This window comes from Aeromonas sp. Y293-4 (assembly GCF_027705905.1).
GTDB classification, from domain to species: domain Bacteria; phylum Pseudomonadota; class Gammaproteobacteria; order Enterobacterales; family Aeromonadaceae; genus Aeromonas; species Aeromonas veronii.
The window spans coordinates 1-220,330 of sequence record NZ_JAPDCI010000008.1; the positions used below are offsets into that span (position 1 = coordinate 1).

The 220,330-nt window shown below is 59.3% G+C and carries 209 protein-coding genes, 5 tRNA genes and 1 riboswitch; of the genes, 83 read left to right on the forward strand and 131 right to left on the reverse strand.

The window, feature by feature from the left end; translation table 11 throughout:
- A partial coding sequence (locus OKC31_RS10515; RefSeq protein WP_257690737.1) for a hypothetical protein occupies window positions 1–216 on the forward strand: 216 nt, incomplete at its 5' end.
- Between the two features lie 141 nt (window positions 217–357).
- Here OKC31_RS10515 and OKC31_RS10520 read toward each other — a convergent pair.
- From OKC31_RS10520 to OKC31_RS10535, 4 genes are all read right to left on the reverse strand, one after another.
- Window positions 358–2,289 carry a putative bifunctional diguanylate cyclase/phosphodiesterase gene (locus OKC31_RS10520; protein WP_005340581.1) on the reverse strand — a complete coding sequence of 644 codons (1,932 nt, stop codon included), beginning with the start codon at window positions 2,287–2,289 and terminating at the stop codon, window positions 358–360.
- 23 nt (window positions 2,290–2,312) lie between these two features.
- A complete protein-coding gene (locus tag OKC31_RS10525) occupies window positions 2,313–2,813 on the reverse strand; it encodes a molybdopterin-binding oxidoreductase (RefSeq protein ID WP_185900135.1) in 501 nt (166 codons plus the stop codon).
- Window positions 2,814–2,914: 101 nt separating this feature from the next.
- A complete protein-coding gene (gene groL, locus OKC31_RS10530) occupies window positions 2,915–4,549 on the reverse strand; it encodes a chaperonin GroEL (RefSeq protein ID WP_270656962.1) in 1,635 nt (544 codons plus the stop codon).
- A 43-nt stretch (window positions 4,550–4,592) separates the two neighbouring features.
- Entirely contained in the window at window positions 4,593–4,886 is a 294-nt protein-coding gene (locus OKC31_RS10535; protein WP_005340573.1) for a co-chaperone GroES, read from the reverse strand.
- Window positions 4,887–5,146: 260 nt separating this feature from the next.
- Here OKC31_RS10535 and OKC31_RS10540 point away from each other — a divergent pair, with 260 nt between their 5' ends.
- Complete coding sequence (locus OKC31_RS10540; RefSeq protein ID WP_247824168.1) at window positions 5,147–6,481, forward strand: MATE family efflux transporter; 1,335 nt, start codon at window positions 5,147–5,149, stop codon at window positions 6,479–6,481.
- 33 nt (window positions 6,482–6,514) lie between these two features.
- Here OKC31_RS10540 and OKC31_RS10545 read toward each other — a convergent pair whose 3' ends face one another.
- The gene (locus OKC31_RS10545) at window positions 6,515–6,991 is read right to left on the reverse strand and encodes an FxsA family protein (RefSeq protein ID WP_005340570.1); all 477 of its coding nucleotides are present in this window, start codon (window positions 6,989–6,991) and stop codon (window positions 6,515–6,517) included.
- Window positions 6,992–7,433: 442 nt separating this feature from the next.
- On the opposite strand from OKC31_RS10545, the gene aspA reads away from it, so the two are divergent.
- Both aspA and OKC31_RS10555 read left to right on the forward strand, forming a co-directional pair.
- Window positions 7,434–8,876 (forward strand): aspartate ammonia-lyase, encoded by a 1,443-nt coding sequence (aspA, locus tag OKC31_RS10550; RefSeq protein WP_247823936.1) that lies wholly within the window; start codon window positions 7,434–7,436, stop codon window positions 8,874–8,876.
- A 125-nt stretch (window positions 8,877–9,001) separates the two neighbouring features.
- Window positions 9,002–10,321 carry an anaerobic C4-dicarboxylate transporter gene (locus OKC31_RS10555; protein WP_021229055.1) on the forward strand — a complete coding sequence of 440 codons (1,320 nt, stop codon included), beginning with the start codon at window positions 9,002–9,004 and terminating at the stop codon, window positions 10,319–10,321.
- A 244-nt stretch (window positions 10,322–10,565) separates the two neighbouring features.
- On the opposite strand, the gene tsaD is transcribed toward OKC31_RS10555, so the two are convergent.
- Window positions 10,566–11,579, reverse strand: a complete 1,014-nt coding sequence (tsaD, locus tag OKC31_RS10560; protein ID WP_005340567.1) for a tRNA (adenosine(37)-N6)-threonylcarbamoyltransferase complex transferase subunit TsaD — start codon at window positions 11,577–11,579, stop codon at window positions 10,566–10,568.
- Between the two features lie 179 nt (window positions 11,580–11,758).
- On the opposite strand from tsaD, the gene rpsU reads away from it, so the two are divergent.
- The 5 genes from rpsU to OKC31_RS10585 all read left to right on the forward strand — a co-directional run bounded on the left by rpsU (window position 11,759) and on the right by OKC31_RS10585 (window position 16,652).
- Window positions 11,759–11,974, forward strand: a complete 216-nt coding sequence (gene rpsU / locus OKC31_RS10565) for a 30S ribosomal protein S21 (RefSeq protein WP_005309452.1) — start codon at window positions 11,759–11,761, stop codon at window positions 11,972–11,974.
- A gap of 15 nt (window positions 11,975–11,989) precedes the next feature.
- Window positions 11,990–12,433 carry a GatB/YqeY domain-containing protein gene (locus OKC31_RS10570; RefSeq protein ID WP_270656963.1) on the forward strand — a complete coding sequence of 148 codons (444 nt, stop codon included), beginning with the start codon at window positions 11,990–11,992 and terminating at the stop codon, window positions 12,431–12,433.
- A gap of 88 nt (window positions 12,434–12,521) precedes the next feature.
- Window positions 12,522–14,309: a DNA primase gene (gene dnaG / locus OKC31_RS10575; protein ID WP_236323060.1), complete on the forward strand. Its 1,788-nt coding sequence runs from the start codon at window positions 12,522–12,524 to the stop codon at window positions 14,307–14,309.
- 183 nt (window positions 14,310–14,492) lie between these two features.
- Window positions 14,493–16,388 (forward strand): RNA polymerase sigma factor RpoD, encoded by a 1,896-nt coding sequence (rpoD, locus tag OKC31_RS10580; RefSeq protein ID WP_263718854.1) that lies wholly within the window; start codon window positions 14,493–14,495, stop codon window positions 16,386–16,388.
- Window positions 16,389–16,575: 187 nt separating this feature from the next.
- Window positions 16,576–16,652, forward strand: a tRNA-Ile gene (locus OKC31_RS10585).
- Between the two features lie 165 nt (window positions 16,653–16,817).
- On the opposite strand, the gene OKC31_RS10590 is transcribed toward OKC31_RS10585, so the two are convergent.
- From OKC31_RS10590 to purH, 4 genes are all read right to left on the reverse strand, one after another.
- Window positions 16,818–17,372, reverse strand: coding sequence for a cytochrome b/b6 domain-containing protein (locus OKC31_RS10590; RefSeq protein WP_110304095.1), 555 nt, complete (start codon window positions 17,370–17,372; stop codon window positions 16,818–16,820).
- Window positions 17,353–17,727, reverse strand: coding sequence for a cytochrome b562 (locus OKC31_RS10595; protein ID WP_005349056.1), 375 nt, complete (start codon window positions 17,725–17,727; stop codon window positions 17,353–17,355). The genes OKC31_RS10590 and OKC31_RS10595 overlap by 20 nt, the downstream gene beginning before the upstream one ends.
- 277 nt (window positions 17,728–18,004) lie before the next feature.
- Window positions 18,005–19,291 (reverse strand): phosphoribosylamine--glycine ligase, encoded by a 1,287-nt coding sequence (purD, locus tag OKC31_RS10600; protein ID WP_005341242.1) that lies wholly within the window; start codon window positions 19,289–19,291, stop codon window positions 18,005–18,007.
- 111 nt (window positions 19,292–19,402) lie between these two features.
- A complete protein-coding gene (gene purH, locus OKC31_RS10605; protein WP_040067541.1) occupies window positions 19,403–20,995 on the reverse strand; it encodes a bifunctional phosphoribosylaminoimidazolecarboxamide formyltransferase/IMP cyclohydrolase in 1,593 nt (530 codons plus the stop codon).
- A 415-nt stretch (window positions 20,996–21,410) separates the two neighbouring features.
- Here purH and zntR point away from each other — a divergent pair, with 415 nt between their 5' ends.
- Window positions 21,411–21,866, forward strand: a complete 456-nt coding sequence (zntR, locus tag OKC31_RS10610; protein ID WP_005341244.1) for a Zn(2+)-responsive transcriptional regulator — start codon at window positions 21,411–21,413, stop codon at window positions 21,864–21,866.
- 214 nt (window positions 21,867–22,080) lie between these two features.
- Entirely contained in the window at window positions 22,081–22,320 is a 240-nt protein-coding gene (locus OKC31_RS10615) for an alternative ribosome-rescue factor A (RefSeq protein ID WP_040067538.1), read from the forward strand.
- Between the two features lie 104 nt (window positions 22,321–22,424).
- Here OKC31_RS10615 and hemW read toward each other — a convergent pair whose 3' ends face one another.
- Both hemW and rdgB read right to left on the reverse strand, forming a co-directional pair.
- On the reverse strand, window positions 22,425–23,570 hold the full coding sequence (gene hemW, locus OKC31_RS10620; protein ID WP_247823933.1) for a radical SAM family heme chaperone HemW: 1,146 nt from the start codon (window positions 23,568–23,570) through the stop codon (window positions 22,425–22,427).
- A gap of 90 nt (window positions 23,571–23,660) precedes the next feature.
- On the reverse strand, window positions 23,661–24,257 hold the full coding sequence (rdgB, locus tag OKC31_RS10625) for an RdgB/HAM1 family non-canonical purine NTP pyrophosphatase (RefSeq protein WP_005340539.1): 597 nt from the start codon (window positions 24,255–24,257) through the stop codon (window positions 23,661–23,663).
- A 238-nt stretch (window positions 24,258–24,495) separates the two neighbouring features.
- On the opposite strand from rdgB, the gene OKC31_RS10630 reads away from it, so the two are divergent.
- The 3 genes from OKC31_RS10630 (at window position 24,496) to OKC31_RS10640 (ending at window position 27,390) form a co-directional block, all read left to right on the forward strand.
- The gene (locus tag OKC31_RS10630; RefSeq protein WP_247823932.1) at window positions 24,496–25,659 is read left to right on the forward strand and encodes a multidrug effflux MFS transporter; all 1,164 of its coding nucleotides are present in this window, start codon (window positions 24,496–24,498) and stop codon (window positions 25,657–25,659) included.
- 135 nt (window positions 25,660–25,794) lie between these two features.
- Window positions 25,795–26,844 (forward strand): oxidoreductase, encoded by a 1,050-nt coding sequence (locus tag OKC31_RS10635; RefSeq protein ID WP_247823931.1) that lies wholly within the window; start codon window positions 25,795–25,797, stop codon window positions 26,842–26,844.
- Window positions 26,845–27,153: 309 nt separating this feature from the next.
- The gene (locus tag OKC31_RS10640) at window positions 27,154–27,390 is read left to right on the forward strand and encodes a hypothetical protein (protein WP_247823930.1); all 237 of its coding nucleotides are present in this window, start codon (window positions 27,154–27,156) and stop codon (window positions 27,388–27,390) included.
- 62 nt (window positions 27,391–27,452) lie between these two features.
- Here OKC31_RS10640 and rimJ read toward each other — a convergent pair whose 3' ends face one another.
- Together rimJ and OKC31_RS10650 are read right to left on the reverse strand one after the other, a co-directional pair.
- Window positions 27,453–28,004, reverse strand: a complete 552-nt coding sequence (gene rimJ / locus OKC31_RS10645; RefSeq protein ID WP_088870132.1) for a ribosomal protein S5-alanine N-acetyltransferase — start codon at window positions 28,002–28,004, stop codon at window positions 27,453–27,455.
- Entirely contained in the window at window positions 28,004–28,558 is a 555-nt protein-coding gene (locus OKC31_RS10650; protein ID WP_005340529.1) for a GNAT family N-acetyltransferase, read from the reverse strand. Before OKC31_RS10650 ends, rimJ begins: the two co-directional genes overlap by 1 nt.
- Window positions 28,559–28,904: 346 nt before the next feature.
- Between OKC31_RS10650 and OKC31_RS10655 the strand changes: the two genes are divergently transcribed.
- Window positions 28,905–30,680, forward strand: a complete 1,776-nt coding sequence (locus OKC31_RS10655) for a M4 family metallopeptidase (protein WP_270656964.1) — start codon at window positions 28,905–28,907, stop codon at window positions 30,678–30,680.
- Between the two features lie 32 nt (window positions 30,681–30,712).
- Here the strand turns inward: OKC31_RS10655 and OKC31_RS10660 are convergent, their stop codons facing one another.
- Complete coding sequence (locus OKC31_RS10660) at window positions 30,713–31,606, reverse strand: LysR family transcriptional regulator (RefSeq protein ID WP_005340524.1); 894 nt, start codon at window positions 31,604–31,606, stop codon at window positions 30,713–30,715.
- Window positions 31,607–31,698: 92 nt separating this feature from the next.
- Here OKC31_RS10660 and mdtH point away from each other — a divergent pair, with 92 nt between their 5' ends.
- On the forward strand, window positions 31,699–32,895 hold the full coding sequence (gene mdtH / locus OKC31_RS10665) for a multidrug efflux MFS transporter MdtH (RefSeq protein WP_247823928.1): 1,197 nt from the start codon (window positions 31,699–31,701) through the stop codon (window positions 32,893–32,895).
- Window positions 32,896–33,034: 139 nt separating this feature from the next.
- Window positions 33,035–33,946 (forward strand): bifunctional helix-turn-helix transcriptional regulator/GNAT family N-acetyltransferase, encoded by a 912-nt coding sequence (locus OKC31_RS10670; RefSeq protein WP_216954877.1) that lies wholly within the window; start codon window positions 33,035–33,037, stop codon window positions 33,944–33,946.
- Between the two features lie 249 nt (window positions 33,947–34,195).
- On the opposite strand, the gene prfC is transcribed toward OKC31_RS10670, so the two are convergent.
- Window positions 34,196–35,785, reverse strand: a complete 1,590-nt coding sequence (gene prfC / locus OKC31_RS10675) for a peptide chain release factor 3 (RefSeq protein WP_085942998.1) — start codon at window positions 35,783–35,785, stop codon at window positions 34,196–34,198.
- A gap of 429 nt (window positions 35,786–36,214) precedes the next feature.
- On the opposite strand from prfC, the gene OKC31_RS10680 reads away from it, so the two are divergent.
- Window positions 36,215–36,937, forward strand: a complete 723-nt coding sequence (locus OKC31_RS10680; RefSeq protein WP_247823927.1) for an SDR family oxidoreductase — start codon at window positions 36,215–36,217, stop codon at window positions 36,935–36,937.
- A 141-nt stretch (window positions 36,938–37,078) separates the two neighbouring features.
- Here the strand turns inward: OKC31_RS10680 and OKC31_RS10685 are convergent, their stop codons facing one another.
- The 3 genes from OKC31_RS10685 to OKC31_RS10695 form a co-directional block, all read right to left on the reverse strand.
- Window positions 37,079–38,926 (reverse strand): tetratricopeptide repeat-containing diguanylate cyclase, encoded by a 1,848-nt coding sequence (locus tag OKC31_RS10685; RefSeq protein WP_270656966.1) that lies wholly within the window; start codon window positions 38,924–38,926, stop codon window positions 37,079–37,081.
- 226 nt (window positions 38,927–39,152) lie between these two features.
- On the reverse strand, window positions 39,153–40,607 hold the full coding sequence (gene viaA / locus OKC31_RS10690; RefSeq protein WP_139473182.1) for an ATPase RavA stimulator ViaA: 1,455 nt from the start codon (window positions 40,605–40,607) through the stop codon (window positions 39,153–39,155).
- Window positions 40,608–40,616: 9 nt separating this feature from the next.
- Window positions 40,617–42,230 (reverse strand): ATPase RavA domain-containing protein, encoded by a 1,614-nt coding sequence (locus tag OKC31_RS10695; protein WP_236284975.1) that lies wholly within the window; start codon window positions 42,228–42,230, stop codon window positions 40,617–40,619.
- Between the two features lie 314 nt (window positions 42,231–42,544).
- On the opposite strand from OKC31_RS10695, the gene OKC31_RS10700 reads away from it, so the two are divergent.
- The gene (locus OKC31_RS10700; protein ID WP_247823925.1) at window positions 42,545–42,979 is read left to right on the forward strand and encodes a DNA polymerase III subunit psi; all 435 of its coding nucleotides are present in this window, start codon (window positions 42,545–42,547) and stop codon (window positions 42,977–42,979) included.
- Window positions 42,980–43,097: 118 nt separating this feature from the next.
- On the forward strand, window positions 43,098–43,547 hold the full coding sequence (rimI, locus tag OKC31_RS10705) for a ribosomal protein S18-alanine N-acetyltransferase (protein ID WP_042053375.1): 450 nt from the start codon (window positions 43,098–43,100) through the stop codon (window positions 43,545–43,547).
- A 38-nt stretch (window positions 43,548–43,585) separates the two neighbouring features.
- Here the strand turns inward: rimI and OKC31_RS10710 are convergent, their stop codons facing one another.
- Window positions 43,586–44,089 (reverse strand): hypothetical protein, encoded by a 504-nt coding sequence (locus OKC31_RS10710; protein WP_409013580.1) that lies wholly within the window; start codon window positions 44,087–44,089, stop codon window positions 43,586–43,588.
- Between the two features lie 227 nt (window positions 44,090–44,316).
- On the opposite strand from OKC31_RS10710, the gene OKC31_RS10715 reads away from it, so the two are divergent.
- A complete protein-coding gene (locus tag OKC31_RS10715) occupies window positions 44,317–46,107 on the forward strand; it encodes an AMP-dependent synthetase/ligase (protein WP_247823924.1) in 1,791 nt (596 codons plus the stop codon).
- A gap of 81 nt (window positions 46,108–46,188) precedes the next feature.
- Here the strand turns inward: OKC31_RS10715 and gshA are convergent, their stop codons facing one another.
- From gshA to OKC31_RS10735, 4 genes are all read right to left on the reverse strand, one after another.
- Complete coding sequence (gshA, locus tag OKC31_RS10720; protein ID WP_088870144.1) at window positions 46,189–47,787, reverse strand: glutamate--cysteine ligase; 1,599 nt, start codon at window positions 47,785–47,787, stop codon at window positions 46,189–46,191.
- A gap of 61 nt (window positions 47,788–47,848) precedes the next feature.
- Window positions 47,849–50,662 carry a M16 family metallopeptidase gene (locus OKC31_RS10725; protein WP_204484132.1) on the reverse strand — a complete coding sequence of 938 codons (2,814 nt, stop codon included), beginning with the start codon at window positions 50,660–50,662 and terminating at the stop codon, window positions 47,849–47,851.
- A gap of 27 nt (window positions 50,663–50,689) precedes the next feature.
- Window positions 50,690–51,127: a YqaA family protein gene (locus tag OKC31_RS10730; RefSeq protein WP_005348990.1), complete on the reverse strand. Its 438-nt coding sequence runs from the start codon at window positions 51,125–51,127 to the stop codon at window positions 50,690–50,692.
- Window positions 51,124–52,101 (reverse strand): NADP-dependent oxidoreductase, encoded by a 978-nt coding sequence (locus OKC31_RS10735; RefSeq protein WP_181223566.1) that lies wholly within the window; start codon window positions 52,099–52,101, stop codon window positions 51,124–51,126. Before OKC31_RS10735 ends, OKC31_RS10730 begins: the two co-directional genes overlap by 4 nt.
- Before the next feature lie 56 nt (window positions 52,102–52,157).
- On the opposite strand from OKC31_RS10735, the gene OKC31_RS10740 reads away from it, so the two are divergent.
- Complete coding sequence (locus tag OKC31_RS10740) at window positions 52,158–52,325, forward strand: hypothetical protein (protein WP_005308905.1); 168 nt, start codon at window positions 52,158–52,160, stop codon at window positions 52,323–52,325.
- A 54-nt stretch (window positions 52,326–52,379) separates the two neighbouring features.
- Here the strand turns inward: OKC31_RS10740 and OKC31_RS10745 are convergent, their stop codons facing one another.
- A complete protein-coding gene (locus OKC31_RS10745) occupies window positions 52,380–53,390 on the reverse strand; it encodes a Preprotein translocase subunit SecY (RefSeq protein ID WP_247823923.1) in 1,011 nt (336 codons plus the stop codon).
- 257 nt (window positions 53,391–53,647) lie between these two features.
- On the opposite strand from OKC31_RS10745, the gene OKC31_RS10750 reads away from it, so the two are divergent.
- Window positions 53,648–53,944 (forward strand): hypothetical protein, encoded by a 297-nt coding sequence (locus OKC31_RS10750; RefSeq protein WP_219295547.1) that lies wholly within the window; start codon window positions 53,648–53,650, stop codon window positions 53,942–53,944.
- Window positions 53,945–53,963: 19 nt separating this feature from the next.
- The gene (locus tag OKC31_RS10755) at window positions 53,964–54,314 is read left to right on the forward strand and encodes a hypothetical protein (protein ID WP_042053367.1); all 351 of its coding nucleotides are present in this window, start codon (window positions 53,964–53,966) and stop codon (window positions 54,312–54,314) included.
- Between the two features lie 49 nt (window positions 54,315–54,363).
- Here the strand turns inward: OKC31_RS10755 and OKC31_RS10760 are convergent, their stop codons facing one another.
- The 4 genes from OKC31_RS10760 to rpsF all read right to left on the reverse strand — a co-directional run bounded on the left by OKC31_RS10760 (window position 54,364) and on the right by rpsF (window position 56,352).
- On the reverse strand, window positions 54,364–55,104 hold the full coding sequence (locus OKC31_RS10760; protein WP_247823922.1) for a ferredoxin--NADP reductase: 741 nt from the start codon (window positions 55,102–55,104) through the stop codon (window positions 54,364–54,366).
- Window positions 55,105–55,205: 101 nt separating this feature from the next.
- The gene (rplI, locus tag OKC31_RS10765) at window positions 55,206–55,652 is read right to left on the reverse strand and encodes a 50S ribosomal protein L9 (RefSeq protein ID WP_005340490.1); all 447 of its coding nucleotides are present in this window, start codon (window positions 55,650–55,652) and stop codon (window positions 55,206–55,208) included.
- A gap of 52 nt (window positions 55,653–55,704) precedes the next feature.
- Window positions 55,705–55,935, reverse strand: a complete 231-nt coding sequence (gene rpsR, locus OKC31_RS10770) for a 30S ribosomal protein S18 (protein ID WP_005308890.1) — start codon at window positions 55,933–55,935, stop codon at window positions 55,705–55,707.
- A gap of 30 nt (window positions 55,936–55,965) precedes the next feature.
- Window positions 55,966–56,352, reverse strand: coding sequence for a 30S ribosomal protein S6 (gene rpsF, locus OKC31_RS10775; RefSeq protein ID WP_005308887.1), 387 nt, complete (start codon window positions 56,350–56,352; stop codon window positions 55,966–55,968).
- A gap of 237 nt (window positions 56,353–56,589) precedes the next feature.
- On the opposite strand from rpsF, the gene OKC31_RS10780 reads away from it, so the two are divergent.
- The 3 genes from OKC31_RS10780 to OKC31_RS10790 all read left to right on the forward strand — a co-directional run bounded on the left by OKC31_RS10780 (window position 56,590) and on the right by OKC31_RS10790 (window position 59,390).
- Window positions 56,590–57,813, forward strand: coding sequence for an Nramp family divalent metal transporter (locus OKC31_RS10780; RefSeq protein ID WP_247823921.1), 1,224 nt, complete (start codon window positions 56,590–56,592; stop codon window positions 57,811–57,813).
- A gap of 111 nt (window positions 57,814–57,924) precedes the next feature.
- Window positions 57,925–58,782 carry a hypothetical protein gene (locus OKC31_RS10785; protein WP_247823920.1) on the forward strand — a complete coding sequence of 286 codons (858 nt, stop codon included), beginning with the start codon at window positions 57,925–57,927 and terminating at the stop codon, window positions 58,780–58,782.
- A 164-nt stretch (window positions 58,783–58,946) separates the two neighbouring features.
- Entirely contained in the window at window positions 58,947–59,390 is a 444-nt protein-coding gene (locus OKC31_RS10790) for a PACE efflux transporter (RefSeq protein WP_247823919.1), read from the forward strand.
- Window positions 59,391–59,517: 127 nt separating this feature from the next.
- Here the strand turns inward: OKC31_RS10790 and hupA are convergent, their stop codons facing one another.
- Window positions 59,518–59,790 carry a nucleoid-associated protein HU-alpha gene (gene hupA, locus OKC31_RS10795; protein WP_005340484.1) on the reverse strand — a complete coding sequence of 91 codons (273 nt, stop codon included), beginning with the start codon at window positions 59,788–59,790 and terminating at the stop codon, window positions 59,518–59,520.
- 337 nt (window positions 59,791–60,127) lie between these two features.
- On the opposite strand from hupA, the gene OKC31_RS10800 reads away from it, so the two are divergent.
- The gene (locus tag OKC31_RS10800) at window positions 60,128–60,610 is read left to right on the forward strand and encodes an Rsd/AlgQ family anti-sigma factor (protein ID WP_005348975.1); all 483 of its coding nucleotides are present in this window, start codon (window positions 60,128–60,130) and stop codon (window positions 60,608–60,610) included.
- A 100-nt stretch (window positions 60,611–60,710) separates the two neighbouring features.
- Complete coding sequence (locus OKC31_RS10805) at window positions 60,711–61,091, forward strand: PilZ domain-containing protein (protein ID WP_005340482.1); 381 nt, start codon at window positions 60,711–60,713, stop codon at window positions 61,089–61,091.
- 81 nt (window positions 61,092–61,172) lie between these two features.
- Here OKC31_RS10805 and radA read toward each other — a convergent pair whose 3' ends face one another.
- Window positions 61,173–62,540, reverse strand: a complete 1,368-nt coding sequence (gene radA / locus OKC31_RS10810; RefSeq protein WP_247823918.1) for a DNA repair protein RadA — start codon at window positions 62,538–62,540, stop codon at window positions 61,173–61,175.
- A 100-nt stretch (window positions 62,541–62,640) separates the two neighbouring features.
- On the opposite strand from radA, the gene OKC31_RS10815 reads away from it, so the two are divergent.
- Window positions 62,641–65,019 carry a PilZ domain-containing protein gene (locus OKC31_RS10815; RefSeq protein WP_019445559.1) on the forward strand — a complete coding sequence of 793 codons (2,379 nt, stop codon included), beginning with the start codon at window positions 62,641–62,643 and terminating at the stop codon, window positions 65,017–65,019.
- A 54-nt stretch (window positions 65,020–65,073) separates the two neighbouring features.
- Here the strand turns inward: OKC31_RS10815 and OKC31_RS10820 are convergent, their stop codons facing one another.
- Window positions 65,074–65,979: an alpha/beta hydrolase family protein gene (locus OKC31_RS10820; RefSeq protein ID WP_110304068.1), complete on the reverse strand. Its 906-nt coding sequence runs from the start codon at window positions 65,977–65,979 to the stop codon at window positions 65,074–65,076.
- A gap of 28 nt (window positions 65,980–66,007) precedes the next feature.
- Window positions 66,008–67,018 carry a phosphoserine phosphatase SerB gene (gene serB, locus OKC31_RS10825; protein ID WP_270656967.1) on the reverse strand — a complete coding sequence of 337 codons (1,011 nt, stop codon included), beginning with the start codon at window positions 67,016–67,018 and terminating at the stop codon, window positions 66,008–66,010.
- 121 nt (window positions 67,019–67,139) lie between these two features.
- Here serB and OKC31_RS10830 point away from each other — a divergent pair, with 121 nt between their 5' ends.
- Window positions 67,140–67,760: an AhpA/YtjB family protein gene (locus tag OKC31_RS10830; protein ID WP_270656968.1), complete on the forward strand. Its 621-nt coding sequence runs from the start codon at window positions 67,140–67,142 to the stop codon at window positions 67,758–67,760.
- 67 nt (window positions 67,761–67,827) lie between these two features.
- Here OKC31_RS10830 and deoD read toward each other — a convergent pair whose 3' ends face one another.
- The 7 genes from deoD to OKC31_RS10865 form a co-directional block, all read right to left on the reverse strand.
- A complete protein-coding gene (gene deoD / locus OKC31_RS10835; RefSeq protein WP_005340471.1) occupies window positions 67,828–68,544 on the reverse strand; it encodes a purine-nucleoside phosphorylase in 717 nt (238 codons plus the stop codon).
- Window positions 68,545–68,620: 76 nt separating this feature from the next.
- A complete protein-coding gene (locus OKC31_RS10840) occupies window positions 68,621–69,829 on the reverse strand; it encodes a phosphopentomutase (RefSeq protein ID WP_270656969.1) in 1,209 nt (402 codons plus the stop codon).
- A 14-nt stretch (window positions 69,830–69,843) separates the two neighbouring features.
- Window positions 69,844–71,175, reverse strand: a complete 1,332-nt coding sequence (gene deoA / locus OKC31_RS10845; protein WP_005358033.1) for a thymidine phosphorylase — start codon at window positions 71,173–71,175, stop codon at window positions 69,844–69,846.
- Between the two features lie 109 nt (window positions 71,176–71,284).
- Window positions 71,285–72,058 carry a deoxyribose-phosphate aldolase gene (deoC, locus tag OKC31_RS10850; protein ID WP_106843901.1) on the reverse strand — a complete coding sequence of 258 codons (774 nt, stop codon included), beginning with the start codon at window positions 72,056–72,058 and terminating at the stop codon, window positions 71,285–71,287.
- Window positions 72,059–72,482: 424 nt separating this feature from the next.
- Window positions 72,483–72,653, reverse strand: a complete 171-nt coding sequence (locus tag OKC31_RS10855; protein WP_005340467.1) for a XapX domain-containing protein — start codon at window positions 72,651–72,653, stop codon at window positions 72,483–72,485.
- Between the two features lie 125 nt (window positions 72,654–72,778).
- Window positions 72,779–74,053 carry a NupC/NupG family nucleoside CNT transporter gene (locus OKC31_RS10860; RefSeq protein WP_005340466.1) on the reverse strand — a complete coding sequence of 425 codons (1,275 nt, stop codon included), beginning with the start codon at window positions 74,051–74,053 and terminating at the stop codon, window positions 72,779–72,781.
- A 216-nt stretch (window positions 74,054–74,269) separates the two neighbouring features.
- On the reverse strand, window positions 74,270–75,049 hold the full coding sequence (locus OKC31_RS10865) for a TatD family hydrolase (RefSeq protein ID WP_270656970.1): 780 nt from the start codon (window positions 75,047–75,049) through the stop codon (window positions 74,270–74,272).
- Between the two features lie 41 nt (window positions 75,050–75,090).
- On the opposite strand from OKC31_RS10865, the gene OKC31_RS10870 reads away from it, so the two are divergent.
- Window positions 75,091–75,717: a type II secretion system protein gene (locus OKC31_RS10870; protein WP_270656971.1), complete on the forward strand. Its 627-nt coding sequence runs from the start codon at window positions 75,091–75,093 to the stop codon at window positions 75,715–75,717.
- A 325-nt stretch (window positions 75,718–76,042) separates the two neighbouring features.
- Here the strand turns inward: OKC31_RS10870 and luxS are convergent, their stop codons facing one another.
- The 8 genes from luxS to OKC31_RS10910 form a co-directional block, all read right to left on the reverse strand.
- A complete protein-coding gene (gene luxS, locus OKC31_RS10875) occupies window positions 76,043–76,552 on the reverse strand; it encodes an S-ribosylhomocysteine lyase (protein WP_005340462.1) in 510 nt (169 codons plus the stop codon).
- Between the two features lie 18 nt (window positions 76,553–76,570).
- Window positions 76,571–77,164: a transglycosylase SLT domain-containing protein gene (locus OKC31_RS10880; protein ID WP_272502552.1), complete on the reverse strand. Its 594-nt coding sequence runs from the start codon at window positions 77,162–77,164 to the stop codon at window positions 76,571–76,573.
- Between the two features lie 59 nt (window positions 77,165–77,223).
- Complete coding sequence (gene glnB / locus OKC31_RS10885; RefSeq protein ID WP_005308848.1) at window positions 77,224–77,562, reverse strand: nitrogen regulatory protein P-II; 339 nt, start codon at window positions 77,560–77,562, stop codon at window positions 77,224–77,226.
- 9 nt (window positions 77,563–77,571) lie between these two features.
- A complete protein-coding gene (locus OKC31_RS10890; protein ID WP_270656972.1) occupies window positions 77,572–79,194 on the reverse strand; it encodes an NAD+ synthase in 1,623 nt (540 codons plus the stop codon).
- A 73-nt stretch (window positions 79,195–79,267) separates the two neighbouring features.
- On the reverse strand, window positions 79,268–81,367 hold the full coding sequence (locus OKC31_RS10895; protein ID WP_247823911.1) for a type IV pilus modification PilV family protein: 2,100 nt from the start codon (window positions 81,365–81,367) through the stop codon (window positions 79,268–79,270).
- A gap of 12 nt (window positions 81,368–81,379) precedes the next feature.
- Window positions 81,380–82,477: a PilX N-terminal domain-containing pilus assembly protein gene (locus tag OKC31_RS10900; RefSeq protein WP_100654563.1), complete on the reverse strand. Its 1,098-nt coding sequence runs from the start codon at window positions 82,475–82,477 to the stop codon at window positions 81,380–81,382.
- Window position 82,478: 1 nt separating this feature from the next.
- Complete coding sequence (locus OKC31_RS10905) at window positions 82,479–83,102, reverse strand: PilW family protein (RefSeq protein ID WP_100654564.1); 624 nt, start codon at window positions 83,100–83,102, stop codon at window positions 82,479–82,481.
- Entirely contained in the window at window positions 83,093–83,635 is a 543-nt protein-coding gene (locus OKC31_RS10910) for a GspH/FimT family pseudopilin (RefSeq protein ID WP_100654565.1), read from the reverse strand. Before OKC31_RS10910 ends, OKC31_RS10905 begins: the two co-directional genes overlap by 10 nt.
- A gap of 95 nt (window positions 83,636–83,730) precedes the next feature.
- Between OKC31_RS10910 and OKC31_RS10915 the strand changes: the two genes are divergently transcribed.
- Window positions 83,731–84,120 (forward strand): type IV pilin protein, encoded by a 390-nt coding sequence (locus OKC31_RS10915; RefSeq protein ID WP_100654566.1) that lies wholly within the window; start codon window positions 83,731–83,733, stop codon window positions 84,118–84,120.
- A gap of 3 nt (window positions 84,121–84,123) precedes the next feature.
- On the opposite strand, the gene tppA is transcribed toward OKC31_RS10915, so the two are convergent.
- The 12 genes from tppA to murJ all read right to left on the reverse strand — a co-directional run bounded on the left by tppA (window position 84,124) and on the right by murJ (window position 98,053).
- The gene (gene tppA / locus OKC31_RS10920; RefSeq protein ID WP_100654567.1) at window positions 84,124–84,525 is read right to left on the reverse strand and encodes a type IVa pilus pseudopilin TppA; all 402 of its coding nucleotides are present in this window, start codon (window positions 84,523–84,525) and stop codon (window positions 84,124–84,126) included.
- 8 nt (window positions 84,526–84,533) lie between these two features.
- A complete protein-coding gene (locus tag OKC31_RS10925; protein WP_247823910.1) occupies window positions 84,534–87,860 on the reverse strand; it encodes a pilus assembly protein in 3,327 nt (1,108 codons plus the stop codon).
- A gap of 10 nt (window positions 87,861–87,870) precedes the next feature.
- Entirely contained in the window at window positions 87,871–88,347 is a 477-nt protein-coding gene (locus OKC31_RS10930; RefSeq protein ID WP_234898295.1) for a pilus assembly PilX family protein, read from the reverse strand.
- A gap of 11 nt (window positions 88,348–88,358) precedes the next feature.
- A complete protein-coding gene (locus OKC31_RS10935; protein ID WP_247823909.1) occupies window positions 88,359–89,459 on the reverse strand; it encodes a PilW family protein in 1,101 nt (366 codons plus the stop codon).
- Complete coding sequence (gene pilV / locus OKC31_RS10940; protein ID WP_100654571.1) at window positions 89,456–89,869, reverse strand: type IV pilus modification protein PilV; 414 nt, start codon at window positions 89,867–89,869, stop codon at window positions 89,456–89,458. The genes OKC31_RS10935 and pilV overlap by 4 nt, the downstream gene beginning before the upstream one ends.
- Complete coding sequence (gene tppE / locus OKC31_RS10945; protein WP_100646794.1) at window positions 89,866–90,369, reverse strand: type IVa pilus pseudopilin TppE; 504 nt, start codon at window positions 90,367–90,369, stop codon at window positions 89,866–89,868. The genes pilV and tppE overlap by 4 nt, the downstream gene beginning before the upstream one ends.
- Before the next feature lie 249 nt (window positions 90,370–90,618).
- Entirely contained in the window at window positions 90,619–91,554 is a 936-nt protein-coding gene (ispH, locus tag OKC31_RS10950) for a 4-hydroxy-3-methylbut-2-enyl diphosphate reductase (protein ID WP_247823908.1), read from the reverse strand.
- Entirely contained in the window at window positions 91,554–92,006 is a 453-nt protein-coding gene (gene fkpB, locus OKC31_RS10955) for an FKBP-type peptidyl-prolyl cis-trans isomerase (protein ID WP_042059691.1), read from the reverse strand. The genes ispH and fkpB overlap by 1 nt, the downstream gene beginning before the upstream one ends.
- A complete protein-coding gene (gene lspA, locus OKC31_RS10960) occupies window positions 92,003–92,500 on the reverse strand; it encodes a signal peptidase II (protein WP_005340447.1) in 498 nt (165 codons plus the stop codon). Before lspA ends, fkpB begins: the two co-directional genes overlap by 4 nt.
- Entirely contained in the window at window positions 92,500–95,361 is a 2,862-nt protein-coding gene (ileS, locus tag OKC31_RS10965; RefSeq protein WP_247823907.1) for an isoleucine--tRNA ligase, read from the reverse strand. Before ileS ends, lspA begins: the two co-directional genes overlap by 1 nt.
- Window positions 95,361–96,335: a bifunctional riboflavin kinase/FAD synthetase gene (gene ribF / locus OKC31_RS10970; RefSeq protein ID WP_202003204.1), complete on the reverse strand. Its 975-nt coding sequence runs from the start codon at window positions 96,333–96,335 to the stop codon at window positions 95,361–95,363. Before ribF ends, ileS begins: the two co-directional genes overlap by 1 nt.
- A 155-nt stretch (window positions 96,336–96,490) precedes the next feature.
- A complete protein-coding gene (murJ, locus tag OKC31_RS10975) occupies window positions 96,491–98,053 on the reverse strand; it encodes a murein biosynthesis integral membrane protein MurJ (protein WP_247823906.1) in 1,563 nt (520 codons plus the stop codon).
- Between the two features lie 191 nt (window positions 98,054–98,244).
- Between murJ and rpsT the strand changes: the two genes are divergently transcribed.
- Complete coding sequence (gene rpsT / locus OKC31_RS10980) at window positions 98,245–98,508, forward strand: 30S ribosomal protein S20 (protein WP_005308808.1); 264 nt, start codon at window positions 98,245–98,247, stop codon at window positions 98,506–98,508.
- 49 nt (window positions 98,509–98,557) lie between these two features.
- Here the strand turns inward: rpsT and OKC31_RS10985 are convergent, their stop codons facing one another.
- The 8 genes from OKC31_RS10985 to rppH all read right to left on the reverse strand — a co-directional run bounded on the left by OKC31_RS10985 (window position 98,558) and on the right by rppH (window position 106,156).
- On the reverse strand, window positions 98,558–98,860 hold the full coding sequence (locus OKC31_RS10985; RefSeq protein ID WP_013724128.1) for an ArsR/SmtB family transcription factor: 303 nt from the start codon (window positions 98,858–98,860) through the stop codon (window positions 98,558–98,560).
- 51 nt (window positions 98,861–98,911) lie between these two features.
- A complete protein-coding gene (nhaR, locus tag OKC31_RS10990; RefSeq protein ID WP_005340434.1) occupies window positions 98,912–99,844 on the reverse strand; it encodes a transcriptional activator NhaR in 933 nt (310 codons plus the stop codon).
- The gene (locus OKC31_RS10995; RefSeq protein ID WP_127006944.1) at window positions 99,831–100,238 is read right to left on the reverse strand and encodes a hypothetical protein; all 408 of its coding nucleotides are present in this window, start codon (window positions 100,236–100,238) and stop codon (window positions 99,831–99,833) included. The genes nhaR and OKC31_RS10995 overlap by 14 nt, the downstream gene beginning before the upstream one ends.
- Window positions 100,235–101,425 carry a Na+/H+ antiporter NhaA gene (gene nhaA / locus OKC31_RS11000; RefSeq protein WP_236320071.1) on the reverse strand — a complete coding sequence of 397 codons (1,191 nt, stop codon included), beginning with the start codon at window positions 101,423–101,425 and terminating at the stop codon, window positions 100,235–100,237. The genes OKC31_RS10995 and nhaA overlap by 4 nt, the downstream gene beginning before the upstream one ends.
- Before the next feature lie 223 nt (window positions 101,426–101,648).
- Window positions 101,649–102,443 carry a thymidylate synthase gene (thyA, locus tag OKC31_RS11005; RefSeq protein ID WP_005340427.1) on the reverse strand — a complete coding sequence of 265 codons (795 nt, stop codon included), beginning with the start codon at window positions 102,441–102,443 and terminating at the stop codon, window positions 101,649–101,651.
- A complete protein-coding gene (lgt, locus tag OKC31_RS11010; RefSeq protein WP_247823905.1) occupies window positions 102,443–103,267 on the reverse strand; it encodes a prolipoprotein diacylglyceryl transferase in 825 nt (274 codons plus the stop codon). Before lgt ends, thyA begins: the two co-directional genes overlap by 1 nt.
- 67 nt (window positions 103,268–103,334) lie before the next feature.
- A complete protein-coding gene (gene ptsP, locus OKC31_RS11015) occupies window positions 103,335–105,614 on the reverse strand; it encodes a phosphoenolpyruvate--protein phosphotransferase (RefSeq protein WP_247823904.1) in 2,280 nt (759 codons plus the stop codon).
- A gap of 14 nt (window positions 105,615–105,628) precedes the next feature.
- Window positions 105,629–106,156, reverse strand: a complete 528-nt coding sequence (gene rppH / locus OKC31_RS11020) for an RNA pyrophosphohydrolase (protein ID WP_005340421.1) — start codon at window positions 106,154–106,156, stop codon at window positions 105,629–105,631.
- Between the two features lie 733 nt (window positions 106,157–106,889).
- Here rppH and mutH point away from each other — a divergent pair.
- Both mutH and OKC31_RS11030 read left to right on the forward strand, forming a co-directional pair.
- Window positions 106,890–107,564, forward strand: a complete 675-nt coding sequence (gene mutH / locus OKC31_RS11025) for a DNA mismatch repair endonuclease MutH (RefSeq protein WP_042059668.1) — start codon at window positions 106,890–106,892, stop codon at window positions 107,562–107,564.
- Window positions 107,565–107,644: 80 nt separating this feature from the next.
- Window positions 107,645–107,968: an isoamylase early set domain-containing protein gene (locus tag OKC31_RS11030; RefSeq protein ID WP_270656974.1), complete on the forward strand. Its 324-nt coding sequence runs from the start codon at window positions 107,645–107,647 to the stop codon at window positions 107,966–107,968.
- A gap of 108 nt (window positions 107,969–108,076) precedes the next feature.
- Here OKC31_RS11030 and rplS read toward each other — a convergent pair whose 3' ends face one another.
- The 5 genes from rplS to ffh all read right to left on the reverse strand — a co-directional run bounded on the left by rplS (window position 108,077) and on the right by ffh (window position 111,589).
- Window positions 108,077–108,424, reverse strand: a complete 348-nt coding sequence (gene rplS, locus OKC31_RS11035) for a 50S ribosomal protein L19 (protein WP_005313505.1) — start codon at window positions 108,422–108,424, stop codon at window positions 108,077–108,079.
- A 32-nt stretch (window positions 108,425–108,456) separates the two neighbouring features.
- Window positions 108,457–109,206: a tRNA (guanosine(37)-N1)-methyltransferase TrmD gene (gene trmD, locus OKC31_RS11040; protein WP_247823903.1), complete on the reverse strand. Its 750-nt coding sequence runs from the start codon at window positions 109,204–109,206 to the stop codon at window positions 108,457–108,459.
- Window positions 109,207–109,240: 34 nt separating this feature from the next.
- Entirely contained in the window at window positions 109,241–109,762 is a 522-nt protein-coding gene (rimM, locus tag OKC31_RS11045; protein WP_005340394.1) for a ribosome maturation factor RimM, read from the reverse strand.
- A gap of 24 nt (window positions 109,763–109,786) precedes the next feature.
- The gene (rpsP, locus tag OKC31_RS11050; protein ID WP_005340392.1) at window positions 109,787–110,035 is read right to left on the reverse strand and encodes a 30S ribosomal protein S16; all 249 of its coding nucleotides are present in this window, start codon (window positions 110,033–110,035) and stop codon (window positions 109,787–109,789) included.
- 177 nt (window positions 110,036–110,212) lie between these two features.
- Entirely contained in the window at window positions 110,213–111,589 is a 1,377-nt protein-coding gene (ffh, locus tag OKC31_RS11055) for a signal recognition particle protein (RefSeq protein WP_005340391.1), read from the reverse strand.
- A gap of 202 nt (window positions 111,590–111,791) precedes the next feature.
- On the opposite strand from ffh, the gene OKC31_RS11060 reads away from it, so the two are divergent.
- The gene (locus tag OKC31_RS11060) at window positions 111,792–112,580 is read left to right on the forward strand and encodes a cytochrome C assembly family protein (protein ID WP_005340390.1); all 789 of its coding nucleotides are present in this window, start codon (window positions 111,792–111,794) and stop codon (window positions 112,578–112,580) included.
- A 42-nt stretch (window positions 112,581–112,622) separates the two neighbouring features.
- Window positions 112,623–113,903 (forward strand): HlyC/CorC family transporter, encoded by a 1,281-nt coding sequence (locus OKC31_RS11065; protein ID WP_247823902.1) that lies wholly within the window; start codon window positions 112,623–112,625, stop codon window positions 113,901–113,903.
- Window positions 113,904–113,930: 27 nt separating this feature from the next.
- Here the strand turns inward: OKC31_RS11065 and OKC31_RS11070 are convergent, their stop codons facing one another.
- The gene (locus OKC31_RS11070) at window positions 113,931–114,401 is read right to left on the reverse strand and encodes an Rrf2 family transcriptional regulator (RefSeq protein ID WP_058057978.1); all 471 of its coding nucleotides are present in this window, start codon (window positions 114,399–114,401) and stop codon (window positions 113,931–113,933) included.
- A gap of 111 nt (window positions 114,402–114,512) precedes the next feature.
- Here OKC31_RS11070 and hmpA point away from each other — a divergent pair, with 111 nt between their 5' ends.
- Entirely contained in the window at window positions 114,513–115,706 is a 1,194-nt protein-coding gene (gene hmpA / locus OKC31_RS11075; RefSeq protein WP_247823901.1) for an NO-inducible flavohemoprotein, read from the forward strand.
- A gap of 99 nt (window positions 115,707–115,805) precedes the next feature.
- Here the strand turns inward: hmpA and OKC31_RS11080 are convergent, their stop codons facing one another.
- The 6 genes from OKC31_RS11080 to OKC31_RS11105 form a co-directional block, all read right to left on the reverse strand.
- Complete coding sequence (locus OKC31_RS11080; protein WP_150390591.1) at window positions 115,806–116,390, reverse strand: tetratricopeptide repeat protein; 585 nt, start codon at window positions 116,388–116,390, stop codon at window positions 115,806–115,808.
- A 395-nt stretch (window positions 116,391–116,785) separates the two neighbouring features.
- The gene (gene mdh / locus OKC31_RS11085; RefSeq protein WP_005340384.1) at window positions 116,786–117,721 is read right to left on the reverse strand and encodes a malate dehydrogenase; all 936 of its coding nucleotides are present in this window, start codon (window positions 117,719–117,721) and stop codon (window positions 116,786–116,788) included.
- A 221-nt stretch (window positions 117,722–117,942) separates the two neighbouring features.
- Entirely contained in the window at window positions 117,943–118,605 is a 663-nt protein-coding gene (artM, locus tag OKC31_RS11090) for an arginine ABC transporter permease ArtM (protein ID WP_234604433.1), read from the reverse strand.
- A gap of 3 nt (window positions 118,606–118,608) precedes the next feature.
- Window positions 118,609–119,259 carry an arginine ABC transporter permease ArtQ gene (gene artQ / locus OKC31_RS11095; RefSeq protein WP_245097921.1) on the reverse strand — a complete coding sequence of 217 codons (651 nt, stop codon included), beginning with the start codon at window positions 119,257–119,259 and terminating at the stop codon, window positions 118,609–118,611.
- 3 nt (window positions 119,260–119,262) lie between these two features.
- Window positions 119,263–120,000 carry a transporter substrate-binding domain-containing protein gene (locus OKC31_RS11100; protein ID WP_019445594.1) on the reverse strand — a complete coding sequence of 246 codons (738 nt, stop codon included), beginning with the start codon at window positions 119,998–120,000 and terminating at the stop codon, window positions 119,263–119,265.
- Between the two features lie 24 nt (window positions 120,001–120,024).
- Entirely contained in the window at window positions 120,025–120,765 is a 741-nt protein-coding gene (locus tag OKC31_RS11105) for an ATP-binding cassette domain-containing protein (protein WP_005357971.1), read from the reverse strand.
- Window positions 120,766–120,966: 201 nt separating this feature from the next.
- Between OKC31_RS11105 and argR the strand changes: the two genes are divergently transcribed.
- On the forward strand, window positions 120,967–121,437 hold the full coding sequence (gene argR / locus OKC31_RS11110) for a transcriptional regulator ArgR (RefSeq protein ID WP_005340378.1): 471 nt from the start codon (window positions 120,967–120,969) through the stop codon (window positions 121,435–121,437).
- 90 nt (window positions 121,438–121,527) lie between these two features.
- On the opposite strand, the gene OKC31_RS11115 is transcribed toward argR, so the two are convergent.
- The 5 genes from OKC31_RS11115 to glnK all read right to left on the reverse strand — a co-directional run bounded on the left by OKC31_RS11115 (window position 121,528) and on the right by glnK (window position 126,923).
- Window positions 121,528–122,433: a Dyp-type peroxidase gene (locus OKC31_RS11115; RefSeq protein WP_075116038.1), complete on the reverse strand. Its 906-nt coding sequence runs from the start codon at window positions 122,431–122,433 to the stop codon at window positions 121,528–121,530.
- A gap of 103 nt (window positions 122,434–122,536) precedes the next feature.
- Window positions 122,537–123,571, reverse strand: coding sequence for an ABC transporter ATP-binding protein (locus tag OKC31_RS11120; protein WP_247823900.1), 1,035 nt, complete (start codon window positions 123,569–123,571; stop codon window positions 122,537–122,539).
- Window positions 123,572–123,653: 82 nt separating this feature from the next.
- Window positions 123,654–125,279 (reverse strand): ABC transporter permease, encoded by a 1,626-nt coding sequence (locus tag OKC31_RS11125; protein WP_247823899.1) that lies wholly within the window; start codon window positions 125,277–125,279, stop codon window positions 123,654–123,656.
- 39 nt (window positions 125,280–125,318) lie between these two features.
- Window positions 125,319–126,326 carry a Fe(3+) ABC transporter substrate-binding protein gene (locus tag OKC31_RS11130; protein WP_247824166.1) on the reverse strand — a complete coding sequence of 336 codons (1,008 nt, stop codon included), beginning with the start codon at window positions 126,324–126,326 and terminating at the stop codon, window positions 125,319–125,321.
- 258 nt (window positions 126,327–126,584) lie between these two features.
- Complete coding sequence (glnK, locus tag OKC31_RS11135; RefSeq protein WP_005341406.1) at window positions 126,585–126,923, reverse strand: P-II family nitrogen regulator; 339 nt, start codon at window positions 126,921–126,923, stop codon at window positions 126,585–126,587.
- A 201-nt stretch (window positions 126,924–127,124) separates the two neighbouring features.
- On the opposite strand from glnK, the gene arfB reads away from it, so the two are divergent.
- Both arfB and OKC31_RS11145 read left to right on the forward strand, forming a co-directional pair.
- Window positions 127,125–127,541, forward strand: coding sequence for an alternative ribosome rescue aminoacyl-tRNA hydrolase ArfB (gene arfB / locus OKC31_RS11140; protein ID WP_021230947.1), 417 nt, complete (start codon window positions 127,125–127,127; stop codon window positions 127,539–127,541).
- A gap of 32 nt (window positions 127,542–127,573) precedes the next feature.
- The gene (locus OKC31_RS11145; RefSeq protein WP_021230946.1) at window positions 127,574–128,065 is read left to right on the forward strand and encodes a methylated-DNA--[protein]-cysteine S-methyltransferase; all 492 of its coding nucleotides are present in this window, start codon (window positions 127,574–127,576) and stop codon (window positions 128,063–128,065) included.
- Between the two features lie 360 nt (window positions 128,066–128,425).
- Here the strand turns inward: OKC31_RS11145 and OKC31_RS11150 are convergent, their stop codons facing one another.
- From OKC31_RS11150 to tapT, 4 genes are all read right to left on the reverse strand, one after another.
- Window positions 128,426–128,851, reverse strand: a complete 426-nt coding sequence (locus OKC31_RS11150; RefSeq protein ID WP_247823898.1) for a hypothetical protein — start codon at window positions 128,849–128,851, stop codon at window positions 128,426–128,428.
- A 194-nt stretch (window positions 128,852–129,045) separates the two neighbouring features.
- A complete protein-coding gene (gene yaaA, locus OKC31_RS11155; RefSeq protein WP_236397343.1) occupies window positions 129,046–129,819 on the reverse strand; it encodes a peroxide stress protein YaaA in 774 nt (257 codons plus the stop codon).
- A 47-nt stretch (window positions 129,820–129,866) separates the two neighbouring features.
- On the reverse strand, window positions 129,867–130,976 hold the full coding sequence (gene tapU, locus OKC31_RS11160; protein WP_005340356.1) for a type IVa pilus ATPase TapU: 1,110 nt from the start codon (window positions 130,974–130,976) through the stop codon (window positions 129,867–129,869).
- Window positions 130,977–131,004: 28 nt separating this feature from the next.
- Window positions 131,005–132,039 carry a type IVa pilus ATPase TapT gene (tapT, locus tag OKC31_RS11165; RefSeq protein WP_270656976.1) on the reverse strand — a complete coding sequence of 345 codons (1,035 nt, stop codon included), beginning with the start codon at window positions 132,037–132,039 and terminating at the stop codon, window positions 131,005–131,007.
- A 39-nt stretch (window positions 132,040–132,078) separates the two neighbouring features.
- Between tapT and OKC31_RS11170 the strand changes: the two genes are divergently transcribed.
- The 5 genes from OKC31_RS11170 (at window position 132,079) to OKC31_RS11190 (ending at window position 135,074) form a co-directional block, all read left to right on the forward strand.
- Entirely contained in the window at window positions 132,079–132,780 is a 702-nt protein-coding gene (locus OKC31_RS11170; RefSeq protein ID WP_058057968.1) for a YggS family pyridoxal phosphate-dependent enzyme, read from the forward strand.
- A gap of 141 nt (window positions 132,781–132,921) precedes the next feature.
- Window positions 132,922–133,746, forward strand: coding sequence for a pyrroline-5-carboxylate reductase (gene proC, locus OKC31_RS11175; protein WP_042053316.1), 825 nt, complete (start codon window positions 132,922–132,924; stop codon window positions 133,744–133,746).
- Between the two features lie 11 nt (window positions 133,747–133,757).
- A complete protein-coding gene (locus OKC31_RS11180; protein ID WP_005340343.1) occupies window positions 133,758–134,309 on the forward strand; it encodes a YggT family protein in 552 nt (183 codons plus the stop codon).
- Window positions 134,309–134,611, forward strand: coding sequence for a DUF167 family protein YggU (gene yggU / locus OKC31_RS11185; protein WP_005340341.1), 303 nt, complete (start codon window positions 134,309–134,311; stop codon window positions 134,609–134,611). The genes OKC31_RS11180 and yggU overlap by 1 nt, the downstream gene beginning before the upstream one ends.
- 43 nt (window positions 134,612–134,654) lie before the next feature.
- Window positions 134,655–135,074 carry a DUF4426 domain-containing protein gene (locus OKC31_RS11190; protein WP_005340339.1) on the forward strand — a complete coding sequence of 140 codons (420 nt, stop codon included), beginning with the start codon at window positions 134,655–134,657 and terminating at the stop codon, window positions 135,072–135,074.
- Window positions 135,075–135,175: 101 nt separating this feature from the next.
- Here OKC31_RS11190 and OKC31_RS11195 read toward each other — a convergent pair whose 3' ends face one another.
- The 7 genes from OKC31_RS11195 to OKC31_RS11225 form a co-directional block, all read right to left on the reverse strand.
- Entirely contained in the window at window positions 135,176–136,372 is a 1,197-nt protein-coding gene (locus tag OKC31_RS11195; protein ID WP_005348874.1) for a NupC/NupG family nucleoside CNT transporter, read from the reverse strand.
- Window positions 136,373–136,554: 182 nt separating this feature from the next.
- Complete coding sequence (locus OKC31_RS11200; protein ID WP_162517440.1) at window positions 136,555–137,490, reverse strand: LysR family transcriptional regulator; 936 nt, start codon at window positions 137,488–137,490, stop codon at window positions 136,555–136,557.
- An 82-nt stretch (window positions 137,491–137,572) separates the two neighbouring features.
- The gene (locus tag OKC31_RS11205) at window positions 137,573–138,109 is read right to left on the reverse strand and encodes a glutathione peroxidase (RefSeq protein WP_270656977.1); all 537 of its coding nucleotides are present in this window, start codon (window positions 138,107–138,109) and stop codon (window positions 137,573–137,575) included.
- A gap of 58 nt (window positions 138,110–138,167) precedes the next feature.
- Window positions 138,168–138,731 carry an NnrU family protein gene (locus OKC31_RS11210; RefSeq protein WP_201937763.1) on the reverse strand — a complete coding sequence of 188 codons (564 nt, stop codon included), beginning with the start codon at window positions 138,729–138,731 and terminating at the stop codon, window positions 138,168–138,170.
- 232 nt (window positions 138,732–138,963) lie between these two features.
- Window positions 138,964–140,097, reverse strand: a complete 1,134-nt coding sequence (locus tag OKC31_RS11215) for a glycerate kinase (protein WP_201937762.1) — start codon at window positions 140,095–140,097, stop codon at window positions 138,964–138,966.
- Window positions 140,098–140,106: 9 nt separating this feature from the next.
- Complete coding sequence (locus OKC31_RS11220; protein WP_005340326.1) at window positions 140,107–141,369, reverse strand: GntP family permease; 1,263 nt, start codon at window positions 141,367–141,369, stop codon at window positions 140,107–140,109.
- Between the two features lie 118 nt (window positions 141,370–141,487).
- The gene (locus tag OKC31_RS11225) at window positions 141,488–142,603 is read right to left on the reverse strand and encodes a sugar diacid recognition domain-containing protein (protein ID WP_201937761.1); all 1,116 of its coding nucleotides are present in this window, start codon (window positions 142,601–142,603) and stop codon (window positions 141,488–141,490) included.
- A gap of 209 nt (window positions 142,604–142,812) precedes the next feature.
- Here OKC31_RS11225 and OKC31_RS11230 point away from each other — a divergent pair, with 209 nt between their 5' ends.
- Both OKC31_RS11230 and OKC31_RS11235 read left to right on the forward strand, forming a co-directional pair.
- A complete protein-coding gene (locus tag OKC31_RS11230; RefSeq protein WP_026034971.1) occupies window positions 142,813–143,187 on the forward strand; it encodes a YacL family protein in 375 nt (124 codons plus the stop codon).
- A 53-nt stretch (window positions 143,188–143,240) separates the two neighbouring features.
- On the forward strand, window positions 143,241–143,537 hold the full coding sequence (locus tag OKC31_RS11235) for a hypothetical protein (RefSeq protein WP_005340323.1): 297 nt from the start codon (window positions 143,241–143,243) through the stop codon (window positions 143,535–143,537).
- A 67-nt stretch (window positions 143,538–143,604) separates the two neighbouring features.
- Here the strand turns inward: OKC31_RS11235 and OKC31_RS11240 are convergent, their stop codons facing one another.
- A complete protein-coding gene (locus OKC31_RS11240; RefSeq protein ID WP_201937758.1) occupies window positions 143,605–144,342 on the reverse strand; it encodes a substrate-binding periplasmic protein in 738 nt (245 codons plus the stop codon).
- A 120-nt stretch (window positions 144,343–144,462) separates the two neighbouring features.
- On the opposite strand from OKC31_RS11240, the gene OKC31_RS11245 reads away from it, so the two are divergent.
- The 3 genes from OKC31_RS11245 (at window position 144,463) to OKC31_RS11255 (ending at window position 147,590) form a co-directional block, all read left to right on the forward strand.
- Window positions 144,463–145,293 (forward strand): CPBP family intramembrane glutamic endopeptidase, encoded by an 831-nt coding sequence (locus OKC31_RS11245; protein WP_247823897.1) that lies wholly within the window; start codon window positions 144,463–144,465, stop codon window positions 145,291–145,293.
- A 198-nt stretch (window positions 145,294–145,491) separates the two neighbouring features.
- Window positions 145,492–146,808, forward strand: coding sequence for a sphingomyelin phosphodiesterase (locus OKC31_RS11250; protein WP_247823896.1), 1,317 nt, complete (start codon window positions 145,492–145,494; stop codon window positions 146,806–146,808).
- Window positions 146,805–147,590 carry a hypothetical protein gene (locus tag OKC31_RS11255; RefSeq protein ID WP_247823895.1) on the forward strand — a complete coding sequence of 262 codons (786 nt, stop codon included), beginning with the start codon at window positions 146,805–146,807 and terminating at the stop codon, window positions 147,588–147,590. The genes OKC31_RS11250 and OKC31_RS11255 overlap by 4 nt, the downstream gene beginning before the upstream one ends.
- Window positions 147,591–147,592: 2 nt before the next feature.
- Here the strand turns inward: OKC31_RS11255 and OKC31_RS11260 are convergent, their stop codons facing one another.
- The gene (locus OKC31_RS11260; protein WP_247823894.1) at window positions 147,593–148,813 is read right to left on the reverse strand and encodes a DEAD/DEAH box helicase; all 1,221 of its coding nucleotides are present in this window, start codon (window positions 148,811–148,813) and stop codon (window positions 147,593–147,595) included.
- Window positions 148,814–148,956: 143 nt separating this feature from the next.
- On the opposite strand from OKC31_RS11260, the gene OKC31_RS11265 reads away from it, so the two are divergent.
- Complete coding sequence (locus OKC31_RS11265) at window positions 148,957–149,784, forward strand: transporter substrate-binding domain-containing protein (protein ID WP_247823893.1); 828 nt, start codon at window positions 148,957–148,959, stop codon at window positions 149,782–149,784.
- 58 nt (window positions 149,785–149,842) lie between these two features.
- Here the strand turns inward: OKC31_RS11265 and tpx are convergent, their stop codons facing one another.
- A complete protein-coding gene (tpx, locus tag OKC31_RS11270) occupies window positions 149,843–150,343 on the reverse strand; it encodes a thiol peroxidase (protein ID WP_075115987.1) in 501 nt (166 codons plus the stop codon).
- A 184-nt stretch (window positions 150,344–150,527) separates the two neighbouring features.
- On the opposite strand from tpx, the gene OKC31_RS11275 reads away from it, so the two are divergent.
- Window positions 150,528–152,975 (forward strand): zinc/cadmium/mercury/lead-transporting ATPase, encoded by a 2,448-nt coding sequence (locus tag OKC31_RS11275; protein WP_270656979.1) that lies wholly within the window; start codon window positions 150,528–150,530, stop codon window positions 152,973–152,975.
- Between the two features lie 215 nt (window positions 152,976–153,190).
- Here OKC31_RS11275 and pulA read toward each other — a convergent pair whose 3' ends face one another.
- On the reverse strand, window positions 153,191–157,246 hold the full coding sequence (pulA, locus tag OKC31_RS11280; RefSeq protein ID WP_247823891.1) for a pullulanase-type alpha-1,6-glucosidase: 4,056 nt from the start codon (window positions 157,244–157,246) through the stop codon (window positions 153,191–153,193).
- Window positions 157,247–157,508: 262 nt separating this feature from the next.
- On the opposite strand from pulA, the gene OKC31_RS11285 reads away from it, so the two are divergent.
- On the forward strand, window positions 157,509–157,922 hold the full coding sequence (locus tag OKC31_RS11285; protein ID WP_108541401.1) for a hypothetical protein: 414 nt from the start codon (window positions 157,509–157,511) through the stop codon (window positions 157,920–157,922).
- Window positions 157,923–157,969: 47 nt separating this feature from the next.
- Here OKC31_RS11285 and dmeF read toward each other — a convergent pair whose 3' ends face one another.
- The gene (gene dmeF / locus OKC31_RS11290) at window positions 157,970–158,947 is read right to left on the reverse strand and encodes a CDF family Co(II)/Ni(II) efflux transporter DmeF (RefSeq protein WP_247823890.1); all 978 of its coding nucleotides are present in this window, start codon (window positions 158,945–158,947) and stop codon (window positions 157,970–157,972) included.
- A 71-nt stretch (window positions 158,948–159,018) separates the two neighbouring features.
- Here dmeF and OKC31_RS11295 point away from each other — a divergent pair, with 71 nt between their 5' ends.
- The 3 genes from OKC31_RS11295 to OKC31_RS11305 all read left to right on the forward strand — a co-directional run bounded on the left by OKC31_RS11295 (window position 159,019) and on the right by OKC31_RS11305 (window position 161,715).
- Entirely contained in the window at window positions 159,019–159,294 is a 276-nt protein-coding gene (locus OKC31_RS11295; RefSeq protein WP_005340299.1) for a metal/formaldehyde-sensitive transcriptional repressor, read from the forward strand.
- Between the two features lie 127 nt (window positions 159,295–159,421).
- Entirely contained in the window at window positions 159,422–160,618 is a 1,197-nt protein-coding gene (locus OKC31_RS11300) for an amino acid aminotransferase (RefSeq protein ID WP_128815084.1), read from the forward strand.
- A gap of 164 nt (window positions 160,619–160,782) precedes the next feature.
- A complete protein-coding gene (locus tag OKC31_RS11305; RefSeq protein WP_100646832.1) occupies window positions 160,783–161,715 on the forward strand; it encodes a LysR family transcriptional regulator in 933 nt (310 codons plus the stop codon).
- 63 nt (window positions 161,716–161,778) lie between these two features.
- Here the strand turns inward: OKC31_RS11305 and OKC31_RS11310 are convergent, their stop codons facing one another.
- From OKC31_RS11310 to OKC31_RS11325, 4 genes are all read right to left on the reverse strand, one after another.
- Window positions 161,779–162,102 carry a DUF1820 family protein gene (locus tag OKC31_RS11310; RefSeq protein WP_005340296.1) on the reverse strand — a complete coding sequence of 108 codons (324 nt, stop codon included), beginning with the start codon at window positions 162,100–162,102 and terminating at the stop codon, window positions 161,779–161,781.
- Window positions 162,103–162,240: 138 nt separating this feature from the next.
- The gene (locus OKC31_RS11315) at window positions 162,241–163,128 is read right to left on the reverse strand and encodes a YjjW family glycine radical enzyme activase (RefSeq protein WP_021230920.1); all 888 of its coding nucleotides are present in this window, start codon (window positions 163,126–163,128) and stop codon (window positions 162,241–162,243) included.
- Between the two features lie 10 nt (window positions 163,129–163,138).
- Complete coding sequence (locus OKC31_RS11320) at window positions 163,139–164,665, reverse strand: YjjI family glycine radical enzyme (protein ID WP_247823889.1); 1,527 nt, start codon at window positions 164,663–164,665, stop codon at window positions 163,139–163,141.
- A 164-nt stretch (window positions 164,666–164,829) separates the two neighbouring features.
- The gene (locus OKC31_RS11325; RefSeq protein WP_047434434.1) at window positions 164,830–165,309 is read right to left on the reverse strand and encodes a L,D-transpeptidase family protein; all 480 of its coding nucleotides are present in this window, start codon (window positions 165,307–165,309) and stop codon (window positions 164,830–164,832) included.
- 279 nt (window positions 165,310–165,588) lie between these two features.
- Between OKC31_RS11325 and OKC31_RS11330 the strand changes: the two genes are divergently transcribed.
- Window positions 165,589–168,756: a S41 family peptidase gene (locus tag OKC31_RS11330; protein WP_247823888.1), complete on the forward strand. Its 3,168-nt coding sequence runs from the start codon at window positions 165,589–165,591 to the stop codon at window positions 168,754–168,756.
- Between the two features lie 15 nt (window positions 168,757–168,771).
- Here OKC31_RS11330 and OKC31_RS11335 read toward each other — a convergent pair whose 3' ends face one another.
- The gene (locus OKC31_RS11335) at window positions 168,772–170,064 is read right to left on the reverse strand and encodes a ferredoxin reductase family protein (protein WP_247823887.1); all 1,293 of its coding nucleotides are present in this window, start codon (window positions 170,062–170,064) and stop codon (window positions 168,772–168,774) included.
- A 308-nt stretch (window positions 170,065–170,372) separates the two neighbouring features.
- On the opposite strand from OKC31_RS11335, the gene OKC31_RS11340 reads away from it, so the two are divergent.
- A complete protein-coding gene (locus OKC31_RS11340; RefSeq protein ID WP_088870201.1) occupies window positions 170,373–170,606 on the forward strand; it encodes a hypothetical protein in 234 nt (77 codons plus the stop codon).
- Between the two features lie 145 nt (window positions 170,607–170,751).
- Here OKC31_RS11340 and OKC31_RS11345 read toward each other — a convergent pair whose 3' ends face one another.
- The 5 genes from OKC31_RS11345 to OKC31_RS11365 form a co-directional block, all read right to left on the reverse strand.
- Entirely contained in the window at window positions 170,752–171,066 is a 315-nt protein-coding gene (locus tag OKC31_RS11345) for a hypothetical protein (RefSeq protein ID WP_107683830.1), read from the reverse strand.
- Complete coding sequence (gene pgaC / locus OKC31_RS11350; protein WP_247823886.1) at window positions 171,053–172,303, reverse strand: poly-beta-1,6-N-acetyl-D-glucosamine synthase; 1,251 nt, start codon at window positions 172,301–172,303, stop codon at window positions 171,053–171,055. The genes OKC31_RS11345 and pgaC overlap by 14 nt, the downstream gene beginning before the upstream one ends.
- Window positions 172,300–174,258, reverse strand: coding sequence for a poly-beta-1,6-N-acetyl-D-glucosamine N-deacetylase PgaB (gene pgaB / locus OKC31_RS11355; RefSeq protein WP_247823885.1), 1,959 nt, complete (start codon window positions 174,256–174,258; stop codon window positions 172,300–172,302). The genes pgaC and pgaB overlap by 4 nt, the downstream gene beginning before the upstream one ends.
- Entirely contained in the window at window positions 174,258–176,642 is a 2,385-nt protein-coding gene (pgaA, locus tag OKC31_RS11360) for a poly-beta-1,6 N-acetyl-D-glucosamine export porin PgaA (protein WP_247823884.1), read from the reverse strand. The genes pgaB and pgaA overlap by 1 nt, the downstream gene beginning before the upstream one ends.
- Window positions 176,643–177,213: 571 nt before the next feature.
- The gene (locus OKC31_RS11365; protein WP_247823883.1) at window positions 177,214–179,058 is read right to left on the reverse strand and encodes a M3 family metallopeptidase; all 1,845 of its coding nucleotides are present in this window, start codon (window positions 179,056–179,058) and stop codon (window positions 177,214–177,216) included.
- Window positions 179,059–179,334: 276 nt separating this feature from the next.
- Between OKC31_RS11365 and OKC31_RS11370 the strand changes: the two genes are divergently transcribed.
- Both OKC31_RS11370 and gbpA read left to right on the forward strand, forming a co-directional pair.
- A complete protein-coding gene (locus OKC31_RS11370) occupies window positions 179,335–181,017 on the forward strand; it encodes a methyl-accepting chemotaxis protein (protein ID WP_247823882.1) in 1,683 nt (560 codons plus the stop codon).
- A 264-nt stretch (window positions 181,018–181,281) separates the two neighbouring features.
- Window positions 181,282–181,367: riboswitch (cyclic di-GMP riboswitch) on the forward strand.
- Between the two features lie 65 nt (window positions 181,368–181,432).
- Entirely contained in the window at window positions 181,433–182,854 is a 1,422-nt protein-coding gene (gbpA, locus tag OKC31_RS11375; protein WP_247823881.1) for an N-acetylglucosamine-binding protein GbpA, read from the forward strand.
- Window positions 182,855–182,912: 58 nt separating this feature from the next.
- On the opposite strand, the gene cbl is transcribed toward gbpA, so the two are convergent.
- From cbl to OKC31_RS11405, 6 genes are all read right to left on the reverse strand, one after another.
- Complete coding sequence (cbl, locus tag OKC31_RS11380) at window positions 182,913–183,860, reverse strand: HTH-type transcriptional regulator Cbl (RefSeq protein ID WP_216959546.1); 948 nt, start codon at window positions 183,858–183,860, stop codon at window positions 182,913–182,915.
- Between the two features lie 123 nt (window positions 183,861–183,983).
- On the reverse strand, window positions 183,984–185,051 hold the full coding sequence (locus OKC31_RS11385) for a sulfate/molybdate ABC transporter ATP-binding protein (protein ID WP_108613814.1): 1,068 nt from the start codon (window positions 185,049–185,051) through the stop codon (window positions 183,984–183,986).
- Window positions 185,052–185,073: 22 nt separating this feature from the next.
- Window positions 185,074–185,964, reverse strand: a complete 891-nt coding sequence (cysW, locus tag OKC31_RS11390) for a sulfate ABC transporter permease subunit CysW (protein WP_247823880.1) — start codon at window positions 185,962–185,964, stop codon at window positions 185,074–185,076.
- Entirely contained in the window at window positions 185,961–186,800 is an 840-nt protein-coding gene (gene cysT / locus OKC31_RS11395; protein WP_247823879.1) for a sulfate ABC transporter permease subunit CysT, read from the reverse strand. Before cysT ends, cysW begins: the two co-directional genes overlap by 4 nt.
- Before the next feature lie 271 nt (window positions 186,801–187,071).
- Window positions 187,072–187,647 carry an RBBP9/YdeN family alpha/beta hydrolase gene (locus OKC31_RS11400; RefSeq protein ID WP_270656980.1) on the reverse strand — a complete coding sequence of 192 codons (576 nt, stop codon included), beginning with the start codon at window positions 187,645–187,647 and terminating at the stop codon, window positions 187,072–187,074.
- A 56-nt stretch (window positions 187,648–187,703) separates the two neighbouring features.
- A complete protein-coding gene (locus tag OKC31_RS11405) occupies window positions 187,704–188,705 on the reverse strand; it encodes a sulfate ABC transporter substrate-binding protein (protein WP_247823877.1) in 1,002 nt (333 codons plus the stop codon).
- A gap of 217 nt (window positions 188,706–188,922) precedes the next feature.
- Between OKC31_RS11405 and OKC31_RS11410 the strand changes: the two genes are divergently transcribed.
- From OKC31_RS11410 to OKC31_RS11425, 4 genes are all read left to right on the forward strand, one after another.
- Window positions 188,923–190,185, forward strand: coding sequence for an MgtC/SapB family protein (locus OKC31_RS11410; RefSeq protein WP_005343059.1), 1,263 nt, complete (start codon window positions 188,923–188,925; stop codon window positions 190,183–190,185).
- 86 nt (window positions 190,186–190,271) lie between these two features.
- On the forward strand, window positions 190,272–190,862 hold the full coding sequence (locus OKC31_RS11415; RefSeq protein ID WP_247823876.1) for a sugar O-acetyltransferase: 591 nt from the start codon (window positions 190,272–190,274) through the stop codon (window positions 190,860–190,862).
- The gene (locus OKC31_RS11420) at window positions 190,859–191,197 is read left to right on the forward strand and encodes a DUF1294 domain-containing protein (RefSeq protein WP_201980260.1); all 339 of its coding nucleotides are present in this window, start codon (window positions 190,859–190,861) and stop codon (window positions 191,195–191,197) included. The genes OKC31_RS11415 and OKC31_RS11420 overlap by 4 nt, the downstream gene beginning before the upstream one ends.
- Before the next feature lie 178 nt (window positions 191,198–191,375).
- Complete coding sequence (locus OKC31_RS11425; RefSeq protein WP_111805991.1) at window positions 191,376–191,588, forward strand: hypothetical protein; 213 nt, start codon at window positions 191,376–191,378, stop codon at window positions 191,586–191,588.
- 85 nt (window positions 191,589–191,673) lie between these two features.
- On the opposite strand, the gene yrfG is transcribed toward OKC31_RS11425, so the two are convergent.
- Window positions 191,674–192,354, reverse strand: coding sequence for a GMP/IMP nucleotidase (yrfG, locus tag OKC31_RS11430; protein ID WP_139741524.1), 681 nt, complete (start codon window positions 192,352–192,354; stop codon window positions 191,674–191,676).
- 144 nt (window positions 192,355–192,498) lie between these two features.
- Between yrfG and nudE the strand changes: the two genes are divergently transcribed.
- Window positions 192,499–193,107 (forward strand): ADP compounds hydrolase NudE, encoded by a 609-nt coding sequence (nudE, locus tag OKC31_RS11435; RefSeq protein WP_180343321.1) that lies wholly within the window; start codon window positions 192,499–192,501, stop codon window positions 193,105–193,107.
- Window positions 193,108–193,144: 37 nt separating this feature from the next.
- Window positions 193,145–193,957: a 3'(2'),5'-bisphosphate nucleotidase CysQ gene (gene cysQ / locus OKC31_RS11440; RefSeq protein WP_042053272.1), complete on the forward strand. Its 813-nt coding sequence runs from the start codon at window positions 193,145–193,147 to the stop codon at window positions 193,955–193,957.
- Here cysQ and OKC31_RS11445 read toward each other — a convergent pair.
- Window positions 193,954–194,202: a hypothetical protein gene (locus tag OKC31_RS11445; protein WP_247823875.1), complete on the reverse strand. Its 249-nt coding sequence runs from the start codon at window positions 194,200–194,202 to the stop codon at window positions 193,954–193,956. The two genes, cysQ and OKC31_RS11445, sit on opposite strands and share 4 nt — an antisense overlap.
- A 191-nt stretch (window positions 194,203–194,393) precedes the next feature.
- Here OKC31_RS11445 and OKC31_RS11450 point away from each other — a divergent pair, with 191 nt between their 5' ends.
- The gene (locus OKC31_RS11450) at window positions 194,394–195,665 is read left to right on the forward strand and encodes an aromatic amino acid transport family protein (protein ID WP_103252478.1); all 1,272 of its coding nucleotides are present in this window, start codon (window positions 194,394–194,396) and stop codon (window positions 195,663–195,665) included.
- A 76-nt stretch (window positions 195,666–195,741) separates the two neighbouring features.
- On the opposite strand, the gene OKC31_RS11455 is transcribed toward OKC31_RS11450, so the two are convergent.
- From OKC31_RS11455 to metJ, 3 genes are all read right to left on the reverse strand, one after another.
- A complete protein-coding gene (locus OKC31_RS11455; protein WP_005343050.1) occupies window positions 195,742–196,080 on the reverse strand; it encodes a tRNA-binding protein in 339 nt (112 codons plus the stop codon).
- A 72-nt stretch (window positions 196,081–196,152) separates the two neighbouring features.
- Window positions 196,153–196,887, reverse strand: coding sequence for an AraC family transcriptional regulator (locus tag OKC31_RS11460; RefSeq protein ID WP_247823874.1), 735 nt, complete (start codon window positions 196,885–196,887; stop codon window positions 196,153–196,155).
- A gap of 41 nt (window positions 196,888–196,928) precedes the next feature.
- Window positions 196,929–197,252, reverse strand: coding sequence for a met regulon transcriptional regulator MetJ (metJ, locus tag OKC31_RS11465; protein WP_005340251.1), 324 nt, complete (start codon window positions 197,250–197,252; stop codon window positions 196,929–196,931).
- A 205-nt stretch (window positions 197,253–197,457) separates the two neighbouring features.
- Between metJ and metB the strand changes: the two genes are divergently transcribed.
- The gene (metB, locus tag OKC31_RS11470; protein WP_247823873.1) at window positions 197,458–198,630 is read left to right on the forward strand and encodes a cystathionine gamma-synthase; all 1,173 of its coding nucleotides are present in this window, start codon (window positions 197,458–197,460) and stop codon (window positions 198,628–198,630) included.
- Window positions 198,630–201,086 carry a bifunctional aspartate kinase/homoserine dehydrogenase II gene (locus OKC31_RS11475; RefSeq protein WP_005357837.1) on the forward strand — a complete coding sequence of 819 codons (2,457 nt, stop codon included), beginning with the start codon at window positions 198,630–198,632 and terminating at the stop codon, window positions 201,084–201,086. The genes metB and OKC31_RS11475 overlap by 1 nt, the downstream gene beginning before the upstream one ends.
- Window positions 201,087–201,179: 93 nt before the next feature.
- Here the strand turns inward: OKC31_RS11475 and OKC31_RS11480 are convergent, their stop codons facing one another.
- Both OKC31_RS11480 and OKC31_RS11485 read right to left on the reverse strand, forming a co-directional pair.
- Window positions 201,180–202,445, reverse strand: a complete 1,266-nt coding sequence (locus tag OKC31_RS11480) for an inorganic phosphate transporter (protein ID WP_005343043.1) — start codon at window positions 202,443–202,445, stop codon at window positions 201,180–201,182.
- Window positions 202,446–202,470: 25 nt separating this feature from the next.
- Window positions 202,471–203,151, reverse strand: coding sequence for a TIGR00153 family protein (locus OKC31_RS11485; RefSeq protein ID WP_005340244.1), 681 nt, complete (start codon window positions 203,149–203,151; stop codon window positions 202,471–202,473).
- 169 nt (window positions 203,152–203,320) lie between these two features.
- Here OKC31_RS11485 and OKC31_RS11490 point away from each other — a divergent pair, with 169 nt between their 5' ends.
- The gene (locus tag OKC31_RS11490) at window positions 203,321–204,289 is read left to right on the forward strand and encodes a CYTH domain-containing protein (RefSeq protein WP_247823872.1); all 969 of its coding nucleotides are present in this window, start codon (window positions 203,321–203,323) and stop codon (window positions 204,287–204,289) included.
- 91 nt (window positions 204,290–204,380) lie between these two features.
- On the opposite strand, the gene dapA is transcribed toward OKC31_RS11490, so the two are convergent.
- Window positions 204,381–205,253, reverse strand: coding sequence for a 4-hydroxy-tetrahydrodipicolinate synthase (gene dapA, locus OKC31_RS11495; RefSeq protein WP_247823871.1), 873 nt, complete (start codon window positions 205,251–205,253; stop codon window positions 204,381–204,383).
- A gap of 280 nt (window positions 205,254–205,533) precedes the next feature.
- On the opposite strand from dapA, the gene rsmC reads away from it, so the two are divergent.
- From rsmC to OKC31_RS11530, 7 genes are all read left to right on the forward strand, one after another.
- Window positions 205,534–206,562, forward strand: a complete 1,029-nt coding sequence (gene rsmC, locus OKC31_RS11500) for a 16S rRNA (guanine(1207)-N(2))-methyltransferase RsmC (protein WP_247823870.1) — start codon at window positions 205,534–205,536, stop codon at window positions 206,560–206,562.
- A 151-nt stretch (window positions 206,563–206,713) separates the two neighbouring features.
- The gene (glgC, locus tag OKC31_RS11505) at window positions 206,714–207,931 is read left to right on the forward strand and encodes a glucose-1-phosphate adenylyltransferase (RefSeq protein WP_005340236.1); all 1,218 of its coding nucleotides are present in this window, start codon (window positions 206,714–206,716) and stop codon (window positions 207,929–207,931) included.
- Window positions 207,921–209,381 (forward strand): glycogen synthase GlgA, encoded by a 1,461-nt coding sequence (gene glgA, locus OKC31_RS11510; RefSeq protein ID WP_247823869.1) that lies wholly within the window; start codon window positions 207,921–207,923, stop codon window positions 209,379–209,381. The genes glgC and glgA overlap by 11 nt, the downstream gene beginning before the upstream one ends.
- A gap of 128 nt (window positions 209,382–209,509) precedes the next feature.
- Window positions 209,510–209,595, forward strand: a tRNA-Leu gene (locus OKC31_RS11515).
- 53 nt (window positions 209,596–209,648) lie between these two features.
- Window positions 209,649–209,734, forward strand: a tRNA-Leu gene (locus OKC31_RS11520).
- A 71-nt stretch (window positions 209,735–209,805) separates the two neighbouring features.
- Window positions 209,806–209,891, forward strand: a tRNA-Leu gene (locus tag OKC31_RS11525).
- 109 nt (window positions 209,892–210,000) lie between these two features.
- Entirely contained in the window at window positions 210,001–210,273 is a 273-nt protein-coding gene (locus OKC31_RS11530; RefSeq protein ID WP_005343036.1) for a late competence development ComFB family protein, read from the forward strand.
- On the opposite strand, the gene OKC31_RS11535 is transcribed toward OKC31_RS11530, so the two are convergent.
- A complete protein-coding gene (locus tag OKC31_RS11535) occupies window positions 210,268–210,477 on the reverse strand; it encodes a hypothetical protein (RefSeq protein ID WP_247823868.1) in 210 nt (69 codons plus the stop codon). The genes OKC31_RS11530 and OKC31_RS11535 overlap by 6 nt on opposite strands.
- 301 nt (window positions 210,478–210,778) lie before the next feature.
- Here OKC31_RS11535 and nhaC point away from each other — a divergent pair, with 301 nt between their 5' ends.
- Window positions 210,779–212,188 carry a Na+/H+ antiporter NhaC gene (gene nhaC / locus OKC31_RS11540; RefSeq protein ID WP_005357819.1) on the forward strand — a complete coding sequence of 470 codons (1,410 nt, stop codon included), beginning with the start codon at window positions 210,779–210,781 and terminating at the stop codon, window positions 212,186–212,188.
- Window positions 212,189–212,326: 138 nt separating this feature from the next.
- Here the strand turns inward: nhaC and erpA are convergent, their stop codons facing one another.
- The 3 genes from erpA to clcA form a co-directional block, all read right to left on the reverse strand.
- Window positions 212,327–212,677, reverse strand: coding sequence for an iron-sulfur cluster insertion protein ErpA (gene erpA, locus OKC31_RS11545; RefSeq protein ID WP_005340225.1), 351 nt, complete (start codon window positions 212,675–212,677; stop codon window positions 212,327–212,329).
- 87 nt (window positions 212,678–212,764) lie between these two features.
- On the reverse strand, window positions 212,765–213,460 hold the full coding sequence (locus OKC31_RS11550; protein ID WP_005343032.1) for a DUF6776 family protein: 696 nt from the start codon (window positions 213,458–213,460) through the stop codon (window positions 212,765–212,767).
- Between the two features lie 91 nt (window positions 213,461–213,551).
- Window positions 213,552–214,940: a H(+)/Cl(-) exchange transporter ClcA gene (clcA, locus tag OKC31_RS11555; protein ID WP_247823867.1), complete on the reverse strand. Its 1,389-nt coding sequence runs from the start codon at window positions 214,938–214,940 to the stop codon at window positions 213,552–213,554.
- Window positions 214,941–215,184: 244 nt separating this feature from the next.
- Between clcA and hemL the strand changes: the two genes are divergently transcribed.
- Both hemL and OKC31_RS11565 read left to right on the forward strand, forming a co-directional pair.
- Complete coding sequence (gene hemL, locus OKC31_RS11560; protein WP_201937713.1) at window positions 215,185–216,471, forward strand: glutamate-1-semialdehyde 2,1-aminomutase; 1,287 nt, start codon at window positions 215,185–215,187, stop codon at window positions 216,469–216,471.
- A 217-nt stretch (window positions 216,472–216,688) separates the two neighbouring features.
- Complete coding sequence (locus OKC31_RS11565; protein WP_247823866.1) at window positions 216,689–217,504, forward strand: hypothetical protein; 816 nt, start codon at window positions 216,689–216,691, stop codon at window positions 217,502–217,504.
- On the opposite strand, the gene OKC31_RS11570 is transcribed toward OKC31_RS11565, so the two are convergent.
- Together OKC31_RS11570 and OKC31_RS11575 are read right to left on the reverse strand one after the other, a co-directional pair.
- Complete coding sequence (locus OKC31_RS11570; RefSeq protein WP_247823865.1) at window positions 217,419–218,321, reverse strand: sulfite exporter TauE/SafE family protein; 903 nt, start codon at window positions 218,319–218,321, stop codon at window positions 217,419–217,421. The genes OKC31_RS11565 and OKC31_RS11570 overlap by 86 nt on opposite strands.
- A 296-nt stretch (window positions 218,322–218,617) precedes the next feature.
- A complete protein-coding gene (locus OKC31_RS11575) occupies window positions 218,618–219,367 on the reverse strand; it encodes a DsbA family protein (protein WP_247823864.1) in 750 nt (249 codons plus the stop codon).
- 197 nt (window positions 219,368–219,564) lie between these two features.
- Here OKC31_RS11575 and OKC31_RS11580 point away from each other — a divergent pair.
- A tRNA-Ser gene (locus tag OKC31_RS11580) sits at window positions 219,565–219,652 on the forward strand.
- Window positions 219,653–220,330: the final 678 nt, after the last annotated feature.

Genomic DNA, 220,330 nt, shown 5'->3' on the forward strand with positions numbered 1-220,330 from the left:
GAAAATCAAAAATTGTTTTTGATGTTCGATGCTGTGAGTGCCCACACAGATTGCTTGATTCAAATTGTTAAAGAGCGACGCAACAGTGTGTTGCTGCGGGAGTGGAATTCTACTCAACCGCCTTCTCGAGTCAAGCCTTATTTTCAAAGGCTTTTCGAGGTTATCGACGAGGTTGTTTGCGTTGCCGCTTGCCCTGTCGATGGAGGCGCATTATAGGGAACAGATTCTTTCTGGCAAGGCTAAACTGCATGTTTTTTTGATAAAACTGCACAACCGTTCAAACAACAAACAAAAAGAAGAGAATTTGAACTGAATCACACATTCTTGAGGCAGATGACCGTCAAGTACCCCTCCCCTTCAACTCATATAAGCCATTTCGGATTGTTGACGCGCCAGCCAAAGCTCTTCCATCTCCAGCAAGGTTTGATAGATTTTCTCCGCCTGCTCTGGTCGGCTGAACAGATATCCCTGTCCATACAAGTGGATATCGGTCAGGGATCGCAGTACATCCAACTGGGCCTGTGTCTCAATCCCTTCACACACCAGACTCTTGCCCAGCATCGACCCCATCCGGCAAATATTGGCGACCAGTTCGGATGCCTCCATTGAAGTGTCAATGCCCTGTATAAAGGAGCGGTCGATCTTCACCTTGCTGACCGGTAACTTTTGCAGATAACTCAAAGATGAATAACCAGTCCCAAAATCGTCTAATGCCAGCAGTACCCCCTGCTGATTGAGATCCTGCATCAGTTGCAGCGAGTTCTTCACTTCGCGCATGGTGGTATCTTCCGTGACCTCCAAGACAAGGCTGCGGGCAGGCAGGTGGTGCTCCATCAATGCCTTGGCCACCAGTTTGAGCAAATTACGCTGGTACATGCCTGGCGAGATATTCACACACATTTGCAGATCAACCATACCAAGCTGGTGCCACTGATAGAGCTGCTCGCAAGCTGTGTTCAGCACCCAGCTCCCAACCCGTTCGGCAAGCTGGAACTCCTCAGCCACCATGATCACTTCGTTTGGCGGAATGAAGCCAAGTTCCGGATGCCGCCAGCGCAGCAGAGCCTCGACAGCTTCACAGCGGCCACTCTCGAGATTGACGATGGGTTGGTAATAGAGTTCCAACGCATTGTGTTCCAGCGCCATGATCATGTCCGACGCCAGATGTTTGCGCCGCGCCGTCTCGTTGAGCAGGGAGTTATCGTAAATCACATAGGGAACATGGGTCTTGCGACTATGGAACAGGGCCTGTTCCGCACGACTCAACAACTCCTGAGTCTTGTCGCTGTCCATCGGATAGAAGGCAATGCCGATCCCGACTTCGAGCCGGAAGGGATAGTTGTCATAGACGATATCTTGCTTCAGCGCATGCAGCAGTCGTGCTACCAGCTCCCTGACCTGACGCAGATCGCTGCTGCCACGCTGGATAATGGCAAATTGATCCCCCCCAAGACGTCCGCTCCACTCCCCCTCTTCACAGAGCACTCTGATCCGGGTGGCAAACTCACAAAGCAGATAATCACCGGTGTCATAGCCAAACTTGCTATTGATATCCCTGAAGTCGTTGATATCGACCAGCACCAGTCCAAACGGCACTTCCTGTGTGGCGTACAGCTCCATCCGCTCCAGCAGAGCAACCCGATTGGACAACCCGGTCAGCGGATCCCGTCTGGCCGCTCTGAAATGACGACGCCCTTCATATATAAGCAGCATGCTGAGCAGCAGCACTGACATGACCAGACCGGATACCATCAACAACAAGGCATTGCGCAATTGGCCAAAATGGCGATCGTTCTCGGAATAGACGTTGATGTTCTTCTGCATCACAGAAGCGAGGGAGTAGGAGAGCGGCTCTTGCAGCGGGGCAAGGCGCATCATGATCTGCTGATAGTCAGATGCCCCGCTTTGCAACTTGGTGATGTCGGGCTCTATTTGGCGAATATTGGTTTCAATCAGCTGCACCAGACGCAAGGTTTTCTGCTTGTCCTGCATGCTCTTGCGCAGCTGGCCGCTCAACAGGATGGGCGTTCTGCTCCAGAGAATGTCATAACGCAGCATCAGGGTGTCATGATCAATCCCACCATAGTGATAGACCTCTACCGCATTGAGGAAACGACCGAGCTCCAGCTGCAACTGCATCAGCGCCCAGGAGACATCATAGGTGTATTTCTCCATCGCTCTGGTCGCATTCTGAATCTGCATCAGGCAATAGAGGGTGCTCCCGGTAAACGACAGGATGGATACATACAGAATGACGAGCAGTGGCCACGCCCTGGTCTTTCCTTTCACCCCATGCTCCCGTGCGGTTTTTATCAGTGCTGAATGTCTATCAAATCCAGCTGCCAAATCATCATGTCGGTATATTCGGATCGCTTCAATTCCGGATATTGATCAAGAGGCAGCATAAACCAGACCGGCCCCTTGTCACGCACCCGCATGACAGCGCCGTTGTCTTCCCATGCGAGTATGGGCTCGTATTTGGCAACCTTGTCCCATTCAATGCGGATCTGGAAACTGTTCAGTGCCGTCAACGTAATGGTCTTGCCATCCGCACCGACTGCAGTCAATACATCGGCCAGTTTTGGGCCTCTGTAGGTGTGCGGCTTATCCACCCACGGGTTGCCGGTCACTATCTCATGTTGCGGCAGAGCCTGCAGTTTGGCCAGATCAAATAACACCTTGCCATCAACTTCGTCTGCCGACCTGATGTTGCCACCCACTTTCAGGATCACCGGCCCAGTCAGCGCCTCAGCAGCCATCACCGGCATGATGATCAATGAACACAGTAGTGTCAGCCAACCAAACATTTTCATATAGCCCCCAGATTTGCTGTCTCAACAGACTCAGTTTAGCCAGATATAAAAAAACGGCTCGCCTTGAGCGAGCCGTTTGTCAAACAGAGCAAGGGGTATGATTACATCATGCCCATGCCACCCATGCCGCCCATGTCAGGCATTGCAGGGGTATCTTTCTTCGGCAGTTCGGTGACCATGCACTCGGTGGTGATCATCAGACCGGCGATGGAAGAGGCAAACTGCAGGGCGGAACGGGTTACCTTGGTCGGATCCAGAATGCCCATGGCCAGCATGTCGCCATACTGTTCGCTGTAAGCGTTGTAACCGAAGTTGCCCTCGCCGTTCTTCACTGCGTTGGCAATGACGGAGGCTTCTTCACCGGCGTTGATGACGATTTGACGCAGCGGGGCTTCCATGGCGCGCAGGGCAACCTTGATACCGACGTTCTGGTCTTCGTTGTCACCGCGCAGACCAGCCAGTTTGGCTGCAACGCGAACCAGCGCGACACCACCACCGGCAACCACACCTTCTTCAACCGCGGCGCGGGTAGCGTGCAGGGCATCTTCAACACGTGCTTTCTTCTCTTTCATCTCGACTTCGGTGGCTGCGCCAACCTTGATCACGGCAACACCGCCAGCCAGCTTGGCTACGCGCTCTTGCAGCTTCTCACGATCGTAGTCGGAAGAGGTCTCTTCGATCTGCTGACGGATCTGGGCAACACGACCTTCGATCACACCGGCATCACCCACGCCATCGATGATGGTGGTGTTCTCTTTGGTGATGACGATGCGCTTGGCACGACCCAGATCTTCCAGAGTCGCTTTTTCCAGCTCCATGCCAACTTCTTCAGAGATGACGGTACCGCCAGTCAGTACGGCGATATCCTGCAGCATGGCCTTGCGACGGTCACCGAAGCCCGGCGCCTTGACGGCAGCCACTTTCACGATACCGCGCATGGTGTTGACCACCAGAGTGGCCAGCGCTTCGCCTTCTACGTCTTCGGCAACAATCAGCAGCGGCTTGCCAGCTTTGGCAACGCCTTCCAGCACCGGCAGCATTTCGCGGATGTTGGAAACTTTCTTGTCAACCAGCAGGATGAACGGGTCGTCCAGTTCAACGGAACCGGTCTCTTGCTTATTGACGAAGTAGGGGGACAGGTAGCCGCGGTCGAACTGCATACCTTCAACAACTGCCAGCTCATCTTCCAGACCCTGACCATCTTCAACGGTGATGACGCCATCGCGACCCACTTTGTCCATGGCTTCAGCAATCAGCTTGCCCACTTTCTCATCGGAGTTGGCGGAGATGGTGCCCACCTGAGCGATGGCATTGCTGTCAGCGCACGGCTGGGACAGCGCTTGCAACTCGGCAACAGCAGCCACAACGGCTTTGTCGATACCGCGCTTCAGATCCATCGGGTTCATACCGGCGGCAACGGCTTTCAGACCTTCGTTGACGATGGCCTGAGCCAGAACGGTTGCAGTAGTGGTACCGTCGCCGGCGGCATCGTTCGCCTTGGAAGCCACTTCCTTGACCATCTGGGCGCCCATGTTCTGGAACTTGTCTTCCAGCTCGATTTCGCGCGCAACAGACACACCATCTTTAGTAATGGTCGGGGCGCCGAAGGACTTGTCCAGCACCACGTTGCGGCCTTTCGGGCCCAGAGTCACCTTGACGGCATCAGCCAGGATGTTTACGCCTTCCAGCATCTTGATGCGGGCTTCGTTACCAAACTTAACGTCTTTAGCTGCCATTTTTCTTCAATCCTTAAATCAATTCGGGGAAAAGGAGGATGGATTACTCTTCGACAATCGCCAGGATGTCGGTTTCTGAGAGGATCAGGACGTCCTGACCATCCAGCTTCTCGGTCTTCACACCGTAGCCTTCGTTGAAGATAACCTTGTCACCAACCTTCACGGCCAGCGCTTTGACTTCGCCATTATCCAGGATGCGACCAGTCCCCACGGCAAGCACTTCACCACGGGTGGACTTCTGGGCCGCAGTACCAGTCAAGACGATACCGCCGGCAGATTTGGCTTCAGCTTCGATGCGCTTGATGATGACGCGGTCGTGCAGTGGACGAATTTTCATCGATAACTCTCCCAAAATGAGTCTCATTGTTGCTTTGAGGAATGGCCGTTCCAGGCCAAATTAGATATGTCCCTGATGTGGGGCAGAGTTGCTAACCCTTCAAGGGCAAATACAAAAAAAATTTTTTCACGTACTATAAACATCTTCGATGGTTCAGCCATGTCCGCACCCTGGTGCAAGGTCGGTTCAAGCCGCCCGTTTTCGATGCCAGAACCTTCAAAGCCAGCTGTAGAGACGAGCCCTTGACCCGCACCAACCCCATGTTGACAGCCCCTATTCCGGTCGTACTGCGCCAGATGACGGGCCCCATGATCTTCGGCATCATCGCCATTCTTGCCTTCAATCTGGTCGATACCTTTTTTATCGGTATGCTGGGCACCGAAGCTCTGGCCGCCATCAGTTTTACCTTTCCTGTCACTTTTGTGGTTACCTCGCTGGCGATGGGATTGGGCGCCGGATTGTCAGCGGTGATCGGTCATACTCTGGGGCAGGGCAAACACGATGAGGCAGCCCATCTCGCCACCGACAGCCTGTTTCTGGCGGTGATCATGGTGGCCCTGCTCTCCGCGGGGGGCGCTCTCACCATCAAGCCTCTGTTTACCCTGTTGGGGGCCAGTGCCGAGCTTATCTCCCTCATCCATGACTACATGCTGATCTGGTATCTCACCGTCCCCATGCTGGTGCTGCCCATGGTGGGCAATGCCGCCATCCGGGCGACCGGCGATACCAAAACCCCCAGTCTGGTGATGGCCGTAGCCGGGCTGGTCAACGGGGTACTGGATCCTCTGTTGATCTTCGGTATCGATCCCTTTCCCGAATGGGGGATCCGCGGGGCCGCCATCGCCACCTCTATCTCCTGGTTGATGGCAATGCTGGTCAGCCTCTATATCCTGCGTCATCGGGAGGGCTTGCTGCTGTGGCGCCTCTCGCCGCGGGCCCGGTTGCTATCCCACTGGCGGGCGTTACTCCATGTCGCCGTCCCAGCCTCTTTTACCAATATGCTCAACCCGCTGGCCAACGCAGTGCTGATGACGATTTTCGCCGGTCTAGGTACAGAAGTGGTGGCGGCTTACGGCGCCGCGTCGCGGGTCGAGGCGCTATTGCTGATTGTGATGATGGCGCTCGCCTCCGTACTGGCCCCCTTCATCTCGCAAAACTGTGGCGCCGGCAATCCGGCCCGCGCCAAAGCTGCACTGCAGAGCTGCATGAGTTTTGCGTTGCTTTTCCAGCTCGCCATCTATGGCCTGACCTGGCTACTGGCGCCACTCATCGCCAACCTGTTCAGCGATCATCCACAGGTCATTCGCCTCATCATTCTCTATCTGCATCTGGTGCCGATCGGTTACGGCTTTCAGGGCATGGTGATGCTGCTGGCCTCGGCACTCAATGGCGTGCGAGCATCCAGTATCTCGTTTTTGTTCAACGGATTGCGGCTGTTTGGTTTTCTGTTGCCAGGAGCCTGGCTGGGAGCAAAGCTGGGAGGAGAACAGGGGATATATCTGGGGATACTGCTGGCCAATCTGGCGGCGGGCACCCTAGCATGGTGGTATGCCCGACACCGCTTCGAGGCCTTGTGCCATCAGGGTAAACCCTGATTCAGTCACTCACCTCGGTTTTCGTCTCGTCGATTACTCTTTACGCTCAAATTCGCCTTCGATGGTTGTGCCGCCCTGCTTGGCGTTCCCCAGATGATCATCGGACGGTGCGTTGCCAAACGGGGATTGAGTACGCTGGAAACCACCCATCTGCATCCGGAACTGGCTGCTGCCGATCAGCTTGTCAGCCAGTTTGTTGCGCAGCCAGGGTTGCAGCAACAGCACACCGAAAATGTCGGTCACGAAACCCGGGATAATCAGCAGCAAGCCGGCCAACGCCAGCATCATGCCCCCCATCACCTCGCGACCCGGCATCTCGCCCATCTGCATCTTTTGCTGGGCGCTGAACAGGGTCTTGATCCCTTCACTGCGCACCAGCGAGGAGCCCAATACAGCAGTCAGAATGAGCAAGCCGACAGTCGGCAGCGCCCCGATTACCGAGCCGACCTCGATCATCACGGTGAGCTCCAGCACAACCAGACCCACCAACAACAAAAACAACTTGCCCATATCCACTCCAGCACCGGTAAATTGAGAACAAGTGGCGCCCATCCAACGATGGCCGGAGGCGATTTTGCCGCCCCGTCATCACCACTTTCTGCCCTGAATAAATGGGGGCAACCCCCCTCTTTTCAAGTTGGTCAACTGACTCCTACGTCATCAGCAATCTAAAAAACCAGCAAAAAGTCACAAAAATTTATAAAAATCATCATGATAAAAACTTCATAACATATGTGTACTTTCCTCAAAGTAATTTGAAAATGTCGCAAATTTAGTGATCCACCTCTAATAACCGATACCTCAATTGGAGTAGTATATTGATTAGTTTTTCGGGAGGTCATTCTCCCAACCGCCCCACTCGATGTGTGGTGCTTCAGGATGAGCTGTGCGCAAGGAACTCGCGACCACTCGGTGAGGATTTTTCCATTTATCTGATTTCTGAGGCATTACAATGAGCGACATCAAGAACGTCCGCATTGAAGAAGACCTGCTGGGCACCAAAGAAGTTTCCAATGATCTCTACTACGGTGTGCACACCCTGCGCGCTGTCGAGAACTTCAAGATCAGCTCTCAGAAGATTTCTGACGTTCCGGAATTCGTCCGCGGTATGGTGCTGACCAAGAAGGCCGCTGCGCTGGCAAACGGTGAACTGGGTACCATCCGTCCTGAAATTGCTGACAAGATCGTAGAAGCCTGCGACCTGATGCTGAACACCGGCAAATGCTTCGACCAGTTCCCGGTCGACGTTTACCAGGGTGGTGCCGGCACCTCCGTCAACATGAACACCAACGAAGTACTGGCCAACATCGCCCTGGAAATCATGGGTCTGGAGAAAGGCCGTTACGACGTCATCAACCCGAACGACCACGTCAACAAGTGCCAGTCCACCAACGATGCCTACCCGACCGGTTTCCGCGTTGCTGTGGTCAACAGCACTGACGTGACTCTGCACGCGCTGGAGCACCTGATCGCGGCATTCGATACCAAAGCGAAAGAGTTCAAAAACATCCTGAAGATGGGTCGTACCCAGCTGCAAGATGCGGTTCCGATGACCCTGGGTCAGGAGTTCCACGCGTTCGCAGTGACCCTGCGTGAAGAGATCAAGTCCATCAAGCGTTGCCAGGAGCTGCTGCTGGAAGTGAACCTGGGCGCGACCGCCATCGGTACCGGTCTGAACACTCCGCCTGAGTACTCTGCACTGGCCATCAAGCGTCTGGCCGAGATCACCGGTCGTGCCTATGTACCGGCAGAAGACTTGATCGAAGCGACCTCAGACTGTGGCGCCTACGTCATGCTGCACGGCGCCATCAAGCGTCTGGCCATGAAGCTGTCCAAGATCTGTAATGACCTGCGTCTGCTCTCCTCCGGCCCGCGCACTGCACTGAAAGAGATCAACCTGCCAGAAATGCAGGCGGGTTCCTCCATCATGCCAGCCAAGGTCAACCCGGTTATCCCGGAAGTGGTCAACCAATCCTGCTTCAAGGTATTCGGTAACGACATCACCATCACCTTCGCCGCCGAAGCCGGTCAGCTGCAGCTGAACGTCATGGAGCCGGTGATTGGTCAGGCGATGTTCGAATCCCTGAGCCTGATGGAAAAAGCCTGTATTTCCCTGCGCGAGAAGTGCGTGGAAGGTATCACCGCCAACCCGGAAATCTGCATGAATCACGTGCTGAACTCCATCGGTATCGTGACCTACCTGAACCCCTTCATCGGCCACCACGAAGGGGATATCGTCGGCAAGATCTGTGCCCAGACCGGCAAGAACGTCCGTGAAGTCGTTCTTGAGCGTGGCCTGCTGAGCGCCGAGCAGCTGGACGAAATTCTCTCCATCGAGAACCTGATGAACCCGCAATACAAAGCCAAGCGTTTCACCCGCGAAGCTGCCGTATAAGCGAGTGTGGGCCGGGATCTTCCCGGCCCATAAAGTCAGTTCCCGATTGGTCTTTATCCCCAGCCCGATCGGGAATTGGCTTTTTGCCAAATAAAAACCAAAAACTAAAAAATGGAGTTATCGCTATGATTGGAATCGAGTTACTTGTCGTGCTCGCCGCTATCTATCTGGGGGCCCGGATAGGCAGCATCGGCATCGGCTTTGCCGGTGGTCTGGGGGTACTGGTATTGACGTGGGGTCTGGGCATGCCCATCCCGAGCGATCAACTGGTCAGCTACATCCCTTGGGATGTGATCATGATTATCGCGTCCGTCATCTGTGCCATCGCCTGTATGCAACTGGCTGGCGGGATGGACTATCTGGTCTTCCTGGCAGAAAAAGCGCTGCGCAAGAACCCCAAATACATCACCTTCGCCGCCCCGGTGGTCACCTACCTGATGACCATGCTGGCCGGTACCGGTCATACCGCCTTCTCCACCCTGCCGGTGATCGCTGAAGTGGCCAAAGAGCAAGGGATCCGCCCATCCCGTCCGCTCTCCATCGCAGTTGTCGCCTCCCAGATCGCCATCACAGCTTCCCCGATCTCTGCCGCTGTGGTTGCCTTCTCCGGCATGCTCGAGCCGTTTGGTGTTGATTATCTGACCCTGCTGGCCATCTGCATCCCCTCTACCTTCCTGGCCTGTATCCTGGGCGCCTTCATTGCCAACATGATGGGCAAGCCGCTGGAGCAGGACGAAGTCTATCTGGAGCGCAAAGCCAAGGGCCTGATCAAACTGCGTGGTACTACCAAGCTCGAGATCAAGCCGTACGCCAAACTGTCGGTCTGGATCTTCATCGCCGCCATCGTTGCTGTCATGGCTTATGCCACTGCCATCTCCGGTAAAGTGGGCCTGATCACCAACCCGCCGATCCCCCGTGACGGTGCCATCATGGGCATCATGCTGGCAGCAGCCACCATCATGACTCTGGTGTGCAAACTGGACGCCACCCAGGTCACCAACATGCCGACCTTCAAGTCCGGTATGTCCGCCTGTATCTGCGTACTGGGTGTGGCCTGGCTGGGTAACGTCTTCGTGAAAGGCAACATGGACACCATCCAGCTGATCGCTGGCGACCTGCTGAACCAGTACTCCTGGCTGCTGGCTGTGGTGCTCTTCTTTGCCGCCATGCTGCTCTACTCACAGGGTGCAACCACCAAAGCCCTGATGCCTGCTGCTCTGGCACTGGGTGTCAGCCCGCTGACTGCGATTGCCTCCTTCGCAGCCGTGAGCGCCCTGTTCGTACTGCCGACCTACCCGACCCTGCTGGCCGCGGTAGAGATGGACGACACCGGCTCCACCCGTATTGGAAAAGCGGTGTTCAACCACCCCTTCTTCGTACCGGGCACCGCCACCATCGCCATCGCCGTGGCACTGGGCTTCTTCTTCGGCGGCATCCTGCTGTAATCCTATCGTCTGCCGATCGCCAAACAAAAAATCCCCGCCAGTTGGCGGGGATTTTTTTATCTCTTTACTCTGTGCTTGGCTGTCTGGCAGCGAGAGACCTGACGTCTTACCCGGATGGCTCAACCACGGCGACAGCAGACACCACATCAGCGTGCCAGCAGCGCTATAACCACCGCTGCCGGATTGCAGGAGCGATAGGCCACCATGGTACTCACCACCACGCCAGAAGGCGGGATCCGTCGGATCAGACCGGATCCAGAGTATCCAGCGGCCAGCGCGGCACGGCTTTGACCGCCAGCGGTTCGAACACGCCCGCTTTCAGGCGCTGCATACCGGCATAGGCAATCATGGCGCCGTTATCGGTGCAATATTCAGTGCGCGGATAGAACACCTCGCCCTTGAGGCTCTCCATCAGCTCGGCCAGCTGGGCACGCAGATGACGGTTGGCACTGACGCCACCGGCGACCACCAGACGCGTGAGACCGGTCTCTTTCAAGGCTCGACGGCACTTGATGGCCAGGGTATCAACCACCGCATCTTCAAACGCCCGAGCGATATCGGCACGGGTCTGTTCATCATCACCATTGGCGGCGATGGTGTTGGCTGTGAAGGTCTTGAGGCCGGAGAAGCTCATGTCGAGACCGGGACGGTCAGTCATGGGACGGGGGAAGTGGAAGCGCCCCTTAGTGCCCTTCTCGGCCAGACGGGAGAGCAGCGGACCACCCGGATAGTCCAGCCCCATCAGCTTGGCGGTCTTGTCGAACGCTTCGCCAGCGGCATCGTCGATGGATTCGCCCAACAGCTGATAGCTGCCGATGCCGTCAACCCGCACCAGCATGGAGTGACCACCGGAGACCAGCAGCGCCACGAAGGGGAACTCGGGGGCCTTTTCTTCCAGCATGGGAGCCAGCAGGTGGCCTTCCATATGGTGGACGGCGATAGCAGGCTTGTTCCATGCCATCGCCAGCGAACGGCCAATGGTCGCCCCCACCAGAATGGCGCCAACCAGACCCGGACCCGCGGTATACGCGATGCCGTCGATGTCATCTTTGCCCAGTCCCGCCTCTTGCAATGCGGCCTGGATCAACGGGATCGTCTTGCGAACATGATCCCGGCTGGCGAGTTCGGGGACAACGCCACCGTAGTCCGCATGCAGCTTGACCTGGCTGTATAACTGATGGGAAAGGATCCCTTTTTGATCGTCGAAGATCGCGATCCCGGTTTCGTCACAGGATGTCTCTATGCCCAATACACGCATTGCTAAAAAATTTCACTGCTAAAATGAGACGGCTATGGTAACCTTCGCGGGTTTTTTAAACCAGAGCGATCTCTGCGGGTTTACTTTCATTCCCTGTCCAGAGTATAATTTCGCACCATTTTAAGACATGCTGATCGATTGAAGGTCAGCTAACAATTTATCACTGAGGTGAAAGGCACATGCCAGTAATCAAAGTCCGTGAAAATGAGCCGTTTGACGTTGCTCTGCGTCGTTTCAAGCGTTCTTGCGAAAAAGCCGGTATCCTGTCCGAAGTTCGTAGCCGTGAGTTCTACGAGAAGCCGACTACCATTCGTAAGCGCGCCAAAGCGTCTGCTGTCAAGCGTCACGCCAAGAAGCTGTCTCGCGAAAACGCACGTCGTATCCGCCTGTACTAATCGGGAGATATTGCCGTGTCTCTGAAGGATCAACTCAAGGATCAGCAAAAGCTCGCCATGCTTGCCAAAGATAAGGCACGTCTGGGAGCGATCCGCTTGTTGATGGCAGAAATCAAGCAACGTGAAGTCGATACCCGTATCGAGCTGAATGATGAGGATATCCTCGCTGTCGTGACCAAAATGGTCAAACAGCGCCGCGATTCCATCAGCCAATTTGAAGCTGCCGGTCGCCAGGATCTCGCCGACAAAGAGTCCGCCGAGATCGTTGTGTTGCAGGAATTCCTGCCGCAACAGCTGACCGCAGATGAAATTACTGCCCTGATCGAGCAAGCAATCACTGAAAGTGGTGCTGCCGTCATGGCTGATATGGGCAAGGTCATGGCTGTCTTGAAGCCGAAAATTCAGGGGCGTGCCGATGTCGGCGCCGTCAGTGCTCAGGTGAAAACCCGCTTGGCGTAACAGGCAACTCTCTTGTTTGGTCGAAGAAGCCGTGCTTCCCTTGGAATGCGCGGCTTTTTTATTTTCTCCGCAATGAAACAGGACGGTTATGGCAGGCAGGATCCCCCAATCCTTTATCGACGATCTGCTCGTACGCACAGACATAGTCGAGCTGATCGACTCGCGAGTGCGGCTGAAAAAAGCCGGTAAGAACTACCAGGCTTGCTGCCCTTTTCATAACGAAAAAAGCCCCTCTTTTACCGTCAGCCAGGAGAAGCAGTTCTACCACTGTTTCGGTTGTGGCGCCCACGGCAACGCCATCGGCTTTGTCATGGAGTACGACGGTCTCGAATTTCCCGATGCCATCGAAGAGCTCGCCAGCATGCAAGGCATGCAGGTACCTCGCGAGCAGAGTATCGGCGGCTCGGCCAATAGTCAGCCCGCCGTTAGCAAGGATCTGTTCGAGCTGATGAACCAGATCGCCCGCTTCTACGAGAGCAACCTCAAGAGTGCTCCTCATGCGGTGGAGTATCTCAAAGGCCGCGGTCTGACCGGTGAAGTGGTCAAACGCTTCAACATTGGCTATGCACCGAGCGATTGGGATCAGGTGCGCCGCCGCTTTGGTACCAGCCGGGATCACGAGCTGTTGCTTATCTCGGGCGGCATGCTGATCACCCGTGACAATGGCCCGGGGAGTTATGATCGTTTCCGCGATCGCATCATGTTCCCGATCCGTGACAAGCGTGGCCGTGTCATCGGTTTCGGTGGCCGGGTGCTGGGTGATGGCACCCCCAAGTACCTGAACTCGCCGGAGACCCCCATCTTCCATAAAGGGAGGGAGCTGTTCGGTCTCTACGAGGTGAAGCAGGCACACAAGGATCCACGCCGGATCCTGGTGGTGGAAGGCTACATGGATGTGGTGGCACTCGGTCAGTACGACATCGACTATGCGGTGGCGGCGCTGGGTACTGCAACGACCAGCGACCATATCCACACCCTGTTTCGCACCACTGCCGAGGTAGTCTGCTGCTACGACGGTGACAACGCCGGTCGTGAAGCCGCCTGGCGCGCGCTGGATAATGCCCTCCCTCATCTGCAGGATGGCCGCGAGCTGAAGTTCGTGTTTCTGCCTGATGGCGAGGATCCCGACTCGCTGGTACGCCAGATCGGCAAGGAGGGCTTTGAAGCCCTGCTCGATCAAGCCCAACCGTTCGCCGACTTCATGTTCGAGCGTCTCGGCCGGGATGCGGCCCTCTCCGGTGAGGCAGGCAAGTTCGAAGTGGCCAACAAGGCCGCCGAGCTTATTCGTCGCGTTCCGGAAGGATTTACCCGCGAAGGGCTAATCACTCGTCTCTCCAGCATGATGCGTTGGGGCGAGAACAAGCAGCGCATCGCCGAGCTCTTTGCCCGCAACAGTCAGCCCAAGGCCGAGGTCAACAAACCCAAGGCAGCCAAGCTGACGCCACTGCGGCGTGCGCTGGCACTGATGGTGCAATATCCGGCAGTAACGGCTGAGCTTCCCCCCATGCCGGAATTGGCCGGGCTACGCGTACAGGGCATCAAGTTCCTGCTGCAACTGCACCAGCAAATCCTGGCACAGCCCGGTATCACAACCGGTATCCTGCTGGAACACTGGCGTGGTACCAAGGAGGGAGAGATCCTTGCTCAGCTGGCCATGCACGACCTGTTCGAGGAGATCAAACTCGATCAAGAGCCGGATATTCTGGGAGAATTGCAGGACACCTTCGTCGGCTTCATCAACCAGTTTCTGAAACAGCGGATCGAAGAATTGCAGGCCAAAGTGGCTCAGGAAGGACTAAGCTCCGAAGAAACCCAAGAGCTGATGATGCTGATAAGAGAGGTGCAAATTGAGAAAAGAAATGAGAGTGGGGCTTGATATTTGAGTGATTAGTCCCAATATGGATAACGTTGCCCGAATCGACGGGATGAAAAGCAAAAATTTTATAACCGCCTGGCCCCGACAATACTGCGGGCAGGGGTTTCTCATGACCGACGCCGCAACCAGACATAGCATGTCTGGCGGTTTTCTATTAGAATTGGCTATTTGCGCAGCAGCGCACTGTACGCGCAACCTAGCAACACCAACCGGATGAGTTCTATGGAGCAAACCCCGCAGTCTCAGCTTAAACTCCTCGTTGCCAAAGGTAAAGAACAGGGCTACCTGACCTATGCCGAGGTGAACGATCACCTCCCGCAAGACATTGTCGATTCAGACCAGATCGAAGACATCATTCAGATGATCAACGATATGGGCATTCAAGTGGTTGAAAACGCTCCGGATGCCGATGACCTTATCATGGCTGAAGGTGGTACCGCCGATGAGGACGCTGCCGAAGCAGCGGCCCAGGCTCTGGCATCTGTTGAATCTGAGATTGGTCGCACGACCGATCCCGTCCGCATGTACATGCGGGAAATGGGTACCGTCGAACTGCTGACCCGTGAAGGCGAAATCGACATCGCCAAGCGGATCGAAGACGGTATCAACCAGGTACAAAGCTCCGTAGCCGAGTACCCTGAAGCAATTACTTACCTGCTCGAACAGTACGACAAGTACGAAGCCGAGCAGCTGCGTCTCTCTGACATTATCTCTGGCTTTATTGACCCGAACGAAACTGAAGATATGGCGCCTACCGCCACGCATATCGGTTCCGAGCTCGGCGAAGACGATCTGGCCGACGAAGATGAAGAAGACGAAGAAGACGAAGACGAAGATGGCGACAGCTCTGACGACGACGGTGACGGTGGTCCGGATCCGGAAGTCGCTCGCGAGAAGTTTGGCGAACTGCGTGCCCAGTATGAAGTGACCCGCCTCTCCATTCAGAAGAATGGTCGCGCGCACGAAGATACCCAGGCCGCCATCGCCCAGCTGGCCGATGTATTCCGCCAATTCCGCCTGATGCCCAAGCAGTTCGATCGCCTGGTTAACAACATGCGTGAAATGATGGAGCGCGTCCGCGTGCAGGAACGCATCATCATGAAGCTCTGCGTTGAGCAGGCCAAGATGCCGAAGAAAACCTTCGTCGCGGCCTTCACCAACAACGAGTGTGAAACTGCCTGGTTCGAATACCAAAAGCAGGCTGGTAAAGCCTGGTCTCCCCGTCTGGTTGAAATGGACGAGGATATTCAGCGCGCCATCGGCAAACTGCAGCAGATTGAAGAAGAGACCGGTCTGTCGATCGCCCAGATCAAGGATATCAACCGCCGCATGAGCATCGGTGAGGCCAAGGCCCGCCGTGCGAAGAAAGAGATGGTTGAGGCCAACTTGCGTCTGGTTATCTCTATCGCCAAGAAGTACACCAACCGCGGTCTGCAGTTCCTGGATCTGATCCAGGAGGGCAACATCGGTCTGATGAAGGCGGTAGACAAGTTTGAATACCGTCGTGGCTACAAGTTCTCGACCTATGCAACCTGGTGGATCCGTCAGGCCATTACCCGCTCCATCGCGGATCAGGCCCGTACCATCCGTATCCCGGTACACATGATCGAGACTATCAACAAGCTCAACCGTATCTCCCGTCAGATGCTGCAGGAGATGGGTCGTGAACCGAATCCGGAAGAGCTGGCCATGCGCATGGGCATGCCGGAAGACAAGATCCGCAAGGTACTGAAAATCGCCAAAGAGCCTATCTCCATGGAGACGCCCATCGGTGATGATGAAGATTCCCACTTGGGCGACTTTATCGAAGATACCACCCTGGCTCTGCCAGCGGATGCGGCGACCAGCGAAAGCCTGCGCAACGCCACCCGCGAAGTGCTGGCTGGCCTGACCGCCCGCGAAGCCAAGGTACTGCGGATGCGTTTCGGTATCGACATGAACACTGACCACACCCTAGAGGAAGTGGGCAAACAGTTCGACGTTACCCGTGAGCGTATTCGTCAGATCGAAGCCAAGGCACTGCGTAAACTGCGCCACCCGAGCCGCTCGGAAGTGCTGCGCAGCTTCCTGGACGAATAGTCCTGACCCTGTGTCAAACTGCTCTGCCAAAGCCCCGCCATGCGGGGCTTTGTTTTGTCTGGCATTTACCCTTGCGACCCGCTTTGCACCCTCTATCGACCTGGACAATTAGTCGCCAAGTGGTTGATATGCCTATAGACTGCCCTTTCCTCTTCCCCTATAATCCACGCCGCTAAACGCACAATTTGGCCCCTTAGCTCAGTTGGTCAGAGCAGTCGACTCATAATCGATTGGTCGTGGGTTCAAGTCCCCCAGGGGCCACCAAATTGAAAAAGGCCGCTCATGATGAGCGGCCTTTATTGCATCTGCGGATCGAGCAATGTCCAGTGATGAGCTCGATGAGGTCATAGAAAAGACCCGCCATGGGCGGGTCTGGGCAGGGTCCGGATCAGGCGCCTCACTCAGAGACAAGGAACCTAATGCTGAGCCTCAGGTTTGCTCGTTGCTGCCGCTCTGGATGGATGAGCGACGCCCGGCGGGTAGCATCCGAGTAACCAGATTGCTGCGCTGACGCCAGGAGGTGAAGACGATGGCCAGCAGGTGCAGACCGATCAGCCCCTGTAGCGCCACCACGCACCACTCATGCCACTCGTCAGCCCCCAGTTCAAATCCCGTCTCGGTATTTTGAAACCAGCCGCTGCCAGCGGCGGCCAGCACAACCAGCCAGAGCGCCCACACGGCCAGCTTGCCGCTACCGTGATGACCCGGTGCCGGAGGCTGCCGCTCACGCATCTCGCGCGCTTGCTGGCGAAAATCCTCACCGCTGGGGATAAGGGCACCAAGGCGAGCGTAGCCACGGGCGAAAGTGAGCCCCCAGAGCAGACGCAAGGAGACCAGCCCAATGGCACCGTAACCCAGCCACTCGTGCCACTCCTCGCCCGCTTCGTTAACCCAGAGGTTGCCGATGCAGACCGCCGCCAAGCCCCAATGGGTCAGGCGAACCAGCGGATCCCAGCGAAAGGACTCACCCTTTTTGCTTGGCATATTTGTGGTACTCCTTCTTCAGGTCGTTGACCTTGGCCAGATGTTCGCGCGCCTTGGCCTCATCACCCGCCTTGAGTGCGGCCAGGCTGGCGTCCAGCTCGGTCTGTACCTCATTCATCCCTTCAAGAAATTTCTCTTTCTTGGCGGCCGGCATGTTCTTCTGCTTGGCTACATCCAGCTGGGCCTTCATCTCGTTGATGTGCTTCTCCATGGTAGCTGCATCATCAGCCTTGACGGCCTGCTTGTAGTTGAAGCCAATCTTCTTCATCGGCTGTTCCAGATCACCCGCCACGGCAGGCAGGGTCATCAGGCCAAACATCAGGGGCAGCAGCAGGGGGCGGACGGTTTTCAACATGGGATTTCCTTATATAACGACATGCTCGAATTGTTAGGGGTACTTATGAATCCAAACAAGAATTCATCACCAGCATGATGCCATGACTCATGGTGAAACGTTTGTGAAAAATGCTGTTTTTTGTGGCAAATAGTGACAGATATGCCGCGCTTGTTTGCGCTTGGTAACTGATTGAACGCAGGTGACGCGCACCATGAGGATGGTTGAAAGCGGTAAACAGGGACAAAAAACCCCGCCGTAGCGGGGTCTGAATCAGCTGGCCAATGGCTTGCGTCAGTTACTCCTGTTCGCGAGCAATGGCGCGCCAGCCGATATCCTTGCGGTAGAAGACGCCATCCCACTTGATGCGGCCAGCGAGCTGATAGGCACGCTGCTGGGCTTCTGCCACAGTGTGGCCGAGGGCGGTTGCGCACAACACGCGGCCGCCAGCGGTCAGGCTGGTATCGCCCTCCAGACGGGTACCGGCATGGAACACCTTCTCACCCGCCACTTCATCCACCGGCAAGCCGCTGATGGGGTGGTTGGTGCTGTAATCGCCGGGATAGCCACCCGCCGCCAACACCACGCCGATAGCGGCGCGGGGATCATAGATGGCCTCTTTCTGATCCAGCTTGCCTGCGCAAGCCGCCAGGCAAAGCTCCACCAGATCGGATTGCATCCGCAGCATGATGGGCTGGGTCTCGGGATCGCCGAAACGGCAGTTGAACTCGATCACCTTGGGATTGCCTGCGCCGTCGATCATCAGACCAGCGTAGAGGAAACCTGTGTAGACGTTGCCCTCGGCCGCCATGCCGCGCACCGTCGGCATGATCACCTGCTCCATCACGCGTCGATGTACCTCGGCGGTCACCACAGGCGCCGGGGAGTATGCCCCCATGCCGCCGGTGTTGAGGCCGGTATCACCGTCGCCAACCCGCTTGTGATCCTGACTGGTGGCCATCGGCAGCACGTGCTCGCCATCGACCATGACGATGAAGCTCGCCTCTTCACCCTCCAGAAACTCCTCAATCACCACCCGGGAACCCGCTTCGCCAAAGGCATTGCCGGAGAGCATGTCGCGCACCGCGTCTTCCGCTTCCTGCAAGGTCATGGCGACAATCACCCCCTTGCCTGCCGCCAGACCATCGGCCTTGATGACGATGGGGGCACCCTTCTCGCGCAAGTAGGCAAGCGCAGGCTCCACTTCGGTGAAGTTCTGGTACTCGGCGGTCGGAATGGCGTGACGAGCCAGGAAATCCTTGGTGAAAGCCTTGGAGCCTTCCAGCTGGGCAGCGGCAGCGGTCGGGCCAAAGATCGGCTGGCCGGCGGCGCGGAAAGCATCCACCACCCCTTTCACCAGCGGCGCTTCCGGCCCGACGATGGTGAGGCCGACCTGTTTCTCTTTAGCAAAGGCCAGCAACCCTTCGATATCGGTCGCCTCGATGGCGACGTTCTCGACACCCGGCTCAAGCTGGGTGCCTGCGTTGCCCGGCGCCACAAAAACGTGACGTACCAGCGGGGAGTGTTTGGCCTTCCAGGCCAGGGCGTGTTCGCGGCCACCGTTGCCAATGATCAGTACTTTCATCGTATCGCTCGCTTCTATTTGTGGTCACTGGACGGCCACCCGGGCCGTCAGTCAGTGGAAATAGTCAGTTGAAAGACAACAAAAGGGCCGCCATCGGCAGCCCCTGACCCATCAATGACGGAAATGGCGCATGTTGGTGAAGACCATGCACATGCCGTGTTCGTCGGCGGCGTCGATCACCTCCTGATCGCGCATCGAGCCACCCGGCTGGATCACGCAGGAGATACCGGCCTGCGCGGCAGCATCGATACCGTCGCGGAACGGGAAGAAGGCATCGGAGGCCATCACGGAGCCCGCCACGGTCAGTCCTTCATCCGCCGCCTTGATACCGGCGATTTTGGCCGAATAAACACGGCTCATCTGGCCTGCGCCGACGCCGATGGTCTGGCCATCTTTGGCGTAGACGATGGCGTTGGATTTGACGAACTTGGCCACTTTCCAGCAGAACAGCAGATCCTGCAGCTCGGCCTCGGTCGGCTGACGCTTGCTGACCACGGTCAGGTCGCCCAGCGTCACCATGCCGAGATCCCGCTCCTGCACCAGCAGGCCGCCGTTGACGCGCTTGAGGTCAAACCCTTGCGCCGGAGCCGTCCACTGACCGCATTCGAGCAGACGCACGTTCTGCTTGGCGGCGACCGCATCTCGGGCCTCCTGGCTGACGGTCGGGGCGATAATCACTTCGACAAACTGGCGGGCAACGATGGCAGCGGCAGTGGCGCCATCCAGCTCGCGGTTGAAGGCGATGATGCCGCCAAAGGCGGAGGTGGGGTCGGTCTGGTAGGCGCGATCGTAGGCACTCAGCAGGTCGCTACCGATGGCCACGCCGCAGGGGTTGGCATGCTTGACGATGACGCAGGCCGGCTCGTCGAACTCCTTCACACACTCCAGCGCAGCATCGGTATCGGCGATGTTGTTGTAGGAGAGCGCCTTGCCCTGCAGCTGGATAGCGCTGGAGACGGAACCCGGAGCAGCATGCTCTTCGGCGTAGAAGGCGGCAGCCTGATGGCTGTTTTCGCCGTAACGCATGTCCTGCTTCTTGATGAACTGGCTGTTGAAGGTGCGCGGGAAGCGGGACTCCTCGTCACCCTCCTTGTTGTCGCCATAAGAGGGCACCATGGTGCCGAAGTAGTTGGCGATCATGCCGTCGTAGGCAGCAGTGTGCTCGAAGGCGGCGATGGCCAGATCGAAACGGGTCGCCAGTTTCAGGCTGTTGCCGTTGGCATCCATTTCGCGAATAACCCGATCATAGTCGGCAGCTTTGACAACGATAGCGACATCTTTATGGTTTTTGGCGGCAGAACGCACCATGGTCGGGCCGCCGATGTCGATGTTCTCGACCGCATCGGCCAGGGTACAACCCGCTTTGGCTACGGTGGCAGCAAACGGGTAGAGGTTGACGACAACCATGTCGATGGGGGAGATAGCGTGCTGGGCCATGATGGCGTCATCCTGATCCCGACGGCCGAGGATACCGCCATGAACCTTGGGATGCAGGGTCTTGACCCGGCCATCCATCATTTCAGGGAAACCCGTGTAGTCGGAGACCTCGGTCACCGGCAGACCCGCCTCGCCAAGCAGCTTGGCGGTACCGCCCGTGGAGAGCAGGGCAACACCACGCTCGTTGAGTGCCTTGGCAAATTCCAGAATGCCAGTTTTGTCAGACACACTCAGCAGTGCACGGCGAATGGGTCGAGCTTGTTCCATCACACTATCGTCCTCAACATAACGGGGACCGTTCCATGGGAGGCGAGGCTCAACACAGAGAGTCCCCAAATAAATGGAAGTGGGGGATTTCGCAAACCACTCTCGCCCCGACATCCGGCAAAAGCGCTTTAGGAAATGCCCGCTTGGTGCGGCGCTCTGTTATGGGCGCGTATTCTACACAAAAAATGTGACCTGTGGTGGATTTTTTGAAACGGCAAAGCCTTATTTGGCGCGGAGTTAAACGTTTTCCACTTGATTCTCTCGAAACGTTTGCACTTTCAGTGTTTTATGGGAAAAAGGGTCGCCAGGAGATGTTTATCTGCCCCTTTTATGCCCTTGGCTGGCAATCCATGGGCAAAGGGGTGATAGTGGATTCCGGTTTTTGTGGCGGCATACATTCAAGGGGAGAGAGAGCATGTATCGGATCGGTGAACTGGCCAAGGCATGCGGGGTCAAGGCAGATACCCTGCGTTTTTACGAGAAGAACGGGCTTATCTCACCGGGGATCCGCAACGAATCCGGCTACCGCCTCTACAGCGAACAGGACAAGCGGCGGCTGGAGTTTATTATCCGCGCCAAGTCGGTCGGATTCTCGCTGGCCGATATCGGCGAGCTGCTCGACCTCGATACCAACAAGGCCAAAGTCACCTGTCAGGAGGTGAAAGCGGTGGCCGACACCAAGCTGGCCCAGGTGGAGCAGAAGATCATCGAACTGACCCGCTTTCGCGACAACCTGCGCGAGCTCTCCAATATCTGCTGCGGCGGCCCCCGCTCGGCGGAGCACTGTGCCATCCTCGAGACGCTGGAATCTGGCGCCCCGGCCCATCACGAGCATCACAGCCACGACCAGCATGACCCGGTTCATGGCTGACATGGTATGCCTGACTGAGCGTGCCTGGCTCAGTGTGACTGACTCGGCGCCGCCGACGCATTGCTCCGGCGGCGATTTGGTGACAAAATCGCCGCGTTTTTAACCGGTGCCAGTGCATCCGGTTGCCGGGCGCTCAGCTGAACAGGCGCCCGCAGCGAAAACCGCCATCCAGACACAAGAATCAACACACCAAGAGAAAAGAAGAGGAACCATCATGGCCAAAATTCGGGTCGACCAACCCGCCCTCCCCCGTGAGGAAAATGCGCAAGGGGGCAACTATGCCCATCAGCGCGGCAAGATAAAGGATAACCATCTGCACGCCCTGCTCTCCGATCCGCTGTTTCGCAGCCGGGTCGAGCGCAACAAGAAGGGCAAGGGGAGTTACCAGCGCAAGGCCAAATTTGGCAAGCGGTGGGAGCCCGGCCAACAGCAGATGATCAGCGTCTGCTGCTGAGCGGGCTTCTACCGACCATAAACAATCAGGGCGCCATTGGCGCCCTGATTGTTTTGACAGAAGAAGCGATTTGGCAACGCCAACTCACAGCCTCAACAGGCCACTCACTCATCCATAAAGAGTTCGAGCAGCACGTTCAGATAGCGATGACCGAGGGAGGTAAGCTGCCAGCTATCTCCCAGATCCTCGATCAGCTCCTTGCTTTGGGCGATGGCGAGCACTGTCTCGACCCGCTCCAGCGGCAAGCCGGTATAGGCCTCGAACTCCGCCTTGGGGGCCGGTTCAAACAGGCGGAAGCGGTTCATAAAGTATTCGAGCGGCAGATCGTCTGCCGTCACCTGCCACTGCTCGTCCAGATAGGGGCGACTCTTGTCCAGATACCCTTTCGGATGCTTCACCTTGGCGGTGCGCAGGATCTGCTGATTCACGAGATCGGTCACCTTGCCGTGAGCACCACAGCCGATCCCCAGATAGTCACCAAAGCGCCAGTAGTTGAGGTTGTGATGGCACTGATAGCCCTCTTTGGCGTAAGCCGAGATTTCGTACTGGCGATAACCGCTGGCGGTGAGCATGGCGTGGCCCTGCTCATAGATATCCCACAGGGTGTCATCTTCCGGCAGTTTGGGCGGTTTGGAGGCAAATGCCGTGTTCGGCTCTATGGTGAGCTGATACCAGGAGAGGTGCGGCGGGGCGCAGTCGATAGCCTGCTGCAGGTCATAAAGGGCATCATCCAGACTCTGATCCGGCAGACCGTGCATCAGATCCAGATTGAAGGTAGGCAACTTGATGGCATGGGCCAGTGCAGCGGCCTTGCGCGCCTCTTCCGGGCCATGAATGCGGCCGAGGCGGGTCAGCTTCTCCTGCTGAAAGCTCTGCACCCCGATGGAAATACGGTTGATGCCGGCGAGCTGGAAACCGGCGAACTTGTCCGCCTCCACCGTGCCCGGGTTGGCCTCCATGGTGATCTCGCAATCCGCGGTGAGCTGAATGCGGGCCCGTACCCCGTCCAGCAAGGCTTGCATCGCCTCTACCGTCAGCAGGCTGGGGGTGCCGCCGCCGATAAAGATCGAGGAGAGCGGCCGTCCCTGCGCCCACTTCAGATCCTGATCCAGATCCTCCAGCAGAGCGGCGACATATTCGAGGTGAGGCAACTCCCCCTTCTGGGCATGGGAGTTGAAGTCACAGTAAGGGCACTTCTGGACGCACCAGGGCACATGAATATAAAGAGAGAGCGGCGGCAGTTGCAGCATGGGGCTTCCAATAAAACGGGGGCTCAAGGCCCCCATTGTAGATGACTATGTGTAATTGACCGTGTGTAACCGACAAGGTGGCGAAGTGACTCAGTGCGCCGCAGCCAGCGCCGCTTTGAGCTTGGCCAGCGCCTGACCGCGATGGCTCAGCTGGTTTTTCAGCTCGGCTGGCATCTGGGCGGCGGTGCAGTCGTGATCCGGCACGAAGAAGACCGGGTCATAGCCGAAACCGTGCTGACCGCGCGGCTCGTCGATGATCATCCCTTCCCAGCTCGCCTGACAGATGATGGGAGTGGGATCGTCAGCGTGGCGCATATAGACCAGCACACACCAGAAGCGGGCGCTCTTCAGGTACTCGGGGGCACCTTGCAGCTCGCCGAGCAGCTTCTCGATGTTGGCCTTGTCGCCGGCACCCACACCGGCAAAGCGGGCGGAGTAGACGCCGGGGCGCCCTTGCAGCAGATCGACTTCCAGACCGGAGTCATCGGCAACGGCGGGCAGACCGGTAATGCGGGCGGCGTGGCGGGCCTTGATGATGGCATTCTCGACGAAGGTGGTGCCGGTCTCATCGGCATCGGAGACCGCAAACTCGCTCTGTGGGATCACCTGGATCTTCATATCGGCCAGCATGGCGGCCAATTCCTTCACCTTTTTCTGGTTACCTGTTGCCAGGACAAGCTTGTTCATCGAGCACCTCCGCAAAAATAATCTGCGCATTCTATGCGGCGCAAGCGTTTAGTAAAAGCGTCAATTACACCCGCGGTGATGGGGTTGCGGGTGATTTGTCGCCATCTAATAACCAGCTTTTTAATACATGTTTCCATAATGGAATAACCAAAGTGATTAAATACCATTTCTATTCATTACTGTGAGTCAGTAGACTCGCGCCCCAATTCATTAACCTGGCTGACTAAAGAGGTGACAGATGCCATTGATACTTTTACTCGTACTACTGGTGCTGTTCAGTCCGCTGGCTATCGACATCTACCTGCCCGCCATTCCGCAGATGGCCGAGCAGCTGGGCGCCGAAGTAACCCTGATGCAGGGCACCATCACCTGGTTCCTGTTCAGCATGGGGCTGGGGCAACTGCTTGTTGGCCCGCTGGCCGATCGCTACGGTCGCAAGCCCATCGCGCTGGGCGGCGTGCTGCTCTATGGCCTGAGCGCGCTGGGGGCCGGTTTTGCCGCCAGCCTCGGCGAATTGATGCTGGCGCGAGTGCTGCAAGGCTTCGGCGCCTGCGCCACCTCGGTCGCCGCCTTCTCGGTGGTACGTGACAGCTATGGCCCGAAAAAGAGCGGCCAGATGATCTCCTATCTCAATGGCGCCATCTGCTTTATTCCTGCGCTGGCCCCCCTGCTCGGTGGCTGGCTCACCGCCAAGGCGGGCTGGTCTGCCAACTTCTGGTTTATGGCCGGTTATGCGCTCATCGTCGGCTGCTGGCTGATGTGGCGGATGCCGGAGACCCGCCCGGAGGAGACCCGCAGTGAAGGGGCCCTCATCAGCTGGTCCCGCTACAGCCCGGTGCTGCGCTCCCCCAGCTTCCTGTTCAACGCGTCCCTGTGCATGCTGGCGATGGCGGTGATCCTCGCTTATGTCACCGCCGCACCGGTGCAGCTGATGGTGAAACTGGGGCTGGATATGAGCGGCTTTAGCTACTGGTTTACCGCCAACGCAGCGCTCAACATTCTGGCCTGCTTCATGGCGCCGCGCTTTATCGCCAAGGTAGGGCCAAGACGCACCCTGCGCATCGGCCTGCTGGTGTTGATGCTCTCGGCAATCACCCTGACTTTGGCCATGCATATCGAGCACCCGCTGGCGATGATGGGGCCGGTGTTCCTCTCCAGCATCGGCTTTGCCATGATTCTGGGCTCGGCCGCCGGGATGGCGCTGGCACCGTTCGGCCACTGCGCCGGTACCGCCGCCGCCCTGCTCGGCCTGTTCCAGATGAGCGGCTCCGGCGCCCTGGTTGGTCTGACCGGCGCCCTGATGCACGACCCGCTCAGCCAGCTGGCACTGCATATGTGGCTACTGCTGCCGCCTCTGGTGATGCTGATGACCCGGCGCGGTCGCCGCTTGTGTTTGCAATAAATCCTGTGCTCTGATGGGCACACTCATGGGGCCGTCGGCCCCCTTCTCATTTGTATCGCCTTTACAGCATATGGCCATCCGGCAGATTGCCTGCGATGGCAACCCCACTCACTCGATGTCAGCGGAGAACTCCCGATGAGCCACACTCTCAACGCAGCCCTGGTGGGCTATGGCTTTGCAGGCAAGACCTTCCACGCCCCCTTCCTCTCCACCACGCAGGGCTTGTCCCTCAGTTGGGTGGTGAGCCGCGATGCCGCCAAGGTGCAGGCCGATCTGCCCGGCTGCCGGGTCGGCTCACTGGAGGAGGTGCTGAGCGATGAGACCGTCGATCTGGTGGTGATCGCCACCCCCAACGACACCCACGCCCCCCTCGCCCGCCAGGCGCTGCTGGCAGGTAAACATGTGGTGATCGATAAGCCCTTTGCTCTGGATCTGGCAGAAGCGAAAGCACTGGTCGAACTGGCCGAAAAGCAGCAGCGGCTGCTCAGTATCTTCCACAACCGTCGTTGGGACGGGGATTTCCTTACCGTGCGCCGTTTGATTGCCGAAGGGACGCTGGGGCAGATCGCCCAGTTCGAATCCCACTTCGATCGCTATCGCCCCGAAGTGCGCCAGCGCTGGCGCGAAGCGGGTGGCCCGGGTTCCGGCCTCTGGTTCGATCTCGGCCCCCACGTGCTGGATCAGGCATTGCAGCTGTTCGGCCAGCCGGACTGGCTGCAGGCCGATCTGGCCGAGCAGCGCCCCGGCGCACTGGCGGACGACTACTTCCATGTGGTGCTGGGTTACGGTGCTCTGCGGGTTATTCTGCATGGCAGCTGTCTGGTATCGGCCACCATGCCCCGCTTTGTCATTCACGGCAGCCAGGGCTCGTTCGTGAAATTCGGTATGGATGTGCAGGAAGATCAGCTCAAGCAGGGCTTGCGGCCACCGGCGGCGGATTGGGGCATGGATAGCGAACCCGGTCAGCTCAGCCGCATTGTCGATGGTCAGTTAAAGCAGCAGAGCGTGGTGGGTGAGGCGGGGGATTATGGCGCCTACTATCGCGGTGTCTGCGCCGCCATCAAGGGCGAGGCAAGCAACCCGGTGCCAGCAAGTGAAGCGCTGGCGGTGATGGCGCTGCTGGATCTGGCCCGTCAGAGCCACCTTGAGGGAAAACGGCTGCCCTGTCAGAAGCTGTCTGACTAAGGTGCGGATCATCGGCCGCTATTGACCAACCTTGACCTTGTTAAACCGCCACGAGATGGCAAAAAAGCGGTGTTTTATTGTGCAATTAGTGCCATTTAACGGCATCTTGTATTGATATCAGTCGTTGCAGTGGAGCTTTTTATCCACGGCACGAAAAAATGTCATTGTGATATCCGTTTTCATCGGTAACTAATGGGGCTATATTGCGCCCGCCTGCTGCCTCCCGGCTTCTTGTTTCAATACCGGGCAACGGTGGGCGCTGTGATGGTTGCACAGACCATCTCTCCATCTTTTTTTGAGGGAATGCACATGAACAAAGTACTGGTAGCCGGTATCCTGGGTCTGATGTTGACTGCTTGCGGTCAGAAAGAAGAAAAAGCTGCTGCTCCGGCCGCCGAAGTTGCTGCCACTGTAGAAAAAGCCGCTAGCGAAGCCACCTCTACCGTAGAGAAGGCCACCTCCGAAGCGACTGCAACCGTAGAAAAAGCTGCTACCGAAGCCGCTACCAAGGTTGAAGCTGCAGTGAGCGATGCCAAGGCCAACTAAGCCTGCACCTCATTCGAAGACGGGTCCGAAGGCAACTTCGGGCCCGTTTTTTTATCTGTCGTTCAGGGGGCCGGATTAATCAGCGAGGTGAGGATGTGATCCTCCCAGCGGCCATTGATCATCAGATACGCCCGTGCAAACCCCTCCCGCTCGAAGCCGAGCCGCTCCAGCAAGGCGCCACTGCGCTGATTGGCTGGCATATAGCAAGCCATGATGCGATGCAGATCGTGCTCCCGAAACAGGTAGTCGATGGCGGCTGACAGCACCTCTCCCATCACCCCCTGCCCCTGATGCTGCTGGTCGATGGCGTAGCCCAGATGACACGCCTTGAAGACCCCCATCAGGATATTGCTGAAGTTACAGGTGGCGATCACCCGCTCACCAGCCGGATCGAGAGCCACCAGATTTACGCCGGTGCCGTTGAAGAACTGGCTGTAGCTGTCCTGCAGCCGGGCATGCCAGTAAGAGAGGGTGTAAAAGTGCTCGTCCCGAAGCGGCTCCCAAGGGGTGAGATGGTCACGGTTGCGCCGGTAGAAGTCGAGCATCATGGGGGCCTGATCCGGCGACAGTATGGTCAGGTGGGTGCGGGCCGTCTTGATATGTGGCAGCGCCATCAGGACTCCCTCTGCCTTAACCACTCATCGCGCAGCAGGCTGTAGTGGGCATGGTCCACAATCCGGTTGCCCAGCCGCTCTGCGCGCCGGGTCACCCCCTCAAGCTGCATCCCGAGCCGTTCACAAACAGCCCTGCTGGGCTCGTTATCGGTGGCGGCGCTGATCTCCACCTTCTCCATCCCCATCTCCTCGAAGGCGTGGTGGATCAGGGCCTGACAGGCCCGGGTGATGATGCCGTTACCCTGCCAGCGCTCCGCCAGCCAGTAACCGATGACCACCTTGCCAAGGTCGTGATCGATGCTGTTGTAACCTATGACCCCCACCACCTCCCCCTGATACTCGATGGCAGTGGTGAGCCCCTCGCCGCGGGCGAACTTCTCGATGGCACTGCGAATGAAGAGGGCGCTGTCAACGGGGCGCTGGATCAGTGGCGGCCAGGGTAGCCACTGGGAGAGGTACTCCCGGTTGTCATTGCAGAGGGCAAACAGTTCGCTCGCCATATCGGGCTGCAAGAAGAGCAGCGCAAGCTCGTCGTCCAACTGCCATGAAAACATGGGATTCTCCTTTCAAATCAGTGCTCAAATCGCGAACCAGCACCCAATGTAGCCAATCGCCACTGGCCGCGCCAGCCACTTTTACGGCCCTCCTCCGGCAGGTCTCGCAGAGGGTCACAGCGTGCGTTCTCTCCTCCCTCAAAAGAGGAGGGTGGGTGTCTGAAACAGGATAATGCTCTCCACATGGCGCCGAAGAATGCCCCCAAACGGCACTTTGGCTGATCCTGCTACCCCTTTGTGCTGCGCTGTCACTTTTGACAGGGGGCACTTTCCCCCACCGGCACTAGCTTCAAAACGCCCGACCTTCGGTCGGTTTATCAACCTCATCGATTTAAGGAAAGAAGAGATGAATAAAATTTATCTGGCCGTTGCGCTGGCTTGCTGGGGAAGCGCCGCACTGGCGGCGCAAGAGGTAGAGATCAACGTAACGGCAAACGGCATCCGGGCCATGACAGGCCTCAGTGCCGCGAGTGGTACCTTGCAGCTGGAAGATGGCGAGTTTCGTCAGGTACGGGTGGTCAAGCTGCCCAACGGCCAGCAGCGGATCCGCTACGAGCAGGTCTGGAACGGCATCCCGGTAATGGGTCAGGTGGTGGTAGCTGACAAGAGCCTGAACGGCCAGCTGCAACAGGCCAGCGGGCGCATGCTGCGCCAGATCGATCAGGATGTGGCAAGCCCGGCCGCCACCCTCTCGCCACAGGATGCCGCCAGCAAGGCCAAGGCGGGTAGCAAGGGGAGCAACGAGCAGGTCAAACTCTACGTGATGCAGGATGAGAACGGGCTGGCCCGGCTGGTTTATCAGGTCTCCTTCATCGCCGAAGGTGACAAGCCAAGCCGCCCCTTCGTCATTCTTGATGCCCAGAGCGGTGAGGAGCTCAAACGCTGGGAGGGGATCAACCACAAGGACGCCACCGGCCCCGGGGGCAACATCAAGACCGGCAAATACTTTTACGGCGCCGACTTTGGCCCGCTCATCGTGGATGACAACTGCCGGATGACCAGCCCCAACGTCGATACCATCAACCTCAACCACGCCACCTCAGGCGGTGCCATCCACCAGTTCACCTGCCCGGAGAACCGGGTCAAGGAGATCAACGGCGCCTACTCGCCCCTCAACGACGCCCACTACTTCGGCAACGTGGTGTTCGACATGTACCGCAACTGGTACAACACGGCGCCCCTCACCTTCAAACTGAAGATGCGGGTTCACTACAGCAAGAATTACGAGAACGCCTTCTGGGATGGCAGCCAGATGACCTTCGGTGACGGAGCTACCACCTTCCACCCGCTGGTGAGCCTCGATGTGGCGGCCCACGAGGTGAGCCACGGCTTTACCGAACAGAACTCCGGGCTGGTCTATTCAGGACAATCCGGCGGCATCAACGAGGCCTTCTCCGATATGGCGGGGGAAGCGGCCGAGTTCTACATGAAGGGGAGCAACGACTGGCTGGTCGGGGCGCAGATATTCAAGGGAAACGGCTCCCTGCGCTACTTCGAGGATCCGACCCGGGATGGCAGATCCATCGGCCATGCGGCGGATTATCGGGAGGGGATGGATGTACACCACAGCTCCGGGGTCTACAACCGCGCCTTCTATCTGCTCGCCACCAGCAGTGGCTGGAACACCCGCAAGGCATTTGAAGTGTTCTTGTTGGCCAACCGCCTCTACTGGGGCGCCAACACCAACTACCAGCAAGGGGCCTGCGGCGTCAGCCGGGCGACCGCCGACCTGGGTTACAGTCAGGCGGATGTGGCACGTGCCTTCCAGACCGTCGGAGTCGATGCCAGCTGCGGCAGCACGCCGCCACCGAGCGACAACGTACTGCAAAACGGCGTGCCGGTAAGCAACCTTGCCGCCAGCAAGGGTGGCAAGCTCAACTACACCCTGAACGTACCGGCGGGCACCAGGTCGCTGCAGATCAGCAGCAGCGGCGGCACCGGTGATGCCGACCTCTACGTCCGCTTTGGCAGCGCCCCCACCAGCAGCAGTTACGACTGCCGCCCCTACAAGGGGGGCAATAACGAAAGCTGCTCGTTCACCAATCCCAAGGCGGGCACCTGGCATGTGCAGCTGTCAGGGTTTTCCGCGTTCAGTGGCGTAACCCTCAAGGCCAGCTACTGATCCACCCGATGCGGGCCTTGTCCCGCATCGTTCTACTCATTGCGCCACCGTTTCGCCAGCGTGCGGGCGGTGGCCAACACGGTTTCCCGGGCCGGGTTGGGCCGCTTGCCACCGCGCCACGCCATCATCACATCCCAATGTTCCTGCGGCAGATTGCGCACATCGAGCCTGACCAGCCGCCCCACCTCCAGATCCCGCTTGATGGCCAGCTCCGGCATCAGGGTGATAAACCCGTGTTCCAGCGCCAGATCCCGCGCCGCACTGGCGGGTTGCACCGCATGCAGGGGGCTAGCGGCCCGTCGCAGCCGCCGCAACTGCTGGATAAAGACGTCACACCCCGGCCCCCATACCTGAGGCGCCAGCCGCTGGTCGGCAATATCCTCCAGGGTGAGGCCGTGACAACCGGCCAGCGGATGCAGTGGCGAGGCGATAGCGATAATGGGGGAGCAACAGAGCAGCTCCATCTGCAGGCCCGCAACCGGCGGGCGCTTGAGCACAAAGCCGATATCGGCCTCCCCGGTCAGCAGCGACTGCATGATCTCGCCGGAGTGATCCGTGGTACAACGGATTTCGAACGGCTCGTCCACCAGCTCCATCAATAGCGAGCCAAACACCACCGAAGTGAGGGATGGCAGGCTGGAGAGACGGATACAAGGCAGCGCAGGCGCCCCCTGCAGTGCCAACCGCCCTTCGCTCAGAGTGGCCAGCGCCGAGCGGGCGGCAGGGAGAAACTCCTCGCAGGCACGGGTCGGCGTCACCCCGCGTCGATGACGCTGAAACAGCGGCGCCCCGAGGCTCTCCTCCAGCTGAGCAATCCGCTGGCTCACCAGCGGCTGTGACCAGCCACGAATGGCCGCCGCCTGACTGAAGCTGCCCAGCTCGGCCACATCCAGCAGCAGTTGCAGATCGTCCAGATCCATAGACATAAATAATCCTGATATGAAATATAGGTAGTTGTCGTCTACCACTATATCTAAACCCTCTCCAGAATGAAGGTATCTGTGAATGAGAGGGCGTTATGGTCGATAGGGCGAGGTTTTGGGGACGCTGGTTTCTGGCGCTGGATACCACACTGGTGATCCTGGGTTTCTTTGTGGTGATGCCGATGATCAGCCTGCGCTTCGTCGATCAACTCGGCTGGGCGGCCGGTCTGGTGGGGCTGGCCCTCGGCCTGCGCCAGCTGACCCAACAGGGGCTGGGGATCTTTGGCGGCTCCCTCGCTGACCGCTTCGGCGCCCGCCCGCTCATCGTCACCGGCATGTTGTTGCGGGCGGTGGGCTTTGCCACCCTAGCCTGGGCCGACAGCGGCGCCATGCTGATCTTCTCCTGCTTCCTCTCAGGTCTGGGCGGCTGCCTGTTCGACCCGCCACGGGCGGCACTGGTGATCAAATTTACCCGTCCCCATGAGCGGGGCCGCTTTATCTCCCTGCTGATGATGCTGGAGAGCGCAGGGGCCGTCACCGGTGCCCTGCTCGGCAGCTGGCTGCTGCGCTTTGACTTCACCTACGTCTGCCTGCTGGGCGCCGGACTCTTCACGCTGGCGGCTCTCTGCAACTGGACCCTGCTGCCCGCCTACCGCCTCTCGGTCAAACCGACCCCGATGCGGGAAGGGTTGGGACAGGTGCTGGCTGATCGCGCCTTCTGCCGACTGGTACTGATCTTAAGCGGCTACTACATGCTGTGGGTACAGGTGATGCTGATTTTCCCCATTCTGGTCAAGCAGCTCTCTGGCACCACCACGGCAGTGGGCTGGATGTACAGCCTGGAAACGGCGCTGTCACTGGCGCTGCTCTACCCTATCGCCCGTTTCAGCGAGCGGCGCTATCGGCTGGAGAGCCGGCTGATGGCGGGTATCCTGCTGATGACGGTGGGGATCGGGCTGGTCGCCTTCGTCAGCACCCTCTCCGGCATCTTCGTACTGCTGGCCTGCTTCTATCTGGGGATCATCATCTGTGAACCGGCCCGGGAGACCCTGATGACCCGGCTTGCCAACCCCACAGCCCGCGGCAGCTACATGGGCTTCAGCCGCCTCGGACTGGCGCTGGGGGGCATGACCGGCTATGTGGGCGGCGGCTCCCTCTATGACTTCTCGCTGCAACAGGGACAACCAGCCCTCCCCTGGCTGGTGCTGGGTACGGTGGGTGTGGCCACCATGTTGCTGCTCGCCCGCTGCTTCTCCCGCCGCCCGGAGCTGGCCATCAGAGCCGCCGCCTGACGATCTCCCCACCTGCGGCAGCCCAATCAACGGAGCTGCCGCTCACCCCATATTCTGCAAGTCATCACGGCAAAAGGTTGCGAATTACAACTTTTACGCTATTTTAGTTGTTATGCACAACTAAAAAGGAAATTCCGACATGGATCCCCGTCCCCTGCGCGCCCTGTCGCGCGATCTGGTTCGCGAACTCGGCATGCTCTCCCAGCAATGCGGCAATCTGGCCCTCACCCCCATCGAGGCTCACCTGCTAATCGAGCTGGAAAACGCCCCGGCCACCAATCAGCAGCTGGCAGAAAAGCTGCACATCGACAAATCCAACGCCAGCCGTCCGCTGGCGCGCCTGGCCGAGCGGGAGCTTATCAGCTGGCACCCGCACCCCTCTGATGGCCGCAGCAAGGAGGCCCGCCTCACCGTCAACGGTCAGGGGATGCTGCTGGAGTTGCACCGTGAGATGGACGGGGCGATGGAGGAGATGCTGGCACAGTTGAGCCTGCCCGAACGGGAGCAACTGTGGCAAGGGCTGCGGCTCTATCGCAGCGCCCTCTCCCGCGCCCGTCGCCAGCGTGGTTACCGGATCCGCCCCATCACGGCGGCGGACAATGCCCAGATCGCCTTGGTGATCCGCGCCGTATCAGCCGAATATGGCCTCACCGCTGACAAGGGGTATGGGGTCTCGGATCCCAATCTCGACACCCTCTCCCAGAGCTATCAGGGGAAGAAGAGTCGCTACTGGGTCATCGAAGGACCGGACGGTTCCATCCTCGGCGGTGGTGGTATCGCGCCATTGGCAGGAGAAGAGGGAGTCTGCGAGCTGCAGAAGATGTACTTTATGCCAGCACTGCGCGGACTGGGCCTTGGCAAGCGGCTGGTATTGCAGGCACTGGACGAGGCGCGCGCGCTTGGTTATCAGCGCTGCTATCTGGAAACGACCGAGGTCTTGCGCGAAGCCACCAGCCTCTATGAATCACTGGGCTTTGAACACCTGCCCGGCCCCCTTGGCTGCACCGGCCACGGGGATTGCGAAATCTGCATGGTGCTGACACTGGGGTAGCTCCCTCATCCCCAACCCTTCTCCCGCAAGGGGAGAAGGGGGCAAAAACACTTCCGCGACCTTTCAGGCAGACCTCTGATGGTTCCCTCTCCCTCCGGGAGAGGGCTAGGGTGAGGGCTGCTTGCGACTGGTATATGCTGAACCATTCCCCCTGCATCCCTCCTTAAAACAGGCAAAACGGCACAAAACAAGAGACCCCGCCGAAGCGGGGTCTCTTTGATTATCTGCCAACAGGCAAACAAACCGTTATCAGTGCTCGCGAGTCTGACGGAACTCAACGTCCGGGTGGCGCTCCTGAGCCAGGCGCAGGTTGACCATGGTCGGTGCGATATAGGTGAGGTTGTCACCGCCATCGAGGGCCAGGTTGACCTCGTTCTTGCGCTTGAACTCTTCGAACTTCTTAACGTCGGTCCCTTCCACCCAGCGGGCGGTGGAGACGTTGACCGCCTCGTAGATGGCCTCGACGTTGTACTCGCTCTTGAGGCGAGAAACCACCACGTCAAACTGCAGCACACCGACCGCACCAACGATGAGATCGTTGCTGATCAGCGGACGGAACACCTGTACCGCGCCCTCTTCGGAGAGCTGGACCAGCCCCTTGAGCAGCTGCTTCTGCTTGAGCGGATCGCGCAGGCGGATGCGGCGGAACAGTTCCGGCGCAAAGTTCGGGATACCGGTGAACTTGAGATCCTCACCCTGGGTGAAGGTGTCGCCGATCTGGATGGTACCGTGGTTGTGCAGACCGATAATGTCACCGGCGAAGGCGTCTTCCGCCTGCTCACGGTCACCGGCCATAAAGGTCACGGCGTCGGAGATGTTTACATCCTTGCCGATACGCACGTGGCGCATCTTCATGCCCTTGGAGTAAGTTCCTGACACGATACGCATAAAAGCGATACGGTCGCGGTGTTTCGGATCCATGTTTGCCTGGATCTTGAACACGAAACCGGAGAACTTCTCCTCGGTCGCTACCACTTCGCGGCTCTCGGCCTTGCGGGGCATGGGAGACGGCGCCCAGTCAGTCAGGCCATCCAGCATGTGGTCAACACCGAAGTTACCCAGTGCAGTACCGAAGAAGACCGGGGTCATCTCGCCAGCGATAAAGGCATCGTGATCGAACTCGGGAGAGGCGCCCTGCACCAGCTCCAGCTCGTCACGCAGTTGCTGAGCCAGATCTTCGCCGACGGCGGCATCCAGATCCGGGTTGTTCAGCCCCTTGACCACCCGCTTCTCCTGGATGGTGTGGCCCTGACCGCTCTGATAGAGATAGGTCTCATCCTTGTAGAGGTGATAGACACCCTTGAAGGATTTACCGCAGCCGATAGGCCAGGTGATGGGGGCACACATGATCTTCAGCTCGCGCTCCACCTCGTCCATCACTTCCATCGGATCGCGCACTTCGCGGTCCAGCTTGTTCATGAAGGTGAGGATGGGGGTATCACGCAGACGGGTGACTTCCATCAGCTTGCGGGTCCGGTCTTCAACACCCTTGGCGGCATCGATGACCATCAGGCAGCAGTCGACCGCGGTCAGGGTACGGTAGGTATCTTCAGAGAAGTCCTCGTGGCCCGGGGTGTCGAGCAGGTTGACCAGACAATCGGCATAGGGGAACTGCATCACCGAGGTGGTGATGGAGATACCGCGCTGCTTCTCCATCTCCATCCAGTCGGATTTGGCATGCTGGCCCGAGCCACGGCCCTTGACGGTACCGGCGCGCTGAATGGCCTGTCCGAACAGCAGGACTTTTTCAGTGATGGTGGTTTTACCCGCATCCGGGTGCGAAATGATCGCAAAAGTGCGTCTCTTGGAGACTTCACTCAGAAATTCAGCTGACATAATTCAACGTTCTTCTATTGAGCGGTGGCATCAGCCACCGTGGGAATAAATCCGGAATGCCGCTCACGGCACATGTATACGCAACGAAAGCCACGCCAGCTGGCGTATTGCCAACCTGGTGGAGAGAGGGAGGAGGGTTGCGTTACATGGGTCTTCTCGCCTGAGTCAAAGCAAAATTGCGCGACATTATACCCGCGCGAGTGAAAAATACCCAGCCTGACAAGAGATGATAATTTGGCCGCTCCTCCGTTCCACAGGTTCCAACTGAACAGAAAATCAAACACTCCGAATGGGATGGCAGCATCCGGACCATGTGGACTTGGCCCCCTCCTCATGCCAGCAACAACCACTCTTGATAAATTTTCATACTTGGACTTTCCCTATCCAGCTACAAATATGTAAATCGTATCTACATAATGGAGAGGTGATTACATGAAACATTCCACCCTGCACAATCAACAGATCGTCATTATCGGTGGTACCTCGGGTCTTGGCCTGGCCACCGCCCAACAAGCGATCGAGCAAGGCGCCAAGGTCATTATCGGCGGTTCCAGCCGTGAGCAGCTTGCCACTGCACTGGCTGAACTGGGCCCAAGTGCCAGTGGCCATCAACTGGATATTCTCGACGTCGACTCCATCAATCACTTTTTCAACCAGCTGGATTCGCTGGATCATCTCGTCATCACCGCCGCCGTCATGCGACCAGGCAGCTTTCTCACCGCTGCCATCGAGGATTTGAAAATCAACATGGACAGCCGATTCTGGGGAAGTGTTCATGCGATCCGCGCCGCAGCACCCAAACTGTCCGAACGCGGCTCCATCGTGCTCACGTCCGGAATGGTGACGCGCCGCCCACAACCGGGTAAGGCACTCCCTGCCGTTGCAGCTGGCGCGGTTGAAACGCTGGCTCACAGTCTGGTTACCGAGCTGACCCCCCGTCGGATCAACGTCATCAACCCGGGCCCCATGCGCACTCCCATGCTGCTTAAAGCACTGGGCAATGACCCACAAAAAGTGGCTGCCGTGGCGCAAAGCCTGCCGTTGAAACGCTTGGGAGAGGGAGAGGATTATGCGCAGGCCGCACTGTTCCTGATGAGCAACAACAACATGAATGGTGAAGTGCTTCACCTTAATGGTGGCAGCGCCTGGGCATAACGCCCTTCTGACGGTCTTCTGCGCTCGCGCTTGCCAATCTGTCATCGCAGGCAAGAACGAGCGCAGGGGACGAGCATCATCGCCGTATCAGTGTGCTCCCCAATGGCGATGACATCCTGCTGAGTGACAATACCCAGCCCGTCACTCGTCTGTTTCCACCCGGTTGCGCCCCGCCTCTTTCGCACGATACAGCGCATTGTCGGCACGCTGGATCAAGGCCGCCAGATCCTGATCATCGTCTCGCAGAGAGGCACACCCGATACTGATAGTTACCGGGTACGACATGCCGGGCAGCGCCCGGTTGGCGACCGAGTTACGGATCCGCTCAGCCACCCGGCACGCTTCTTCAAGGCTGGTATCCGGCAGCAGGATCAAGAACTCCTCTCCGCCGGTACGCCCCAACTGATCCTGGTGCCGCAGCTGACGATCTGCCGCTCGAGAGACCCATTGCAGCACCCTGTCTCCTTGATGATGGCCCAGGGTATCGTTGATCCGCTTGAAGTGATCGATATCGAACACCAGCAAGCAAAATGGCGTGCCCTGCCTGCGAGCCTGCGCCAGCATATCGCTGCCCTGCCGTAGCACCCGACGGCGGTTGTTGATGCCGGTCAGCTCATCGGTAAAGGCCAGACGACGCATCCGACGGTTGCGATCAAGCAGCCACCCCATCGTCAGCAGCGCCAGTACCCCGCAAAGCACCATCACCACCAGCAGCCAGAACCGACGCTCCTTGACCTGCTCCAGCTCCTGCTGCTGCAGTCGCTGCTCGACTCGCAGTCGCTCGTTCTCCCCCTCCTGACGGGCCAGCTCAAACTCGCCGCGAACCCAGGCCGTGCTCTGTTCCCGTAACAGCTGATCGAGCCGCTGCTCCTGCACCAGATGCTCCCGCAATGCAGCCAGCGCCGCCGGATAGTCGCCTTGCAACTCAAGCGCCCGACTGCGTACCCAGTAGAGCTCGAGCAAAAAGCGTACGTGCCCTTCCACCTTCAAAATCGGCTCAATCTTCTCAAGCGCACGCAAGGCTGGCGCCGGTTCCTGCTGTTCGACTCTCAACCTCGCCCGCACCAGCTCGAGATGCGCATGGAGGATGGGGTCAACATCGGGAGAGAGCACCTTCGCCGCTTGTGCCAGCAAGCGTCCGGCATCAGCGGGGCGATCCAGCCCGAGCAGAGCCTCGGCCTGCATCACCATGCGTTCGGCATGCTCAATCAGATATTGAGGCTGATTATAAAAGGCCGCACTGCGTTCAAGCTCGCCCAGCGCATCCTGATAACGCCCGGTCTGCAGATAGACCATCGCCAGTTGATCACTTAGCCTTGCCGAGCCAAACCCGTCGTGACTTCTGGCAAAATGCTCGCTCAACCGGTTAAGGGTGGCGAGCGCTTCGGCGTAGAGGCCCATACGACGAAATGTGGCTGCAATCTCGAGCTGCGCCTGGTGATACCAGGTGGGCAACCCCAGCTGTTCGTAGATATTGTGCGCCTTGGTGAGATCCATCAGCCCCTGGCCTGAGACCCCCTGAAAAGACAGCATGGCCCCCCGGCGGGCCAGCGCCAGCGCCTCCAGCTTTGGCAAGGCGGCCTCTCTTGCCAGCCGCAGCCCCTCATCGTAATCGTGACGAGCCTTCGCTACCTCGCCGAGCAGCTGATTGAACCAGCCGCGGCAAATCGTCAGCTCCGCCACGGCGGCGTCATCACCCTGCTCGCGCGCAATGGCCAGCATCCGCTCCGCATTGGCGATGGCGGTACGGGACTCCTGCATGTCATCGGCCGATTGGGCCCAGCAAGCCAGACGACTGATCCGCATCTGCTGCGACGGCGGATAGGCGTTGCCGTCCCGCTGCAAACGGGCAAGGCGCTCCCGCAACAACTCGATCGGCTGGTAGACCCGCTCCATCCCTCCCAGTTCATTTTCCAACTGCTCGGGGGACAAGGGTTTGGCTGCCAGCCCGAACACCGCCAGCAACAGCAGCAAGGCAAGTCGGCTCATACATACTCCGGATCAATGGGAAAGATCATCGGGCAAGCCGATGCCGGAAAATCATCATCTTTTGCCCTGTAACAATGGTTGTAAAGGCTATCACCCGGACAGAGAGCCCGAATGGCAGGCTAGTCACATTTTACTGCGATATCATCGCGTTGGAATAAAGCGGGGACGCACAGCGAAAAAGAGGGGGCGGGATAACAACTCAAGAGGGGTTGCCCCCTCCCGGTCACTAGTGATGCTGCCAGCGCCGCAGCAGCCGACCACGCAGGCCGCAATCGAGCAGCCAGCTATTGTCAAATACCCGCAGCAGCGCCTGCTTGGCGTGGCGGGACATGGCGACGGCGTGAAAACGGGTCTGGCGCTGGCGATATCGGTTCATCTGATCGAGCAGGGGATGAGGCAGGCTCTGGGCGATAAAGTCGGAGATGACCAGCACATCCGCCTTGGCAAAGGCGGGATCATCGAGCTTGGCCAGCGCTTTTTCCAAGCAGGGCACCAGATCGGTACCGCCGTGAAAACTCATGGAGAGAAAGCGCTCCGCCTTGTCCAGACCGGTATCCGCGGTGATCTCGAGGGTCGCCACCTCGGTGGAGAAGAGCATCAGGTAGCAGCCGCGCTTCTCATCCATCGCCACCTTGAGCAACGCCAGAAACAGCGCCTTGGCACACTCCTCGGGATAGCCGCCCATGGAGCCGGAGGTATCGACGCAGACGATAAAGGGGCCTCGCTGCTGCAACTGCTGCCCCCCCTGCTCCGGAGTGCGCAGCATGATGCGTTGACGCGGCAAGGTGCCACGTGACTGGTAGCTGAGCAGACGCCGCTCCAGATAGCGGCGGTAGAACTCCAGCTCCAGCTCGGGCAGGCCCAGCATCACAGCCTCGCTTGGCAGTAGCCGCATCAGATCGCTGGCCTGATGAATGCCTACCAAGTCGTCCGGCACATCATCGCTGGGAGCGGGCTCCAGCTCCAGCACCTGAACCGGCGGCACAGGTTGCTCCTGCGCCCGCCGATCCCGCTCGCTGCGCCCGAGCAGGCCGGCAATCTCCGCCAGCAAGGGCTCGCGCTGCAACATGCGGGCGTATTGCTTGACCAGCACCAGACTGCGCTTGTGCCAGTGCCCCTGCGCCAGATCCCAAAGACCACCAGCGGAGATCTGGTTGGGATCGAGGGCATCGGCCAGGGTGCGGCTCGCCAGCAGCTGATCTTCAATCTCCTGACGCTGCTTCTCCCGCTCCGCTTCGGCTATCTGCTGCTGCAGTTGCAGCAGGCTTCCCACCAGACTGGCGCGCCACTTGTCGATAAAGAGCTGGCGCAGCCCCTCGGTGGGGTGGGCCGTCAGCTGACGCACCAAGGATCTGGCCTCACCGGCGAAGGGGCTGTACTGCTCCAGCGACTCCAGCAAGCCGGGCAGGCGACCAATCAGCTCGGTCATCGGCAGTTGCCGATGCGCCTGATAGAGCAGGTACTCCTGCTCCAACGCCACCGGCACCGGCTTGTGACGGATCTCCTCACCAAGCTGCTCGCCCCAACTCTGCAGGCGCTTTTTCAGCAGCTTGCCCTGTAGCGGGGAGCGTTTGATAAATTCGGAAATCTTGGGTGAGGCCGCCAGCAGCGCCACCACCTCTCCCGCCAGCTCACCCTCTCCCATGAGAAGGCCCAGATCCAGCATGCCGATCTCAAGCATGAGCGCTCCTTACTCGTCCAGCCTTGGCAACCGCTCGCGCCACTGGGTCAGCTCGCTACGCAGCAGTTCGAGATCCCGGTTCAGCACGAAGAAGCTGTCTTCCACCTGCTGCAGCCAGCGCTGGGCGATAAAGAGGTGTTGCTGGTGACGCTCGAACAGGCTGCGCTGCTGCTTGAGTATCTGCATCACCTTGCCGACCTGAACCAGCTGCTCGTCGAGTGACTGCAACCAGGGCGCCAGCACCACCTCGGGGATGGCGTTGCGCTCCATTAGCACCAACGGGATCTGCTGGCGCTGGATATCGAGCACCTGCAGCCGCAGCTCATCGTCCAGCACCAGCTCGTAATGCCCCTCTTTCGGGTTGCCGAACTCATAACCCACCAGCGCCTCACCGGTGGGATGCCAATGGGAGAGCAAGGTGCGATCGAACACCAGGGTGCGGGTGAGACGCTCGGGATCGCTGCCATCCAGCGGCGCCGGGGTGAGCAGATGGAAGTGCACCTGCTTGCCAAAGGGTCTGGCATTGGCAAGCGGGATCTCGATGCCCCGAGCCCGCCGGCCAAACCACTGCTTGCGTTGGCGGGCCTTTGTGCAAAGGCGCTGGGCCACGCTCTGTTTGAGCTGTTTGAACTGATCCCGAAGGGCGAGTAGCTGACGGGTCATCGCCAGTTGCTGATAGCCGTAGAGACGGGAGAATTCGGTCATCATCTCCAGCAGGGCGGTGCGGGACTCCTCGTCATGCCAGAGACAATCCTTGAACAGCAGCAGATCTACCGGTGCGACCTCATCGCGGCCATTGAAGAAGGCACTCGCCTTGATGAGCCGTACCGCCTTCTTCCAGCGGCGATCCGACACATAGCAGCGATGGGCCAGCTGACTGTCGAGCTGCTGGCGCAGCTGATAGATAAGCTCGAAACAGGCATCCGGCAAACGCACCTGTTCAATCTGGCTCTGCCACTGCTCGTACTCATCCCCCCGGATCTGCAGGGATTCCGGCAGGTTCTGGTGGGCGTGGCCATCGCTGGCCAGCATGGATTGAAAGTTGGCTTTCTCCTGCACCCGGTCCATCCAGATCCGCACCAGCATCCGGTCGTAGAGCGCTTCCAGCCCGCTGTCCGGTGCCGGCAGCTCGTTGGAAGCAGTCACCAGCAAGCGCATCGGGATGGGGTGCTGGCTGTCTCCGTTGCGAAACTGCCGCTCGTTGATGGCGGTGAGCAGGGTGTTGAGGATGGCGGGACCGGCCTTCCAGATCTCGTCGAGGAACACCACCTCAGCCTCTGGCAGATAACCTGTGGTGAGGCGCAGGTATTTGCCATCCTCTTTCAGCGCCTGAATGGAGAGGGGGCCGAACACCTCCTCCGGCGTACTGAAACGGGTCATCAGGTATTCAAAGTGGCGGGCGTCGTGAAAGGCCAGCTTGAGGCGGCGGGCGATCAGGCTCTTGGCAATACCGGGTGGCCCCAGCAAGAAGACACTCTCACCGCTGAGGGCAGCCAGCAGACCGAGGCGCAAGGCATCCTGCCGTTCGTAGAGTCCCTCACCGAGGGCGGCCAGCAGCCGGGGCAAGCGCTCCTGGATGGGAATAAGACGCGCAGGATTCTGGGCTTGAGCTAAAGACGACATAGAGAGTGTTCCGAAGCTGGGATGATGTTAGCCCCAAGGCGCGATATCCATTTGCTCGACCTTGGGTTTTGTCTTGTTATGATGTTTATTCTGGTATCTCTTGCCGCACAATACCCGCCTCTGGCAGGAAAAAACGCAAAGGCAGTGCGATACCGTATCGACAGCGTGCTGCGCCCATGCATAGCCAGTGTCGTGATGAGCACCATGCCCGCATGCGCCAGATGATGCGTTGCAAAGGGTGCAGCAAAAGCGGTTCGAGTGTACCCTGCGCAACACAATTTTCCCCAATGCAGATCAAGAGTGAGTCGCCTCAAATGCAAGATCCCGTTCGTCAGAGCATGTTGGCCCGCATGGGCATTCAAAGCTGGCAACTGCGTCGTCCGGCATTGCTGGGCGCAGCTCCCGCTCCCGAGCTTGCGCAAGATACCGTGCAGCCCGACCAGACAGCACCGGCCACCCGCGCTCCGCTGCCCAGCGGCAAACTCTGGCTGCTGGCGCCTCAGCTGCCTGCCACCACGCTGCTGGCGGATATCTGCCAGTTGCTCGGCATGACCCCCGACGAGGTCTCACTGCTCAGCGAGCTGCCGCCTGCCGATCTACAATCGGCGGGCGCCTCCCCTCTGCTCTGGCTGACGGAGGCCAACCCCGCGCGGCCAAATGCGCTGATCTGCCCGCTCGCCCCCAGCGCCGCGCAAAAGCGCGCCCTGTGGCAACAGCTGCGCCAGCACCTTGCGGCCAGCGCGGCGTGATCCTGCATCATGCCGCCAAGTCCCACTGTGATGCCGCTCTTTTTACCTGATTTTACAAATGCCGCCTCTGCAACCTCTGCTAACCCCAGTGCCCAACATCTTGCCATCCGGAGCCCCCATGCCTGAGTTTCGTCCCCTGCTCGAGAGCGATTTCGCCCTTGTCTACCCCATCGAGCAAGCCGCTCACAAGGAGCCGTGGAGTGAGGCCAACCTGCTCTCCTGCTTCGGTCCTCGCTATCTCAACGGTTTGATGCTGGTCGATGGTCGCCCGGCGGGCTTCTATATCTCGGATCTGGTGGCCGGTGACAGCTCGCTGATGAATATCTGCGTGCATCCGGCGTTTCAGGGCAAGGGGTTGGGACGGGCGCTGTTGCAAGCCTATCTGGCGCGCAGCAAGCAAGCCGGGGCTGAGGCCTGGTTTCTCGAGGTGCGGGCCGGTAACCAGACCGCCATCAACCTCTACGAGAGCGCCGGTTTTGCCGAGTATTGCCGCCGCGCCGACTACTACGGCACCGGCAATGACAGGGAAGATGCGGTGCTGATGTCGCGACTGTTCGATTTCGGCTGATCCAGCCTGTTCGTCGCGCCAAAGCCTTTTGTCCCCCCTCAATCGAGGGGGGCGTTGTCCAGCGCGGGCTCCTGCAAGGCCAGGGTGGTATGTACCACCGCCTCGAATCCGGCACCGGAGAGCGGCATATAGAAGCCACGCTGCCAGGTTTTTCCCGGCATCCAGATCTGGTCGATATCCACCACTATCTTGATGGGTCTGAGGGGCTGCCCCGGCTGCTGGATATAGATGCCGGGCGGTGTGGCGACTTTGGGAAAGCGGCGCAGGATCTGCTCGCTGCCATCCCCCTTGCCCGGGCTGAGCCGCACCTTCACCAGCCGGGCAAGCGGGCCAGCCATCTCCTTGCTCTGCCAGAATTTCTTCTCCAGATCGCCGCAGCGGCGGCACTTGGGGGTCTCCAGCACATAGAGCAGTGGATAGCCCAACGCCAGCGCCTGTTGCTGCGCCTGCTGATACCCCTCGGCCCCCTGATACCAGGGATTGGCGGGCCCCTGTGATGACGTTCCGGCAAAGAACCAAAACGCAGCGCCCCCCACCACCATCAGCCCGACCGCGGCCAACGCCCCTTTCACCCACAGATTCATATCGTTAACCCTCTCTCTGCCTCCTAGCAGTATCGGCCAGTCTGCGCAAAGGGAGAGCTATTTGCGCTCTTTGTGATCCAAGACAAACAGCGAACACTTGTAAGCTGTAATGTTGGAGTTTAAACTCTAGCCCGATTTTTAGTGCCCTCGCGGGCGTACAACTGTAATTAAAGGATGTTTAACTGATGCCGAAGCTTCATCTGGTTCGACTGATGCGTGAACGTATTGCCCAGCTTGGCAACAAGGCTGCCCTGCGGGTTCAGCAAGATGGCCAGTGGCGCGCCATCGGCTGGCGTACTCTGGGCCAGGCCATGGACTACTGCGCACAGGCGCTGATCCGTGCCGGCCACCAGCCAACCGAAATGGTCGGCATCTATGCCCGCAACATGCCGGAGTGGACCCAGGCCGATCTCGGTATCCTTGCCGCCCGCGGTGTCAGCGTCCCTATCTACCCCACCAGCACGCTCGATCAGCTGCGCTACATCGTCAAAGATGCCGGCATCAAGGTACTGTTCGTTGGCGAACAACCTCAGTTCGATCAGGCGCTGACCCTGCTGCAAAACGGCGAAATCCGCCAGATCGTCGCTCTCGATGGCAACGTCAATCTGCGCGGCTGCGAGCATGCGAGCCACTTCCAGACATTTCTGGTCTCCGGCAACCATCAGCCCAGTGAACAGGAACTGCGAGTACGGGAAACCCAGTACCGGATGGATGATCTGCTGACCCTGATCTACACCTCCGGCACCACAGGCGAGCCCAAGGGGGTCATGCTCGACTTCAGCAACATCGCCGCCTGTTTCGAGATGCACAACAGCCGCCTCGACCTCAATCAGCAGGATGTTTCGCTCTGCATGCTGCCGCTCAGCCACGTGTTCGAGCGGGCCTGGAGCTACTACGTGCTCTACTGCGGTGCCGAGAACGTCTATATCCGCGATCCGCAGAAGGTGATGGATGTGATTGGCGAGGTGCAGCCGACCGTGATGTGCGCCGTGCCGCGCCTTTACGAGAAGGCCTACGCCATGATCCAGGCAAAAGTTGCTCAGGCTCCGGCTCTGCGCCGCGCCCTGTTTGGCTGGGCGACCAAGGTCGGCAAGCAGATGGTTGCCACCCGTCAGGCGGGCAAGTCCGCCTCTCCGCTGCTCTACGGCCAGCTCTGGCTTGCCGAGCGACTGGTGTTTCGCAAGCTGCGCGCCCGCTTTGGCGGCCGCACCCGCTTCCTGCCGGTAGCGGGCGCCCGTCTGGCCGACGATGTGAACCTCTTCTTCCAGGCGATGGGACTCAACCTCAAGTACGGCTACGGCATGACCGAGACCACCGCCACAGTCTGCTGCTACGAGGATAGCCAATTCAAGCTCGGCTCCATCGGCACGGCACTGAACGGCATCGAGGTGAAGCTGGGTGAGAACAACGAACTGCTGGTGCGCTCCCCCACCGTAATGCGCGGCTACTACAACAAGCCGGACGCGACCGCCGAGGTGATGACCGAGGATGGCTTCCTGCGTACCGGCGATGCCGGTGAGCTCGACAGCCAGGGCAATATCTACTTCACCGAACGTCTCAAGGAGCTGATGAAGACCTCCAACGGCAAATACGTGGCTCCGCAACTGGTGGAAGGGACCATCGGCAAGGATCGCTTTATCGAGCAGATCGCCATCGTCGCCGATGCCCGCCACTTCGTCTCGGCGTTGATCGTCCCCTGCTTCGAGTCGCTGGAGGAGTACGCTCGTTCCATCAACCTGCAGTACCAGTGCAAGACCGAGCTGCTGCGCCACTCCCGGGTAATGGAGTTCTTCGAAGCCCGCATCGCCGACTTGCAAAAAGAGCTGGCCAAGTTCGAGCAGGTGAAGAAGTTCACCCTGCTGCCGAGCGCCTTCTCCATGGAGCTGGGTGAGCTGACCCCCACTATGAAGCTGCGCCGCAAGATCATCGAGGCAAAATACCAGAGCGAAATCGAGGCCATGTACAACCACGTCTGATATCGCTCAGGTTCAGAGAAATAAAAAAGCCGCTCACTCGAGCGGCTTTTTGTTGGCACTTTGGTCGGTACGAACCCGTCTTCAGGCTGTAGTTGTACTGGTACCGAAGTAGTCGGCCAGGAAGTCATCGAACGACAGGCTGTCGCTGCGCTCGCGTTCGCGCTGCTTGGCCAGCGAATCCTTCGCCTCACCGGCAAAGTAGGCCTCATCCCAGTACTGCAGCTCCCCTGCCAGCAGCTCCTCGCGATAGCGGGTCGCCAGCTTGTCGCCGTAGCAGCCGTTGTCTTTGCCGCTCTCCAGCAGCTCCTTGAGCATGCGGGCGGAGTAGGTGAGCTCGGGGTTGAGCAGCTTCTCGCGATGCATCGCCAGCGTCTCGCGATAGCGGTTGCGGCCGCAGCAGCGATCCAGCAGGTCGGCCACCTGAGCCAGCTCGTCGAACAGTTTGAGGCCGTACTCTTTGAGGCCAATGGCATTGCCCTGCTCATCTTCCAGCGTCAGGCCGGGACGACGCCCTTCCAGCACCACCTTGTTCTGGTTGCGGCGGTTGCGGGCAATCTCCTCGTCACTCAACACCGGAGAGGGACGCAGCAGGCACCAGACCAGGAACAGATCGAAGAAGCGGATCTGGTCGGCATCGATGCCGAGCGGGGTGAAAGGGTTGACGTCCACGGTGCGCAGCTCGATATATTCGATGCCGCGCTGATCCAGCGCATCCGAGGGCTTCTCGCCGCTGCGCGGGGTACGCTTGGGGCGGATTGGGGCGTAGAGCTCATTCTCCAGCTGCAACACGTTGTCGTTGAGCTGACGATACTCGCCATCCACCTTGACCCCGATCTTGGCAAAGTCGGGATTGTGGGTGTTGATGGCGCGGCGCAGGCTGCTGACATAGGCTGGCAGATTGTCGTGGCTGATCTTGAGCCCAGCCTGGGCGCTGTTGGTATAGCCAAGATCGGAGAGACGCAGCGCGGTGGCGTAAGGCAGATAGAGGGTGCCCTTGCCGGTCTTCTCGAACGGCAGGTTGCTCTTGCGCCCTTTGAGGAAGGATTCGCAGATGGCCGGGGAGGCGCCGAACAGATAGGGCACCAGCCAGCCGAAGCGGTAGACGTTGCGAATAAGCCCCATGTACTTGTCGGAGATAAAGCGCTGGCTGCAGCACCCTTCGCACACCAGATCCTGCCACTCGCTCCAGAAGCTGTCGGGCATGGAGAAGTTGAAGTGCACCCCGGCGATCACCTGCATCAGGCTGCCGTAGCGGTTCTTCAAGCCCTGACGGTAGAGGGTCTTCATCTTGCCGATATTGGAGCTGCCGTACTGGGCCAGCCGGATGCTCTCTTCCCCGCCGACGAAGCAGGGCATGGAGAGCGGCCAAATCCGCTCGTCACCCAGATGCTGAATCACATGGTGATGGATGTCGCCGAGCTGCTCCATCAGACTGTCGATGGAGTCGGTGGCCGGGGTGATGAACTCCAGCAGGCTCTCCGAGTAGTCGGTGGTGATATTGGGATGGGTCAGGGCCGAGCCCAGCACCCGGGGATGGTCACTCTGGGCGAGTCGGCCATCCGGCGTGATGCGCAGGCATTCACGTTCGATCCCGCGCCGGATCCCCTTGAGCGCGGTGAGGCGCTCCGGTGATCCCAACGCATTCAGCAACTCGGTGAGCGACAAGCTTGTTGTAGTCATATTCACGGCTCATGTGAGGCCGCCCCATCCGGGGCGGCTCTTGATTTTTATAAAGCGTCAGTTACGGCAACTGCAGCGGATAGATGGGAAGATGAAGCTCCTTCAGGGGTTTTTCAAGCTTTTGCTTGTCTCCCACCACCACGATCACCATGTCGGCCGGATTGAGCCAACGGGCAGCACTGGCCTTCAGCGCCTCGGGCGACACCGTTTTGATCAGGTTGTTCTGGGCCTGCACATAGTCCGGTTTCAGGTCATACATCACCATCTGCAGCAGGAAACCCGCCTTCTGGCCCAAGGTCTCGTAAGAGAGGGCATCCTGCTGGGAGACCGCGCTGCGCATATAAGCCAGCTCGACCGGGGTCGGGCCGCTCTTGCGGTAGTTGTCCATCTCCTTGAGGAACTGGCGGATGGCATCCACAGTCGCATCGGCCCGCACATTGGCGCCGGTGGCGAAGGTGCCCACCTCGCGGTTGGCGGAGAAACCCGAGCTGGCGCCGTAGGTGTAGCCCTTGTCTTCCCGCAGGTTGAGGTTGATGCGGCTGTTGAAGTTACCACCCAGGTTGAAGTTCATCAGCCCGGCTGTGAAGTAATCCCCCGTGGTATCGAACGGCATGGCGCGACGACCGATGCGGATCACCGACTGAGGCGCCCCCGGTTTGTCGACCAGATAGATGCCCGGCTTGGCCTGCTCACCCTTGAGTTTGAGATCTCCCAGGGTTGGCGTTGCCCCCTTCCACTCGGTCAGGAAGCCAAGTTGCTCCTCGATCTGCTTCTGGTCCACATCACCGACCACCACCACTTTGGCGTTGGTGGGGTTGTAGTAGGCCTGATAGAAGTGCTTCACGTCAGCCAGGGTCAGCTTGGCCACATCGGCCGCTACCCCGTCGGTAGGTTGACCGAGGCGGTTCTGCTTGCCGTAGACCAGCTCGCGGAACGCCTGCCCGGCCAACCACTCGGGCTGCTGCTGGGCCTGTTGCATCCCTTGCAGCAGCTGCGCCTTGACCCGCTCGAAGTCAGCCTCCCGCATGCCCGGGCGCTCCAGTACCTCGCGCACCAGCGCCAGGGTCTGGGGCAGCTTGTCCGCCAGCGAGCTGACGGTGATGAGGTTGTTGTACTGGGCGCTGGAGACATCGATGGAGGATCCCAGCTTTTGCAGCTCGTCGCTAAGCTGAGCCTCGGTCAGGCGCACCGAGCCCTGCCCCATCATGGCGGCAGTCAGATTGGCCAGCCCAAGCTGCCCCTTATCTTCGGCACGAATACCGCCCGGCAGGGCGATCATGATGGAGACCGCGGGGATCTCGTCACTCTTGGTGCCAATGATCTCGATGTTCTTGTCGAGCTTGCCGTGCCAGATGGCGGGCACCTTGACGCTCACCGCCTCGCTCGCCTTGGGCTGCACGCTGCGATCGAAATTGTCTTTTACCGGTCGTTCGGCCAGCGCCTCGTCATGCTTGCTGTAATCCGGCAGCTCGCGCTTGGCGGGGGTAAAGTTCGGGGTGGCAACCTGCCACTCTGTCTTGCCCTTGGGCACCACGCTCAGCACCACCGCAGGCTTGTCGGCGATGAACTTGTCGTAGGCGGCCTTCACCTGCTCCGGTGTCACCTTGCCGATAGCATCCAGCGTCTTGAACACATAGTTGGGATCCTGGGCAAACACCTGACCCATGGCGAGCTGGCTCACCTTGCCGGAGACGCTATCCAGACCCCAGATGGCTGAGGCTCGGTACTTGGCGATCGCCTTCTCCAGATCTTCCGGTTTGAGGCCGCGCTGGGCGAATTCGCCGATCACCTTGTCCACCTCCCCCTTGAGGGTCTTGAGGCTGCCATCCTGCGACGGATTGGGGTAGGCGTAGACGGTCAGGGTACAGGCCAGCTCTTCGCAGTAGTGGGACGCCCCCACATCGATCGCCTTGCCGGTTTTCACCAGCGACTGGTAGAGCATGGAGCTGGCGGAACCGCCCAGCACGTCGGCAAACATGTCGAGTGCCGGCTCCTGCGGATCGCCAAGGGATACGGTGGGGTAGCTGATATAGAGCAGCGGCAGGTGCACCTTGTCCTGCAGCGTCACATAGCGGGTCTCGGGCAGAGTCACCGGCTTTGGCGTCGGCTCGGCCACGTCCGGGCCGCGCGGGATGGAGCCGAAGTACTTCTCGATCCACTCGAGAGCCTGCTTGCTGTCAAAGTCGCCGCCCAGAGTCAGGGTGGCGTTGTTGGGGCCATACCAGCGCAGGAAGAACTGCTTGAGGTCGTTTACATCGACCCGGTCGAGATCTTCCACGTAACCGATAGGCTGCCAGGAGTAGGGGTGAGTACGCGGATAGAGCGCCTCCCCCACCTTCTCGCTCACCAACCCGTACGGCTGGTTGTCGACCCGCTGGGCCCGCTCGTTCTTGACGGTGGCGCGCTGGATCTCGAACTTCTTCTGGCTCACCGCATCGAGCAGGAAGCCCATCCGATCCGCCTCCAGCCAGAGCACTTTTTCCAGCTGGTTGGCCGGCACGGTTTCGTAGTAGTTGGTGCGGTCCTTGTTGGTGGTGCCATTCATGTCGCCACCGGCTTCGTTGATGATCCGCATATGCTCCTGATCACCAACGTGTTTCGAGCCCTGGAACATCATGTGCTCGAAGAAGTGGGCGAAACCGGACTTGCCGACCGTCTCGCGGGATGAGCCGACGTGATAGGTCACATCGAGGTGCACCAGCGGATCGGAGCGGTCGGGGGCCAGGATCACGGTCAGGCCGTTGTCCAGTTTGTACATCTGATAGGGGATGGCGAGCTTGCCCTCCTCCTTGCCCTGTTCGGCGATCAGGGTCGGTGCCGCCAGCACCGGCAGGGTGAAGCCCAGCAGAATCGTTAAAGGTATGACTTTGTTCACGGTAACCTCGTGAGTGACAAAAACAGGCTAGAAAATGTGACTGGCCAGCAGAAAAACCAGGGCATAACGGAACAATTTGCCGAGCCCGATCAGAATGAGAGAGCGCCAGAAGGAGAGGCGTAGCCAACCGGCCAACAGACAGAGACCATCACCGACCACCGGCGTCCAGGCAAGCAGCAGACACCAGTGACCATGTTGTTTGAGCCAGCCTAAGGCTTTTTGTTCCCCACGGCCTTGAAAATCTTCCGGTTTTTTCTTGAAGGTGGCGAGCCAGCCGAGCCACCAGGTAGTCATGGAACCGAGGGTATTGCCCAGCGTCGCCCACAGCAGCAGGCTCGCCATGCTCCACTCCCCCTTGGCCGCCATGGCCCCCAGCAGCACTTCGGAGCTACCGGGCAGCAGAGTGGCTGAGGTGAATGCGCTTAAAAAGAGCCACCCCAGCCCCATCTCCATCATCTCGCTCATCCGGGATAGCCATCGGCCGCAGGCATCCGCAGCAGCAGCTTGCCACGCACATGGCCCCCTTCGATGGCCTGATGGGCCTGCGCCCCCTCGGCCAGGGGGAATTCACCGGCGAGGGTGACCTTTACCTCCCCCTGACGCAGCAGCATCAACATCTGACCCAGCTGCTTCTGGTCAGGGTGAACCAGCATGCCGACCACTTCGATCCCCGCCGCAGCCCCAGCATCCTTGATCTGCTGGGCAGTGATGGTGGGTACCGTCACCAGACGGCCACCCGGTTTGACACAGGCCAGCGCCGCCTTGCCACTCTCGCCACCCACCAGATCCAGCACCAGATCGACCTGACCGGCCTCTGCCACCACCCGTGCGGGCCAGTTCGCATCGTGGTAATCCACCATCCAGCGCGCCCCCAGTGCGTGCAGGAAGCCATGGTTGTCGGGGCTGGCGGTGGCCACCACCTCGGCGCCATAGGCGTTGGCAAACTGCACCGCCAGATGGCCGACACCACCGGCACCGGCGAGGATCAACACCCGCTGGCCGCTCTGGAGGGCGCCGTGCTCAAACAGCCCCTGCCAGGCGGTGAGACCGGCCAGCGGCAGCGCCGCCCCCTGCTGAAGGCTCACTCCGTCGAGTTTGACCAGCTCGCTCTCGCTTGCCACCACAGACTCCCCGTAGCCACCTGCGGTAAGAGGAAAACCGACCATGCCGCACACCCGCTCCCCCTCGACCAGCGAGGTTACGCCGGGGCCCACTTTCTCTACCACGCCGGAGATGTCATAACCCGGTGTCCAGGGCAACTTGTCCTTGTTCTGGGCCGCCGCCCAGCCAAGACCGGCGCGGGTTTTGGCATCGATGGGGTTCACCCCCGCAAAGCAGATGCGCACCCGCACTTCGCCATCGGCAGGCACCTTATCGAGGGAAGGGTTGAGCTTGAGTACCGAGGGGTCACCGAATGCGGTAATCTGTAGTTGCGTCATTGCACAATCCATCCTGTTGATTGATCAAGGGTCAACAGAATAACAGCGAGGACACCATGGCTCGAATGTTTCTTATTCCTCTGTTGCTGGCACTGGGGTGGTGGGCGTTTCTGCTCTACTTCCGCATCCCGCTCAAACAGGGGGCCAAGGGGTTTTACTGGATCATCGGCATCGGTGGCGGACTGGCCGCCTTCCTCAGCCTGATGATGGTGCTGACTCACTGAGTGCCACAGCCACTCGATAACGAAAAAGGCCACCGAGTTCCGGTGGCCTTCTCACTATCCGGCTTGCTGCTCCAGCGCCGGATTGAGGTAGTAGTGTCGATTGCTCCCCTGCCCCAGCACCCCTTGCGACAGCAGATGGTGGAACACCCGATCCACCTCCTCCAGCGAGAGTGACAAAGCCTGCGCCACCGAGCGCTTGCTGCACTTGAGCTCACCGCTCACCAGCGCACCGCGCACCTGCTCCAGCACTTCAGGGGCTGGCTCTGGGGGCATGATGGGCTCGGGCTGGGCTGCCATCGCCAACGCTGCCTGCGCCTCTCTGCGAGCTTGATCCTGCTGCCAGCGCCACATCCGGCGAAAGCGGTTCTCCTCGCCGATCAGGCTGACGAAGAAGGCACCGAACACGTCGAGCAGCACCGAGAGGAAGCAGACCAGCAGGAACTGCACCTGACTGATGCTCATCCCTACCCCGTCCGCCAGACTGCTCATCAGCCCCAGCATGGAGGATTGTTCGTTGACCGGCTTGGCATCGCGCTGCTGACGCAGCTCATCCTGCTGCAAGCGCAGCTTGGTATTGGCGTGCTGCAACGAGGAGACACCACTGGAGATGCGCTCCAGCTCGATATATTTGCGGGCTGCCTCCTCGTTGAGCTGGATCTGCCGCTCGATGCTGGCGATCTGCTCGTCGAAACGAGCAAGCTCCCGTTCGTGGCGCGCCTGCTGGCTCAGCACCGTATTGGTGGCACTGTTGATACCACCGATACTGCCACCGATGGAGATAGCCGCCAGCACGCTGTAGAACAGCAACGACCAGAAGGCACCACTCAAATCCCGCCGCGCCTTGCGCTCGCCGTACTCGTACCAGACGTAGAACTTGCCCAGCTCGAAAATGATCGCCAGGCCGCCAAACAGCCACTTCATCAGCGGGTTGTCATCGATGGAGAGAAACAGCAGCAGGGAGAAGATGATGGAGGCCAGAATGGCCAGCCCGGTAAAACTGTATACCGTGGTGAGCGCAAACCATCCCTTGGGATAGCGCAGCGCGGAAGCGTCCTGTGTGGTCATGGTGAAACTGTGGTGCAGTGCAGGAAAAGTTGGCTGCCGATTATAGTCGGCAGAGCCGTTCAGAGAAGGGCAAACACCTGAATTCCTTCATATTGCAAACCAGCTGCCCAGAGTGCGACCAAAACGGACAAATTGGCAGCAGAAAAGCGCTACAATCCCCCTCCTGACTTCATCGTGTGGCGAGATGGGATGCGATTCCGCCCGGGTTCAGCCCGCAGACGTATACTCATCCGCCGTTGCAATTATCCGAGGCCATCATGAACAGTAAGACCACTTTGCTACTCTCCCTTCTTCTGGTTACCGGCAGCGCCGCAGCGACCCAGCAATATCAAGAGAGCAGTGGCACCGAATTTTCCGTCGATGAGCTTAAATTCAATCTGGACTGGGATGACAAACAGTTCGGCTGGACCCAGAACGACTGCCTCACTCTGGATATCGGGGAGACCTCCTCCGTCGACTGCAAGGCGGTCAAATTCAATCTGGAAGATGAAGAGAATCGCAACCAGCCACCGAAAACCAACCAGGTCCCTGCCAACTCGCAGAGCGACCAGTAACAACAGGAGTACCCTTGCGATGACCCAAGCTAAACACAACCCCGTTATCCGGCGCGGCGCCCTGCTGCTTTCCCTGCTGATGGCGCACGGCATCGCGGTTGCGGCACCGCCAAGCAAAAATAGCGATGGCATCAAGATCTCCGGTGATGACATCAAGATCAATCTCGACTGGGATGACAAAGAGTACGACTGGTGGCAGGACAACTGTCTGGATCTTGGCATTGGCGACAGCCGGATCAAACTCAACTGCGACAAGATGGATGGCAAGTACCGGGATCACTACAACCGCAGTATCCACAGCGGCAATAACCCCGGGCAAGGTCACGACAAACAGAAGGATAAAAACAAGGGTAACGGCAAGAAGAACTGAACGCCCTCTCCTGATGCAGCAGGGGCTTGATGCCCCTGTGCTGATTGTTTTACCAATAATTCTCCGCACTGATATTGCCCGGCGCCCGCCGCAGGTTCTTGGCCAACCCCAGCACCAGCAAGGTCTGCTGGGTCTCTTTCACCATCTCCGGATTGCCGCAGATCAGCACCTGACTCAGCTCGGGTGAAAACTCCAACCCCACTCGATCCTGCAACTGACCATTGGCAATCGCCGCCGGGATCCGCCCTGCCATTGCATCGGGCCAAGGCTCGCGGCTGACAAAGGGGACATAGCGAAAGCGCGCACCATATTGCTCGGCAAAGCTGGCGATCAAATCCTGATAGCTCAGCTCTTCGCCTTTACGTACCCCATGCACCAGCACCAGATTCTCGAAACGGTTGAAGGCCTCGCTATCGGCCAGCATGGAGAGGAAGGGGCCGATGGCAGTGCCGGTCGAGAGCAGCCAGAGATCGCGCCCGGCGGGCACCTCATCCAGCGTCAGAAAGCCGGTGGCCTGGGATTGCACCAGCAGGGTATCGCCCGCTTGCAACGAGCCGAGGGACGGAGTCAGCTCACCGCTCGGGATCTCGACCAGATAGAACTCGTGATATGGCGCAGAGGGAGGATTGACGAAGGAGTAGGCGCGCTGAATGCGCCGCTCGCCCTGCTCGAGGGCCAGCTTGGTGAATTGGCCTGCCTTGTAGGGGGCCAGCTCGGCCGCTACCCGCAGGGAGAACAGGGTGGGTGTCCATTCGATGCGTTCGATGACGCGACCTTCTACCCAAGCCATAAGGATCTCCTCCAGTGGAACAGACCTTCACTCTACCCCCGGGCCGGAAAATAAAAAACCCGCGCAAAAGCGCGGGTTTTCTCTGCAAAAGCGAATCGCTATTACAGGGCAACAACCTGGATCTGTACGGTTGCTTTAACGTCAGCGTGCAGCTGAACAGCAACTTCGTAGTCACCGGTGTTACGCAGAACGTTGCCCATGCGGACTTCGCTCTTGGCAACGGCTACACCGGCAGCAGTGATGGCTTCAGCCACGTCACGGGTACCGATGGAACCGAACAGCTTGCCTTCGTCGCCAGACTTGGAAGCGATAACCACGGTAGCCAGTTCGGCCAGCTTGGCAGCACGCTCTTCAGCAGCAGCTTTGTTGGCAGCCAGTTTGGCTTCCAGCTCAGCGCGACGAGCACCGAAAGCTTCGATGTTGGCCTTGGTGGCCATAACAGCTTTGCCTTGCGGGATCAGGTAGTTACGGGCATAACCAGATTTCACGGAAACTTGGTCACCCAGACCGCCCAGTTTGGCGATTTTGTCGAGCAGGATAACTTGCATTACCTTTCCTCTATAAATTTCGTTGAGTTAGGCTTAAGTGCCGGGCCGATTCTTACTTGTTGTGCAGATCGGTGTACGGCAGCAGAGCCAGGTAACGAGCACGCTTGATGGCGCGTGCCAGCTGACGCTGATACTTGGCGCGGGTACCGGTGATACGGCTCGGTACGATCTTGCCAGATTCAGTGATGTAGTTTTTCAGAGTAACGATATCTTTGTAGTCGATCTCGGTAACGTTCTCGGCGGTGAAGCGGCAGAACTTACGACGACGGAAATAACGTGCCATGGCCTTTATCCTCTAGTCAGTGATCCAGAATTACTCTTCGGAAGCAGCTTCAGTAGCTTCTTCGCGGCGCTCGTCGTCACGACGGGTGAAGCGCTCTTCTTTGGCCTTGGCCATCGGAGAAACTTCAGTCACGGCGTGCTTGGTGCGCATGATCATGTTGCGGATAACGGCATCGTTGAAGCGGAAGTTGGTTTCCAGCTCATCGATAACGGCTTGCTCTGCTTCTACGTTCATCAGAACGTAGTGGGCTTTGTGCAGTTTGTCGATCGGGTAAGCCAGCTGACGACGGCCCCAATCTTCCAGGCGATGAATGGTACCACCGGAGGTGGTGATGGCGCCGGTGTAACGCTCGATCATGCCGGGAACTTGCTCGCTCTGGTCCGGATGAACCATGAAGACGATTTCGTAATGACGCATTTTAGCTCCTTACGGATTAATTCAGCCTCCGCCCAGGTGCAGCCAGACCTCGGAGGCAAGGAACATAAAGGTGTTTAGTCGCTGCTTTTCTAGGGCGGCGTATTGTACGAAATCACATCCCTCACTGCAACTGACTGCCTTAAATGTTTTTCCCGATGGAAATCATCAGAAACAACAATTGATAATGATTATCACTTAGATCTATTCTCTCTCCATATCCTTATGGAGGGTGATGCCATGCAACCCGCACTGACGACTACGATTCCAGCCCGCAAATTCAAACTGACCCTGCTCGGGCCAGCCTTTATCGCCGCCATCGGCTATATCGACCCGGGCAACTTCGCCACCAATATTCAGGCGGGCTCTACCTTTGGCTACCAACTGCTCTGGGTAGTGGTATGGGCCAACCTGATGGCAATGGTGGTGCAAACCCTCTCGGCCAAACTCGGTATCGTCACCGGCAAGAATCTGGCGGAGCACATCCGCGACCGACTGCCAAAACCGGCGGTCTGGGCCTACTGGGTGCAGGCAGAGATCATCGCCATGGCCACCGATCTCGCCGAATTTATCGGCGCCGCAGTCGGCTTCAAGCTCCTGCTTGGCGTGACCTTGCTTGAAGGGGCCTGCATCACCGCCGTGGTGACCTGGGGGATCCTGATGTTGCAATCCCGTGGTCAGAAACCGCTGGAGTTTGTGGTCGGTGGCCTGTTGCTGTTTGTCGCGGCGGCCTACATCGTCGAGCTGATCTTCTCCCGCCCCCATCTGCCCAGCCTGCTGGAGGGCGCCCTCTTCCCCGGTCTGCCCAATAGCGATGCCGTCTATCTGGCCGCCGGTGTGCTCGGTGCCACCGTGATGCCCCACGTCATCTATCTGCACTCGGCACTGACCCAGCACACGCAGGATCAGGGCTCGGTCAGCCAGCGGCTGCACACCACCCGGATCGATGTGGCGATTGCCATGACCATCGCCGGCTTCGTCAATCTGGCGATGATGGCGATGGCGGCCGCCGCGTTCCACAGCTCGGGCCACCAGCAGGTAGCGGAGCTGGAATCCGCCTACCAGACCCTCACTCCGCTGCTGGGTCAGGCTGCAGCCACCCTATTTGGCCTCTCGCTGGTCGCCTCCGGCATCAGCTCTACCGTGGTGGGCACCCTGGCCGGGCAAGTGGTGATGCAGGGCTTTGTCCGCTTTACCATCCCGCTCTGGCTGCGTCGCGCCATCACCATGGCTCCCGCCTTCGTGGTGATCGCCATGGGTCTCAACACCACCGAAATTCTGGTGTTGAGTCAGGTGATCCTGAGCTTTGGCATAGCGCTGGCCCTGATCCCGCTGTTGATGCTGACCGGCGATCGGGCGCTGATGGGGCAACATCGCAACCATCCGGTCACACAAGCCATCGGCCGCCTTATCGTTGCACTGGTGATTGGCCTCAACGCCTATCTGCTGGTCGCCATGATCTAGCGAACCGTAAAACCGAGAAGAGGGGCTCATTAACACTGGTTAATGAGCCCTTTCGTACTTTGGCGTATGCTGCCGCTTTCTCTTCTCATTTATCGTTGCGGGAGTCTTGCCATGGAACATACCCGAGCCAGCTTCGTACTGGGCCATCATCAGGAGCAGGCCAGCGTGGTCTGCTGCCAGCGCGGTGACACCACGCTGCTGGTCACCGACCTCACCCCCTTTCATCCCCAGAGCCACCTCTGGCCCGATCAGCCGGGGGACGTGGGCCATGCTCGCTGGGAAGGGGGCGAAGCCGCCATTGGCCCCTGCCGGATGGGGGCTATCAGCCCTGATGGCGAGCTGTTCGTCGATACTGCGATTCCGGTAAAACGGGGGGCTGAAGGGTGGCGTTTCGTGGTGGTCCATCCAATGACCGGTGACCACGCGCTAGCCGTTGGCAGCCAGGTCGAATTGCAAGTAGATAGCGCCGCCCGCCATGCCCTGAGTCTGGGCCATAGCGGCTGCCATCTGGCCGCGCTGGCGCTCAATCGAGTACTAACTCCCTACTGGCGCAAGGAGGTAAGCGAGCGTGATGCACTGGGCCAGCCCGACTTCGACCGCCTGGCTATTCAAAGCTCTCGGGTCGAGCCTTGCGGTTCGCGGGAGCAGTACCGCATCGGCAAGAGCCTGCGCAAGAAGGGGGTCAACAGCGAGGCGCTGCTGGCAGACTTAGCGGTGATTGAAGAGAAGGTCAACCGGCAGCTGGCCGACTGGATTGCAGCTGGGGGCGAGATCCGCCGCAGCCGCGCTGGCGAGGCGATCATCGATTCCCGTTACTGGCACTGCATGCTGGAAGGCCAGGAGGTCACCATCCCCTGTGGCGGCACCCATGTTGCCTCGCTCGCCGAGTTGGGAGAGGTCAAGGTAGAGCTCACTCAAGTGGAAGAGGGCTTTGCCATGCTGACCCGGGTCATCCCAACCGGCGCCTGAGTCGCAGACTTGACTACTCAGGGCTAACGCCCAAATTGGCAATAGAGAAGTATCGCAAATGAGGGGGCATAATCATGCCCCTCAACGTCAGTCATGACGGGCCGATGCTTCTCTTTTAACCATACCCTGATTAGAATGCGCATCCCACAGGAGGCACATCACCCATGAGTAGTACCCAACTACGCACCACCCCGGATCGACTTCGTTATCTGGTTCTCTACGAAGGCATCGGGCTGGCACTGGTAGCACCGCTGATCAGCCAGCTGTTCGGTCAGGGCGTCGCCGAGGTCGGTTCGCTGGCCATCTTCTTCTCCATCGTCGCCACTGCCTGGACCTACGGCTGGAATCTGTTGTTCGACAAGGGGTTGCTCAAACTGTGCGGGCGTACCAACAAGCGACCACTGGACCGCTTCCTGCACGCATTTGGCTATGAGGCGAGCTTCATGATGCTCTCCCTCCCCTGCGTCATGTTCTGGCTCGATCTGGGAGTGTGGGACGCCCTGATGCTGGATCTCGGCTTCGTTACCTTCTACCTCGCCTACATCATGGTCTTTACCTGGGCCTATGAGCGGATCTGGCCGCTGCCATCCAACCCGCAGACGGCATAAGGCCTCAGCCGCAACGAGGCCGACAGAAGGAAAAGTCAGGAAGGACTAATAGGAAGGATGGGAGAATTCCATAAAAACAATGCCAGTCAGCAAGCTGACTGGCATTGGACAAAACAGACTTTCGGACTTACTTGACGGCGTCTTTCAGAGCCTTGCCAGCCACGAATGAAGGCACGTTGGCAGCAGCAATCTGGATCTCTTTACCAGTTTGCGGGTTACGACCGGTGCGGCCTGCGCGGTGGGTGACCTTGAAGGTGCCAAAACCGACCAGTTGCACAGCATCGCCTTCTTTCAAGCTCTGGGTAATACCATTGATGATCTCTTCCAGAGCCACTTTGGCCTGAGCTTTGCTCAGATCTGCTTTGGCGGCAATCGCATCGACAAGTTGAGCTTTGTTCATAACATTTCCTTTATGATCGGGCATTTAGCGCTGGGTCACTCTATGCAAAAAAAAACGCACAGGCAAAGCCTTTATCGAGCCGAACGCGTCAAACGCTGGGGTTTTCATCAAGATCTGCGGAAATAGTCACATTCCACACGCGAAAAACCGTGAGTAGGCCTGAAACCTGCTAGCACGCAGACACAATCCACTGACTATTTCTTCGCCACTTAACATTATCCCCCCATGGCTATTGACGCTTGCCCAGATTTTCCCTAGTTATAGGTTGTGTCACTGCTCAAACGGCTCGGAATACCGAACAATCGGCCAGCCTTTGCCCCACGGAGGGATAGGGATTATGTTGACGAAACTGGAACAGACCAAGCAGGCGCTGGCAGGCAAGCATAAGGCTATCGACGACTGGCTGGATGCAAGGCAAGCGTTGCTGGTCGGATACATGCAGCTGGCAGGCCTCACTCCGGCGCGGACCAAGCAACGCAGCCTGCCCAAAACAGAAGAGCTGCATCAGTTTTGCGACCGCCTGGTCGACTATGTCAGTGCGGGCCATTTCGAGATCTACCACCACGTCGTCACCGCCTTCGAGCAAGCCAGCGGCGAAACACTGGAGCTGGCCAAGCGCATCTATCCCCATATTCGTAACAGCACTGAATTCGCCCTCGAGTTCAACGACAAATACAGTGATGCCGACGAGGCCCAATTGCTGCTACTGGATGATGATCTCAACGAGTTGGGTCCGGTTCTGGAAGAGCGGTTCAAACAGGAAGATCGCCTGGTCAAGGCGCTTCATGTGGTGGAATCCTTAAGTACCCAGCAAGCCTGAATGCCATTTTCGGAGCAAGTTCAAGATACTGGCAACCAAGGTGGATTACACTCAGAGCAATGACCCTAGCGTCCACACTTATTGCATACAGGAGATGAGCATGTCTGAGCGCCGCCGTTTTGCACGGATCCTCTACTTGACCATGGCAGAACTCACCCAGGGGGAACAGAAGTGGCAGACCCAGCTTGTCGACGTCTCCTTGCAGGGAGCCCTGCTGATCCGCCCCGACGACTGGGAGAGCCGTGACAACAAGGAGTACCAGCTCAGCTTTATCCTGAGCGGTAGCGATATCGAGATCAAAATGCAGGTCGAGCTGACCCACGAAGCCAGCAAAAAGCTGGGTTTCTACTGCCACCATATCGATATCGACAGTGCCACCCATCTCAAGCGGATGATCGAGCTTAACGTCGGCGACGAAGAGCTGCTCCACCGCGAGCTGGAACAACTGCTGAGCGAGCATCTGGAACACAGCCAGCCCTGATGGCAGGTTCCAGCCCATAAAAAAGAGCGCCGAGGCGCTCTTTTTCCGTTGTGCCGTTGTATCGATTGCAATGCTGAGGGATTACAGAGCCTCGAGTGCCTCAGACAGCGTCTTGACCGGCACCACTTCCATCCCTTCGATGGGATGCTTGGGGGCATTGGCGTGCGGCACGATTGCACGACGAAAACCGTGTTTGGCCGCCTCCTGCAACCGCTCCTGGCCGGACGGCACCGGGCGAATTTCACCAGAAAGACCCACTTCGCCAAACACCACCAGATCCTTGGGCAGCGCCTGATCCCGGAAGCTGGAGACCATCGCCAGCAGCAGCGCCAGATCCGCACTGGTCTCCTCGACCTTGACCCCGCCGACCACGTTGATGAAGACATCCTGATCCGCCATCTGAAGGCCGCCATGACGGTGCAGCACCGCCAGCAACATGGCGAGCCGGTTGTGATCCATCCCCACCGCTACCCGGCGCGGGTTGGAGAGCTGGGAGTAATCCACCAGCGCCTGCAACTCCACCAGCAGCGGTCGGGTGCCCTCCCAGATCACCATGACGATGGAACCGGGCGCCTGCTCCTGCCCCCGGCTGAGGAAGATGGCGGAGGGGTTGCTCACCTCGCGCATCCCCTGTTCGGTCATGGCAAAGACCCCCAGCTCGTTGACCGCACCGAAGCGGTTCTTGTGGGAGCGCAGAGTCCGAAAACGGGAATCATGACCGCCATCGAGCAGCACAGAGCAGTCGATGCAGTGCTCCAGCACCTTGGGACCCGCCAGACTGCCATCCTTGGTCACATGACCCACCATAAAGATGGCTACATGATTCTGTTTGGCGTAGCGGGTCAGCAGCGCCGCCGCTTCACGCACCTGAGAGACAGAACCGGGGGACGATTGCACATCCGCCACATGCATCACCTGAATGGAGTCAATCACCATGATCTGCGGCTGCTCCTGCTGGGCAATCAGGCAGATCTGCTCGACGCTGGTCTCGGAGAGCATCCGCAGCTTGTCGGTGGGCAGCCCAAGGCGGTTGGCCCGCATCGCCACCTGCTGCAGCGACTCCTCGCCGGTGACATAGAGGGTTTTCATCCGCTCTGCGAGACCACACATGGTCTGCAGCAGCAAGGTCGACTTGCCCGCCCCCGGGTTGCCGCCAATCAGAATGGCCGAGCCTGGCACCACACCGCCACCAAGCACCCGATCCAGCTCCTTGAAACCTGAGGTAAAACGGGGAATTTCGGTGGTGGCGATCTCTGCCAGTGTCTGTACCTGACTGCCGACCGCGCCGGCATAACCGGTGTAACGGGCACTCTTGCCAGCGGGGCTCACCGAACCGAGGCGCACCTCGGTGATGGTATTCCACTCCTTGCACTCGCTGCATTGACCTTGCCAGCGTGTGAAGTCGGCACCACATTCGGAACAAACATAAGCAGTTTTATTTTTGGCCATTGATAACTCGGGGACAGGATGAATTCCTGCTTGATATACTTGTTTGCGACCGACAGATCAAACCCAGAATCGGAAAAGTGACTTTCCGTGGCAGGAACAAATGGATTCAGAACACCAGCAACATCTGATTGAACAACTCGTCCCCTTGCTGCGGGAGAAAGATTTCGAGGAGATCTTCAACCGCATGACCCAGGAGGAAAACAGCAACAGCCGTTTTCTGATCAAGATGGAGCTCAAGCGCAAGTGCTCCCCCTGCCGCAGGGTCATCGACATGCGCGATGAGCTGGAGGATGAGTGCCTGGTGCATGAGTTTGACGGCATCACTCACTTCATGCCCGCCGATGCGATAGCCCTTTTCCAGTCCCAGTGCTATCTCTACCGCGATATCTATACCCTCGGTGTCTACGAGGCGCTGCAACAGTGGCAAAAACAGCACCACAACGCCCGCGTGGATGGTCAGCTGTCGCCGCCGGCCAGCCCCTTCCGGCAATATGATGTCAACACCATTGCCTTTGCCAGTTACTACGGCCGCCGTCAGGAGCGGATGCACTTCAGCTCGCCGGTGCTGATCAAGTTTCAGGATGGTGAGAAGCTGTTCGCCAAGAGTTCCGATCTCTCGCTGGGTGGCATGCGGGTCTCGGTTCCCTATCTGCCGAATTATCACACCGGCGCCCAAGTGGAGGTCTTCTTTACCGGACTGGAGCGGGACACCCCCAATCCGGTGCTGCACCAGCCGGTCGGCTATCAGATCCTTGGCGAAGAGAGCAAAGAGGGGAAATACTGGCTGCGGCTGGTGCGCTCCGGCGAACAGCCAGCCTTTGATGCCTTCCTCAGCGACTTTATCGATGCCAACAAGATCCGCTATCGGGTCAGTGTCGACTATCTGCTCTCCGCCGCCATCATCAAGGGGTATGAGCAGTTCTATCTGCCACGGATGACCGGCATGCCGCTCTTCTTCGGCACCGGCGACAGCCCCAATCTCGAGATAGCCCTGCGTACGGAAAACAACCAGCACCTGCTGGAGTATTGGCGCGATGAGAAAAACCGCGATGCCCTCGCGGGACTTTTCAGCGCAGAACGGATGAAACGGCTCTGCCCGGCCCCCGGCACCACCACCGAGACCATCATCTACTGCTTTACCCACACGGTGCGCAGCCACATCTACTTCTTCTCCGCCACCGCCGAGGAGCTGCGTCAGAGTGGCCTCACCGCCCTCTTCTTCCAGGTAGGCTCCCGCCGCCCCAGCTGGCGAGTCTACAAGTTCACGCTGGAGGCATGCGATCTGGTCGAGGCGGATGTGGGGCAACTGCAGGGGCAGGACAACCCGCAGTTACAAGACATCCTGCTGCTCGAGCGGCTCAAGCAGATCGGCTATTGCGGCCTGCTGCAGGAGATCGGCCTGGAGTCCCAGCGGGAAGAGTTCCATCAGGAGGGGGTCAGCAACAACGCCAACGAGCTGCAACGCTTTGGTCACGAACAGGGAGTTGCCCCCTTCGAGATCGAGACCCTGCACTATGTTCAGCTGCGCAAGGAGTCGCGCTACATCCACAAGACCGCGGTCGCCATCCATCACAACGGCAAATCCTGGATCGGCTGGACCCGCGACATCTCGACTCACGGCCTGCAAATCGAGCTGGAAGATGCCTTTATCGGCGAGAAGAACGATGTGGTGACCATCGCCCTGCCCCGCTTGCAGGAGCTTTCCAAGAGCATGGATCTGCAGCGCCTCTCCTACCGGCTGGTCAGCCTCAACATGACCCGCACCGTGCTGCACCTCTGCATCGAAGGGGATTCGGATCGCCATACCGGCCGCCAGTTCTTCAGCCTGCTGATCGAGAGCAACCAGAACAAGCTCAAGGCGGCGCAGGAGCAGCGTCGCTATCGTGGGCTGGCGCGGGCACTGCGCAACATCTATACCCACCACCTGTTCAACTCACCGGTCTACGTCAACAAGCTGAAAGGCGCCCCCAAACCGGCCTCCATCGGCAAATCCCTGCAACCGCGCAGTCTGCAGCGGTTGCTGCAAGCCTGTGCCGAGCTGCCGGAGCAGGAGAACCTCTATCCGCTGTTCCAGGGGGAGCTGCTCAAGGAGCTGCTGATGAACCCGCTGCGCGCCATCGAGCGGGAGGACAAACCGAGAGAGGACGAGGTCTATATCGCCAGCATCCAGACCAAGGCCGGCCTGCCCATCTTCAGCAGCCGACTGGCCAGCAGCTTTGCCAACGTCAAAGAGAAGCGTCAGTTCATCGAGCTAGCACAGCAACAGGGGGAGTTCTACTCGGTGCTGGTCGGCATCTCCCGTACCGGACGGCCCGACACCAACTTCATCGCCAACGAGTTGGACTACATCGCCAAGTTCGCCATCCACAAGGCGCGCAAGCTGGAAGAGGAGCTGTGGAGCGTGGTGGGGGTAGGAGAACTGACCGATACCACCCAGGCCACCCTGTTCCGCTTTGGCATCACGCCGCCGCTGAACTGATGATCCGGAAACAGACAGAATTGAAACAGGGCGCTCGAGGCGCCCTGTTTTTTGTCATGCCGCCTGCGGGTTGAGCAGCCAGTCGAGGATCTGGGGAAAGTGATCCTCCTGCGCCTGCGGAGCGGTCAGCATATTGATGTGGTCATAATCGAGGCGGTTGCCGTTGTCCCGCCCCAATCGGGTGTGACGTGTGGCCGAACCCATCTCGTCGCTGAAGCGGCGCACATCGGTCGGGTGACCCAGCACCTTGTCCGCTTTGGCCGAAATCATCCAGAGCGGTGGCCAGTTGACCCGTGCCGCCGCCTCGTCATAGGCAAAACCGTCGTGAGGATCCTGCCAGGGGCCGCACTTGACCCAGGGGATAGTCTCCTGCAGATAGCGCAGCGGCTCGTCGTCAGCACCGATCTTCAGAGTGCGAGCCGCCAGAAAACCACGGCGGCGGGCCAGCCAGGGGGCCAGCCGATTCCAGATCAGATCCACCTTCAGCCAACGCTCGGGATTGTGCACCGACACGCCGCGCTTGGTGCCAAAAAACAGCAGACTAGCCACCTGCTCCGCCAGCTCGGGGAAGCGCACCAGGGTCGAGGCCATGATGACCCCCCCCCAGGAGTGAGCCACCCAGTGCACCTTGAAGCCATGATGGCGCTCGGCAATCCAGCGCTGCAGGGCGGGCAGATCCTCGGTGATCAGCTCATGCTGACCGTGCTCCGCCTGCTCGGCGATGGCAGGAGTGCTGAGCCCCCGCCCCCGCAAATCAGCCACATAGACCTGATAGCCGTGGCGGGCCAGAAAGCAGGCCAACCCCTTGCCCGATTCGGTGTAGAAGATCCGGCCGTTCTCGATGGCGCCGTGCACCATCAGGATCGGCTCGCCATGCACGGCGACCCGGGGTTTGATGTGGCGAACATGTAATTGATGGCCACCACAGGGGATAAACAGAGACTGCTGCAACAATTCCATTTTTATTGGTTTCCTCCTTGAAACACTGTTAGCGCTTGTCCCAGCGTTGCTCGCTGCAGGCCCGCGCCGCCAGCAGGCAGATCACCCCCTCCAGATCGTGATGATTGAGGGTGGCCGCCGCCTGCGCCCGCACCAGCGGTTTGGCGTGAATGGCGATGCCAAGACCCGCCACCCCCATCATCTTGAGATCGTTGGCTCCATCGCCGATGGCCACGGTCTGGTCGGCAGCAATGCCGTACTCCTGAGCAAGCTGCTGCAACACCTCGGCCTTGACGCTGGCATCAACAATGCGCCCGCTCACCTTGCCGCTCAGTTGCTCCCCTTCCACCGCCAGCTCGTTGGCGAAGATGGCGTCGAGCCCCAGATCGCGCTGCAACTGGCCAGCAAAACGGGTAAAACCGCCGGAGGCGATGGCAACACGCCACCCCGCCTGTTTGAGGGTATCGACCATCAGTTGCAAGCCGGGCATCCACGGCATGTTGGCGGCCACCTCGTCGAGAATGGTGACCGGCGCCCCTGCCAGCAGGGCCACCCGATTACGCAGGCTGTCGGAAAACTCCAGCTTGCCCTGCATCGCCGCGGCCGTCACTGCCGCCACCTGATCGCCAACCCCGGCAAGGCGGGCAATCTCGTCTATACACTCGATGCGGATCGCGGTGGAGTCCATGTCCATCACCAGCAGGCCGGGCTCGTTCAGGGTCGGTAGCGCGGGCAGATGGCAGAGATCGATCTCCCACTCACCGCTCTTGAGCTCGGCCACCAACTCGGAAGAGAAGCGATCGCAGCCAAGCAGCAGCAACGGCACGCCTGCCACCTCGGTGGGAGGATAGAGGGTGGCCGCCAACTCCTGCGCAGCCAACAGTGGCGACAGACGCGCCAGATGGGAGGCGCCCAGCCCCTTGCCAAACAGCACCAACCAGCCGCCAGCCTGCGGAGTCTCTGTCGGTTGCAACGCATCTGCGTGGAGCTGCCAACAGGGTGAGCCGGACAACAACGCGGGCCAATCGGATAACAGAGGGGGGAGCCGGGACAACAACATAAGGGATACGCCTTCCTTGGTGATCAGGGGGGTTAACAATGCTGGCCCAGAGTAGCGTATTGCTTTTTGTACAGGCAAGCGCCAAGATCCCGCCACTCCTTGTTACCATGAGGTCTCGCGCTTGCAGCGTCATCTTCCCATCAAACGTGTTCTCAGCCTGGGTGCCGGTATCCTGCTCGGATGCTGGGTGCTCGGTGTGCTTATCCATATGCAAGGTGAAAGCCAAGCCTCGCTGCACAGCGAAGCGCGCAACCGGGCGCAGGCGCTGGTCGCCTATGCCGCCCGAGACATGAAACGCTGGATCAAGGAGGAGAATAGCAGCGAGCTGGAGCGGCTGGCGCGGGATCTGGCGGCGGAGCCGGAGATCCTCGATGCCACCCTCTACGACGGACGCGGCATTCCCCTCGCCCAGTCTGAGCAGGCGGTGCCGCTGGAGAGCCTGCTGCCCATCGGCAGCGATAACAAGTCACTGCCGGAGCAGGGAAAGGGGCGGATCCAGTTCGTACAGGAGATCCGGGATGGCGAGCAGACCATCGGCTTCCTGCGCATAACCCTGGAAGAGCAGCAGATGCTGGCAGACAAGGACACCCGGCTCAAGGTGGTGCAGGAGAAACAGCGCCTGATGCTGCTGGTCGCCCTGCTGGCCGGGGTGCTCATCTCCTACGGCGTGCGCCGTAACTACATGCGGGTGCGCAAGCACAAGAAAAAGAGTACGCCCCCCTCGCCACCTCCGGAAAACTGATGGCGCAACCAGAGAGCAGATACAAAAACGGCGGCCAAAAGGCCGCCGTTTCTTATTCGCGGAGGAATTACTTGTCGCCCAGCAGGACGGAATCCAGTGCGATTTCGATCATGTCGTTGAAGGTCAGCTGACGCTCTTCAGAGGTGGTCTGCTCACCGGTACGGATATGGTCGGAGACGGTGCAGATGGTCAGCGCCTTGGCACCGTACTCTGCAGCCACACCGTAGATACCGGCGGCTTCCATCTCGACACCCAGGATGCCGTATTTTTCCATGACGTCGAACATGGAGGGGTCCGGGGTGTAGAACAGGTCGGCGGAGAAGATGTTACCGACGCGCACGGCAACGCCCTTGTTCTTGGCGGCCTGCACGGCATTGGCAACCAGGTCGAAGTCGGCGATGGCAGCGAAGTCGTGATCCTTGAAGCGCAGACGGTTTACTTTGGAATCGGTGCAGGCACCCATACCGATCACCACGTCACGCAGTTTCACATCTTCACGCACAGCGCCACAGGAGCCCACGCGGATCAGGGTCTTCACACCGTAATCGGTGATCAGCTCTTTGGCGTAGATGGAGCAGGACGGGATACCCATGCCGTGACCCATGACGGAGATACGACGGCCCTTGTAGGTACCGGTGAAACCGAACATGTTGCGCACGTCGCAGATCTGCTCGACGTTCTCCAGGAAAGTTTCAGCGATGTACTTGGCGCGCAGGGGGTCGCCCGGCATCAGCACGGTATCAGCAAAGGCGCCATCTTTCGCATTGATATGAGGAGTTGCCATTCTCTTGATTCCTTCACACTAGGTTGAGTTTTATTGTTTTATAAATTGCCCGCCGCCGAAGTGGCGGGCGGGTAAATTACAGGAAGCTGGTACCGTACGCCAGTTTCGGCAGGCCGTGGTAAGCCGCGATGCTCTGGCCGATATCGGCAAAGGTCTCGCGACGACCGACAGAGCCAGCCTTGACCGGCTTGCCGAAGAACAGCACCGGAATGTATTCGCGGGTGTGGTCGGTACCACCCCAGGTCGGGTCGCAGCCGTGGTCGGCAGTCAGCACCACCACGTCGCCATCTTGCAGCAGCTCAAACAGCTCCGGCAGGCGGGAATCGAAATACTCCAGCGCACCGGCATAACCGGCAACATCACGGCGGTGGCCGTAGGAGGAGTCGAAGTCCACAAAGTTGGTGAAGACGATGGTGTTGTCACCGGCCGCTTTCACCTCTTCCAGCGTGCGATCCCACAACTCGGTCAGACCGGTCCCTTTCACCTGCTTGGTGATGCCCTGTTGGGCATAGATGTCGGCAATCTTGCCGATGGAGACCACCTGACCGCCCGCATCTTTCATGTAATCCAGCACGGTCGGCGCCGGCGGCAGCACTGAGTAGTCGTGACGGTTGCCGGTGCGCTTGAAGTTGCCCTTGCCAGTACCTACGAACGGACGCGCAATCACGCGGCCGATGTTGTAGGGCTCCAGCAGCTCGCGCACGATGTGGCACAGCTCATAGAGCTTCTCGAGGCCGTAGGTCTCTTCGTGGCAGGCAATCTGGAATACGGAGTCGGCAGAGGTGTAGAGGATCGGCTTGCCGGTCTTCATGTGCTCTTCGCCCAGATCGTCCAGCACCTGGGTACCGGAAGCGTGGCAGTTACCGAGATAGCCCGGCAGACCAGCCTTCTCGACGATGGCGTCCAGCAGCTCCTGCGGGAAGCTGTTGTGGTGATCCTTGAAGTAGCCCCACTCGAACAGCACGGGCACACCGGCGATCTCCCAGTGACCGGACGGGGTGTCCTTGCCGGAGGAGAGCTCCTGCGCAAAGCCGTAGGCACCGACCACCTCGATATCTTTCTTCAGCCCTTCCGGGAAGTAGCCGGAAGCCTGATCGCAAGCGTGGCCCAGACCCAGCTTGTTGAGGTTGGGTAGATTGAGGGCACCACGGCCTTCAATTTCACCTGCCGCACACGCCTTGGCGATATGGCCAAGGGTGTTGGCGCCCACATCTCCGAACTTGTCGGCATCGGCAGCAGCGCCAATACCGAAAGAGTCCATCATCAGAATAAAGGTACGTTTCATGGTTCTTCCCCTTGTTACAAATCGGCCAGGGTGATACGGCGGTACACTTCAGGCAGTGCTTCCGGCCGCTCGCCACCAATCCGGACAGCCGCCTGCACCATGCTGGCAGCCTGAGCATATTGCTCTTCAGTCTGAGCGTGGATCATCGCGATCGGCTTGTCAGCATCAACACTTTGACCCAGGCGGATAAAGTCGGTCAGACCGACCGCATAATCAAGTTTGTCACCGGCAGCGCGGCGACCACCGCCCATCGCCACCACGGCCAGACCCAGCTCGCGTGTATCCATGGCGGTCACGAAACCGCTGTTGGCCGCGAAGACCGGGCGCACGATGGCAGCCTTGGGCAGGTAAGCGTCATAACGCTCCATAAAATCGGCCGGGCCACCGAGACCAGTCACCATGCGACCGAAGATCTCGGCTGCCTTGCCGTTATCCAGCACCGCCTGCAGCTTGGTGCGGGCATCGCGCTCGTCGCTGGCAAGACCGGCGGAGATCAGCATCTCGGCGCACAGCGCCATGGTCACTTCGTGGATCCGCGGGTTGCGGTATTCACCTGTCAGGTAACGCACCGCTTCACGTACTTCCACCGCGTTACCGGCGCTGGAGGCCAGCACCTGGTTCATATCGGTCAAGAGCGCAGAGGTGCGGCAACCGGCACCGTTGGCCACGGCCACAATGCTCTTGGCCAGCTCTTCGGAGGCTTCGAAGGTTGGCATAAAGGCGCCGGAGCCCACTTTCACATCCATCACCAGCGCTTCGAGCCCGGAGGCGAGCTTCTTGGAGAGGATGGAGCCGGTGATCATGGCGATGGATTCGACGGTTGCAGTAATGTCACGTACTGCATAGATACGCTTGTCAGCGGGGGCCAGATCGCCGGTCTGGCCGATGATGGCGACACCCGCCTCTTTCACCACTTTCAGGAAACGGTCGTTGTCGACCGAGGTCTGGTAGCCGGGAATGGCATCCAGCTTGTCGAGGGTACCGCCGGTATGGCCCAGACCACGACCGGAGATCATCGGCACGAAACCGCCACAGGCAGCGACCATCGGGCCAAGCATCAGAGAGACCACATCACCCACACCGCCGGTGGAGTGTTTGTCGACAATCGGGCCACCCAGATTGAGGTGATCCCAGGTCAGCACCATGCCGGAGTCGCGCATGGCGCAGGTCAGGGCAACCCGCTCATCCATGGTCATGTCTTTGAAGTAGACCGCCATCGCCAGCGCGGCGATCTGCCCCTCGCCGATGGTGTTATTGGTAATGCCCTGAACGAAGAATTGAATTTCTTGGGTACTGAGCGCTTCACCGTTGCGCTTCTTGCGAATAATTTCTTGAGGCAAAAACATCTTTCATTCCCTCCGCCATTGCTGGCGTTACACAAGCCTGAATCCTTGCCCGCACACCGCATGGTGGGGGCTAACAGGGCGGACAGCAGTCCGCCCTCTCATCAACCTATTAGTAACCGCTGGTGTTGGCCGGCTTGTCGCCATGCCCCAGAGTGGCCAGCAGACTGGCCAGCAGGCTGGATGCACCAAAGCGGAAGGTACGGGCGGACACCCAGTCGTTGCCGAGGATCTCTTCGGCCATGGCCAGATACTGACCGGCAACGGCTGCGTCTTTCACGCCACCAGCAGGCTTGAAGCCGACTTTCGGGTTCTTGGCCTTGATCACTTCCATCATGATCCGCGCCGCTTCCAGGGTCGCATTGACCGGCACCTTGCCGGTGGAGGTCTTGATGAAATCGGCACCGGCATCGATACAGATCTCGGAAGCGCGACGGATCAGCGCCTCTTCTTTCAGCTCGCCGGTTTCGATGATCACTTTCAGCAGCACGTTGGCACCGCAGGCCTCTTTACAGGCTTTGACCAGATCAAAACCGATCTGTTCATTACCAGCCATGAAGGCGCGGTACGGGAACACCACGTCCACTTCGTCGGCACCGTAGGCGACAGCGGCACGGGTCTCGGCCACGGCGATCTCGATGTCGTCGTTGCCGTGCGGGAAGTTGGTCACGGTCGCAATGCGTACGTCGGCAGCGCCGATCTCACGCAGGGTCTTGCGAGCGATAGGGATAAAACGGGGGTAGATGCAGACGGCGGCGGTCAGGCCAGCCGGTGACTTGGCCTTATGGCACAGGTCGATCACCTTCAGATCGGTGTCGTCATCGTTCAGGGTGGTCAGGTCCATCAGGTTCAGGGCGCGCTGAGCGGCCACTTTCAGATCAGTCATTCTGTTCTCCAAAGTCTCGATTTAATCCAGATAACTGGGCACCACCATACCATCCAGCGATGGATGCACAGGCAGTAATCCCCAGCTATACGGGAATGGAATTACAGTGCGAAGGCACCGGCACTATCGGGATGCTATTCAAAACACCCTGCAGGCACTGCGACTGTAAATAAGGCAAGAGCCCTGTCACTTTCTTACAAAAGTGCGGACTTGGTTCCATGAAGACTTGAGAAAGGCCGACAACATCTGACCCGACTTCCCAATCAATTCCATTTGACCGCCAACACCCGATTTCATCGAGCATTAGTCATTGCCAGCACCCTGCTGGCAACGCCTATTTCAGCCGAGATACCCCCTGTTTGCAAGCCGGATTTGCCAATTTCAGAGGTACCTCACATCTGGCAAATCCAGGTCTAAAAAAGCCTTACGAAAAGAAACGAGTCAGGATCCAGGAGTAGGCCAATCCCCCCAGATAGACCCCGACGATCCCCATTACCCCGGACAAAACGGGAGGCGCCGGGATCGGCAATTTGAGGAAAGAAAACAACAAACCAACTATAAAGCCGGCCACCATCGCCAGTAGCACTTCATTCATATAACCTCCGATTTGACTCATTTTATTATTAGTTTAGATAGGAAAACGGTTGTCACCGCTCCATACGCGAACGCCACGGCAGATGCCGTGGCGTTCGTGTTTATACCCTGTCAGTCAGGCGGCGATTACATGCCGGACAGTGCCAGGAAGAAGCCTGCGATGGTTGCAGACATCAGGTTGGACAGAGAGCCTGCCAGTACGGCTTTCAGACCAAAGCGTGCAATGGTGCCGCGGCGGTTCGGCGCCATGGACCCCAGACCACCCAGCAGGATGGCAACAGAGGAGAGGTTGGCAAAACCACACAGCGCGAAGGAGATGATCGCCTTGGTGTGATCGGACATGGCTACACCGTTGATCAGCACTTCGTCTTTCAGGTACGGAGCGAAGTTCAGGTAAGCCACGAACTCGTTCACTACCAGCTTCTGACCGATGAAGGAACCAGCAACCACTGCTTCATTCCAGGGCACACCGATCAGGAAGGCCAGCGGGGAGAAGATCCAGCCCAGCAGCAGTTCCAGAGAGAGTTGCGGATAACCGAACCAGCCACCCACACCGGAGAAGATGCCGTTGATCATGGCGATCAGACCGATGAAGGCCAGCAGCATGGCGCCGACGTTCAGGGCCAGTTGCATACCGGCAGAAGCGCCAGCTGCAGCAGCGTCAATGACGTTGGCAGGCTTGTCATCCAGCTCGGCATCGGCAGAGCTTTCGTCGTAGTTCGGGGTCTCGGTCTCGGGAACCAGCAGCTTGGCGAACAGCAGACCACCCGGTGCAGCCATGAAGGAGGCAGCAATCAGGTACTCCATCTTCACGCCCATGGAGGCGTAACCGGCCAGTACGGAACCGGCAACGGAAGCCAGACCACCACACATGACGGCGAACAGCTCGGAGTCAGTCATCTTGGCGATGTAAGGACGAACCACCAGTGGCGCTTCGGTCTGACCTACGAAGATGTTGGCAGTTGCAGAGAGGGATTCGGTGCGGGAAGTACCCAGTACTTTCTGCAGACCGCCGCCCAGCAACTTGATGACCATCTGCATGATGCCCAGGTAGTAGAGCACTGCAATCAGGGAAGAGAAGAAGATGATGACCGGCAGAACACGGAAGGCAAAGACAAAGCCGCCGCCACCGAACACTTCAAACATCTTGTTGCTGACCAGACCGCCAAACAGGAAGTCGATCCCGTTCTGGCCGTAGCTGATCACGCTGGATACCGCATCGGACACGCCGACCAGGATATCGCGACCAACCGGAACATAGAGAACAAACGCCCCCAGACCGGCTTGAATAGCGAACGCACCGACAACGGTACGCACGTTGATTGCCTTGCGATTGCTGGAGAACAGCACCGCGATAAGGACGAGCGTCGCCATCCCTACCAGACCCATGAACAAATTCATTATTATCTTCCTCTAGTAGCACCTGACTTGTTAGTGAGTTGTTATTAAACCCAACTAATCAAGGGGAGCGCATTATACTAATTAAAGTCCGATAAAATAGAATGCTGGTCACATTTTATCGTTATCAAAATGTCCAAGTGTCACAAAATTAGACAGCAAACGATTTTTACGCTCATTTTTTTTCCTGACAACTAAATCAGGTGTTGCGAAATTGTTTCATAGCAATTGGTCGTGATGGAAAATATGCCGGGCAGTTTCAAATAACACCTTGGCAACATCTGCCGATGCTTCATCCCGCAATGTCATCAATATTTCCGCTATTTTCGGCAGCGCTTCCGGGGTATTCCGGGTGCCTTGCTCACCTTGTAAGGGCATATCGGGCGAATCGGTTTCCAGCACCAGAGCCTCGAGCGGCATGGCCCGAAATACCTCTCGCGTCTTGTTCGCCCGTTCAAAACTGATCACCCCGCCCACCCCGAGTCGAAAGCCCAGTTGCCAGAAGGCCTCCGCCTGCTGCAACGAACCGCTGAAAGCATGGATCACCCCGCCACGAGGCGGCTTGAAGCGGCGCAACAGCTTGGCCACAGTGTCATTGGCACGCACCGAGTGGATCATCAGGGGGAGCCCGGCATCTGCAGCCAGCCGGATCTGAGCCTCAAACAGCGCAAACTGCCCCTCTTGCGGCACGTGAGAACGGAGGTCCAGTCCACTCTCGCCTATGGCCACCAGCCCGGCAGGCTGGCTCATTACCAGCGTTCGCAGCCGCTCCATCACCCCCTCCCGCTGCTCACCGGCATACCAGGGATGAACGCCCAGACCATAAAAGAGGCCGTCATGTTGCTCTGCCAGTGCCATCACACGAGTCCAGTTATCCTCAGCGATGGCAGGAATGATATACTCCGTCACCCCTAATGCCCGACAACGGGCCAGCAGCGCCTCCCTGTCCTGGTCGAACACCGGAAAGTCGAGATGGCAATGGGTATCTATCAGCTGCATATCACTCACACCTGTTTGCGGTATTTAATGGGTCATTGAACATGATGAACAACAGAAACAACGGCTTTACCCTGATTGAACTGGTGCTGGTGATCATAGTGCTGGGGATCCTGGCCGTCACCGCCCTGCCCCGCTTTATCAATATCAAGGATGATGCCCTGAAAAGCACGGTCTCGGCGACCGCAGGCAGCTTTGCCAGTGCAGTTCAGCTGGCTCATGCTGGATGGGCGGTGAAAGTGCAGGGGCAAGCGATCGCGCTCTACAACCTAAGCAGCTTTGGTAAAGGCGATGTGGATATCAATCGATATGGTTGGCCGGCAGGCTCTGAAGAAGATCAGGGGCGTAAGGGAAGCGATGAGCCATATAAACCAGGCTCTATGCACATCTCGGTCAATAATGCTGAGGATTGCGAGTTGCTATTTACTAACCTGCTAGATAGCAGTCAGAGCGTTGCTTCCACAGAGCGGCCTGACGCTGTTCAAAAGCAGGCAGATTACCTCACCACCATGATTGGCCCGAGCCATCCGGATGAAGATGAAGGTAACGAGGCACACAATAACTGCAGCTATATTCTTCGCGATTCTATCGGCCGCTTCCTGGATCACCCCAACGGCCTCGGCTTCGAGTACAACAGCGTTACCGGTGCCGTGACCCGCAATTTTGATTGAGCTCAGCCTCTTCTGCGCAAGCTCGCTCTTTGCTTGAATCATCATCATAACGAACCGGCGTGCAGCAGCGCCGGTTCTCCTGAGTGAGCCCCCACTCCTCGCACCACGCGTCATAACGGGCCAGCCAACGCAGCAATACCCCCTTCATCGTCACACCTCCGCCAACAGGTTCAGGTTAAAAACCATCCTAATCAGAGTCGGCAAGGGGAGCAAGTGATCCCCATAACCGCGATCGGGCGGAATAAAAAAGAGCCGGTCAGCATGGCTGACCGGCTCTTTTAACATTCCCTGAAGAGATTATCCAATGAGCGACAGCTCATCAGCCTCACAGACTCTTCAGCTTCTCTTCCGGCAGGGCCAGCTCGTCGTTGTGGTTGACGCCGATACCGCGCTCCAGCACATGACGGGCGATGGCGTGCGCCTCTTCCAGCGAGTGCATGCTGTAGGTGCCGCACTGATACTCGTTCAGCTCGGGGATCTTGGCCTGATCCTGCACGGTCAGCACGTCGCTCATGGCTGCCTGCCAGGCTGCGCCAACACGGGCTTCGTCCGGCGCGCCGATCAGGCTCATGTAGAAGCCGGTACGGCAACCCATGGGGGAGATGTCGATGATCTCCACGCCGTTGCCGTTCAGGTGATCACGCATAAAACCGGCGAACAGGTGCTCCAGCGTATGGATACCGCGCTCGGAGAGGATCTCCTGATTCGGCACACAGAAACGCAGGTCGAACACGGTAATAGTGTCCTTGTTCGGGGTCTGCATGGTCTTGGCCACACGCACCGCTGGCGCTTCCATACGGGTGTGGTCAACGGTAAAACTGTCCAATAACGGCATTTCTGACTCCTGATTTGGTTACCAGAACCAGCCCCCACGGGAGAGCTGATCCTTGCATTGACGGTACTGGGCGCCGTAGCGCTGGGCGCGAGCCTCTACCTTGCGAGAGGTCTTCATCAACCACCCCTTGCTGCGATAGCTGCCACGCCGGTAGCCACCCCACCCTTCGTGATAGTTGAGGTACTGGCCATAGGCATCCCACTTGGAGGTGCCATTGAGCCGCTGGGCTTTGTTAGTGTACCAACCCATAAAATCGATGGCGTCGGCAAAATCATCGCGGTCACTCCAGCTGTTGCCGGTTTCCCGCTGGTAATCAGCCCAGGTTTCATCTTTGACCTGAGCATAACCATAAGCCGAACTGGCCCGCCCGGTCGGGATGAAGAGGAAATACTGCATCGGCGGCTGGGCATCATGTACGTAAGAGGACTCCTGATACATCATGGCCATCACCACATGGATCGGCGTCCCCCACTTCTCGTTCATCTTGAGCGCGGCCTTGTGCCAGTCAGGCTTCTCGCGAAAGATCTGGCACAGATTCTCCGGCTGGGCCGGTGGACGGGTACTGCAAGCAGTCAGGCCCGCCAACAGGCTGGCGACTACCACGAAGCGCATCCACCCCATCAAATGAGGTCGCGCTTCACGCCTCTGGTCAGGTAAAGAGATAGCCAAGGTCAGATCGCGTCTTCGTTCTCTTCGCCAGTACGGATACGAATGACACGCTCCACCTCGCAGACGAAGATCTTGCCATCACCAATCTTGCCGGTACGGGCGGTGTTCTGGATCGCTTCCAGGCAGGCATCGAGATCCTCGTCCTGCACCACCAGCTCCACCTTCACTTTCGGCAGGAAGTCGACCATATATTCGGCGCCGCGATAGAGCTCGGTATGGCCCTTCTGGCGGCCGAAGCCTTTGACTTCGGATACGGTCATGCCGTTGATGCCGATCTCGGCCAGGGCCTCGCGCACATCGTCCAGCTTGAACGGTTTGATGATGGCTTCAATCTTCTTCATGGTGACTCCTTACCAGTTCTGTTTGCCGAACCCGGATGTAATGGGGTAACGGCGATCCTTACCAAAGTTGCGAGCCGTAATGCGGGGCCCGACCGCCGCCTGACGGCGCTTGTATTCGTTGAGATCCACCAAGCGGATCACCTTGCGCACCACCGCCTCCTCGAAGCCTTCTGCCACCATGTCGGCGACCGATGCATCCTCTTCCACGTAACGCTTGAGGATGGCATCAAGGATGTCATACGGGGGCAGGCTGTCCTGATCCACCTGATCCGGCGCCAGCTCCGCTGAAGGAGGACGGTCGATAACCCGCTGCGGGATCACATAGTCGACCGAGTTGCGATATTCGCACAACTTGAAGACCAGCGTCTTGGGCACATCTTTCAGTACGTCGAAACCGCCCGCCATGTCACCGTACAGCGTGGCATAACCGACCGCCATCTCGCTCTTGTTACCGGTGGTCAGCACGATACGACGACGTTTGTTGGAGAGCGCCATCAGCAGCACGCCGCGGCAGCGGGCCTGCAGGTTCTCTTCGGTCGTATCGCGAGCGGTGCCTTCAAACAGCGGCGCCAGCTGGGCCATAAACCCTTCGAACATCGGCTCGATGGAGATGATGTTGAACTCAACCCCCATCCGCTCGGCCTGCTCCTTGGCATCCTCCACGCTCATCTGGGCGGTGTAGCGGAACGGCATCATCACAGCCTGCACCTTGTCGGCACCGATGGCATCGGCCGCAATGGCCAGCGTCAGCGCCGAGTCGATGCCGCCGGATAGACCCAGCACAGCACCGTGGAAACCGTTCTTGGTAACATAGTCGCGCACTGCCAGCACCAGCGCCTGATAGGTCTCGGCCAACGGCTCCAGCGGCGCAGCGGGCTCCCGCTCCTTCACTGGCTGGCCATCAGCAAAACGTACCAGCATCAGCTCTTCGGCAAACGGAGCCAGCTTGTGGGTCAACTCACCCTGGCTGCTGAACACCTTGGAGCAGCCGTCGAAAATCAGCTCGTCCTGACCGCAGACCTGATTGAGGTAGACCAGCGGCAGACCGGTTTGATCGCAGCGCTCGGCCATCAGTTCGCGGCGGATCCAGGGTTTATCCTGATCGTATGGCGACGCATTGATGGTGAGCAGCAGCTCGGCCCCTGCCGCCTTGGCGGCCAGCGCCGGACCCGGCTGCCACAGATCTTCACAGATGAGCAGCCCCAGCTGGTGACCACGGAACGGCACCACGCAGGTCTCGGTCGCGGCGGTAAAGTAGCGCTTCTCATCAAACACGCCGTAGTTGGGCAAATCCTGCTTGAAGTAACGGGCAATCAGCTGGCCCTGCTCATAGAGGGAAGCCGCGTTGTAGAGCGCCTCCCCATCGCGCCAAGGGTGACCCACCAAAATGGCACAGTTGCCCTGCCATTCGGCAACACGAGCCAACGCAGCTTCGACCCGGATCATCAGATCGGCACGCAGCAACAGATCTTCCGGTGGATAGCCGGTCAGGGCCAGCTCGGAACAGACCAGCAGATCAGCGCCTTGCTGCTCGGCCTGAGCCGCCGCCGCGAGCACTTTGTCAGTGTTATCTTCGATAGCGCCTACCGTCAGATTCAACTGGGCAAGCATCAGAGAGAGGGCTTTTGCCATGGCGATGCATCTTGAATTCGAAAATGATGGGGAATGATAAAGAAAAGGCGCTGGCTGTGCCAGCGCCCAAGGCTTAACGGGTGCAAGTCAGACTGGTTGCATTGGTCACCCCGTTGTCCACCAGCAGCGAGCAAGGGCCACTCAGCACTTGGTTGTTGGACTGAGGGGTCATCTGTACGCTGAAAGAAGATGGCTGCAACATAAAGGTGGTACTGCCCTGGTTGGTGTATGAGAGATTGATAACCAACGTTGAATTCTCAGGCGCTTCACACAGATATGCTGCCGGTTGATTATTCGCCTGTGGGTAATCAATACGGCAAGTCGCACCAGAGTTTGGTGTGCTGATGCTCAAATTGCTGAAAGAATTTTTGCCACATGCCTCGGGGGGAGGATTATTGTTCCCCTTGCCACGCTCCAAACATTGAATTCGTCCACTCACCTTGATGGTTGGCACGGTCTGCTGCGCCGCATCGACCTTGACCAGCATATCTGCCGTCAATGCCAGTGACTGGTCTCTGGCGGAGATCAAGGATGCGGTGATCCCCGAATTCCCCTGATATGCAGTGACTCGCACGGTCACGTCGCGCAGAACCTGATTGCTATCTTTGGTCGACTTCTTCGCAGTCATATAGCCACGGCTATAACTACCGAAGTAGTAGTTATTGAGATCAACCACGGTTTTGACCGCTTCATTGGTCACAGCAACATAATCCGTGGCATTACCTGTGAGTAGAGTCAACGGTCCCATTGACCACTCCGCCAGCATGGTCAGGTTGATATCCTGAAAGGGTACTTTGGTTAGGTAATCGACTGAACTGGTATCGATGTTGGCTAAATAGACGGGGTCAAGCACATCCACATAGATGCCTCGAGCAATAAGCTGCGCCGTCCCGGTACTCACTGTGATCCCGCTCGTAGTATTCCCTCCAGCTTCTGCATTGGTAGCCAGCCAGGTTGAAAAATCGGTGATGGTCGGCAAGGTGGCAGAGGCCCCTTTCACCCACCTCAGCGTCGATTTTTGCCAATCAATATAGGTCTTGACCACATATTTGATGTATTTCTGATAACTGGCCTGATTTGCTGGCTTGGCCAAAAAATCAGCGGTAGTTACGACTACTTTGACCAGATTCCAGTCCGGCAATGGACGGTAATAACCATCCAACCGGACAAAGCGGCACGCATCCACATATTTACCATTGGTCACCGCATTCAGAGAGCTGTTGTAACGAACTCTTGATGTATTCAATGGTGCATAGAAATTACTAAAACTCGACCCGCTGCCATCGAAATGGTCCTTACAGCAGCTAGAGCATAGGGTCGGCTGGCCATTGATACTGTTATCCAGAGACCCCGTGGGTTTACTCTGCATCGCACCTGCTTTCCAATAGAGTTGGTTACTCGCCGAGTTGTAGATCTGGCCAGGCAGATAAGAGCTCAGGTTGTCATCGAAGCTACAGGAACAAGAGACGGATGCCATATCTTGCAAGACTTGCTGGGTACTGCCATCGGCTTCAGGTTTGTATGTGACGGTTTCAAATTGCACCAATTTTCCAACCTGACCATCTTTGGAGGTGACGGTAGGTAAGGGCTTGCTGGTCTCCTGCTTGTTGCCATCTCCCAATTCGACAGAGATAACATCTGGCGCCACGCCAGGGGTGTAATTAACTTTTGGCCCCTGTCGGGTTGTATCCAATCCACCATCAAGCTGCGCCGAGCTTAGAGACTCTATTGGTGAAACATTGCCTGCCAGTTGTAATGTTTGGGCCTGTCCTTCGCTATCGGTCCAGCCAACGCTGACGATAATTGCCTTGCGTCCCGGATAGCTGAGACGATAACCAACTGGCGCTGTATTTTGCCAGTTAGAGCCATTCAAATACTGGTTGGTCACCGTCCAGGTCAGGGAGTAAGGATCCCCCGACATGGTCACTGCAGCACTTGCCGATGAGATTTGGTTGTAAGCCGTCAGTGGTGCTGTTGCGGTAACCACACTATTAAAATTGCGAAACTCATCAAGCTTGGACTCTGCCAGACGCATAGCAGTCTCATAACGGCGACCATCTTGCGACATGATCAACCCTGACTTAGACATTGCAACCAGTCCAACTATCCCCACCCCCAGCACAACCAGAGTAATGAGGATCTCAAGCAGGCCAAATCCTTTTTGCCTATTCATCGCCATCTCCCTCTACCAATCCCGCCAGCTACCAGGCACCTGATTAACGACCTGAAAAGAGGCGCCATTCGATATATTGCTCAAAACACCGGCATCGTACTTGGCATCATAGGTACCATTGGCATTACCCAGTTGATAGTTGGCAACCATAGCGCCGTTTACGATGGCGCCACCCGTCAACTTCACATCCGTTGCTGCAGAAGCTGGATTTGATGAGTAAGCGAACACGAGGCCATACAGAACGGTATTACCGTTCACTGCCAGATTGCCATTACGCACGATCAGAATGACTGGTGCGGTCACAGAGCCAACATTCGCAGAAGGCTTGCAATCACCATCCACTATGACAAGACCCGTTGACGTCGGGCCAAGGCTGCTGCAATCGGTCAACTTTTGGGTCGCTCTAGCCTCCAGATTTGACCAACCTGTCGCATCATCCTTTTCATTAAATAGATACCAGACCAAATCGGTCGGGAAAGCCGTATCGTTGTCCTTGATATCTGACTGTTTATCCCCTTTCTGGCTGATATTGGCAGAGCACCCCCCGTTATAATCCCCCTGATGACAGGTTTGCCCCGTACCAGTTATGAGGTCGACATTACCATTGGTCCAGACCGACAGAGGAACGCCAAGACCGCCACCATTTGGGTTGGCCACAATGGTAAAATTACCCCCCACTGCCATACCACCAGCAACAGTCAAGGGAGCCGCAGGAGTGCCGGCCAACACACTGAACCGAACGACTTTGGTTTCTACTACCGCTTGGGCCTGATCATTGCTTAACGTCGCCTGGGAACGCACTATGACGGGGGTCACCGCCACAGATCCCACCGTAATAGCGGCATCGTCAACAGATGACAATGTGTAGCTCCCAGTCGTTAAAGTGGTTGTTGCCCCGCTGGTACGCCAAGTGGGATCAAGAGCCAGCCGCCCAAGTCCATCAGCCAGGCCCACCTCAGCCATCGCCATCGCTTGTCGATAGAGCACCTCATTGAGCGTTACCCGCCGATCTGCAACCAGCATCTTGCCAACCAGCAGCGAGATACCGAGCAGGATCAACACCAGCAATAGAGTGATGGTAAAGGTTGTAAAACCGGACTGTCGCTTCATCTCAGTACCCGTCGTTACGCAATTTGATATCGCGCTGCAGAGTCAAGGTCAGCGCAGGCGACGCTTTGAAACGACCGCTCACCATCAGTTGCAGCGCTCGAGCCCCGCTGCCCTGACTGCTCGGCAACAGTTTCAGCGTCATCCCGGTGATCTCAATGGTGTCATCGGTCGAAATAAAAGTGCCATTACCGCATGTTGTGGAACCAGTTCCCTGTTTGATTCCTTTATCAGCGCTCAGATAGCTGTATACCAAGGTGTCATCTGTGCCCAACACACCGTTCCCATCGTTGTCATAACGTACTCTGACACAGGTATACAAACCGGAACCGGTAGCTGTTTCATTCATCAAGTCTGTAACGGTATCAAAGTAGAAACTGGATCGGCTGCCAGAGGGGGCTGCAAGAAACTGGGTTGCGTTGGCGTCATAACCGGACCGTTGAATGTCCCGAGCGATCATGTCGGTCAGAGCCTGTACTTCCTGATTCAAACGGCTGGTCTGCATGGCGGTATAGTTAGCCTTGAGGATGGTGGCAAACAATGATGTCACTGCGGCAACCAGCAGCAAACCAGCCACCATAGCCACCATCAGCTCGACCAGACTAAAGCCCCGCATCTTCAATTGCATGCAACCTCCCCGATCACACTGCTGACTGCACAGGTTCTCACTCGACCCAGATTGCTGGTGATCACTTTCATGCTTGCATTAGACGAGGTGACCGTAATATTGCCGCTTGGCAAAGTACCGCGACGGGGTGAGAAGGTGATGGGCCGAGTGTTGCTGGCACTCTCGGCATATGAGCCCGTCAGGATAATCCCGGGGAATTCACTAGCGTCAGCTCCTTTGCGCCCTTCCAAGCTGGAGCAAGTATCGCTGCAGCTTGCACAGCTGCTGTCACCATCAATACTGATGCGATAGCACCAGTTACTGGTACCGCTGTTGAAGATAATAAACTGCAAGGTGCGATTACGTTTGATCGCCTCAGACTTGAGCAGCATGATATCCGTGTAAACGGCTTGGGTAGCCGCCTTGACCATCTGCTCCTGGCGCAATGACTGATAACTGGGGATGGCTACGGTTAGCAGCAGGGCGACCAGAGCCATGGCGATCATCAATTCAATCATGGTAAAACCGGCTGAGCGCCCCTCTGCGAATTCCATTGGCTAAAGACTCCTTTCTTTTCGCACATGCCAGTAGAGTATGATGTCAGTACTATCCTATAGTATCTATCTGTTTAACGAACCCTGCCGCGCCCATGAGAATCAAACAATCCGGAATCACCCTGCTGGAATTGATGGTGGTCGTTGCCATCGTTGCCATCATTGCCGCTGTCGCCTACCCGAGCTTTACTGACGGTCTGCGTAAATCTCGTCGAGCCGATGCCATCAAGGGCTTGCTGACCATGCAGCTCAAACAAGAAGAATTTCGCATCTCCAATGCCAGTTACAGCAGTGCGATAGCCAGTGTGGGCAACCCAACCAGCGATTACTACACCTTTAGCATTTCTGGCGCCAGCGCCACCGCCTACACACTGGTGGCCACCAGCAAGGGGGCCCAGGTCGGCGACAAGGCCGGCAATACTGCCTGTGATACCCTGACTATCAACAAGGCCGACATCAAGACGCCTGCCGAGTGCTGGAACTGAACGCTACCAGCATTCGGTGGCTGTCATGGTGGCTCGTGATACCCCCTGCAGTCCGCTCTGATCGAGAGTCAACAATCCACAGGGATCGCCATTCATCACACCGGTCGGAATGGCGGTCAGGGTATAACGGGCCCCACTGGCATTGAGCGCTACATTGTAATACGCAGCCCCCCCATCCCTCGGCAGGGTCGCCAAGCCGGCAGAGGCTAGGTTACCGGCGTCGTAATTGCCATTGGCAGTAAACTCCCGCTCCAGATATTGCGCCGCTTCCAGCAACACTGCCTTGGCTTCGGCCCGCTTGGCAGCCGCCATGTAGTTGTTGTAACTGGGATACGCGATCGCGGCCAGAATGGCGACCACTGCGACCACTATCATCAACTCAATCAGGGTAAAACCACGTTCCATGCCAACCTCTACTCCAGTTGCAACCAGGACTGGCGGCCACCCAGATCGCCTGCCCCCTCTTCCAGCGTGACCGAGATATTTCCGCTGGAGCCGCTGATATATTTGCGCTCCATCTCGGCATCTTCCACTACGCTTGGCGTCGTGGTGAGCTCATCAAATTGCTTGCCGCTGACCGGCACCTTGATGTCATTGCCGGCTTCATCCTGAATCGCGACGTAATCATCATCGTTGACGGCCCCGTCGCCGTTAACGTCAAACACCGAGTAGGTGAGTCTGGCCCCCGAGATGGGATCCAGCTCCATCAGCCAGGAGCGGCCACCAAAGTCACAGGCATCCGCCGACGGGATCAAGGTATTGAAGATCAGTCGCTTATGCCGATAGAGCATCTCGGAGACGGCACGCTCACCGACCCCCTTGCTCAAGCCTGGCGATTTCAATAGCAGATACCAACCCTTTTGGCTGGTGTAATTGACATTCCGGTTGGAGACCACCCTCACATTGAACTTGATAGTGGTGCCGTTGGCCACAAACTCATGGGTGATGCTCTGCTGCAACAGCTGGCTACTGAGCACGGTAGCCCCCGTATCCCAGATACCGTACACCGCTTCCAGCCTCGGCGTGGCGGGAACCAGTTTGTCATCATTGGTAAAATAACTGCCAGTCCCCATCATCACCATAACCCCCCCTTTAGGGTGCCGAATAGCTAAAGGACGCATGGTGATCGGCTGACGCGTACCGGCACTGCAGCTGCCATTACAGGCCTGGAACAGCGGCTTGGGCTTGTTGCCCGTTTTCAAAGCACTTCCCCACTGAGCACTGTTTTTGTCAGTCAGATCGAATTTCCACAGATTGCCGTGCAGGTCACCGGCATAGACATAGTCGACAACCCTGTCCCCGTCTTGATCTACCGGCAAGGGGGAAGATAGACCATTGGGCTCGCTGGAAGACCCTACCTCGGTATCAATCTCTTTGATGATGGCGCCAGTCGCCAGATCCAGTACAAACAGCCTCGCAGTCTGACTGGTGCTGTTGTAACCATTCGCAACCAGAGCAACCCACTTGTTGTCGGCTTTGACCCGCACCAGAGTGGGTGCCGCCAGTGCAACCCCCATTTCGCTATCGGTGAACTCCCACAGCATCTTGTCGGCGGTGAAGTTATCCGGGGCCGTCACATCGATGGCAAATACCGCCTTGCCACCGGCACCGGTGGATCCCAGCAAGATGCTCTTCCAGCGACTGCCCAGATAGGCATCGCCCACCTTGGGCGTCCCATCCACATAGTAGCGATGGCTGTAATTCGGTCTGGTCAACTGACTCAGCTCGCCCAGCAGGCTGGACGGGATATAGGCCAGTCGCTCGATACCGTCGGCCACTCGAAATCCGTGCAGCATACCGTCATTGGCACCGACATAGAGCATGGGTGGGCGGCGGGTAATCGCCGTCGAGCCTAGAAAAGCCTGGTAACCCTCCCGCTCGGTCTGAGTCAGACCGGCTGCACTGCTGTAACCGTAATCACGCTTGCCCACATAGACGGGATCCGAGTTGATGATGTCGCCGAGCAGATCACTGCGATTGCGAAACGCACCACCATTGCGCTGCTCGCCAGCGCGCTCACCGCGCAGATAGGCGACCCGGCTTTCTCCGAGATTGTCACCGGCAATATTGAACAGGGCACGATTGGTCGTATTCAATGCATCCCAACGGAAAGGGATGCCGACGCCACCTTGCAGGGTATAGATATTGCGTACCGCAGGCTCGGGGATCAAGGTAGCGGCATCCCAAGCGATCTCCCCAAGGGTGCCATCGCTGTTCAGCGGGATCGAGACCAGTTGCCCCGACCAGTCGCCGCTGTTGTAGCGGGCTTGGTAGATGTGGGTATTGCTGTCCAGCCGGGTTGCGTTGGCGGTTACCGAGCTGGCGGAGCTGTTGCGCGCTGCGATCTGGGCAAGGGTACTGCTCAGAGCTGCGGCAAAGATGTCGGGGTCACCCGCGCTGAAAAAACTCCCCTTGCTGTTGACGGCAGCATGCCACAGATCGTCGATCTTGAACTCATCGGAATCATAAGGATTCGGCCAGCGGCTCGGGATACCGTTGGCCGGATTGAGCGAACCGTTGACCCCGAGCCCGACGGTAAAGTTGACCAGATGCTGCCAGTTGGCAGGGTCTGCCGTGCTCGTCGGCACCTTGTTGGCCAAGTCGCTACGCAGATCCGTCTTCCAGTATTTGTAGGCCACGTCCGCCAGGGTGTTATTGATGCCATCCTGGTCCTGATCGCCGACCGAGGGGGAATCACCGTTCCAGTAGCCATCCGTCATCAGGATGTTGTAGCTCTGGCGGCAAGTCAGATGAGGAAGCGTGCTGCCGGCACGGGCAGACCAGGGGCCATTATTGTCGCTGCGGGAAAAATACTCCCCTACCTCTTTCAGGCCGGTACGCAGCGGTGTCCCCTTCGCCAAAATATCGCGGCCATACAGTTCATTGAAAAATGCGCTTCGGTCGGTACCCGAAAAAGGGGTGACACCACGAATAACACTATCCTTGGCGTTGATGGTGGCAAAGCCGACCCGAATTCCCTCTCCCTGACTGGCAAAAGCTCGTCCCACGCCTGCACGAGCAGCCAAAATCCGCGAGCGGTAATAGGTATACCAGTTGGCAAAGTTCTGGATCTCTTCGTCATAGCTACAAAGGGGAGCGTTTTTGCAGTCACTGCGATTGGGGCGACCGTCATAGACGGTGGCCACCGCTTTGTTTATCACCACCTGGGTATAGTTCTTGGCGTTGAATACATTGCCACTTCCCTTGTAGTCAAAATAGACAGCCGGCCAGAAACTCTCGTCTTGGTTGTAATAATAAGGAGAAAACTCAGTGTAATAGATGGCCCACCATGCTCGATTGGTTTCAGTCAGGTTGCGACAACCGGCCGCCGTCTTCATAGGGTTGTGAGGGGCACAGGTCACTTTGGCATTTGCCATCAAGGAGCCATCCGCATTGGCCCAGGGACGATAGGTCAGCTGCGGGTTGTAATAGAGCTTGTTGTTATGGCTGGAGCGCACGTAGGCATTGCGGGCATTGTCGCTAGCAAAGGTGATCGTATAGTTGGAGTAATCGTCATTCCCATAAACATTGTTGGCTCGTGGGTAGACATAGCGTGCTTCGTTCTCGATCAAGGACTCGGGCATGATCTCGAAATGCATCGAACCCGAATCATCCAGGGTAAACATGATATTGGGATCGGCCCGGGTGCCGAGATAGAGGGGAACCTGGGCAATATCGAGCGCCGCCTGCGCCGAAATGCAGCAGAGCATCATCGAAAGACCAAAACCGAGTTTGCCCATACCCCGCCTCCTAGCGACTATAGGTCGATTGCAACAGCACCCGGCTCTCGTCAGAGAGACCAAATCCCCTTGCTGTAATACGATATAGACGACGCTCACTGATGGGCTCATCGACTGCCATATCCTCGCTCCCCCCCAGGGTATAGGGCAGCCGTTCGATAAAGTATTCGGGTGCGCGCCCCGCCAGACCGCTGTTGGCATAGGTGCGCCAGGATGTGGAGGGTGATGCGGGATCCACCGCAGTATCGACAAATTCATACAGGCCCGAGCTGTTGTCATAAGGACCCGAGTTGCCAGCCTCGATATAGCGCTCGGCAGCGCGCAGGCCCGCTTCTGCCGCCTGCAATGCCTGCAGCGCCTCTTTCTGGTTACCCGCCATCTTCTCTTGCAACTGCGCCCCACGCATACTGGCCATACCCAGCAGGCTCACCATGACCAGAAAAATCAGGCTGATCACCAGCGCCATCCCCTGCTGTCGATCCATCATGACTGGGCTCCTCAAGGTAGCCGGTTGCGCAGCGCAACTGTGGTTTCGGCGACCCAGTACCAGTTGCGATCGGTCGCCCGGAAGGTGGCTCCGGCAAAGCTAAGGGCCTGCGGAGACGACACCACATTGCCTTGGTTACTGCGCATAAGAAGCTGTACTCCAATCCCCAGTACATTGTTCCAGTTTGGATTGCTGGCGGCGCTCACATAGCGATCTGCCGCCCGATCCCGGTTCTGATCCTCGCCGAATGTAAGTTGCATATTGGCCACCCCTTCGATAAGGGGCATACCTGCAGCCACCCCGTTCTTGCGATAAAGCGCGTAGGGGCTGCTGGCAGAGGGGCGGGCGATATAGTAGAGACGGGTTTCCACCCTGTTCACGACCGAGCCAAGACCGAATCGCTCCTCGGGTGGGCTGCTGGCCCCCCCCCAGGAACTGCTGGCATTGCCTGGCGTATATTTGTTGTCATTGGAGTGGACGATATTGACCTCACGCCCCCCTGCCACGCCCTGTACTTTGGTGACCTGAAATATTCTGGCCTTCTGACAGTCGGAGACCATGACAATATCTCCCTCGCACAGATCGCTATAACCCTGTGCGCCGGAACCACAATAGTCGGCCTTGCTGGATAGCTGCTGCACAAACAGCTGGGCGGCACTGTTATGATTATCACGACTGAGCGGAACCCCAACCCCAACCGGCCCCTGAACCAACAGGATATCGCTACCCGGCATGGGTCTGGGCTCGGAACCGCTGAACAGAGCAGACAGCTCGGCTGGCAAAGTGGACGTCACATTGTCGTAACCACGCAAAAAGGTGGTGAAGTTGTAGGGCTGTGCCGTACTGTTATTGAGGGTATTGGTGATATTGACCCCCTGTTTGCTGAGACACCCCTGATAGCCCACCATACGCAGCTCTTTTTGCAGCAGATTGGTGGCAAATCCGCTATCTTCCCGCACCCGGGCAATGGCCTCGCCGGTGAGATAGGTTGTGTGATTGCCGAGAAACACCTGAATCATGACACCCACCGTTATCAGCGAGAGCACCAGGGCGATCATCACCTCGACCAAGCCGATCCCGTGCTGGTGTAGCGGCAAACCGCTCCTGCTCATAGGTCCGTCCTCAGGATCATGCTGCGCGACGCAGGATCAGTCGACAGCCGACTGCTATCCCACTGAATAGTGATGGTGGCCCTTCCGGCACTGACCGATACGGCGCCATCGCCACCTGGTAGCTCGGCCACGACCCGCTTCCAGTGTTGCAGATCCTGAACCGCCATAGAGCTACCCGAGACAGTTTCGCCCAAGTCGATATTGTATTGCCCGTTCAGAGCCGCGCTGCGATTAGCCCGCATCATGTCGTTGATCATGTATGCATACTGGGTCGCCTCGGTACGCGTCAGCGCCGACTGGTTACTCTTGAGAGCCTGCAGTTGCAGAGTCGCCATGCCCAGAATACCGATGGAGAGCACCAGTACCGAGATCATGATTTCAAGCAGTGACAAACCCCGTTCTCGCATCATGGGCAGCTAGCCTCGGTAATGGAAGGGCGACCAGCCACTGTGATGTTGATATCACGGGAGGGCTCATTCCGACACTCATCAGGACGCAGGGAAAATACCCGTGCCAACGGAGTGCGGCCATCAAGAAAACCCTCGCTATTAAAACGCAGCAGGGAGGTATTGCTGCTCAATACCCCGCCCCCCATGTCGGGAAAGCCTCGTAACAACTCACCATTATCCAGTATGCCGTTACCGTTGCCATCGACCCAGATCTGCCAGCCAGCCTCCCAGTGATGCTGGGTCAGGTTATCGGCAGAGGCGGACAGGGTCACTACCGTGTTGCGGCGAATGGCTTCTGAGCGGGCAAGGTTGATGGCCGCAACAAAGTTGTTAGCCTGAGTATTGAGAGAAATAGTGCGCAGCAAAGCGTTGAAGGAAGGAACCCCCAACGTGAGTAACAAAGAGACGAGCGCTATGGTGACCATAAGCTCGATAAGGCTAAAACCTGAACGCAAAAACATCCTGTTTCGCTCTGATTTGTTCCAGGAGGACAGACACACTCCATGTGTGCTAAGCCAGAATAAGGGCTTGCTGGCAGTCTATGCCGGGCACTTGGGGTTTCAATCCCGGCAATGCAAAAGTTCGAGCTACATCATCAATTTTTGCTGCGATCTGGTTGCGAACATGCACAAAGGACTCGTTGGGACCAAAAAAGCCACCTCAACGAGGTGGCTTTGGCAATAAACCGACATCTAGCGAGATGACAGGGATCAGAGGATCCGCAGCTCTGGCGGCACTTCAAACACCACGTTCTCTTCCCGGCCCGGGTGCTCGGTAACCATCTTGCCACCCAGCTCACGCAGACGAGCGATGACCGACTGCACCAGCACCTCAGGGGCGGATGCGCCGGCAGTAACTCCGATCGCCTTCACCCCTTCCAGCCAGCTCGCCTCAATCATCGACGCATCGTCGATAAGATAGGCTCTGGCGCCCACCTTCTCGGCCAGCTCCCGCAGACGGTTGGAGTTGGAAGAGTTGCGAGATCCCACCACCAGCATGGCGTCCACCAGCCCCGCCATCTCCCGCACCGCATCCTGACGGTTCTGGGTGGCGTAGCAGATATCGTCCTTGCGCGGCCCCTGGATCTTGGGGAAGTGCTTGCGCAGCGCATCGATCACGTCAGAGGTCTCATCCACGCTCAGGGTAGTCTGGGTGACGAAGCAGAGGTCATCCGGATTCTTCACCTTGAGCTTGGCGACATCTTCCGGTGTCTCCACCAAATACATACCGCCTTCGCGATTCTCGTACTGACCCATGGTCCCGATCACCTCGGGGTGGCCAGCATGACCAATAAGCACGGCTTCGGAGCCCTTGCGACTGGCGCGATGGACTTCCATGTGAACCTTGGTCACCAGCGGACAGGTGGCATCAAATACCTTGAGGGCGCGGGACTTGGCCATCTCGCGCACTGTTTTGGCCACGCCGTGAGCAGAGAAAATGACGATGCTGTCATCCGGCACCTCATCGAGCTCCTCGACGAAGACAGCGCCCGCATCTTTCAACTTGTTCACCACATAGCGGTTATGCACCACTTCGTGGCGGACATAGATGGGGGCACCGAACTTCTCCAGCGCGCTCTCGACAATACTGATGGCGCGATCGACACCGGCGCAAAAACCGCGAGGGTTAGCGAGCAGAATATCCATTAATGCACCTTCTCCTCATCATCAACGCCCAGGATCTCCACCTCGAAGGTGACGGTATGACCGGCCAGCGGGTGGTTGAAATCGACCGTGACCGACATCCCGGCTACCGCCCGGATGATGCCCGGCAGCTCGCTGCCATTGGGCTGATCGAACAGGATGATGGTGCCGACTTTTGGCTCCACATCGGCGCCAAATTTGGCACGGTCGAGATGGTAGATGTTGTCGGGATTGGAGAGACCAAAGGCCTCTTCCGGCGCCAGAGTAAAACTCTTGCTCTCCCCTTCGCACAGGCCCAGCAGACACTGCTCGAAGGTGGGGGTCAGGCTGCCATCGCCCATCCGCAGGCGGGCAGGTTTGCCGTGCAGCGCCGTGCTGTCGGCAACCGAGCCATCTTCCAGCTTGATGGAGAAGTGGAACAGCACGCTGCTGTTAGCGGTGATCTGCTGGCTCATGCCTGCTCCTTTTTCTCACCACGGAAACCGTCCAGCACAATCATGGCGGCACCGATAAAGATAAAGCTGTCGGCCAGATTAAATGCCGGCCAGTGCGCACGCTGCCAGTAGAAGTCGAGGAAATCGACCACATGGCCCAGCACCAGTCGATCAAAGACGTTGCCGAGGGCGCCGCCGATGATGAGTGAATAGGCGATACCGCTCCAACGCTGGGTCACCGACTGCTTGCGCAGCCAGTGGATCAGCAATCCACAGATGGCAAAAGCCAGCACCGCGAAGAACCAGCGCTGCCAGCCCCCCTGATCAGCCAGAAAGCTGAATGCGGCGCCCTTGTTGTAGACATGAACCAGGTTGAAGAAGGGGGTGATCTCCACCCCCGGGTAACCAAATGGCAGCAACTTGACCACGGCGAGCTTGCTCGCCTGGTCCAGTACAAAGGCCAGCACTGCCAGCCACAGCCAACGCAGGCCGCTTTTATGTTGAGTCATGTTCATCAGGCAAATTGACGCGTTTCGCCGTCACCCTCAACGTTGGTCACACAGCGACCACAGATCTCTTCGTGACCCGCGATGGTACCCACATCTTCTACATGGTGCCAGCAGCGGTCGCACTTGGCGGCGACAGACTGGGCAACGCTCAGCCACAGGTCATCACGCTCGGTTGCCACAGAGCCTTCCGGCGCAGTGTCAGCCTCCACAACCTTGGCTTTGGAGGTGAGCAGCACGAAACGCAGCTCATCAGCCAGGGCATTCAGGCGTGCAGCCAGCTCCGGCTTGGCGAACAGGGTCAGTTCGGCCTGCAGGGAGCCGCCGATACGCTTCTCGCCACGGGCCACTTCCAGCGCCTTGTTCACTTCACCACGCACGGTGAGGATCTCGGCCCAGAAATCGTCGTTGAGGGATTCACCCGCTTCCAGCCCGAACAGGCCATCGTACCACTCTTCGGTGAAGACGAACTCGCCGCGCTCACCCGGCAGCAGTGCCCAGATTTCATCAGCGGTGAAGCTCATGATCGGCGCCATCCAGCGCACCATAGCCTCGGCGATGTGATAGAGGGCGGTCTGGCAAGAGCGACGGGCCAGGCTGTCAGCCTTGGCGGTGTACTGACGATCCTTGATGACATCCAGATAGAAGGAGCCCATCTCGATGGAGCAGAACTGCATCAGCTTCTGGGTTACACCGTGGAAGTTGTACTCGTCGAATGCCGCCATGATCTCGGCCTGTACCGCCTTGGCACGACCGACAGCCCAACGATCCACCACTACCATGTCGGCAGGCGCCACCATGTCGGTCGCCGGATTGAAGCCGTTCAGGTTGGCCAGCAGGAAGCGGGCAGTGTTGCGAATACGACGATAAGCATCGGCAGAGCGCTTGAGGATCTCGTCGGAGACAGTCATCTCGCCGGTGTAGTCAGTGCTCGCTACCCACAGACGCAGGATGTCGGCACCCAGCTTGTTCATTACGTCCTGCGGGCTCACCACGTTGCCGATGGACTTGGACATTTTGCGACCCTGACCATCCACTGTGAAGCCGTGAGTCAGCACCTGGTTGTACGGAGCCTTGTCTTTCATGGCCACACCGATCATCAGGGAGGACATGAACCAGCCACGGTGCTGGTCAGAACCTTCCAGATACATGTCGGCTGGCTTGCCGTTGAACTCGGGACGGGCATCAACCACGGAAGCATGGGTAGAACCGGAGTCAAACCAGACGTCCAGAGTGTCAGGCACCTTGTCGTACATGTCGGCATCGGCACCCAGCAGCTCCGCCTTGTCCAGATCCCACCAGGCCTGGATGCCGGACTGCTCGACCCGCTTGGCTACTTCGTGCATCAGGCGCACGGATTCCGGATGCAGTTCCTGGGTCTCTTTGTGGACGAACAGGGAGATGGGCACACCCCAGGTACGCTGACGGGAGATACACCAGTCAGGACGGTTCTCGACCATCGCCTGAATGCGGTTTTTACCCCAGGCCGGTACCCAGCCGCTCTGGCCTTGCTGGGCAATGCCGTCCTTCTCGATGCGCTCGATCTCCTCCAGTGCGCGCTTGCGCAGACCCTTCTGCTCCATGCTGATGAACCACTGCGGGGTGGCACGGAAGATGATCGGGGTCTTGTGACGCCAGCAGTGCGGATAGGAGTGGTTGAACACCTTGTGATGCAGCAGGGCGCCGCGCTCGGTCAGCACTTCGATCACGGAGGCATTGGCCTTGAACACATGCTGGCCGGCAAACAGTTCGGTATCCGGTAGGTAAACACCGTTGCTGCCAACCGGGTTGGCCACTTCCAAACCGTACTTCTGACCGACCACGAAGTCTTCCTGACCGTGGCCAGGGGCTGTGTGAACGGCACCGGTACCGGCATCCAAGGTGACGTGGTCACCCAGTACCACAGGTACATCGAAGCTGTAGAAGGGGTGGTTGAAGCGCAGCAGCTCGAGTGCCGCGCCCTTGGCGTAACCCAGATTGTGGAACTTCTCGATACCGGCGCGATCCATCACATCCTTGACCAGCTCGGCGGCCAGGATCAGACGCTCGGGGTTCTCCCCTTCAACCTGCACCAGTGCGTAATCCAGATCGGCGTGCATGGCGATGGCGCGGTTGGCTGGCAGGGTCCACGGAGTGGTGGTCCAGATCACCGCAGAGAGCGGGCCCTTGCCGGTGTGGCCTTCGGCGCAGTCAAACTTGGCGGCAACGGTCGCCTCATCAACAGCCTTGAAGCGCACATCGATGGAGGGGGAGTTCTTGTCGTAGTACTCAACCTCGGCTTCAGCCAGCGCGGAGCCGCAATCGGTACACCAGTGCACCGGCTTGGAGCCTTTGTGCAAGTGGCCGTTTTCAACGATCTTGGCCATGGAGCGGATAATGTTGGCTTCGGTGCCAAAATCCATGGTCAGATAGGGGTGTTCCCAGTCACCCAGCACACCCAGACGGATGAAGTCGGTCTTCTGCGCTTCGATCTGGGTCTTGGCGTATTTGCGGCACTCGGCACGGAATTCGGCAGCGGAAACCTTCTCACCCGGCTTGCCGACCATGCCTTCCACTTTCAGTTCGATAGGCAGACCGTGGCAATCCCAACCCGGCACATAGGGGGAATCGAAACCGGAGAGGCCCTTGGACTTGATGATGATGTCTTTGAGGATCTTGTTGACCGAGTGACCGATGTGAATGTTGCCGTTCGCATAGGGGGGGCCATCGTGCAGAATGAAAGAAGGCTTGCCCGCTTTGGCGCGGCGAATAGCGCCGTAGAGATCCTGATCGTACCAACGTTTCAGCATGTTGGGTTCGCGCTTGGCCAGATCGCCACGCATCGGAAACTCGGTTTCCGGAAGATTCAGGGTGTGTTTATAGTCGCTCATCAGTCCTGGGTTCCCTTCTTTTCTAAAAGAGTGCTGGGTAAATTGAATTGTGGCAGCCCGAACCAGGCTCGGGCCGCCAGGGCATCTCGTTCGATCTGCTCTTTCAAGGCAGTGAAAGAGGCAAACTTCTGCTCTTCGCGCAGCTTGTGGCGAAGCAGCACCTTGACCTGCTGACCATATAGATCACCAGAAAAATCAAATAGATGTACTTCCAATCTGGCTTGTGTACCGCTCAAGGTCGGCCGTACACCCACATTGGCTACACCGGGGAAGGTCTTGCCGGAACATATCACTTCCACCGCAAACACGCCACCGACCGGGATCACCTGACGCTTGAGGGCCAGATTGGCGGTGGGAAAACCTATGGTGCGCCCCAGCTTGTCGCCGTGAGCCACCCGGCCGCTGATGGTGTAGGGACGGCCAAGCATCAGCTCCACTTCCGCCATCCGGCCCGCCTTAAGGGCTTCACGCACCAGGGTGCTGCTGACCCGCTGCCGTTCGAGCTGGAAGCTCTGGGTACTGATCACCTCGAAGCCGAAGCGATGACCCGCCTCCTCCAGCAGGTGGAAGTCCCCTTCCCGCCCCTTGCCGAAGCGAAAATCGTCGCCGACCACCAGATAGCGCACTCCGAGCTTCTCCACCAGCAACTGCTCGATGAAGGTCGAGGCCGCCTGCTCGGCAAAACGGTGGCTGAAGCGCACGCAGAGCATGCGGTCGATCTGCAGCCCCTGCAGTGCTTCGTACTTTTCCCGCAACCGGCTCAGCCGGGCGGGCGCTGCCGTGCCGGCAAACAGCTCCAGCGGCTGCGGCTCAAACAGCATGACGCAGGCGGGCAATCCCAGCTGGGCCGCTTTCTCCTTGAGACGTGCCAATACCGCATGGTGACCCTGATGAACCCCATCAAAGTTGCCAATGGTTAATACACATCCCCGGTGACGGGGCTTGAGATTGTGAATGCCGCGAATAAGCTCCATCAGTGCCTTGTGCGTTGCTGCCATGGAAATCGGCGGATTATATATCAGGCAGCAGGCAGGGTCAGCCCTCATAGCCTGATTTCAACTATCCGGGCCCAATCCCGCCCCTTGGCGGCGCCATGGGGCACTATCCCCATGACGCCGCAGGATCACGGCTACTGCTGCCCCGATTTAAGGTGATGCGGCCGAATGCCCAACAGCAGCAACACCACGGCATAGACCGCAGCCCCCAGCGACAGCAGCATGGTCAGCTGCAAACTGGCCTTGCCCATGCTCCATGCGCCCCACTGGGCCAGATCCGGCGACAGGTAGGCGAGCACGCCCCCCATCAGCACGCTGGCGACCAGCAGCTTGAGGCAGAACACGCCGGTATGGCGGGAGGGACGATAGACGCTCTGCTGGTACAGCCCCTTGAACAGCAAGGCCGCATTCAGAGTGCCCGAGCAGGCGGTCGAGAGCGCCAGCCCCACGTAACCGAGCGGGTAGATGAAGATGAGGTTGCAGACCATGTTGGCAATCATCGACATCACCCCGATCCGCACCGGCGTCTTGGTGTCCTGACGGGCGTAGTAACCGGGCGCCAGCACCTTGATCAGCATCAGGGAAAGCAGACCGGTAGTGGAGGCCAGCAGGCTGGCGCTCGACATACTCACTTCATGCAGACCAAATTCGCCGCGCATGAACAGCACCCGCAGAATCGGCTCGCGCATGACCGCAATGCCTATCATGGCGGGCAAGCCGAGCAGCATCACCATCCGCACCCCCCAATCCATGGTGCGGGAGAAGTCCGCCGGATCGGCATCCACATGCTTCTTCGCCAGCGCAGGCAGGATCACGGTACTGATGGCCACTGCAAACAGACCGAGGGGGAACTCCAGCAGGCGATCAGAATAGTAGAGGTAACTGATGGCACCGGTCGCGAGGAAAGAAGCCAGCATGGTATTGACCAACAGGTTGATCTGGCTGACCGATACCCCGAACAGGGCGGGGATCATTAGGGTACGGATCTTCACCACCCCAGGGTGATTCCATCCCCACTTGGGCCATACCAGCATGTTGATTTGGCGCAAAAAGGGGTACTGGAACAAAAACTGCACCAAACCGCCCAAAAAGACACCAATCGCCAGCGAGATCTCAGGTTTGTCCATCAGTGGCGCAATCCACCAGGCCGCCGCAATCATGGTGATGTTGAGAAACACCGGCGTAAACGACGAGACCGCAAAGCGGCCGAAGGTGTTGAGGATAGCCCCCGCCATGGCGGTAAAGGTGATGAACCAGAGGTAAGGGAAGGTGATTTTGAGCATCAGACTGGCGAGCTCGAACTTCTCGGCCGCAGGGCCGCCGTGCAGCCAGTCCCAGAACCAGCCCCAGCCAAACAGCGCGGTCAGCACACCCGAACCGAGCACACCAAGCAGGGTGACCACAGTCACTATCCCCCCCAGCGTGCCCGCTACCGCCGCCAGCAATTCACGCACCTCCCCCTCGTCGCCATTTTTCTTGTACTCCGTCATCACGGGAACAAAGGCCTGGTTGAAGGCACCTTCGGCGAACAGGCGACGCAGAAAGTTGGGAATGCGATTGGCAAAAAAGAAGACGTCGGCGGCCACCCCGGCACCGAGCAGATTTGCGATGACCACATCGCGAACCAAGCCCATTACGCGGGATGCCAGCGTCATTCCGGACACTATCATGCCGGATTTGATCAATTTCTTACTCAAGACGAGGCCTCTGGAACTGTCAGAATGAAAAGAATGCTGCTAGAATCGGCCGACAGTTTAACCGTCTCCCTACTGACACACCACCGGGAGGCGGTGTTTATTTGCACAAATCATTTGACAATATGTGGTTGGAAGGGCATATTTCCGGGCCTTTTCAATACACTCGCTAAGACAGTTTTAGGAGTTTTACCTTGGCTAACATCAAATCTGCTAAGAAGCGCGCTCTTCAGTCAGAAAAACGCCGTCAGCACAACGCCAGCCGTCGTTCCATGACCCGTACCTACCTGAAGAAAGTCATTGCTGCTATCGCCTCTGGCGACAAAGCTGCTGCGACTGCCGCTTTCGCTGTTGCTCAGCCGATCATGGATCGTATGGCGACCAAAGGCCTGATCCACAAGAACAAAGCTGCTCGTCACAAGAGCCGCCTGTCTGCCCAGATCAAAGCTATGGCTTAATCAGCTTCTGCTGATCAAAGCTGAAAAAACCGGCCTTAGTGCCGGTTTTTTATTTATCTGCGCTGCAATAAAGTCGATGCAGCAAACTGATCATTTCACGCACCTCATGGCTGCGCAGTGAATAGTAGACCGTCTGGGCCTCTTTACGCGTCGTCACCAGCTCATCCCGCCGCAGCAGCGCCAGATGCTGTGACAAGGCCGACTGACTCAATCCCAATCGCTCGTTGAGCTCCCCCACTGACAGTTCGCGCTCCAGCAACTGGCACAGAATAAACAGTCGCCGTTCGTTGGCCAGCGCCTTGAGCAAGGCCACCGCTTTACTCGCATTGGCTTCCATCTCTTCAAGTTGCATCACATCTCTCCTCTACCACTGATCGCCGATGATACGTGGTGACGGGTCGTTTTAAAACGACAGGGTGGCCGGCTGGATAGCGGAGAAGTTCTCCTGGCCGGAAAAGAGAAAGGTAAAATCGCTCTCGCAGACCCGCTTCACCGCCGGATGCTGGATCATCCGCTCGGCGAAGATGACGTAATACTCCTCCATCAGATCCTGGGTTTCCCCGATCAGCATCACCCCCTCCCCCTCGAGGATCTCCTCCCGATAGATGGTGGGAGCCATAAAGATGCCCTGATTGAAGAAGCCAAACGCCTTCATCAAGGCGGCATCATCAAACTCGCCAAGAATGCTGGGAGAAACCCCCTGCTGCTCGAACCACTGGGTCAGCTGACGCCCCATGGCGGTACGGCGACCGGGGATCAGTAGCTTGCGCTCTTCCAGACAGGCGGGAAAGGGCTTTTCGGGCAATGGCGCCTTGCAGAAGAAGCTGACGCCACAGCCGCCCAACCGCTTGGAGAGCAGCCCCGCATGCTGGCTGGAGTCCACTGGACAGTCGGAGAGGATCATATCCAGCTTGTGTTCGCTCAGCTGCTCCAGCAGCAGTTCGTGGGTCGATTCGAAACAGCGCAGATGGATGGAACCATCATTGGGGATGACAGAGAGAAGCACGCGGCTGGCAAGGCGCTTGGAGAGGGCATCGGCGATGCCGACGTCGAACAGGATCTGGCTCTCCTTGCGGTAGTTGACGATATCGAGCATCTCGTAGGAGAGGCTGAACATCTTGTCGGCATAGCGAAACACCAGCTGGCCCAGCTCGGTCGCCTCAAGAGAGCGCCCCTTGCGTTTGAGCAGCTTGCCCCCGAGGCGCTGCTCCAGCAGCTTGATCTGACCGGTGACGGTTTGCGGGGTCAAAAAAAGGGCTTCCGCTGCCTGGGTAACGGAGCCCTTCTTCTGAGTCATCCAGAAATAGTAGAGATGGTTATAGTTAAGGTGTGACATCCGATGGGGTTCCCGCTTGACGCGGACTCCGGTAGCAGCTGAGTTCAACCGCCAGAATGTCATACATGTCGCTAACCGAGTCAACCTTGTTCGCGCCAAACTGCTCCATCAGAGTGGCCTTGAGGCGTGCCTTGTCCGGCATCCGATCAGCGCAATAACGCTTGTTGGAGCGCTTGACCATCTCGCCAGCCCGGCTGCTTAGCGCCCGCTCGGAGAAGGTCTCGCCAAAGCGCGCCTTGGCCTGCTTGTCCCCCAGCAGCAGGGCACTGTCTACCACCCCGTTCAGATAGGCAGAGCAGTTCGCCGAAGCGGCGTCCTGCTTGCAATCCTCCAGCCCGCCGGCCCATGCCGCTGGGCTCAACAACAGCATCAACAACCCTATATGCAGCTTCATAGTCCCTCCGTACTCTGTTCCCCTTCTCCCTTGGGAAGGGCCATGCGCAAGGCCAGATAGCCGACTACCGCCGCCATGGTGGAGCCCACCAGGATCCCGAGGCGAGAGTAGCTGCCATAATCCAGCCCACCGTGCTCGAAGGCGAGCGACGCGATAAACATCGACATGGTGAACCCGATGCCACAGAGGATGCTGACCGCAAAAATCTGCTTGAAATTGACCCCGGGCGGCAACTGGGCGATGCCCAGCTTGACCGACAGCCAGCTGATGGTGAACACCCCGAGCGGCTTGCCGATAAACAGTCCCAGCATGATCCCCATCGGTACCGGACTCAGCAGGGAGGAGAAACCAATCCCCTCCAGCGATACCCCTGCGTTGGCAAAGGCAAACAGCGGCAGGATCAGATAGGCACTCCAGGGGTGCAGCTGATGCTCCAGATACTTGAGCGGCGAGGCGTAACGCTTGCCGTTAAGTGGGACCATAAAGCCCACTACCACGCCTGCCAAGGTCGCATGGACGCCAGACTTCAGCACCGCAACCCAGAGCACCAGACCAACCAGCATGTAAAGGCTGATCCTGTCCTCACCACGGCGATTCATCCAAAGCAGAGTGAGGGTTGCCAGAATACCGATGGCCAGCGCCTCAAGCGACAGCTGCTGGGTATAGAAAAGCGCGATGATGATGATGACACCCAAGTCATCCATGATGGCCAGCGCCAGCAGGAATACCTTGAGGCTCACCGGCACCCGCTTGCCAAGCAGCGCCATCACCCCGAGGGCAAAGGCGATGTCGGTCGCAGCCGGAATCGCCCAGCCAGCACGTGCCACTTCGTCCGAGTAGTTGAAAAAGGCATAGATCAATGCCGGAGCCAGCATGCCGCCCACCGCCGCAATAGCCGGAAAAGTCGCTTGCACCCGAGAGGAGAGCGCCCCCTCCAGCATTTCACGCTTCACTTCCAGACCAACCAGCAGGAAGAAGATCGCCATAAAGCCATCGTTGATCCAGAGCAGCAGTGGCTTGTTGATGTCGAGGGCAGCGATGCGCACCTGCACCGGCGTGTCGAGAAACGCCTGATACCCGCCAGCCAGCGCGGTATTGGCTAAAATCATTGCCAGCATGGCAGCCATGATCAGAATAATTCCGGAGGCGGCCTCCAGCTTCAGGAACTTTTTGATTACGTCACTCATGGTTAAATTTTCCACCGTATTGCTTTGGTTTGAGTCTATCCCTTGCAACAACCAATGGAAAATCGTTTCTTGCTGCTCAATACAACGAAAAAACCGAAAGCAAAATAGAACATACCTGCTATAAGCAGGTTTTTCCTCGTCTCTGGCTACCGTCTTATTAATCAATAAAATGAATTTTCAATTATTTAACTGCATAAAAAAGGCGCCCTGAGGCGCCTTGCTATCAGATGGCGACGGGCGCCTTGATGCCGGGATGGGGGTCATAACCCTCGATCTCGAAATCCTCGAACTTGTAATCGAAGATGGAGTCAGGTTTGCGCTTGATCACCAGGGTCGGCAGCGGGCGCGGCTCGCGGGAGAGCTGCAAGGCTGTCTGCTCCATGTGGTTGGAGTAGAGGTGCACATCACCGCCAGTCCAGACGAAGTCACCCACTTCCAGATTGCACTGCTGGGCCATCATGTGGGTCAGCAGGGCGTAGCTGGCAATGTTGAACGGCAAGCCGAGGAACACATCACAACTGCGCTGGTAGAGCTGGCAGGAGAGCTTGCCGTCCGCCACATAGAACTGGAAGAAGGCGTGGCAGGGAGCCAGCGCCATCTTGTCCAGCTCGCCCACGTTCCAGGCAGATACGATGATGCGGCGCGAATCAGGGTTGTGCTTGATGTCATCCACCGCCTTCTGGATCTGGTCGATGACAGACCCGTCGGCCGCAGGCCAGGAGCGCCACTGAGCGCCGTAAACCGGCCCCAGATCGCCATTCTCATCGGCCCACTCATCCCAGATGCTAACGCCGTTTTCCTTCAGATAGGCGGTATTGGTATCGCCATTGAGGAACCAGAGCAGCTCGTGAATGATGGAGCGCAGGTGGCACTTCTTGGTGGTCACCAGCGGGAAACCTTCCGCCAGATTGAAGCGCATCTGATGGCCGAACAGAGAGACAGTACCGGTGCCGGTACGGTCAGACTTGACGGTCCCCTCATCGAGGATTTTCTGCATCAGGTCGAGATAAGCTCGCATTATTTCGCCTCCTTCACGGCATTACCGAACAACTGCGAACGCTTGTAGGCGGCCCAGATCATCAGGGCACCGGCGATAATCATCGGGGTGGAGAGGATCTGGCCCATGCTGATCTCCTGAAAGTAGAGACCGAGCTGGCTGTCTGGCTGGCGGACAAACTCCACCAGGAAGCGGAACAGGCCGTAGAACAGCAGGAACATGCCGGAGATGGCACCGCGCGGCGGGTTCTTGCGCCAGAACAGGTTGAGGATGATGAACAGCACCACCCCTTCCAGCGCGAACTGGTAGAGCTGGGAGGGATGACGCGGCTCGGGGCCGGCCTCCGGGAAGATGATGGCCCAGGGCACATCGGTGACCCGGCCCCACAGCTCGCCGTTGAGGAAGTTGCCGATCCGGCCGACGCCGAGACCAAACGGAATGAGCGGTGCCACAAAGTCGGCCACGGTGAAGAAGTGGCGCTTGGTCTTGTGGGCAAACCAGATCATCGCGGTGATCACCCCGATCAGACCACCGTGGAACGACATACCGCCGGTCCAGATCTTGAACAGGTAGGTGGGATCCGCGAGGAAGAGATCGAAGTTGTAAAACAGCACGTAACCGACACGGCCACCGAGGATCACCCCGAGGAAGCCGTAAAACAGCAGATCCGACACCTCGTTGCGGGTCCAGCCGCTGTTCGGTGCATCGGCGCGACGGCCGGCAAGCCACATGGCAAACGCGAAACCGAACAGGTACATGAGACCATACCAGCGTACCGATAGTGGTCCCAAACTGAATGCTACGGGATCAATCTGCGAGAAAACCCAATATCCATCGTGCTGCATATGCGGCCCCAGTCAAAATAAAAGCCGCATTTTCCGATCATTCGTCAGCAGGGACAAGGCATGATTATCAATCACTCTGTTTCGATTTATGACCGGCTCGCAGCAAACCGCCCAAACCATGCTCCTCCAGATAGCGGGCAAACAGGCCGCGCAGTACGTGGGGGTTGTCATGTTTGAGGCCATCGGCCATCAGTTCGGTCAACTCGCTCAGGGTGGATTGACGCAGCACGTACTTGATCCGGGCGATGTTGTGGGTGTTCATACTGAAGCGGCGATAGCCCATGGCCAGCAGCAGCAACACACCAACCGGATCACCGGCCAGCTCGCCACAGACCGACACCGGCTTCTGGTAACGGTGGGAAGCATCAACCAGCTGTTGCAGGGCGCGGATCACCGCAGGATGGAAGGCATCGTAGATGTTGGCAACCCGGGAGTTGTTGCGATCTACCGCCAGCAGGTACTGGGTCAGGTCGTTACTGCCCACCGACCAGAAGTCGATGAGCGGCGCCATCTCCGGCAAGATAAAGAGGGCTGAGGGCACCTCGATCATCACCCCAAGGCTGGGGTAGCGGATCACCGCATCGCGGCTTGCCGCCTCTTCCGACACCTCTCGCCACGCTTGATCCAGCAGACGACGGGAGGCCTTGATTTCGCTGACGCTGCTGATCATCGGCAGCATGATGGCCAGATTGTCCAGCCCTTCGCTGGCCCGCAGCATCGCCTTGAGTTGCACCAGAAACAGTTCGGGGTGATCCAGGGTGATCCGGATCCCCCGCCAGCCAAGGAAGGGGTTTTCCTCGACGATGGGGAAATAGGGTAACGGCTTGTCGCCGCCCACATCCAGCGTCCGCATGCAGACCGGCCGGTTGCGGTAGGTCTCCAGAATGCCGCGATAACGGGCTGTCTGCTCCCACTCTGAGGGGAAGCTCTCCTGCAGCATAAAGGGGATCTCGGTGCGATAGAGGCCCACCCCGTCCGCCAGCTGGTTGAGGGAGATCTCGGTATCAGCACTGAGCCCGGCGTTGAGCAGCAGGGATACCTTGGTGCCGTCGGCCGTCTCGGATGGCAGGTTGTCGGCACTGCGCACCAGGGTATCGAGTGCCCGCTCTTCATTGAGCAACTGACGATACTCGGTCAGGATCACCTGATTGGGTTCGATGAAGAGATCGCCGCTGTAGCCATCGACGACCAGCATGCGACCGCCGATGTCGCCGAGGGGCAGATCGACCCCCATGATGGCGGCGACCCCCATGGCGCGGGCCAGAATGGCCGCGTGGGAGTTGGTCCCCCCCTTGAGCGAGACCACCCCGGTCAGATACTCGCGAGGCACTTCTGCCAGAATGGTGGCGGTCACCTCGTCGGCAACCAGCACCACCGGCTCACCGATGGAGATATGTTCCGGCTCATTCTGCACCAGTCGGCTGATCAGCCGCTGGGCAATATCCTTCACGTCGGTGGAGCGCTCCTGCAAGTAGGGATCCTTCATCCCCTTGAACTGCTCGATCAAGCGATCACTGATCAGCTTGACCGCCGAGACCGCAGTCCAGTGCTCCTTGCTCACCTTGTTGCGGATCGGCTTGATATAACCGGGATCGCTGAGCAGATGGAGGTAGATATCGAAGATCGCCACCGAATCCTGGCTGTAGCTCTCGCGAAAACGCAGCGCCAGACTCTCCAAGTCGTGCCGCACTTCCTCAACCGCCAGCTCCAGCCGCGCCAGCTGGCTGGCATGGTCTTCATCCTTGCGCGGGGTAATGGACGAGAGCGCCTTACGGGGCCGCCACACCCAGGCCTTGGCCATGGCGATACCGCTGGCACCGGCAATACCGCGCAGCGGCTTGCTCCAGTCGGTCTTCTGCAACCACCCCTTGGCCTGCGCCTGGGCAATCCGCGCCGCCAGCTGGGCCGCCAGGGTGACCATGAAGGACTCTTCCCCCTCATCGAAGCGGCGACTCTCCTTCTGCTGCACCACCAGAATGCCGACCACCTGACGCTGGTGCATGATGGGTGCACCGAGGAAGGAGCGGAACGCCTCTTCGGCGACATCGGGCAGGAATTTGAAACTGGGATGCGTGGGGGCATCAGCCAGGTTGATCAGCTCTTCCCGCTGACCCACCAGACCGACGATGCCCTGCTCGTAGGGCAGAGTCACCTTGCCGACTGCGGACGGGGCCAAGCCGTCGGTAGCCGCCAGGAGATAGCGGCGCACCTCGGGTTCCGAGACATAGACGGAGCAGCAGTCCACTGCCATGGCGTGCCGGGTCTGGCTCACCAATGCCTGCAAGGCCTGCTCGAGGGTATTGGCCTCGGCCATGCTCTCGACGATACGTCTCAGTTCCGTTAACAACTAATCTGTGCTCCTTAACGGGCGCGATTGCGTCGCCCATCCTTCTTGTTGACCTGTACTGCCGGCACTGGCATCGCCAGCGGGGCAAACTCTTTCATGACCCGGCGATAAACCTCCCGCTTGAACGAGACGACCTGACGCACCGGATACCAGAAGCTGACCCAACGCCAGTCGTCAAATTCGGGATGGCCATGACAGCCGAACTGGATCCGCGACTCCTTGCCCGAATTCAGCTGTAACAGGAACCATTTTTGTTTTTGGCCAATACAGACCGGTGAACTGTCCCAGCGGACAAGACGTTTGGGTAAACGGTACTTTAGCCAGTTACGACTGGTGGCCATGATGGTCACATCTTCGGGCTTGAGGCCAATCTCCTCATACAGCTCTCGATACATGGCCTGCTCTGGCGTTTCACCATCATCAACCCCCCCCTGCGGAAACTGCCAGGAGTGCTGCCCATAGCGTTTAGCCCACAACACTTGTCCTTCACGGTTACAGATCACGATACCGACATTGGGACGAAATCCGTCGCCATCAATCACGTGATCACCTTATAAAGGCTGAATCTATAAGGAGATTGTTCCACATTCACTCCGTGGCAGCAAACAAGGAGTGAATCCCCTGTTTCATGAATAACTTTCAATTTCAAACATACTTATAAACAAATCCAAGGATCCGCGCCCCCAAGTTGCCCACCCAGGCTGTGCATAAAGCTGTTAGCAAACGGGTATATACAGTACTTTTTAACTGTACGCGAAAAGTGCCCCTCCGTATCACCACGTGACATAAAATATAAAAAATCGTTATTTTTTATAAGCTTGAGATAAAACAACTGGATCTAGATCCATGTTCCCCCAAGAGTCAGATCCATGATCCGGATTGTGAACAAGTTCAACTGCTCAAAGATCCACCGCGGCGAAATTATCCACAGGAGTGGCACAATATCTACCCCGTTTACCCTGTAAAAATGGGGTGGCATTCACAATTTTTTGTAACATATCAGCGACTCCAACCACTTTCATCCACTTATCCAAGATTTCTGTGGATAACTGTGTGTAACATCATGCACAAACCCTTGGACAACTATTTCGAGGTCAAACCAGACCTGGCTTACTGCTCGATAAAACAGACAAAACCCTTTAAAATCATTACGATGAGCTGATAGCCCCCAAATTCTCTGCATTTGATCTTATCCACTCAGGATCGGTTATAAAAACAGCGATCCTTCTCGGGATCCTCCCCTGTTAGAATATGGCGAGCAAGATGGAGCCAAACATGCCAAGCAATCCCCAATCCGAGCAGGAGTTATTGAGCCGCGCCTATGCCATGGCCGGCTTCACGCTGGCGCAGCTGGCCGCCGAGGCTGGCGTCGCGGTGCCCAACGATCTGCGCCGTGACAAGGGGTGGGTCGGTCAGTTGATCGAGCTGCAACTGGGGGCCAGCGCAGGGAGCAAGCCGGAACAGGACTTCCCGGAGCTGGGGATCGAACTCAAGACGATCCCCGTGGATCCTCAAGGCAAGCCGCTGGAGACCACCTTCGTCTGTGTCGCCCCGCTGATCGGCGTCAGCGGCCAGCGCTGGGAGGAGTCAAACGTACGCAACAAGCTCTCCCGAGTGCTCTGGATCCCGGTGGAAGGCAGTCGCGAGATCCCGGTTGGCGAGCGGCGGGTCGGCATGCCGCTGATGTGGAGCCCGAATGAAGAGGAAGATCGGCTACTGCGTCAGGACTGGGAGGAGCTGATGGACATGATAGTGCTGGGAGAAGTGGAGCAGATCAGCGCGCGCCACGGCCAGGTGATGCAACTGCGGCCCAAGGCGGCCAACAACAAGGCGCTGACTCGCGCTATCGGCCGCGATGGTCAACCCATCATGACCCTGCCCCGCGGCTTCTATCTCAAGATCGACTTCACCCACAGTTTGCTGCAACGCTATTTTGCCTTGCCGACTTGATCTGCCTTATCAACATCTTTGTCATATGGTGGTATAAAAATAGACAGGAGCCATTTTTAACTCACAGACAAGGAGGCGTCATGCCACTGATCAAACAGTTTTTGAAGTCCAAGCCCGAGGTCAAGGTGACCTTTGCCGTAGAGAAAGAGGCGGCTGCAGGAGCGGAACAGGTGATGCTGATCGGCGAGTTCACCCAGTGGCAACCGGTCGAGCTGAAACGCATGAAGAGCGGCGAGTTCAAAGCCACCCTCAATCTGCCGACCGACGGCCCGGGATACTTCGAATATTGCTACCAGCTCATCACACCGGCAGGGGAAACCCTCTTCGAGAATGACTGGGCAGCGGATGACTATGTGCCAGGCCCCTTCGGGCGCGACAACTCGGTAGTTCGGGTCATCCAGTAACGGCTCCCGGATAGCCAATAGACGGATACAAAAAAGGCTCGCCATTGACGAGCCTTTTCACTACCTGTCGAGCTATTTGCCGACATACCGACACCAATTCGAATTGAATTAGTTGAGCTTCTCTTTGATACGAGCAGCTTTGCCGGACAGGTTGCGCAGGTAGTACAGTTTGGCGCGGCGAACATCACCACGACGCTTCAGTTCTACACTGTGGATCAGCGGAGAGTGAGTCTGGAATACACGCTCAACACCTTCGCCGTTGGAGATCTTGCGAACGGTGAAAGCAGAGTGCAGACCGCGGTTACGCTTGGCAATAACGATGCCTTCGAAAGCCTGCAGACGCTCTTTACCACCTTCTTTAACACGAACTTGAACACGTACAGTGTCGCCCTGGGCAAAAGCCGGGATGTCGGTACGCAGTTGCTCTTGTTCAAGCTGCTGAATAATCTTGCTCATTGTCTTTCCTTACCTAGGATAAACTGAAAACTCTACTTAACGCTGTCACGCACTTCGCGGACATACTCGGCAAGAAGTGATTCTTGCTCGTCAGTCAGAGCTAGGTTGTTAATAAGTTCCGGCCTTCTTTGCCAGGTTCGTCCGAGCGACTGCTTGAGACGCCAGCGTCGAATCACTTCGTGATTGCCGCTTGTCAGCGCCTCGGGCACCGCCAATCCATCCAACACCTCCGGCCGAGTGTAGTGGGGATGATCCAGCAAGCCATCCGTAAAGGAGTCTTGCTCGGCACTGGCCTGATCGCCCAAAACCCCAGGGACCAGACGCGAAACCGCATCGATCAGGGTCATGGCAGGCAACTCGCCACCACTTAACACGTAATCCCCGATAGACCACTCTTCGTCGACTTCGGTTTGTATCACGCGTTCATCGATACCTTCGTATCGACCGGCTACCAGAATCAGTTTCTGATTCCTCGCCAACTCGGTTACGCCCGCTTGAGTCAGCTTGCGTCCCTGAGGAGAGAGATAGATGACTTTCGCCCCGTCTCCCGCCGCTTGCTTGGCTGCATGAATCGCGTCACGCAGCGGCTGAACCATCATTAACATGCCGGGCCCACCACCATAAGGACGATCATCGACCGTACGGTGTTTATCGTGGGTAAACTCCCGGGGGTTCCAGCACTCAATCTGCAGCAGGCCACTCTTGACGGCCCGACCCGTTACCCCGTGCTCGGTAATGGCTCGGAACATTTCAGGGAAGAGGCTAATAACCCCAATCCACATAAGAAACCTCCGGCACCCGTGTTAGCGCGGGAAACTAGAAACCAGGATCCCAATCAACTTCGATTGTTCGAGCAGTCAGATCAATATTCTTGATCACCTGCTCTTCCAGGAACGGAATCAACCGCTCCTTTGCACCAAAGGCATCTTTTACATTGGCCTCAACCACCAACACATCGTTGGAGCCGGTTTCCATCAATTCGGTCACCTTGCCCAGGTCGTATCCCTTGGTGGTCACCACGGAGCAACCAATCAGGTCACGCCAGTAGAACTCACCTTCAGGCAACGCAGGCAACAGATCGGCGGGTACGCCAATCTCGACATTGGTCAATGCCAGGGCATCTTCGCGCACATCGATACCATCGAGTTTGCAAATCAGACCCTTGTTGTGACGTTTCCAGGATGAAACCCGGATTTCACGCCACGCCCCGTTCTGATTAATCAGCCAGGGGTTGTAATCGAAAATCGCTTCGGCAACATCGGTGAAGGAGTTCACTTTAAGCCAGCCCTTGATGCCATAAACGGTACCCAGGGTGCCCAGAACTACAGGTTTTTCCACCTTAACTCCTTACCGTTGGGCTGATTAAGCAGCTTTTTTAGCGTCTTTGATCAGCTTGGCAACGCGGTCAGAAACAGCGGCACCAGTAGCAACCCAATGCTCGATACGAGCCAGGTCCAGGTTCAGCTTTTCAGCTTGACCAGCAGCAACCGGGTTGAAGAAACCAACGCGCTCGATGAAGCGACCGTCACGGGCGCAACGGCTGTCAGAAACTACTACCTGGTAGAACGGACGCTTTTTCGCGCCACCACGTTGTAAACGAATGGTTACCATATCGTCCTCATTAACATCTAATGAACAAGGCCCGCAAACACGCGGACCCTAGCTTAAAATAAGCCGCGTAATTCTACTTGGATTCGTAATAATTGCAACCAAGCCAGCCATTTTTTGCGCAGAGCAACAATGAAAAGGGGCCTGCCGCTGCAGACCCCCATCAACACGCAGGCCGGATCAGAACGGGCCGCGACCGCCACCGAAACCGGGGGGCATCATGTTCTTCATCTGGCTCATCATCTTGCGCATGCCGCCTTTACCGGACATTTTCTTCATCATGCGCTGCATCTCGGTGAACTGCTTGAGCAGCTTGTTCACATCCTGCACCTGCATGCCGGAACCTGCGGCGATACGGCGTTTGCGGGAACCCTTGATGAGATCGGGGTGGGCACGCTCCTTCGGCGTCATGGAGCTGATGATGGCCTCCATCCGCACAGTGAGCTTGTCATCCATCTGATCTTTCACGTTATCCGGCAGCCCGGACATGCCGGGCAGCTTGTCGAGCATGCCCATCATGCCGCCCATGTTGCGCATCTGGGCCAGTTGCTCGCGGAAATCCTCCAGATCGAAACCCTTGCCGCTCTTGACCTTGCTGGCCAGCTTGGCCGCTTTCTCTTTATCGACGTTGCGCTCGACCTCTTCGATAAGAGAGAGCACATCGCCCATGCCGAGGATGCGTGAGGCGAGACGATCCGGGTGGAACGGCTCCAGCGCATCGGTCTTCTCACCCATACCGATAAACTTGACCGGCTTGCCGGTGATATGGCGCACCGACAGGGCGGCACCACCACGGGCGTCACCATCCGCCTTGGTGAGGATCACACCGGTAAGCGGCAGCGCTTCATTGAACGCCTTGGCGGTGTTGGCGGCATCCTGGCCGGTCATGGCATCCACCACGAACAGCGTCTCGACCGGCTTGATGGTGGCATGCAGATCCTGAATCTCGGCCATCATCTCGCTATCGACGTGCAGACGACCGGCGGTATCGACGATCACCACGTCATAGAATTTCTTGCGCGCCTGATCGATAGCGGCGGTGGCGATATCGACCGGCTTCTGGCTGGCATCGCTCGGGAAGAAGTCGACGCCGATGTCGCTGGCCAGGGTCTCCAGCTGCTTGATCGCCGCAGGGCGATAGACGTCGGCACTGACCACCAGCACCTTCTTCTTGCTGCGCTCTTTGAGCAGCTTGGCCAGTTTGCCAACCGTGGTTGTCTTACCGGCACCCTGCAGACCAGCCATCAGGATGATCGCTGGCGGCTGGGCAGCCAGGTTGAGCTGTTCGTTGGCCTCCCCCATTACGGTGACCAGTTCACCGTGCACAATCTTGATGAATGCCTGGCCCGGGCTCAGGGATTTGGCCACTTCCTGCCCGACTGCGCGCTCTTTGACACGCGCCACGAAATCACGCACGACCGGCAGGGCGACATCCGCCTCGAGCAGCGCCATGCGGACTTCACGCAGGGTTTCCTTGATATTGTCTTCGGTCAGGCGACCACGGCCACTGACATTGCGCAAGGTGCGCGAGAGTCGTTCAGTCAAATTCTCAAACATGACGCATTCCGGTTCTTGGCGTAATAAATTGGGGGCATTATAACCCAGAGCGGGCGCGAGGACGATTATTCACCGCACCGCAGCAGCAGGGACCTTCTCCCTATATATGGGCAGATCGACCGTTGCACAACTGGCGAGCACTTCTCGTGCAAGGTATACTGCCCCTCTTACCCTCAAAAGCTTGTGCAACAACGACCTGGTTATGATCGTAATCTCTGTTCTGGCCCTGGCGTTTTATCTGCTGGCCATCATCGCCTCCCTGCATCTGTTACTGAGCGCCAAGCCGGTGGGACAGCGCTCCCTGTTTGCCTGTATCGGATTGGCCCTGATCGCCCATGCCAGCGCCCTCGGTTCAGAGGTATTGCAGAGTTACGGCCAGAACCTGAGCATGCTCAACGTTGCCTCGCTGGTCAGCCTCATCATCAGTTGCTTCATGACCTGCGTAACCCGCCGCTTCAACGGCTGGATCCTGCTGCCGGTAGTCTACAGCTTCTCGGCACTGTTGCTGGCTGCCAGCGCCTTGATCCCTGGTCGCTACATAACCCATCTGGAGGCTCATCCCCAGCTGTTGCTGCACATCGGCCTCGCCCTGATGGCCTACTCGGTATTGATGATCGCCTGTCTGTTTGCGCTGCAGCTCGCCTGTCTGGACAAGCAGCTTAAATCGAGAAAAATCAGTAATCTGCCAGCCATGCCGCCACTGATGACGGTGGAGAAACGACTGTTTCAGTTGATCTCTGCAGGGGTGCTGCTGCTGACACTCTCCATCGCCTCCGGCCTCTTCTTCCTCGAAGATATGTTCGCCCAGGGCAAGTCTCACAAGGCAGTGCTCTCCATCCTGGCATGGTGTGTCTACGTGTTGCTGCTGTGGGGTCATCACACCTATGGCTGGCGCGGCCGTAAAGTCATCACACTCAGTCTGATTGGCAGCTTCATCCTGACTCTTGCCTACTTTGGCAGCCGCTTCGTCAAAGAAGTGCTGTTGAGCTGACACCTATACTCTTTTAGCCATACCATCCAACAGGAGCCCTTTTTGGACAGCATCTCAACGAGTACATTACTGATTGTTCTCGTTATCTTGATCCTTCTTTCCGCCTTCTTCTCCAGTGCCGAAACCGGCCTGATGTCCATCAACCGCTACAAACTGCGGCATCTGGCACAGACCAAACACAAAGCCGCACGTCGCGTCGAGCAACTGCTCGCCCGCCCCGATCGCCTGCTGGGACTGATCCTGATCGGTAACAATCTGGTCAATATCCTCGCCTCCGCCATCGCCACCATCGTCTGCATCCGGCTGTTTGGTGATCTCGGGGTCGCCATCGCCACCTTCGGCCTGACCCTGGTGGTACTGGTATTCGGTGAAGTGACCCCCAAGACCCTGGCCGCCATGTTTCCGGAGAAGATCGCCTATCCCGCCTCCTGGATCCTCAAGGGGCTGATGGTGCCGCTCTCGCCGCTGGTCTGGCTGATCAACGGCATCACCAGCGGCCTGCTCAAGATGCTGAAGATCAATACCAACAAGGATGACTCCCTCAACACCGAGGAACTGCGCACCATAGTCAATGAGGCGGGTAACCTGATCCCCCAACGTCATCAGGAGATGCTGCTGAGTATTCTGGATCTCGACAAGATGCTGGTCGAGGACATCATGGTGCCGCGCAGCGATATCTACGCCATCGACATCAACGATGACTGGAAGAGCATCCAGCGCCAGCTGGCCCACTGCGCTCACACCAAGATCCTGCTCTATCGCGACAATATCGACGACGTTGTCGGATTTTTACACGCGCGCGATGCCCTGCGGCTGGTAGCCAGGGACCAGTTCAACAAATCGAGTTTGTTGCGGGAAGTGGACGAGATCTACTTCATTCCGGAAGGAACGCCGCTCAACGTGCAGCTGGCCAAATTCCAGCGCAACAAGGAGCGAATTGGCCTGATCGTCGACGAATACGGCGACATTCAGGGGCTAATCACTCTGGACGATATTCTGGAAGAGATAGTGGGCGACTTCACCACCTCCATGACGCCAGCGCCGAGCGACGAGATCCACCCCCAGTCAGATGGTTCTTATCTGGTCGAAGGCTCAGCCAATATTCGTGAGCTGAACAAGGAGATGAATTGGCACCTGCCCATCGACGGCCCGCGTACCCTCAACGGTCTGATCCTCGAATATCTGGAGGAGATCCCCCAGCCCAACATTGGGATCCGGCTGGCCGGTTATCCTATCGAGATCCTCGATGTGGAGAACAACATGGTCAAGATGGCGCGGATTATGCCGGCATCGTACCGGGCGGAGTCGGATTCGCAAGATTGAAAAAGGGCTGCCAGTGGCAGCCCTTTTCTATTGCTCATCGTCATCATCCGGCTCCAGCACCAGCGTCGGGATCAACTCGCCAAACACCCGTTGCAACTCGTCGCGGTTGGCCAGCAGGTCTTGCAGCGTATAGCTGTCCATCACTGCCAGAAACGCATCCATCGCCTCTTTCAGCGCACTCTTGAGCAGACAGACAGAGACGATGTGGCAAGCGGGCGAGCCGCAGTCAATGCCGTCCAGATTGCCTTCCAGCGCCCTGATCACCTGCCCGATATTGATGGTGGCGGGATCGCAAGCCATGCGAATACCGCCATTCTTGCCCCGCTGGGATTGCAGATAGCCCAGCTTCACCAGCTGATTGACCACCTTCACCATGTGGTTGCGGGAAACACCATACAGGGCCGATACCTTGGCAACGCTCGACAACTCCCCTTCCGGCAGGGTGGCAAGATAGAGCAGGGCTCTCAATCCAAAATCTGTATAACTGGTTAGTCTCATAAAACCTGATTAGCGCGATGCGAAAAGTGGAGTATTGATTCAAATCAAATAAACATCTAGGATGCCACTTATTAAATGACATTTTATATGTTCAATTAGAACGAGGCCCCTATGCTAGATCAAACCACCGTTGCCGTCATCAAAAGCACTATTCCGCTGCTCGAATCGGCAGGCCCTGCCCTCACCCAGCACTTCTACCAGCGGATGTTCAGCCATAACCCGGAGCTGAAAGACATCTTCAACCTGGCCCACCAACGCAGTGGCGGCCAGCCACTGGCCCTGTTCAATGCAGTCGCCGCGTATGCAAAGAATATCGACAATCTGGGAGCGCTCGCCGGTGCGGTCGAGCGGATTGCGCACAAACATACCGGATTCCTGATCCAGCCGGAACAATATCACATTGTAGGTAGTCATCTCTTGGCCACGCTCAAAGAATTGGGCGGAAGTGCGGTCACCGACGAGGTGCTGGAGGCATGGGGCAAGGCGTATGGCGTGCTGGCCGACATCTTCATCGGCCGCGAGCGGGAGATCTATCAGGAGAAGGCCAATCAGGATGGTGGCTGGCAAGGAACCCGCACCTTCATCATCAAGGAGAAGCTAGCCGAGAGCACCCTCATCACCTCCTTCCTGCTGGCACCGGAAGATGGTAAGCCAGTGTTGGCCTTCAAACCGGGCCAATACCTCAGCATCAAGCTGGTTCACCCCGAGCTGGAATATCAGGAGATCCGCCAGTACTCCCTCTCCGATGCCCCCAACGGGCAGGACTACCGCATCAGCGTCAAGCGTGAACCGCAGGGTCAGGTCTCCAATCTGCTGCACGATCACCTGCAGGCGGGTGACAAGATCGAGGTGATGCCCCCTACCGGCGATTTCTACCTGAAAGCCGACAGCCAGACCCCGGTGGTACTGCTCTCAGCCGGTGTCGGCGTGACGCCGATGATGAGCATGCTCAACCAGCTGCTGGAAAGTGCTCATCAGGCCGAGATCACCTGGCTGCACGCCTGCGAACAGGGCGCTGTACACGCCTTCCGGGAGGATATTCAGCTAAAATACCGCCAGCATCCCAACTTGCTGAGCCGGGTCTGGTATCGGGAGCCGGAGGCCAGCGATGTACAGGGTGAAGATTACGACCTGGCCGGCACCATGGATCTGACTGCCGTGAAGGAGCGCATCACGCCAGAGGCCCACTACTACTTCTGTGGCCCTGTCGGCTTCATGCAAGAGATCAAGCGGCAGCTGCTGGCGGCTGGGGTGCCAGCGGGGCAGCTCCATTACGAAGTTTTTGGCCCCCACCAAGATCTCTAAGGCGCAGGCAGCCATATAACAGAGGGAGGCTCCGGCCTGTCATGGCACGGCGGCTGGAACCGGACCCACAGGTGCAGACCTGTGGGTCATTTTTTTGGATCAGTGCATCGCCTTGGCGCGGGCCACCACGTTGGCCGGCATCCGGTTGCCAAGACGGTTGAGCAGACTCGCCGCCTTCTGGTGCAGCGCCTTGTCACCTATGACGGAGCCATGGAGCCAGCGATAGGCGTCCTCATAATCGAGCGGACTGCCCATCCCCTGCAGCAGCATCTCGACCCACTCGATGCGGGCCCGCAGAAAACCGAGGCTGGCCGCCTCGCGCATCAGGGTCTCGGCTCGCACCAGATCCTTCTGCACCAAAGTTCCTTTCCAGTAGTAGCGGCCCAACTGCTCCAGCGCCGGCGCCAACCCCTGATTGGCCGCCTCCCACATATATTGCACCCCGATCTCGGCATTGGGTTTGGTACAGACACCCCACGCCAGCATATCCCCCCAGAGGAATTGATAGGCCGGGATCTTCATCACCGAGGCGCGCGCTTCGATATCCTGAGTCAGCTGACAGCGATCCTGCTTCACCTGAGTGAGGTGGCGCCCCTGCTCAATCCAGTTGAGCAGCTCGTCCTGACGATAGAGCGGCACCGCCTGCAACTCGCCTGTGGCCAGAGGTGCGGGAGGCGCAACCACAGCGGCAGGCTCAGCCGGTTTTGGCAGCGGCGCGGCCCCCTCACCACTGCTGGCAACGGGCGTGACCGGCTCGGCCGGGAGCAAGACGGGGACTGCCTCAGAGGGGGCTGGCGTAGCAGCAGAGACAGGCGCCGTTGCCACCGCAGCACTGCTTGCGGTCGGTGCCGATGCACTTGCTGCAGGCGCATCGCTCGATACGGCAGCCGATACCGCCTCGGCACCATAGAGGGGCGCGGTGAATGCACCGACAAGAACGAGAAGGGTAAGGGGTTTCATCATAAGGATCTCCTGCTGCACTCTGTTATCGGCACCAAGCCCCATCCCCTTAGCCTGCCGGGCGGATCTCATCAATACAAAAGGGAGCCGAAGCTCCCTTGTTGGCACGGTTGACCCGCTTACTTGACGAAATCGACACCCAGCTGGATATCGGCTTTCAGAGTAGCCAGCATGCCTTCCATCGCTTCCTGCTCGAAGGCGCTCAGCTTACCGTAATCCAGTACGGTTTCGACGCCATTCTTGCCCAGCAGTACCGGCTGTGCGAAGAAGGTGGCGTGCTCGCCGTTGCCTTCCACGTAGGCGCACTCGACAACGTTGGCTTCGCCCTGCAGACCCTTGATGAGGGAGAGACCAAAACGGCAAGCCGCCTGACCCATGGAGAGGGTTGCGGAACCGCCACCAGCCTTGGCTTCCACCACTTCGGTACCGGCATTCTGGATGCGCTTGGTCATGGCTGCCACTTCTTCAGCAGTGAAGGAGGCACCTTCAATCTGGGAGAGCAGCGGCAGGATGGTGACGCCACTGTGACCACCGATCACGTTGACGCGTACCTTGTCGATGTTCAACCCTTTGGCGGCGGCCACAAAGGTCTCGGCGCGGATCACGTCCAGGGTGGTGACACCGAACAGGCGACGCTTGTCATAGACACCGGCTTTCTTCAGCACTTCGGCGGCGATAGCCACAGTGGTATTGACCGGGTTGGTGATGATGCCGATCAGTGCTTTCGGGCAAGTGGCCGCGCACTTCTCGACCAGATTCTTGACGATACCGGCGTTGATATTGAACAGGTCGGAGCGATCCATCCCCGGCTTGCGTGCCACACCGGCGGAGATCAGCACCACATCTGCCCCAACCAGCGCAGGAGTCGGATCTTCACCGCAGAAGCCCTTGATGGCGACGTCGGTAGGAATATGACTGAGGTCAACGGCCACACCCGGAGTAACCGGGGCGATGTCATACAGGCTCAGCTCGGAGCCAGCCGGCAGACGGTTTTTCAACAGCAGAGCGAGGGCTTGACCGATGCCACCAGCGGCACCCAGAACGGCAACTTTCATGATCAACTCCATGTTTAAGCGTAGGTTTAAGGTTGTTTGTTGTTGTGCGCCCAACCTTAATGGATCCCCCCATAAAAAACAATCTGATAACAGTTGCAGTCACGGGTTCTGTGAGCCACGAAACATGCGGGAGCAAAAATTGGAGGGAAATACAAAAAGTTGGAGGAGAAGCACAGTTTTTCTGCACTTCCCCTTACCATAAAGAGGTAGATTTGAAGGTCTCAGGATTGGAATGCCAGCGCCCGTTTTTCACACCAGCGAAAACCAATTGTTAACAATCCGTTCATCGCCAGATAAAGCCCGCCAGCCACCCCGAACACCGCCAGGGTATCGTAGGTCTGGGCGTTCAACCCCTGCGCCAGCCCCATGATGTCCATGATGGTGATGGTACTGGCGAGGGAGCTCCCCTTGAGCACCAGGATCACCTCGTTGGAGTAGGCAGGCACCAGATGACGGGCGGCGTGGCGCACCTTCATCCAGAGGGTTTGTCCGGAGGAGAAACCCAGCGCACGACACGCCTCTACTTCACCGGCCGGGATGGCATCGAGCGCCCCCTTGAACAATCGGGTGGAGTAGGCCGCAGTGTTGAGACCCAGCGCCAGCACGGCGCAGAACCAGGGCTGCTTGAGCAGCGGCCAGAGCGGGCTGGCTTTCAGCCACTCGAACTGGCCCGGCCCGTAGTAAATCAGGAAGATCTGGATAAGCAGCGGCGTACCGGTAAAGAGCAGCACCCACAGCTGCACCAGCTGGGTCGCCACCGGCAGGCGCAGCTCCAGCACCCAGGTCATCAGGGCCGCCAGCACAATCCCCAGCAGCAGGCTGAACAGGGTCAGCTCCAGCGTGGTGACCAGACCGCCCAGCAACGTAACGAGATACTCTTGCATCAGTTAGCCTCCGTAGCGGCGGGTGTAGCGGGCAGCCAGCCCGAGGCCGTACTCGCTCACCAGACTGATGGCCAGATAGATGAGGGCGGCGGCGGCATACCAGGTGAACGGCTCATAGGTACTGGCCGAGGCCATCTGGGCCTGACGCATCATCTCGTTGACCCCGATAAGCGACACCAGCGCGGTATCTTTCAGCAACACCAGCCACTGGTTGCCAAGGCCCGGCAAGGCGTGACGCCACGCCTGCGGCAACACGATGCGAAAGAAGATGTGGCTCTTGCTCAAACCCAGCGCCAGCGCCGCCAGCCGTTGACCTGAAGGCACCGCATTGAGCGCCGCCCGCAGGGTCTGGGTCGCATAGCTGGCGAACAGCAGGGAGAGCGCCAGCACGCCACAGGCGAACGGACTGAACTCCACATACTCGCCAGTGATGAGGAACAGCACCTGGGTCGAACCGAAGTAGATGAACAGCACCACCAGCAACTCGGGCAGGCCACGGATCAGCGTGGTCAGGGTGGCCACCGACCACACCAGCGCACGCTGCTTGCTGAGCTCGGCGGCACTGAACGCCAGTGCCAATACCATGCCACCGACCAGTGATGCCAAGGCCAGCCCGAGGGTCATCCAGGCTGCATCCAACAACAGGCTCAACATGGCTTACTGCGCGAAGTATTTGTCGAAGATTTTCTGATAGGTGCCGTTGGCCTTGATCTCGGCCAGCCCCTTGTTCAGCTGGGTCAGCAGCTCCTGATTGCCCTTGGCGACCGCGATGCCAAAGCCGGTACCGAAGTACTTGGCATCGGTCACCGGCGCCCCCACCACCGCATACTCCTTGTGCTGCTTCAGCCAGTCGGCAGCGACGGCGGTATCGGCAAAGACACCGTCGGTACGGCCATTCATCATGTCGAGGAAGGCGCTCTGGTAGCTGGCATAAGGCACGGTCAGCAGACCTTTGCTCACCCAGTTATCCACCAGATAGGACTGGTGAGAGGTACCGTTCTGCACGCCGACAGTTTTGTCGACCATCTCTTCCGGCCCCTTGAAGGCCCCTTTCTTGGCGACGAATACGGCCGAGTTCTCGTAATAGATGTCGGAGAAGTCGACCTGCGCGGAGCGCTCAGGGGTTACGTCCATGGCGGCAATGGCGGCATCGTAGCGACGGAATTTGAGGCTGGGGATCAGGCTGTCAAAGGCCTGGTTGTGGAAGCTGCACTCCAGCTTGGCCTGCTCGCAGATGGCGCGCGCCAGATCGATGTCAAAACCCTGAAACTCGTTCTTGTCATCCAGGTATTCGAACGGCGCGTAGGTGGCCTCGGTGGCGAACTTGATCTCTTTGGCCATGACGGAGGTACTCAACAGGCCCATGGCAGCAACCAACAACAGACTCTTTTTCATGACAGCTTCCTTATCGATTCAATATCAATGCATCAAGAATTCGGCAAACCGGCTGGTTTGCGGGGATTGGAAAATGGCAGCGGTGCCGGATTCGATGATCCGCCCCTTCTCCAGATAAATCACCTGACTGGCCACCTTGCGGGCAAAGTCAACCTCGTGGGTCACCACCACCTGGGTAATGCCGGTCTGGCTCAGGTTGCGGATGATCTCGGCCACCTCCTTGGTGATCTCGGGATCGAGGGCGGCAGTCGGCTCGTCAAACAGCAGCACTTCCGGGTCCATCATCAGGGTACGGGCAATGGCCACCCGCTGCTGCTGACCGCCAGAGAGACGGGCAGGCCAGGCATCGCGCTTGTCGGCCAGTTGCAGCTGGGCCAGCAGATAGGCCCCCTTCTCGATGGCGGCCTCCTTGCTCATGCCAAGCACCTTGACCGGCGCTTCAATCAGATTCTCCATCACAGTGAGATGTGGCCAGAGATTGTACTGCTGGAACACCATGCCCACCTTGCGACGCAGCAGTTGGGACTGGCGGTTGAATTCGGCAGCAGAGAGGGAGTTCGGGAAAGAAAATTCACTTTCGCCAATCCGCAGAACACCCGCATCCGGGGTATCCAGCAGGTTCATCATCCGTAGCAGGGAACTCTTGCCAGCACCGCTCGGGCCCAGCAACACCAAGGTTTCACCGGGAGATGTCCGAAAGCTGACCTGTTGCAGAACCGGCACCTTGTGCCAGGACTTCTCGATACCTATTAATTCAATACCCATACAGCCCAATTGAATAAGTTTTCAAAATTTCATCCCGATTCTATCCCTAATAAAGGTTGATGCAAGCCATTTTTGAATCAATATGCAGAACAAGCGCCGCTTCCTTGCAAAAAACGGCATATGAATGCAAAATGGCCCCGCTGTTCGTATCTGCCGCCTGTATCGCACAGGCCGCCACACCTCCTCATTCGTGAGACCAAGATGAAACACAACGACAAGCAAGAAAAACTGGCCAAGGCCTTTAAAGCCTTGCTGAAAGAAGAGCGCTTTGGCTCCCAGGCAGAAATCGTCACCGCCCTGCAAGAGCTGGGCTTCGAGAACATCAACCAGTCCAAGGTATCGCGCATGCTGAGCCGCTTCGGCGCCGTTCGCACGCGCAATGCCAAGATGGAGATGGTCTACTGCCTGCCGGTGGAACTGGGCGTGCCCACCACCTCCAGCCCGCTCAAGAATCTGGTACTGGACGTCGATCACAACGGCGCACTGGTGGTGATCCACACCAGCCCGGGCGCAGCCCAGCTGATCGCCCGCCTGCTCGACTCCCTCGGCAAGGCAGAGGGGATCCTCGGTACCATCGCCGGTGATGACACCATCTTCATCACCCCGACCAGCGACACCGATATCGAAGAGCTCTACCTCTCCGCCCTCGAGCTGTTCGAACAGACTCCGTAATGGCCACCACCGCGTCATAGCGTTCACGCCAGAACGAAAAATCCCGGCCAAGGCCGGGATTTTTGTTTTCTGCAGCTTCGTCAGGCGGGCTTATTTGCCCTGCGCCATCAGAAAACCCTCCGATGGGGCGAAGAAAGCGGCACCGGTAACTGCCTTGGTGAAGCGCAGCAGGTGGTCGAAGTGGCTACCCTCCCCCTTGTACATGCTGGCCAGCATGGCGTTGAAGTGCTGCGGTGTGCGGCAGCAGGAGATGAAGTAGAGCCCCTGCTCGGTCATGGTGCCCCAGGGCATGCTCTGGCGCAGGATCTCCATAGACTCCCCTTTCGGCGTCTTGAGGTTGACCCGCTTGATGTGGGCGGTCAGCGGTTTGGCGGCAGATTCATACTCGATGTTGTCGGGCTTGGTGCGACCGATAATGTCTTCCTGCTCTTTTTGCGCCAGCTTCTCCCAGTCGCTCATGGCGTGGACCCAGCGCTGAACGTGGATGTAGGAGCCACCGGCAAACTCGCCTTCCGCCAGCAGCGCCACTTCGGCACGGTGCTCATCCTGCGGGTTCTCGGTGCCGTCAACGAAACCGGTCAGGTCACGGCAATCCAGATTGCGGAAACCGCGCACCTCTTCGGCCAGCTCGACCAGTCCGGCCAGCAGCGCCATCACACGGTGACCGGCGTGGTGCAGCACATCCACCCGATCGGCGCGCAGCTGAATAAAGAGATCAAACGGGGTGTTGGGCGCTTCCTGACCGTTGGCGGATTGCGCCATAAAGCTGCGGAACTGGGGCGGACGGGCGGCAGGGTAGAGACCATCCCAGGCATCGGCGCCAACGGCAACCAGACCGCTGAAACCGGCATCGGGGAAATCGGCGGCGACCGCCTGCCACAGGGCGGGCAGTTTGGCCAAACGGCCGACCAGTTCGGCGGCATCGCCGGTGCGATTGAACATCAGATAGAGGGCGTGCAGATTCGGCTCTGCGCAGATCCCGGCTTGGGCTTTCATATATCTCTCCCCTGAGTAGGCGTTAGCGTTACGGGCTATTTGCGTTGCGCGATTATAAACCAGAGTGGATCCAGTTCTTTGATTTCACGACGATATCACGCGTTCAGGGCAAAGGGTCAAACAACACCAGCCCATGGGGGGCAACCTTGATCCGTGCCCACATCCCATCAAGGGGCTCGCCAATGCTAGCCTCCAGCAGCAGTTCGCCACACTCGAACAGCACCCGGCAGTGGTGGCCGAGGAACTGCTGCTCCACCACCTTGAGCTCGCCATCTGCGGCGCTCTCCAGCAGCAATTGCTGGGGTCGAAGCATCAGCTGCAATTGCTCGCCCACCGCCCGGCCATGAGGCTCGCTGCCACAGATGACCCCGAGCGCCGTCTGCACGCAGTGGCTGTCCACCACCTCGGCAGCCAGATAGTTGACCCCGCCGAGAAACTCCGCCACGAAGCGGTTTTGCGGACGGCGATAGAGCTGCTCCGGCTGGCCCACCTGTTCGATGTTACCGGCGCGAAACAGCGCCAGCCGATCGGCGAAGGCAAACGCCTCCTCCTTGCTGTGGCTGACGAAGATGGCGCCAATCCCTTGCTGCTTGAGCAGGGCGCGGATCTCGAGGATCAACTTCATCCGCACCTGGGTGTCGATGTTGGAGAAGGGTTCATCCAGCAGCATCAGCCGTGGCTTGCACACCAGCGCCCGGGCGATGGCTACCCGCTGCTGCTGGCCGCCGGAGAGCTGGTGAGGATAACGATCCCCCAGCCCCTGCAGATTGACCAGCGCAAGCGCTTCGTCCACCTGCTGCTGGCGGGCACTGCGGTCGAGTTTGGTCAGCCCGAAACCGACGTTGTCGGCCACCGTCAGGTGGGGAAAGAGGGCGTAATCCTGAAAGATCATGCCGATGTTGCGCGCCTCGGGCGGCACGCTGGCACCCGGCCCGTCGAGCAGGGTATCGCCGAGGCGAATCGAGCCCTCTGCCAGCGGCAGCAGCCCGGCGATGGCCTTGAGCAACGTGGTTTTGCCGCAGCCACTGGCTCCCAGCAGGCAGACGATCTCGTTGTCTGCCACCGTCAGGGAGAGCTGCTCCAGCACATTGCGACCGTTGTAACGGCAGCTGACATTTTCAACCTGCAAACAGGACAAGGCTGACTTCCTCTCGTTTCTGGCGGCGCGCAGCCTTTTGGTTCAGCGCACCGCATGCAATTTCATTGGCCGACGTGGCGACTCAGTGACCCGGACTGTCCAGACTGCGGTTGACCCAGATCAGCGGCAACAGCCCCACCAGCACGATGACGATAGCGCCCAGGGCACCGCGCTCCAGCATCTCGTCCGAGACGAACTGGTAGACGTGGGTCGCCAGGGTATCGAAGTTGAACGGCCGCAGCAGCAGGGCGGCGGGCAGCTCCTTCATGGATTCGATGAATACCAGCATGGCACCGGCAAACAGACCGCGGCGCACCAGCGGCAGATGGACCCGGCGCAGCATGCCGCCATCCCCTTGCCCCAGGGAGCGGGCAGCCATGTCGAGACTGGGGGAGATCTTGCCCATGCTGCTCTCCACCGAGCCGATGGCGATGGCCACGAAGCGCACCAAATAGCCGAACACGATGGCGGTAATGGTGCCGGTCAGCAGCAAGCCCGGCCCCTGACGCCCGAGCCACTCGGCCAGATCGTTGATGGCAAAATCGAGGGCGGTAAGCGGCACCAGCACCCCGATGGCGAGCACGGTACCCGGCATGGCGTAGCCCATGGCGGCGATGCGCAGGGGCAGCAGACTCCTTATCCCGCCATCGAGGCGGCGGAAGAAGCCAAGCAGCAGGGCAATCCCCATCGCCAGCAGGGCGGTCAGCGCCGAGATAGCCAAGCTGTTGCCGGCGAAGCGGGCAAACTCCGGCGTCCACGACAACTCGAAGTAGCGAACGCCGTAATCGAGCAGGATGACGAACGGCAGGCTGAAACCGGCCAGCACCAGCCCCCAGCACCAGAAACCGGCCAGAGCGCGACTCATCCCCTTGAGCGGATAGCGCAGCGGCTGCTCATGGCCCATGGACTTCTGGAACACCTGCTGCCGACTGCGCGAGCGACGCTCCAGCGCGATCAGTAGCACCACCGCCAGCAGCATCAGGCAGGAGAGTTTGGCCGCAGTGGCCAGACTGCCGTAACCGAGCCAGGTGTCGTAGACCGCCGTGGTCAGGGTGTTGATGGCAAAGAAGTGGACGGTGGCGAAATCGGCCAACGTCTCCATCGCCACCAACGACACCGCCACCATGATGGCCGGGCGCGCCAGCGGCAGACTGAGACGACGAAAGCTCTGCCACGGCGTACAGCCGAGCAGGCGGCTGGAGTGGATCAGGCTGACTGACTGCTCGAGAAAAGAGGCGCGGGTCAGCAGATAGACATAGGGGAACAGCACCAGCGCCAGCACCCAGGCGGCGCCGCCAAGGGAGCGAATGGCAGGAAACCAGTAATCGGCTGGACTGTTCCAGCCAAAGAGTGCTCGCAACCCGGCCTGTAGCGGGCCCGAGTAGTCGAGCAGGTCGGTATAGACGTAGGCGACGATATAGGAGGGCATGGCCATCGGCAGCATCAAGGCCCACTGCAGGGCGCGCCGCCCCGGTACCTGACACATGGCCACCAGCCAGGCGGTAGGCACGCCAAACAGCAGGCTGAGCAGTACCACGCCGACCACCAGCCCCAGAGTATTGCCCAGATAGTCGAGCAGCACGGTATCGGCGAGGTGGCGAAAGAGCTCTCCCTCAGCCGAGAAGGCAGAGAAAAGCAGGGCTATAACCGGTAAACCCAGCAGCAGGGCGATGGCCCAGCTGCCGGTCATCCATCCATAATTTTTCATGAGACCACAGATGTTGATGGGGCCGTTGGCCCCATCTAATTACAAGTCGAACTTCACTTCATCCAGCAACTGCAAGGCGTCCTTGCGGTGCTTGGCGTAATCGCTGACCGGTAGTGCGTCAGACTTGAAACTGCCCCAGGACTTGACCATGGAGGAAGGCTCGACTCCGGCCTTGACCGGATATTCGGCGTTCACATCCGCATACATGTGCTGGGCGGTGTCACCAGCCAGAAACTCCATCAGCTTCTGGGCCTCGGCCTTGTTCTTGGCATACTTGGTCATGGCCACGCCGCTCACGTTGACGTGGGCACCGCGGTCAGCCTGGTTCGGGAAGTTGATATAGACCGCATCCGCCCAGGACTTCTGCGCAGGATCTTTCAACATGGCGCCCAGATAGTAGCTGTTGCCGAGTGACACGTCACAGATACCATCCTTGATCGCCTTGACCTGATCCCGGTCGTTGCCCTGCGGCTTGCGCGCCAGGTTGGCCTTGACCCCTTCCAGCCAGGTTTTGGTCTCGGCCATGCCGTGATGGGCAATCATGGAGGAGACCAGCGCCACATTGTACTCATGCTTGCCGCTGCGGGTGCAGACTTTTCCTTTGAATTCAGGCTTGGCCAGATCTTCGTAGCTGATGGTATCGAGCTTGCCGAGGCGATCCTTGCTGGAGTAGATGGCGCGAACCCGGGTGGTCAGGGCGAACCAGCGATTCTCCGGATCACGATAAATAGCGGGGATGTTCTCCTGCAGGATCTTGCTATCCACCGGCTGTACCAGCCCCTTGTCCACCAGATCGGTCAGACGGCTGATATCAACGGTCAGCATCAGGTCGGCCGGAGAGAGTTTGCCTTCCCGCTCCAGACGCTCGTTCAATCCCTCTTTGGCGAACACCACGTTCACCTTGATGCCAGATTCCTTCTCGAACTGCTGGATGATGGGCTTGATCAGCTCATCCTGCCGGTTGGAGTAGACATTCACTTCCCCAGCCGCCAATGCCGACTGAGCTGCCAACGCAGAGAAAGCCAGTGCCAACATCTTCATTTTCATCATCCATTCCTTGATTAGCTATACAGAGTGATAACGATTTCCGTTTGCATTCTGCATACATCTTATAAGCGGATCAAGAAAGCTCGCTGTCGCCACATCACATATTTAATCGCCCATAAATGAAAAGGGCCGGATGGAATCCCATTCGGCCTCTTCTGAGCAAAACGTTATGTTGATCAGGCTTCAATAAGCGCTCACTCCATCGGGATTCCCCGAGATCGGGAGGTCAACAGATCTGTACGTCACTGATGCGGTTCATCACAGCGCCTCGTCGTCACTCTCGCCGGTGCGGATGCGCACCGCTTGCAGCAAGTCGTAGACAAAAATCTTGCCGTCGCCGATCTTGCCGGTATAGGCCGCCTTGCAGATCGCCTCGATCACCCCTTCCACGTTATCATCGGCGGTAGCAATCTCCAGCTTCACCTTGGGCAGGAAGTCGACCTGATACTCGGCTCCCCGGTATAATTCGGTGTGTCCCTTCTGGCGGCCAAATCCCTTGACCTCGGACACGGTCAGCCCTTCCACCCCCAGGTTGGCAATAGCCTCGCGGACATCGTCCAACTTGAACGGTTTGATAATCGCACTAATCAGCTTCATCTGGTTGCTCCCAATCCATGGTGTGTCATGAATCGGGTTTCAATTCTTATGCCAAGTATTTTTATTGTTTTATTTCATATAGATAGAGTTTAATGTTGGCGCCATTCGCCAGGCACATCCCTATAACTGGCCAGCACGCCCCATAATGAGGCACCATGCTGCAGCGGCCAGCGGGTATGCACCAAACAAGAGCAAAACAGCATGTTAGTTATCTCCAACAGCGTCACGATTCCCTGGCATGAGCTGCAATTTCAAACCATGCGGGCACAGGGCAACGGTGGACAGCACGTCAACAAGACCGACTCCGCCGTCTGGTTGCGCTTCGATTACCGCAACTCTCCCAGCCTGACGCCCCTCTACAAGGAGGGTCTCGACAAGCTGAGCGACAGCCGGGTACACGATGGCTTTATCCTGATCCGGGTCGAGAGCCATCGCAGCCAGGACATGAACCGCAAGGAGGCGATGAGCCGTCTGGTGGAGTTGCTGAAAAAAGCAGCCTGGCGCCCCAAGGCCCGCCATGCCACCAAGCCGACCCGCAGCTCCCAACGCAAACGGGTCGATGCCAAAAAGCGCAAGGGGGATATCAAATCCGCCCGCGGCAAGCCAGTTCTGGACTGAGCCAACCCCCAGCCCCCAAAGGATGTCAGCCGATGAGATACAGTTTTTGCGACAGCGCCCGCGGCCCGCTGCTGGTCGCCATCGATCGGGATGGCCTGCGCCACGTGGAGTTCATGCACGGGGAACGCCCCGTCATGCCGCAAACTGACTGGCAACGGGATGACAAGGCGCTGGCGCCCTATCTTGCCCAGTTCAACGCCTATTTCGCCGGAAAGTTGCAGCAGTTCGATCTGCCCATGGCAGCGAAGGGCACCCCGTTCCAGCAAACGGTGTGGAACGCTTTGTGCGATATCCCCTATGGCGAGACCGTGAGCTATCTCGAGATTGCCCAGGCGATAGGCAATCCCAAGGCAGTGCGGGCGGTGGGCGCTGCCAATGGCCGCAATCCGCTGAGCATCATCGTGCCCTGCCATCGAGTGATCGGACGCAGCGGCGAGCTGACCGGCTATGCTGGCGGCATTCCCATCAAGCGCTGGTTGCTGGCACTGGAACAGGTTGGCACAGCATTCGAGCTGGCCCCATGAGACGATGAGCGCCCCCGGAGAGGAACGGGACAATATCGCGACCAGAATGAAAAGGCTTTCAGTCAGTGACCACGTTTTGCTGACAAGATGAACAGAAAATGAAGAATCGCCTCAGAACTACTTCAGATTGAGCTTGGCATGATGGCTCCATACTTGAATGGCACGGCTCATTCGCTGATTCAAGTAGCACCCATGTGACGCTTCCAATCTGTCTTTTTCCCCGCGCCTCCTCTGAGGCGCTTTTTTTGTGCCGACACAACAGGCCACCACCCAAGCTGAATGGCCTGAACGCCACAAAATCTGCACCAGCCCAAAAACCAAGAGGCGAAGGATCATCCTTCGCCTCTGAGTAACAGCTGGCTACTCGCTCTGGGGCAGGAACTGCAGTTCCGGCGCCGAGGAGGTCAGCACATCGGCGCAATAATCCCAGGTCGAGATGCGATAGTGCTGCAGATCTTCATCCAGATGCAGACCGTCCGACTCCTGATGGAACCAGCTGGCAAAACGGGATGGGGTGATGAGCTGGATCTGCTCTTCGAGAGCGTGGCTATCCTTCCCCTCGGCCAGATCGCAATCTTCGATAACCCGCAGGGCGTAGATATGGCGAAAATAGACCCGGCAGAGGATTTGCGGGGGTAGATCGATGCTGCGTGCCCGCCCCAGCATGATGGTCAGAGAGTCGCTCCAGAGATCCTGATGCAGCTCGGCCACAACCAGACCGGGCGGTAGCTGGCGGGACGGAGCCCAAGGGACGGCAACCTGCCGAATGGCATTTTTCTGTTCCATATTCACCTCACGACGACTCGCTCCCTGTCTTGAGTCTATCTGAACCACATAGTCCCGGCGAAGGCAATCGATGGACACTAAAAACGGCAATAAAAAAGCCGACGTATCAAACGTCGGCGAATAAAAAGTGCTTACAACAGAGGATTCACTTATTCAGACCCGCGGGTCGAAAGATTGGTTCCCTCTTTTTGTAATTAATTTTCGGCGCGTTTAAACATCAGGGTATTGGCGTCCGACTCTTCCGGCACAAAGTAGTAGCCCTCGGCGTTGAAACCGGTCAGCTGCTCCACCTCGGTCAGACGGTGCTTGATGATGTGGCGAGCCATCATGCCGCGCGCCTTCTTGGCGTAGAAGCTGATGATCTTGAACTGGCCGTTCTTCTCATCCTTGAACACCGGTGTGACAATCCGCCCTTTCAGGCTCTTGGGGCGTACCGACTTGAAATACTCGTCGGAGGCCAGATTGATCAACACTTCATCCCCCTGCGCTGCCAGCGCGTCGTTGAGATGGTGAGTGATCACCTCCCCCCAGAACTGGTAGAGATCCTTGCCGCGATCATTGTCGAGCTTGGTCCCCATCTCCAGCCGGTAGGGCATCATCAGGTCGAGGGGACGCAACACGCCATAGAGGCCTGAAAGCATCCGCAAGTGTACCTGAGCGAAGTCAAAATCGGCCTCGCTGAAATCCTCTACCGCCAAACCGGTGTAGACATCCCCCTTGAAGGCCAGCAGCGCCTGACGGGCATTGGCGGGGGTGAAATCTGGCTGCCACTCGGCAAACCGAGCGGCATTGAGACCGGCCAGCTTGTCGCTGATCTTCATCAGAGTGGCGATCTGGTCAGGGCTCAGTTGGCGGGCACGACTAATCAGTTCGGCAGAGTGATCCAGCAGCTCGGGTTGGGTGAAACGGGGTGTCACCAGCGGTGACTCGTAATCCAGCGTCTTGGCCGGGGAAACCACAATCAGCATAACGTTCCTTTATGGCGAGGGGCCGAACGGCAGAGCGGCCCCATGATTCATTCATCCAGCGTCACATTGTCCAGCGTACCGGTGCCGAGCCGTTCGCGACCGGAGAGCTTGATCAGCAGTCGCAGGTCGTTGGCCGAGTCGGCGTGGGCGAGGGCCTCACTGTAGCCAATCTGGCCGGCGCAGAACAGGCTGAAAAGCGCCTGATCGAAGGTCTGCATACCCAGCTCGGTGGATTTGGTCATCACCTCCTTGAGGCGATGCATCTCTCCCTTGCGGATAATGTCGGTGATGAGCGGGGTATTGAGCAGGATCTCGAACGCAGCGCAGCGCCGCTTGCCATCCATACTCGGCACCAGCTGCTGGGCGACGATAGCCTTGAGGTTGAAAGAGAGATCGAACAGGAACTGGCGGTGTTTGTCTTGCGGCACCAGATGGAGGATACGATCCAACGCCTGGTTGGCATTGTTGGCATGCAAAGTGGCGAGACAAAGGTGTCCCGTCTCGGCGAACTGCAGGGCAAACTCCATGGTCTCCTGACTGCGGATCTCGCCGATCAGGATCACGTCCGGTGCCTGACGCAGCGAGCTTTTTAGCGCCACATCGAATGACTCGGTGTCGATCCCCACCTCTCGCTGGGTCACCAGACTGCGACCATGCTGATGGACGAACTCCACCGGATCTTCCACCGTCAGAATGTGACCATCGGCATGCTGGTTGCGATAGCCGATCATCGCCGCCTGAGTAGTCGATTTGCCCGCCCCGGTGGCGCCGACAAACAGCACCAGCCCCCGCTTGGCCATCGCCACCTCTTGCAGGATCTTGGGTAGCTGCAGATCTTCAAAGGTGGGAATGCGGGTCTCGATACGCCGCACCACCATGCCGGGCAGCTCCTGCTGCCAGAAGGCACTGACCCGAAAACGGCCAAGCGCTTCGCGATAGATCGCGTAGTTGGCCTCCTTGGTGCGGATATAGCGCTCGAAGTGATCGCTGCTGAGGGTATCCCTGACCAGCGTCAGTGCCCCCTTCTTGTCGAGCGCCTCCCCCCCCAGCGACACAAGATGGCCATTCACCTTGAGGGTGGGCGGCGAGCCCACCGTCACAAACAGATCCGATCCCTTTCGCTCGACCAGCTCGCTCAGCAGATCATCCAGATTCATCATCTATCCCTCCCTGGGTGCGAGTCTCTTAAATGCTGTTGGGATCGACGGCCTTGGCCTTGGCATCGAGGGATGCCACCACGCCACGACTCACCAGCTGCTTGAGGCTCTGATCCATGGTCTGCATGCCGTGGGTCATCCCGGTCTGGATCACCGAGTAGAGCTGGGCAATCTTGTCCTCCCGAATGAGGTTACGCACCGCCGGAATGCCCATCATGATCTCGTGAGCCGCCACCCGACCGCCACCGATACGCTTGAGCAGGGTCTGGGAGATAACCGCCCGCAGGGATTCGGAGAGCATGGAGCGCACCATGTCCTTCTCCGCACCTGGGAAGACGTCGATGATACGGTCGATGGTCTTGGCCGCCGACGAGGTGTGCAGGGTGCCAAACACCAGATGGCCAGTTTCGGCGGCGGTCATGGCCAAACGAATGCTCTCAAGGTCGCGCATCTCGCCCACCAGAATGATGTCCGGGTCTTCCCGCAGTGCCGAGCGTAGGGCGTTGCTGAAGCTCTTGGTATCACGGTGCACTTCCCGCTGGTTCACCAGACAGCGCTTGTTCTCGTGGACGAATTCGATGGGGTCTTCGATGGTGAGAATGTGGTGATGGAAGTTCTCGTTGATGTAGTTGACCATGGCCGCCAGGGTGGTCGACTTACCGGAACCGGTCGGGCCGGTCACCAGTACCAGACCCCGCGGGAACTCGGCGATCTTGCGGAAGATCTCCGGCGCATCGAGATCCTCGAGGCTCAGCACCGTGCTGGGGATGGTACGAAATACCGCGCCCGAACCGCGCGCCTGCTGGAAGGCGTTGACCCGGAAACGGGCCAGATTGGGCACCTCGAACGAGAAGTCGACCTCGAAGTTCTCCTCCAGCTCCTTGCGCTGATGGTCGTTCATGATGTCGTAAATGAGGGCATGCACTTCCCGATGTTCCAGGGCGGGCAAATTGATCTTGCGAACCTCACCATCAACCCTGATCATCGGGGGAACCCCGGCCGAGAGGTGTAGATCCGAGGCTTTATGCTTTACACTGAAAGCCAATAACTCTGTGATATCCATAGACTTGTCATTCTCCCATCACAAGATCACTAACGAAATATGAACCAGATTGCCCAGCACCTGTTTCAGGTAAAGGAACGTATTGCCCAGGCCGCCGAACGGGCGAGCCGCAACCTGCAGCAGATCCGCCTGCTGGCCGTGAGCAAGACCAAGCCGGTCGAGGCCATCATGGCCGCCCATGCCGCAGGTCAGCGCTGCTTTGGCGAATCCTACGCTCAGGAAGCAGCGGCCAAGATCGATACCTTGCGCCAGCAGCCGGAATATAGCGACATAGAGTGGCACTTTATCGGCCCTTTGCAATCGAACAAATCCAAACTGGTCGCCGAACGGTTTGACTGGGTGCAGAGCGTGGATCGGGACAAGCTGATCGACCGCCTCAACAACCAGCGCCCAACTACAATGGCACCGCTAAATGTTTGTCTGCAAATCAATATTAGCGGAGAGAGCAGCAAATCCGGAACGTCGGAACAAGAGATTTTCCGCCTTGCCGAGCTGGTCTCTCAAAGTGAGCGACTGGTGCTGCGGGGGCTGATGGCCATTCCCGAGCACACCAGCGACGAGGGCGTACTGGCCGCCCAAATGACCCGTATGCAGACTCTGTTCACCGAGCTTGCGCGACAATACCCCACGGTGGATACCCTCTCGATGGGCATGACCGAGGATCTTGAACTGGCGATAGCCCACGGCAGCACCATGGTGCGGGTCGGCACCGCCATCTTCGGCGCCCGTGACTACTCATAGGCAAGGCCAGCGGATAACCCATACGTCCGCCTCTTGCCCGACTTCATCAACAGGAGCGTTTGATGGAACACCGAATTCTGGCGTCAGGTGGTGCAGGCAGCGCCAACCTCGCCGCGACCCCATATGCTACAGGAGCATCTGATGCAGCATAGAACGCTGGCCTTTATCGGCGCGGGCAACATGAGCCGCAGCATCATCGCCGGACTGGTCAAGTCGGGTTATCCCGCCGGGCAGATCACTGCTGCCAACCCCAGTCTGCCCAAGCTGGAAGCGCTGGCGAGCGAACATGGCATTCGCATCACCCAGAGTAATGCCGAGGCGGCCCGAGACGCCGAAGTGATCGTGCTGGCAGTCAAGCCACAGCTGATGGCCGGCATGCTGGCAGCACTGGTTGAAGAGCTGGGATCCCTTGAGGGCAAGCTGCTCATCTCCATCGCGGCCGGTATCAAGGTGGCGCGCCTTGGCGAGATGGCCGGTGGCCACGACCGCATCATCCGCACCATGCCCAATACCCCTGCCCTGCTGGGTCTGGGCATGACCGGCCTCTATGCGCCCGAGCATATTGCCGCCGCGGATCGCGAGTTTGCCGAGCAGATGATGCAGGCGGTCGGCAAGACCCTCTGGGTGGAGCAGGAGTCCGGCATCAACGGCATCATCGCCGCAGCGGGCAGTGCCCCGGCCTACTTCTTCCTCTTTATGCAGGCCATCGCCGAAGAGGCGGAGGCACTGGGCTTCTCGCCCGAACAGGCACGCCTGCTGGTGCAGCAGACCGCGCAGGGCGCAGCCGCCATGGTGGAGCAAAATCCCGAGCTGTCGCTGCAGACCCTGCGTGAGCAGGTGACCAGCAAGGGTGGAACCACAGCCGAAGCCATCAAGACATTCCAGCAGCAGGGGCTGATGCCGCTGACTGCGCAAGCCATGCAGGCGGCCGTCGCTCGTGCCACCGAAATGGAAACCCTCTTCTAACAGGAGCCCAGATGAACACTGCTTACTTTCTGATTAACACCGTTTTCGATCTCTACCTGATGGTGATCCTGCTGCGCGTCTGGCTGCAGTGGGCCCGCGCCGACTTCTACAACCCGATGAGCCAGATGGTGGTCAAGCTGACCAATCCGCTGGTGATCCCGCTGCGCCGTGTCATCCCGGGCTTTGGCGGCATCGATCTCGCCTCCGTGGTGCTGGCGCTGGCTGTCGCCTTCCTCAAGCTGGCCCTGCTCAAGAGCATGAACGTACTGCTGGCGGACTGGCTCAGCATCAGCCTGTTTGCCGCGCTGACCGTGCTGAAGAAAGCGGGCTCGATGATCTTCTGGGTACTGCTGATCCGCGCCATCCTGAGCTGGGTCAGCCAGGGCCGCAACCCCATCGAATACGTGATGCATCAGCTGACCGAGCCGTTCCTCGCCCCTATCCGCCGCGTACTGCCGGCACTGGGCGGACTTGATCTCTCGGTGCTGGTCGCCTTTATCGGCCTGCAAGCCATCAACTACCTGCTGGGTGACCTGTTCGGCCAGCTGTGGTGGATGATTTGATGCCAGCCGTCCTGCAACAAGGGGATGAACTGGTACTGCATCTGGTGATCCAGCCCAAGGCGAGTCGGGATCAGATCATCGGATTGCATGGTGAAGAGCTGAAAGTGGCCATCACGGCGCCGCCCGTCGATGGCCAGGCCAACAGCCATCTGATCAAGTTTCTGGCCAAGCAGTTCAAGGTGGCCAAGGGACAAATCACCATAGTGCGGGGCGAGCTGGGGCGACACAAAACCGTCGCCATCGATAGCCCCAAACAGTTGCCGCAAGAAGTGAGTGCGCTGCTGAATGACACGCAAGGCTGAATGAATCGGCCTGCGCCAACCGTAGATATGAGAGGGATGACAGATGAAAACAGCCTGGATGAGTGGCCTGCTGGCACTGCTGATGACCCTGCCGCTCAAGGCAGAACAGATGAAGGAACTGGGCCCCTGGCTGGTGCACTACAACGCCTTCAACTCCAGCTTCCTCACACCAGAGGTCGCCAAGGCGTATGGACTGGAGCGCAGCCGCTACAACGCCATCATCAATATCGCGGTACAGGACAAGCAGAAAGTGGCGCAAGCCGTGGGGATCACCGGTGAGGCCAAGAACCTGACCGGTACCATCCGCACCCTGAACTTTCAGGAGGTAAAAGAGGGCGATGCCATCTACTATCTGGCGACCCTCCCCTACCGCAACGAAGATACCTATCAGTTCACCCTGAAGATCATGGGCGGTGGGCAGCAACAGAACCTCAGCTTCCAGCAGACCTTCTACGTCGACTGAGTAGCAACAAGAAGCCCCGACCAAGGTCAGGGCTTCATTTTATCCATATGACAAGGGCGCCATCAGGGCGCCCTTGTTACATCTATTCCGTACAGCTGCTATTACAGGGCAAGGAACAGACCGGCCAGACAGGCGCTCATCAGGTTCGCCAGCACGCCGGAGAGAATGGCGCGCATGCCGTAACGGGCGATGAAGGATTTGCGCTCCGGCACCATGGAACCCAGACCGCCGATCAGGATCGCCATGGAGGAGATGTTGGCAAACCCGCACAGGGCGAAGGTCACGATGGCCTTGCTCGACTCGCTCAGGGTCTGATCCTGCACCAGACCGATGAAGGCGACGAACTCGTTGACCACGATCTTGGTACCGATCAGGGCGCCAGCGGCTTGCGCCTGATCCCAGGGCACACCGATCAGCCAGGAGACGGGGGCAAACAGCCAGCCCAGAATGATCTGGAAGCTCAGATCCAGCCCCACCAGACCACCAGCCCAGCCGAGCAGTCCATTGAGCATGGCGATCACGCCAACGAAGGCCAGCAGGGTGGCACCGACCGCCACCGCGATATTGAGGCCAGACATGGCGCCATCGGCCGCCGCCTCAATCACGTTGGTGGCGCGGGGGATCTCCACATCCTGATGGTGATCGACCTCTTCAGCTCCCGGCGGCACCAGGATCTTGGCCATCGCCAGACCGGCAGGGGCTGACATGAAGGCGGCAGCGATCAGGTATTTCAGCTCAACCCCGAGGCTGGCATAGCCCACCAGGGTGCCACCGGCGACGGAGGCGAGACCACAGCTCATCACAGCGAAGAACTGGGAGTCGGACATCTTGGAGAGGTAGGGTTTGACCACCAGCGGCGCTTCCACCATGCCGACGAAGATGTTGGCGGTCGCGGAGAGGCTCTCGGCGCGGCCGGTGCCCAGCAATTTCTGCAAGCCACCACCCAGCAGGGCGATCACCCGCGGCATGATGCCGATATGGTAGAGGATGGCGATCACCGCGGAGAAGAAGATGATGACCGGCAACACGTTGAAGGCAAAGATGAAGCCCAGCTTGAACTTGGCCAGATCACCGAACAGGAAGGCGATCCCTTCCTGACCATAACCAATCACGCTGCTTACGCTCTCGCTGACCCCGTTCAGCACATGCTGACCGGCAGGCAGCCAGAGCACCAGACCGGCAAACATGATTTGCAGGCAGAGGGCAAGGCCAACTGTTCGCAATGGGATACGACGACGATTATCAGAGCAAATGACGGCAAGCGCCAGGATACTCAGGATGCCGAGCAAGGCAATCATAGGGACTCCATCAGGTGGGGCAAAAGATGGGCGCGGATTCTGCGCCTCTCCCCACGTCACTGCAAGTCCGCTTGGTTACAACCCTGTTAGAAAAAACGTTTGCACGATATCGGTTGCGCCAACTGGCTGATTTGGTTCGATTTTAGTATCAGGAGAAATCGAGAGTTCTTATATGGAAACAATCATTCCTCACCGCCGGACAATTTACCCCCGAGCCAGGGGGCCAGTCGCTGCTCCCAATAGGGGTCGGGGCCAAAGCGGGCCTTGAGGAAATCGATGAAGAGACGGATCTTGGGATCCAGATGTTCGCGCCGGGCATAAACGGCGTGTACCGCCATCTGCTGGTTCGGTCGCCACCCTGGCAGCACAGGGATGAGCTTGCCGCTCTGTAACTCCTTGTCCAGCAAGTAGTTGGCAATATAGGCGATACCGAGCCCGGCCAGTGCCGCATCCCGCACTGCCTCCGCCATATCCACCCGATAGTTGCCCGCCACCTGCACCGTCTGGCGCTCCTTGCCCTGGCGAAACGACCACTGGTGATAGCGCCGCTCCCGACTCTGGTAAGTGATGCAGTTGTGCTGGGCCAGATCCTTGGGATGAAGCGGCGTGCCGTGGCTCAGCAGGTAATCCGGCGAAGCCGCCACCACGAAGCCGATGTCGGCCAGCCGCTGTCCCACCAGCCCTTCCGGCTTGTCCTCATAGGTGGTGAGCCAGAGATCCAGCCCCTCATCCACCAGATTGGTTCTGTGGTCGAACAGCGAGACTTCCAGCTCGAGCTCGGGATAGCGATCCTGAAACGCCTTGAGATGGGGAATGACGTGCAGACGGCCAAAAGATTGGCCCACCCCGAGATGGAGCACGCCGCTCACCTTGCCACGCCGCTCGGCGATCATGGAGTCCGCCTCCTGCGCCACCGCCACCAGCGCATGACAGTGACGGGCGTACTCCTGACCCAGCTCGGTCAGGACGAAGCGGCGGGTGGTGCGCTGGACCAGCTGGGCGCCAAGGGTGGTCTCCAGCAGCGCCAGCTGCTTGCTGATATGGGATTTGGAAACCCCGAGACGACGGGCGGCGGCAGAGATCCCCTGCTCGCGCACCAGCGCATCGAAGATCACCATTTGAGGAAGACGTTGCAGCACAAGATAACCGGATTGAGTGGCGGGAGCCCATTATTCCAGAGCCGCCCGCCAAGGGGTAGGGTCAGAACCCCAGCGCCCGGGTGATCTGCAGTTTGAGGGGATCGTCAGCCGGATTCTGATTGGCACCGTAGCTGGCGATCAGCTTGCCATCGCGCCCCACCAGATACTTGTGGAAGTTCCAGTTCGGCTCATCCCCGTCAGCGGCTGCAGCCAGCCCCTTGAACAGCGGTACCGCATCGGAACCCCGCACCGCCACCCGATTGAACATGGGGAAGGTGACGCCATAGTCGCGGCGACACACCTCGGCGGTCTTGGTCTCGTTGCCCGCCTCCTGCCAGAAATCGTTGGAGGGGAAACCCAGAATAATCAGCCCTTTATCCTTGTAGCTCTGGTAGAGCTTCTCCAGATCGCGAAACTGGCCGCTGTAGCCGCAGTAGGAGGCGGTATTGACCACCAGCACCACCTTGCCCTCGGTCAGCTGACAGAGGTTGTGGCGCTGGGCATTGTTGAGTTCCCGCATCTCCACATTGAAATAATCGGGGCACGCCGCAGAGGCCGCGACAGCCCCCAATAACAGCAACAGAGTGAACCATTTCATCGCCAAGACTCCTTTTGTTTTGTCCATCATACGCGGTTACCAGAGCCGCAGTTCACTCTCAATGCAATGGAATGCCGGTCAGCCAGCCGTGGCCCCAGAATACCAGCAGCGCAGTGGCAGCCAGGCCTGCCCCGACGCTGATGCCAGTGCCCGTCCAGTTAGCCGCCGGGCGGGGATATTGCTGCCAGTCCCGCACCGAAATCCAGATGATGCTCACCAGCGCCCACAGCCCGATGCCGCCAAACAGCACCAGAGATCTCGCTTCGCTGTTGACCAGCAGATGGGCCACCGCCCAGAGCAGGGTACCGAGCAGTTGGGGATGCACCAGCCAGCGGCGCAGATGGTTGGGCCCCTGGCCGGAGAAGAAGAGGATCAGCGCAAAGGGCATCATCACCGTCATGGTCATCGGCCCCCACTCCGGCAGGAAGTAGAGCGGCAGCGAGCTGGCCGAGCGCCAACCGGCGATGATGCAGGCGATGGCGACAAACACCAGCAGGGAGAAGAGTCCTTTGTAGCGATTATCCCCCAGCCGCTCGCGCAGTCGTGCCCGATGGGCCACCGCAAAACAGGGGTAGAGATGGATCAGGGTAAACAGCGCAACCCCCAGGGTCAGCAGGAACATGCGTCTCTCCTTGTACTTGGTACGACCACTATGCCGTAAAGGGAGATTTGCGCCTATCAAAACCGCGCTTACCCATGGAGTCAAAAGTGTGGCAAGACAAAGGAGCAGAAAGAAAAGAGCCGATCACGATGGATCGGCAAATAAGTGCCAGGGCAGTCAGACATCTCGCGGGATGGGAGATGCCCCAAACGGGGATATAGAGTGGCCGATGGCGCCCATCGGCCGAACCGGATCAGCCCTTGAGCTGATAGAGCGCCGCTACGTTGCGTGCAGTGAGTTGAATATTGGTGCTGGCGGTCTCCAGCGCTTCCGGCAGAGACATGGCACGGTTGACCACGGCGAACACCGCATCCAGCCCGTGCTCGTGCACCACGCCGCAATCATCGGTCAGACAGCCGGAGATACCGATCACCGGCTTGCCGAACTGCTTGGCACAGCGTGCGACACCGATTGGCGTCTTGCCATGGATGGTCTGGCTGTCGATGCGACCTTCACCAGTAATGACCAGATCCGCATCGGCCACTTCATCGGCCAGTTTTAGAGCTTCGATGACGATCTGGATGCCGGGCTTGAGCTCGGCACCAAGCAGGCCGACCAGCGCGGCCCCCATGCCACCGGCGGCACCCGCCCCCGGAATATCCTTCACCTGCTTGCCAAGGGCCTGCTCAATGCAGTCGGCATAACGGGAGAGGTTGGCATCGAGTTGCGCCACCATCTCTGGAGTCGCCCCCTTCTGCGGGCCAAACACGGCGGAGGCGCCTTTCGGGCCGCAGAGCGGGTTGTTCACATCACACGCCACCTCGATAACCAGCTCGCTCAGACGCGGATCCAGACCGCTCAGATCGATGGTCGCGAGCTCACTGAGACCTGCGCCCCCCAGAGCAATAGGCGCACCATCCGCTTTGAGCAGCTTGCCGCCTAGCGCCTGGATCATGCCGGCACCGCCGTCATTGGTGGCGCTGCCGCCGATACCGAGAATAAGGTGCTTCACCCCCATCTCCAGCGCGGCCAGGATCAGCTCGCCGGTGCCGAAGCTGGAGGTGAGCAGCGGATTGCGCTGCTCGGGCGCCACCAGATGGATACCGGAGGCGGCAGCCATCTCGATAACGGCGCGCTGGCCATCACCCAGCAGGCCGACAAAACCCTGTACCTTGTTACCTAGGGGTGCGGTCACTTCGACCGGCAGGATGCGGCCACCGGTGGCATCCACCAGCGATTGCACCGTGCCTTCACCGCCATCGGCCATCGGCAATTTGACATAGGTGGCGTTCGGCAGCACCTGCTTGAAACCGGCCTCGATGGCATCAGCCACCGCCATGGCGCTCAGACTCTCCTTGAATGAATCGGGGGCAATAACAATTTTCATATCAATTCCTTAGGCGAGGCCAAACACGCCAAACATCAGGGTGGAGACAGTGGCAATGGTCAGACCGACTGCAGTTTCGTAAGGGATAAGTTTCAGGCGCTCACCTACCCCCATGTGGACGCTGCCACCGGTGGCATGGAAAAAAGAGCCGTGGGGCATGTGGTCAAACACAGTGGCACCGGCATGGATCATCGCCGCTCCGGCCAGACTGCTGATCCCCAGTTCAATCAGGGTGGAGCTGAATACGTTGGAGGCCACCACGGTACCGGCGGTAGTCGAGGCGGTTGCCAGCGACATCAGGGCACCGGAGATGGGCGCCAGCAGGTAGGAGGGCAGACCGGAGGCGGTCAGGCCGCTGATCAGCACATCTTTCAGGCCGGAGTTGGCGATGATGCCCGCCAGGGTACCGGTACCCAGCAGCATGATGGCGACCGGTGCCATGCGGGCGAGGCCGGAGACCGCAAACTGGTTCACCTTGCTGAATTTACCCATCATCAGGGCACCAACCAGACCACCGAGGGGCAGTGCAATCAGCGGATCCACCACGATACCGGCGACCGGCCGCAGGGCCAGCAGCAGGATGGCGACCAGCGGCGCGCTGATGGCGGCGGCAAAGCCCGGCAACTTGGCACCGGCAAAGCTCACCACTTCATCAGCAGCAACCTTGCTGCCCTTATTGTTCAGCCGCTTGGCCAGCCAGTAGGCCATCACCAGACCAAACAGACCCGGAATGATGCCCGCCGCCATCACCGAAGTGAGGGGCAGATGGAAGGCGTCAGCCGCGGCAATGGCGTTGGGATTGGGGGACATCACGTTGCCCGCCTTGCCGCCGCCGATCATCGCCAGCAGGATGGCCGCCTTGGAGAGGTCGGCACGGCGGGCGATGGCCAGCGCGATGGGGGCGACCGTGATAACGGCCACATCCACGAATACGCCGACTGCAGTCAGGATCAGAGTCGCCAGCGCCAGTGCCAGCAGGGCGCGGGTTTCACCAAGTTTCTTGACGATGGTCTCGGCGATGGTAGTGGCCGCACCCGATTCGATCAGTACGCCCGCCAGTACACCGGCCGCCAGGATCCGCATCACCGCCGTGGTGATCCCCTGGGCCCCGCCGATCATCAGGGCGACGGTCTGGGTCAGATCGGCACCGCCAATCAGACCACCGGCCAAAGCCCCCACGATCATGCCGTAAGCGGGCGGCACCTTCTTCAAAATGAGGATGATGGCGATGGAGAGCGCTGCGATGGCGCCAAGGGCTGTAACCGGGATCATGACGGACACCTTCAATGGGAGTGAATGGCCGCCATTATGGAGATCTGCAATCAGAATGCTTTGGCTTAAAAACCAAAAATTGCGTCATTTAAAAGTGGTTTTTTGTCCAACTTCACAATCACAAGTCGAGATTAAGGCCGAGATAGAGCAAAAATTTGTCGTCTAACTTGTTGAAATTCAACCCGGTTATCTGCTCTATCCGCCCCAGCCGATAGCGCAGGGTATTGGGGTGAATGAACAGCGCTTCTGCACAGCGATGCAGATCACAATCCTGCAAGAAATAGTGGCGCAGGGTCTTCTGCAGCACCCCCTTGCCATCTTCCCGGGCCAGTTTCTGCAGCGGTGTGCGCAGCTGATCCGCCTGCCAGGAGTCCGCCAGACTGCCCAGCAGCACTGGCAAACGGTAGTCCTCAAAGAAGTAGACCTGTTTGCGCGGCGCCTGCCGCAGGCCACGGCGCAGGGTATCTCGCGCCGTCTGATAAGAGCGCGCCAGCCCGTCGATCCCGGCGAAGTAATCGCCCACCGCGATATGCACCTTGAAGTGGGGAATGCGAGCCAGCAACTGCTTGATCCGGCTGCGCTCCTGCGCCGATTGCCAGACGCCATCACTCAATTGCGCAGGTTTGAGCACCACTATCTCGTCGAGCCCGTTGATGGCGACCAGATTGTCCCGCTCCGGGTTCTCCAGCTGATGAACCAGCTCTCGCAGACGAGCCGGATCCGCCTCCTCCAGGGCCAGCACGGCCACCACCCGAGGCTGGGCCAAATCCAGTCCGAGAAAGCGGGCCGCCTGCTGCAATTGATCGACTCGCCCCTCGCCCCGAATGAGCTGCAACACCAGCTCCTCTTTGTGGCGCTTGTCCCATTGCAACTGCTCGGTGAGCGCCGCCTGCTCCAGGATCAGTTCGGCGGTCATTCGCACTAGCTCGGCGTAAGCACGCACTTCCTCCGGATCGCCAGAGATGCCGATCACCCCGATCAGCTCCCCCTGATAGGAGATGGGTAAATTGATGCCGGGTCGCACCCCTTTGAGCTGCAAGGCAGTCGCTTCGCTGATCTCCACCACCCGGTTCTCGGTCAATGCCAGCACGGCCCCTTCGTGGCGCTGATGGATCCGCGCCGGATTGCCGGACGCAATGATGAGGCCATGTTCGTCCATCACGTTGACCGAGAACGACAGGATCTTCATCGCCCGTGCGACGATCTGGCGGGCAAGGTTATCGTTTAGCTGCATAACATCTCCGGGCAAGGAACTGATCTGAGAGCGCCACTACGGGCCGATTCAGGGCACATGGGCGCAAAGATGCCACATCATCAAGACAAGCGAGAGGGGGATCGCTAGAATAGGCCACTTTACCCGATGTGTGCCCCGCCATGGAGCAGGAATTGCGTGCTTGCACCCGCCTGCCCGTGATGGCCCATCCCTCCGATCTGGACTGTGCTATGGATTATGAATTTCGCCGCGACCCGTTTGGTGGCTATCGCGCCCGGTTCTCCATGGGCCATGAAGCCATCGGTCAGTGGCTGATCGACGAAGTTGGCAAAGATGAAGAGAAGCTCGACGAGCTCTTCTCCATCATTGATCAGCTCTCCAACCGCACCCGAGTCGAATACCGGCTCAACGGCGGTGACTACTCCCTGCTGCTGACCCATGAAGAGGCGGAGGTGAAAGCCAACGCCCTCAATATCGAGCTGGGTGAGGATCTTGACGATCTCGCCTACTACGATGATGAACAGCTGGCCATGTGCGGGCTGGAAGATTTTGCCCAGGTGCTCACCTCCTGGCGCGCCTTTATCCGTAACGAGGATATGGGCTGATTGACCCAATGTCGGGCAAATGTGCCCTTTTGCCTAACTCAACAGGATTGACTATGTCTATTTACGATTTTGATGACGAACTGCCGGAAGACGAAGAACAGGAATCCACCAAGAAAGCGGCTGCACCTGCCAAGAAGAAAGGCAAGCAAGTGATGAACACTCAGGTCAACCTGAGCCCGCGCGATGCCAGCCGTCTGAACGGCATGCACGTTGAAGCGATCGCCACGCTGGACGACGTCAGCCTGCCGAAGAACGTCATCTTCAAGGCTGGCCTGATCGCCCTGGGCGAACTGGAAGCCAGCAAGCGCGCCGATATCATCGCCCGCGTGATCGCCGAATCAGGCCGCTAATCGCCCCTGAAGGCATAAAGAAAGCCGGAGCCACTGCTCCGGCTTTTTGTTTTCCGCCCAGGTACTCTCAACGGCAATCGATCCCCTTTCCGGCTCGGGAGACCAGTTGGTCATAGCGACCATCGGCACGGGCGGCAGCCAGGGCATGATTGAAGCGCTCAAGCAGGCTGGCAGCCTCCGGGTACTGCCGTGAAATGATCAGATAAAAAGTGTCGCTTTGGCGAAAGTGGGGCAATGCCTGCAGATGGCAGGGATCGCCAAACAGTTGGCGGCTGGCATCCCGGGTCACCGTCTCGTTCATCGGCAGCAGATCGATCCGTTTGCGATCCAGCAGTTGCAGACACTGTGCCAGGGTCTTGGGGCGCTGCAGATCCAGCCCGAAACGCTTGATCACCCCGTCGGCATGGCTGGTGCTCCACCCCAGCGGAATACAGACACGCAACCCTTGCCAGCGGCCAGCCTGAATGGCCTCGCTCCCCCGATAGGTGAACCAGGAGAGGCGATCTATATGAATGGGAGCGCTGTAGTGGAAGAGCTTGGCCCGCTCGGCAGTCCAGGCGTAGGGGAAGGTGGCCGCGACCAACCCATTACGGGTCAACTGATAGCCGCGGGGCCAGGGCAGGTAGTCGACCTGGAGCTCTCGATACCCGGCCTCTTGCAGCAGGGTCGTCACCAGCCGGGTGCTCTCGCCGCCTGCAGGCAGTGCCTTGCCGGTATAAGGGGTGAACTCACCGGTCACCAGCAGCAAGGGTGCGGCCTGCAGCCAGACACACCAACAACACAACAACCACAGACAGTGCTTCATCAGCTGCTCTCCCTTTACCCTGTTGATGAGTATAGAGAAGGGATCCGACCACCTCCTGTGCGGTTGTCCTGCTGACGCCCTCTTGTTAAGGTTGCCGCCTGCCTCGTTCAAGGAGATCCAATGTTACCCCTCCCCGACTCATTTATCTGGGGCGCGCTGGCACTAGCCGTGCTGCTTGCCCTCTTCCGCCAACGTCTTCCCGCCTTTGCCCTGCTGGGACTCTCCCTGCTGCAGGCACTGTGGCTTGACCGAATGACGCTACCCGCCCTGCTGGTCTCGGTCGCAGGATTACTGCTTGCGTGGCGTACGCCAACCCTCCCCGCCCGCCGGGCGATGGTGGCCAGAGTGGTGCTGATCCTCTGGGCGATTGCACTGACACTGCACCTCATCCCCGGCTTCAACAATCTCAAGGTGCTGGATCAGGCGCTGGCAGGTCCCGCCAGCGTGCCGTTCAACATGTATCTGAACCTCGACAAGCCGCTGCTGCTCTTTGGCTTGCTGCTGGCCTGCCCGATGCTGCTGGGCAAGGGGGGCGCAATCCGCTGGCGCCCGCTGGCCCTGTTGCTGCTGCCACTGGGTGCCCTGCTGGTCATCGCCTGGCAGTTGGGGGCACTGAAACCGGAAGTGGGTCTGCCCCACTGGTGGTGGCTGTTTGCACTCAACAATCTGCTGTTCACCTGTGTGGCGGAAGAGGCGCTGTTTCGCGGCGCGATCCAGCAGGGGCTGACCGAACGTTACCGCCCCTGGATTGGCATCGTCGTGGCCGCGCTACTGTTCGGAGCCATCCACCTGCCCGGTGGCCCACTGCTGGCGCTGTTTGCGACCCTGGCAGGCTGCTGCTACGGCTTGGCATTCCAGCTCAGCGGGCGACTCTCCGCGGCCATCCTGATCCACTTTGCCTTCAACTTCGCCCATCTGGCGCTCTTCACCTACCCGCTGGCCCACCGCTAACTCCTGAAGGCGCCTGACACAGGCGCCTTCCCTCGCTCTTCCCTCTCTCTTTAAGCGTGCTGCCTCGCTCGCTTTACACCTCCACAAAGCTCCAAACAAAACCAATTCATTTACTTGTAACCAAAATGTAAACAAACTGACCTCTGCATTCGCCATAACAGTCACTTTCCATTGCCCTGCAACCAAAAGGATCCTGTGATGCAGAAAACCCTCAGTTATGCCGCCCTGCTGCTGGTCAGCCAGTTCCCGCAACTGGCACGGGCCGATACCGATGTCTATCTCACCAACAACAGTCCTGAACCGCTTCAGATCGACATCAGCCAAAGCGGCAGCGGCCAGCTGCAACCCGGCAGTCAGTGGAGCCAGCACCGCACCGAGCTGGGCCCGTGGGAGAGCGCCATGGTACTCAGCTTCAATCGCTATGAGGGGGTAAAAGCGGGCAAGAGCTATCTGTTCGAAACCCGCGTGACCACAGCGGGTGGCGACGTCTATCGGCTCAACCAGCTGATGGAGGGAACCTGGTGGAACACCACCTTGCAGCACGGTGGCGAAACGCCGACCGGCGCATCCGGTTGGCAAAACGATCGGGCGATCCACCGCGTTGCCGGGCCACAAGAGCTGGCCTTTGCCGCCAAGTTCACCGGCCGCTACGACGATCTGCACTATATGATCACGCCCCCCCAAAAACGGGAGCAACCGGAACCGGCAGAAAACAGGCTCAAGGTGGCCAGCTACAACGTCTGGGCACTGCCGGTGATCGCCTCCAGCATCGGCGAACGATTGACCTTGCTGCCTGATTATCTCAAGGGCTATGACGCCCTGCTGCTGCAAGAGGTATTCGATGGCCGCCGCGAGGGCTTTTTGCAGGCGCTGGCGAAAGAATATCCCTACCAGACCAAAGTACTCGACAAGCCCGGGGTCAACATTCATGACGGCGGCGTGGTGATCGTCAGCCGCTATCCCATAGTGCGGGAGGCCCAGCTGGTCTATCCCCAATGCACCGGTACCGACTGCTTCGCCGACAAGGGGGTGATGTACGCCGAGGTGATCAAGGGGGGCAAGGCGTGGCACCTGTTCGCCACCCACACCGCCAGCTTCGACACCGACGAGGCGCGCAAGCTGCGCCAGATCCAGTTCGATCAGATCCGCTCTCTGGCTGCCAGCCTCAAGATCCCGACCACGGACACCGTCATCTACGGCGGCGACTTCAACGTCAACAAGCGCAAGTTTGCCGATGACTACGCCAACATGCTGGCCAATCTGAACGCCCATGAACCCGCCTATGGCGGCTACACCGAAGCCACTTTCGATCCCAGGATCAACCCCTATGCCGGTGGCCCGCTCTCCGGTGGCGCCAACGTCGAGTATCTGGACTATCTGGTAGTGAGTCGGGAGTACGGCAGCGCCAGCCACAACCTCAACACGGTCTGGATCCCGCGCAGCAGCGATGGCGGCCTCTGGCCCGCCAGCAACCTCTCAGACCACTTCCCGGTCAAGGGAGAGATCAGCCGATGACTCGCCGTTACGGGATACTGGCACTGGCTATCCTGACCCTTTTGCTGGTGAATCTGGGCTGGCAGGAAGAGCAGTCCCCGCTATCGCCAGAACGGTCGGCAACGCCCTCTCTGGCCGATGTGCAGTTGCCAGCAGAACTAGGAAGCCCGCCTCCCCACATGCCAAACGCTGAGGGAATGGATGGCAAAAGCAAAGAAGTGCCCAGCAGCTGGCAGGCGATGCCGGATGAACTGATCAACCAGCTTGCCAGCGAGATCAGCGACAGCGAGTTGCCGCTGGCGCAGCGTGTGATCAATCTGGAAGCAACAGAGGCCGAGTGGCTGAGCGAGGGGGAGAGCCTGATCCGGTTACAGGGGCGCTATGCCCTGGCGCTGGATCAGTTGGCACAGGAGAGCGAGCAGTTGCCGCTGGCCGAGCGGCTGGACGCCCTCAGCCGCTTGCAGGATCGGTGGGCATCGGATCATCCGGATTTGGCGGTGGAGCTGTTCAACCCGGATGCCCGCCTGCAGCAAGCTCGTCAGCTGTGGGGAGATGAGGAGCTGGCCACCCTGGCCCATCACTTCCTGCCCGCAGAGCAGGCCGAAGCCACGCTGGCATTTGCCGAGGCGCGCCAGCAACAGCTCGATCAACGCAGCCGCTACCAGCGAGAGCTGGCCGAGCTCGAGCAGCAACTGGCGGCCAGCCAACAGGAGATGGAGCCTGCGCTGTGGCAACAACACAAGGAAGAGGTGTTGAGCCAGTGGCGTCGTGACTTCTTCGCGCGGGAGCAAGGCAAACCCTGAGGTCAGCGCTTGCCCTTGAACTGCTTGACGCTGCGTTTGGCCTGAGTACGGCGATTGGCCTGCTTGTCACGAGGGGGGCGCTTGCCTTCCCCGCTGGCAGGCTGGTCGGTGACAGGGAACCCCACCAGATCGCCCAACGGCAGCTCGCGGCCGGTCAGGGTGCGAATGGCTTGCAGCATGTCACTCTCGCCATGACAAACCAGCGAGATGGCCAGCCCCTCGCGGCCAGCCCGAGCGGTACGACCGATGCGGTGTACGTAGACAGGGGCGCTGGCGGGCAAGTCCAGATTGATCACCACTGGCAGCGCCTCCACATGGATGCCACGCGCCATCAGGTCGGTGGCCACCAGCACCCGAATTTTGCCCTCTTTGAAATCGCCGAGCGCCTGCTCGCGCACCGCCTGCTCCTTCTCGCCATGAAGGGCGGCCACCGCAATGCCCGCCTTGGCCAGCTTTCTGGCAACCCCATCGGCATCATCCCGCGCACTGATAAAGACCAGCACCTGCGGCCACGCCTGCTCCTTGAGCAGGCTGATGAGCGCCGGGACCTTGCTGCTCTTGTTGACCAGATAGAGCCGCTCTTCGATCTCGTTCACCACGCTGTTGAGGGGGGTGGCCTCGATACGGGTAGGCTCGCGCAGCAGGCCGTTGGCCAGCTCCTCCAGCTCGGCAGGCAAGGTGGCGGAGAAGAGCAGGGTCTGGCTATCCGCCGGAATAAAGCCGAGCAGCGCCTTGATGTCGGGAGCAAAGCCCATCTCCAGCAGGCGATCCGCCTCATCCAGCACCAAGAGTTGCAAACCATCCAGCCCCAACAGTTGCTGGGTCAGCAGATCCCGCAGCCGCCCCGGCGTCGCCACCAGCAGCTGTGGCCCCAGCGCCAGCTCGGCCTGTTGCCGCTCCTGCGCAACGCCCCCACACAACGTCACGATACGCAGCCCCAGCGCCTCGGCGCCCTCTTTAAGCGCAACAGTGACCTGAATCGCCAGCTCGCGAGTTGGCACCAGCACCAGACCCTGCACCTGGCTGGAGGCAGGATCCAGCCGTTGCAGCAGCGGCAAGCCAAACGCCAGGGTCTTGCCGCTACCGGTCTGGGCCAGTGCCAGCAGATCTTGCCCCGCCAGTGCAGCCGGAATGGCAAGCTGCTGGATGCGGGTCGGCGTCTGCAAAGTGACGGGCAAAGAGGCAAGCAAGTCGGGATGAAGGGCAAGTTCGCTAAAGGTCATGGCGCTACGTCAACAAAGAAGTGGGAGGCGAAGTCTAGTGAGCGGGGGCCGAGAAGTAAAACCCTATCCATGATGGCTTGGCCGGGGGCGCTGGCGACGGGCTGACTACACTTTAGCTGACCCATCACCAAGAGAGACACGCCATGACCAGACACATCCCCCTTCTGCTGCTCGTGGTCACCCTGCTCGGCAGCGCCACCCTCGGCCTGTCACAGACTCCGGAAAACGACGCCGCCCCCGAGCAGTCTAAACCTGTGCGCATCCTCAATGCCCACCTTGGCGAGCTGCCTGGGCTGATCAATGCCGACAAGACAGGCCCCTTTGTCGACCTGGTGCACGCCATCGATGATCTCTACCCCGATGTGACCATCAAGATCACCATCTACCCCATCGCCCGTGCCATGGCTGGGGTGATCTCCGGCAAGGCTGATCTGGGGCTGCCCGCCATCCGCAACCTCAAGGATATCGATATGCTGGCTTATCGCTTCAGCACCCGCAGTTTTGGCAAAGTTGCCCATGTGATTTACAGCAATACCGCCTATCCGGTCACCACAGATATGGCCTACGGCATAGTGCCCACCAAACGGGATCTGCTAATCGAGGCCGTACCCGACTATATGCCCTTCCCGGTGCAGCGCTCGATGAGTATCGAGCAGTCACTGCGCAAGCTCTCACGCGGCCGTATCGACGCCTTTGTCTGGGCACAAGAGGAGGCCGACCTGATGCTCAAGCAGCTGGGGCTGACCAATATCAGGCGAGAATTTTTCGGGGATTTCGAGGATGTCTTCATCATCCAGAAAGGGGCTGCAGGTGATGAGATGGACGAATTTCTCCGCCAAGCCATTGATCAGCTGGCCGCCACCGGCAAACTGGCCGAGATCTACGAGAAGATCCACCGCCCCTATGTGGAGTGGCAACCCTCCCCTGCCGCCAAGGTCGAACCGGCAACCACCCCGCCCGCTACGCCCTGAACGGACAATTCCCGCATAAAAAATCCCGCCGAAGCGGGATTTTTTATGGCTTGCAGCCTTACAGCACGGCCAGCGCCGCAGCGTAGTTCGGCTCGTCGGCCACTTCGGCGACCAGCTCGCTGTGCAGCACCTTGTTGTCACCATCCAGCACCACGATGGCGCGAGCGGTCAGACCGACCAGCGGACCGGAAGAGAAGGCAACGCCGTAATCTTCCATGAAGGCCGCACCGCGCAGGGTGGAGAGGGTCACTACCTTGTCCAGACCTTCGGCGCCGCAGAAGCGGGACTGGGCGAACGGCAGATCTGCGGAGATGCACAGCACGACAGTGTTCTCCAGCGCGCTGGCCTGCTCGTTGAACTTGCGCACAGAGGTCGCACAGGTCGGGGTATCGACGCTCGGGAAGATGTTCAGGATTTTGCGCTGACCGGCAAAGCTTGCAAGGGTCACGTCGGAGAGATCCTTGGCCACCAGGGAGAAGGGCTTGGCTTGCTCACCGGAGACCGGGAAGTGACCAGCGACGGAGACCGGGTTGCCTTGCAGAGTGACTGAGTTGCTCATGTGTTATGTCCTTTATTGGTGTAGTAAAAATCCGGGTGATCAGTATAGGGGCGGCGAGACCAGACAAACACCCGCGAAAACAAGGGATATAAAGGGGTTGACCTTGGACTTAACACCAAGGTTTAGACTCTCTCTCAGTAATCAGGGATCTCGCAGGGGCGGGATCCATCAAGAGGGACTCATCATGAGCAAATCCTGCTGCAATCATCAGCACACCGCCCCCATCAAAGCCGTCAGCAAGGCGGCCCCCGGCCAGAGTGAGCATCACCACGGTAGCCACTGCTGCGACAACACCACGCCCGTCAGTTGCTGTTCAACCCCGACGCCTCATGAGCACGCATCCCGTGACGGCAATGAATCCCCCGGGGATGAAGAGCCTCCCCGAGAAAGCTGTCACGATCAAGCGTGCTGCAGCGCCCCCTTATCGCCGGCTCACGGTCATGAACATGATCACGAGCACGATATGCCACCTGCAGACCCGCTGGTTGCGCCTGCGCAAGGCAACAGCCGCCACAGCTGGCAGGTGTTGGGGATGGATTGCCCCAGCTGCGCCCGCAAGATCGAGACCGCCGTCAGCCGGGTGAGCGGCGTGCAACAGGCGCGCGTGTTGTTTGCCACCGAGAAGCTGGTGGTGGATCTGGCCCCAGGCCTCTCCCCCGATCCCGTCACCGCCGCCGTGCTGGCCACCGGTTTCCAGCTCAAGGGGGAAAGCGCTGACAAACAGACAGCTGGCCGCAAGCAAGCTTCACAACAGCCCCTGCAGGGCAATCTATTCGGTAACTTTTTGGGCAAATATTGGCAGCCCCTGTCACTGGCGGGTCTGATGCTGGTCGCCGCCCTGCTGCCGAGCGAGCTCGGTCAGCCGCTATTTACCCTGGCGACCCTGTGGGGGCTGTGGCCTATCTCTCGCAAGGCGTGGGCGCTGACCAAAAGCGGTTCCCCTTTCGCCATCGAAACCCTGATGACGGTGGCAGCGCTTGGCGCCCTGTTCCTCGGTGAAACCGCCGAAGCGGCCATGGTGCTGCTGCTGTTTATGCTGGGGGAACATCTGGAAGCCTACGCCGCCGGGCGCGCCCGGGCCGGGGTCACCGCCCTGATGGCGCTGGTGCCCGACAAGGCGCTGCGGATCCGTACCACTGCCGAGGGCGAGGTGCGGGAAGAGGTCGGTGCCGACGAGCTGCGTCCCGGCGATATCATCGAAATCGCCCCGGGTGCCCGCCTGCCCGCCGATGCTCGTCTGCTCGATGCCCTCGGTGCCTTTGACGAGAGCGCCCTGACCGGCGAATCCATTCCGGTGGAACGCCGTCAGGGTGACAAGGTGCCTGCCGGCAGTCTGGCGGCCGATCGGGTGCTGCGTCTTGAGGTGGTGTCCGAACCCGGCAACAACGCCATCGACCGCATCCTGCACCTCATCGAGGAAGCCGAGAGCCAGCGCGCCCCCATCGAGCGCTTTATCGACCGCTTCAGCCGCTGGTACACCCCGACCATGATGCTGATCGCCCTGCTGGTCGTCATTGTCCCGCCGCTCGCCTTCGGCCAGAGCTGGGACGAGTGGATCTATCGCGGACTGGCACTGCTGCTGATCGGCTGCCCCTGCGCGCTGGTCATCTCCACCCCGGCAGCGGTCACCTCCGCACTGGCAGCGGCAACCCGTCAGGGAGCGCTGATCAAGGGTGGTGCCGCGCTGGAGCGACTGGCCCATATCGATACCGTCGCCTTTGACAAGACCGGCACCCTGACGCTGGGCAAGCCGCAACTGACCGAGCTGGTCAGCCTCAATGGCCAGCCGGAGGCCGAGTTGCTGGCACTGGCGGCAGCCATCGAGCAGGGTTCCCACCACCCGCTGGCCCGCGCCGTGGTTGCCAACGCGACCGAACAGGGGCTGACGCTGGCGGAGGCCCGCGACCTGCGCGCACTGCCGGGCATGGGGGTTGAGGGACGCATCAACGGTGAACTGTGGCAACTGCTGGCACCGAGCCGGGTGGCGCCCCTGAATGTGGAACAGCAGACCCAGATTGCTTCGCTGGAGCAGCAGGGCAAGACCGTTGTGGTGCTCTGCCGGAGCAGCGGCGACCATGCGCTGCCAGTCGCCCTGCTGGCGCTGCGGGATCAGATCCGGCCCGAGGCGGCGGCCGCGCTGCAAGAGCTCAACCGACTCAGGCTCAACAGCATTATGTTAACCGGGGATAACCCCCGTGCCGCCGAGGCGATCGCCACCGAGCTGGGCATGGGCTGGCGTGCCGGTCTGCTGCCGGAGAACAAGGTAGAAGAGATCGCCAAGCTCGCCAGCTTGCAGAAAGTCGCGATGATCGGCGATGGCATCAACGATGCCCCCGCCATGAAGCGGGCCAGTATCGGCATCGCCATGGGGGGCGGCACCGATGTGGCGCTGGAGACCGCCGATGCGGCGCTGACCCACAACCAGCTCGGCGGTATTGCCGCGATGATCCGGCTGTCGCGGGCGGCACTGGCCAATATTCACCAGAATATCGCGCTGGCACTGGGATTGAAGGCCATCTTTCTGGTCACCAGCCTGCTCGGCATCACCGGCCTGTGGATTGCGGTGCTGACCGATACCGGCGCCACCGCGCTGGTGACCGCCAACGCCCTGCGCCTGCTGCGCAAGCGCTAATCCAGCACAATCAGAAACCGTGAAATAACAACCGCCGCCCCAACCGGGGCGGCTTTTCTTTTTCCTCTCATTTCTCTCACGGCACCCCGTAAAAGAAAAAGCGCGCCTGCCGGTCGGCAGTCGCGCTTTGCTTACTCTCTCGGAGTTATCCCACCCTTGGCGAGGTGGAATTCAACCCGGGGACGCCGAGCCATTCCCCGGACTCAATGGCTTGCTTACTTGACGCTGCACTCCTGAATGACGGCAGTACCCGCCTTGACGCCAGCCGGGTCAACCTTCACCAACACACTCCACAGCCCCTGCGGCAGGGTGATGCTGTTATTGGCACTGCCACCCTTGGAGAAGGCGAACGAATAGCCGGTTTCAGCGTTCACCGCGCCGCCACCGTTGAGCAGGTACTCCTTGCTCCAGTCCTCGTTGGCGACCTTGAACTCGGTGCTGCCGGCGTAGTTGAACGCCGCCTGATAGATGGCGAGATCACCGTCCATCCCCTTGTAGCTCAGCTGGTACTGAGGTTGGGCTCCCCAGCTGGAGAGCTCACCCTTGACGAACAGGTTGTAGCCGAGCGGATTGCCCGCCACCGTATCCAGCACCTTGCAGCTCTGCACCGGCTCGGTGAAGCTGACGCTCAGGGTCGGTTTGTCCTTGTTCATGGCGGTGAAGACGAACTTGTAGCTGCCTGCCTTGGCCAGATCGACACCGATATTGCCGGTTTCTCCCCCCTTGCAAAGGGTCAGCGGAGTGCCGACCACCAGCTTGTCACCGGCGTTGCAGCTGCCGTAGTTGACCGGCCCCCAGCTGGCGTCAGCGATCTTGACGTTGGTGGTACCCAGCTTGTCGGTGCTCACCTCGGTAGTGAACTCGTACATAAAGTTGCCGCTGAAGGTCATCTGGTTGGTGTTGCCCCACTCATCGAGGAACCCCTTCAGATAAACATCGGTGTTGCCAAACGGTGGCAGGGTGCTCAGGTCGGTCTTCTTGCTGACCGGCAGGCCCGCGCCCTGTGCACCAGACTGCGGCTTGACGAACACGGCGGCAGACCAGGCCCCCAGCGTCAGCTGGGCATTATCATAGGCGGCGCCGCTGGCGATGCTGTCGACTGCGCGATGCTTGCTGCTAAGCACCATACCGCTCAGATCGATGGGCTGATCGTTGCCGTCACGGAAGTCGCCGATGCTCTGGCTCTGGTTGCTGGCGTTGATCATCACCACCAGACCGTCGATGGCCGGATCCAGATCCGCTCCGGCACTGACCCCATCATCCACCGTCATGACGATAAGGCCCGGCACCTGATCCGGGCCGGTATTGCGGAAGTCGACCCGCTTGATCACCTCGGCGCCGCTGCCCAGACGCAGCAGACGGGAAGAGTTGCGTAGCTCCGCCAGCTCCTGATAGAAGCTCACCATCTGCGCCATCTCGGCCGAGCCCGGCTTGGCATGCTTGCCAAGCACCTGCTCAATCAGCGGATAGTTGTCGCCATCCTTGTCCTTGCGCGGCAACCCCTTGTCGAAGTTGTTGTCGCCCAGGGTGTAGTCGACCTTGTTGTACCAGTCGCCCGAGTCATAGCTGTCCCGCTCCATGGATTTGGAACGCAGCAACTCGACACCGGCGTGGGTGAAGGGAATGCCCTGACCCAGCATGGCAGTCGCCAGCGAGACCCCCTGCATCCTCACCAGATCGGCTCCGGCAGGCGCCTTGTAGATCAGGTTGTCGAACAGGGTCTGGTTGTCGTGCTTGTCGACATAGTTCTGCACTTCCACCGGATCCTGGGCATAACCGGCGCTCTGACCGTTGTAGTCGATCTCGGCGCCTTTCTTCGGTATGCCATCCTTGTCGGTCAGCACGAACTCCTTGAGGTTGCCCGCCATGCCGAGCCGCACCAGATCGGACTGGTGCAAGGCCGTCGCCAGATCCACCTTGCTCATTTCGTTAGAATCGACGAAAGCACCGTTGCCAAAGCCCTGGGTCTTGCGAATGGTATCGCCGCCGTCGAACGGACTGCCGCCGCGCACCGCATCGCGCAAGCGGTCCGAGAAGGAGCCGATACCGGTACCCCCCAGATGCTTCTGGGTCGCCTGCACGAAGCGCTTGTCATCCTGCACTTCGCCGAAGTTCCACCCCTCGCCGTAGAAGTACATCTCGGGATTGACCTTCTTCACCGCGGCCAGCGCCTGCACCATCTGATCTTTCGGATGGTGGCCCATCAGGTCGAAGCGGAAGGCGTCGATCTTGTAGTCGCGCGCCCAGGTGACCAGAGAGTCATCCATCAGCTTGGCGAACATGGCGTGCTCCGGCGCCGTGTTGGAGCAACAGGTGGAGTTCTCCACCGAGCCGGTCTCCGGATTGAGGCGCTGATAGTACCAGGGCACGATCTTGTCGAGCACCGACTTGGGGCCGAGCCCGGATTCGTTGGTGTGGTTGTAGACCACGTCCATCACCACGTTCATGCCGATGTTCTGCTTGATGGCCTTGACCATCTCGCGGAACTCCAGAATACGTTTGGTACCCTCGGCGTTGGTGGCGTAGGATCCTTCCGGCGTGGTGTAGTGGTAGGGATCATAACCCCAGTTGAAGGAGTCGACGCCGCGCAGATAGCCGGAGAGCTCCTGCACCTGCGGATTATCCTTGCTGTCGCCCCCTTGCAGATCGGCCAGCACATCTCCCACGGTCTGACCGCCACCGCAATAGCCACCAAATCTGGATGTTTTCACATCCGGATTGACCTGACAGAGCTTGCTGAAGTCATCGCCGAGATTGGCTACCTTGGCCGGATCCTCGTTGACGGTGGCGATATCGAACACCGGCAGCAGGTGCAGGTGGCTGACGCCGCTTTTGGCCAGCGCTTTCAGATGGTTGACCGGTACAGAGTCGGGCTGGGTCAGACCGACAAATTTGCCGCGCTTCTCTTCATCGGTGGAGGCGTCATTCCCGGTCAGGTCGCGAACATGGGCCTCATAGATGGTGATGTCGGCGGGGTTCTGCTGGCTGTGGGGCGCCTTGAGGCTGTCCCATCCTTCCGGTTTCAGGGCCGGATCGTCGAGATCCACTACCTGACTGAACTCGGAGTTCATCGCGAGGCTCAAGGAGTAGGGATCGGTCACCTCGTAGTGCTCAACCTTGCGGCTCAGCGGATGGTAAACCTCCATGTCGTAGCGGTAGAACTGACCGATCAGCTCGCTGCCCCCTTCGTAACTCCAGCTGCCGCTGGCGCTGTCGAAGGTCATGGCAACTTCACCACTCTTCTGGTGGCTGGCGTTGTAGAGGGCCAGCTTGACCGACTTGGCGGTCGGCGCCCAGAGGCGGAAGGTCACCCGGTTGCCCTCCACCACGGCGCCATAGCTCAGCTTGGTCGCCTCGGGAGCATAGAGCGCATCGAGGGCGCCGGCGCTCTGCACCAGGGTGGCTCCTTGCAGGATACCGTCGGCATCGGTGCCGATAGCCACCAGCTCACCCTTGAGCAGGGGCTTGAGATCTTTCCCGGCAGGCAGGGCAAAGGCGGCCGCATTCTTGAGGTGCGGATATTTGGCCTGCTGCTCGGCAGTGAGGCTGGTCGCGGTCAGGCTGATATAGGGGAAATCGAACACCCCATCGGCATTGGCCTTGATGGTGCCCGAGTCGGTGTAATAGAGGCGAACGTGGGGCTTGTCCTTGCCCCCTTGCCAAATCAGGGTATTGCCATCGATCAGATGAGCGCTGGCCCCCGCCACGCCAAAGGCGGCGGTAAAGGCTTCGGCACGGCTGCCAAACAGATCTTTCTTGCCCGCGACGATGGCCACGGTGCGATCCGGATGCTCACTGAAGCTCACCTTCATATCGCTGCCGGTCAGGTTGGCCAGATCGCCGTTGCGAGCGATAAAGTTGATGCACCCTTCCACATTTTTGAGCGGAACAACCCAGGCCGGACCAAAGCTGTCGGCAGTGGCAGGAGTCTTGCTCTTGTCATCCCACCCGGTATTCAGGCCGCTATCAGCGGTAGCGTTACAGGCATCGTTGTTCCAAAGGTGCAGGCTGTGGCTGTCAAATGGTGCCTTGGCCCCCTTGGCTGCCGACTGGGTATCCACCAGCGCAATGACCACCTGATTTTCGCCAGCAACCAGCAACTCTTTCGGGGGATCCATCTTGGGCAGACGGGCTACAGGCCCATCGGTGACTTCAGGTGTAGGGGGGACGGGGTTCACACCGGAGGCATCAGAGCTGTTGTCATTACAGCCAGACAAAAGCGCGAGCAGTGAGGCTGTTACCAGCGCCACTTTGGTCTTTTTCATATCCATATTTTTATAATTCCCGCTGTAGTTAGTCTCGATAGTCGAGCACCCGGTCATTGCCAGGCGGTGCCATATTAATCAGGTGCAATCGATTCAAATGTGAGCGGAAGGGCAAAAAAACCATCCAGTTTCAACAAGATAACGTTTTCAGACTGAAACTTCGATCCGGCTCACAGACCTCGCAGCCATTTGGCCTCATATCTGGAAAACGGCAGTCACGGGGTCAGAAAAGCAATGTCTGATCAAGTGGATAGACAAGGAGTAAACAATGAAGCGGATTGAAGAGCAGGCAAGACGACTCGATCAGGAGTATCAGGCGATCGGGCAGCTATTCGACCAGTTCTGCCAGCAGGCTGGCACCCTGGCCGAGCAGTATCACTTCTTCAACTGGCCCGATTATGAAGACTCGCCCCCGCTGAGCCGCGCCTTCACCTTGCTGGGGGAACCCCGCGAACTGCGGCTGCGCTGTCAGCCCGGTGAGCGCTCCGCCCTCAATGGCCTGATCCAGGTGGTCTCGGAGGATGGCACCATAGATGCCAGCCTCGGGTTTCGCGCCGATGGCCAGCTGCTGCTGGAGTCGGGCAAGCTGCTGGACAACCCGCCCGGACTGCTGCTCAAGCTGCTGCTCGGTGCTGTGTGGCAACACAAGCCCCAGAATGAGATCACCGGGCAGCCGCACTGACATCAGAGTGCCAACGGCACTGAAACCAAGGGGGCCAACGGCCCCCGTTATTTATCCTGTTCGCTGGCGATCTCGATGGTCACATGCACCAGCTCTTCATGGATCGCCAGCCGCTCGCGGATCTGCTGCGCCGGTAGCGGATTGACCATCAGCAAAGAGAGCACGCAGGCATACTGCTGCTGCCCTACCCGCCAGACGTGCAGATCGCGGATCTCGGTCTCCGGCAGCTCGGCAATCACCTCGCGGATCTCCGCCACCAGTGGGGCATCCATCTCGGCATCCAGTAGCACCCGACCGGAGTCGCGCAGCAGTCCCCAGGCCCACACAGCCACCAGCACGGCCCCCACTATGCCCATCAGCGGATCGAGCCAGTCAGCCCCCCACAGCATGCCCCCCACCAGCGCCAGAATCGCCAGCACGGAAGTGGCCGCATCCGCCAGCACGTGGATATAGGCGGCGCGCAGGTTGAGATCCTGATGGCCGTGGTGATCGTCATGGTCATGATGATGGTCGTGATCGTGATGCTCATGATGGTGGTCATGTCCATGGCCGTGGTGATGGTGATGGTGACCGTGATCATCCTTGAGCAGCCAGGCACAGGCGAGGTTCACCAGCAGCCCCACCAGCGCGATAGCGATCGCCTGTTGATAGTAGATCGGGCTGGGATCCAGCAGCCGGAACACCGACTCGAACAACATCAACCCGGCCACTCCCACCAGCAACAGGGCGCTGGTGAAGCCACCCAGCACCTCGATCTTCCAGGTGCCGAAGCTGAATCTGTGGTCGCGGGCGAAGTGGCGGGCGGCGCGGTAGGCCAGCACCGAGAGACCGAGCGCCAGCGCGTGGGAGCTCATGTGCCAGCCATCCGCCAACAGCGCCATGGAGTTGTAGAACCAGCCGCCGCCAATCTCCGCCACCATCATGATGACGGTCAGCAATACGGCCCAGCGGGTCTTCTGTTCGGCCAGCGGATTGCCCTCGTGGATGACGGGTTGATGGCAGTGGGATTGAGCGAGGGATGACATGGATTTCTCCTGAGAGCGATGATGCAATATACTATACCCCAGTATAGTTTTATTGATCGAGAGGATCCGTCATGTCCCACACCATTCACGACAAAAAGAAGCTGCTGGCACGGGTGCGCCGCATCAAGGGACAGGCCGGTGCGCTGGAGAGTGCACTGGAGCAGGAGAGCGACTGCACCGCCATTTTGCAGCAGATCGCCGCCATCCGCGGCGCCGTCAACGGCCTGATGCTGGAGGTGCTGGAGGGGCATATGCGCGAGCATCTCGGCGCCCCCGATGCCACCCCGGCCGAGCGGCTGGAGGATCTGGATCAGGTAGTCAGCGTCCTGCGATCCTATTTGAAGTAAGCAGGATAGCGGCGCCATCCCTTCAGGCTCTACCAGCGTCGGGCTTGAGCCACCGCCAGCTTTGCGCCATGATGTCCAGCCCGGCTGACCGCCGGTTTTACTGGACAGTCAATTTCAAGGATCCCCCATGTTTGAACACGTCGATGCCTATGCTGGCGACCCCATCCTGACGCTAGTCGAGACCTTCCACAAAGACACCCGCGAGCAGAAGGTGAACCTGGGGATCGGCCTCTATTACGATGAGCAGGGCCGCATTCCGCTGTTGCCGTCGGTGCAGCAGGCCGAAGCCCAGCGCGCCGCCGCCCCGGCCCCGCGCCCCTACCAGCCGATGGAAGGCGCCGCCAACTACCGCACTGCAGTGCAGCACCTGCTGTTCGGTGCCGACCATGAAGCGGTCAAGGCGGGACGTATCGCCACCATCCAGACCATCGGTGGCTCAGGCGCGCTGAAGATTGGCGCCGATCTGCTCAAGCGCTACTTCCCGACCTCCGAGGTGTGGGTCAGCAATCCCACCTGGGACAACCACAAGGCGATGTTCGAGGGAGCCGGCATCAAGGTGCATGACTACCCCTACTACGATGCGGCCACTGGCGGCGTGCAGTTCGATGCCATGATCGACTGCCTGAGCAGCCTGCCGGCGAAGAGCATCGTGCTGCTGCACCCCTGCTGCCACAACCCGACCGGGGTGGATCTCTCCCGTGCCCAGTGGGATCGGGTGATCGCGCTGGTGGTCGAGAAGAACCTGATCCCCTTTATGGACATCGCCTACCAGGGCTTCGGTGACGGGCTGGAAGAGGATGCCTACGCCATCCGCGCCATGGTGGCCGCCGGTGTCAGCTTCTTCGTCAGCAACTCGTTTTCCAAGAACCTCTCCTTCTACGGCGAGCGCTGCGGCGGCCTGTCGGTCATCTGTCAGGATGCCGAAGAGGCAAGCCGGGTACTGGGCCAGATGAAGGCCACCGTGCGCCGCAACTACTCCAGCCCTCCCACCCATGGCGGCCAGATCACTGCGGCGGTGATGAGCCAGCCGGAGCTGCACGCCATGTGGGTCGATGAAGTGACCGAGATGCGCACCCGCATCAAGGCGATGCGCCAGAAGTTGTTCGAGGTGCTGAGCGCCAAGGTGCCGGGCCGCGATTTCAGCTACTTCATCAACCAGCGCGGCATGTTCAGCTACACCGGCTTCACCCCGGAGCAGGTGGACAGACTGCGCGAGGAGTTCGCCGTCTATCTGGTGCGATCCGGTCGCATGTGCGTGGCGGGCCTCAACAGCCGCAACGTCGACTATGTGGCTGACGCCATGGCCGCGGTGCTCAAGGGCTAATCTGCATCAGCCCCGCTTTGGCGGGGCTTTTTTTGTCTGTTGCGTTCGCAGTCACCTCTTGAGGGGTCTGCTCACCCTCCCCCTGCTGTGAGAGAATGCCAGCAGGTCACGTTGAATCTTTCTGATTCCAAGCCTGTTTATCTTCATCAATTTCAGGAGCCACTATGGATCTGATCGCTCTCTCTAGGCTGGGAGGTCGCCATCTGGTCACCCTGCACCTGTTGCTCGACAACCAGAGCGTCACCCGCACCGCCGAGCGGCTCTGCACCACACCTTCCACCGTCAGCAAAACCCTCAACCAGCTGCGGGATCTGCTGGGGGATCAACTGCTCTACCGTCAGGGAAACCAGCTGTTGCTCACCCCCATGGCCGAGCGACTGGCGCCCACCCTGCACAGGCTGTTGGGGGAGCTGAACGGCCTCACTCGCCAGAACGCCTTCAACCCGCAGCAGTGGCAGGGCACATTGCGGCTGGGATTGCGCGAGAGCGTGATGACCTGGCCGGTGGGCCCCATTCTGGGTCAGCTGATGAAAGAGGTGCCGGGCATGGTGCCGGAGATCTGGAACAAGGATGAGCAGGGGCTGGAGGCGCTGGCAGCGGGCAAACTCGACTTCGTGATCCTGCCCCATGACCAGAGCCAGCCGTTGCCGCGCCAGCCCGGGCTGGTGTGGGAGACCCTGCGGGAAGAAAAACTAGTCTGCCTGCTGCGCAAAGACCACCCCGCGCTGGCCAAACCCTGGGATCTCGATGCCTACCTGAGCTGGCGCCATATCGCCATCCGGGATCAGGAGCTGGCCAACCCCTTCTTCGAGCAGAGCCTGGCCCAGCAGCAGGTGCGTCGCCAGATTGGCGCCACCCTGCCCGATTTTGCCAGCGCGGCGGCCCTGCTACCCCAGACTGACCTGATCCTCACCGCCATCGGTGGCTGGGCGGCCTGTATGGCCAGTCAGCCGGATCTGGTGATGCGTCCGGCACCGTTCGATTACGGCAAGGTGAGTCACAGTCTGGTCTGGTATGGCCCGGCCGGTGATGGCTCGGCCCGTCACTGGTTCCGCCAGCGGATCCTGCAACTGGGTCGCGAATTGATTGAGCCCTGAGCCGGGCGACAAGGAGAAGAGATTGATGTTTCACCGCGGCGAAACATCAATGGCAAGTAGGGACTAGGGACGTTTGGTATAGATGGGGCTGGGGAAGGAGGCGACGTTGCTGCCCAGATCCGTGATGCGGGCAGCCCCCTGCTTTTTCACCTGATCGATGCGCAGCACCTGATGCATGGGAATAAGGGTCTGGCGCACATCGGCAAATTCGCTCTTGAGCTTCTCGTGACTGGGATCAACGATAAGCGCCGTATGGTTATCCCAGACAAAATCGGCAATCTCGATAAAACCGAACAGCTGGCCCTGATTGACTTCGCGCACATAGACTTCGTAGCGCTCGCTGTGGCAAATAAACTGAACCCGATATAACGCCTTGCTTTCACTCATGATTATCTGTCATTGAGGGGTAAGAAGATGGCCATTATTCTAGCCGCCGTTCTCGCCCCCTCCAATAGACAGAAATCACAGTTGCGGCCTTTCCATGCCGCACCTCACACCATGACGGTCACCGGATGACGCAGCCACTCAGCCCATCAAGGCAGGCAGTGAGACAGGCCCCAATCCCGCTGCACGCAAACGGCTGGCCAGCTGTTCCAGCTCGGTTTGGTGAGCCTCTGGCCATTGCGCCGCCTCCCCCCGCACCCCGTGGTGGCGAAAGCCGTTGAGGCGAATGGGCACAGGCCCAAGCTGCTGCAAGAAGGCGGCAAGATCCTCGTCCAGCTCACCACTCGCATCCAGAAAATCGCTCTTGCCCGGCACATGGAGCAGCCGCAGTTCGGTCAGCTTGCCGTGGCGTGCCAGCAGTTGCAGCGATGCCAGCACCCGCTCGCGACCATAGCCGGTCAGGGAGTGATGCACCGAGTCACGCCACCCCTTGAGATCGAGCATGGCGCCGTCGAGCACCGGCAGCAGCCGCTGCCAGCCGGTTTCGGCCAGCGAGCCGTTGCTGTCGAGCAGGCAAGTGAGATGGGCCAGATCCGGCGCGGCCTTGATGGCGGTAAAGAGCGCAACCACAAAGGGGAGCCGGGTGGTCGCCTCGCCGCCGGAGACGGTAATGCCGGTCAGCAAGGGGCCGTAGCGGCGCAGCAGGGCCAACACGTCGTCCACCGTCATGGTGGAGGTCTTGGGATTGGCACTGCGCGGGCAGACATCCAGACAAGCGTCGCAATCGGTGCAGAGCGTTGCCTGCCATTGTACCTTGCCCTCGCTCATGGAGAGGGCGCCGCTAGGACAGACCGCAAGGCAGTCGCCACAATCGTCGCATAACCCTATGGTGTGCGGGTTGTGGCAGCCGGGGCAGCGAAAGTTGCAGCCCTGCAGAAACAGCACCAGCCGGTTGCCCGGCCCATCGACACAGGAGAATGGCAGCACCCTGCTTACCAGGGCGCTGCGTGTTGGCAAAACATCAGCCATCGGTGCGAACTCAATACTCGCCGATAGTCGATTCGTGAGCGACTACTCGCGGTGCCCGCTGCCGGATGGCAGTCACTTCACTCGCCTCGGCACCGAGACAGGTGGTCTGCAACCGCGAGCCTTCTTCTGCAAAACGAGCTACGTCGCTCTTGCGGATCATGTAGCCGGTCACCCGCACCAGATCGCTGTCGGCCACGTTGGCGGTGAACTCGCGCATACCGATGGCGAGCGCCCCCTTGCAGAGCTGCAACAGCGCCTGCGGGTTCTGGCGGATGGTGGGATCCAGCGTCAGGATCTCGCTGATCCCCGAATGGTAATAAGTGTGGTGCGGCGCCAGTGCCAGCACATGGCTTGCCGGATCCGGCTCATGCCCGTAGGGAATGCGCACCCCGGGGGTAACAGCCACATCGATGCTGAGGCCACCTTGCGAATGCAATAAAGCGCGGCCACCCCAGGCATGGGTCTGCGGGGTCGTGGTCACATAGGCGGAAAGCTGGGCCGAGATGCGATAGCCAAGCTGGTTCGCCTCCTCGCCATGGCCGTAGCGATCCGGCAGATTCTCTTTATCCATCAGGATATTGACCGCTTCCGCCATGCCGTAGATGCCGAACATGGGGACGAAACGATCCTCATCCAGCAGCCCCTCTTTCACCAGGAAGCTGTCGAAGAAACCGGACTCATCGTGGAGGAATGCGGCCCGCGCTTCGATCAGCTGAGAGGCCAAGCGGCAGTAGTGGGGCAGCAGGCAGCCGAGGAAGTCGTCGATCCCCTGACACTGCTCGGCGACCCGCTTGAGGGAGATGCGCACCAGGGTATTGGCGCCACCCGCCTGCGGCAGGGCGTTGTAGCAGCTGACGATACCAAAACCACGCTGGTCGAAGGTGTCGCGATGGATCGGGTAGTTGGCGATGTGCGGCTTGCTGCACTCGGCGATGTTCTTCACCGCCTGCAGCAGCAGATCGTCGGGGGTCTGCTCCGGATCGTGGAAGAAGGTGAGGTTCGGCGCCACCTGCTTGAGCTCGTTGTCGATACGCAGGATCAGGCGGCAGATGCGGTTGTCATCCGGCCCGATGTTGACGTGCATGAAGGCGTCCGGCAGCACCCGATCCAGATAGATCCAGAACCCCTTCAGCTTGCGATAGAGGGTCTCATCATCCAGTTCGCCGACAAACGGCAACAGCAGATGGTCGAGCCGCCCCAGCCAGACCGGCATGCCGGTGACGGAGGGGACATGGTGATAGAGGATGCGCAGGGCGTTGAGCGCCTCGTCGAAATCCTGCGGCGCCGTCAGCTCCAGCCAGGAAGAGCCCTGACTCAGGAATTTTTCATAGTCCGGCAGCACATAACGCGGCTTGTAGGGGGCGTGCCCTTCGAACATGTCGCAGATAAATCCCTGCTCCATCGCCTCGGCGACTGCGGCAGGCAGGTCGGGGTAGGGCAACGCATTCTCGGCGGCCAGCGCCAGTGCGTGGCTCTTCTGGGCGGCGGAGAGATGGGGATCGCGCACGATACGCTGACAGGTTTCGATCAAAGACATGGGACACTCCTTCACGGATAGAGCCCATATCCTCACCATTTGCAGGCTTTTTTTGAAGTGACATTCACAACAATACGAATGTCTCAAAAAGACATCCGCGAGAGAGGATCACACCCCAAACAGAACGGGGGCCTTGTCTGCCGACAAGGCCCCCGTTGTGCGGATCAGGGCTCGATGACGATGGGCGTACCCGGATCAACGGCGTCCCACACTTCATCCAGCTCGTGGTTGAGCATGGCGATGCAGCCGTTGGTCCAGTTGGAAGGCTGAACCCTGCGGTTGCCAATGCTGTTGCGCTGGCCGTGGATCATGATCATGCCACCCGGACGAACACCCAGCTCATTGGCGCGCTTGATGTCATCCAGGTTCGGATAGTTGATATGGATGGCTTTGTAGTAGCCGGAATTGGTCTTCTTGTAGTCGAGGGTGTAGCGTCCTTCCGGAGTACGCTGATCCCCTTCCTGCTGCTTGTGCCCCTTGGGCGCCGGGCCCAGAGCAATCCAGTAGCGCTTCAGTTCTTTGCCATCCTTCATCAGGGTCAGGCTATAGGTCGACTTCTTGACCACCACCAAATCGGCTTTTTCGGTAAAGGCAAAACTCAATGCGGGCCAAAGCCCCAACAAACACAGTAATACGGCTCTCATTCCATCCCTCGACAAGCCTCTGGTGCGGGCTTTTCTTGTTACCAGATCATCTGAACGATGCCCGCCGAGCGGCGAGCGAGCGCCATGATATTGGATCGCCATCAATACTCAATATGCCCGGCAAAACATATCTTGCCGCAGCAAGGCCATCTTCCTTGAACGCCGTCATTTGGCATTGGTAATTAACAGTTAAAACAACAAGATACAAAAAATTATCGCGCTGGCACCCGGGGCAATGATCGGCGAAGATAACATTCCACTCCCCGACAGGATCATGCCATGCGCTCTTCGTGCCGCCTCGCCACCCTGCTGTTCTCGCCACTTCTGCTCTGGCTGCCCGCCAGTGTCGCCGCCGATGCGCTCTGGCTGCGCGAGCCCGCCCTATCCCCCGATGGCAAGCAGCTTGCCTTCACCTGGCAGGGGCGCATTTTTGTCGCCAGTGCCGAGGGTGGCCCCGCTACGGCGCTCACCGGCAGCGACTACCTGAGCCAGCGGCCAATCTGGTCACCGGATGGCAAACAGCTCGCCTTTGCCGCCAATCTCTACGGCAACGAGGATGTGTTCGTGGTGCCTGCCAGCGGCGGCGAGATGGTGCGCCTCACTCGCGATTCGCGCACCGATCTGCCGCAAGCCTTCAGCGCCGATGGCAAACGGCTGTTGCTGAGCAGCCAGCGCCTGGGGACGCCCGATACCGACCATTTTGTCGCGGAAGGCTACCAATGGGGCGAGCTCTACTGGACCCCGATCACTGGCGGCACCTTTCAGGCCGATCTGCCGCTGCCTGCGACCCTCGCCCGCCCCCACGGGGAGCGGATCGCCTATCAGATGCCCGCGGCGGATCAACCCTTTCGCAAGCATCAGCACTCGTTTGCGGTGCCCCGTCTCTGGCTGTTTGATGGCAAGCAGCACAAGCAGCTGACCGAAGATCGGGTGGCGGCCACCGATCCGGTCTGGAGCGACAAGGGAGATACCCTCTTTTACCTGAGCGAGCGCAGCGGCGATTTCAACGTCTGGCGCCGGGATCTCGCCAGCGGCAAGGAGCAACAGCTGACCCACTATCAGGGCCATCCGGTGCGGGGGCTCAGCGCCTCTCGCAATGGCGATCTGGTCTGGTCATGGCTGGGCGAGCTCTATCGCCTCGATGCCAGTAGCAGCGAGCCACGCAAGCTGACCCTCACCCCGCAAGTGGCGAGCGCGCCGGATGAGGCGAGCGAGGCCCTGACCCTGGCAGGCGAAGCGCTGGTCAGCGAAGAGGCGGACGAGCTGATCCTGGTGAGCGAGGGCAACCTGTTTGCCGTCGACCCCGAGCGGGAGCGGGTGCGCCAGCTAACCCGCGATCCGAGCGAGCAGTCCAGCCCCCTCTTCGCCGAGCAGGGCCGCGCCCTCATCTATCTGTCGGAGCAACAGGGGCACGCCGCCCTCTATCGCCTGCGCAAGGGTGATCCGGATCTGCTGTTCAGCGATCCCGGCACTCTGACCGAGAGTCTGCTGCTGGCGATTCCCGGCAAGGGGATCAGCCGTCCGGTGCTCTCCCCCGATGGCAAACAGCTCGCCTTCGTGGTAGATGGCCAGGCCATCCACCTGCTCGATCTGGCGAGCAACAAGCAGCGGGAGCTGGTGCCTGCCAGCTTCAACCCCTCGCGCCACGAGGTGCATCTCGCCTTTGCCCCCGACTCCCGCCATCTGGCGCTCACCTTCCGCCCCGATGCGGCAGAGCAGGAGATCGCGGTGATCGACACGGCCAATCCCAAGGCCAAACCGGTCAATGTCAGCCTCAACGGCTATCAGGATGGGCAACCGGGCTGGAGCCAGGATGGCGCCATTCTCTACTGGCAATCGACCCGATTTGGCGCACTGGGGCCCGATGGCGAGCCCCTCGTCACCAACCTGCTCGGCATTTACAGCAGCCGCGCCGCCAGAGCCGATGCCATTGCCGAGCTGGAACCGCCGAAAGGGGGATACGGCTTTGAGAACGATCGTCTCAACCATCGCGAAGCACTGCTGCTGCAACCCACCGGCACCCTGCTCGCCAGCCGCATCATCGGCGACCAAGTGATCTATCTGGTGGAAGAGATGGGGGTCAACAGCGAGAGCGAGATCAAGGGCTACAGCCAGGATCTGCGCAAGGGCAAAACCAGCGAACTGTTTGGCGAGCAGCCAGGCCCTGCGCTGGCAAGCCTCAACCAGCAGGGCACCCTGGCTACCCTGGTGCGGGATGGGGAGATCACCCGGATCCACCTCGACTCCGGCGAGGCCACCAGCGCCCCCTTCGCCTTGCAACCCACCAGCCGCTGGCAGGAACGCATGACCGCCGCCTTCGATCAGATCGCCCGGCTCACCCGGGACGAGTTCTATCTGGACGACATGAACGGGGTGAACTGGGATAGCTATGTCGCCGCTTACCGCTGCCTGCTGCCGGGCATCGGCAACCCGCGGGACTTTGGCAACCTGTTGGCGGAGCTGGCTGGCGAGCTCAATGTTTCCCACACCTGGGGCAGCGGCCCCGCCTCCTTCCCGCGCATGGCGGACGAGACCGCCAGCCTGGGCGGCTACTGGCAGGATGGCGAGCAAGGGGTGATGCTCACCGCCCTGCTCTCTGGAGGCCCGCTGGATCAGGAGAGCGATATCGCCCCGGGCGCCCGCCTGCTCGCCATCAACGGCGTCCCGATTGCCAATCTGGCCGAGCTGGATCGGGCCCTCAACCATCAGGCTGGCGTCCGGCTTGCCCTCACCTTCCAGCAGGAGGGCAACAAGCAAACTGACGAAGTGGTGCTCACCGCCATCGACAAGCAGCAGGAGTACCAGCTGCAACAGGATCGCTGGATTGAGAAACGACGGGAACTGGTGGCCAGCCTGAGCGGAGGACGGGTCGGCTACGTCTATCTGCCGGCAATGAATAGCGAGGTCTACGATGCGGTGGTGGCGGATGCCCTCGGCAGACAGCGCAATCGCGATGCGCTGATCGTCGATGTCCGCTTCAACAGCGGTGGCTATCTCGCCAATACACTGGTGGAGTTTCTGACCGGCAGCGGCAGCGCCAAGGGGATGGCCAGCAGCTGGCCCCGTCAGGGCAAGGGGGAAACCGATGCCGCCACTCGCCAGTGGACCAAGCCTTCGGTGGTGCTGGTCAACGCTGGCAGCTACTCGGAAGGCTCCGCCTTCCCCGAGTACTACCGCGCCCTCAAGGTCGGCCCCATCGTCGGCGATCCGGTGCCCGGCACCGGCACCATGGTCTACAGCCACGACTCCAGGCTGATCCCGGGGCTCTCCTACGGCATTCCGACCCTGGGGCTGCGCAAACCGGACGGCACCTTCTACGAGAATCAGGAGCTGATCCCGGACCTGCAGGTGCCCCTCACCCCCGCCGACATGGTGGCCGGGCGCGACCCGCAACTGGAGGCGGCAGTACAAGCCGCCCTCAAGCAGTTGTCAGCCAGCGCCAAATAACGGCCCCCATCGAGCTCAACGAAAGCGAAACAGCTCGCGATGCAGATGCCCGTCCGGCAACAGCCGGGTCAGGGCATCTGCCATCCCCTCCGGCCCGCAAAACCACACCTGCTCGGGGGCATCCTGCGCAATGCGGGCAAGATCCAGTCGCCCGGCCGCCTTGTCCAGATGCAGCTGATAGCGCACGCCGGTGCGATGACAGAGCTCGGCCAACCGCCGGTGGTAGACGGCGCCTGCCAGATCCGGCGCACACTGGATCAGGGTGATCCCCTCGCTGCGCTCCCCACGGGCAGCCAACCCCTCCAGCCAGGCGACGAACGGTGTGATACCGATCCCGGCCCCCAGCCAGAGGGCTCTACCTCCCCCTTGCGGGGCGACAAAGGCGCCATAGGGCCCGGTCACCACCACCCCATCCCCGGCGCGCGCCTCTGCCACCAGCTGACGGGTATGATCCCCGAGCGCCCGCACCGCGATCACCAGCTGGCGCCGATCCGCTGACACCCGCACCAGGGTAAAGGGGTGCGGCCCCTCCTTGGCGTCAAACTCGAAGAAGGCAAACTGGCCCGGGCGGTAATGGGCGAGCGGCCGCTCCAGCTGCATGGTCAGCTCGCAGGTGTGATCCGCCAGCGTGCGCACCGCAACGACCCGGCCTGGATGGCGATCCCGCGCCCCCACTTGTCCCAACAGGGAGTAGAGGGCCCCGATAGCACCGATCCCGCCGATCAACCAGATCGATACCCCAACAGGCGTCATGGCTCCCACCTGAGGCAGCAGGCAGAGCCCGTGCCCCCACCCCGCCAGATAGATGAGCGGCGCCAGACGGTGGATCAGCCGAAAACGGCCATAACTCACCAGCGCCAGCAAGCTCACTACCACCAACGCGATCAGTAGATAGAAACTCCACTCACCCAGGGTATTGCCAAGGGCATGGAGCGAGATGCCATTACCTGCGCTAGCTCCAGCTGCACTGGCCCCACGCCGGGCGGGACGACTCAGCCAACCCGCCGAGACTGCCCACTTGGGCGCCTCCACCACCAGCCAGTGGGCGGTCAGCGCCAATGCACCGCCGATGGCCGTCTGACGGTGCAATCGCAACATCCGGTCCAGACCGCCACACCACACCTCCAACTGCGGCAGGCGCAACGCCAGCAAAAGCGAAATGGCCATATAGGTCATCCCCAGCAGGCCGGTCAGTAACAACATCTCATGGCGCCAGGGCCACACTCCGTTGGCATCCCCCGCATACCCGAGCCACCAGACTCCGACCGCCAGCAATGGCAACAGCCACCACATCCATTTGTTCGTCATAACATGCCCCCCGGTTCCATCGCGGCAGGGCCTCATCTCCCTGCTCATGGCACCATTGCACACCCGTCCGGTCACAAGACTTTGCCAGAGGGGGAAGCTTGTGTGGCAATGTGTGACAAACGGAAACAAAAGAGGGGCCGACTGGCCCCTCGTGATCACCCTTGTTGGCTCGCCCCTCTTCACAGGAGATGGCGCACAATCCACCTCCGCTGTGATTGACGACCTGCCAGGAAAAGGAATCAAATGGGGACGTTACATATCTGCGGCGGAAAACCTGCTGCCCACTCTTCCAGACAAGGAGATCCCCCTTGCTTTCATCCACTGAACAACGCTACTGCCCGAGTTGTCAGCGCGAGACCAACCATGTCGTGGTGCTGGTCGACAAATCCTTTGGCAAACAGCCGACACCGGAGCAAAAGCGCACAGCATTTATCAAAGACTTCATTACCGGCTGGGCCGCCGGCCCCTTTCTGGCCAACATGGATCGCTTTGAACGACATGCCATCTGTGAAAATTGCGGAAATAAAGTTATTGATGAATGAAAAATTAGGGGCAAAACGACTGGTTTTGGGAGTGTCGGCGACATCACGATGGCAAACCGGCCCGAAAAAAACGCTCCGGGTACCCCGCCCGCTTCGCAGTGCTTTATCGGTGATAAAAAATGAGGGGCCGACTGGCCCCTCATGCTCACGGCGCTTTCGAGGCCGCTCGCTTGCCCACCAGCCGGTGCAGCAGCTTGTTGTATTTCGCCCAGGAGTGGATCAACAGGAAGATGCCGAACAACAGGGCCAGAAACAGTTGTCCCACCTCGATGGCATCCAGCGAACCGATAAAGCTCTCATCCTCCTCCGTCTCCAGATAGTTGAACCAGGGTTGCAGCGCCAGAAACAGCCAGCCGCCCCAGGTCACCAGCAAGATCAGCAGATCCCGCAGCCGGTACTTCCAGCTGCGCCGGGCGCCGTTGCTGATGATCATCTCGTTCGCCAGCTTATGCTTTGTCACGGAACGACTCTCCCCTGTCAGGACTCTCCCACACCGCCAGCTGGCCACGGCGACGCAGGATCGCCTTGGGCACCGCCACCACCACGGTCACCAGATTGAGCAGCCAGTAGATAAGCGGATACCAGACGCACCAGATAAAGCTGCGGGCCATGCTCTTGTCGTAGTGGTTGTCGATAAAGATGCTGACCCCGAACTGCACCAGGCAAATCGCGGTCATCATCACCCCGGTCCACTGGAACAGATGACCCACCGCCAGTCCGCTCAAGTCAGGCTCAATCAGCCAGATCAGCGCCAGCAGCAACATGCTGTAGCACCAGGCCACGCTGGAGAGATACTCCAACAGCAGCAACCAGAAGCGGCGGTTGCGCCAGCACATCGCCTGCAACCCGTAGCGCAGAAACACCTCGGCGCCCCCCTGCGCCCAGCGCAACCGCTGCTTGTAGAGACCGCGTACCGTCTCCGGCATCAGCACCCAGCAGAGCGCCTGGGGCTGATAGTGGATGAGCCAGCCGGCCAGCTGCAGCTTCCAGCTGATGTCGATATCCTCGGTCACCATGTCATTGCTCCAGCCGCCGACTGCCTCGACCGCCAACTTGCGAAAGGCCACCACCACCCCGGAGACGGTAAAGACAGTGCCGTAGATCCGCTGGGCCCGCTTGATGAGGCCGATGATGGAGCTGAACTCGCCGGTCTGGATCTTGCCGATGATGGTGGAGCGGGTGCGCACCCGCGGGTTGCCGGTGACCGCCCCGACCCTCGGGCTCTCGATGAAGTGCTTCACCATCCAGCGCACCGCGTCATAGTCGAGCACCGCATCCCCGTCGATGCCGACCAGGATCTCCCCGCTGGCCACCGCCAGCCCGTTGTTGAGCGCCATCGCCTTGCCCTGATTGTGCTGGTGGAGCACGGTCAGGCGCGGATCCTGCTGCGCCAGCCGATCCAGCCGCGCGCCTGTGTCGTCCTTGCTGCCATCGTTGATGGCCAGCACCTCAAAATCGGGATAGCGCTGGCGCAGCAGGTGGCCGATGGTCTCCTCGACATTGGCCCCCTCGTTGTAGCAAGGCACCATCAGGGTCACCCTGGGGTAATAGGGGAGCTCCAGCCCCCGCTTGGCCAGCGCGATATCCCTTCGCTCCCACTGGAAGTAGTAATAGAGACCGCCACAAACCCACACCATGGCCATCAGACTGGGATAGGCCAACGTAAAGATGGCTATCCCTTCCAGAAGATCCTTCACTGCATCGCCTCCCCTTGGGTGGCTTTAGCGGTACTGACTGCGACCGGCGTCGCCGGCAGCTGGGTCGGCTGAGGCTGGGTCTGCACCGAGAAGACCGGCTTGAGCACGGCCGGATCCGGCTGGTTGTTGTGAAAATCATCCGGGTAGTAGCCAAAGTTGGTCACCCCCTTGCGCTGGATGATCTGCATCCAGCGCACCAGCTCGGCATCGGGGATAGGCTGGTCGGTGCGCCAGTTGCGACTCTGCAATTCGAACACCAGCCGATTGGCCGGCACCTGTGCCAGTGAATCCTCCGCCAGCCTGGCCAGCCACTCATCGGGGTTTTCTGCCTGCTCCATATAGGGCATCGCCATTACAGCGGTGTAGTCATAGGCCTTGGCAAACGCCGCCATGCTCTGGGCAAACCACTGCTGGGATTGCGGCTCTGTCACCAGCGCCGCATAGATGTTGCGGGCAGTCTTGAGACCATCGGCGCCCCCTTGCCGGTAACGAGCGGCGGCATCACGCAGCGCCATGGTGAAGTCGATCAGCAGATCGGTCTTCTGCTCCCCCTGTGCCTGCAGCGCATTCGGGGTGCGAGCCAGCGGCATCGGCCCCTCGTAGTCGCTGAGGAAGGCGTCGTCATGGAACAGCAGGCCATCGAACTTGGTGTAAAAACCGAGATCCTCATAGATATCCAGCAGCAGCTGACGGCTGGCAGGATCCCAGGGCGAGAGGCGCAGATACTGCCCCTTGGCGGGGGCGCCGGTACGGCTGTCGGTGACATAGGCGTGGTTCGGCCCCATGTCGTAGGCCATCACCGGCATCCAGGCGAACACCTTGACCCCGGCACGGGTCTTGAGCTGCCAGGACACCCGATTGAAGAGATCCGTCTTGACCGGCATATGACGGTTGGGGAAATAGAGCGCCTCCGCTACTCCGTCGCCGTTGTCATCGGCATAGGCCTGCAGATAGACGGTGGTGATACCGTAACCCTTGATCCGGTCCAGCAGCATGTCGATGTTCTTGTTCATCTGCTGCGGATCCTTGTCGTAGACATAGTCCAGATCCACGTGCACCAAGCGCTCCACCTGCCGCTCCCAGGTGTTGCCCCCCATGATCTCGTCCAGAGTTTCGAGGCTGGTGTCCTCCTCCAGCAGATAGCGGCGCACCGTGCTGCCCGAGTCACTCAGCTTGTTGAGCCCTTCCGCAAGGGTGAAGGTGTATGGCATCCCCGCCGCACGGGCCAGATCCAGCGCGGTCTGGTTGAAGGCGCCGTAGGGCCAGACCAGGATCCGTGGGGCCCGACCGGTCTGCTCCCTGAGCTGACTGGCCGATGCGTCAAAGTCGGCTTTTATCCGGGCCCGATAGTCGGCCATGCTCTCGTAGCCATTCTGGCTCCAGCCTGCGGTGGTGACCGCCGGCTGCACGTTGCCCTGCGGGTTGGCGAGCAGCCCGTAGTGGGAGGTGAAAGTGTGGGAGGCCAGCTCCACCAGTCCGGAGTCCTGCATCTCGCGGATCTGCGGCCAGCCGACGAAGTAGCTGCGCGGCAGTTTGTCATTGCCGTACGGGACCATCTTGTCATCGGCCACATCCAGCCAGCTGCCCACCAGCGCAAAGACCGCCGGATAGTTGTAGAGCTTGAGCAGCGGATAGACTAGCCGGTAGAAGCTCTCGTAGCCATCATCGAAGCTGAGCAGGATCGCCTTCTCCGGCAGCGGTCCCTTGCCCGCTTTGGCATCCAGGATCTGCTGGAAGCTGACCGGGTGATAGCCCTGCTGCTTGATCCAGTTGAAGTGGCGGATCAGGGTGTCGCGCCGGATGGTCTGGGGATAGAGCTTGAGGTTGGGGGTCAATTTCAGATCGACGATATCGTGGTAGCAGAGCACCACGTAGTCATCGGGTTGACGGGCCGCCTGCGTCAGCGAAGGCAGCAGTGCAAGCAGCAAAACGAAAGGAGCAAGCCAGCGTTTCATCACATGAAACTCCATTGCAGATTGGCGAAGATGAAATTTCCGAACTCGGGGTTGCCGTCATAGATGGCCTGACGGCGGCCCAGGCCATAGCCCAGGCGGAGAGCGGGAGAGAGGATCCAGTCATGGCGATAGCTGAGCTGCCACCCCTGATCGCTGCCATAGCCCTGCTGCCAGTAGTGATTGCCACTCATGGTCAGGCTCTGCAGCAAAGAGCGACGACCGTCCAGCGGCAGTCGATAGCGCCCCGCCAGCTCCAGCTCCAGATTGCGATCCTGCTGGGGGTTGAAGTAGTCGACTTCCACCGCCTCGTTGCGTGAGGCGGCACCACGCAAGGTGGTATCGAACCACCAGCGATCCCGGCGCCAGAGATCCTGACGCAGCCAGCCGGAGGCCGTCAGCCGCCGGTTGCCATCGCTGATATCCATCCGCTCCAGCCGCAGTGCCCCCTCGCGGGTCTCATCCTGACGCCAGCCCAGATCGAGCTGGTATTGATCGGCGTAGTTGCCACGCGCCAATGCCCGCAGCGGGGTATCGACACTGTTGAGGTTGATGGCCGTGCCCAGCGTCCAGTGATCATTCAACCGCCAGTCGAGGCGACTCCACAGATAGCCTTTGTGGTTGAGCTCGCTGCCCGTGCCCCCCTCCAGCGTCAGCTGCAGCGGGTAGAAAAAGATCTCGGCCCCCAGCCCGGTATAGGCGGCGCGCTCGGGCTGCTGGTCGAACTCGCCAAAGCTGCCCTGACGGCGGACAAACAGTCGATCACCGCCATCAGTGCGAGCACTGTAGAGGCGGCTGTCGTAGCTCCAGTCACGACTGGCCTGCACCGAGCCCCCTTCGTTGCGACCATGAGTCAGGTCAGTGACAAATTGCGGGGCCTGCTCCAGAGTCAGCCGCTGCTGTAACTCCTGACGATCCCGGGTCAGGTTGCCGAGGGTGCGCACAGCCTGCGGCGTGCCCTGCCAGTCGCCCTTGTCGAGCCGGGCATTGAGGCGGCCGGGCTCGGCCAGCACGGTGCGTCCGACAGGCAGCCAGCGCACAGCCTGCCGATACGCCTGCTCGGCCCCGTCGGGATGACCCCGCCAGCGGCGGATATCCCCCAGTTGCAGCCAGAGCCAGGGATTGGCTGGCGCGGTTTGCAGCCACGCTTCCAACTGAGCCTCTGCGGCGCCCGCCTGACCACGCCAGGCCTGCAGCAAGGTTTTCAGCTGCAATACCTTCTCGTAGTCGTCGTTGGCCATCCGCATGTTGCCGGTGAAATCCCAGCGAGTCGGTGGCTCCTGCCAACCGGCCAGCAGACCCTGTGCCGCGCCATAGCGCTCGCCATCCGAATAGGCGTAGAAGCGCTTCTCCAGCAGGCGCTTGTCTTTGGCCCGTGCGGGGGTCGCCAGTTGCTGGTAAATCATGGAGGCCTCATCCACCCGTCCCAGCCCGGCCAGAGCATCGGCGCGCGCCTCCAGCACATAGTCAGGCAATGGCCCCTCGGCCTGCAGCGTCGCAGACTCCCGTTCGGCCCGGGCAAAATCGCCAAGGGCTACCAGGGTCACCACTACATCGCGACGGGCACTGATGTAGAGCACATGATCGTGAGGGGCACGGGCCAGGATCCGCTCTTGCAGTGCAAGCGTGCGAGTAAGGGAGCGACGGGCCAGCGCCGGATCTTCGGTCTGGGCCGAGATCCGCAGCAGATTGACCGCCTGGTAGTAGTCGAGCCAGAGCCGGTCGACCGGTTTGAACAGCTTGGGGTAACGGCCCATCAGCTCTGCAGCGGCAGGCCCTGCCCCCAGACTCACGGCTACCCGATAGAGTGCCAGCACCTGTTCGGGGTTGTCCGGCTCCAGCTCCAGCCACTGCTGGCGGGCCAGCAGCTCACCCATGGGATCTTCACCTTGGCGGGCGGCATAGATGCGGGCTTCGAGGATCGCCTGATCGCGGCCAAAGTTGGCCTCATATTCACCCGCAGCGTGGCGGGCCAGCTCGCGGTTGCCCTGATCACTGGCAGTGAGAAACAGCCCGAGCCAGCCATTGCGGTTGGCGGGATCGCGTCCCTGCAGGATGCGGTAATAGCTGATCGCCTCGGAGTAGCGCTTCTCGTCGCGGGCGGCACGTGCCACCCCTTCCAGCGTACTGTTGCTGATGGGGCTGAGCTCGCACGGCTCACAGGCGGCCAGCGCCCCCTTGCGATCACCCCGCCACAGCTGCACGGCAATCAGGTCATCGAGCACCTTGCCATCACCACTTTGTCGATAGAGAGCATCCAGCCCGTGCGCTGCCGCATCCAGCTCTCCCGCCCGGGCCTTGATCACCCAGGCTTCACGCACTCTGTCCACCTCACTGGCGCACACCAGCAGGGGCAGCAGCGCCAACATCAAAAAGATGCGATTCATTCGCAACATACCACCCATAACAAACGCTGGTCGTATTGTCCCTGCACGGCCATGCGGATATACACACCCGTCCGCTCCTGCCTGACGAGCAAGAGGGCTTCCTGACTTGTGTGCTGATTTCGAGGGTGAAAGGCGGGCAGCGGCCACACCTTTCCTATGTGCGGCCCAGCCATCTCCGGGCGGAGATCTGAGGCTTTCCGAACCCGATTCACATCGGGAGTGGCAAGGTGGGCGATTTTGCAGCTGTGGACAATTTAGTCAATCCAGTAAGATGAGAATGTTTCTCAAACAGATGAATAGATCAATCTTTATGCACAAAGGTGAGTACAAAAAACACCATTAACAAAATAAACAAAGATATGAGGCGATAAGGTTCTATGAGCTTATGGCCTGCTCTGTAGAGACTTGTTCATATGAATACATATTTAATCTGAAATCCGCATACCAAAACCATCATGCGACAGCCTGTGTCATCAGCATTTCTAAAGTCGCACCAGCCAGTCATCGCCGCGAACAGACATCAGAACCACGCCAAGAGTGCCCCCGGCTCAAGAACCGGGAGCATTCCAGCTTACGCAACAGAGGCTCGTGCGCTGTGGCTCAGGATCCACGCCTCGAAGTCGGCCAGCATGCGGGTTTCCGACTCGCTGTTGTCGGCGATAAGCTCGGCGCCGTGTACCACCCGGATATGGGCATCGAGCGGGCTTCCCTCGCCAGTTGCGGGGCGCTGCTGGGCGGCGGCCATGCAGGCCTGCGCCTGTTGCCACGCCTCGGCGGCGCTCAGGTTGCACGCCTCGGCCAGCGGCACCGCGCTGAATCCCTCGCCGGTCAGGCTGCGCAGGGTCTCATCGTGACTCATGCCGTTGCCAGGCCCCCAGTAGTGGGCGGCCAGATCCGGCCCGATACGCGGGTTGTCGGTGAGGTAGCCATCACGTTTGAGGAAAAAGGCGCGGGTCTGCTCCACCGCCATCAGCGCCAGCAGGTAGCCATGATAGGCGCAGGCCGACTCCTGATTAAGGAGGTGCGGAATGGCCAGCAACGGGCGCGGGCTCTCCACCCCGAGGATCTTGCGCTCCCACTGACGGGCCAGCGCCAGCACCGCCTCGGGAGTACGTTCGGCCTCATCCATGGCGTAGAGATCCCGCTCGAAGTAGGCCACCAGCGCGATCTGACGTTCGTTAAACGCGCGAAACGGCTGACGCGCTTCAATCATCTCCTTGATAAGGGCGTCGGGAACAGCCTCTCCCGCCGCATTTCTGGCGTAACGTTTGAGCCAGTCAGCATCGTCCAGCAGGCTGTCGCAGAACATCGACTGGGTTTCGGCATAGGCCATGGAGGTGGGCGGAAACTCCTGTGAGAAGCAGGGGGCGTTGCCGGTGACATTGGCAAAGTGCGCGGCGTGGCCTCCCTCGTGGAACAGGGTGTTGAGGCCACTCCAGCCGCTGCCCACCTGCGCCGGATCGGCCAGGCTGGTGAAATTGACCACCGCCGGCACCCACTCCCCCTGTTGGAAGAAGCTCGGTACCGGACCGTGGCAGAAGCCGTTCTCGTATTTCCCCTCACGGGTCAGCAAATCCAGGGTCAGGGTCGCACCACGATACTGGATGCCGAGCCGGCGGAAGCTCTCAACCCAATCCCGCAGCGCCCGCGAGAAGGGCACGTAAGGATCTAGCTGGCGGGTCACATCGCCGCTCACGCTGTAACGCAGGTTATGGGGCAGCAGGGCCGCCTCCCCCTTGGCGGCCTTCAGCTCGGCCAGGCTCTGCTGCAACCGGGCGTCGGTGCGGGCAATAAAGTCGTCGAGGATGGCGAACAGCTGCTCCGGGCTCATCTGCTCGTTCTTGCGCACCTTGTAGTCGAAGTAGTCGCGATAGCCCATGGCACGGGCAAAGCGGTTGCGGATCGCCACCACCTCGAGAAAACCGTTGCCGACCACCCACTGCTCCAGGGTGCGGAACATGGCGAGCGCGCTCTGGCGCACCGCCTCGTTCGGGCTGGCGGCAAGGGAGGTACTGGCGGCAGGCAGGCTGCCTGCGACCTGCTGACCCTGCTCATCCAGCAGGGTCAGTTTCAGCCCCTTGCGGCGGGCGAACAGCTCCGCCTCGGCGGCTACCAGCTCATCCATCAGGGCGGCAGCGGCGGGATCTTCAATCACATTGCACTCGAAGAAGGCGATCCAGCCTTGCAGACCGCGCTTGAGATCATCCTCGTCGGCCTGCACCAGCATCTCCCGCAATTCGGGCAGACGGGCCGGATTGGCACAAAAGGCCTTGTAGGCCTGCTCGGCCGCGGTGAAACCGGCCTGATCATCGCTGGTGCCCATATAGGTGGACCAGAAGAGATCCTCCTTGCGCCTGTGTACCTGCAGGTAGTCGGCGTTGAGCTGGTTGAAGTAATTCCTGGCAATGGAACTCATAAATTCCCTCTTGTTATGGGGTCACCCGCAGCGGGGCCCACTCCTTTTTTTGAAGAAATGCCAAACCATTCACACTCTTTGGCAAAAATTGCGCAGGGATGCGCATCAACACGCTACCAAAAAGTGGGGGTTGCTGTCTGCTGACTATACTGATGTTAAAACGCTCATTTGAGAAAGCTCGGCAAGAGACTGAAAGTAAATGAGTTGTTAACTCTTACGAACTGGCTGCCGCGGTACAGAGCCACATAAAATCAACAGGGAAATGAGGGTTTAGTCATGTTCAAGCTCGGTGATATTACCGTGAGCCGCAAATTGATTTTGCTGCTCGCACTGGCGTTTGTCGGTTTTGTCTCGCTGCTGCTTATCTCGGCCAACGCGCTCCAGCGCAATCTGATGAGCGAGCGAGAGGCGCGGCTCAATGCGGTACTGGAGCAGGCCATGAGCCAGATCCAGTTTCTGGCCAGCACCCTGCCAGCAGAGCAGGCCCAGCAGGAAGCGCGCAAGCTGCTGACCAACACCCGCTTTGATGGCAACAACTATTTATTCGTCATCGACGAGAACCGCACCATGGTGGTTCACCCTATCCGTCCCGAACTGGTCGGCCAGAAGATGGGTGAAGGAAGTGCCGCCACCGCCGGGCAGTTCTGGTATCAGATGGTGGATATCGCCAAAGGGGGCAAACAGGGCACCCTGCAATATGTCTGGACAGGCCCATCGGGTGAAACCGCCGACAAGCTCTCCATGGTCTCCGGCTATCAGCCCTGGGGCTGGATCCTCGGTTCCGGCATGCTGCTGCAGGATATTCAGCAGACCATCTGGGCCCAGTACATGAAGATGGGTACCGCCACCGCCATCGTGATCCTGCTGATGGGGCTGCTGGGCTGGCGCATCACCCACTCCATCGTCTCCCCCCTCAGCCAGATCAACCACGCCATGCAACGGGTCGCCAAGGGGGATCTGGTGGTGAGCATCCCGGTACAGGGCAAGGATGAGCTGGGAGTGGTCGCCCGCTGCACCAACCAGAGTCTCGATGCCATCCGCCACGCGCTGCTGGAGGCAAGTCAGGGGGCCCGCAACGTGGCCGATGCCGCTCTGCGCATTGCCGCCTCCGCCGAGCAGACTAATCAGGCGGTCACCAACCAGCGGGATCAGCTGGCCCAACTCGCTACAGCCATGAACGAGATGAGTACCACCATCTCTGACGTAGCGGGCCATGCCGAGAACACTGCGCGCGATACCCAGGAGGCGACCGGTGAGGCTGGCCTCGGCAACCGGGATGTGCACGCCAGCGTGAACGGCATCAAGGCGCTCGCCAGCGAAGTGGAGCAGGCGACCCAACAGGTCAATCAGCTCAAAGAGGGGGTCATGCAGATCGGCGAGGTGACGGCGGTCATCAGTGCCATCTCGGATCAGACCAACCTGCTGGCCCTCAACGCCGCCATCGAGGCAGCCCGCGCCGGCGAGCAGGGCCGTGGTTTTGCCGTGGTGGCCGACGAGGTGCGCCAACTGGCCAGCCGCACTCGCCAGTCCACCGAGGAGATCCAGAGCACCATTGCCCAACTGCAACAACGGGCCGTCAGTGCAGCCAATGCCATGGATGCCAGCCGCAAGCTGGCGGAGAGCAGCGTCGATCAATCCCAGCAGGCGGGCCAGGATCTCACCCTGATCGTCAACCACATCCAGCATGTGAGCGACATGGCGACCCAGATCGCCACCGCCGCCGAGCAGCAGAGCATGGTGGCCGAGGATATGAACCGCAACGTCAGCGGCATCAACGACTCGGCGCTGGAGATGTCCCAGTCCGCCTCGCAACTGGCGCAGGAGAGCGAACTGCTGGCCGGTCTCTCCCGCAGCCTTGATGAACGGCTTGCGGTGTTCAAACTGGGCAAGGAGTCAGCTACAGCGCCAATGATGACTCCTGTGTCTCCCCCCTCCGGAGAGCAGCGCGCCCGTCATTGATGGCGTCAACCCGTGTCGCCTTGTCACCCGACCTGCCAGCCCAGCTGGCAGGTTTTTTTACGCCAACAACACGCAATTAGCATGCACCTTATCGGCATATTCAACGGTATTCGACGCCATTCACAGATAAGAGAACAATTTAAAAACAGCTAGTTAGAATGATCCATGTGCCGTTGAACGGTGCATTTAAACATTTAACTTCAAATAATTAATCAATGCGGTGCACAATGGTGATGGCCGAACATTTGGCCCATCACTAACCATCTAGTCATTTGGCAAACTGACCGAAAGGTCGGGACGCAAAGCCTCCGGTCTACAGACGTTTTGTCCAGGATAGCGGGGTTGCCACACGCAAGTGTGCATCGGGGATCTCCTCGGCCAACTGACTGCCCACATCTATCGAACAGAGGAATGTATGGCAGCAAAAATCCAACTCAATCACATCGCGGCGATGCTGGCCCTGCTGGCCAGCGGCAGCGCCCTGGCCCACGGCTACATCAGCCAGCCCGAGAGCCGCAACTACCTGTGCAAAACCGGTGGCAACAGCCAGTGTGGCGGCGTGCAGTGGGAGCCCCAGAGCGTGGAGGGCCCATCAGGCTTCCCGCAAACCGGCCCGCAGGATGGACAAATCGCCTCGGCGGGCAGCCCGCGCTGGAGCGAGCTGAACATCCAGACCAGCGACCGCTGGACCAAGCGTGAAGTACAGCCCGGTCCCTTCGCCATCAGCTGGACCTTCACTGCCAACCACGTCACCCGTAACTGGCGCTACTACCTCACCAAGCAGGACTGGAACCCCAACCAGCCGCTCACCCGCGCCTCGTTCGACCTGACCCCCTTCTGCGTCATCGACGGCAACATGGTGCAGCCGCCCAAGCAGGTGACCCATAACTGCATCCTGCCGGAGCGCACCGGTTATCAGGTGATCCTCGGCGTGTGGGAAGTGGGCGACACCAGCAACAGCTTCTACAACATCATCGATGCCAAGTTCAAAGATGGCAGCCAGCCACCGCTGGAGTGGAGCCAGGCAGGCACCATCTACCCCTCCATCGATCTCGCAGTGGGTGACAAGGCAATGACCCGGGTATTCGATGCCAACGGCGAGCGCCCCGAGCTGCAGACCGTGCTGACCATCACCACCGCCGAGCAGGGCCAGAAGAACAACTGGGCCCATGCCCTCGCCAGCAAGATCAACGCCGAGCAGAGCCTGATCCGCGCCGGTCAGCAAGGAGCCGATGGCCAGTTCAATCCGGTCTACGGTATGAACCCCGTCTATCTGCATCGAGACAGCAAACTGAAGCGGGTCGAGATTGACCTGCAACAGCTGCAGCCGCCGGTAGTGGACAGCATCAGCGTCAGCGGTCTGGCCAGCGACTATGTGCTGGACAACGGCAAGGCCACCCTCGATTTCACCGTCACCGCACAGGGCGATCTGGCCGTCACCAACACCCTCTATGACCACGGCGGCGTCGCCAAGGGTGAAAGCAGTGCCGACATCAAGGACAGCAGCCACACCTTTACCATGGCGCTGGAAGGGCTCAAGGCAGGTCACCACCAGCTGGTGATCAAGGCCACCCCGAAAGCGGGCGGCGAGACCATTCAGCAGACCATGGATCTGATGTTCAAGGAGCAGAGCAGCGGCGAATACGACTTCGTCTTCCCGAACTCGCTCAAATCCTATGCCGCCGGCACCAAGGTGCAGCAGCCGAAAAATGGCAAGGTCTATCAGTGCAAGCCCTTCCCCTACAGCGGCTACTGCCAGCAGTGGACCACCACTGCCACCCAGTACGAGCCGGGCATCGGCTCCCACTGGCAGATGGCGTGGGATGAAGTGAAGTAACTCGCCACCGGATAGCAAAAGGGGAGCCATTGGCTCCCCTTTTGTCATCTCTTCCTATTCAAATCTGGAAGTCGAGGGCAGGCTCGCTGCCCATGGCGCGGGCTTGAATATCCGCCAGCGCCAGCTCGGGGTTGCAAAGCTGGATAAACTGCCAGGCAAAGTTGTGCTGGAACTGCCCCTGCTTGAGGCCAATCCAGGCGGTGTGGGGGGCAAACAGATGGCTGCCATCGAGCTGTACCAGCCCCTGATCGCGCTGTGCGTCGAACGCCATGTCGGCCAGTATGCCGACCCCCATCTCCAGCTCGACATAGGTCTTGATGACATCGGAGTCCTGCGCCGTCAGCAGGATCTGTGGCTCGATGCCAGCCGCAGCAAAGGCTTCATCCACGCGCACCCGCCCGGTCAACCCGGCTTGATAGGTGACGATGGGCCAGTTGGCCAGCGCCGCCAGCGTCAGCTCCCGCTCACCAGCCAGTGGATGTTGCTCGGGCACCACGATATTGTGGTGCCAGCGGTAGTAGGGAAATGCCACCACCCCTTCGCTCTTGTCGAGCTGCTCGCTGCTGATGCCGATATCCACCTCGCCGGTCTGCACCAGCCGCACTATCTCCTCCGGGCTGCCCTGACGCAGCTCCAGCTGTACCAGCGGAAACTGCTCGCGAAACGCCTTCACCACCCGCGGCAGGGCATAGCGGGCCTGGGTATGGGTGGTCGCCACCAGCAAACGGCCCGAGTCGCGGTTGGCAAAGGTACTGGCCAGTTTGCGGATGTTGTTGGCGTCATTGAGAATGCGCTCGGCAATCACCAGCAGCTCCTTGCCAGGCTCGGTCATACCGAGCAGCCGCTTGCCGTAGCGTATAAATAGTTCGATACCGAGCTCCTCTTCCAGCTCGCGGATATGGCGACTCACCCCGGATTGCGAGGTAAAAAGGGCGTTGGCCACCTCGGTCAGGTTGTAATCCCGCCGCGCAGCCTCCCGGATAATGCGTAACTGCTGAAAATTCACCTTGTCGCCTCCTGCGAAGAGTGGGCGACACAATCTGCTCGCCCCTCTCATTTTTGTTATTTGGCCGGATCATGCCCCGGCAGAGCGCCTGAACCGGGCGGCCACACCGCCCGCAACACAGCATCAAATCTGATAATCGGGATAGAACTGCGCCTGTCTGGCCACCAGCTTCACCCCCTGACCCGGGACAAACAGCTTGGCCGCCTCCTTGGTCAGCTCCGCCTCATAGTGAGCCCCTTTGGTCTCACCGTCACCACGCAGCTCCACCCGAATGCGTGGCCCCATGGGCAGCAGACGGGTGATGGTGGCACGGATCCCGCCCGGCGCATCGGCTGGCAAGATCTCCAGTTCATGGGGGCGGACATAGGCGATGGCGGCACTGCCGTGGGCCAGATGAGAAGCTGACGGCCCGCCGAGCAGCTGCTCGCCGACACCGAATCCCTGCTCCGCCACCCGACCGCGGAACTGGTTCACGCTGCCAAGGAAGCTGTGAACGAAGGAGCTGGCGGGCTGGTCGTAGACCTCGGCCGGGGTGCCGATCTGCTCGACCCGTCCGGCATTCATCAGCACCACCCGATCCGCGACCTCCAGCGCCTCTTCCTGATCGTGGGTGACGAACAGACTGGTGACGTGCAGCTCGTCGTGCAGCTCGCGCAGCCAGCGACGCAGCTCCTTGCGCACCTGCGCATCGAGGGCACCGAAGGGCTCATCCAAGAGCAGTACCTTGGGCTGCACCGCCAGCGCGCGAGCCAGCGCGACCCGCTGACGCTGACCGCCGGAGAGCTGGGTCGGATAGCGCTCGGCCACATGGCTGAGCTGCACCAGATCCAGCAGCTCCTTGACCCGGGCGCGAATGGCCGCCTCGGCCGGGCGCTCACTGCGCGGTTTGACTCTAAGGCCAAACGCCACGTTCTCGAAGACTGTCATATGGCGAAACAGGGCGTAGTGCTGGAACACGAAACCGACATTGCGCTCGCGCACATGGAGATCCGAGGCGTCCTCACCGCGGATGATGACGCTGCCACTGTCGGCCTGCTCCAGCCCGGCGATGATCCGCAGCAGGGTGGTCTTGCCGCAACCGGAGGGGCCGAGCAGCGCCACCAGCTCACCGTCGTGAAAGTCGAGGTTGATGTCTGCCAGCGCCGCGTACTGATTGAAATGCTTGTTGAGTTGTTGAACCTGAATGCTCATGGCTGCCTCTTTAAAACGGTGATCAGTGAGATTTGGTGGGCTGGGCACGCAGCCGGGCCAACAGGGTTTCACCCAGCAGGGTGAAGATCCCGAACAGAGCCAAGAGGCTTGCCACTGCAAAGGCGGCGCCGGTCTGGTACTCGTTGTAGAGGATCTCGATATGCAGCGGCAGGGTATTGGTCTGGCCGCGAATATGACCGGAAACCACCGACACCGCGCCAAACTCCCCGACCGCACGGGCGGTACAGAGCAGCAGGCCGTACATCAGGCTCCAGCGAATGCCGGGCAGGGTGACGCGCCAGAACATCTGCAGGCCGCTCGCCCCCAGCATGATGGCGGCTTCTTCCTCTTCCGGGCCGCGCGCCTCCATCTGGGGCAGCAGCTCGCGCACCACGAAGGGCACGGTAATGAAGGTGGTGGCCAAGATGATCCCCGGGGTGGCGAAGATGATCTTGATGTCGTGTTCGCTCAGCCAGTCACCGAACCAGCCGCGGCTGCCGAACATCAACACCAGCATCAGACCGGCGATCACCGGCGACACCGAGAAGGGCAGATCGATGATGGTGATGAGCAGCTGCCGACCGGGGAAGCGGAAGCGGGCGATGGCCCAGGCCGCAGCGATCCCGAACAGCAGATTGAGTGGGACGGCGCAGAGGGTCACCAGCGCGGTGAGGCCAAGGGCACTCAGAGCGTCCGGCTCGCTGATGGCGTGCCAGAAAAAAGCGAGCCCCGGCGTCAGCGCCTGAATAAAGACGGTTGCCAACGGCAGCAGCAACAGGGCGGCAAACCAGCCGAGACCAACCGTGATGAGCAGCCACTTGACCCACTGGGGTTCATGGATCACGACCGGCGCCTTGCGAGCGGGGGTCACCTCCACAGAGGCCGCCTCAATGGCGATAGCAGATGAACTCATATCCGGCTCCCTCCGATGCGAGACCAGCTCCAGGCCTGCAACTTGTTGATTAGCAGTAACAAAATGAACGAAATCAGCAGCATCACCACGGCGATGGCAGAGGCACCGGCATAGTCGTACTCCTCCAGGTGGCTCATGATCATCAGTGGCGCGATTTCGGAGACCATCGGCAGGTTGCCGGCGATAAAGATGACCGAACCGTACTCCCCTACCCCGCGGGCAAACGCCAGCGCAAAGCCGGTCAGCAGGGCCGGGATCAGGGTCGGCCAGAGCACCCGCATAAAGGTCTGCCAGCGATCGGCGCCGAGGCTGGCGGCCGCCTCCTCCTGTTCAGTTTCAGCCTCCCGCAGCACCGGCTGCAGGGTACGCACCACAAACGGCAATCCGATAAAGGTGAGGGCAATCACCACCCCAATGGGGTTATAGGCGAGCTGGATGCCGAGCGGCGCCAGCAACTGGCCGATCCAGCCGTTGGGAGCGAAGATGGCGCACAGGGCGATGCCGGACACGGCGGTCGGCATGGCAAACGGCAGGTCGATCAGCGCATCCACCAGACGACGACCGGGGAAGGTGTAGCGCACCAGGATCCAGGCCAGGATCAGGCCAAACAGGCTGTTGAGCAGCGCCGCGACAAAGGCCGCACCGAAGCTCAGGCGAAAGGAGGCGAGCACCCGGGGTGAACCGATCACCTGCCAGAACTCGGCGGCGGTCAGGTTGTTGACCGCAAACAGCACCAGGGCCGAGAGCGGCAACAGCACCAGCAGGCCCAGATAGAGCAGGCTGAACCCCAGGGTGGGGCCAAAACCGGGCAGGACAGAATAAGAACCAAATCGCATAACACATCCATCTGTTATGAAGAATTTTCGATATGGTGATTCTGCGCACTCCCCTCATCGGCAACAAACATCAATTGCGACTTTGCTAATCACTTTTTTGTCTAACCGCAGAGTCACAAGGCTCTTGGCGCACTCCAAATAAAAAAAGGTCTTTTATATAAATAAAAGACCTAAGAAATGGAGCAATACGGAGCGGAGCATTCAAAGAACGGGGGCATGGAGTAGCCAGCGAACAGCGCGCTCGCCAACCCTCCAACCACTTCACAGATACCTAGCGAAAGCCCAGTACGACCGGCCGGGGCGATGCGGTCTTGACCGGTGCCACCACCAGCTCACCACGGCGGTAGAGTGCCCCTAGCAAATGCAGCCCCTGATGCCAATCCCCATGACCTGACTGGGCATTGATATGGCCCGCCTCACCGGCATCGAACAGCGGCACCTGCCACTGACGGCTCCAGTACTCGGCCCGTTCAAAGCTCATCCAGGGATCGTTGCGGCTGGCCACCAGCTGGGCCGACACCTGCAGCGGCCCGGCCAAGGCCTCATCCGCAATGCCAAAACGGGCAGGATCGGCGGGCGCCACCAGAAAGATCGAGGCCACCTTCTCCGGCTGCAATCTGGCTGCCGCGATGGCGGTCAGGGCACCGAAAGAGTGGGCCACCAGATGGACCCGACTGCGGCGACTTCTCAACTTGCTCGCCAGCTTGGCACTCCAGACCGTGAGATCCGGTTTCTCCCATGGCAGACCCGTCATCCGTTGCCAGTAGGGAAAATGCTCGTGCCAGCGACTTTGCCAGTGATCCGGCCCACTGTTGTGCAGACCGGGAACCAGGAGGATCTTGTTCATCTTGGTGCTCCTATCGGCTGGCACAGGGGCCAGTTCAGTGATGGATAACGAAGCTATCAACGACCCGGCTGATAGATCTGGTCAAACAAACCACCCTGGGCGAAGTGTTTCTTCTGGGCTTTCTCCCAATCCCCTTCCAGATCCTTGACGGTAAAGAGGGCAAGCTGCGGGAACTGGGCCGCGGTCTCCTTCAGGATCGCCGGGTTGCTGGGGCGATAGTGATGTTTGGCGACAATATGCTGCCCCTCGTCAGAGTAGAGATAATCGAGATAGGCCTTGGCCACCGCTTCGGTACCGTGCTTCCTGGCCACCTTGTCCACCACCGCGACCGGCGGCTCCGCCAGAATGGAGACAGAAGGCACCACCAGCTCGAACTTGTCGCTGGCACCCGCCTGACCAAGCACCAGCAGGGCTTCGTTCTCCCACGCCAGCAGCACGTCACCGAGACCGCGCTCGGTAAAGCTGGTGGTGGCACCGCGGGCGCCTGAGTCCAGCACCTTCACGTTCTTGAAGAGATCGCCAACAAACTGCTTGGCCCCCTCTTCACTGCCGCTCTTCTTCAGGGCATAGCCCCAGGCGGCCAGATAGTTCCAGCGTGCCCCGCCGGAGGTCTTGGGGTTGGGAGTCACGATGGCGACATCCTTGCGCACCAGATCATCCCAATCCTTGATCTGCTTGGGATTGCCCTTGCGCACCAGGAAGACAATGGTGGAGGTATAGGGCGAGGCGTTGTTGCCGAGACGACTCTGCCAGTCGGCAGCGGTCAGCCCCGCCTTGGCGATGGCATTGACATCGTAGGCCAGCGCCAGCGATACCACGTCGGCCTCCAGCCCATCCACCACAGCACGGGCCTGCTTGCCGGAGCCACCGTGAGACTGGCTCACCACCACGTCGTCGCCGGTTTTGGCCTTCCACTCCTTTGCAAAGGCGGCGTTGTACTCCTGAAACAGCTCGCGGGTCGGATCGTAAGAGACGTTGAGCAGGCGGATCTCGGCGGCATTGGCCTGGCCAAATGCCAGCAGAGAGAGCAGGGTCAGGGCGGTCATTCGCAGTTTCATGGTGATACTCCATATCTTGTTGGGTTGAGAACAGCATGCCGTGGAGTTGTTATGCCCAGAAGAAAGAAATAACTCTTTGCTTATCTCTTTTGCTCATATCAACTCAGCCACCCGCACCGGGAGCCGGACGCAGACTCTGTGAGCCATGCCTCTCTGGCCCCTTGCTCGCTGTGCCATCATGGGAACAAGGCTGGCAGATGACGAAAAGGAAGTCGTTATGTGGATCAATGCAGAACCGGTCAACGGAGCCCTGGTCTCGCTGGCCATCGGCCTTATCATCGGGCTGGAGCGGGGCTGGCAGGTGCGCCAGCTGGGGGACAACCAGCGCATCGCCGGAATGCGGACCTACGGCCTCATCGGCCTGCTCGGCGGGGTATGCGGTTTGCTGTTGCCCACCCTGGGCCCCTGGCTACCGCTGCTCGGCCTGCTAGCGGTGGTGATCGGCTGCGGCCTCTCGGTCTGGCTGGCCCAGCGCTGGCAAGGGGAGTTCGGCCTCACCAGCTCGGTAGCCATGCTGCTCACCTATCTGCTGGGGCTGATGTCGGTACTGCTGAGCCCGAGCGAGGCGGTCGCCTGCGCCGTGCTGGCGGCACTGCTGATGGGGCTCAAGGGCAAGATCCAGCAGGGGATGCTGTTTCTCAGCGAAACCGAATTCCACGCCACCCTGCGCTTTCTGCTCATCTCGCTGGTACTGCTGCCGGTACTGCCCAACGAGGAGATGGGCCCCCTCGATGCCTTCAACCCCTTCAAGATCTGGCTGATGGTGGTGGTGATCGCCGGCATCTCGTTTTGTGGCCACTTCGCGGTTCGTCTGCTCGGCACCCGCGCCGGGCTGGTGCTCACCAGCATACTGGCGGGATTGGCCTCTTCCACCGCCCTCACCCTGCAGTTCGCCCGCCTCAACAAGGAGCAGGGGGGGCTGGAGCGACTGCTGGCCACCGGCATCCTGCTGGCGGGGGCCACCATGTGGCTGCGGCTGCTGGTACTGGTGCTGCTGATTCACAGCGAACTGGCGATGCGCCTCGCCGCCCCGCTTGTGTTGCTGGCGACCACGGTGTACGGCTTTGCCTTCTGGTTCTGGCGCCAGCGCGAGGAGCTGACAGACGGCCCGGTGCAGCCGGAAACCAGCAACCCGCTCGATCTGGCCACCGCCATCAAGTTCGGCCTGCTGTTGGCGCTGATCGGCTTTATGGCAACTCTGCTGCAAGACAAGGTAGGCAACTCCGGGGTCTATCTGCTGTCGCTGGTTTCGGGGATCACCGACGTGGATGCCATCACCTTGTCGCTCTCCCAACTCTCCCATAAAGAGCTGGCGCTGGAGGTAGCGGCCCGCGGCATTCTGCTGGCCGGGCTGATCAACTCGCTGGTGAAGGGGTTGCTGGCCCTCGGTATCGGCGGTCGCAGTCTCGGGCTGCGGGTATTGCTCCCCTACTTCGTCTCGGCCCTGCTGATCCTGCCCCTCGTCTGGCCCGCAGGTTGACGAGGATCACCTGCAACAAGTGACAGACTGACGGCGCCCCTGACAGTCACGTATACTGCCTGCTCTTGCAGCATGGGGAGGTAGCAATGGCGAGCGACTGGGACAAGGTACTGGCAGGCGGGGCACTGGATAGCCAGAGCGAGGAGATAGCCAACGACCGGATCCGCGGTCAGGCGCTGCTGGCCCGGCTCAATGGTTCATCGGCGGGCGATGCCCCTCTGCGCCAGCAGATCTGCCGCGAGCTGTTCGGCCACTGCCCCGACTCCTGCTGGATCAGCACGCCGTTCACCTGCGAATTCGGCCGCAACATTCATATCGGCGAGAAGACCTTCTTCAACTTCAACGTCACCATTCTCGACGTGGGCGAAGTGCACATCGGCAGCCATGTGCTGCTGGCCCCCAACGTGCAGATCTACACCGCCACCCACACCATGAACTATCTGGAACGACGCAACTGGACCGCCTACAACAAGCCGGTGCGGATCGGTGACGACTGCTGGATTGGCGGCGGCGCCATCATCTGCCCCGGCGTTACCATAGGGCCGCGATCCATCATTGGCGCAGGCGCCGTGGTGACCCGCGACATCCCTGCCGACTCGGTGGCGGTGGGCAATCCGGCCAAGGTGATCCGCCCCCTCAAGCAGGACGAGGAGCGCTGCTGGGAGCTGGCCCAATGATGGCGCTGGCGCTGCTGCCACTGGGCGCCGCCCTCTGGCTCGGCCTCGACGGCCAGCAGTGGTGGCCGCTGGCCGTGTTGCTCTCCATGAGCCTGCTCACGGTAGCCGCCTACGCCTGGGACAAGCGGCAGGCGGTACGGGGTGAGTGGCGCATTCCCGAATCGAGGCTCCATCTGCTGGAGCTGTGCGGCGGCTGGCCGGGGGCGCTGGTTGCCCGCCAGTGGCTGCGCCACAAGACCCAGAAGCGCAGCTACCGGCTGGTCTTCTGGTTTATCGTGCTGCTGCACCTCACCCTGTGGGCCCTCTGGCTTGGCCGCCCTCTCTGGCAGCAATAGCCACCCGGGTAACAAGGTGGTGGCTTGGCCGCCCGCTCTGGCAGTAATAGCCAACTGCATCACAAAGGCGAAACGGGCCCCATTGCGGCCAATTGGCGGCTGTGAGAAAACAGAACGGATCCCATCAGCGTTTTCGTCGTTTATGATGACCATATTGATAACGACAAGGAGTCGTGACATGACCATGTGGACAGGCATAGTCCTGATCGTATTTATCAGCGTATTGTTCGGATATCTCGGAAAACGGGCTCGCTATCAGATGGGGGATGCCCGCATTACCGACCGCCTCGGCAAGCAGGATCTGGTCATTCGGGAGCTGCAGGAGCGGATCGCCAATCTGGAGGCGATCGTCATCGAGGAAGAGAAACGGCGCCCGTTTCGGGAGCTGTGATTTTTCGCCATCAGGCGTCAGATAACCAAAATTCAAATCAAAGAAAGAGGGCTGCATGATGCAGCCCTCTTTCGTTTCAGCAAATTCAGATTGCCAGCGGCAGCAACTCCGCATAATCGCGGATCGCCGGAAAAGCGGTGATGCTCTGCTCCGGCTTGCAGCTGTCCGGATTCTGGATCGCCAGCTGATAGCCGATACCGTAGTCGGCGGCAGCCCGCAGGATCCGCTCGCTGTCATCCACAAACAGGGTGCGGGCCGGATCGAACGCCAGCCGCTCGGCCAGCGCCTGCCAGCAGTGCTGGCTCTCCTTCGACCAGCCCAGCTCGTGGGTACTCACCATCAGATCCAGATGGTCGGCAAGACCGAGTTGCGCATCCTTCACCGACAGGCTGGCGGGGTGGGCGTTGGTGAAAAGCACCAGCTGCTTGCCCGCGGCGCGTAGCGCGGCCAGAAAGGGGATGGCGTGGGGTCGCCACTGGATCTTCGCCAGCAGCTCCTGCTTGAGGGCACGAATGTCGAGCCCCAGGGTCTCGCTCCAGTAATCCACGCAGTACCAGTTGAGGGTGCCGTTGACGGCGTGATAGTGGACGTCGATCTGCGCTTTGGCTTCATCCAACGGCAGCCCGAGTCGCTCGGCGTAACGCTCCGGCACCAGCTGCTGCCAGAGGTGGTTGTCAAAATGCAGATCGATCAGGGTGCCATCCATATCGAGCAAGACGGTATCTATCTGGTGCCAGGGCAAGGTGGTGGAGCGGGAGTGTGGCATCGGGCCTCTTGATCGCGGATCTCGGAAAACGGGGCGGCAGTATAACGGATTTTTCCTCCCCCTTTGCCATCCCTGGCCCGTGGTGTTCGGTGTGAGAGTCGTTTACTCTTGAAGCACTATTTTTTAACGAGCAGCCAGCGTCCGATGAGCGACCCCCACAAGAGCAAACCCGAGCACATCTCAGCCGACCAACTGGATCACCCCAAGTGCAAGCCGGAGATCCTCAAGGCCGATATCGTGGCCGAGAGCCGACTGTTCAAGGTGGAATCGCTACACCTCAAATTCTCCAACGGCGAAGAGCGGGTCTACGAGCGGATGCGCGGCGGTAATCGTGGCGCCGTCATGGTGGTGCCGCTGTTCGATGCCCACACCCTGCTGCTGGTGCGCGAATATGCCGCAGGCACCCACTCCTACGAGCTGGGCTTCCCCAAGGGGCTGATCGACCCGGGCGAAGATGCCTTCGAGGCGGGCAACCGGGAGCTGATGGAGGAGGCGGGCTTTGGCGCCAACAGCCTCACCCTGCTCAAACAGGTGTCGCTGGCGCCCGGTTACTTCTCCAGCCGGATGGATATCCTGCTGGCGCGGGACCTCTTCCCCGAGCAGCGGATCGGCGACGAACCCGAACCGCTGGAGGTGATCCCCTGGCCACTCAACCGGATCGACGAATTGCTGGCGCGACCCGACTTCACCGAGTCGCGCAGCATCAGTGCCCTGCTCCTGGCCCAAAAGTGGCTGGCGGAGCAAGCAGAGTAGCCCGCAGACGGGCAGTTAACAGACAGAGGATAACGAGATGCAGGAGTTGTTGGCCTGGGTGCCGGGGGTCAAGGAGATTGCCCGCGAAGCCGGAAGGATCCTTCACGACATCTATCATGGCGGTCAGTTCGAGCGTCAGCTGAAGGAGGATGCGACCCCGGTCACCAGTGCCGATCTTGCTGCCGATGCCTACCTCAAACAGGCGCTGTCGGCGCTCACCCCCCATGTGCCGGTGCTGACCGAAGAGGCAGCCGACATCCCCTTCAGCCAGCGATCCAACTGGCGGCAGTACTGGCTGGTGGACCCCCTCGACGGCACTGGCGAATTTATCGCGGGTAGCGGCGATTTCGCCACCCTGATTGCCCTGGTGCGGGACAATGTGCCGGTGCTCGGGGTCATCTACGCTCCCGAGTCCAACGTGCTCTACTGGGCGGTGCGCGGCTACGGCGCCTTCAAGGAGGTGAATGGCGAGGTACTGCCCATCAGCGCCATGCATCACGAGCATGACCAGCCCGACTCGCTGGTAGTAGCCATCAGCCGCCGCCAGAAGCTGGAGAACCTCACCCGCCGCCTCAACCCGGCCATCAACTACGAGCTGATCCCGCTCGGTTCCAGCTCCCTCAAATCCTGTCTGGTGGCGGAAGGGGCGGCCGATTGCTACGTGCGGCTCGGCCCCACCGGCGAGTGGGACACCGCCGCAGCCCAGTGCATCGTCGAGGCGGCTGGTGGCCGCATCCTCAGCCTGGCGTTGCAGCCGCTCAGTTACAACGAAACCGAGTCGCTGGAGAACCCTGACTTTATCGTGATGGGGGATCCGGACCTCGCCTGGGGTAGCATTCTGGCCCACTAGGCGGATAGCGATATCATCACACCAGACAAGCAGGCGGTACGATGGCCGCCTGCTTTTTCAGAGTCGTTGTCCGGGGTGATGGCCGGTGTGATCCGCTGGTCAAGGCGCTCTTGAACAGCGTGATACGCTGGCAAAGCGGCAAAATGATAGTGAAACATCACAATCGGTCGGCGAGAAATGGTGCAATTTTCACGTAATCCTGAAAACACCTGATTAGCCAAAATAAAAAAATGATAGTAGATCAAATTTTGGTTTTATATTTCACAAAAATCACCAATATCAGTTTTGTTCCATTCTGTGAACCAGATTCCATTCCCAATCTCGCTGGCTAAACCCCGCAATGGCAGTGATATGTTTCAGTCTCGTTTTTTGAGAATTAAATCCCGATAAACCACAATGAACTCAGATTAAAACACTAACAAAAAGTGAATTAGTAATGAGTTTATCTGTAGAGGCTACCAAGGAGCTATCCGGTTCCTGCTCCACCACAGCCAGCACCACCCGCTGGCGCCGTCACGACACCCACTGGGTCATCAGCCTGTTTGGCACCGCCGTTGGGGCCGGTATCCTGTTCCTGCCTATCAATCTGGGTCTGGGCGGCATCTGGCCCCTTGTCATCGTCGCGGTACTGGCGGGCCCCATGACCTTCCTCGCCCACCGAGGGCTGGCGCGCTTCGTGCTTTCCTCTTCGCGCCCCCACGCCGACTTCACTGAAGTGGCGGAGGAGCACTTCGGCAAGATGGCCGGTCGCCTCATCTCGGCGCTCTATTTCCTCTCCATCTTCCCGATCCTGCTCATCTACGGGGTCGGGCTGACCAACACGGTAGAGAGCTTCATGGTCAACCAGCTCGGCATGGCGACCCCGGATCGGGTGATGCTCTCCGGCCTGCTGGTATTTGCCATGATCGCCGTGATGCTGGCGGGTGAGAAAGCGATGCTGCGTGCCTTCGCCTTTATGGTCTATCCGCTGGCGGCCATTCTGGCGGCCCTCTCCTGCTACCTGATACCTCAGTGGCAATGGCCGGAAGTGACCGCGTTTGAAGGGGTCAGCTTCCTCAACACCGTCTGGCTGGCGCTGCCGGTCACCGTGTTCGCCTTCAGCCACGCCGCCGCCATCTCCGGCTTTGCCAACGTGCAGCGCCGTGAATATGGCGAGCAGGCCGAAGCCAAGAGCGGCCTGATCCTGCGCAACACAACTGTGATGCTGGTAGGCTTCGTGCTGTTCTTCGTCTTCTCCTGCGTGCTGAGCCTCTCGCCAGCCCAGCTGGCAGAAGCCAAGGCCCAGAACGTCTCTGTGCTCTCCTATCTCGCCAACATCACCGACAACCCGGTGATCGTGACTCTGGGGCCGCTCATCGCCTTTATCGCCATCAGCTCCTCCTTCCTCGGCCACTTCCTCGGTGCCCGCGAAAGCCTGAAAAGCCTGATCGCCAAGCCCACCGGCCTGCCGCTGGCCAAGGCGGACAAAGTCGGCATCGCCCTGATGTTCTTCTCTATCTGGGGTGCCGCCGTCATCAACCCGGGCATTCTGGGGCTGATGGAAACCCTCTCCGGCCCGGTGATCGCCATGATCCTGTTTATCATGCCGGTGATTGCCATCTATAAGGTGGAGGCGCTGGCCCGCTTCCGTCACGGCTGGACCAACGGCTTTATCCTGCTGACCGGCTCGCTGGCGGTATCGGCGCTGATCTTCAGCCTGTTGAAGTAACGACTCGCAGCAGAAACCAAAAAAGAGAGGCGACCTTGGGTCGCCTCTCTTGTCTCTGTTCGGGTGTGAGCTCAGCTCAGCCCAGCCTGGCGCCGTTCTCCACCGCCTGCTCGGGGATAGCCATCACTACAGCGCCATCCGGCCGATAGAAACCGGTCAGCAGAAATTCAGACTGAAACGGGCCGATCTGCTTGGTCGGGAAGTTGACTACGGCGATGATCTGGCGGCCTACCAGCTGCTCTGGCTGGTAGAGGGCGGTGATCTGGGCACTGCTCTTGCGAATCCCCAGTTCAGGGCCAAAATCCGCCCATACCTTGTAGGCCGGTTTGCGCGCCTCGGGGAACGGCTCGACCCGCACCAGGGTGCCCACCCTCAGCTCCACCATCTCGAAATCCTGCCAGCTAATCGTCTCCATCTTGGCTCCTGTTTATCATGCACCTTGCATGACCCGCACCATGGCCCAAAGAGAGAAACCTGTCTTCGGCGATCAGCCGTTTCGTTGCGGCAGGTGGCCGTTTTGCTGGCGCCAGAGGGACGGAGTGAGCCCGCTCTCGGCCAGGAAGCGCTCGCTGAAGGCCCCCTGATTCTGGTAACCACAACGGCTGGCAATCTCGCCAACGGGCAGTTGCGTACCGGCAAGCAGGGTGCGCGCCAGCGCCATGCGCCGACTGCGAATGTAGTGGGAGACGCTCATCCCCAACTGCTGGCGAAAGGCGAGCTTGAACTGGCTCTGGCCAAGGCAGGCGATGGCGGCGAGTTGCTGATTGGTCAGCGGGGCGGCGAGGTTGGCATCGATATGGCGTTGCACCTTGAGGATGCGGGCGGCAAGGCGCGGCATGGCTGCACTCTGCATCCCCAGCCCTTCAGCCAGCAGAGAGAGCCACACCTGCTCCATGCCAGCCACCTGCCGCCCCTCGGCCACCATGCGGTGCAGAAACGCGAGGTAGTGGCGCTGGGGCTCATCCAGCTCGATAAAGGGGCAAGCCGCCAGATCGCCGGGCAGCCAGTCGCTCTCCTGCACCAGAAACGAAAGCGTCGGATCGGCGGCGTAGTCGTGCCGCTCGCCGGGAGCGATGATGCAGGCAGAACCGGGGGCAAGCCTGCGCCCCCGGCCCTGCACCTCAATCTCGAGGGGGCCGTCGAGGGGGATCACCAACTGGGCAAAGTCGTGACTATGGCTGCAGACGTGGTGGTGATAGTGGCGCAGGCTGAAGCGGGACATGGCAGATAGCAATGACGCGGCCAGGGCCGCGTCATTGGGGGTTATTCCTTGTCGAAATCTTCGATCTCTTTGCCCAGCGCTTCCATGATGGCGCGCGCTTCGGCCGGGACACTGTCCGGTTGATCCTTGCGCAAATCTTCGTCGCAAGGGAGCGGCTGGCCGGTGAAAGCGTGCAGGAAGGCTTCACAGAGCAGCTCGCTGTTGGTCGCATGACGCAGGTTGTTCACCTGACGGCGGGTGCGCTCATCGGTCAACACTTTCAACACCTTGAGCGGGATCGAGACGGTAATCTTCTTGACCTGTTCGCTCTTCTTACCGTGTTCCGCGTAGGGGCTGACGTAGTCGCCGTTCCACTCTGTTCCCATGACTCACCTGTTCTCATTTAGCCGTGAGCGCGGATTTTAACCCTTAAGGAAATTAATGGCAATCCAACAGCAAAGCCATTTAGACGTCTGGAAGTGTTGACGGCTTTTTTAAGCTGGCGTAGTGTGGTTGTCCATGAGCCCGCAATGGCGGGATGGCGCGTGGCAGCAAGATGCCGGCGTGTGAAGAGACATCAAGGAGAGTGATATGACCCACAAGGCCACCCTGGCGGTTCGCACCGGGATTGAGACAGACCAGCAACACGGTGCCGTGGTGCCCCCCATCTACCTCTCCAGCAACTACACCTTTGCCGACTTTGGCGAGCCCCGTCAATACGATTATGCCCGCTCCGGCAATCCGACCCGCACCAATCTGGCGGACGCGCTGGCGGCGCTGGAAGGGGGCGCAGGCGCCGTGGTTACCGGCACCGGCATGGGGGCCGTCCATCTGGTCACCACAGCACTGCTCAAGGCGGGGGATCTGCTGCTCGCCCCCCACGACTGCTACGGCGGCACCTGGCGTCTGTTTGAGTATCTGGCGGCCAAGGGCCACTACCGGGTGCAGTTTGTCGATCAGGGTGACGAGGCCGCACTGGCCGCCGCACTGGCGCAAAAGCCTGCGCTGGTATGGGTCGAGACCCCCTCCAACCCGTTGCTGCGGGTGGTGGATATCCGCGCCATTGCCAGCGCCGCCCACGAGGTGGGTGCGCAGGTGGTGGTGGACAACACCTTCCTCTCCCCCTTGCTGCAACAACCGCTGGCACTTGGTGCCGACGTGGTGGTGCACTCCACCACCAAGTACATCAACGGTCACTCAGACGTGGTGGGCGGAGTGGCGATTGCCAAGGAGGCAGCACTGGCCGAGTCGCTGGTGTGGTGGGCCAACTGTCTGGGGCTCACTTCCGGGGCGTTCGACTCCTACCTCACCCTGCGCGGCCTGCGCACTCTGGCCCCCAGATTGCGCACCCATCAGGAGAACACCGATCGCATCCTCGCCTTCCTGCAACAGCAGCCACTGGTGAAACGCATCTATCACCCCAGCCTGCCGAGCCATCCGGGTCACGATATTGCGCGCCGTCAACAGTCCGGCTTCGGCGCCATGCTAAGTTTTGAACTCGATTGCAGCGAGGCGGGCATTCGCGCCTTCCTCGCGGCCCTCACCCTCTTCTCGGTGGCCGAGTCTCTCGGCGGGGTGGAGAGTCTGGTGGCCCATCCGGCCAGCATGACCCACAGGGCCATGACCCCGGCGGCGCAGCAGGCAGCAGGCATCAGCGCCCAACTGCTGCGGTTGTCGGTCGGTATTGAACACGGTGAAGACCTGGTGGCCGATCTGGCTCAGGCTTTTGAACAGGCGCAGCAGGCAGAACAGGTAGCGAAGTAATGGAACAGCAGCAACAAGGAGAGATCGCGGTGGCAGCAGAAGCAGGATTGAAGCGACGTCACGTCCACAAATTTGGTGGCAGCAGTCTGGCGGATCCGGTCTGTTATCGCCGGGTCGCCAGTATCGTTGAACAACAGGTGGGCGGGGATGAACTGATCGTGGTCTCCGCCGCCGGCAAGACTACCAACCGGCTGATCCAGCTGGTGGAGCTGGCCGAAGCGGGGGATGAAGCCGCAGGTGAAGCCATCTCTGCCCTACAGGCCTATCAGCAGAGCCTGATCGACGGCCTGCTGGAGGGTGAACTGCAGCTCGACCTGAGCAAACAGCTGGCCGACGACATGCAGCTGATCGCCAAGACCCTGGAGGGGCAGTTTGATCGCTTCGCCCGTAACGGCCTGCTCGCCTTTGGCGAGGTGTGGTCGGCGCGCCTGCTGGCGGCCCTGCTCACCAGCCGCGGCGACAAGGCTATCTGGCTCGATGCCCGCAGTTTCCTGCGCGCCGAGGATGGCGCTCTGGTCAAGGTGGATACCGCCCTCTCCAGCGAACTGCTCAAGGCGCGACTGGCGGAGCATGCCGGTCGCATCGTGGTAACCGGCTTTATCGCCGCCGACATGGAGGGGCGCTCCCTGCTGCTCGGTCGCAACGGTTCCGACTACAGCGCCAGCCTGTTGGCACTGCTGGCGGACGGCGAATCCACCACCATCTGGAGCGACGTGGCCGGGGTCTACAGCGCCGACCCGCGTCGGGTGAAAGAAGCGCGTCTGCTGGAACGCCTGAGCCTCGCGGAAGCCAACGAGCTGGCCCGCCTTGGCTCCTCAGTCTTGCACTCCCGTACCCTGCAACCAGTGGCCGACAGCCGCCAGCGCCTCACTTTGCGCTGCAGCTACAACCCGGACGAGGGCTGCACCCATATCCTGCGCCGCGCCCCCCGCTCCGGTGGCGCCCGCATCGTCTCCTCGGTGGATCAGATCGCCCTCATCGAGCTGAAGGTGCTGCCGCAAACCAACTACGAGCAGACGGTGGCCACCATCGAGGCCCATCTGGCTCGTCACCGTCTCAACCCACTCACCCTGCAGCGCCAGCCGGATCGCCGGATCCTGCGCCTCGCCTACACCCTCGAGGTGGCACAAGGCGCCTTCGAGCTGCTGCGCGACTTCCAGCTGCAAGGGAGCTTCACTGGCCTCATCCAGAAAGAGGGGTACAGTCTGGTGGCGCTGGTCGGCGCCGGGGTCACCGACAACGCGGAGCAGTGTCACCGCTTCTATCAGCTGCTGGCAGATCAACCGCTGGAGTTCGTACAGGTGGCCCGAGATGGCCTGAGTCTGGTGGCCGTGCTGCGTCAGGTAGTGCTGGAGCCGCTGCTCATCGCCCTGCACAGCGCCCTGTTCAGTCGCCCAACCCGAGTCGGACTGGTGGTGTTCGGCAAGGGCAATATCGGCGGCCACTGGCTGAGCCTCTACGCCCGCGAAAAGGCGCGCCTCGAGCATGAACTCAATCTGGCGCTCACCCTCTACGGGGTGTTCAGCTCGGAAGGGGGCCTGCTCGATGAAGAGGGGCTCAACCCCCTCAAGGTACAGGACAACTTCAATCCAAAGCCGCTGATCTGGCCGGAGTTGCTCTCCCAACTTGAGCAGCACGGCTTCGACGCGCTGATTGCGCTGGACATGACCGCCAGCGAAACGGTGAGCCGCTACTACCCCGACTTCGCCCAGCTCGGCATTCACATCATCGCTGCCAACAAGTTTGCCGGCGCCGCCGACAGCGAGTTCTACCAGCGCATCAAACAGACCTGCCGTGACCATCAGGTACAGTGGCGCTACAACGCCACCGTGGGCGCCGGGTTGCCAATCCAGTCCAGCATCCAGATGCTGCGCCAGAGCGGCGACCGCATTCAGGGGGTCTCCGGCATCTTCTCCGGCACCCTCTCCTGGCTGTTCCAGCAGTATGACGGCACCCGCCCCTTCTCCGAATTGGTGGACGAGGCGTGGCAGCACGGCCTGACCGAACCGGATCCCCGCGAGGATCTCTCTGGTCAGGATGTGCGGCGCAAGCTGCTTATTCTGGCTCGGGAGGCAGGCTTCGAGCTCGACTCCGCCGATATCGAGCTGGAGAATCTGGTGCCCGTTACGCTGCGCAAGGTGACCGCCGATCAGTTTATGGACAGACTGAAAGAGCTGGATGGCCCGATCCAGACCGCCTTCGAAGGGGCCAAGCGCCTCGGCAAGGTGCTGCGCTACGTGGCCCGCTTCGAGCATGACGGCAAGGCGCGGGTCGGACTGGAGGCGCTGGAGCCCCATCACCCGTTTGCCAACCTCTTGCCGTGCGACAACATCTTCGCCATCGAGAGCGACAGCTATCGCACCAACCCGCTGGTGATCCAGGGGCCGGGGGCTGGCCGGGAAGTGACCGCCGCCGCTATCCAGTACGATCTGTGGCAGATCTGCGCCAGCCTCTAAGGCTGATATGCAAAGGGAGCAACACCTCAGCTCCCGCGCACAATAAAAAAGCCCGAGTCGATGACTCGGGCTTTTTGCTGAATGCCGCTTCGATTAGGAGAAGCAGGCCTGCAGCACGTAGAAGATCGCGATAGCCAGAATGGCACCGGCAGGCAGGGTGATGATCCAGGAGACCACGATGTTGCGCAGTACCCCCAGATTCAGCGCCGCAATACCGCGCGCCAGACCGACACCCATCACAGCACCGACCAGGGTCTGGGTGGTGGAGATGGGCAGACCGGTACCGGAGGCAATCACTACGGTCGCGGCAGTCGCCAGCTGGGCAGCAAAACCACGGCTCGGGGTCAGGTGAGTGATGCCGGTACCGACCGTCGCCATCACCTTCTCGCCCATGGTCGCCAGACCGATCACGATACCGATACCGCCCAGCGGCAGGATCCACCAGGCAATGGCTGCCTGACTGGAAATCTCGCCACCGGAAGCCACGATAGAGGCCACTGCAGAGAGCGGGCCGATGGCGTTGGCCACGTCGTTGGAGCCGTGGGCAAAGGCCATGGCACAGGCGGTGATCACCATCAGGATGCCGAACACCTTCTCCACGTTGGCGAAGTGCATCTTGCTGTCATCCTGCGGGTTGTACTTCTGGCCGCGAATGTAGATCCAGCCGGCAAACGCCACTGCGATGGAGATGGCGATGGAAAGCAGAATGCCCTCGCCATCGCTCAGGTGCAGACCGACGTGGGTCAGCCCCTTCTTGATGGTCACCAGACAGATCACCAGCGCAGTCAGGAACATGTAGAACGGCACATAGCGCTTGGCGTTGTTCAGGGGATCATCGGTGTTGAAGATAAGCTTCTGCACGCTGATGAACATGAAGTAGGCAATGACACCTGAGATGGCTGGGGTGATGACCCAAGAGCCGACGATGCCGCCAAACTTGCTCCACTGCACCGCTTCCGGGCCAATGCTCACAACCGCAAAACCGACGATGGCGCCGATGATGGAGTGAGTGGTCGAGACAGGCCAGCCGAAGTAGGAGGCGAGGATCAACCAGGCGCCTGCCGCCAGCAGGGAGGCGATCATGCCGAGCACCAGCAGGTCCGGGCTATCGACAAACGCATTGCTGTCGATGATGCCGTTACGGATGGTGGCCGTCACTTCGCCACCGGCCAGATAGGCACCGGCAAATTCGAAGATCATGGCAATGATGATCGCCTGACGGATGGTCAGGGATTTGGTGCCGACCGATGTTCCCATGGCGTTGGCCACGTCATTCGCGCCAATGCCCCAAGCCATCAAAAAGCCGAACAAGGCCGCCACGAGCACCAGAGTGGTGCCGTAATTCGCGATAATGTCCATTAGTTGTGTTTACCCAGTCAGTCGATTACGAACGAGCCAGCATCAGTTCCAGACGGGCGCCTACGCGCTCGGCCTGATCTGCCAGGTCACCTACCCATTCGAGGATCTTGTAAAGGAACATCACATCGATCGGATTGTAATTGTGCTCAACCGCTTGCAGCTGTTGGCGCAGTCCGATCTGCATGGTGTCTGTATCGTCCTCGATCAGATCCAGCTGGTGGATCATCTCGGCAACCATTTCCACTTCCCGTCCTTTGAAGCCGGTCTCGAGCAGCTCGTCGAGCTCCCCGATCGCTTTCTCGGCCTGAGCGGTCGCATCAATACAACGTTTGAGGTAAGCCATGAAATCCGTCCGCATTTCGGCGGGGAACTCCATGCGACGACCAAGCATGCGGCCGGAGATATCCTTGGCACGGTTGGCAATCTTGTCTTGCTGGGTCAACAGCTCCAGCAGGTCGGTACGTGCAACCGGCAGGAACAGGCCGCGAGGCAGTTTCAGACGGATTTCACGCTTGAGGGTATCTGCCTCTTTTTCCAGTTGGGCGATCTGCTGCCGGATCTTCTCGGCATCTTCCCAACGGTCTTCGGCAACGGCGTCAAAGAAAGGAACCAACTGCTGGGAGCACTGGTGAACCTTGACGATATGCTTCTGCAGCGGCTTGATGGGGGACTTGGCAAAAAGCCCCAAAATAGTATTTACTGGCATGGCCAAACCTGTGTCGGTGAAAAAACACTCGATACGATTTTATGAGGCGCGCATGGTAACCGAACTGCGCCCTCAATTAAACCGCGAATTAATCTAGTCGTCTCGCGGGCATTATATCCCCGCGACCCGAATCCTGCCCCCCAAAGTTGCCTGCCAGCCCGGAATGACTATGCAAACTGAGATCGAGATAAAGTTTTTTGTCGCCCGCGACATTCAACCCGAGTTATCCAACCTGCTGAATTCTCTTGAGATTAAAGAATCATCACAACAGCAGCTCGGCAACGTCTATTTCGATACGCCGACCCTGGCTCTGCGCCAGCTGGAGATGGGGTTGCGCATTCGCCGCTGCGACACCTTCGCCGAGCAGACCATCAAATGCCGCGGCCAGGTGGTGGGCGGCCTGCATGCCAGACCCGAGTACAACGCCCCTGTCAGCGGCGATCTGCCGACCCTCTCGGCCTTTCCCGATGAGATTTGGCCGACTCTGACCGAGCGTGACCACATTCAGCAGCAGCTGGTCGCCCAGTTTCGCACCGACTTCCTGCGCCGCCACTGGCTGATCGCCTTCGAGGGGACCGAGATTGAACTGGCCTGGGATCAGGGCGAGATAGTCGGCAGTCAGGGCAGTGCCACCATCAACGAGCTGGAGCTGGAGCTCAAATCAGGCGACACCGCGGCGCTGTTTGCGCTGGCCCGGCACCTCGCCAGGATCGGCGGGCTGCGCCTCGGCGCCCAATCCAAGGCCCAGCGCGGCTATCGACTGGCTGGTCTTGGCAAACCGCTGGCCCTGCAGGCGCTGGTCGAACATGAAGGTATGGATGGCATAACGGGGGTAAGCGAAGGGCTGCGCCACTGGCAGCATCACGAGCAGCTCTGGCTGGAGCATCCGCAGGATGAAGGCATTCAACAGCAGGCACTCGCGGCCCTGTACCAGGGGATCGATCTGGTCGCCCGCAGTGCGGCCGCGCTGCCACAACCCGCACCTTGGCTGCCAGCATTGACCAACCTGCAAGCCCATCTGCAAGGCCAGTCGGGCGAGCAAAACGAGTGGCCTGCCGAGCTTGCCGATCTCTTCCTCAATCCGGCGTATGTCGAGTTGCAACTGGCCATCGCTGCCTGGCTGCATCACGAAGCCTGAGCGTGGCCATACCGGTACTAAAGGTCGGAAATAAAGACCGGAAACAAAAGCCGAAAACAAAACGGGTGAGCCTTGGCTCACCCGTTTTGCATTACAGCAGGTTGAGCTGCTGCATGGCGCTGCGAATGCGCTCGCGGGTCGCTTCCGACAGTGGCATCACCGGCAGGCGACACTCTTCGCCGCAGAAACCGAGCAGGGAAGCGGCATATTTGGCACCGGCCGGGCTCGGCTCGGCAAACATCGCCTGATGGAGCGGAATCAGCTGGTCTTGCAGCTCACGCGCTTCTTGCCACTTGCCCGCCAGCGTGAGGTTCTGCACCTCGGCTACCAGCTTGGGGGCCACGTTGGCGGTCACAGAGATACAGCCCTGACCGCCGCCGATGTTGTAAGCAACCGCAGTGGCATCTTCACCGGAGAGCCAGGCGAAGGGCTTTTTGATCAGCTGGCGCTCGGTCCAGGGGCGCGCCAGATCGCCGGTGGCATCTTTCACCCCGGCAATGCGCGGCAGCTCGGCCAGACGGGCCAGGGTCGCTGGTTGCACGTCGACGATGGCGCGCGGCGGAATGTTGTAGACGATGATCGGCTTGGCAGTGGCATCGTGTACCGCCTTGAAGTGGTGGTAGAGCCCCTCCTGATTGGGACGGTTGTAGTAACCGGCCACATGCAGGGTGGCATCGGCGCCCACCCGCTCTGCATGGAGGGTGTACTCGATGGCTTCGACCGGATTGTTGGAACCCGCTCCGGCAATCACCGGAATACGGCCAGCGACCTGTTTGACCACCAGCTCCACCACCCGGCAGTGCTCATCGTGGGTCAGGGTCGGACTTTCCCCCGTGGTGCCCACCGGCACAATGCCGTGAGTGCCCTGCTCGATATGCCACTCCACCAGACGCAGCAGCGCCTCTTCATCCAGCTTTCCCTGTCGAAACGGGGTGATCAACGCAACGATTGAACCTTGAAACATGGGATCTCCTTCTCCTAAATGACGCGCATATGGCAATAAAAAACCCCGGTACGATGTGCGCAACCGGGGTTTGAAGCTTCTCAGGGATGAGAGGTTACGCGCGAACGTCGGCAGGCCCGAATTTCAGGCTTTTTTTGTGCTTTCGTTTCAACCCGTTGAACCGCATTTCGTCATCTCTGGTCAAAAAATGGTGTCTGGGCATATTTCGGGAACACGGCATAAATGTCAAGGCGAAAGGGGCTATGTATAATGGCCGCCCAAAATTGCGTGGAGAGACCCGATGAGCAGCCCTATCAGTGCCGTCAGCCAGATGCTGGAACGAAACCAAGCCCTCTTTGTCGGCAAGCGGCTACTTGTCTGCGGCGCGCTGGAGGATGACTACCCCCGCCAGCTGGCGAGCCTGGCCCAGACCCTGACCGTCTTTACCACCGATTACTGCTACTACCGCAGCCAGCAGGCCGCCCTCGGCGAGGCTATCCTGTTCGACCACCAGCTCGGCGGAACGCCCCGCTTCGATGCCCTGTTACTGCTGATGCCCAAGGCCAAGGCCGAGGCACAATATCTGCTGGCCATGATGACCCCCTTGCTGGAAGCGGGTGCCGATCTGTTCCTCGCCGGTGAAAACCGCGGGGGCATCAATAGCGCCGACAAGCTGCTGGCCCCCTATGGCGAAAAGCCGATCAAGCGCGATTCAGCGCGCCGCTGCTCCCTCTATCACGGTGAGCTGAGCAAGCCGGTTGAACCTTTCAATCTGGATAGCTGGTTTGGCCGCTATCAGTGCAAGGCCGGTGATACCGAGCTGACCGTGCTGGCGCTGCCCGGCGTCTTCAGTGCCGCCGAGCTGGATCTCGGCACCCAGATGCTGCTGGCCGCCGTGCCGCCGATGACGGGCGAATTGCTCGATTTCGGTTGTGGCGCCGGGGTGATTGGGTCTGTGCTGGCCAAGCGCAATCCGGCTCTGCGGGTCAACATGGTGGATATCAGCGCACTGGCACTCGAATCAAGCCGCCGCACCCTGGCGATCAATGGTCTGCCGGGCAAGGTCACCGCTTCCGATGTCTATTCGGATGTCTCCACCCGTTTCCAGCACATCGTCTCCAACCCGCCATTCCATGCGGGTCTCAAAACCTTCTATGCGGCAACCGAGCAGTTCCTGGCCAAGGCGCCGGAATTTTTGCTGCCAAATGGTTCGCTGACCATTGTTGCCAACGCCTTCTTGCGCTACCAGCCTATACTGGAGACACACTTCAAACGGACTGAAGTGATCAGCAGTGATGCCAAATTCAAGGTCTATCTGAGCAAAATGTAAATAAGTGTAAGCAGCACAATAAAACAGCTAGAGAGCGTCATCCGGCATCTGATAAGGTATTAAGCGCACGATAAAAACCACCCCTTTAGGGGTGTTTTTATACCGAACATTGAAAACCTTTTCATGTTGTTAATTCAGGGAGAGAAATACGATGGCAGGCATTTTGACCATGATCCTGGCTGGTGGCGAAGGTACTCGCTTGCAGCCTCTGACCACCACCCGCAGCAAGCCTTCCGTCCCCTTCGGTGGCAGCTACCGGCTGATCGACTTTGTCCTCAACAACTTCGTCAACGCCGACTTTCTGCGCATCTATGTACTGACCCAATTCAAATCACAGTCCCTCTACCTGCACATGAAGAAGGGCTGGAATATCGTCGGCATCACCGACCGCTTTATCGATCCCATCCCGGCCCAGATGCGAATGGGCAAACGCTGGTATGACGGCACCGCCGATGCCATTTACCAAAACCTCGGCTTTATCGAGCGGGCCGAACCGGATCACGTCTGCATCTTCGGCTCCGACCACATCTACAAGATGGATGTGAGCCAGATGGTCACTTTCCACAAACAAAAAAATGCTGCCATGACAGTCGCGGCCCTGCGCATGCCCATCGAAGAGGCGAGCGCCTTCGGGGTGATCGAGGTAGATACCGAAGGACGGATGATCGGCTTTCAGGAGAAACCGAAGCAGCCCAAGCACATTCCCGGCGATCCGACCCAGGCGCTGGTCTCCATGGGCAACTACATCTTCGAGACCGATGCCCTCTGCCGTGAGTTGAAGCGGGATGCCGCCGAGGAGAACTCCAGCCACGACTTTGGCAAGGATGTGATCCCGAGCCTCTACCCGCGCGCCCCCGTCTATGTCTATGACTACAGCACCAACGTCATCCCCGGCGAGAAACCGCACGTCTACTGGCGGGATGTGGGCACCCTCGACTCTTATTGGCAAGCGCACATGGACCTGGTGGCCGACAATCCCCCCTTCTCCCTCTATAACCGCAAGTGGCCCTTGCACACCCACTATCCGGCGCTGCCGCCTGCTACCTTCATCGACAGCGACGAGTGCAAGGTGAAGATCGCCAACTCGCTCATCTCCGCCGGTTGCTTCATTCAGGGCAGCCAGATCCAGCGATCCATCCTCGGTTTCCGCTGCAATATCGGCGCGTGCAGCCATATCAGTGAATCCGTGCTGCTGGGGGACGTGAAGATTGGTGAAGGGTGCTCCATCAGGCGCGCGATTATAGATAAAAATGTTGAAATTGCGCCCGGCACCGTTATCGGTGAAAATCTGGACCACGATAGAGAGCGATTTACCGTATCCGAAGGCGGTATCGTGGTGGTACCTAAGGGAGCAAGAGTTGGCTATTAACCCACTGAAAATCCTGTTTGTTGCCTCGGAGGTTGAGGGGCTGGTCAAGACCGGGGGCTTGGCGGATGTCGCCAGAGCCCTGCCGATGTACCTGGCCCAGAAGGGACATGATGTCAGGATCATGTTGCCCTTCTACAAGACGATAAAGCGACGGGATGAGGCCAGATTAGTGGCGTCACGCTGGTTGCCAACCCACCCCGGGCTGCCGGATATCGGTTATCGCATCTACCAGATGGAGCTGGATGGCGTCTGCGTCTATCTGCTCGACTGCCCGCAATATTTCGATCGTCCCCAGCTCTACGCCGAGAACAATCAGGCCTATCCGGATAATGGCGAGCGCTTTGCCTTCTTCTCGGCCGCGGCCCTCCATGCCTGCGAGCAGCTTGGCTTTGCCCCGGATATCGCCCACTGCAATGACTGGCACACCGGCCTGCTGCCACTGCTGCTAAAAACCCGCCACGCCCACAACCCCTTCTTCCAGCAGACCCGCAGCGTGATCAGCATTCACAACGCGGCGTTTCAGGGAGTGTTTGGCCGCGAGCAGTTCTGGGCCATGCCCGAGATCGCCGACTATGAACGCCGCATCAACTACGACTACGGCCACGTCAATCTGCTCAAATGCGGGGTGCTATACGCCGACAAGATCAATGCGGTCAGCCCCAACTATGCCCAGGAGCTGCTGACTCACCTCGGCGCCCACGGCATGGCGCATATCTTCCAGCAACGGGCGGCGGATCTCTGCGGCATCCTCAACGGCTGCGACTACAAGGACTGGGATCCGGAGTTCGACGAATTCCTGCCTGCGACCTACAGCATCGACAACATGGCTGGCAAACAGATCTGCAAAGAGAGCCTGCAGCAGGAAGCGGGGCTGGCCGTAGCGGACTTGCCCATCTACGGCATGGTTTGCCGCCTGACCGAGCAGAAGGGCGTTCCCCTGCTGCTCCCTGCGCTGGAGAAATTCCTCCACCATCAGGTACAAGTGGTGATCGTCGGCTCTGGCGATCCTGCGCTCGCCACGCAACTGCAAACCATGGCCCGGGATTATCCGGGCAAGCTCGCCTTCATTAACACCTATGACGATCGGCTGGCTCATCTGGTCGAAGCCGGTGCCGACTTCTTCCTGATGCCCTCGCTGTTCGAGCCTTGCGGCCTCAACCAGATGTACAGTCTCGCCTATGGCACCCTGCCACTGGTGCGGGCCGTGGGGGGTCTGAAAGATACCGTGGTGGATTGGGATGCGGATCCCGAGTATGCCACCGGCTTCTGTTTTAACGACCCGACTGCCGCCATCCTGCTCGATACCATGCGCCGCAGCCTGCTCTATTTCCTGCAGGACAAAGAGCGTTTTGCCAAGGTGCAGCGCAATGCCATGAGCACCCGCTTCAACTGGCCTGACTCAGTCACCCAGTATGAACGGATGTATCAGAACGCATTGGGCCGTTACTGAATGCCAGACGTCGGCTAATTGCTGAAGTTTTGTACCCTTGGCGCCACTTTGGGCGTCAACAGCGAAAAAAGTCCCCTTTGGCTGTTGACGCTCCCCCAAAACTCTATAGAATCCCCCTCCGCAGTGATGCGAAGGTGGCGGAATTGGTAGACGCGCTAGCTTCAGGTGTTAGTGTCCCACGGATGTGAGGGTTCGAGTCCCTCTCTTCGCACCAATACTGCCATGCTGATTCAGCAGCATGTAAATCCAACTAGAAAACCCGAATGTGCGAAGGTGGCGGAATTGGTAGACGCGCTAGCTTCAGGTGTTAGTGCCCCCCGGGTGTGAGGGTTCGAGTCCCTCTCTTCGCACCATGATTCTGACATGTAAACACAGAGCAATGCGCTCCAACCGCATTTAAAAACCAGCTGGAGAAAATCAGTGTGCGAAGGTGGCGGAATTGGTAGACGCGCTAGCTTCAGGTGTTAGTGTCCCACGGATGTGAGGGTTCGAGTCCCTCTCTTCGCACCATTCATTACGCAAAAGGCCCATCACGAAAGTGACGGGCCTTTTGTTTTTACTCCTTGTTATGGCTATGCTTTTGACGAATCCCCGCTCATCGTCATGCCAAGGAACGCATATGATACTGGATACCGACATTCACAACTTTTACGAACATCTGGTGCTCAAGGAAATTGAGAAGCAGGGGCTGCAGCAGAAGCTCAACAGCGATCAGATGGCCGACCTTTGCTGCCTCACCCTCAACCAGCTCCCCGCCCACTATATTCGCCACAATGTCGACATGATCTACTTCCTGACCGACGCCAAGCGCACCGAAATGGAAAAGCTGGTGGTCGAATCGCTCAAGGTGGCACAGCAGAAGATCAAGCAGGCTCCCGTCAAAAGCTCATAACCAGGGCTGCTGCCAGAGCAGGGTAACGATACCGGTCAACCCGGCCACTGGCAGCAAGATCAAGGCGGGCCGCAATCCGGGCTCCAGCATCACCCAGGCAGCCAGCAGAAAACCGGCACTCCAGGTGCCGTACTCTTTATCCTGACCCCATGCGAGTACGGCCACCGCCACCAGCAACATCATACTCCGCAATATCCAGCGCATTGTTTTCTCCCCCACCAACAATTGATAATAATTATCATCTTCATCTACTGGGGATGCAAGTGGCGTCACGGGCAAGCTTCGTATGTGACCCTTTGTGTCAACAGGCCGCTCAAAAACGGGTTATGAGATCAACTAATTTGTGATTTTTTCAATCAAATGTGCATTTTTGCCAATTTGATGGGGCTTTAACCCGCCGGGTTTGTGGTAGATTGCGGCCTCTTTTTGGGTTGCCTCCTCGGGATCGATGTATCCACAGGACGAGAGGGAGTGACCTTGGCGAGCAAGAGTTTAGGAAGTATCTATGCAAAACCAACAAAACCACATCCGACTACCGGGCATGGCACAGGTGTTTGCCTGTCTGGCCATTTTCCTGGCCCTGGCATTCTCGTTCACCAGCGTGCTCGATCTGCCGATCCAGCTGGCGTTGTTCATCGCCTGGTTCGTCATTATGGGGCTTGGCATCAAACTCGGCCACGATTACAAATCCCTGGAACAGGCAGCCGTTGACGGCGTTGCCAAGGGAATGGGGGCCATCCTGATCCTGGTCTCCGTCGGTGCTCTGGTCGGCACCTGGATTGCCGGTGGCATAGTCCCCAGCATCATCTACTTCGGCCTCAAGGTGATTCACCCGTCCATCTTCCTGCTGGCAACCCTGATCATCTGCTCCCTGACCTCGCTGGCCACCGGCACCTCCTGGGGCTCTGCCGCCACCGCCGGTATCGCAATGATGGGGATCGGCCACAGCCTCGGCGTGCCTGCGCCGCTGGTAGCCGGTGCCGTGCTCTCCGGCGTCTACTTCGGTGACAAGCTCTCTCCGCTCTCCGACTCAGTAGTACTGGCCTCTACCATGTCCAACGTCGACGTGGTGGAGCATATCAAGGGGATGCTGCCTATCAGCCTGCTCTCCTATGTCATCACCGCCGTGCTATTCACCGTGGTGGGCATGCAATACTCAGGCAATGTCAGTCTGGAGCAGGTCAATCTGGTGATGGAGGCCCTCGACAACCAGTTCAACATCACCCCGCTGGCCATAGTGCCGGTGGTGCTGGTGCTGGGCCTGCTGGCAAATCGCAAGCCCGCCTTCCCGGTGATCAGCTTCGGCGCCCTGCTGGGCCTGATCTGGGCTATCGCCTTCCAGGGCATGGATCCGGTCAAGGCGATGCACTCGGCTTATAGTCCGTTTGCCATCACCTCCGGCATCGATTTTATCGACAACATTCTCGGTCGCGGCGGCATGGAGTCCATGCTGGGCTCGGTCGCGGTCATCATCTTCGGTCTCGGGTTTGGCGGCCTGCTGGAGAAGGTCGGTATTCTGGAAGTGATCGCCAGCGCCTTCGAGAAGCGCATCAACAGCGTTGGCAGCCTGACCAGCCACACCATCGGTACCGCGTTTCTGGCCAACGTGTTTGGCTCAGCCATGTATGTGTCGCTGATCCTGACTCCCAAGATCATGGCCAAGAACTACGACCGACTGGGACTGGCGCGCAAGAACCTCTCTCGCAACGCCGAGTTTGGCGGCACCCTCACCTGCGGCATGGTGCCCTGGAGCGACAACGGCATCTTCATGGCCGGGGTGCTGGGGGTGGCAACCCTCGACTACCTGCCCTACATGTGGCTGAGCTTCACCTGCATCATTGTGACCATCACCCTCGCCTACATGGGCAAGGCAGTGAACCGGATCCCACTGGTCGCGGCGGCAAGCTCCCGCTAAGCCATTCTGCAAACAACAAAGGCGCCATCAAGGCGCCTTTGTTGTTTCAGAGAAATGCTGTTTGATGGAGCGCACTGAGCACCACAAACAAAAACAGCCCTCGTTGCCGAGAGCCGTTTCATCAGACCGATACGCCGATCAGATGGAGAAGCTGGAGCCACAGCCACAGGTCGTGGTGGCATTAGGGTTGGTCACGGTGAAGCGTGAACCTTCCAGACCCTCGGTGTAATCCACACTGCCGCCTACCAGATATTGCAGGCTCATGGGATCGATCACCATGGTGACGCCATTCTTCTCGACTACGGTGTCTCCGTCGTTGATCTTCTCATCAAAGGTAAAGCCATACTGGAAACCGGAGCAGCCCCCACCCGTGATGTATACCCGCAGCTTCAGCTCGGGATTCTCTTCCTCGGTGATCAGGTTCTTCACCTTGTTGGCCGCCGCATCCGTCATCTGGATGGGCAGCGGGGCTTCTGCTACTGCACTCATTACTGACCTCACAACCATTAGATCCACAAACATGGAAACCGCGAAATTATCCAATACCCGACCATTCAGTTCAAGTATTCACCACGTTTAACCGGCCGCGGGAACCGGAGCAGGCGGCGCGGCGACCAGCGGCTTGATCACCTCGCCCCACTCAACCAGCAGCTCTTGCGCCGGTTGCCTGCCATCCTTGTTGATGGTGACACGGATCCGATCCGGCACAAAGCCTTCCGGCAACTGCCAATTCCCCTCCAGCAGCTGAAAATAACGCAGGGCATAGCGCCACTCACTCACCTTCATCCCGAGATCGCGGCCGGTTAGCGTCTTCGGCTTGTCAGCCAGACTCCCCTCGACCCGGATCTGCACCTGACCACGAAACAGCTCCCGCTTCTTGGCGGGCTGGGTCAGGGCGAGACGATAGTGGTAGCGACCGGGAATGCTGGTCTCCTGCAGAGTCAGGTTGTCGATCACTACCCCCACCTGTTCGCCGGTGGGGCGCATGATCCGCTCGAAAAAGGCCAGCTGGCGTTTGAGCTCCTGCACCTGCGCCTCCTGACTCTTCAGGGTGGTCTGCAACTGCTCGAAGGCCGCTTTCTGGGTCGCCAGCTGGGTATCTTTCACCCCCAATTCGGTCTTGAGCTGGCCGATGGCCTTGCCCTGACGATCCAGCGTCTCCTGCTGTACCACCAACAGACTGCTCTGGGCCAGCTCCTGACGGTTCCCGACAAAGTAACCAATGAGCCCGCCAACGGCTAACACGACCAATAACTTCAATAGATTGGACATAGCCCCTCATCCCGTTATCACGCCATTTACGGCAGCGCCTCTCCCTTCACTATACCGCCCGGACCGGGGTCACAGGCGATAAAGGGAAAAATTAACTGGCCGTGGCGCTGCCATCACCCCGCTTTTGACGCGCGGCAAGCCGTAAAGTTCGCTCCAGGATCTGGGAATAGATGGGCCGGCCACCCAGCCACTGGGCAACCAGAGTTGCCCCGACCGTGGTAATCATCATCGGCAGGATCAGCTGATAGTTGTCGGTCATCTCGGTGACCAGCACGATACCGGTGATGGGGGCACGCACGGTGGCGGCAAACAGCGCCCCCATGCCGGCAATGGCAAAGGCACCGGGCTCGATGCCAAGCTCCGGAAACGCCGCATGAAACAGATGGCCGAACACCACGCCAAACAGGGTGCCTAGTGCGAGGGTCGGCGCAAACACCCCACCCGGGGCACCGGAGCAGAAGCAGATGAGGGTCGCCACCAGCCGCACCGAGAAGATGAGGAACAGGGTCGCCATCGCATACTCATCGCCCATCAGATGGGGGATGAGTTCAGTGCCGCCGCCGGTCACCGAGGGAGCAAACAGCGACAGCACACCAAACGTTCCGGCGACCAGCATGCCGATGGCCACGAAACGGTGGCGCTTGTTCTGATGCAGCGCCAGATAACCATCCTGACAGGCAAGCACCAGCTTGTTGAAGACAAAACCCAGCACCCCGAAGGTGGCCCCCATAAAGAGGAACAGCCAGAGCGCCTTGAGGGCTGGCGCATCGTAGTGAGGCAGGGTGATCACCGCCCCCTGCCCTTTCATGTTCTGCAGCATCAGGGTCGCCATGATGGCGGAGATCCCCACCGCCTTGATGGCCAGAAAGGAGTAGCGAAACTGCGGCCGCATCTCCTCCATCACAAACAGGATGCCCGCCAGCGGCGCATTGAAGGCTGCCGCCAGACCGCCCGCCGCACCGGCGGCCAGCAGGGCGTGACCATGCTCCTTGGGTAGCCGGAAGATATCCGCCACCATCTTGCCAAGGTTGCCACCGATCTGCACCGAGGGCCCCTCCCGCCCCAGCACCATGCCGGAACTCAGGGTGCAGATGCCGCCGAAGAACTTGACCGGCAACACTCGCCACCACCGCACCGGGCGCAGATCGTCCATCGCCCCCTCGATCTCGGGAATGCCGGAACCACCCGCTTCCGGGGCAAAGGTATGAGTGAGGAAGTAACCGACAAATCCCAGCAAGGCGCTGAAGCCAAAGCCAAGCAGGCCGAGCTGCCACCAGGGACGGTCTGCCAGCAAGGCGATACGTTGTTCTGCCAGCCAGTGGACACCAGATTCGAAAAGGCCGCACACCAGTCCGGCCAGGGTGCCGACCAGCGCCGCCAGCAGCAGCACCAGCAAGGGCATCTTGTCTTGCCGGATAATGCGGGAAAGCGGCCCCCGCGAAGAGGGATCGGCTTCAGAGGAGAGAGCTTGTTGCGCCATCTTGTTACACCAACTTGGAAAAACCATATCGTCAGCTAGCTGAGATCAGGATCACCCGGCGCGTTGCTCGGCTGCCCAGGGCTGGGGCTTTCTGCTATAGTCGGCCCGTTAAATTTTTGTCACGGGAGCAGACCGAGAGTCCGGGTGGCGAGAGCGCAAAGCATACTCCTGATGCTCCGGCCTGCCGAGTCTCAATCGGCTGCAATCCCTTGTGTGACGACCAAAATCCCATTAAGGATGATCCATGTCAAAATCAGATCAGCTGTTTGAACAGGCCCGCCAGACCATTCCGGGTGGCGTCAACTCACCGGTCCGCGCCTTCAATGGGGTCGGCGGCACGCCCCGCTTCATCGATCATGCCGATGGCGCCTACCTCTATGATGTGGATGGTCAGGCCTACGTGGATTACATCGGCTCCTGGGGCCCCATGCTGCTGGGTCACAACCACCCGGCCATCAAGGCCGCCGTCATCAAGGCCGTAGAGAAAGGGTTGAGCTACGGCGCGCCGACCGAGATCGAAGTGCTGATGGCCGAGAAAGTCCGCCAGATCGTCCCCTCCATGGAGCAGGTTCGGATGGTGAACTCCGGCACCGAAGCCACCATGAGCGCCATTCGTCTGGCCCGTGGCTACACCGGCCGCGACAAGATCGTCAAATTCGAGGGCTGCTACCACGGCCACGCCGACTCCCTGCTGGTCAAGGCCGGTTCCGGCGCCCTGACCCTGGGTCAACCGAACAGCCCGGGCGTTCCGGCCGATTTCGCCAAGCACACTCTCACCTGTGTGTTCAACGATCTGGAGTCGGTGCGCGAAGCCTTCACTCAGTACGGCAGCGAAATTGCCTGTATCATCGTCGAGCCGGTCGCAGGCAACATGAACTGCATCCCGCCGGTCCCCGGTTTCCTGGAAGGGCTGCGCGCCATCTGTGACGAGTTCGGTGCCCTGCTGATCCTGGACGAGGTGATGACTGGCTTCCGCGTCTCCCTGCGCGGTGCTCAGGGTCACTACAACATCGACCCGGATCTCACCACCCTTGGCAAGATCATCGGTGCCGGCATGCCTGTTGGCGCCTTCGGCGGCAAGAAGAAGGTGATGCAGCACATCGCCCCGACCGGCCCTGTCTATCAGGCGGGAACTCTCTCCGGTAACCCGGTAGCCATGGCTGCCGGTCTGACCATGCTGGATCTGCTGCTGGAGCCGGGCCTCTATGAGCAGCTGAGCGCCAAGACCGCCCGTGTTGCCGAGGGACTGAAAGCGGCCGCAGCCAAACACGGTATCCCGCTCGCCATCAACTATGTGGGCGGCATGTTCGGCTTCTTCTTCACCGAAGAGAACGAAATCACCCGCTACGAGCAGGTTACTCGCTGCGATATGGAACGCTTCAAGCGCTTCTACCATCTCATGCTGGAAGAGGGCGTCTATCTGGCGCCGAGCGCCTACGAGGCGGGCTTCCTGTCGCTGGCTCACGGCGACAAGGAGATTGAACACACCCTGGCCGCCGCCGAGCGCAGCTTCGCCAAGCTGGCTGGCTAAATCACCGCTGGTTGTCGCAAAGGGCCCGTCATGGGCCCTTTTCTATTGCAGTGCCTTCATCATCACACAGCTCTTCGATACGCCCATTTCTGGTGCATCCCCTCTTCGTTACTCACCAATTTGTCATCCTCTGGTGCAACTTGCCCCATCATCCCTGTCATAAAGCAGGCCCACTATTTGCACATTCACCACAAGAGCCCACGTCACCGAGGTCCATATGGCAGAGATGAGCCCCATCGATGTGCTGCGGCGCTATCAGGAGTATCAGGAGGAGCTGACCCCGCTACTGCAGGGGCTGCTCAGCGCCCCCCTTGTCTCGCTCAAGGGGTATCCCTTTGTCATCAGCATTGACCACTATCAGGGGCCGATGTGCATCCAGCCTGCGGCACCGGCCGCCCATAACCGGTTGCACCTTATCGTGCAGGGGCAAGGACGAGAGATCACTGTCTGTCTGAATCAACTGATTGGTTGGTTGATGGGAGACAGGGAGCGCCGCCGCGCCATGCCCTGGTTCAAGGCGGTCTATGTGGTGCTCAGCATGGCGCTGTTTTTGATCGTCGCAACGCTCATCTGGCACGGGCTGGAGCAGCTTTACCAGCTATTGTGCGGCGAGCAGCAGAACCAGCTCGGCGCCTTTAGCGCCATCATCTTTCTGACGCTGGCACTGGCGGTGTTCGATCTGGGCAAGACCATTCTGGAAGAGGAGGTACTGCTGCATAAGGATATCTTCCGCCACAGCGCTATTCGCCGCACCATCACCCGCTTTATCGCCGCCATTCTGATCGCGGTCTCCATCGAGGGGCTGTTGCTGCTGTTCAAAGGCTCGCTCGGCCAGAACGAGCTGCTCTGGCCAGCGGTCGGAGTGATGGGGTGTGCGGTGGGTTTGCTGCTGGCGCTTGGCCTCTATGTTTTTCTGGGGGCCAAGGCCGAAGCGGCACTGGTACAGGCTAGCCTGCGCTCTCCACCGCCAGTTGCACAGAGGAGCGACGCGCCGCCCGCCAGGAGGCGTACATGGTCCAGGAGGTATAGATGACGATAAAGGCAACCAGCCACTTCAGCATCTCCATATCCATGGATTTGACCAGCATGGCGGCCAGCACCACACCGATGGGACCGAAGATGGCTACCGCCAGCACCGCCTTGGCATCAAACGCCCCTTTGCGGATAAAGGTGCCTGCGGAGAAGACGCTAAGCACGGCGGTGGAGCCCATCATAATGGGAAACGCCGCCAGCGGATTCATCCCCAGCAGATAAACCAACGTCATGCAGGGGGCAAACAGGCCGATACCGACATTCATCAGCACCCCGAAGATGAAATTGCCAAGCAGGGCGATCGCCAACTTGTAGCCGCTGAGCCCCATCGCATCGCCGCCTACAGGGAAAAGCCCCAGCAAACCGGCAAAGATAAGCCCTGCGACGACCAGTAAGGAAATGGCCATCACCAGCCGGATGGTCTGCCGATCAAACGAAGCCACATGACGAGCGCCCCAGGCTGCGCCAGCTGCGGCGGCCATCATCATGCTGATCAGCGTCAGCGGCTCCACCGCTACTGCGCCGACGAAGATCAGCGACTGAGTCACGGTCGGCAGCACACACTGCCCATTGAGGGTACCCGGCAGCACCCGGTCATCGATCAGCTTGAACTGCTTGTAGCAGGCGGTCTTTACCGCAAAGCTGCCCACCCCCAGGGTATCGAGGAAGTTGGCAACCCCACCGATCAACGCCACCGGCCAGAAGGGGGTCTCCTCAAAGGATCCACTCTGCTTCTTCCGCCAGCAGGCTTGCACCAGCATAAAGATGAATACGAGGCCTCCGGCTATAAAAACCAGCCGTAAAATATCAACTAACATAGGGGTTTCTCCTGCAACGGGCGGCGATTCTAAGGCAAGCAGCAGAAAAAATCTTGACCGGAATTAAGCAATGCACACGACACACCTCTGCGAGGCGAAATATTTATCAATAGACTCCGAACGACTCTGCTAATACTTGTTACTGAGGCCAACAGGCCGGGTCCTGAGCACGTTGTTATGGTCCTTTCGCGACGACCACTTGTGCCAAAGGACATAATAAAAAAGAGGGCCGGTAGTGATACCGACCCTCTTTCTGTATCTGGCCGAGGCGCTGGGCCCTCGACCATGGCAACTGCTTATTGAATGCTCTTGCCAGCACGCACGTCCTTGATAAAGCTCTTCAGGCTGGCCAAATCCCGTGGTGCACCACGCAGGATCTGATCACCGATGATGAAGGCCGGGGTACCGGAGATACCGAGCGCTTCAGCCAACGCACGGTTGGTACCGAGGTTCTGGTCAATGCTGCCATCCTTGATCTTGGCCTCTACCTTGCTCCAGTTAACACCGGCCTCTTCTGCCACCTTCTTGACCTGCGCTTCATCGGAGAGCGGGCCCTGATGGGCATAGAGCTTCTCATGGAAAGCTTGGTACTTGTCGGGCTGACCCAACTGAACGGCCAGTGCGGCACGCGCGGCGAAATAGGAGGTTTCGCTCAGAATGGGGAACTGCTTGTAGATGTACCGGATGTCTTTGTCTTCCGACATCAGCTGCTTGACCAACGGATGGGCCCGCTTGCAGTAACCGCAGTTGTAATCGAAAAACTCCACAATGGTCAGCGACGCCTTCGGATTCCCCATCTCGGGATCCTGATTGGCATAAAGCTGCTTGGAGTGAGCCTTGATCAGCGCCTTGTCACTCTCGGCCTGCTGGCTCTCCTGCTTGGCACGCAGGGCATTGGACATCTCGACCAGGATCTCGGGATTCTTGACCAGATAGTCGCGAACGATTTGCTCGACATCGCTTTTGGTCAGCTCGCTTGCATGTACCGGCGTCGCCAGCAGGGTCACGCCAGCCAGCGCGCAAAACAGGGCATTTTTAATAGTCATAACGTTATCTTGCAGAGGATATGATAGAGGCCACTATAGTGGTTGAGTCTGTTTTCAAGTCAAGTTATCTGGCCAAAAAAGCGCTTGATGCACCCTGATTGCCACTTTTTCATGTCGTTTCGTGCAATTAACCAGCAATCGAACCGGACGGGGATTTACAAGCCGGATCAGCATGGTAATATTCGCCGCACTGCTGCGGAGGGGTGGCAGAGCGGCTGAATGCACCGGTCTTGAAAACCGGCGATGGGCGACCATCCGTGGGTTCAAATCCCACCTCCTCCGCCATTCATACCGAGCCCATGCAACCATGTTGCGTGGGCTTTTTATTTGCCTGCTATTTGCCACTCCTTATAGCTCTCAACACATTAGTCTTCTTCAACATCCTCCTAATCTTCCCGCCTGCGGGCTCAATAATCACCAGAAAATCACCAATCAACCTCAGAAGATCTGAGTTACTGCGCACATCCCAGCCCACTTTCTTATTCCCCAAACCACAACGACAACACGCAGCGACCACAACTCCTGCATGTTGGTACCGCCAATAACCCCTCTTCGGAATAAAGTCAGGGCCGATTAACACAGCCATAGAAAGCAGGGACGATGGGGTTGCGGCTTAAACAGAAGGGGCGGCTAACTCAGGAAGCAGAGATCCCAAGCAAGAGATCATGACGTATAGGCGATCATGGGATGCACGGGATATGACGACGCCAGAGCCACCGGAAAAAGCGACAGCGGCTCAGCGAAGAAAGAGTACCAAGCGGAACATCAGGCTATTTGTGGAACCAGAAAACAGCGACGAGTAACAATAAGAACAGAGGAGAAGAGATAAGATGGGTCAATTATCAGGCTACTTACTGAATTGCAGGCAATAAAAAACCCCGCTCGATGAGCGGGGTTTCTTGTATTGGGTGCCTGGCAGTGTCCTACTCTCGCATGGCGAATGCCACACTACCATCGGCGCTA

Excerpts from the sequence above, each read along its gene's own strand:
- OKC31_RS11240 (WP_201937758.1), bottom strand. The coding sequence starts at position 144,342 with ATGAAGCACTGTCTGTGGTTGTTGTGTTGTTGGTGTGTCTGGCTGCAG.
- OKC31_RS11490 (WP_247823872.1), top strand. The coding sequence starts at position 203,321 with ATGCAAACTGAGATCGAGATAAAGTTTTTTGTCGCCCGCGACATTCAA.
- nhaR (WP_005340434.1), bottom strand. The coding sequence starts at position 99,844 with ATGTCACACCTTAACTATAACCATCTCTACTATTTCTGGATGACTCAG.
- OKC31_RS11215 (WP_201937762.1), bottom strand. The coding sequence starts at position 140,097 with ATGAAAATTGTTATTGCCCCCGATTCATTCAAGGAGAGTCTGAGCGCC.
- OKC31_RS11405 (WP_247823877.1), bottom strand. The coding sequence starts at position 188,705 with ATGAAACTGCGAATGACCGCCCTGACCCTGCTCTCTCTGCTGGCATTT.
- OKC31_RS11335 (WP_247823887.1), bottom strand. The coding sequence starts at position 170,064 with ATGACGAACAAATGGATGTGGTGGCTGTTGCCATTGCTGGCGGTCGGA.
- dmeF (WP_247823890.1), bottom strand. The coding sequence starts at position 158,947 with ATGTCATCCCTCGCTCAATCCCACTGCCATCAACCCGTCATCCACGAG.
- OKC31_RS10695 (WP_236284975.1), bottom strand. The coding sequence starts at position 42,230 with ATGTCGTCTTTAGCTCAAGCCCAGAATCCTGCGCGTCTTATTCCCATC.
- mdh (WP_005340384.1), bottom strand. The coding sequence starts at position 117,721 with ATGAAAGTTGCCGTTCTGGGTGCCGCTGGTGGCATCGGTCAAGCCCTC.
- lgt (WP_247823905.1), bottom strand. The coding sequence starts at position 103,267 with ATGCAGCACGATGGATATTGGGTTTTCTCGCAGATTGATCCCGTAGCA.
- yaaA (WP_236397343.1), bottom strand. The coding sequence starts at position 129,819 with ATGCTGATTGTGGTTTCCCCGGCCAAGACGCTGGATTACGAGTCACCG.
- deoA (WP_005358033.1), bottom strand. The coding sequence starts at position 71,175 with ATGTTTTTGCCTCAAGAAATTATTCGCAAGAAGCGCAACGGTGAAGCG.
- OKC31_RS10820 (WP_110304068.1), bottom strand. The coding sequence starts at position 65,979 with ATGGAATTGTTGCAGCAGTCTCTGTTTATCCCCTGTGGTGGCCATCAA.
- OKC31_RS11310 (WP_005340296.1), bottom strand. The coding sequence starts at position 162,102 with ATGAGTGAAAGCAAGGCGTTATATCGGGTTCAGTTTATTTGCCACAGC.
- OKC31_RS10595 (WP_005349056.1), bottom strand. The coding sequence starts at position 17,727 with ATGTTGAAAACCGTCCGCCCCCTGCTGCTGCCCCTGATGTTTGGCCTG.
- glnK (WP_005341406.1), bottom strand. The coding sequence starts at position 126,923 with ATGAAGCTGATTAGTGCGATTATCAAACCGTTCAAGTTGGACGATGTC.
- OKC31_RS10660 (WP_005340524.1), bottom strand. The coding sequence starts at position 31,606 with ATGTCTATGGATCTGGACGATCTGCAACTGCTGCTGGATGTGGCCGAG.
- nhaA (WP_236320071.1), bottom strand. The coding sequence starts at position 101,425 with ATGAGTGACGTAATCAAAAAGTTCCTGAAGCTGGAGGCCGCCTCCGGA.
- aspA (WP_247823936.1), top strand. The coding sequence starts at position 7,434 with ATGAGCGACATCAAGAACGTCCGCATTGAAGAAGACCTGCTGGGCACC.
- OKC31_RS11480 (WP_005343043.1), bottom strand. The coding sequence starts at position 202,445 with ATGGACATTATCGCGAATTACGGCACCACTCTGGTGCTCGTGGCGGCC.
- OKC31_RS11145 (WP_021230946.1), top strand. The coding sequence starts at position 127,574 with ATGAGATACAGTTTTTGCGACAGCGCCCGCGGCCCGCTGCTGGTCGCC.
- OKC31_RS10905 (WP_100654564.1), bottom strand. The coding sequence starts at position 83,102 with ATGCAATTGAAGATGCGGGGCTTTAGTCTGGTCGAGCTGATGGTGGCT.
- OKC31_RS10935 (WP_247823909.1), bottom strand. The coding sequence starts at position 89,459 with ATGAGCAGGAGCGGTTTGCCGCTACACCAGCACGGGATCGGCTTGGTC.
- OKC31_RS11250 (WP_247823896.1), top strand. The coding sequence starts at position 145,492 with ATGCAGAAAACCCTCAGTTATGCCGCCCTGCTGCTGGTCAGCCAGTTC.
- OKC31_RS11415 (WP_247823876.1), top strand. The coding sequence starts at position 190,272 with ATGGCGAGCGACTGGGACAAGGTACTGGCAGGCGGGGCACTGGATAGC.
- OKC31_RS11320 (WP_247823889.1), bottom strand. The coding sequence starts at position 164,665 with ATGTCTTTGATCGAAACCTGTCAGCGTATCGTGCGCGATCCCCATCTC.
- luxS (WP_005340462.1), bottom strand. The coding sequence starts at position 76,552 with ATGCCGTTATTGGACAGTTTTACCGTTGACCACACCCGTATGGAAGCG.
- OKC31_RS10555 (WP_021229055.1), top strand. The coding sequence starts at position 9,002 with ATGATTGGAATCGAGTTACTTGTCGTGCTCGCCGCTATCTATCTGGGG.
- tppE (WP_100646794.1), bottom strand. The coding sequence starts at position 90,369 with ATGTTTTTGCGTTCAGGTTTTAGCCTTATCGAGCTTATGGTCACCATA.
- OKC31_RS10700 (WP_247823925.1), top strand. The coding sequence starts at position 42,545 with ATGCAAGATCCCGTTCGTCAGAGCATGTTGGCCCGCATGGGCATTCAA.
- OKC31_RS11255 (WP_247823895.1), top strand. The coding sequence starts at position 146,805 with ATGACTCGCCGTTACGGGATACTGGCACTGGCTATCCTGACCCTTTTG.
- OKC31_RS10590 (WP_110304095.1), bottom strand. The coding sequence starts at position 17,372 with ATGCCAAGCAAAAAGGGTGAGTCCTTTCGCTGGGATCCGCTGGTTCGC.
- OKC31_RS10915 (WP_100654566.1), top strand. The coding sequence starts at position 83,731 with ATGAGAATCAAACAATCCGGAATCACCCTGCTGGAATTGATGGTGGTC.
- OKC31_RS11220 (WP_005340326.1), bottom strand. The coding sequence starts at position 141,369 with ATGATCCCGGTTACAGCCCTTGGCGCCATCGCAGCGCTCTCCATCGCC.
- OKC31_RS10815 (WP_019445559.1), top strand. The coding sequence starts at position 62,641 with ATGGATTCAGAACACCAGCAACATCTGATTGAACAACTCGTCCCCTTG.
- OKC31_RS10805 (WP_005340482.1), top strand. The coding sequence starts at position 60,711 with ATGTCTGAGCGCCGCCGTTTTGCACGGATCCTCTACTTGACCATGGCA.
- OKC31_RS11300 (WP_128815084.1), top strand. The coding sequence starts at position 159,422 with ATGTTTGAACACGTCGATGCCTATGCTGGCGACCCCATCCTGACGCTA.
- glnB (WP_005308848.1), bottom strand. The coding sequence starts at position 77,562 with ATGAAGAAGATTGAAGCCATCATCAAACCGTTCAAGCTGGACGATGTG.
- OKC31_RS11575 (WP_247823864.1), bottom strand. The coding sequence starts at position 219,367 with ATGACTATTAAAAATGCCCTGTTTTGCGCGCTGGCTGGCGTGACCCTG.
- dnaG (WP_236323060.1), top strand. The coding sequence starts at position 12,522 with ATGGCAGGCAGGATCCCCCAATCCTTTATCGACGATCTGCTCGTACGC.
- rpsP (WP_005340392.1), bottom strand. The coding sequence starts at position 110,035 with ATGGTAACCATTCGTTTACAACGTGGTGGCGCGAAAAAGCGTCCGTTC.
- rimI (WP_042053375.1), top strand. The coding sequence starts at position 43,098 with ATGCCTGAGTTTCGTCCCCTGCTCGAGAGCGATTTCGCCCTTGTCTAC.
- OKC31_RS10925 (WP_247823910.1), bottom strand. The coding sequence starts at position 87,860 with ATGGGCAAACTCGGTTTTGGTCTTTCGATGATGCTCTGCTGCATTTCG.
- OKC31_RS11195 (WP_005348874.1), bottom strand. The coding sequence starts at position 136,372 with ATGATTGCCTTGCTCGGCATCCTGAGTATCCTGGCGCTTGCCGTCATT.
- rplI (WP_005340490.1), bottom strand. The coding sequence starts at position 55,652 with ATGCAAGTTATCCTGCTCGACAAAATCGCCAAACTGGGCGGTCTGGGT.
- dapA (WP_247823871.1), bottom strand. The coding sequence starts at position 205,253 with ATGTTTCAAGGTTCAATCGTTGCGTTGATCACCCCGTTTCGACAGGGA.
- pulA (WP_247823891.1), bottom strand. The coding sequence starts at position 157,246 with ATGGATATGAAAAAGACCAAAGTGGCGCTGGTAACAGCCTCACTGCTC.
- fkpB (WP_042059691.1), bottom strand. The coding sequence starts at position 92,006 with ATGAGCCAGCAGATCACCGCTAACAGCAGCGTGCTGTTCCACTTCTCC.
- arfB (WP_021230947.1), top strand. The coding sequence starts at position 127,125 with ATGTTAGTTATCTCCAACAGCGTCACGATTCCCTGGCATGAGCTGCAA.
- OKC31_RS11385 (WP_108613814.1), bottom strand. The coding sequence starts at position 185,051 with ATGAGCATTCAGGTTCAACAACTCAACAAGCATTTCAATCAGTACGCG.
- mdtH (WP_247823928.1), top strand. The coding sequence starts at position 31,699 with ATGGTCGATAGGGCGAGGTTTTGGGGACGCTGGTTTCTGGCGCTGGAT.
- purH (WP_040067541.1), bottom strand. The coding sequence starts at position 20,995 with ATGGAACAAGCTCGACCCATTCGCCGTGCACTGCTGAGTGTGTCTGAC.
- OKC31_RS11260 (WP_247823894.1), bottom strand. The coding sequence starts at position 148,813 with ATGACCTTTAGCGAACTTGCCCTTCATCCCGACTTGCTTGCCTCTTTG.
- OKC31_RS11230 (WP_026034971.1), top strand. The coding sequence starts at position 142,813 with ATGGATTATGAATTTCGCCGCGACCCGTTTGGTGGCTATCGCGCCCGG.
- OKC31_RS10745 (WP_247823923.1), bottom strand. The coding sequence starts at position 53,390 with ATGACCACACAGGACGCTTCCGCGCTGCGCTATCCCAAGGGATGGTTT.
- OKC31_RS10685 (WP_270656966.1), bottom strand. The coding sequence starts at position 38,926 with ATGAGCCGACTTGCCTTGCTGCTGTTGCTGGCGGTGTTCGGGCTGGCA.
- ispH (WP_247823908.1), bottom strand. The coding sequence starts at position 91,554 with ATGGATATTCTGCTCGCTAACCCTCGCGGTTTTTGCGCCGGTGTCGAT.
- OKC31_RS10860 (WP_005340466.1), bottom strand. The coding sequence starts at position 74,053 with ATGAATTTGTTCATGGGTCTGGTAGGGATGGCGACGCTCGTCCTTATC.
- OKC31_RS11115 (WP_075116038.1), bottom strand. The coding sequence starts at position 122,433 with ATGAAAGCCCAAGCCGGGATCTGCGCAGAGCCGAATCTGCACGCCCTC.
- tppA (WP_100654567.1), bottom strand. The coding sequence starts at position 84,525 with ATGGAACGTGGTTTTACCCTGATTGAGTTGATGATAGTGGTCGCAGTG.
- OKC31_RS11070 (WP_058057978.1), bottom strand. The coding sequence starts at position 114,401 with ATGAGACTAACCAGTTATACAGATTTTGGATTGAGAGCCCTGCTCTAT.
- gshA (WP_088870144.1), bottom strand. The coding sequence starts at position 47,787 with ATGACTACAACAAGCTTGTCGCTCACCGAGTTGCTGAATGCGTTGGGA.
- thyA (WP_005340427.1), bottom strand. The coding sequence starts at position 102,443 with ATGCGAGCTTATCTCGACCTGATGCAGAAAATCCTCGATGAGGGGACC.
- OKC31_RS11285 (WP_108541401.1), top strand. The coding sequence starts at position 157,509 with ATGAAGCGGATTGAAGAGCAGGCAAGACGACTCGATCAGGAGTATCAG.
- OKC31_RS11485 (WP_005340244.1), bottom strand. The coding sequence starts at position 203,151 with ATGCCAGTAAATACTATTTTGGGGCTTTTTGCCAAGTCCCCCATCAAG.
- OKC31_RS11450 (WP_103252478.1), top strand. The coding sequence starts at position 194,394 with ATGAGTTTATCTGTAGAGGCTACCAAGGAGCTATCCGGTTCCTGCTCC.
- OKC31_RS11570 (WP_247823865.1), bottom strand. The coding sequence starts at position 218,321 with ATGTTAGTTGATATTTTACGGCTGGTTTTTATAGCCGGAGGCCTCGTA.
- OKC31_RS10870 (WP_270656971.1), top strand. The coding sequence starts at position 75,091 with ATGATGAACAACAGAAACAACGGCTTTACCCTGATTGAACTGGTGCTG.
- erpA (WP_005340225.1), bottom strand. The coding sequence starts at position 212,677 with ATGAGTGCAGTAGCAGAAGCCCCGCTGCCCATCCAGATGACGGATGCG.
- OKC31_RS11315 (WP_021230920.1), bottom strand. The coding sequence starts at position 163,128 with ATGGCTGATGTTTTGCCAACACGCAGCGCCCTGGTAAGCAGGGTGCTG.
- OKC31_RS11410 (WP_005343059.1), top strand. The coding sequence starts at position 188,923 with ATGTGGATCAATGCAGAACCGGTCAACGGAGCCCTGGTCTCGCTGGCC.
- OKC31_RS11530 (WP_005343036.1), top strand. The coding sequence starts at position 210,001 with ATGATACTGGATACCGACATTCACAACTTTTACGAACATCTGGTGCTC.
- OKC31_RS11475 (WP_005357837.1), top strand. The coding sequence starts at position 198,630 with ATGGAACAGCAGCAACAAGGAGAGATCGCGGTGGCAGCAGAAGCAGGA.
- pgaA (WP_247823884.1), bottom strand. The coding sequence starts at position 176,642 with ATGAATCGCATCTTTTTGATGTTGGCGCTGCTGCCCCTGCTGGTGTGC.
- rpsU (WP_005309452.1), top strand. The coding sequence starts at position 11,759 with ATGCCAGTAATCAAAGTCCGTGAAAATGAGCCGTTTGACGTTGCTCTG.
- serB (WP_270656967.1), bottom strand. The coding sequence starts at position 67,018 with ATGTTGTTGTCCCGGCTCCCCCCTCTGTTATCCGATTGGCCCGCGTTG.
- deoC (WP_106843901.1), bottom strand. The coding sequence starts at position 72,058 with ATGACTGATCTGAAAGTGGCCGCTCAGCGCGCCCTGAACCTGATGGAC.
- OKC31_RS10670 (WP_216954877.1), top strand. The coding sequence starts at position 33,035 with ATGGATCCCCGTCCCCTGCGCGCCCTGTCGCGCGATCTGGTTCGCGAA.
- OKC31_RS11400 (WP_270656980.1), bottom strand. The coding sequence starts at position 187,647 with ATGAACAAGATCCTCCTGGTTCCCGGTCTGCACAACAGTGGGCCGGAT.
- yggU (WP_005340341.1), top strand. The coding sequence starts at position 134,309 with ATGCCAGCCGTCCTGCAACAAGGGGATGAACTGGTACTGCATCTGGTG.
- OKC31_RS11370 (WP_247823882.1), top strand. The coding sequence starts at position 179,335 with ATGTTCAAGCTCGGTGATATTACCGTGAGCCGCAAATTGATTTTGCTG.
- OKC31_RS11550 (WP_005343032.1), bottom strand. The coding sequence starts at position 213,460 with ATGTCCAATCTATTGAAGTTATTGGTCGTGTTAGCCGTTGGCGGGCTC.
- OKC31_RS10710 (WP_409013580.1), bottom strand. The coding sequence starts at position 44,089 with ATGGTGGTGGGGGGCGCTGCGTTTTGGTTCTTTGCCGGAACGTCATCA.
- OKC31_RS11425 (WP_111805991.1), top strand. The coding sequence starts at position 191,376 with ATGACCATGTGGACAGGCATAGTCCTGATCGTATTTATCAGCGTATTG.
- OKC31_RS10740 (WP_005308905.1), top strand. The coding sequence starts at position 52,158 with ATGGCTCGAATGTTTCTTATTCCTCTGTTGCTGGCACTGGGGTGGTGG.
- OKC31_RS11330 (WP_247823888.1), top strand. The coding sequence starts at position 165,589 with ATGCGCTCTTCGTGCCGCCTCGCCACCCTGCTGTTCTCGCCACTTCTG.
- OKC31_RS11265 (WP_247823893.1), top strand. The coding sequence starts at position 148,957 with ATGACCAGACACATCCCCCTTCTGCTGCTCGTGGTCACCCTGCTCGGC.
- OKC31_RS11150 (WP_247823898.1), bottom strand. The coding sequence starts at position 128,851 with ATGGAACAGAAAAATGCCATTCGGCAGGTTGCCGTCCCTTGGGCTCCG.
- OKC31_RS10890 (WP_270656972.1), bottom strand. The coding sequence starts at position 79,194 with ATGGCAAAAGCCCTCTCTCTGATGCTTGCCCAGTTGAATCTGACGGTA.
- OKC31_RS10790 (WP_247823919.1), top strand. The coding sequence starts at position 58,947 with ATGAGTAGTACCCAACTACGCACCACCCCGGATCGACTTCGTTATCTG.
- yrfG (WP_139741524.1), bottom strand. The coding sequence starts at position 192,354 with ATGCCACACTCCCGCTCCACCACCTTGCCCTGGCACCAGATAGATACC.
- OKC31_RS10655 (WP_270656964.1), top strand. The coding sequence starts at position 28,905 with ATGAATAAAATTTATCTGGCCGTTGCGCTGGCTTGCTGGGGAAGCGCC.
- OKC31_RS11125 (WP_247823899.1), bottom strand. The coding sequence starts at position 125,279 with ATGAAAAATTATGGATGGATGACCGGCAGCTGGGCCATCGCCCTGCTG.
- rpsF (WP_005308887.1), bottom strand. The coding sequence starts at position 56,352 with ATGCGTCATTACGAAATCGTCTTCATGGTTCATCCGGACCAGAGCGAG.
- cysW (WP_247823880.1), bottom strand. The coding sequence starts at position 185,964 with ATGAGTTCATCTGCTATCGCCATTGAGGCGGCCTCTGTGGAGGTGACC.
- ffh (WP_005340391.1), bottom strand. The coding sequence starts at position 111,589 with ATGTTTGAGAATTTGACTGAACGACTCTCGCGCACCTTGCGCAATGTC.
- rimJ (WP_088870132.1), bottom strand. The coding sequence starts at position 28,004 with ATGGCGCTGCCACATATCAAGACGGCCCGCACCCACCTGACCATACTG.
- metJ (WP_005340251.1), bottom strand. The coding sequence starts at position 197,252 with ATGGGAACAGAGTGGAACGGCGACTACGTCAGCCCCTACGCGGAACAC.
- OKC31_RS10635 (WP_247823931.1), top strand. The coding sequence starts at position 25,795 with ATGAGCCACACTCTCAACGCAGCCCTGGTGGGCTATGGCTTTGCAGGC.
- OKC31_RS10650 (WP_005340529.1), bottom strand. The coding sequence starts at position 28,558 with ATGTTTTCATGGCAGTTGGACGACGAGCTTGCGCTGCTCTTCTTGCAG.
- OKC31_RS11225 (WP_201937761.1), bottom strand. The coding sequence starts at position 142,603 with ATGCAGCTAAACGATAACCTTGCCCGCCAGATCGTCGCACGGGCGATG.
- OKC31_RS11190 (WP_005340339.1), top strand. The coding sequence starts at position 134,655 with ATGAAAACAGCCTGGATGAGTGGCCTGCTGGCACTGCTGATGACCCTG.
- artM (WP_234604433.1), bottom strand. The coding sequence starts at position 118,605 with ATGCAAGAGTATCTCGTTACGTTGCTGGGCGGTCTGGTCACCACGCTG.
- OKC31_RS10900 (WP_100654563.1), bottom strand. The coding sequence starts at position 82,477 with ATGAAGCGACAGTCCGGTTTTACAACCTTTACCATCACTCTATTGCTG.
- rpsR (WP_005308890.1), bottom strand. The coding sequence starts at position 55,935 with ATGGCACGTTATTTCCGTCGTCGTAAGTTCTGCCGCTTCACCGCCGAG.
- OKC31_RS11305 (WP_100646832.1), top strand. The coding sequence starts at position 160,783 with ATGGATCTGATCGCTCTCTCTAGGCTGGGAGGTCGCCATCTGGTCACC.
- hemL (WP_201937713.1), top strand. The coding sequence starts at position 215,185 with ATGTCAAAATCAGATCAGCTGTTTGAACAGGCCCGCCAGACCATTCCG.
- OKC31_RS10800 (WP_005348975.1), top strand. The coding sequence starts at position 60,128 with ATGTTGACGAAACTGGAACAGACCAAGCAGGCGCTGGCAGGCAAGCAT.
- OKC31_RS10750 (WP_219295547.1), top strand. The coding sequence starts at position 53,648 with ATGAACAGTAAGACCACTTTGCTACTCTCCCTTCTTCTGGTTACCGGC.
- tapU (WP_005340356.1), bottom strand. The coding sequence starts at position 130,976 with ATGAATCTGGATGATCTGCTGAGCGAGCTGGTCGAGCGAAAGGGATCG.
- groL (WP_270656962.1), bottom strand. The coding sequence starts at position 4,549 with ATGGCAGCTAAAGACGTTAAGTTTGGTAACGAAGCCCGCATCAAGATG.
- OKC31_RS10785 (WP_247823920.1), top strand. The coding sequence starts at position 57,925 with ATGGAACATACCCGAGCCAGCTTCGTACTGGGCCATCATCAGGAGCAG.
- OKC31_RS10880 (WP_272502552.1), bottom strand. The coding sequence starts at position 77,164 with ATGCGCTTCGTGGTAGTCGCCAGCCTGTTGGCGGGCCTGACTGCTTGC.
- OKC31_RS11535 (WP_247823868.1), bottom strand. The coding sequence starts at position 210,477 with ATGCGCTGGATATTGCGGAGTATGATGTTGCTGGTGGCGGTGGCCGTA.
- OKC31_RS11295 (WP_005340299.1), top strand. The coding sequence starts at position 159,019 with ATGTCCCACACCATTCACGACAAAAAGAAGCTGCTGGCACGGGTGCGC.
- viaA (WP_139473182.1), bottom strand. The coding sequence starts at position 40,607 with ATGCTTGAGATCGGCATGCTGGATCTGGGCCTTCTCATGGGAGAGGGT.
- ribF (WP_202003204.1), bottom strand. The coding sequence starts at position 96,335 with ATGGAGCTTATTCGCGGCATTCACAATCTCAAGCCCCGTCACCGGGGA.
- hupA (WP_005340484.1), bottom strand. The coding sequence starts at position 59,790 with ATGAACAAAGCTCAACTTGTCGATGCGATTGCCGCCAAAGCAGATCTG.
- OKC31_RS10535 (WP_005340573.1), bottom strand. The coding sequence starts at position 4,886 with ATGAAAATTCGTCCACTGCACGACCGCGTCATCATCAAGCGCATCGAA.
- tpx (WP_075115987.1), bottom strand. The coding sequence starts at position 150,343 with ATGAGCAACTCAGTCACTCTGCAAGGCAACCCGGTCTCCGTCGCTGGT.
- argR (WP_005340378.1), top strand. The coding sequence starts at position 120,967 with ATGAAACACAACGACAAGCAAGAAAAACTGGCCAAGGCCTTTAAAGCC.
- OKC31_RS11105 (WP_005357971.1), bottom strand. The coding sequence starts at position 120,765 with ATGGGTATTGAATTAATAGGTATCGAGAAGTCCTGGCACAAGGTGCCG.
- OKC31_RS10780 (WP_247823921.1), top strand. The coding sequence starts at position 56,590 with ATGCAACCCGCACTGACGACTACGATTCCAGCCCGCAAATTCAAACTG.
- gbpA (WP_247823881.1), top strand. The coding sequence starts at position 181,433 with ATGGCAGCAAAAATCCAACTCAATCACATCGCGGCGATGCTGGCCCTG.
- OKC31_RS11180 (WP_005340343.1), top strand. The coding sequence starts at position 133,758 with ATGAACACTGCTTACTTTCTGATTAACACCGTTTTCGATCTCTACCTG.
- nudE (WP_180343321.1), top strand. The coding sequence starts at position 192,499 with ATGAGCGACCCCCACAAGAGCAAACCCGAGCACATCTCAGCCGACCAA.
- nhaC (WP_005357819.1), top strand. The coding sequence starts at position 210,779 with ATGCAAAACCAACAAAACCACATCCGACTACCGGGCATGGCACAGGTG.
- deoD (WP_005340471.1), bottom strand. The coding sequence starts at position 68,544 with ATGGCAACTCCTCATATCAATGCGAAAGATGGCGCCTTTGCTGATACC.
- OKC31_RS11060 (WP_005340390.1), top strand. The coding sequence starts at position 111,792 with ATGATCGTAATCTCTGTTCTGGCCCTGGCGTTTTATCTGCTGGCCATC.
- OKC31_RS10730 (WP_005348990.1), bottom strand. The coding sequence starts at position 51,127 with ATGAGCGAGATGATGGAGATGGGGCTGGGGTGGCTCTTTTTAAGCGCA.
- artQ (WP_245097921.1), bottom strand. The coding sequence starts at position 119,259 with ATGTTGAGCCTGTTGTTGGATGCAGCCTGGATGACCCTCGGGCTGGCC.
- hmpA (WP_247823901.1), top strand. The coding sequence starts at position 114,513 with ATGCTAGATCAAACCACCGTTGCCGTCATCAAAAGCACTATTCCGCTG.
- OKC31_RS11325 (WP_047434434.1), bottom strand. The coding sequence starts at position 165,309 with ATGAGAGCCGTATTACTGTGTTTGTTGGGGCTTTGGCCCGCATTGAGT.
- cysQ (WP_042053272.1), top strand. The coding sequence starts at position 193,145 with ATGCAGGAGTTGTTGGCCTGGGTGCCGGGGGTCAAGGAGATTGCCCGC.
- OKC31_RS11420 (WP_201980260.1), top strand. The coding sequence starts at position 190,859 with ATGATGGCGCTGGCGCTGCTGCCACTGGGCGCCGCCCTCTGGCTCGGC.
- OKC31_RS10540 (WP_247824168.1), top strand. The coding sequence starts at position 5,147 with ATGTTGACAGCCCCTATTCCGGTCGTACTGCGCCAGATGACGGGCCCC.
- OKC31_RS10755 (WP_042053367.1), top strand. The coding sequence starts at position 53,964 with ATGACCCAAGCTAAACACAACCCCGTTATCCGGCGCGGCGCCCTGCTG.
- OKC31_RS10680 (WP_247823927.1), top strand. The coding sequence starts at position 36,215 with ATGAAACATTCCACCCTGCACAATCAACAGATCGTCATTATCGGTGGT.
- OKC31_RS10840 (WP_270656969.1), bottom strand. The coding sequence starts at position 69,829 with ATGAAACGTACCTTTATTCTGATGATGGACTCTTTCGGTATTGGCGCT.
- OKC31_RS10615 (WP_040067538.1), top strand. The coding sequence starts at position 22,081 with ATGGCCAAAATTCGGGTCGACCAACCCGCCCTCCCCCGTGAGGAAAAT.
- clcA (WP_247823867.1), bottom strand. The coding sequence starts at position 214,940 with ATGGCGCAACAAGCTCTCTCCTCTGAAGCCGATCCCTCTTCGCGGGGG.
- tsaD (WP_005340567.1), bottom strand. The coding sequence starts at position 11,579 with ATGCGTGTATTGGGCATAGAGACATCCTGTGACGAAACCGGGATCGCG.
- rplS (WP_005313505.1), bottom strand. The coding sequence starts at position 108,424 with ATGAGCAAGATTATTCAGCAGCTTGAACAAGAGCAACTGCGTACCGAC.
- OKC31_RS10640 (WP_247823930.1), top strand. The coding sequence starts at position 27,154 with ATGAACAAAGTACTGGTAGCCGGTATCCTGGGTCTGATGTTGACTGCT.
- OKC31_RS11275 (WP_270656979.1), top strand. The coding sequence starts at position 150,528 with ATGAGCAAATCCTGCTGCAATCATCAGCACACCGCCCCCATCAAAGCC.
- rsmC (WP_247823870.1), top strand. The coding sequence starts at position 205,534 with ATGAGCAGCCCTATCAGTGCCGTCAGCCAGATGCTGGAACGAAACCAA.
- OKC31_RS11235 (WP_005340323.1), top strand. The coding sequence starts at position 143,241 with ATGTCTATTTACGATTTTGATGACGAACTGCCGGAAGACGAAGAACAG.
- OKC31_RS10715 (WP_247823924.1), top strand. The coding sequence starts at position 44,317 with ATGCCGAAGCTTCATCTGGTTCGACTGATGCGTGAACGTATTGCCCAG.
- cysT (WP_247823879.1), bottom strand. The coding sequence starts at position 186,800 with ATGCGATTTGGTTCTTATTCTGTCCTGCCCGGTTTTGGCCCCACCCTG.
- pilV (WP_100654571.1), bottom strand. The coding sequence starts at position 89,869 with ATGATGCGAGAACGGGGTTTGTCACTGCTTGAAATCATGATCTCGGTA.
- glgC (WP_005340236.1), top strand. The coding sequence starts at position 206,714 with ATGGCAGGCATTTTGACCATGATCCTGGCTGGTGGCGAAGGTACTCGC.
- OKC31_RS10865 (WP_270656970.1), bottom strand. The coding sequence starts at position 75,049 with ATGCAGCTGATAGATACCCATTGCCATCTCGACTTTCCGGTGTTCGAC.
- pgaB (WP_247823885.1), bottom strand. The coding sequence starts at position 174,258 with ATGAAACGCTGGCTTGCTCCTTTCGTTTTGCTGCTTGCACTGCTGCCT.
- OKC31_RS11130 (WP_247824166.1), bottom strand. The coding sequence starts at position 126,326 with ATGAAAATGAAGATGTTGGCACTGGCTTTCTCTGCGTTGGCAGCTCAG.
- OKC31_RS11365 (WP_247823883.1), bottom strand. The coding sequence starts at position 179,058 with ATGAGTTCCATTGCCAGGAATTACTTCAACCAGCTCAACGCCGACTAC.
- metB (WP_247823873.1), top strand. The coding sequence starts at position 197,458 with ATGACCCACAAGGCCACCCTGGCGGTTCGCACCGGGATTGAGACAGAC.
- OKC31_RS11460 (WP_247823874.1), bottom strand. The coding sequence starts at position 196,887 with ATGTCCCGCTTCAGCCTGCGCCACTATCACCACCACGTCTGCAGCCAT.
- OKC31_RS11205 (WP_270656977.1), bottom strand. The coding sequence starts at position 138,109 with ATGAAATGGTTCACTCTGTTGCTGTTATTGGGGGCTGTCGCGGCCTCT.
- radA (WP_247823918.1), bottom strand. The coding sequence starts at position 62,540 with ATGGCCAAAAATAAAACTGCTTATGTTTGTTCCGAATGTGGTGCCGAC.
- OKC31_RS11170 (WP_058057968.1), top strand. The coding sequence starts at position 132,079 with ATGAACCAGATTGCCCAGCACCTGTTTCAGGTAAAGGAACGTATTGCC.
- hemW (WP_247823933.1), bottom strand. The coding sequence starts at position 23,570 with ATGCTGCAACTGCCGCCGCTCTCTCTTTATATTCATGTGCCCTGGTGC.
- OKC31_RS11200 (WP_162517440.1), bottom strand. The coding sequence starts at position 137,490 with ATGGTGATCTTCGATGCGCTGGTGCGCGAGCAGGGGATCTCTGCCGCC.
- OKC31_RS10760 (WP_247823922.1), bottom strand. The coding sequence starts at position 55,104 with ATGGCTTGGGTAGAAGGTCGCGTCATCGAACGCATCGAATGGACACCC.
- zntR (WP_005341244.1), top strand. The coding sequence starts at position 21,411 with ATGTATCGGATCGGTGAACTGGCCAAGGCATGCGGGGTCAAGGCAGAT.
- rdgB (WP_005340539.1), bottom strand. The coding sequence starts at position 24,257 with ATGAACAAGCTTGTCCTGGCAACAGGTAACCAGAAAAAGGTGAAGGAA.
- OKC31_RS10995 (WP_127006944.1), bottom strand. The coding sequence starts at position 100,238 with ATGAAGCTGCATATAGGGTTGTTGATGCTGTTGTTGAGCCCAGCGGCA.
- OKC31_RS10630 (WP_247823932.1), top strand. The coding sequence starts at position 24,496 with ATGCCATTGATACTTTTACTCGTACTACTGGTGCTGTTCAGTCCGCTG.
- OKC31_RS11245 (WP_247823897.1), top strand. The coding sequence starts at position 144,463 with ATGTTACCCCTCCCCGACTCATTTATCTGGGGCGCGCTGGCACTAGCC.
- tapT (WP_270656976.1), bottom strand. The coding sequence starts at position 132,039 with ATGGATATCACAGAGTTATTGGCTTTCAGTGTAAAGCATAAAGCCTCG.
- trmD (WP_247823903.1), bottom strand. The coding sequence starts at position 109,206 with ATGTGGATTGGGGTTATTAGCCTCTTCCCTGAAATGTTCCGAGCCATT.
- OKC31_RS10525 (WP_185900135.1), bottom strand. The coding sequence starts at position 2,813 with ATGAAAATGTTTGGTTGGCTGACACTACTGTGTTCATTGATCATCATG.
- OKC31_RS11455 (WP_005343050.1), bottom strand. The coding sequence starts at position 196,080 with ATGGAGACGATTAGCTGGCAGGATTTCGAGATGGTGGAGCTGAGGGTG.
- purD (WP_005341242.1), bottom strand. The coding sequence starts at position 19,291 with ATGAAAGTACTGATCATTGGCAACGGTGGCCGCGAACACGCCCTGGCC.
- OKC31_RS10985 (WP_013724128.1), bottom strand. The coding sequence starts at position 98,860 with ATGCAACTTGAAGAGATGGAAGCCAATGCGAGTAAAGCGGTGGCCTTG.
- OKC31_RS10855 (WP_005340467.1), bottom strand. The coding sequence starts at position 72,653 with ATGAATGAAGTGCTACTGGCGATGGTGGCCGGCTTTATAGTTGGTTTG.
- OKC31_RS10545 (WP_005340570.1), bottom strand. The coding sequence starts at position 6,991 with ATGGGCAAGTTGTTTTTGTTGTTGGTGGGTCTGGTTGTGCTGGAGCTC.
- OKC31_RS11565 (WP_247823866.1), top strand. The coding sequence starts at position 216,689 with ATGGCAGAGATGAGCCCCATCGATGTGCTGCGGCGCTATCAGGAGTAT.
- OKC31_RS10910 (WP_100654565.1), bottom strand. The coding sequence starts at position 83,635 with ATGGAATTCGCAGAGGGGCGCTCAGCCGGTTTTACCATGATTGAATTG.
- OKC31_RS10735 (WP_181223566.1), bottom strand. The coding sequence starts at position 52,101 with ATGACGCAACTACAGATTACCGCATTCGGTGACCCCTCGGTACTCAAG.
- mutH (WP_042059668.1), top strand. The coding sequence starts at position 106,890 with ATGCCAAGCAATCCCCAATCCGAGCAGGAGTTATTGAGCCGCGCCTAT.
- OKC31_RS11210 (WP_201937763.1), bottom strand. The coding sequence starts at position 138,731 with ATGTTCCTGCTGACCCTGGGGGTTGCGCTGTTTACCCTGATCCATCTC.
- OKC31_RS11030 (WP_270656974.1), top strand. The coding sequence starts at position 107,645 with ATGCCACTGATCAAACAGTTTTTGAAGTCCAAGCCCGAGGTCAAGGTG.
- ileS (WP_247823907.1), bottom strand. The coding sequence starts at position 95,361 with ATGAGCGACTATAAACACACCCTGAATCTTCCGGAAACCGAGTTTCCG.
- OKC31_RS10895 (WP_247823911.1), bottom strand. The coding sequence starts at position 81,367 with ATGAATAGGCAAAAAGGATTTGGCCTGCTTGAGATCCTCATTACTCTG.
- OKC31_RS11100 (WP_019445594.1), bottom strand. The coding sequence starts at position 120,000 with ATGAAAAAGAGTCTGTTGTTGGTTGCTGCCATGGGCCTGTTGAGTACC.
- lspA (WP_005340447.1), bottom strand. The coding sequence starts at position 92,500 with ATGAACATGACTCAACATAAAAGCGGCCTGCGTTGGCTGTGGCTGGCA.
- OKC31_RS10930 (WP_234898295.1), bottom strand. The coding sequence starts at position 88,347 with ATGATGGATCGACAGCAGGGGATGGCGCTGGTGATCAGCCTGATTTTT.
- proC (WP_042053316.1), top strand. The coding sequence starts at position 132,922 with ATGCAGCATAGAACGCTGGCCTTTATCGGCGCGGGCAACATGAGCCGC.